The sequence below is a fragment of the Deinococcus piscis genome (assembly GCF_014653275.1).
GTDB lineage: Bacteria > Deinococcota > Deinococci > Deinococcales > Deinococcaceae > Deinococcus > Deinococcus piscis.
The window spans coordinates 1-189,686 of the sequence record NZ_BNAL01000001.1; the positions used below are offsets into that span (position 1 = coordinate 1).

The 189,686-nt window shown below is 65.4% G+C and carries 186 protein-coding genes, 1 tRNA gene, 1 pseudogene and 1 riboswitch; of the genes and pseudogenes, 86 read left to right on the forward strand and 102 right to left on the reverse strand.

The genetic code is table 11. The features are described 5' to 3' along the window. A partial coding sequence (locus IE158_RS00005) for an ArsR/SmtB family transcription factor (protein ID WP_229838789.1) occupies window positions 1–276 on the reverse strand: 276 nt, incomplete at its 3' end. A 226-nt stretch (window positions 277–502) separates the two neighbouring features. Between IE158_RS00005 and IE158_RS00010 the strand changes: the two genes are divergently transcribed. Beyond that, window positions 503–802 (forward strand): DNA-directed RNA polymerase subunit omega, encoded by a 300-nt coding sequence (locus tag IE158_RS00010; protein WP_189641616.1) that lies wholly within the window; start codon window positions 503–505, stop codon window positions 800–802. 108 nt (window positions 803–910) lie between these two features. Here the strand turns inward: IE158_RS00010 and IE158_RS00015 are convergent, their stop codons facing one another. From IE158_RS00015 to IE158_RS13475, 5 genes are all read right to left on the reverse strand, one after another. Further along, complete coding sequence (locus tag IE158_RS00015; RefSeq protein WP_189641617.1) at window positions 911–1,354, reverse strand: putative immunity protein; 444 nt, start codon at window positions 1,352–1,354, stop codon at window positions 911–913. Window positions 1,355–1,476: 122 nt separating this feature from the next. Beyond that, window positions 1,477–1,953 (reverse strand): tRNA (cytidine(34)-2'-O)-methyltransferase, encoded by a 477-nt coding sequence (locus IE158_RS00020; RefSeq protein ID WP_189641618.1) that lies wholly within the window; start codon window positions 1,951–1,953, stop codon window positions 1,477–1,479. Further along, on the reverse strand, window positions 1,946–2,431 hold the full coding sequence (gene ispF / locus IE158_RS00025) for a 2-C-methyl-D-erythritol 2,4-cyclodiphosphate synthase (protein ID WP_189641619.1): 486 nt from the start codon (window positions 2,429–2,431) through the stop codon (window positions 1,946–1,948). The genes IE158_RS00020 and ispF overlap by 8 nt, the downstream gene beginning before the upstream one ends. 112 nt (window positions 2,432–2,543) lie before the next feature. After that, entirely contained in the window at window positions 2,544–2,837 is a 294-nt protein-coding gene (locus tag IE158_RS13470; RefSeq protein ID WP_229838790.1) for a GNAT family N-acetyltransferase, read from the reverse strand. Between the two features lie 26 nt (window positions 2,838–2,863). Then, window positions 2,864–3,022 (reverse strand): GNAT family N-acetyltransferase, encoded by a 159-nt coding sequence (locus tag IE158_RS13475; protein ID WP_229838791.1) that lies wholly within the window; start codon window positions 3,020–3,022, stop codon window positions 2,864–2,866. 154 nt (window positions 3,023–3,176) lie between these two features. On the opposite strand from IE158_RS13475, the gene IE158_RS00035 reads away from it, so the two are divergent. Next, complete coding sequence (locus tag IE158_RS00035; RefSeq protein WP_189641620.1) at window positions 3,177–14,000, forward strand: translocation/assembly module TamB domain-containing protein; 10,824 nt, start codon at window positions 3,177–3,179, stop codon at window positions 13,998–14,000. Window positions 14,001–14,082: 82 nt separating this feature from the next. Here the strand turns inward: IE158_RS00035 and IE158_RS00040 are convergent, their stop codons facing one another. Beyond that, window positions 14,083–15,909, reverse strand: a complete 1,827-nt coding sequence (locus IE158_RS00040; protein WP_189641621.1) for an ABC transporter ATP-binding protein — start codon at window positions 15,907–15,909, stop codon at window positions 14,083–14,085. Window positions 15,910–16,013: 104 nt separating this feature from the next. Between IE158_RS00040 and IE158_RS00045 the strand changes: the two genes are divergently transcribed. Continuing rightward, window positions 16,014–16,574, forward strand: coding sequence for a hypothetical protein (locus IE158_RS00045; protein ID WP_189641622.1), 561 nt, complete (start codon window positions 16,014–16,016; stop codon window positions 16,572–16,574). Here IE158_RS00045 and IE158_RS00050 read toward each other — a convergent pair. The 4 genes from IE158_RS00050 to mutS all read right to left on the reverse strand — a co-directional run bounded on the left by IE158_RS00050 (window position 16,527) and on the right by mutS (window position 22,914). Beyond that, the gene (locus IE158_RS00050; protein WP_189641623.1) at window positions 16,527–17,201 is read right to left on the reverse strand and encodes a hypothetical protein; all 675 of its coding nucleotides are present in this window, start codon (window positions 17,199–17,201) and stop codon (window positions 16,527–16,529) included. The genes IE158_RS00045 and IE158_RS00050 overlap by 48 nt on opposite strands. A gap of 54 nt (window positions 17,202–17,255) precedes the next feature. Beyond that, window positions 17,256–18,923 carry a DNA mismatch repair endonuclease MutL gene (mutL, locus tag IE158_RS00055; RefSeq protein WP_189641624.1) on the reverse strand — a complete coding sequence of 556 codons (1,668 nt, stop codon included), beginning with the start codon at window positions 18,921–18,923 and terminating at the stop codon, window positions 17,256–17,258. Window positions 18,924–19,025: 102 nt separating this feature from the next. Further along, complete coding sequence (locus IE158_RS00060) at window positions 19,026–20,291, reverse strand: glycosyltransferase (RefSeq protein ID WP_189641625.1); 1,266 nt, start codon at window positions 20,289–20,291, stop codon at window positions 19,026–19,028. Window positions 20,292–20,307: 16 nt separating this feature from the next. Beyond that, a complete protein-coding gene (mutS, locus tag IE158_RS00065; RefSeq protein WP_229838792.1) occupies window positions 20,308–22,914 on the reverse strand; it encodes a DNA mismatch repair protein MutS in 2,607 nt (868 codons plus the stop codon). Between the two features lie 290 nt (window positions 22,915–23,204). Between mutS and rplM the strand changes: the two genes are divergently transcribed. Continuing rightward, window positions 23,205–23,639, forward strand: coding sequence for a 50S ribosomal protein L13 (gene rplM / locus IE158_RS00070; RefSeq protein WP_189641626.1), 435 nt, complete (start codon window positions 23,205–23,207; stop codon window positions 23,637–23,639). Beyond that, window positions 23,629–24,024: a 30S ribosomal protein S9 gene (rpsI, locus tag IE158_RS00075; RefSeq protein WP_189641627.1), complete on the forward strand. Its 396-nt coding sequence runs from the start codon at window positions 23,629–23,631 to the stop codon at window positions 24,022–24,024. Before rplM ends, rpsI begins: the two co-directional genes overlap by 11 nt. 113 nt (window positions 24,025–24,137) lie before the next feature. Here rpsI and IE158_RS00080 read toward each other — a convergent pair whose 3' ends face one another. From IE158_RS00080 to IE158_RS00100, 5 genes and pseudogenes are all read right to left on the reverse strand, one after another. Next, entirely contained in the window at window positions 24,138–24,923 is a 786-nt protein-coding gene (locus tag IE158_RS00080; protein ID WP_189641628.1) for an HAD-IIB family hydrolase, read from the reverse strand. Beyond that, entirely contained in the window at window positions 24,920–25,726 is an 807-nt protein-coding gene (locus IE158_RS00085) for an HAD hydrolase family protein (RefSeq protein WP_189641629.1), read from the reverse strand. Before IE158_RS00085 ends, IE158_RS00080 begins: the two co-directional genes overlap by 4 nt. A 35-nt stretch (window positions 25,727–25,761) precedes the next feature. Then, a complete protein-coding gene (locus IE158_RS00090) occupies window positions 25,762–26,223 on the reverse strand; it encodes a dCTP deaminase domain-containing protein (protein WP_189641630.1) in 462 nt (153 codons plus the stop codon). A 310-nt stretch (window positions 26,224–26,533) separates the two neighbouring features. After that, window positions 26,534–26,921 (reverse strand): annotated as a pseudogene (rplS, locus tag IE158_RS13480) (50S ribosomal protein L19); the annotation flags it as partial. A 201-nt stretch (window positions 26,922–27,122) separates the two neighbouring features. Further along, a complete protein-coding gene (locus IE158_RS00100; RefSeq protein ID WP_189641632.1) occupies window positions 27,123–27,812 on the reverse strand; it encodes an alpha/beta fold hydrolase in 690 nt (229 codons plus the stop codon). 143 nt (window positions 27,813–27,955) lie between these two features. On the opposite strand from IE158_RS00100, the gene lipB reads away from it, so the two are divergent. Next, window positions 27,956–28,774 (forward strand): lipoyl(octanoyl) transferase LipB, encoded by an 819-nt coding sequence (gene lipB, locus IE158_RS00105; RefSeq protein ID WP_229838793.1) that lies wholly within the window; start codon window positions 27,956–27,958, stop codon window positions 28,772–28,774. Beyond that, window positions 28,771–29,775 (forward strand): lipoyl synthase, encoded by a 1,005-nt coding sequence (gene lipA / locus IE158_RS00110; protein WP_189641633.1) that lies wholly within the window; start codon window positions 28,771–28,773, stop codon window positions 29,773–29,775. The genes lipB and lipA overlap by 4 nt, the downstream gene beginning before the upstream one ends. A gap of 235 nt (window positions 29,776–30,010) precedes the next feature. Here the strand turns inward: lipA and IE158_RS00115 are convergent, their stop codons facing one another. Next, window positions 30,011–31,057 carry a hypothetical protein gene (locus tag IE158_RS00115; protein WP_189641634.1) on the reverse strand — a complete coding sequence of 349 codons (1,047 nt, stop codon included), beginning with the start codon at window positions 31,055–31,057 and terminating at the stop codon, window positions 30,011–30,013. A gap of 63 nt (window positions 31,058–31,120) precedes the next feature. On the opposite strand from IE158_RS00115, the gene IE158_RS00120 reads away from it, so the two are divergent. The 4 genes from IE158_RS00120 (at window position 31,121) to IE158_RS00135 (ending at window position 34,201) form a co-directional block, all read left to right on the forward strand. Next, a complete protein-coding gene (locus IE158_RS00120) occupies window positions 31,121–31,996 on the forward strand; it encodes a DMT family transporter (protein WP_189641635.1) in 876 nt (291 codons plus the stop codon). A gap of 36 nt (window positions 31,997–32,032) precedes the next feature. After that, the gene (locus IE158_RS00125; protein WP_189641636.1) at window positions 32,033–32,542 is read left to right on the forward strand and encodes an ATP-dependent zinc protease family protein; all 510 of its coding nucleotides are present in this window, start codon (window positions 32,033–32,035) and stop codon (window positions 32,540–32,542) included. Further along, a complete protein-coding gene (gene rimK, locus IE158_RS00130) occupies window positions 32,539–33,465 on the forward strand; it encodes a 30S ribosomal protein S6--L-glutamate ligase (protein ID WP_189641637.1) in 927 nt (308 codons plus the stop codon). The genes IE158_RS00125 and rimK overlap by 4 nt, the downstream gene beginning before the upstream one ends. A gap of 193 nt (window positions 33,466–33,658) precedes the next feature. After that, window positions 33,659–34,201: a hypothetical protein gene (locus tag IE158_RS00135; RefSeq protein WP_189641638.1), complete on the forward strand. Its 543-nt coding sequence runs from the start codon at window positions 33,659–33,661 to the stop codon at window positions 34,199–34,201. Between the two features lie 131 nt (window positions 34,202–34,332). Here the strand turns inward: IE158_RS00135 and IE158_RS00140 are convergent, their stop codons facing one another. From IE158_RS00140 to IE158_RS00160, 5 genes are all read right to left on the reverse strand, one after another. Continuing rightward, on the reverse strand, window positions 34,333–35,523 hold the full coding sequence (locus IE158_RS00140; protein ID WP_189641639.1) for a bifunctional 3,4-dihydroxy-2-butanone-4-phosphate synthase/GTP cyclohydrolase II: 1,191 nt from the start codon (window positions 35,521–35,523) through the stop codon (window positions 34,333–34,335). Continuing rightward, a complete protein-coding gene (locus tag IE158_RS00145; RefSeq protein WP_189641640.1) occupies window positions 35,523–36,197 on the reverse strand; it encodes a riboflavin synthase in 675 nt (224 codons plus the stop codon). The genes IE158_RS00140 and IE158_RS00145 overlap by 1 nt, the downstream gene beginning before the upstream one ends. A 25-nt stretch (window positions 36,198–36,222) precedes the next feature. Next, a complete protein-coding gene (gene ribD, locus IE158_RS00150; RefSeq protein WP_189641780.1) occupies window positions 36,223–37,308 on the reverse strand; it encodes a bifunctional diaminohydroxyphosphoribosylaminopyrimidine deaminase/5-amino-6-(5-phosphoribosylamino)uracil reductase RibD in 1,086 nt (361 codons plus the stop codon). A gap of 134 nt (window positions 37,309–37,442) precedes the next feature. Continuing rightward, a riboswitch (FMN riboswitch) is annotated at window positions 37,443–37,693 on the reverse strand. 99 nt (window positions 37,694–37,792) lie between these two features. Next, a complete protein-coding gene (locus tag IE158_RS00155) occupies window positions 37,793–38,356 on the reverse strand; it encodes an RNA 2'-phosphotransferase (RefSeq protein ID WP_189641641.1) in 564 nt (187 codons plus the stop codon). Then, window positions 38,353–39,363: a DUF4357 domain-containing protein gene (locus IE158_RS00160; protein ID WP_189641642.1), complete on the reverse strand. Its 1,011-nt coding sequence runs from the start codon at window positions 39,361–39,363 to the stop codon at window positions 38,353–38,355. The genes IE158_RS00155 and IE158_RS00160 overlap by 4 nt, the downstream gene beginning before the upstream one ends. A 204-nt stretch (window positions 39,364–39,567) precedes the next feature. Here IE158_RS00160 and metK point away from each other — a divergent pair, with 204 nt between their 5' ends. From metK to IE158_RS00175, 3 genes are all read left to right on the forward strand, one after another. Further along, window positions 39,568–40,794, forward strand: a complete 1,227-nt coding sequence (gene metK / locus IE158_RS00165) for a methionine adenosyltransferase (RefSeq protein ID WP_189641643.1) — start codon at window positions 39,568–39,570, stop codon at window positions 40,792–40,794. Window positions 40,795–40,911: 117 nt separating this feature from the next. Continuing rightward, on the forward strand, window positions 40,912–41,451 hold the full coding sequence (locus IE158_RS00170) for a phosphoribosyltransferase family protein (protein WP_189641644.1): 540 nt from the start codon (window positions 40,912–40,914) through the stop codon (window positions 41,449–41,451). A gap of 56 nt (window positions 41,452–41,507) precedes the next feature. Continuing rightward, window positions 41,508–42,482, forward strand: coding sequence for a hypothetical protein (locus IE158_RS00175; RefSeq protein ID WP_189641645.1), 975 nt, complete (start codon window positions 41,508–41,510; stop codon window positions 42,480–42,482). On the opposite strand, the gene IE158_RS00180 is transcribed toward IE158_RS00175, so the two are convergent. The 5 genes from IE158_RS00180 to IE158_RS00200 all read right to left on the reverse strand — a co-directional run bounded on the left by IE158_RS00180 (window position 42,479) and on the right by IE158_RS00200 (window position 47,317). Next, window positions 42,479–43,069, reverse strand: a complete 591-nt coding sequence (locus IE158_RS00180) for a single-stranded DNA-binding protein (protein ID WP_189641646.1) — start codon at window positions 43,067–43,069, stop codon at window positions 42,479–42,481. The genes IE158_RS00175 and IE158_RS00180 overlap by 4 nt on opposite strands. 65 nt (window positions 43,070–43,134) lie before the next feature. Then, window positions 43,135–43,833: an SDR family oxidoreductase gene (locus tag IE158_RS00185; protein ID WP_189641647.1), complete on the reverse strand. Its 699-nt coding sequence runs from the start codon at window positions 43,831–43,833 to the stop codon at window positions 43,135–43,137. A gap of 10 nt (window positions 43,834–43,843) precedes the next feature. Continuing rightward, window positions 43,844–44,869 (reverse strand): asparaginase, encoded by a 1,026-nt coding sequence (locus IE158_RS00190; RefSeq protein WP_189641648.1) that lies wholly within the window; start codon window positions 44,867–44,869, stop codon window positions 43,844–43,846. 172 nt (window positions 44,870–45,041) lie between these two features. Continuing rightward, entirely contained in the window at window positions 45,042–45,506 is a 465-nt protein-coding gene (locus tag IE158_RS00195; protein ID WP_189641649.1) for a MaoC family dehydratase, read from the reverse strand. 98 nt (window positions 45,507–45,604) lie between these two features. Next, window positions 45,605–47,317 carry a M3 family oligoendopeptidase gene (locus tag IE158_RS00200; RefSeq protein ID WP_189641650.1) on the reverse strand — a complete coding sequence of 571 codons (1,713 nt, stop codon included), beginning with the start codon at window positions 47,315–47,317 and terminating at the stop codon, window positions 45,605–45,607. A gap of 51 nt (window positions 47,318–47,368) precedes the next feature. Here IE158_RS00200 and IE158_RS00205 point away from each other — a divergent pair, with 51 nt between their 5' ends. Both IE158_RS00205 and IE158_RS00210 read left to right on the forward strand, forming a co-directional pair. Further along, window positions 47,369–48,139 carry a metallophosphoesterase family protein gene (locus IE158_RS00205; protein ID WP_189641651.1) on the forward strand — a complete coding sequence of 257 codons (771 nt, stop codon included), beginning with the start codon at window positions 47,369–47,371 and terminating at the stop codon, window positions 48,137–48,139. A gap of 9 nt (window positions 48,140–48,148) precedes the next feature. Next, window positions 48,149–49,054, forward strand: coding sequence for a cation diffusion facilitator family transporter (locus IE158_RS00210; protein WP_189641652.1), 906 nt, complete (start codon window positions 48,149–48,151; stop codon window positions 49,052–49,054). Between the two features lie 3 nt (window positions 49,055–49,057). Here IE158_RS00210 and IE158_RS00215 read toward each other — a convergent pair whose 3' ends face one another. Both IE158_RS00215 and IE158_RS00220 read right to left on the reverse strand, forming a co-directional pair. After that, on the reverse strand, window positions 49,058–49,804 hold the full coding sequence (locus tag IE158_RS00215) for an SDR family NAD(P)-dependent oxidoreductase (protein ID WP_189641653.1): 747 nt from the start codon (window positions 49,802–49,804) through the stop codon (window positions 49,058–49,060). Further along, a complete protein-coding gene (locus IE158_RS00220; protein WP_189641654.1) occupies window positions 49,801–49,941 on the reverse strand; it encodes a hypothetical protein in 141 nt (46 codons plus the stop codon). Before IE158_RS00220 ends, IE158_RS00215 begins: the two co-directional genes overlap by 4 nt. 81 nt (window positions 49,942–50,022) lie before the next feature. Here IE158_RS00220 and IE158_RS00225 point away from each other — a divergent pair, with 81 nt between their 5' ends. The 7 genes from IE158_RS00225 (at window position 50,023) to IE158_RS00260 (ending at window position 55,630) form a co-directional block, all read left to right on the forward strand. After that, complete coding sequence (locus IE158_RS00225) at window positions 50,023–50,967, forward strand: DNA polymerase III delta subunit-related protein (protein WP_189641655.1); 945 nt, start codon at window positions 50,023–50,025, stop codon at window positions 50,965–50,967. 108 nt (window positions 50,968–51,075) lie between these two features. Next, window positions 51,076–51,996, forward strand: coding sequence for a DinB family protein (locus IE158_RS13485; RefSeq protein WP_229838794.1), 921 nt, complete (start codon window positions 51,076–51,078; stop codon window positions 51,994–51,996). Continuing rightward, a complete protein-coding gene (locus IE158_RS00240) occupies window positions 51,993–52,730 on the forward strand; it encodes an MBL fold metallo-hydrolase (RefSeq protein ID WP_308430663.1) in 738 nt (245 codons plus the stop codon). The genes IE158_RS13485 and IE158_RS00240 overlap by 4 nt, the downstream gene beginning before the upstream one ends. A gap of 60 nt (window positions 52,731–52,790) precedes the next feature. Next, on the forward strand, window positions 52,791–53,438 hold the full coding sequence (locus IE158_RS00245) for an MBL fold metallo-hydrolase (RefSeq protein WP_189641656.1): 648 nt from the start codon (window positions 52,791–52,793) through the stop codon (window positions 53,436–53,438). A gap of 46 nt (window positions 53,439–53,484) precedes the next feature. After that, window positions 53,485–54,138 carry a hypothetical protein gene (locus IE158_RS00250; RefSeq protein ID WP_189641657.1) on the forward strand — a complete coding sequence of 218 codons (654 nt, stop codon included), beginning with the start codon at window positions 53,485–53,487 and terminating at the stop codon, window positions 54,136–54,138. Between the two features lie 152 nt (window positions 54,139–54,290). Continuing rightward, on the forward strand, window positions 54,291–54,899 hold the full coding sequence (locus IE158_RS00255) for a hypothetical protein (protein ID WP_189641658.1): 609 nt from the start codon (window positions 54,291–54,293) through the stop codon (window positions 54,897–54,899). A gap of 77 nt (window positions 54,900–54,976) precedes the next feature. Next, window positions 54,977–55,630, forward strand: coding sequence for a DUF2270 domain-containing protein (locus IE158_RS00260; RefSeq protein ID WP_189641659.1), 654 nt, complete (start codon window positions 54,977–54,979; stop codon window positions 55,628–55,630). A gap of 6 nt (window positions 55,631–55,636) precedes the next feature. On the opposite strand, the gene IE158_RS00265 is transcribed toward IE158_RS00260, so the two are convergent. The 11 genes from IE158_RS00265 to IE158_RS00315 form a co-directional block, all read right to left on the reverse strand. Continuing rightward, window positions 55,637–56,221: a hypothetical protein gene (locus tag IE158_RS00265; protein ID WP_189641660.1), complete on the reverse strand. Its 585-nt coding sequence runs from the start codon at window positions 56,219–56,221 to the stop codon at window positions 55,637–55,639. Between the two features lie 22 nt (window positions 56,222–56,243). Continuing rightward, window positions 56,244–57,137: a 4-(cytidine 5'-diphospho)-2-C-methyl-D-erythritol kinase gene (locus IE158_RS00270; RefSeq protein WP_189641661.1), complete on the reverse strand. Its 894-nt coding sequence runs from the start codon at window positions 57,135–57,137 to the stop codon at window positions 56,244–56,246. Window positions 57,138–57,145: 8 nt separating this feature from the next. Then, on the reverse strand, window positions 57,146–57,868 hold the full coding sequence (gene ispD, locus IE158_RS00275) for a 2-C-methyl-D-erythritol 4-phosphate cytidylyltransferase (RefSeq protein ID WP_189641662.1): 723 nt from the start codon (window positions 57,866–57,868) through the stop codon (window positions 57,146–57,148). Window positions 57,869–57,938: 70 nt separating this feature from the next. After that, window positions 57,939–59,534 (reverse strand): ABC-F family ATP-binding cassette domain-containing protein, encoded by a 1,596-nt coding sequence (locus IE158_RS00280; RefSeq protein WP_229838795.1) that lies wholly within the window; start codon window positions 59,532–59,534, stop codon window positions 57,939–57,941. 200 nt (window positions 59,535–59,734) lie between these two features. Then, window positions 59,735–60,001, reverse strand: a complete 267-nt coding sequence (locus tag IE158_RS00285; RefSeq protein WP_229838796.1) for a hypothetical protein — start codon at window positions 59,999–60,001, stop codon at window positions 59,735–59,737. Between the two features lie 136 nt (window positions 60,002–60,137). Further along, window positions 60,138–60,701: a UbiX family flavin prenyltransferase gene (locus IE158_RS00290; RefSeq protein ID WP_189641664.1), complete on the reverse strand. Its 564-nt coding sequence runs from the start codon at window positions 60,699–60,701 to the stop codon at window positions 60,138–60,140. Continuing rightward, window positions 60,698–62,218 (reverse strand): carboxypeptidase M32, encoded by a 1,521-nt coding sequence (locus tag IE158_RS00295; RefSeq protein WP_189641665.1) that lies wholly within the window; start codon window positions 62,216–62,218, stop codon window positions 60,698–60,700. The genes IE158_RS00290 and IE158_RS00295 overlap by 4 nt, the downstream gene beginning before the upstream one ends. Before the next feature lie 81 nt (window positions 62,219–62,299). Further along, a complete protein-coding gene (locus IE158_RS00300; RefSeq protein ID WP_189641666.1) occupies window positions 62,300–63,256 on the reverse strand; it encodes a dioxygenase family protein in 957 nt (318 codons plus the stop codon). A 198-nt stretch (window positions 63,257–63,454) separates the two neighbouring features. Continuing rightward, a complete protein-coding gene (locus IE158_RS00305; protein ID WP_189641667.1) occupies window positions 63,455–64,435 on the reverse strand; it encodes an acetyl-CoA carboxylase carboxyltransferase subunit alpha in 981 nt (326 codons plus the stop codon). Next, window positions 64,432–65,298, reverse strand: a complete 867-nt coding sequence (gene accD / locus IE158_RS00310) for an acetyl-CoA carboxylase, carboxyltransferase subunit beta (protein ID WP_189641668.1) — start codon at window positions 65,296–65,298, stop codon at window positions 64,432–64,434. The genes IE158_RS00305 and accD overlap by 4 nt, the downstream gene beginning before the upstream one ends. Before the next feature lie 151 nt (window positions 65,299–65,449). After that, the gene (locus IE158_RS00315) at window positions 65,450–66,760 is read right to left on the reverse strand and encodes a thymidine phosphorylase (protein WP_189641669.1); all 1,311 of its coding nucleotides are present in this window, start codon (window positions 66,758–66,760) and stop codon (window positions 65,450–65,452) included. A 33-nt stretch (window positions 66,761–66,793) separates the two neighbouring features. Here IE158_RS00315 and IE158_RS00320 point away from each other — a divergent pair, with 33 nt between their 5' ends. After that, window positions 66,794–67,372: a GNAT family N-acetyltransferase gene (locus IE158_RS00320; protein ID WP_189641670.1), complete on the forward strand. Its 579-nt coding sequence runs from the start codon at window positions 66,794–66,796 to the stop codon at window positions 67,370–67,372. 123 nt (window positions 67,373–67,495) lie between these two features. Beyond that, window positions 67,496–67,894 carry an acyl-CoA thioesterase gene (locus IE158_RS00325; RefSeq protein ID WP_189641784.1) on the forward strand — a complete coding sequence of 133 codons (399 nt, stop codon included), beginning with the start codon at window positions 67,496–67,498 and terminating at the stop codon, window positions 67,892–67,894. A gap of 21 nt (window positions 67,895–67,915) precedes the next feature. Here IE158_RS00325 and IE158_RS00330 read toward each other — a convergent pair whose 3' ends face one another. Together IE158_RS00330 and IE158_RS00335 are read right to left on the reverse strand one after the other, a co-directional pair. Further along, a complete protein-coding gene (locus IE158_RS00330; RefSeq protein WP_189641671.1) occupies window positions 67,916–68,197 on the reverse strand; it encodes a DUF427 domain-containing protein in 282 nt (93 codons plus the stop codon). 118 nt (window positions 68,198–68,315) lie between these two features. Next, a complete protein-coding gene (locus IE158_RS00335) occupies window positions 68,316–69,704 on the reverse strand; it encodes a hypothetical protein (RefSeq protein ID WP_189641672.1) in 1,389 nt (462 codons plus the stop codon). A 342-nt stretch (window positions 69,705–70,046) separates the two neighbouring features. On the opposite strand from IE158_RS00335, the gene IE158_RS00340 reads away from it, so the two are divergent. Beyond that, on the forward strand, window positions 70,047–70,535 hold the full coding sequence (locus IE158_RS00340) for an acyl-CoA thioesterase (RefSeq protein WP_189641673.1): 489 nt from the start codon (window positions 70,047–70,049) through the stop codon (window positions 70,533–70,535). Further along, on the forward strand, window positions 70,532–70,807 hold the full coding sequence (locus IE158_RS00345) for a hypothetical protein (RefSeq protein ID WP_189641674.1): 276 nt from the start codon (window positions 70,532–70,534) through the stop codon (window positions 70,805–70,807). Before IE158_RS00340 ends, IE158_RS00345 begins: the two co-directional genes overlap by 4 nt. 77 nt (window positions 70,808–70,884) lie before the next feature. Here the strand turns inward: IE158_RS00345 and IE158_RS00350 are convergent, their stop codons facing one another. Together IE158_RS00350 and IE158_RS00355 are read right to left on the reverse strand one after the other, a co-directional pair. Continuing rightward, on the reverse strand, window positions 70,885–72,132 hold the full coding sequence (locus tag IE158_RS00350) for an aminopeptidase (RefSeq protein ID WP_189641675.1): 1,248 nt from the start codon (window positions 72,130–72,132) through the stop codon (window positions 70,885–70,887). 83 nt (window positions 72,133–72,215) lie between these two features. Then, the gene (locus IE158_RS00355) at window positions 72,216–72,677 is read right to left on the reverse strand and encodes a hypothetical protein (RefSeq protein WP_189641676.1); all 462 of its coding nucleotides are present in this window, start codon (window positions 72,675–72,677) and stop codon (window positions 72,216–72,218) included. A gap of 145 nt (window positions 72,678–72,822) precedes the next feature. Here IE158_RS00355 and IE158_RS00360 point away from each other — a divergent pair. Beyond that, a tRNA-Pro gene (locus tag IE158_RS00360) sits at window positions 72,823–72,899 on the forward strand. A 201-nt stretch (window positions 72,900–73,100) separates the two neighbouring features. Here IE158_RS00360 and IE158_RS00365 read toward each other — a convergent pair. From IE158_RS00365 to IE158_RS00375, 3 genes are all read right to left on the reverse strand, one after another. Then, complete coding sequence (locus tag IE158_RS00365; protein WP_189641677.1) at window positions 73,101–73,853, reverse strand: excalibur calcium-binding domain-containing protein; 753 nt, start codon at window positions 73,851–73,853, stop codon at window positions 73,101–73,103. A gap of 95 nt (window positions 73,854–73,948) precedes the next feature. Next, the gene (locus IE158_RS00370) at window positions 73,949–74,290 is read right to left on the reverse strand and encodes an RNHCP domain-containing protein (protein WP_189641678.1); all 342 of its coding nucleotides are present in this window, start codon (window positions 74,288–74,290) and stop codon (window positions 73,949–73,951) included. Then, window positions 74,287–74,745, reverse strand: a complete 459-nt coding sequence (locus IE158_RS00375; protein ID WP_229838797.1) for a hypothetical protein — start codon at window positions 74,743–74,745, stop codon at window positions 74,287–74,289. Before IE158_RS00375 ends, IE158_RS00370 begins: the two co-directional genes overlap by 4 nt. A 126-nt stretch (window positions 74,746–74,871) precedes the next feature. Between IE158_RS00375 and IE158_RS00380 the strand changes: the two genes are divergently transcribed. Together IE158_RS00380 and IE158_RS00385 are read left to right on the forward strand one after the other, a co-directional pair. Continuing rightward, window positions 74,872–75,561 (forward strand): MOSC domain-containing protein, encoded by a 690-nt coding sequence (locus IE158_RS00380; RefSeq protein ID WP_189641679.1) that lies wholly within the window; start codon window positions 74,872–74,874, stop codon window positions 75,559–75,561. A 14-nt stretch (window positions 75,562–75,575) separates the two neighbouring features. Next, window positions 75,576–76,085 carry a glycosyl-4,4'-diaponeurosporenoate acyltransferase CrtO family protein gene (locus IE158_RS00385; RefSeq protein WP_189641680.1) on the forward strand — a complete coding sequence of 170 codons (510 nt, stop codon included), beginning with the start codon at window positions 75,576–75,578 and terminating at the stop codon, window positions 76,083–76,085. Window positions 76,086–76,088: 3 nt separating this feature from the next. Here IE158_RS00385 and IE158_RS00390 read toward each other — a convergent pair whose 3' ends face one another. From IE158_RS00390 to IE158_RS00420, 7 genes are all read right to left on the reverse strand, one after another. Continuing rightward, window positions 76,089–77,660, reverse strand: a complete 1,572-nt coding sequence (locus IE158_RS00390) for an Rqc2 family fibronectin-binding protein (RefSeq protein ID WP_189641681.1) — start codon at window positions 77,658–77,660, stop codon at window positions 76,089–76,091. A gap of 204 nt (window positions 77,661–77,864) precedes the next feature. Beyond that, window positions 77,865–80,597: an outer membrane protein assembly factor BamA gene (gene bamA, locus IE158_RS00395; RefSeq protein WP_189641682.1), complete on the reverse strand. Its 2,733-nt coding sequence runs from the start codon at window positions 80,595–80,597 to the stop codon at window positions 77,865–77,867. A 90-nt stretch (window positions 80,598–80,687) separates the two neighbouring features. Beyond that, complete coding sequence (locus IE158_RS00400) at window positions 80,688–82,469, reverse strand: SLC13 family permease (protein WP_189641683.1); 1,782 nt, start codon at window positions 82,467–82,469, stop codon at window positions 80,688–80,690. 81 nt (window positions 82,470–82,550) lie between these two features. Continuing rightward, on the reverse strand, window positions 82,551–83,846 hold the full coding sequence (locus IE158_RS00405) for a hypothetical protein (RefSeq protein WP_189641684.1): 1,296 nt from the start codon (window positions 83,844–83,846) through the stop codon (window positions 82,551–82,553). 64 nt (window positions 83,847–83,910) lie between these two features. Next, entirely contained in the window at window positions 83,911–84,426 is a 516-nt protein-coding gene (locus IE158_RS00410) for a hypothetical protein (protein WP_189641685.1), read from the reverse strand. A 9-nt stretch (window positions 84,427–84,435) separates the two neighbouring features. Beyond that, the gene (locus tag IE158_RS00415) at window positions 84,436–85,929 is read right to left on the reverse strand and encodes a YifB family Mg chelatase-like AAA ATPase (RefSeq protein ID WP_189641686.1); all 1,494 of its coding nucleotides are present in this window, start codon (window positions 85,927–85,929) and stop codon (window positions 84,436–84,438) included. Window positions 85,930–86,007: 78 nt separating this feature from the next. After that, entirely contained in the window at window positions 86,008–86,457 is a 450-nt protein-coding gene (locus tag IE158_RS00420; protein WP_189641687.1) for a Sec-independent protein translocase subunit TatA/TatB, read from the reverse strand. A gap of 60 nt (window positions 86,458–86,517) precedes the next feature. Here IE158_RS00420 and IE158_RS00425 point away from each other — a divergent pair, with 60 nt between their 5' ends. Beyond that, window positions 86,518–87,948, forward strand: a complete 1,431-nt coding sequence (locus IE158_RS00425) for a phytoene desaturase family protein (protein WP_189641688.1) — start codon at window positions 86,518–86,520, stop codon at window positions 87,946–87,948. Window positions 87,949–88,031: 83 nt separating this feature from the next. Here the strand turns inward: IE158_RS00425 and IE158_RS00430 are convergent, their stop codons facing one another. Further along, the gene (locus IE158_RS00430; RefSeq protein ID WP_189641689.1) at window positions 88,032–88,316 is read right to left on the reverse strand and encodes an HU family DNA-binding protein; all 285 of its coding nucleotides are present in this window, start codon (window positions 88,314–88,316) and stop codon (window positions 88,032–88,034) included. 313 nt (window positions 88,317–88,629) lie between these two features. After that, window positions 88,630–89,379, reverse strand: a complete 750-nt coding sequence (locus tag IE158_RS00435; RefSeq protein ID WP_189641690.1) for a HesA/MoeB/ThiF family protein — start codon at window positions 89,377–89,379, stop codon at window positions 88,630–88,632. Between the two features lie 84 nt (window positions 89,380–89,463). Here IE158_RS00435 and IE158_RS00440 point away from each other — a divergent pair, with 84 nt between their 5' ends. The 3 genes from IE158_RS00440 (at window position 89,464) to IE158_RS00450 (ending at window position 94,470) form a co-directional block, all read left to right on the forward strand. Continuing rightward, a complete protein-coding gene (locus IE158_RS00440) occupies window positions 89,464–90,054 on the forward strand; it encodes a glycerol-3-phosphate acyltransferase (protein WP_189641691.1) in 591 nt (196 codons plus the stop codon). A gap of 89 nt (window positions 90,055–90,143) precedes the next feature. Further along, window positions 90,144–92,501, forward strand: a complete 2,358-nt coding sequence (locus IE158_RS00445; protein ID WP_189641692.1) for a hypothetical protein — start codon at window positions 90,144–90,146, stop codon at window positions 92,499–92,501. A gap of 82 nt (window positions 92,502–92,583) precedes the next feature. Beyond that, complete coding sequence (locus tag IE158_RS00450; protein ID WP_189641693.1) at window positions 92,584–94,470, forward strand: stalk domain-containing protein; 1,887 nt, start codon at window positions 92,584–92,586, stop codon at window positions 94,468–94,470. Window positions 94,471–94,676: 206 nt separating this feature from the next. Here IE158_RS00450 and IE158_RS00455 read toward each other — a convergent pair whose 3' ends face one another. After that, window positions 94,677–95,213, reverse strand: coding sequence for a metal-binding protein (locus tag IE158_RS00455; protein WP_229838798.1), 537 nt, complete (start codon window positions 95,211–95,213; stop codon window positions 94,677–94,679). A gap of 105 nt (window positions 95,214–95,318) precedes the next feature. Here IE158_RS00455 and IE158_RS00460 point away from each other — a divergent pair, with 105 nt between their 5' ends. Then, entirely contained in the window at window positions 95,319–95,993 is a 675-nt protein-coding gene (locus IE158_RS00460) for a uracil-DNA glycosylase (protein WP_189641694.1), read from the forward strand. 143 nt (window positions 95,994–96,136) lie between these two features. Here IE158_RS00460 and IE158_RS00465 read toward each other — a convergent pair whose 3' ends face one another. After that, window positions 96,137–96,748 carry a C40 family peptidase gene (locus tag IE158_RS00465; RefSeq protein WP_189641695.1) on the reverse strand — a complete coding sequence of 204 codons (612 nt, stop codon included), beginning with the start codon at window positions 96,746–96,748 and terminating at the stop codon, window positions 96,137–96,139. Window positions 96,749–97,112: 364 nt separating this feature from the next. On the opposite strand from IE158_RS00465, the gene IE158_RS00470 reads away from it, so the two are divergent. Further along, window positions 97,113–98,045 (forward strand): DMT family transporter, encoded by a 933-nt coding sequence (locus IE158_RS00470; RefSeq protein WP_189641696.1) that lies wholly within the window; start codon window positions 97,113–97,115, stop codon window positions 98,043–98,045. Between the two features lie 79 nt (window positions 98,046–98,124). On the opposite strand, the gene IE158_RS00475 is transcribed toward IE158_RS00470, so the two are convergent. Further along, window positions 98,125–98,847, reverse strand: coding sequence for a TetR/AcrR family transcriptional regulator (locus tag IE158_RS00475; RefSeq protein ID WP_189641697.1), 723 nt, complete (start codon window positions 98,845–98,847; stop codon window positions 98,125–98,127). Window positions 98,848–99,117: 270 nt separating this feature from the next. On the opposite strand from IE158_RS00475, the gene hpf reads away from it, so the two are divergent. After that, entirely contained in the window at window positions 99,118–99,678 is a 561-nt protein-coding gene (gene hpf, locus IE158_RS00480; RefSeq protein WP_189641698.1) for a ribosome hibernation-promoting factor, HPF/YfiA family, read from the forward strand. Window positions 99,679–99,772: 94 nt separating this feature from the next. Here the strand turns inward: hpf and IE158_RS00485 are convergent, their stop codons facing one another. From IE158_RS00485 to IE158_RS00500, 4 genes are all read right to left on the reverse strand, one after another. Then, window positions 99,773–101,602: an arginine--tRNA ligase gene (locus tag IE158_RS00485; protein ID WP_189641699.1), complete on the reverse strand. Its 1,830-nt coding sequence runs from the start codon at window positions 101,600–101,602 to the stop codon at window positions 99,773–99,775. Between the two features lie 39 nt (window positions 101,603–101,641). Beyond that, the gene (locus IE158_RS00490) at window positions 101,642–102,148 is read right to left on the reverse strand and encodes a hypothetical protein (RefSeq protein WP_189641700.1); all 507 of its coding nucleotides are present in this window, start codon (window positions 102,146–102,148) and stop codon (window positions 101,642–101,644) included. A 74-nt stretch (window positions 102,149–102,222) separates the two neighbouring features. Further along, window positions 102,223–102,720, reverse strand: coding sequence for a hypothetical protein (locus tag IE158_RS00495; protein WP_189641701.1), 498 nt, complete (start codon window positions 102,718–102,720; stop codon window positions 102,223–102,225). Window positions 102,721–102,815: 95 nt separating this feature from the next. Continuing rightward, entirely contained in the window at window positions 102,816–103,526 is a 711-nt protein-coding gene (locus tag IE158_RS00500; protein ID WP_189641787.1) for a metallophosphoesterase, read from the reverse strand. Window positions 103,527–103,622: 96 nt separating this feature from the next. Here IE158_RS00500 and IE158_RS00505 point away from each other — a divergent pair, with 96 nt between their 5' ends. Continuing rightward, window positions 103,623–103,826, forward strand: a complete 204-nt coding sequence (locus IE158_RS00505; RefSeq protein ID WP_189641702.1) for a hypothetical protein — start codon at window positions 103,623–103,625, stop codon at window positions 103,824–103,826. Between the two features lie 159 nt (window positions 103,827–103,985). Here the strand turns inward: IE158_RS00505 and IE158_RS00510 are convergent, their stop codons facing one another. From IE158_RS00510 to pstC, 5 genes are all read right to left on the reverse strand, one after another. After that, the gene (locus tag IE158_RS00510) at window positions 103,986–104,645 is read right to left on the reverse strand and encodes a phosphate signaling complex PhoU family protein (protein ID WP_189641703.1); all 660 of its coding nucleotides are present in this window, start codon (window positions 104,643–104,645) and stop codon (window positions 103,986–103,988) included. A gap of 217 nt (window positions 104,646–104,862) precedes the next feature. Next, the gene (locus tag IE158_RS00515) at window positions 104,863–106,401 is read right to left on the reverse strand and encodes a beta/alpha barrel domain-containing protein (protein ID WP_189641704.1); all 1,539 of its coding nucleotides are present in this window, start codon (window positions 106,399–106,401) and stop codon (window positions 104,863–104,865) included. A gap of 252 nt (window positions 106,402–106,653) precedes the next feature. Further along, complete coding sequence (pstB, locus tag IE158_RS00520) at window positions 106,654–107,412, reverse strand: phosphate ABC transporter ATP-binding protein PstB (protein ID WP_189641705.1); 759 nt, start codon at window positions 107,410–107,412, stop codon at window positions 106,654–106,656. Between the two features lie 75 nt (window positions 107,413–107,487). After that, on the reverse strand, window positions 107,488–108,375 hold the full coding sequence (gene pstA / locus IE158_RS00525) for a phosphate ABC transporter permease PstA (protein WP_189641706.1): 888 nt from the start codon (window positions 108,373–108,375) through the stop codon (window positions 107,488–107,490). Beyond that, the gene (pstC, locus tag IE158_RS00530) at window positions 108,372–109,373 is read right to left on the reverse strand and encodes a phosphate ABC transporter permease subunit PstC (protein WP_189641707.1); all 1,002 of its coding nucleotides are present in this window, start codon (window positions 109,371–109,373) and stop codon (window positions 108,372–108,374) included. The genes pstA and pstC overlap by 4 nt, the downstream gene beginning before the upstream one ends. Window positions 109,374–109,927: 554 nt before the next feature. Between pstC and IE158_RS00535 the strand changes: the two genes are divergently transcribed. After that, complete coding sequence (locus IE158_RS00535; protein ID WP_229838799.1) at window positions 109,928–111,343, forward strand: hypothetical protein; 1,416 nt, start codon at window positions 109,928–109,930, stop codon at window positions 111,341–111,343. Between the two features lie 85 nt (window positions 111,344–111,428). Then, the gene (locus IE158_RS00540) at window positions 111,429–112,925 is read left to right on the forward strand and encodes a hypothetical protein (protein WP_189641709.1); all 1,497 of its coding nucleotides are present in this window, start codon (window positions 111,429–111,431) and stop codon (window positions 112,923–112,925) included. Between the two features lie 154 nt (window positions 112,926–113,079). On the opposite strand, the gene pstS is transcribed toward IE158_RS00540, so the two are convergent. Further along, the gene (gene pstS / locus IE158_RS00545; protein ID WP_189641710.1) at window positions 113,080–114,108 is read right to left on the reverse strand and encodes a phosphate ABC transporter substrate-binding protein PstS; all 1,029 of its coding nucleotides are present in this window, start codon (window positions 114,106–114,108) and stop codon (window positions 113,080–113,082) included. A 136-nt stretch (window positions 114,109–114,244) separates the two neighbouring features. Here pstS and IE158_RS00550 point away from each other — a divergent pair, with 136 nt between their 5' ends. Continuing rightward, the gene (locus IE158_RS00550; protein WP_189641711.1) at window positions 114,245–115,048 is read left to right on the forward strand and encodes a Nif3-like dinuclear metal center hexameric protein; all 804 of its coding nucleotides are present in this window, start codon (window positions 114,245–114,247) and stop codon (window positions 115,046–115,048) included. 4 nt (window positions 115,049–115,052) lie between these two features. Further along, window positions 115,053–115,706, forward strand: a complete 654-nt coding sequence (tmk, locus tag IE158_RS00555; RefSeq protein ID WP_229838800.1) for a dTMP kinase — start codon at window positions 115,053–115,055, stop codon at window positions 115,704–115,706. Window positions 115,707–115,767: 61 nt separating this feature from the next. Here tmk and IE158_RS00560 read toward each other — a convergent pair whose 3' ends face one another. Beyond that, window positions 115,768–116,643 carry a glutaminyl-peptide cyclotransferase gene (locus IE158_RS00560; RefSeq protein WP_229838801.1) on the reverse strand — a complete coding sequence of 292 codons (876 nt, stop codon included), beginning with the start codon at window positions 116,641–116,643 and terminating at the stop codon, window positions 115,768–115,770. 65 nt (window positions 116,644–116,708) lie between these two features. Further along, window positions 116,709–117,824, reverse strand: coding sequence for a hypothetical protein (locus tag IE158_RS00565; protein WP_189641713.1), 1,116 nt, complete (start codon window positions 117,822–117,824; stop codon window positions 116,709–116,711). 122 nt (window positions 117,825–117,946) lie between these two features. Between IE158_RS00565 and IE158_RS00570 the strand changes: the two genes are divergently transcribed. Together IE158_RS00570 and IE158_RS00575 are read left to right on the forward strand one after the other, a co-directional pair. After that, window positions 117,947–118,933 carry an ABC transporter ATP-binding protein gene (locus IE158_RS00570; protein WP_189641714.1) on the forward strand — a complete coding sequence of 329 codons (987 nt, stop codon included), beginning with the start codon at window positions 117,947–117,949 and terminating at the stop codon, window positions 118,931–118,933. After that, on the forward strand, window positions 118,926–119,825 hold the full coding sequence (locus tag IE158_RS00575; protein ID WP_189641715.1) for an ABC transporter permease: 900 nt from the start codon (window positions 118,926–118,928) through the stop codon (window positions 119,823–119,825). Before IE158_RS00570 ends, IE158_RS00575 begins: the two co-directional genes overlap by 8 nt. Before the next feature lie 63 nt (window positions 119,826–119,888). Here the strand turns inward: IE158_RS00575 and IE158_RS00580 are convergent, their stop codons facing one another. Continuing rightward, complete coding sequence (locus tag IE158_RS00580; RefSeq protein WP_189641716.1) at window positions 119,889–120,812, reverse strand: hypothetical protein; 924 nt, start codon at window positions 120,810–120,812, stop codon at window positions 119,889–119,891. A 175-nt stretch (window positions 120,813–120,987) separates the two neighbouring features. Between IE158_RS00580 and IE158_RS00585 the strand changes: the two genes are divergently transcribed. The 4 genes from IE158_RS00585 to IE158_RS00600 all read left to right on the forward strand — a co-directional run bounded on the left by IE158_RS00585 (window position 120,988) and on the right by IE158_RS00600 (window position 123,918). Beyond that, window positions 120,988–121,950, forward strand: coding sequence for an alpha/beta fold hydrolase (locus tag IE158_RS00585; RefSeq protein ID WP_189641717.1), 963 nt, complete (start codon window positions 120,988–120,990; stop codon window positions 121,948–121,950). Beyond that, window positions 121,947–122,954 carry a 4Fe-4S binding protein gene (locus IE158_RS00590; protein ID WP_189641718.1) on the forward strand — a complete coding sequence of 336 codons (1,008 nt, stop codon included), beginning with the start codon at window positions 121,947–121,949 and terminating at the stop codon, window positions 122,952–122,954. The genes IE158_RS00585 and IE158_RS00590 overlap by 4 nt, the downstream gene beginning before the upstream one ends. 155 nt (window positions 122,955–123,109) lie before the next feature. Next, a complete protein-coding gene (locus tag IE158_RS00595) occupies window positions 123,110–123,403 on the forward strand; it encodes a hypothetical protein (protein ID WP_229838802.1) in 294 nt (97 codons plus the stop codon). Continuing rightward, window positions 123,403–123,918 carry a hypothetical protein gene (locus tag IE158_RS00600; RefSeq protein ID WP_189641719.1) on the forward strand — a complete coding sequence of 172 codons (516 nt, stop codon included), beginning with the start codon at window positions 123,403–123,405 and terminating at the stop codon, window positions 123,916–123,918. Before IE158_RS00595 ends, IE158_RS00600 begins: the two co-directional genes overlap by 1 nt. Before the next feature lie 39 nt (window positions 123,919–123,957). Here IE158_RS00600 and IE158_RS00605 read toward each other — a convergent pair whose 3' ends face one another. The 4 genes from IE158_RS00605 to IE158_RS00620 all read right to left on the reverse strand — a co-directional run bounded on the left by IE158_RS00605 (window position 123,958) and on the right by IE158_RS00620 (window position 127,893). Next, window positions 123,958–124,959, reverse strand: a complete 1,002-nt coding sequence (locus tag IE158_RS00605) for a serine/threonine-protein kinase (protein ID WP_229838803.1) — start codon at window positions 124,957–124,959, stop codon at window positions 123,958–123,960. A 113-nt stretch (window positions 124,960–125,072) separates the two neighbouring features. Next, a protein-coding gene (gene prfB, locus IE158_RS00610) for a peptide chain release factor 2 (RefSeq protein ID WP_189641720.1) occupies window positions 125,073–126,171 on the reverse strand; the annotation gives its coding sequence in 2 pieces (ribosomal slippage) (window positions 125,073–126,125 and window positions 126,127–126,171; 1,098 coding nt in all). 175 nt (window positions 126,172–126,346) lie between these two features. Continuing rightward, window positions 126,347–126,715 carry a YkgJ family cysteine cluster protein gene (locus IE158_RS00615; RefSeq protein WP_229838804.1) on the reverse strand — a complete coding sequence of 123 codons (369 nt, stop codon included), beginning with the start codon at window positions 126,713–126,715 and terminating at the stop codon, window positions 126,347–126,349. Window positions 126,716–126,804: 89 nt separating this feature from the next. After that, on the reverse strand, window positions 126,805–127,893 hold the full coding sequence (locus IE158_RS00620) for a pyridoxal phosphate-dependent aminotransferase (protein ID WP_189641721.1): 1,089 nt from the start codon (window positions 127,891–127,893) through the stop codon (window positions 126,805–126,807). 65 nt (window positions 127,894–127,958) lie between these two features. Here IE158_RS00620 and IE158_RS00625 point away from each other — a divergent pair, with 65 nt between their 5' ends. Then, complete coding sequence (locus IE158_RS00625; protein ID WP_189641722.1) at window positions 127,959–128,267, forward strand: hypothetical protein; 309 nt, start codon at window positions 127,959–127,961, stop codon at window positions 128,265–128,267. A 153-nt stretch (window positions 128,268–128,420) separates the two neighbouring features. Here IE158_RS00625 and IE158_RS00630 read toward each other — a convergent pair whose 3' ends face one another. Further along, window positions 128,421–129,104 (reverse strand): SRPBCC family protein, encoded by a 684-nt coding sequence (locus tag IE158_RS00630; protein WP_189641723.1) that lies wholly within the window; start codon window positions 129,102–129,104, stop codon window positions 128,421–128,423. A gap of 111 nt (window positions 129,105–129,215) precedes the next feature. Here IE158_RS00630 and IE158_RS00635 point away from each other — a divergent pair, with 111 nt between their 5' ends. Continuing rightward, the gene (locus IE158_RS00635) at window positions 129,216–130,145 is read left to right on the forward strand and encodes a DMT family transporter (RefSeq protein WP_189641724.1); all 930 of its coding nucleotides are present in this window, start codon (window positions 129,216–129,218) and stop codon (window positions 130,143–130,145) included. 1 nt (window position 130,146) lies between these two features. Here IE158_RS00635 and IE158_RS00640 read toward each other — a convergent pair whose 3' ends face one another. Beyond that, window positions 130,147–130,770, reverse strand: a complete 624-nt coding sequence (locus IE158_RS00640) for a hypothetical protein (protein ID WP_189641725.1) — start codon at window positions 130,768–130,770, stop codon at window positions 130,147–130,149. Continuing rightward, complete coding sequence (locus tag IE158_RS00645) at window positions 130,770–131,510, reverse strand: HepT-like ribonuclease domain-containing protein (protein WP_189641726.1); 741 nt, start codon at window positions 131,508–131,510, stop codon at window positions 130,770–130,772. Before IE158_RS00645 ends, IE158_RS00640 begins: the two co-directional genes overlap by 1 nt. A gap of 95 nt (window positions 131,511–131,605) precedes the next feature. On the opposite strand from IE158_RS00645, the gene IE158_RS00650 reads away from it, so the two are divergent. The 3 genes from IE158_RS00650 (at window position 131,606) to IE158_RS00660 (ending at window position 134,840) form a co-directional block, all read left to right on the forward strand. Further along, window positions 131,606–132,199 carry a hypothetical protein gene (locus IE158_RS00650; protein WP_189641727.1) on the forward strand — a complete coding sequence of 198 codons (594 nt, stop codon included), beginning with the start codon at window positions 131,606–131,608 and terminating at the stop codon, window positions 132,197–132,199. A 100-nt stretch (window positions 132,200–132,299) separates the two neighbouring features. Further along, window positions 132,300–133,076, forward strand: coding sequence for a roadblock/LC7 domain-containing protein (locus IE158_RS00655; protein WP_189641728.1), 777 nt, complete (start codon window positions 132,300–132,302; stop codon window positions 133,074–133,076). Further along, entirely contained in the window at window positions 133,077–134,840 is a 1,764-nt protein-coding gene (locus tag IE158_RS00660; RefSeq protein ID WP_189641729.1) for a hypothetical protein, read from the forward strand. It abuts the gene before it with no gap. Window positions 134,841–135,024: 184 nt separating this feature from the next. On the opposite strand, the gene groL is transcribed toward IE158_RS00660, so the two are convergent. Both groL and groES read right to left on the reverse strand, forming a co-directional pair. Beyond that, complete coding sequence (gene groL, locus IE158_RS00665) at window positions 135,025–136,665, reverse strand: chaperonin GroEL (protein ID WP_189641730.1); 1,641 nt, start codon at window positions 136,663–136,665, stop codon at window positions 135,025–135,027. A gap of 84 nt (window positions 136,666–136,749) precedes the next feature. Then, window positions 136,750–137,037 carry a co-chaperone GroES gene (gene groES / locus IE158_RS00670; protein WP_189641731.1) on the reverse strand — a complete coding sequence of 96 codons (288 nt, stop codon included), beginning with the start codon at window positions 137,035–137,037 and terminating at the stop codon, window positions 136,750–136,752. A 281-nt stretch (window positions 137,038–137,318) separates the two neighbouring features. Here groES and IE158_RS00675 point away from each other — a divergent pair, with 281 nt between their 5' ends. Continuing rightward, window positions 137,319–137,924, forward strand: a complete 606-nt coding sequence (locus IE158_RS00675) for a diguanylate cyclase domain-containing protein (RefSeq protein ID WP_189641732.1) — start codon at window positions 137,319–137,321, stop codon at window positions 137,922–137,924. 62 nt (window positions 137,925–137,986) lie between these two features. Here IE158_RS00675 and IE158_RS00680 read toward each other — a convergent pair whose 3' ends face one another. Further along, window positions 137,987–138,568: a GNAT family N-acetyltransferase gene (locus IE158_RS00680; RefSeq protein ID WP_189641733.1), complete on the reverse strand. Its 582-nt coding sequence runs from the start codon at window positions 138,566–138,568 to the stop codon at window positions 137,987–137,989. A 111-nt stretch (window positions 138,569–138,679) separates the two neighbouring features. Here IE158_RS00680 and IE158_RS00685 point away from each other — a divergent pair, with 111 nt between their 5' ends. The 4 genes from IE158_RS00685 to IE158_RS00700 all read left to right on the forward strand — a co-directional run bounded on the left by IE158_RS00685 (window position 138,680) and on the right by IE158_RS00700 (window position 141,806). After that, window positions 138,680–139,381, forward strand: coding sequence for a hypothetical protein (locus tag IE158_RS00685; protein ID WP_189641734.1), 702 nt, complete (start codon window positions 138,680–138,682; stop codon window positions 139,379–139,381). Window positions 139,382–139,485: 104 nt separating this feature from the next. Beyond that, entirely contained in the window at window positions 139,486–140,145 is a 660-nt protein-coding gene (def, locus tag IE158_RS00690; RefSeq protein WP_189641735.1) for a peptide deformylase, read from the forward strand. Further along, window positions 140,129–141,166: a methionyl-tRNA formyltransferase gene (gene fmt / locus IE158_RS00695; RefSeq protein ID WP_189641736.1), complete on the forward strand. Its 1,038-nt coding sequence runs from the start codon at window positions 140,129–140,131 to the stop codon at window positions 141,164–141,166. Before def ends, fmt begins: the two co-directional genes overlap by 17 nt. Window positions 141,167–141,182: 16 nt before the next feature. Beyond that, the gene (locus tag IE158_RS00700) at window positions 141,183–141,806 is read left to right on the forward strand and encodes an LURP-one-related/scramblase family protein (protein ID WP_189641737.1); all 624 of its coding nucleotides are present in this window, start codon (window positions 141,183–141,185) and stop codon (window positions 141,804–141,806) included. A gap of 218 nt (window positions 141,807–142,024) precedes the next feature. Here the strand turns inward: IE158_RS00700 and IE158_RS00705 are convergent, their stop codons facing one another. The 4 genes from IE158_RS00705 to ddrC form a co-directional block, all read right to left on the reverse strand. After that, window positions 142,025–142,381 carry a hypothetical protein gene (locus tag IE158_RS00705; RefSeq protein WP_189641738.1) on the reverse strand — a complete coding sequence of 119 codons (357 nt, stop codon included), beginning with the start codon at window positions 142,379–142,381 and terminating at the stop codon, window positions 142,025–142,027. 252 nt (window positions 142,382–142,633) lie between these two features. Continuing rightward, window positions 142,634–143,293 (reverse strand): monofunctional DNA glycosylase, encoded by a 660-nt coding sequence (locus IE158_RS00710; protein ID WP_373295813.1) that lies wholly within the window; start codon window positions 143,291–143,293, stop codon window positions 142,634–142,636. 92 nt (window positions 143,294–143,385) lie between these two features. Beyond that, window positions 143,386–143,556 carry a hypothetical protein gene (locus tag IE158_RS00715; protein WP_189641739.1) on the reverse strand — a complete coding sequence of 57 codons (171 nt, stop codon included), beginning with the start codon at window positions 143,554–143,556 and terminating at the stop codon, window positions 143,386–143,388. A gap of 92 nt (window positions 143,557–143,648) precedes the next feature. Continuing rightward, window positions 143,649–144,344 carry a DNA damage response protein DdrC gene (ddrC, locus tag IE158_RS00720; RefSeq protein WP_189641740.1) on the reverse strand — a complete coding sequence of 232 codons (696 nt, stop codon included), beginning with the start codon at window positions 144,342–144,344 and terminating at the stop codon, window positions 143,649–143,651. 160 nt (window positions 144,345–144,504) lie between these two features. On the opposite strand from ddrC, the gene IE158_RS00725 reads away from it, so the two are divergent. The 3 genes from IE158_RS00725 to IE158_RS00735 are packed head-to-tail and all read left to right on the forward strand — an operon-like array spanning window position 144,505 to window position 146,566. Further along, a complete protein-coding gene (locus IE158_RS00725; RefSeq protein WP_189641741.1) occupies window positions 144,505–145,065 on the forward strand; it encodes a TetR/AcrR family transcriptional regulator in 561 nt (186 codons plus the stop codon). Then, window positions 145,062–145,787: an ABC transporter ATP-binding protein gene (locus tag IE158_RS00730; RefSeq protein WP_189641742.1), complete on the forward strand. Its 726-nt coding sequence runs from the start codon at window positions 145,062–145,064 to the stop codon at window positions 145,785–145,787. Before IE158_RS00725 ends, IE158_RS00730 begins: the two co-directional genes overlap by 4 nt. Next, window positions 145,784–146,566 (forward strand): ABC transporter permease, encoded by a 783-nt coding sequence (locus IE158_RS00735; protein ID WP_189641743.1) that lies wholly within the window; start codon window positions 145,784–145,786, stop codon window positions 146,564–146,566. Before IE158_RS00730 ends, IE158_RS00735 begins: the two co-directional genes overlap by 4 nt. Window positions 146,567–146,636: 70 nt before the next feature. Here IE158_RS00735 and IE158_RS00740 read toward each other — a convergent pair whose 3' ends face one another. Next, complete coding sequence (locus IE158_RS00740; RefSeq protein WP_189641744.1) at window positions 146,637–147,698, reverse strand: pyridoxal phosphate-dependent aminotransferase; 1,062 nt, start codon at window positions 147,696–147,698, stop codon at window positions 146,637–146,639. A gap of 142 nt (window positions 147,699–147,840) precedes the next feature. Here IE158_RS00740 and IE158_RS00745 point away from each other — a divergent pair, with 142 nt between their 5' ends. Continuing rightward, window positions 147,841–148,377 carry a hypothetical protein gene (locus tag IE158_RS00745; protein WP_189641745.1) on the forward strand — a complete coding sequence of 179 codons (537 nt, stop codon included), beginning with the start codon at window positions 147,841–147,843 and terminating at the stop codon, window positions 148,375–148,377. Between the two features lie 101 nt (window positions 148,378–148,478). Here IE158_RS00745 and IE158_RS00750 read toward each other — a convergent pair whose 3' ends face one another. Next, window positions 148,479–149,186, reverse strand: a complete 708-nt coding sequence (locus IE158_RS00750) for a Crp/Fnr family transcriptional regulator (protein WP_229838806.1) — start codon at window positions 149,184–149,186, stop codon at window positions 148,479–148,481. A 477-nt stretch (window positions 149,187–149,663) separates the two neighbouring features. On the opposite strand from IE158_RS00750, the gene IE158_RS00755 reads away from it, so the two are divergent. After that, window positions 149,664–151,499, forward strand: coding sequence for an acyl-CoA dehydrogenase C-terminal domain-containing protein (locus IE158_RS00755; RefSeq protein ID WP_189641746.1), 1,836 nt, complete (start codon window positions 149,664–149,666; stop codon window positions 151,497–151,499). A gap of 429 nt (window positions 151,500–151,928) precedes the next feature. Beyond that, the gene (locus IE158_RS00760; protein ID WP_189641747.1) at window positions 151,929–152,864 is read left to right on the forward strand and encodes a magnesium transporter CorA family protein; all 936 of its coding nucleotides are present in this window, start codon (window positions 151,929–151,931) and stop codon (window positions 152,862–152,864) included. A 112-nt stretch (window positions 152,865–152,976) separates the two neighbouring features. On the opposite strand, the gene IE158_RS00765 is transcribed toward IE158_RS00760, so the two are convergent. From IE158_RS00765 to IE158_RS00775, 3 genes are all read right to left on the reverse strand, one after another. Next, complete coding sequence (locus tag IE158_RS00765; protein WP_229838807.1) at window positions 152,977–153,477, reverse strand: thioredoxin-like domain-containing protein; 501 nt, start codon at window positions 153,475–153,477, stop codon at window positions 152,977–152,979. 96 nt (window positions 153,478–153,573) lie between these two features. Further along, window positions 153,574–154,821 (reverse strand): VanW family protein, encoded by a 1,248-nt coding sequence (locus IE158_RS00770; protein ID WP_189641749.1) that lies wholly within the window; start codon window positions 154,819–154,821, stop codon window positions 153,574–153,576. Between the two features lie 78 nt (window positions 154,822–154,899). Continuing rightward, window positions 154,900–155,964, reverse strand: coding sequence for a YpdA family putative bacillithiol disulfide reductase (locus tag IE158_RS00775; protein WP_229838808.1), 1,065 nt, complete (start codon window positions 155,962–155,964; stop codon window positions 154,900–154,902). A gap of 89 nt (window positions 155,965–156,053) precedes the next feature. Between IE158_RS00775 and IE158_RS00780 the strand changes: the two genes are divergently transcribed. Genes IE158_RS00780 through IE158_RS00805 form a run of 6 tightly spaced genes read left to right on the forward strand, consistent with a single transcriptional unit; the run spans window position 156,054 to window position 162,758 of the window. Continuing rightward, window positions 156,054–157,604: a phytoene desaturase family protein gene (locus IE158_RS00780; protein WP_189641750.1), complete on the forward strand. Its 1,551-nt coding sequence runs from the start codon at window positions 156,054–156,056 to the stop codon at window positions 157,602–157,604. Between the two features lie 31 nt (window positions 157,605–157,635). Next, window positions 157,636–159,120, forward strand: coding sequence for a carotenoid biosynthesis protein (locus IE158_RS13715; protein WP_189641751.1), 1,485 nt, complete (start codon window positions 157,636–157,638; stop codon window positions 159,118–159,120). Further along, window positions 159,117–159,806, forward strand: coding sequence for a lysophospholipid acyltransferase family protein (locus tag IE158_RS00790; protein WP_229838809.1), 690 nt, complete (start codon window positions 159,117–159,119; stop codon window positions 159,804–159,806). The genes IE158_RS13715 and IE158_RS00790 overlap by 4 nt, the downstream gene beginning before the upstream one ends. After that, on the forward strand, window positions 159,803–160,906 hold the full coding sequence (locus IE158_RS00795) for a glycosyltransferase family 2 protein (protein WP_229838810.1): 1,104 nt from the start codon (window positions 159,803–159,805) through the stop codon (window positions 160,904–160,906). The genes IE158_RS00790 and IE158_RS00795 overlap by 4 nt, the downstream gene beginning before the upstream one ends. Then, window positions 160,903–162,342, forward strand: a complete 1,440-nt coding sequence (locus IE158_RS00800; RefSeq protein WP_189641752.1) for a phytoene desaturase family protein — start codon at window positions 160,903–160,905, stop codon at window positions 162,340–162,342. The genes IE158_RS00795 and IE158_RS00800 overlap by 4 nt, the downstream gene beginning before the upstream one ends. Beyond that, window positions 162,339–162,758, forward strand: coding sequence for a hypothetical protein (locus IE158_RS00805; protein ID WP_189641753.1), 420 nt, complete (start codon window positions 162,339–162,341; stop codon window positions 162,756–162,758). Before IE158_RS00800 ends, IE158_RS00805 begins: the two co-directional genes overlap by 4 nt. A 22-nt stretch (window positions 162,759–162,780) precedes the next feature. Here the strand turns inward: IE158_RS00805 and IE158_RS00810 are convergent, their stop codons facing one another. The 6 genes from IE158_RS00810 to IE158_RS00835 all read right to left on the reverse strand — a co-directional run bounded on the left by IE158_RS00810 (window position 162,781) and on the right by IE158_RS00835 (window position 170,398). Beyond that, complete coding sequence (locus IE158_RS00810; protein ID WP_189641754.1) at window positions 162,781–163,887, reverse strand: Gfo/Idh/MocA family protein; 1,107 nt, start codon at window positions 163,885–163,887, stop codon at window positions 162,781–162,783. 91 nt (window positions 163,888–163,978) lie between these two features. Next, the gene (locus IE158_RS00815) at window positions 163,979–164,716 is read right to left on the reverse strand and encodes an ABC transporter ATP-binding protein (RefSeq protein WP_229838811.1); all 738 of its coding nucleotides are present in this window, start codon (window positions 164,714–164,716) and stop codon (window positions 163,979–163,981) included. A 61-nt stretch (window positions 164,717–164,777) separates the two neighbouring features. Continuing rightward, window positions 164,778–165,842, reverse strand: a complete 1,065-nt coding sequence (locus tag IE158_RS00820; protein WP_189641755.1) for an ABC transporter permease — start codon at window positions 165,840–165,842, stop codon at window positions 164,778–164,780. Window positions 165,843–166,070: 228 nt separating this feature from the next. Further along, window positions 166,071–166,487, reverse strand: coding sequence for a hypothetical protein (locus tag IE158_RS00825; RefSeq protein ID WP_189641756.1), 417 nt, complete (start codon window positions 166,485–166,487; stop codon window positions 166,071–166,073). An 85-nt stretch (window positions 166,488–166,572) separates the two neighbouring features. After that, window positions 166,573–169,137 carry an ExeM/NucH family extracellular endonuclease gene (locus tag IE158_RS00830; protein ID WP_229838812.1) on the reverse strand — a complete coding sequence of 855 codons (2,565 nt, stop codon included), beginning with the start codon at window positions 169,135–169,137 and terminating at the stop codon, window positions 166,573–166,575. 82 nt (window positions 169,138–169,219) lie between these two features. Continuing rightward, the gene (locus IE158_RS00835; RefSeq protein ID WP_189641757.1) at window positions 169,220–170,398 is read right to left on the reverse strand and encodes an FAD-dependent monooxygenase; all 1,179 of its coding nucleotides are present in this window, start codon (window positions 170,396–170,398) and stop codon (window positions 169,220–169,222) included. A gap of 60 nt (window positions 170,399–170,458) precedes the next feature. On the opposite strand from IE158_RS00835, the gene IE158_RS00840 reads away from it, so the two are divergent. The 8 genes from IE158_RS00840 (at window position 170,459) to IE158_RS00875 (ending at window position 177,856) form a co-directional block, all read left to right on the forward strand. Next, a complete protein-coding gene (locus IE158_RS00840) occupies window positions 170,459–171,088 on the forward strand; it encodes a TetR/AcrR family transcriptional regulator (RefSeq protein ID WP_189641758.1) in 630 nt (209 codons plus the stop codon). Window positions 171,089–171,181: 93 nt separating this feature from the next. Continuing rightward, window positions 171,182–171,577 carry a hypothetical protein gene (locus IE158_RS00845; protein WP_189641759.1) on the forward strand — a complete coding sequence of 132 codons (396 nt, stop codon included), beginning with the start codon at window positions 171,182–171,184 and terminating at the stop codon, window positions 171,575–171,577. A gap of 180 nt (window positions 171,578–171,757) precedes the next feature. Then, window positions 171,758–173,152, forward strand: coding sequence for a class II fumarate hydratase (fumC, locus tag IE158_RS00850; protein WP_189641760.1), 1,395 nt, complete (start codon window positions 171,758–171,760; stop codon window positions 173,150–173,152). 441 nt (window positions 173,153–173,593) lie between these two features. Beyond that, window positions 173,594–174,109, forward strand: coding sequence for a DUF305 domain-containing protein (locus IE158_RS00855; RefSeq protein ID WP_373295814.1), 516 nt, complete (start codon window positions 173,594–173,596; stop codon window positions 174,107–174,109). Between the two features lie 51 nt (window positions 174,110–174,160). Further along, window positions 174,161–174,574 (forward strand): hypothetical protein, encoded by a 414-nt coding sequence (locus IE158_RS00860; RefSeq protein ID WP_189641762.1) that lies wholly within the window; start codon window positions 174,161–174,163, stop codon window positions 174,572–174,574. 96 nt (window positions 174,575–174,670) lie between these two features. Then, window positions 174,671–175,930 carry an alanine racemase gene (gene alr, locus IE158_RS00865; protein ID WP_189641763.1) on the forward strand — a complete coding sequence of 420 codons (1,260 nt, stop codon included), beginning with the start codon at window positions 174,671–174,673 and terminating at the stop codon, window positions 175,928–175,930. Between the two features lie 72 nt (window positions 175,931–176,002). Then, window positions 176,003–177,397: an RNB domain-containing ribonuclease gene (locus IE158_RS00870; protein WP_189641764.1), complete on the forward strand. Its 1,395-nt coding sequence runs from the start codon at window positions 176,003–176,005 to the stop codon at window positions 177,395–177,397. Window positions 177,398–177,559: 162 nt separating this feature from the next. Then, window positions 177,560–177,856 carry a hypothetical protein gene (locus tag IE158_RS00875; protein WP_189641765.1) on the forward strand — a complete coding sequence of 99 codons (297 nt, stop codon included), beginning with the start codon at window positions 177,560–177,562 and terminating at the stop codon, window positions 177,854–177,856. A gap of 42 nt (window positions 177,857–177,898) precedes the next feature. Here the strand turns inward: IE158_RS00875 and IE158_RS00880 are convergent, their stop codons facing one another. The 3 genes from IE158_RS00880 to IE158_RS00890 all read right to left on the reverse strand — a co-directional run bounded on the left by IE158_RS00880 (window position 177,899) and on the right by IE158_RS00890 (window position 182,708). Further along, window positions 177,899–178,399: a hypothetical protein gene (locus IE158_RS00880; RefSeq protein WP_189641766.1), complete on the reverse strand. Its 501-nt coding sequence runs from the start codon at window positions 178,397–178,399 to the stop codon at window positions 177,899–177,901. Window positions 178,400–178,508: 109 nt separating this feature from the next. Further along, window positions 178,509–179,747 (reverse strand): 2-oxoglutarate dehydrogenase complex dihydrolipoyllysine-residue succinyltransferase, encoded by a 1,239-nt coding sequence (gene odhB / locus IE158_RS00885; RefSeq protein ID WP_189641767.1) that lies wholly within the window; start codon window positions 179,745–179,747, stop codon window positions 178,509–178,511. 57 nt (window positions 179,748–179,804) lie between these two features. Then, on the reverse strand, window positions 179,805–182,708 hold the full coding sequence (locus tag IE158_RS00890; protein ID WP_189641768.1) for a 2-oxoglutarate dehydrogenase E1 component: 2,904 nt from the start codon (window positions 182,706–182,708) through the stop codon (window positions 179,805–179,807). A gap of 288 nt (window positions 182,709–182,996) precedes the next feature. On the opposite strand from IE158_RS00890, the gene IE158_RS00895 reads away from it, so the two are divergent. The 5 genes from IE158_RS00895 to IE158_RS00915 all read left to right on the forward strand — a co-directional run bounded on the left by IE158_RS00895 (window position 182,997) and on the right by IE158_RS00915 (window position 186,276). Beyond that, complete coding sequence (locus tag IE158_RS00895) at window positions 182,997–183,302, forward strand: hypothetical protein (RefSeq protein ID WP_189641769.1); 306 nt, start codon at window positions 182,997–182,999, stop codon at window positions 183,300–183,302. Continuing rightward, entirely contained in the window at window positions 183,299–184,186 is an 888-nt protein-coding gene (locus IE158_RS00900; RefSeq protein WP_189641770.1) for an SMP-30/gluconolactonase/LRE family protein, read from the forward strand. Before IE158_RS00895 ends, IE158_RS00900 begins: the two co-directional genes overlap by 4 nt. A gap of 289 nt (window positions 184,187–184,475) precedes the next feature. Then, complete coding sequence (locus IE158_RS00905; protein ID WP_189641771.1) at window positions 184,476–185,270, forward strand: thymidylate synthase; 795 nt, start codon at window positions 184,476–184,478, stop codon at window positions 185,268–185,270. Continuing rightward, window positions 185,267–185,695 carry a dCMP deaminase family protein gene (locus IE158_RS00910; RefSeq protein ID WP_189641772.1) on the forward strand — a complete coding sequence of 143 codons (429 nt, stop codon included), beginning with the start codon at window positions 185,267–185,269 and terminating at the stop codon, window positions 185,693–185,695. The genes IE158_RS00905 and IE158_RS00910 overlap by 4 nt, the downstream gene beginning before the upstream one ends. Window positions 185,696–185,760: 65 nt before the next feature. After that, complete coding sequence (locus IE158_RS00915) at window positions 185,761–186,276, forward strand: dihydrofolate reductase (protein ID WP_189641773.1); 516 nt, start codon at window positions 185,761–185,763, stop codon at window positions 186,274–186,276. Between the two features lie 10 nt (window positions 186,277–186,286). On the opposite strand, the gene IE158_RS00920 is transcribed toward IE158_RS00915, so the two are convergent. After that, window positions 186,287–186,799: a hypothetical protein gene (locus tag IE158_RS00920; protein WP_189641774.1), complete on the reverse strand. Its 513-nt coding sequence runs from the start codon at window positions 186,797–186,799 to the stop codon at window positions 186,287–186,289. Window positions 186,800–186,882: 83 nt separating this feature from the next. Continuing rightward, a complete protein-coding gene (locus tag IE158_RS00925) occupies window positions 186,883–187,626 on the reverse strand; it encodes a hypothetical protein (RefSeq protein ID WP_189641775.1) in 744 nt (247 codons plus the stop codon). A 173-nt stretch (window positions 187,627–187,799) separates the two neighbouring features. Here IE158_RS00925 and IE158_RS00930 point away from each other — a divergent pair, with 173 nt between their 5' ends. The 3 genes from IE158_RS00930 to IE158_RS00935 all read left to right on the forward strand — a co-directional run. Further along, window positions 187,800–189,221 carry an L-lactate MFS transporter gene (locus IE158_RS00930; RefSeq protein WP_189641776.1) on the forward strand — a complete coding sequence of 474 codons (1,422 nt, stop codon included), beginning with the start codon at window positions 187,800–187,802 and terminating at the stop codon, window positions 189,219–189,221. Beyond that, complete coding sequence (locus IE158_RS13680) at window positions 189,218–189,346, forward strand: MFS transporter small subunit (RefSeq protein WP_268248054.1); 129 nt, start codon at window positions 189,218–189,220, stop codon at window positions 189,344–189,346. Before IE158_RS00930 ends, IE158_RS13680 begins: the two co-directional genes overlap by 4 nt. A gap of 21 nt (window positions 189,347–189,367) precedes the next feature. Next, a partial coding sequence (locus IE158_RS00935) for a helix-turn-helix domain-containing protein (protein WP_189641777.1) occupies window positions 189,368–189,686 on the forward strand: 319 nt, incomplete at its 3' end.

Sequence of the window (189,686 nt, forward strand, 5' to 3'; positions counted from 1 at the left end):
TGGGTTAAACTGCTTGCAGCTACGGAATCTTCGAACGTAGCCTGAAGGATTTTCCGTACCACTACCCAGTGTGCCTTCTTTGCGGTAGGTCACAAAATGGTTGGTCCGCAGCACAGCAAGGTGCTGACTGATGCTGGCCTGCTCGCCGCCCGTCATTTCTTGCAGCTGGGTCACGGTCTTTTCGCCGTCACGCAGCACATCCAGAATCGCCAGGCGCAGCGGATGGCCCAGGGCTTTGAAGAATTTGGCCTTGTACTGATGAATGGGTTGGTTCATGCTTGCTCCCTTGGCGCGCTGCGGTGAGCCGCACAGAGTCACAGAAGTTCGGAAAAGCTCTGCCCAGAGTAGTGCAGTCTGCACGGAGCGGGCTGGAGGTCAGCCATCAGCAACGCAGCGCACTTCTGTTTGCGGGCAAGTATACTAGGATGTTTATCCTGGATATCTGCGGGAAGCAGGGCCAAGACGTGTGCCCACCCGTAGCCCCGATAAGAGGAGTAAGGAAATGGCAGAGAAAAATATTGACCGCATGCTGGGCATGACGGACAGCAAGTACCGCCTATCGGTCATCACCGCCAAACGCGCCCTCCAGCTGAGTGCCGGCGCTCCCAGTGTGCTGCCCACCGAGCAGAGGGCCAAGATTCACAATGTGGTGACGCTGTCGATGCGTGAACTCGCCACCGGCCAGCTGACCATCGGCACGGACCTGATTGACGAGCAGCGCTTCTTTCAGGACTACCAGCGCCAGCGCCAGATTGAACTGCAAAAGCAGCTGACCGCCGAGCGCGAGCGCGAACGCGACTGAGGCTCCGGTCCCAGCACATCCGTCCGCAGAACCCGTGCCTGTAGTTGGCCGGGTTCTCTCTTTTGCCGCCTCTGTGGTGTGTTGCCTCCGTGCGGCGCAGCAGCGCTGCTAGCCGGGACCGCGCCCATAGTCCAGCAAGCGCGGGACCAGGGGGCGCAGTTCAGGAGCCAGCCGAGCAATCAGACGTTGCTGCTCGGCCACAACCTGGTGGCCCTGAGCGCCCCAGGCTTTGAGGGCGTAGATGGCCGCGTGCTGGGCATGGGTGCCCACATGGGCTGTGGCCGCGGCATGACCAGCAGAGCGGGCGGCAAGCTGGGCGGCGCGGCTGCTGCACCCACGGGCCGCTGCGTGTGCGTCCAGTGCGCGCTGCCGGGCCTGCGCCATATCCAGGCTGTCCGATGCCCAGTCGCGCGCACCCTGCACAGCCTGGGCTGGCGCAGCCTCGCTGGGGCGGTCCTGCTCGAACAAGGGCAACACCTCCTCGGCACAGTCAGCGGCCCAGCGGGCCAGGGCCTGCTGCTGCGCAAGGGACATGGGAAGGGTCAGGGGCATGGGTCAGGAGTCCTTGTAGGGCGACTGGGGAGCGGCCAGGAGACAGCTCAGAGTGTAGAAACTCTGCCCAGCCTGACACCCTCAGTCCTACAGGGGCCTGACAGCTGTGGAGCGGCAGCGCCCTACCAACCTTCAATCTGCCGGGCCGCTTCGAAGGCCGCCACGCCCGCCGCCACGCTGAGGTTCAGGCTGCGCCCGCCGCCGGGCTGCGGCAGCTTGAGCGTGGGCAAAGGCTCCCGCAGCCAGGTGGGCAGGCCACGCGACTCTGGTCCCAGCAGCAGATAGTCACCCCGCTGAAAGCCAGCCTGCGTGTGGTACTGCTGCGCGTGGGTTGAAAACGCCCACACCCGCGCCGAATCCGGCAATGAAGCCTGAAACGCGGTCCAGCTGTCATGCTGATGCAGCTCTACTCCTTCCAGGTAATCCATTACCGCCCGGCGGAACTCGCGGTCACTCAGGTGAAAGCCGTAGGGCCGAATCAGGTGCAGCGCTGCGCCCAGCACTGCGCAGGTCCGGGCCACATTGCCCACATTGCCTGCCTTTTCCGGCTCAAACAGCACCACATGCAGCAGCGGTCCAGCAGGAACTGCCTCAGTCATTCGCACGCACCAGCAGCACGGTGGCCCGCGCCTGCACATGGTCCGGGGCCAGGCCCTCGGAGGTCTTGAAGCTGAGGCCCACCTCGGACGGGGCCAGGCCGCACAGCTGCGCCACATTCGCGGCAATCTCGGCCCGCAGCGGCCCCAGCTTGGGCCGGTCCAGCGTGACGACCAGCGCCAGGTTACCGGGCGTGTACCCGCGTTCCCGCACCACCTCCAGCGCCCGCTCCACAATCCGGGCCGAGTCCAGCCCCCGCCAGGCCGCGTCGGTGTCGGGGAAATACTGGCCGATGTCGCCTGCCGCCACGCCACTCAGCAGGGCGTCGGCCAGGGTGTGCAGAATCACGTCGCCGTCGCTGTGGGCTTCAGCGCCGCGCTCTGAGGGCACGGTCACACCACCCAGCACCAGGGGCCGCCCAGCACTCAGGCGGTGAGCATCTTCGCCGTAGCCGACGCGGAAAGGAAGTGAAGCAGTCATGCCGAGGATTCTAGACCGGGACGGAGAGTGGCCTGTCTGCCAGTCCAGCTCCAGCACCCAGGTCACTTCCTCAACTTTATACGGGCCCGCTTGCGCCGGGTGGTGCGGCTTTCTACTCCAGCTGCTGGTACATCAGATGCAGACCCACCCGGCCCAGCCGGGGATGCTCAAAGGCTTCCGGGACCGTACCAATCACCCTGAAGCCTACTTGCTGATACAGGTGCACAGCACTGTGATTGGTTTCGACCACTGCATTAAACTGCATGGCGGCGTAGCCCTGCGCCCTGGCCCAAGCCAAAGCGTCCAGTACCAGGGCGCGGCCTATTCCCTGTCCCTGAGCTTCAGGGGCCACCATGAAACTGGCCGTAGACACGTGCCCGCCAGGTCCAGGGCGGTTACGGTTCATGGTGGCTGTGCCCACCACCTGCCCATTCAAACAGGCCACCACGGTTCTGCCGCTTCCCAGACGGCCTGCGCTTCCTGCGAAGTCCACTCCGGGTCGTAGGGAAAAGTTTCCTGCGCCTGGACAATCTCCCGGAAAAAGGGCCAGATGGCGTCCCAGTCCTCTTTGCGGTAAGGGCGGAGTTCCATGCCGCGTACGGTAACACGGCAGGCCCCATACCTGCCGCCCCACTCCCTAAGCAGTCCGTCAGGCTGGGGCATACAAAGTCCAAAATCCGCACCAGCACGGCTGCGACAGGTACTGAGCTTCTCACTCCACCTTCCCTTAGAATGGCCTACAGATGTGGGCCGAGTTGCACCACAATTTGAAGGCGAACAGCAGGGAGGGGCGGAGGTGAACCGGGATACCGGGCACCCCGCGCCGCCTGTTCCTGTTGCCCGGTCACGCCCTTCGCGCCGTCAGGTGGCGAGTCTTTCGGTGGTGGCGCTGGCGCTGATTCTGTCGTTCCTGGCGGCCTACGCTCCAGCGCTGCTGGGCCGCTGGATTCTGCTGCGCGTGACCGAAGATGTGCAGGCCACGAGCATCGGGGGGCCAATGTGGCGACCTGTGCTGTACGGCACACAGGTCAAGCTGCCCGGCATCACCGCGCAGGCCGAGCAGCTGGGCTTGGGGCTGGCTGGCTTTGACCTGAGCAGGCGTGTGCTGTACGTGAATGTGGACCTGCGCGGGGCCGAAGTGGCACTGGAGCTGGCCGAGCTGTTCGGGCAGGGTGAGGACGCCATCACCACCGAAGAGGGCTGGAAAGTGCAGCTGCGGCGCGTGACCGTCACCGACACGGCCCTCACGGTAGATAGCGAAGGGGCCAGTGTCCCAGACGGCACTTTTCAGGTGACCCAGGCACGTGACGGCGGGTTGCTTGCTCAGGGCACGACCAAAGACGGAGGTATCAGCGCGCACTTGCGCTTCCGCCAGAGCGGGGGCGGCACCGAGTATCTGACCAACTTTCAGGCCGACGCCCGCGTGCTGCGTCACTACTGGCAGGGCATAGAAGACGGCACCATCACAGGCGAGTACCGCTTCGGGCAGGGGCCGGTGCAGGGCCGCATGCAGCTGACCGGCGGCCAGGTGCGGGTGCCGGAGGCCGACTGGGCCGAAGTGAGCAGCATCAGCGGAACGGCCACCCATACCGGCGACCTGATTCACGTACAGCTGAGCGGCGAGGGCTACGGCAAACCGGTCACAGCGGTGGCCGACGTGAACCTGGCCGCCCAGCAGTGGAAGGTGCAGCTCCAGGGCACCCCGCAGCTGCCCGCCCTGGCCGCAGCCCTGGGCACCAGCGGCGAAGGCGAAGCCCGCCTGACCGCTCAGGCCCACAACCTCGGCCCGGGCTGGCAGGGCGTAGAAGTGGTGGCGCAGGCCAACAGCCGCACAGGCACGCTGGCCGGTATTCCCTTCGAGCGACTGGCGAACGAGTACCGCTACCTGGACCGTGACGGCGACTCCGCGACCCGGCCCGAGATGAACCGCTGGCGTCTGGGTGCAGACACGGCGCTGCTGGGTGAGCAACGTCTCAGCGGGCTTTGGAACTTTGGAAGCAGCGGCAGGATCAACTGGCGCGGCACGCTGCTGGACGCGCCGCTGGACCTCAGCGCCGGGATTGCCCGCGAGACGCTCGAAGGCCGGCCCGCCGACTTTGCCACCCTCGCGGGCACGGCCCTGGGCGGACCAGCGCAGGGCCGCGTGGCGCTCTCGGGACGCGTGATTGAAGTGCGGCTGAACCCCGAACTGGACAGCCTCAGTGGCGCGCTGGCGCTGTCGGGCCGGGCCGGTGACCTGCGCCTGCGCGCCCAGGGCCTGAACGCCGCTGGCTTTGCGCTGGACGGCGAAGCCCGCTTCAGCGAGGACGGCACCGTGGCGCAGCTGCGCCAACCCGGTGGCGGCACCCTGAGCCTGAACCTGGACTCCGACTGGCGCGGCGAGTGGCAGGCCCAGGGCCTGAGTGGCAATGGCCTGACCCTGGCCGGGCGCGGCGGCCTGGACGTGAACCGTTCGCAGCTGAGCGGCCAGCTGAGCCTGGACAGCGGCCTGCTGGAACGCACCCTAAGCGGGCCGCTGAATCTGAACTGGGAGACGCAGCAGGCCCGCTGGGACGCAGGTGGCCAAAGCCTGCGCTGGAGCGGCGAGCGGCTGCTGGCCGACCTGAACGGACTACGCCTGGGCAGCGGTATTCGGCTGGACGGGTCGCTGAATGCCAGCCTGGGTCTGGACGACCTGCGGGGCACCCTGCGCGGTCAGGGCGAAGGCTTTAGCGTGACCGCCACAGGCGAGGGCAACCGTGCCCGCTGGCAAGGCACGCTGGGCGAGGGAACGCGCAGCGTGGGCGTGAGCGGCGTGACCCGGCTGGATGAGGGCTTTGCTACCAGCGCCAACTTCAGCGGGGCCGATATCAGCGCGGACGTGCGCATGCAAGGTGGCCTGCGCTTTGACTTTGACCTGCGCACCGCAGATGAGCGGGCCAGCGGCGTCATTGACGGTGAGAACTGGGACGCCCAGGGCCGCGTGAACCTGAGCGCCCTGCGCCCGGTGCTGAGCGGCGTGCTGGGGCCAGACTCGCCCCTGGCAGACCTGAGCGGCACGCTGGACCTGAATCTACGCGGGCGAGGCGGCGCGGCGCGGGTACAGGCACAGGCGGCGGGCGCAGCGCTCGCGGGGACACTCCAGCGGCAAGCTGGCGTGGTCACGGCCACGAATCTGCGGGCCAGTGGCGGCGCGGACGGCCCCCTGGCCGGGTTTGTCGCGGTGGCCAGCGGACAAGTTTATCCCCGGGTGAACCTGCGCGGCCCCGTCACGCTGGGCAACCTGGGCGGGGTGAGCGGGCTGAGCGGGCAAGTGCTGCAAGGCCAGGTGTACGGCGACTACAGCCGTCTGAACGCGGCGCTAAATGGCCGCACGGCCCCGCTGAGCCTCAGTGGCGTGCGCCTGCCGGCCCAGCAACTGAGCCTGGGCGGACGGCTCACCCCTACACCCGACCTGAGTGGCCGCTGGGGCGATCTAGACCTGCGCTACCGCGCTGCCGGGGACGGGCAGCTGAGCGTGAGCGGCACCCAGGCGCTGACGGTGCAGGGCCGGGCCGCAACCGTGCGGGGCCGGGCCAGCTGGGGCCAGGGCTGGCAGGGTCAGGCCGACCTGAGCGGGGTGACTGCCGACGGCTACGCCCTGGCCGTGCGTGGGCCGTGGAACGCTCTGCGCGTGACCGCCTCGCACCCGGACGGCCTGCGGGCCGCTGGCACGGTCAATGCGCCGCGCCAAAGCTACGACCTCGCCGTGTCGGGGCGTGCCCAGGGCTTCGGCGTGCAGGGCCGGGTGCGCGGGCAGGGCCTGAACCCCACAGGCGACCTCACCCTGACCGATAGCCAGGGGGGCCGCGCTTTTCTGACACTCAATGGCCTGGACAATCTGACTCTGCGGGCCGACGCACTGCGCCTGGGCGGACAGACCTTCAGTGGCAATCTGCGCAGCGTAGGCGGCTTGGCAGACGGCCAGCTGACCACCACAGTGAGCGGACAGACGCTGACCCTGCGGGCCACCCGTGGACGGGTCAATGTGAGCGGCGTGGTGCAGGACCACCGCGTGCAGGCCAGCGGTCTGCTGCGGCTGCCAGGAGCGGGCGGAGCGCTGCAGCTGAGCGGCCTACAACTGAATGTGAACGGCCCCTATCTGACAGCGCGGGCCACCGGGTCGCTGGAAAACCTGCGCGGGCAGGTCACGCTGAGAGCCCAGCAATTCGGCGGAGGCGACGCCGCCCTGATCGTGCCGCAGCAAACCCTGCCCCTGAGCGCCAGCCTCAGCCCGCTGCGGGCCACCGTGGGCGGCCTGACCTACAGCGGCGGACGCTGGAGCGGGAACGCGGCCCTCAGTTATCTGGTCCGCACGCGGGGCGCTCAGGCCCAGGCCATACGCGGCGGCCAGGTTCAGCTGAGCGGCACCGGCGCGGGCCTCAGCGCCCTGGCCAGCGGCGCGCTGGCGGGGCGCGTAGCGCTGCTGCCCGAAATCGGCGGCACCCTCAGCGCGGATACGGCCCTGCTGCGGCCCTTGCTGCCCGCCGAACTGCGGGACCTTCAGGGCGGACGGGTCCAGGCCACTTTTACCGCAGCTGGAGCCCGCATCACCACGCCGGGAATGCGCTATCAGGGGCAGCCTCTGGGCCTGAATGCCCGGGTGGACTGGCGGCGCGGCTTCTCGCTGGACACCCTTCAGGCCAGTGGCGTGCTGGCCAATGGTGGCCGCTCGCGCCTGCCCTTCGCGCTGAGTGGCGGCACCCTGACCCTGCAAGACGCCCTGCTGGACGTGCGCGACGTGCGCCCTTTTGCCCCAGAGCCGGGCAGGTTGCCCCAGACCGGCACTTTCCGGGGCAACCTGCGCGTCACCAACCTGGCGAACTTCAGCCTGGGCAGTGTGCAGGCTCAGGGCGTGCTGGCATCGGGCCGCTCGCGGGCACCGCTGTCGCTCTACCGGGGAGCGCTGCGGGTCACCGGCGGCCTGCTGGACGTGCGCGACCTGAAAACCCTGGTGGACGACCCCGCTTCGCTGCCCCAGAGCGGCACCTTCCAGGGTGACCTCTATGTACCGGACCTGAACAAGTTCGACCTGCAACACATCCGGGCAAACGGACTGCTGGCGTCAGGAGCTTCACGGGTGCCGCTGGACATCCGGAACGACACCCTGCGGGTCAGCGGCGGGGTGCTGAACGCGAATGACGTGCGCCGCTGGCTGGACATTGAGCTGCCACAGCGCGCCACGTTCCGGGGCGATGTGACGCTGCGCAACCTGGGCGACTTTGCCCCTGAGAATCTGCGGGCACGCGGCGTGCTGGAGGCGGGCAACTCCCGCCTGCCGCTCACCCTGGCCGGGCGTGCGCTGACCGTGACCGGGGGCCGCCTGGACCTGGCAGACGTGCAGCCGTACCTGGACCTGCCCGCACGCGGCGTGCTGCGCGGCGACCTGTTCTTGCCGGACATTCTGGCCCCGGACCTGGCCGGTGCGCGCGCCGACCTCGTCACAGACGGGCTGAGCGCGACCGAGCTGGACGGCACCTCGGCGCAGGGCCGCCTGCGCGTACGCGGCGGGCAGCTGTGGGCCGACCTGAGTGGGCAGGTGCAGGGCCAGCCGCTCACCCTGCGCGGCGACCTGTACCCACGCGCCAATGCCACGCTCCAGACCGGGGGCGTGACCGCCCGCCTGAGCGGCCGCGCCGAAGAGACGCTGAACTTCAGCGCAGCGGGCAGCTACCAGGGCCGCGCTGTGGATGTCCAGGGCACCCTGGACGGCCTGCTGGCAGAGGGCCGCGCTGCCCGCGCCGCGCTGTCGGGCACGGTGAGCGGCTCAGAGCTGGACCTGACCGTGCAGGAAGCTGGCCGCGAGTGGCAGGACTGGCGTGTGAGCGGGTCGCTGCTGGTGCCCGACGCCCGCACACTGGACCCTGAACTGCGCGGTAGCCTCAGCGGCAGTGTGGGTGGCACGTTGGGCCACGCGGACGTGCAGGTTCAGGGCACCGTGAACGACATTGCCCTCAATGTCCCCGCGACCTTCAGCGGCGGCGAGCTGCGGGTACATGAAGCCCAGGCCACCTCCGCCGAACTGGGCACGGCGACCCTAAGCGGCCTGGCCTTTCCGCGCCTGAACCTGAGCGGCGCGGCCCAGCTGAGCGGCGACCTGGCGGGCCACTACGACCTGAGCGTGAGCGGCGATTACAGCGCCCCCACTGCCCGCCTGAACGGCCAACTGGCAGGCGCACCCGGCAGCGTCCACCCCAGCGGCCTGAACATCGGCGGAACAGGCGTGCAGGCTACCTTGCAGGAGGGCCGCTGGCAGGCCCAGCTGAGCGGCCCGGCTGTGCGCGGCACGGTGAGCGGCATGCTGGGCGCACAGGTGGCCGGGCAGGACACCCCGCTGGGCCTAGAGCGAGCCGACCTGAACCTGAACGCCCGCTACCGCCAGGGTGAGGACGACTTCAGCCTGAGTGGTCCGCTGGCCTGGACAGGCAGTGCAGGCACAAATGGCGGCTGGCGCGGCAACTTGACCGTGCGCGGCACCCTGGGCGGCGAACAGCTGAGTGCTCAGGCCACTGGCGTAGGCCCGCTCAGCGTGACCGCCCGCCTGGGCGACGCCTCGCTGCGCGCCGAGCTGGGCAGGCTGGCCCCCGTGCGCCCGGAAGGCTGGGTGGCCCTGGACCGCTGGGACATAGGCGCCCTGTGGGGCCGCCCCGAACAGCTGCGCCTGACAGGCCGCGCCGACCTGGCCGGACCCAGTTGGCAAAGTGTGCAGGCCCGCTTGAATGGACAACTGGATGACGTGACTGGCGAACTGAGCGGCACCCTCAGCGGCCAGTGGAATCAGGCGCAGGGCGGCACTTTTGCCCTCAGTGGTCCCCGCGTGCAGGCGAGCGGCACCCTGCGAGATGGCATGTACGACGTGGACGCCCGCCTGGGCGACGGCCCCCAGGGCGCACAGGTGGGCCTGGCCCGGCTGCTGCCTGCGGGGTGGGGCGTCACCGCGCTGAAGGCGTCGGGCCACCTCAGCGTGCGGGGACGTACGTCCAGCGGTCTGGAGCGTCTGGACGCGGATGGCCTGGAAGTGAGCGGCGAACAGGTGGAGGCCGGGCCTTTTACCCTGTATGGCCGCGCCAGCTACCGCCCACAACAGGGCGGGCTGGACGCGGCACTGGCTGGGGGCTACGGCGGCGGCATCTTCCGCATCGGGGGCAGCTTGCCGCGTGGGCTGAATGTGCAGGTGGCGAATGTCTCGCTCGCGCAGTTCGCCTCTGAAGACCTGGACCTGGGCCGCCTGAATGGCGAGGCCACCTTGCAAGGACCGCTGGACCGCGCCGCCCTGAGCGGGGCGTTCTGGACAGCCGGGGGCAATGCAGACGCAGCCGTGAACCTGCTGGGCCGCCTGGACGATCCCCGCGTAGAGGCCCGCTTGAACCTGCGCGGCAACCCCAATCAGCGCAGCGGCGAGCTGACCCTCAGCGCCCGCGACTTTGACCTGACGCGCCGCACCTTCCTGGGTGAAGTGCGCGGGCAAGTGCGCCAGGGAGACACGGTAGCCGACCTCGACCTGCGCGGACCGTGGCCCAAACTGGGCGGCCAGGTGCGGGTACAGGCCCCCAGCCTGAAGCAGCCGGTCACGCTGCGCGGCCAGAATGGAGAATTCGTGCTGGACCCCGGCGTAGAGGGCGCGGGCAGCGGCACCGTGACTCTGTCCCCCGGCGCGGGCTGGCTGCCCAAGCTGAATGCCCAGGCCGACCTAAATCCGCTGGCGCTGCTGCCCGGCGCTTCCGGCGAGGCCCGGCTGCGGCTGAATGCAGGCGGCGAACTCAGCGCCCTGACGGTGCAGGGCACGCTGAACGCTCCAGAAGCGAGCGTGGCTGGCGTGACCGTGCGTGATGTGAGCGGCACCTTTGGCGGCACCTTGCAGGATGGGCTGCCGGGCCTGAGCGGCGAGCTGACCCAGCGTGGCCAGAAGGTCGGGCAGCTCGCGGGCAGCCGCCTGACCCTGAGCGGCCTGAGTGCCGAAACCGCTGGTTCTACCCTGGCCCTGAGCGGACCGATGGACCTGAGCAGCCTGAGTGCTGACCTCACCGCCGATGTCAGCGGGTCGCTGAGTGGGGGGCTGCGCCTGAACTACGCGGAGGGCCGCCTGGGCAGTACCGGCACGCTGCAAGGTCTGGGCTACCGCGCCGCGCTGGACATCGAAGGCTCGCAGGAAAGCGGCTGGAGCGGCACGGTCACGGCCCGCGACACCGAGGGAGCCCCCGAAGTGCTGACCACCCCGGCCAGCCTCAGCCTGAGTGGCCCCTGGGAGGCTCCCCGTCTCAGCGGCAGCCTGGGCCTGCTGGACACCGCAGCCACGCTGAATGCCAGCGCAGACGGAGCCGTCCTCACGCTGGCCGACGGCGTGACCGCCAAGGGCTCCGGCGAACTGCGGGTCGCCCCCGACCCGGCAGGCGTGTGGCGCTGGACCGGCGCGGCCAGCATTGACAGCCCCCGCATGCGCCTGAGCCTCACGCCACGCGGCGAGCTGGCAGACCCTGTCTTGGGGGTCGCCGCCGGGCGCGGCAGTTGGCAGGCCATCGGCTCGGTCAGCCGTGAGGCAGGCCACCTGAATGTCAGCGACGGCGAGCGCAGCGGCTCGCTGGACTGGCAAGGCGAGCGGCTCACCGCCGACCTGTCCGGCCTGGACCTGGCCGGACTGCGCTGGCGGGGACTGGCGGGCCACCTGAGTGCCCAGGGTACGGTGGACCTGGGGGCCACGGGCACAGCCAGCAGCGCTCTCCCCTTCCGCATAGATGGCCTGCGCTCGCCCTGGCGGGTGGACGCGCTGAACCTGCCACTGTCGGGTGATGTGAGCGGCACCTTGACCTTGCAGGAGGGTCGCCCTGCAGTGCAGGCGCAGGCCACCCTGGGCAGCGAGGGCACGGCGCAGGGCCAGGCCAGCCTCAGTGCCGAGCAGCAGCCGGGCGGCGAGTGGTTTGGCCGCGTGCAGGGGCGCTTGCAGCAAGAAGGCGGCACCCTGAGCGCCGACGTGCGCTCGGACGCTGCGGGGCTGAGCGGGCAGGTCCAGGCAAGCGGCTACCCGGTCAAGCTTCAGGATCAGACGCTGGCGCTCAGCGGCGCAGCGGTACTCGGCGGCCAGACCTTCACCACCGACCTTACGCTGGGCGGGGTGGCCGGCGAAGCCACCCTGAGCGGCGGCGGCAGCCTGGGCGCAGCGCTTCCCGCCCTGAGCGGCCTGACCGCCGTACAGGACACGGGCAGCGGCTACGACCTGAGCGGCACCCTCAACCGGGTAGACCTGGGCAGCCTGGAGCTGGTTCCCGACCTGAGCGGCGTGGTGAGCGGCGAGCTGGACATCACCGACGGCGCGGGGCAATTCGTGCTGCGCTCGGCGGACCTGAATCTGGCCGGCGAAGCGTTGCCCAGCCGCTTTGAGGGCGTGCTGGTGGGCCAGGACTGGCGTATTCGGGGTTACCTGGGCGACACCGACGTTTTTGCTGGGGTCAGCGGCGGCGTGCTGTCGGGCAATGCCGAACTGCAGGGCTTGCCGGTGGGTGCTGTCGCCAACGCTCTGGCGGGGCAGCGTCTCGCCGATGGCCGCGTGACCGGCGTGGCCCGCTTCGAAGCTCCGCTGGCCGACCCACTCTCAGGCCGCGCCACGGTGGTGGCCGAGCGTATTCGCCTGACCACCTTGCCGGGCGAAGAAGGCAGCGAAACCGCCCAGTCTGAAACCCTGACCGGTTCTGGTTCGCTGGACTTCGGGGACCGCGAGCTGCGCGGCATCAATGTGCAGCTGGGCGGAGCAGGAAGTTGGGACATTCGCGGGCAGTACACCCGTGAGCGCGTGGACGTGCGCGCCAACTTTACCGAAACCACCTTTACCCCGCTGTTGGCCCTGATTCCTTCGTTGGCCGAGCAAAACCCCAGGCTTCAGGGCAGCCTGAACGTGGCGGTGCTGGGCGACTATGGGCAGCCTGTCGGCACGCTGGAAGCCCGCAACCTGCGCGGCTCGCTGGCAGGCGTGTCGCTGTCGGTGCCCGCGCTGAGTGGCCGCCTGGATCAGAGCGGACGCTGGACGCTGGGCGGCGGCGTCCGGACCGGCGGGGCGCTCGACTCGGCAGGCACGGTGCAGGGCACGGGCCTGTGGAGAAACTGGCAACTGAGCGAATCGGCGCTGAACTATAGCGGGCAGCTGTCACCCGGCAAAGCCGTCGGCACCCTCTCGGGGGTGCAGGCCAGCCTCAGCCAGAGCCGCGCCGACCCGGAGCGCTGGGTGCTGGACGCCCGCTCGGTCAGCCGCAACGCCACCACCGGCCAGGGCACGCTGGAAGTGCGCGGACAGCTGATCCCGGCCTGGGACCTGAGCGTGCGGGCCAGCAACTACGACCTGGCACTGCCTGGAGTCTTCCTGCGCGAATCGGCGCTCAACGGAGCACTCACGCTGCGGCAAGACGCGGGCAGTGAAGACATCCGGGTCAGCGGCTCGGCGGACTTTGCCCGTGCCGTGCTGGGCCGCCCCGACACTGCCGATGACCTGGATGCCCTGGTGCCCGGACCGGAGCAGACCCCCGCAGGCAGCACGGCCCCGGACAACTTCGTCAGTCCGCTGCCGCAGCAGTACACCACCTTCCCAGAACCCGCCGCAGAAGCGGGCAGTGCCAGTGCCGAGCCTCCCCGCCCTGCCCTGCCGCTGCTGGAGCGGCTGATTCTGGAAGATATTCCGGTCCGCTTCTCGGGCGGCATTCAGCTGCAAGAAAGTCTGGCGCAGGCCGAGCTGGGAGGAGCGCTGCGGCTGAGCGGCACCGGTGACCGCCCGCAGATTGCCGGCAACCTCAGTGGTCAGCGCGGCACCCTGCTGCTGCGCGACACCGAATTCAACCTGCGTCAGCTGGACGTGAACTTCAGCGGCACCTCGCCCTACCCGGCCTTTACCTTGCTGGCCGAGGGCCGCGTCCGTCCGCTCACCGGCGGGGCGGCTGTCCCCATCACGCTGGACGTGCAGGGCAACTTCATAGAAGACGGTGCAGGGCAGGCCAGCCTGGACCTCAAAACGGCGCTGCGCTGCACCGACCAGACGGCGGCCTGTAGCGACCCCCGGACCGGGCAGCCCTACACCGAATCACAGCTCTACGCCCTGGTCCTGACCGGCGTGCCCAACGTGGAGAACCTGCCCGAGAATCTGGGCACCCTGGGAGCCAGCGCCCTGAATACGGCCCTGAACGTGTTCGTGCTGGGCGAGCTGAGCCGCAACCTGGCCGACGCCCTGGGCGTGGACGTGCTGCGCTTTACGCCGGTGCTGGTAGGCGAGGGCGGAGCGACCATCACCATCGGGTCACAGCTCACTGAGAACCTGTACCTGGAGTATCAGGTGGACCTGACCGGAGAAGGACTGATTGACGCCACCTACAACACCCCCGATGGCCGCTTCACCTTCAAGGTGACCACACCCTTTGACTTTGGCGAGTCGCGCGGGTTCCGCCCCAGCGTCAGCACGGCCTACAACATCAATGACCGCACCTCTTTCACCTTCAATATCGAAAATGGCACCGAGACCAACCGCTTCAGCGTCGGCGTGCTGTACCGCCTGCCGAGCAACTTCTGGCGGCGGTAAGGGCAGGCCTGTCGCTGGATGATGGGAAGATAGAAACAGTCTTCTGGAGCCAGCTTTTTCTATCTAGCCTCAGACCGAGCGTCTACGCCGCCCCGCCGCTGCCATACTGCGCCGCTTGCAAGGCCCACAGCTCGGCGTACTCGCCGCCCCGCGCCACCAGTTCTTCATGGGTGCCGTCTTCGGTCACGCGCCCGGCCCGCATCACCACGATGCGGTCTGCCATCCGCACGCTGCCCAGGCGGTGCGTGACCAGCAGGGCGGTGCGGCCACGCGCCAGCTCAGCAAAAGCGGCAAAGACTTCAGCCTCGCTGCGGGGGTCGAGGGCCGCTGTCGGTTCGTCCAGAATCAGCACGCGGGCGCGGCGGTACAGGGCGCGGGCCGTGACCAGCTTTTGCCACTGCCCACCCGACAGGTCCACCCCGCCGTAGGCCTGCCCAATGCGGGTATTCAGGCCATTTTCCAGCCGGGGCAGCATGGCGCTCAGGCCGCTGGCGTCCGCCGCGTAGCGCAGACGCTCCGGGTCCTCCGGCACGCCCAGCAGTACATTTTCGCGCACGGTCCACTCGAAGCGGGCGTAATCCTGAAACACCGCCGCCACCTGCGAGCGCCACTCGTCGGGGCTCAGGTCGCGCAGGTCGGTTTCCTCGCCCACGCCGCCCAGCAAGATGCGGCCCGCGCTGGGGTCATAAAAGCGCAGCAGCAGCTTGATCAGGGTGGACTTGCCCGCGCCGTTCTCGCCCACAATCGCCACCGTCTGGCCTTCGGGGATGCGCAGCGAAAGGTCCTCGATGACCGGCGCGTGCCCCTGATAGCCAAAAGTGACCTTGTCCAGCGTCAGGTCAAAGCGCTGCGGCAGCGGCTGGGGCTGGGCAGGAGCCGCCACCTGCGGCACGGCGTCCAGAAATTCGTAGTATTTGCCGAACCAGTGCAGGTGCTCGCTGCCCACACCCAGGCTGTCCGAGAGCGACCACAGGTCGCCGCGCACCTGCGCGAGTGCGCCGATGACCAGCACCACTGCCCCAGCCGTCAGCAGGCCCAACTGTGCTTGCCACACGGCGTACGCAAAGACACCAGCCGTCACCGCCAGGGCGAGCACCTGCGCGGGCAGCACGCCCAGAAGCTGCTTGTTGCGGACCCCGCGCATGGTCCGCTGATAGTCCAGCGTGCGCTCCGTGTACTCGCGGGTCAGGTACGGCATCAGGCCATACAGCCGGATTTCCTTGGCAAATTGCTGGTTGAGCGCCGCTTTTTGGAAGTAGTTCAGCTCGCGTGACGCCTGGGTGTTCTGAATGGTCATGCTCCAGCCGAGTTCGTACAGCCGCATCTGCGTGAGCGTCAGCGGAATCATGCCCGCAATCACCACCAGCGGCACCCACCACCCGATGGTGAGCAGCACGCCACCCACGCTCAGCAGGCTGACCAATGTGCCGAACACCCCGAAGATGGTCGAGGTCAGGTTCAGCGGCCTGCGCGGCGCGCCCATTTGCAGAATCTGGATGTCGTCGTGGAAGCGGGGGTCTTCCAGCACTTCCAGGCCGGTAAGGTCGTTCATCTTGTCCATCAGGCGGCGCGAGGTCTGCACGGTGAAGTTGTCGGCGGCGTAGCCTTGCAGCACAGCGCGGGCAATCCCGGCCAGTTGCCCCAGCAGCGCTGCGCCCGCCCAGGCCAGCGCCAGCAGGGCCAAGTTGGCCTGCCCGCCGCTGGCCACCTCGCCCACACCGTCCACCGCCCACTTGGAAATCAGCAGCGTAACCGCCGGAATCACGCCGCCCAGCAGCGCGGTCAGCCCCAGCAGCGACACCAGCAGCGGCGAAGACTGCCACAGCTCCGGCAGGCTGCGCCACAGGATGCGGAGCAGTTGCAGGCGGTCAGGTTTGTCTTGGTCGCGCAGGCGGGATGGGCGGGGCATAGGGGTCAGTGTAAATGGCGGATGGATGACGGTTGATGGTGAAGGGCAGCTTTCTGGCTCCGGGCATTCATACGCTGTTCAGCGCTGGGGCGTACCTTGCCTCCATGCACCTACTGCCTCCCGTGTTGGTCAGCCTCATGTTGCCCGGCCTTCTGCTGGCCTGCACACCTGCTCCAGGGCGCGGGGCGGCGGTCTCAGAAGCAGTTTGCCCACCTGCGCCGAACTTTGCCCTTACGAACGTGAGCGTGATTGGCTCGCTGGGCGAACTGGAACGGAGCGGAGCGGCGGCCCTGGTGCAGCCGCAAGACCTGCAGTGGGTCACTCCACCCGGAGCGGGCACCACTGGCTACTGGGCCGCCGAAGCGCAGGTGCTCAGCGTGGGAAGCGCTGGGAAAGACCTGACGCTCAGGGAAGGCCAGCGCGTGAAGTACATCACCCACGTCAGCGACGAAGAGATAGCGGGCGCAAAAGCATTTAATCCGGCGGCCCAAGCGTGGCGGCCCACCCTGATTTTCGTGAACCGGCCTGCCGCAGATAAGGCGGCCTTTGGAGATGCCCTGCTGCTGCACTACTGGCTGTGCCGCACGGGCAGCGGCGACCTGATTGAGAGCTGGCCCTCAGCGCCGGGAGTCAAGGAAGCGGCAGCCAGCCGGTACGGGCTGTGATGACCCGACTTTCCCCGCAGACAGGGGCCGAGGCTCACGGGCCAGCAGCCCCAGCAGCGGCGTGAGCGTCACCCCTATCAGCCCCAGCCACGCCGGGTTGAGGAGGCGCAGGCTCTCTCTACCCTGGCAGCCCGACCCCGCCACGATGTCGGCGCACTGGACCGCGCCCAAGTAGGGGCCAAACGCAGAGAGACTGCGCCCCGCTTCCGTGCCAGTTGCGAACAGCGCATTGATTTCGCTTGCCGCATAGGGCAGCCACAGCACCCCCGCCACAATCAAAAAGGTAGCGGTCAGACCGTACAGCGTGAACATGCCCCGCGCCGCCGCGAACTGCCGGCGCAGCGGCCACAGCAGCAGCGCATTGAGCCCCGCCCAGCCCCACAGCAGCAGGTAGGTGAAGGACGGCCCAGTGTGCAGGTCACCGCCCACAAAGGTGCGCCAGGGCCATACGCCCAGCTCTACCCGGTCTGCCATGCGGTACGGGTGGGTATCGGCGTCGCTCAGGCTCTGGCCCAGGCCCGGCAGCTCTATCCAGGCCAGCAGCCACAGCAGAGCGGCAGCGACCAGGCCCAAGGCGGCCCAGGCTTTCAGCCGGCGCGGTGAAGTCAGCGGGTACGCAGAGTGCATGCTGACATTGTTCGCCGGGCAACTGATAAGGGGCTGACAGCAGGTAAAGCGGGCTTAACCCGCTGCATCGCGTCCCCGCGCCACATCCCGCACCCCGCGCCGCCCGAAGGAGTGGGCGAGGTCGCGCTCACTGAGCCGCAGGGTGGTGGGCCGTCCGTGCGGGCACGCCCAGGGCTGGGCACACTGCGCGAGCAGCGCCAGCACCTCGGCCCCGTTTTGCTCGTCCAGGCGGCCCGCTTTCAGGGCAGGCAGACAGGCCAGGCGGGCCAGCAGTTCGCGCTGCGGGTCGTCCGTCTCACCGAGGGCAATATACACCACATGGGCATTCAGGTCGGCCACTGGCAGCGCCGCCAGGGACGCCGGCAAGGAGCGCAGCCGCGCCAGTCGTCCGCCCACTGGCCCCGCCCCAAACGGCTCAATCACCAGGCCCCAGGCCGCCAGGGCGGCGGCCCGGTCGTCCAGCCGCGCCGCCTGCTCAGGAGTCAGGTGCAGCAGCTCCGGCGCAGGCAACTCAAAGGGCGGCAACTCGGCTACGCCGCGCTGCAACCGCTCGTAGAGAGCACGCTCATGGGCGGCGTGACCGTCTATCACCCACAGGTCGCCTTCCGATTCGGCCAGCAGGTACAGCTCCTGGTACACGCCCAGCAGCCGCATGTGGGGAAAGGCTCCCTGGCGCGGCTGAACCGAGTCGGGCGCAGCGGTACTTTCGGCGGGCACCCGCAAGTCCGGCAGGGCGCGCACATGCGGCACCCCGGCCAGCGCCTGCGCCACTGCCGCCCGCACCCGCTCAGCCAGCGCGGGCAACTCGGCCAGCGCCACCAGCTGCTTGCTGGGGTGAATGTTGGGATTGTGCTCGGCGGGCGGCACGCTCAGGTTCAGTACGCAAAGCGGAGCTGTCCCAGGCGGCAGCAGTTCGCCGTAGCCCGCCAGCACCGCTTCTTCCAGCTCGGCAGGAGGCTGCACCGGGCGGCCATTGACCGCAAAGTGCAATCGGTCACGCCGGGCGCGGGTCAGCTCTGGGCGTGAAATCACTCCAGCCAGGCCCGCCGCTTCCAGCGGAAGCACCCGGTTGGCACTGACTGGGCCGTACACCGTCGCCACCCCACCCCGGAAATCGCCCGGCGCGTGACTCAGCCGCACCTCGCTGTCTACGGTCAGCCGCCAGGAGAGCTGTGGATGGTGCAGCACGTAGCGGCCCAGCAGCGTGACCATCTCGCGCACTTCTGCCGCTGCTGGGGCCTGGGCCCGCAGCCGGGCGGGCATGGCCGCAAACAGGTGCCCCACCGCCGCCGTGGTGCCTGCCGGGGCTGAGGCACGGGCCACCTCGACGGCGTCGCCGTGCGCCGTCAGCAGCGTGGCCCCCACCTGCGCCGCCGGGCGGGTCAGCAGGGTCAGGGTGCCCGCCTGCGCCGCCGCCCACAGCGCCTCCCCCCGGAAACCCAGGGTCAAGACTTGCTCCAGACCCGCGTCCAGCTTGGACGTGGCGTGGCGGAGGGGAGCCAAGCCCACCTCTTCGGCGGGAATCCCGCGCCCATTGTCGCGCACCGCCACCCGGCCCAGGCCGCCGCCTTCTACCTCAATGTCCAGCCGCGTGGCCCCAGCGTCCAGCGCATTTTCCAGCAGCTCGCGCAGCACGTCCAGCGGGCGCGAGACCACCTCGCCGGCCGCGATCTGGCGGGCGACTTCGGGCGGCAGCAAGCGGATGTGGGGCGCATCGGTCATTGGCCCTGACAGGCTAGCGCGGGGAGGCGAGCAGGAGTGTGGTGCAAGTATGTTATTTACATAACGACTTGCCCAGTGGAAGAAGAAGCTGCTTCCACTCATTTACCGGGAGAGGGCAAATTGGATACGGTCTGCCGCCACCTCTACACCACATTCCAGCTCCAGTAACGTGCCCAGGGTATGCGCCCGCTGCACGGTGGGCAGGGCCATCACGGCGCTCAGGGCCTGTGCCAGTGCTGCGGCGCTGAGCTGGCGGCGCGGCACACTCCGGCCCACATCCAGCCGTTCGAGTTGCCGTGCCCAGAACGGCTGGTCCATCCCATGCGGCACCGCGACACTGGGCAGTCCAGCGTGCACGGCGGCGGCCACCGTTCCCGCGCCGCCGTGATGGACCGACGCGCAGGCCCGCGCAAACAGCCGGCCATGTGGGGCCGCCGGAGCCGCAAAGACCTGCTCGGTGCTCAGGTGGCCGGGCACCCCCAGCACCACGCCCCGCCACTTGCGGCCAGCCTGGCCTACGCCCTCTTCCAATCGGCGCAGCACCGAATGCGCCAGCGAGACCAGGCCCTGCGGTGACTCACCCGGCCCCATGCTGCCGAATCCGAACACGACCGGCGCAGGTCCCGCCTCCAAGAACCGCTGCAACTCGGCGGACAGCTCAGGCTCGGCCGAGCCCGGCAACCGCCAGAAGCCTGTGACCGGGGCACCAGCTGACCAGTGCCAGTCACGCGGCACCGGCACCAGCTGGCGCGAATAGGCGTGCAGGATGGGCAGCAGACGCCCACCCGCGTATCTGGGGTCCAGGCGGTAGGTCCGGTCCGTCAGGCCCAGTTCCTGCCGCCACGCACCTACAACAGAGCGCAGTGGCCCCTCGGCCAAGCGGAGCGGCAGGTAAGTGAGAGGATTCAGTGGCCCAGCCTCCGCCACCGTCGCGGGCGCGGCAAACTCGCGGGTTGGCAGCAGCAAAGGCGCAGGCAGCATCAGCCAGGCGGGCACGCCCAGGGCTTCGGCCAGGTGGCGGCCCGCCAGCGCTTTGGGATGAAAGACCAGCGCCCGGCTCCCCTGCGCGGCTCTCTGTGCACTGTCCAGCAGCGCCCGCGTCTGCTCACGCACCTCGGCCAAGAGAGAAGCCACTTCTCGCCAGTGACCGGCAATCGCCGCCTGACCGCGTTCGGACTGGGCCAGATCGGTGTAGTGGGCTTCCAATGGGAAGAAGGGCACGCCCAGCTCCTCTACCAGTGGCCGCGCCTCCGCCGGAGCTGCCAGACGCACCCCGTACCCACGGCGCAGCAGCTCAAGGGCCAGCGCTACGAAGGGCTGCACATCGCCGCGACTGCCCACCGTCATCAGGGTGATGGGGCCTGTCATGCGGCGAGTATAGTCCTCAGCCAGCGCCCTCTCCCGCGCCACTTTTCCACCTGTGCAGCACGGCCAGCGCTTCCAGCGGCGTCAGGCGGCTGAGGTCCAGCGCCGCCAGCTCCTGCCGGATGGCGCGGTCATCGCCCTGCACGCTCAGGGCGGCCAGCAGCTCGGCGCTGCGGCCCGTGACCTGCGCGGGCAACCCGGCCAGACGGGCCACCTCCACGCCGTAGCTCTGACGGGCCGCGCCTGGAATCACCTGGTGGAAAAAGGTGAGGCTCCCCCCCGCTTCCTCGGCGGCCACATGCAGGTTGACCAGGCCCGGCAAGTCGGCCTCCAGGCGGGTCAGCTCGAAATAGTGCGTGGCAAACAGCGTGTGCGCCCCGCAGCGGTGCAGGTGCTCGAGCGCCGCCTGCGCGATGGCGAGGCCGTCCAGCGTGGAGGTGCCGCGCCCCACCTCGTCCAGAATCACCAGGCTCTGGGCGGTGGCCCCGTGCAAGATGGCCGCCAGCTCGGACATTTCCACCATAAAGGTGGAGCGCCCACCCGCCAGGTCGTCGCTGGCCCCGATGCGGGTGTGAATGGCGTCGTACACCGGTAGGGTGGCCGCTTCCGCTGGCACGAAGGCTCCAATCTGGTGCAGCAGCGCCGCAAGGGCCACCGTGCGCAGGTAAGTGCTTTTGCCCGCCATGTTTGGCCCGGTCAACAGCAGGGTGTGGCGGCCTTTGCCCAGAGCTGCGTCGTTGGGCACGAAGGCTCCAGCCTGGCCCGCCTGGCTCAGGGCGTATTCCACCACCGGATGCCGCGCCTGGGTCAGCTCCAGCGAGGCGTCCTCACTGGGCTGGGGCCGCACCCAACCGCGCCCGGCAGCCACTTCGGCCAGGGCAGCCAGCACATCCAGCTCGGCCAGCGCGCCCGCCGCTTCGGCCAGGGCGTCGGCGCTGTAGGCCAGAGTGGAACGCAGCTCGGTAAACACCTGCAACTCCAGCGCCGACGCTGCCGCGTCCAGCCGGGCAATTTCGCGCTCACGCTCACGCAGGTCGGGCCGGGTAAAGCGGGCGCGGTCCTTGAGGGTCGCCACCTGGTGATAATCGGGCGGCACCTTGTCCAGCTGGGCGCGGGACACTTCCAGGTAGTACCCGAACACGCCATTGAACCCCACCTTCAGACCAGAAATGCCGGTGCGCTCCCGCTCGGTGCCTTCCAGGTCAGCCAGGTAGGCGCGGTGGGCCAGCGCTTCGGCACGCAGGGCGTCCAGCTCGGCGCTGTAGCCTTCCCGAATCAGGCCACCCTCACCGGCACGGATGGGTGGCTCGTCCACCAGCGCTCCCCGGATGGCCTGCACCACGTCCGGCAGCGCTTCCAACCGGGCGCGAATGCCGCCCAGCAGTCCGTCAAAGGGGATCAGCAACTCCGCCGCTTCCGGAAGCAATTCCAGCGTGCGGGCCAGCGCCGCCACTTCGCGGGGCGTGGCCCGGCGGGTGGAGACGCGGGCGGCCAGCCGTTCCAGGTCGTGGGCACGGTACAGCAGAGCACGGACCCCGGCCCGCAGGTCGGCGCGGGCAAACAGGGTTTCGACCCCGTCTTGCCGGGCGGCAATGCTCAGCGCATCCAGCAGTGGTGCCCGCAGCCAGGCCCGCAAGCGGCGGCGGCCCCCGGCGGTGCGGGTTTCGCACAGCACGTCCATCAGGCTCAGGCCCTGCGGCGAGTGTGGGGTGAACACTTCCAGCGCCCGCAGCGTGCTGTCGGGCAGGGCCATGTGTGCGCCGGGTTGAAAACGGGTCAGTCGCCGCACCATCTCCAGGCGGCCTTGCTGGGTCAGCCGCGCGTAGCCCAGCACGGCCCCGCAGGCCCGCCGCAGCGCTGGCGAGTCTAGAGTGCCCGGCAACTCACCCAGCACAGCCCTCAGCTCGGCCTCGGCGGCCGCTTCCCCAAAGTTGGCGGGCGACAGCATCACCGCAAAGCGACTCTGAAAATCGGCCAGCAGCGCCCCATTCTCTGACAGCTCCGGGGCCAGCAGCACCTCGCGGGTGCGCCAGCGTGAGAGTTCGTCGTACAGCGCGGTGCGGGTATGAAAGGCGGCGCAGCGAAACTCGCCGGTAGACACGTCCAAGAGGGCCAGGGCGTAGCCTTCGCCGGTTGCTACCGCCGCCAGATAGTTCTCATCGGCGCTCAGCCAGCGCGAATCGGTCAGCGTGCCGGGGGTCAGCAACTGCGTGACTTCGCGGGCCACCAGGCCGGAGCCGGGTTCTTCCACCTGATCGGCCACCGCCACCCGTACGCCCTGGCTGAGCAGCTTCTCTATCTGGGCGTCCAGCGTGCGCAGCGGCACTCCGGCCATTGGCGTGCTGAAATCCTTGCTCGATTTGTGCGTCAGCGCCAACCCCAGCAGCCTTGCGGCCCGCTCGGCGTCTTCCCCGAACGTCTCGTAAAAGTCGCCCACCTGAAACAGCAGCAGCGCCCCTGGGAACTCTTCTTGCACCTCGTCGCGCATGGCGACGTACTGCTGAAGCATCGGCGGCAAAGTGCCGGAGCCGGTGCCCTTGAGTGTATGCGCCGGAACGCGCGCCGGGGTCAGGTTGGACGCTTTGGAGCTGCGGGAAGTGGGCATGTTGGGGCGGCCAGCAGGCATTGTCCGATGCTACCCGCTCAGGCCCCTGGGGATGGTCGGCAAGCTTGCCTTCCCAGCTGCCGCTGCCGGGGCTCCAGGCGGCCTTGTTCCCACTCCCCGAAATTTGCTACCCTTACGTTTAGTGTTTCGTGCTTGGTAGGGCACGGAGCGCCGGGCCGGCACCCGGAGGTTTCCCGCCAGCGCTTCTGCCCCGAAGCGCCGAGCGACCGCGCAAACCAACCGCCAACCTCATCTGCTGTTCGGCCCAGCGCTGGACTGTAGAAATCCCAACTTTCCCACTGGAGTACAAGGTGAAAACCTACATCCCCAAAAATGATGAGCAGAACTGGATCGTGGTGGACGCCGCCGGCGTTCCCCTGGGCCGTCTGGCGACGCTGGTCGCAAGCCGCATCCGTGGCAAGCACCGCCCCGACTTTACCCCCAACATGATTCAGGGCGATTTCGTGATCGTGCTGAACGCCGAGAAGGTTGTCCTGACTGGCAAAAAGCTGGACGACAAGGTGTACACCCGCTACACCGGCTACCAGGGCGGTCTGCGCACCGAAACTGCCCGCGAAGCCCTCGCCAAGCACCCTGAGCGCGTGATTGAGCGCGCCGTGTACGGCATGCTGCCCAAAGGCCGTCAGGGCCGCGCCATGCATAGCCGCCTGAAGGTCTATGCCGGTGACAAGCACCCCCACGCTCCCCAACAACCCCAAGTGATTGAGGTCCAACATGCCCGATAAAGAACAGTTCTACGGCACTGGCCGCCGTAAGTCCGCCGTGGCCCGCGTGTTCCTGCGCCCTGGCGAAGGCAAAATCACCGTGAACGGCAAGGACTTCCAGAGCTACTTCCAGGGCGTGCTGCGTGCGTTCCAGGCCCTGCAAGGCTTCAAGGAAACCGGCACCGCTGGTCGCTACGACACCGTGATCACCGTGCGCGGCGGCGGCCCCAGCGGCCAGATTGACGCCATCAAGCTGGGCATCGCCCGCGCCCTGGTGCAGAGCAACCCCGACTTCCGCGCCACGCTCAAGCCTCACGGCCTGCTGACCCGCGACGCCCGCGAGGTCGAGCGCAAGAAGTACGGTCTGAAAAAGGCCCGCCGCGCTCCTCAGTTCTCCAAGCGCTAAGGTTCGTTACTTACCGCTGCAAAGCAAATCCCGCCTTTTGGGCGGGGTTTTTTCGTTGGTCTAAGGGTCTAAGGCCGTAACAGTAACGCTTAGACCCTTAGACCTTTTGACCCTTAGACTTTCAGCGCCTCCAGCCACGCCGCCAGAGCCTCCGGTCCGCTGATGCTCTCGTCAGCGTGGGCATCCAGCAGTGGCAGGTCACCCGACTGCACCGCGTAGCCAGCCACCTCGAACATGGCGATGTCGTTGTCACTGTCGCCAAAGGCGATGGTGCGTGAAAGCGGCACGCCCAGTTCGCGGGCCAGCAGTTCTATGGCGGCTCCCTTGTGTGCGCCTGCCGGAGTCACGGTCATCATGTGGATGTAGGGCGGCTGCGTCCCAGTCACGGTAAACCCGGCCTGATGACTGCGCAGCTGAGCGGCATGTCCAGCCACACCCTCATGGAAAAAGTTCACCTTCTGTACTCGCCCGCGCGGAATCTCGGCGGTGGGACGGGGATTTCGCGCCAGCTGCTGGGTGGTGGGCACTTCGCCTTCCGGCAGGTCCACGTACATCTGCCCGCCGCTGAACATCATCAGGCGCACGCCCTCCAGCGAGTGGGCCAATACGGCTTCCAGTTCCTCATCCGTAAAGTACAGGGCCTGGCATACCTCGCCGCCCACCTCCACATGGCCGCCGTTCTGGGTAGCCATGCCGTCAAAGGGAATCTGGTCCTCGATGCCGGGGGGCAGCACGTCACGCCCGGTGATGGCGGCCAACTTGACGCCCTGCGCGCTCAAGCGGCGCAGCACGGGCGGCAGGTCGGCGGGCAATTCCGGGCGACCATCCGGGACCAGCGTGCCGTCAAAGTCGAAGGCCAGCAGCAACGGCAGCCCGTGCGGACGCTCGCGCCGGGTCATGCTCCCGCCTCCAGCGTGTCGGCCAGCTCTGAAAGCCACGCCCCCAGCGCCTGCGGGCCCGCAATGCTCTCATCGGCGTGCTCGGCCAGCAGCGGCAGGTCACCTGACTGCACCGCATACCCGGCCACCTCGAACATGGCAATGTCGTTGTCAGTATCGCCAAAGACGACGGTGCGGGCGAGCGGTACGCCCAGCGCCTCGGCCAGCAGGGCAAGGGCCGCGCCCTTGTGGGCACCCTGCGGCGTCACGGTCAGGTACTGGTCGTAAGGAGGCTGCGCACCAGTCAGCACCAATTGCGGCTGCGTCGCCCGCAGGCGCTCGGCATGGCCCGCCACGCCCGGATGAAAAAAGCCCACCTTCTCAATTGCGCGGCCCTGTGCCTCTGCCAGTGGCCGGTGGCCCCGCGTGACAATCCAGTCGGGCAGCCGCTCGCCTGGGGGCAAATCCAGATACAGCAAGCCCTCGGAGTACAGAATCAGGCGGGCACCTTCCAGCTCGTGGGCCAGAATCGCTTCCAGCTCAGTGTCGGTGAACTGTGCCGAAGTGTGCAGCTCGCCCCCTATCTCGACCCGGCCCCCGTTCTGGGAGGCCAGCGCACTGAACGGGACCGCCGCTGCAATGGCGGGCGGCACCAGGTCACGCCCGGTAATCACAGCCAGTTGCACGCCCAGCCCGTGCAGTCGCCGCAGCGCCCCGGCGGTGGGCGCTGGCACTTCGCCGCCCAGTTCCGGCACCAGCGTGCCGTCCAAGTCAAAGGCCAGCAACAGCGGCAAGCTGGCTGGCCGGATGCGTTCAGACTTCATGGGCCCAGTGTAGGACGGGAAAGCCAACGCCGGGGTCAGCGCCCGGTATGCCCATACCCCCCGGCCCGCTCGCCGCCCATGTTCAGGTCGTCACCGTCGGCCAGCAGGTAGGGCACGAACACCCCCTGCGCCACACGGTCTCCCGCCTGGGCAGTCAACGGCTCAGCCCCCAGGTTCCGCAGCGCCAGGATGATGTTGCCGTCGTTGTCCGGGTTGCTGTAATAGTCGGCGTCTACAATGCCGACGGTGTTCGCCAGCATTAGCCCGCGCAGGCCCACGCTGGAGCGCACGTACAGCTGCAGCACCTCACCGGGGCCCATGTACGCCTTGACATCGGTGGTCACCCGCACCATTTCGCCGGGCTGCACCGTGAACCCTGCTGGCGTCACGAAATCGTAGCCCGCCGAATGCCGGGTGCCGCGCCGGGGCAGCGAAATCTCGGTGTCTGGATGCTGGCGATGCTGGGGAGCCACAAGCTCAAAACCGCGCTGTTTCATTCGACCTCCGGGGGGCATGCATAGGCCCAAAAAAAGCCCCGCCCCAGACAGGGACAGGGCGGACTTCAGACTAAAGCTTAGGCCTTGTCGGCTTCGGCCTGGCCTTCTTCGCCTGCTTCGCCGGGAGCAGCTTCGGCTGCTTCGGCGTCGGTAGCGTTGGCCTGCTCAGCCTGGGCTGCTTCGGCTTCAGCTGCAGCTTTGGCGTCGGCTTCGGCCTGAGCCTGGGCTTCTGCTTCGGCCTGGGCCTTGGCTTCCAGGGCGCGGGCTTCGGCTTCGCGGGCGGCTTCAATGGCCTTCTCGCGTTCGACCTTGGCGACTTCGGCGTCCTTCATCACGCGGCTGCGGTCAGACTTGATGCGGGCGGCTTTACCGCGCAGTTCACGCAGGTAGTACAGCTTGGCGCGGCGCACTTTACCGCGCTCCAGCACCTGAATGGAGTCCAGGCGGGGGCTGGAAAAGGGGAACACGCGCTCCACACCTTCACCAAAGCTGATCTTGCGCACGGTAAAGCTCTTGCGGCTGCCCGAGCCGTTGATGGCAATCACAACGCCGTCAAAGGCCTGGTTACGGGTACGGTTGCCTTCCACCACTTTGGTGGTGACGCGCACGGTGTCGCCGGGCTGAAAATCAGGGAGGCCCTGGCGGATGTGGGGCTGCTCGACGGCGCGCAGGATGTCGCCACGGTTCACTTTGGTCATAAAAACTCCTCTTGGGGTCAGCGGACTGTCTCTGGTGTGGGATTTGGGGTGTACCTGCCGGGCAGCTGGGAAAGCGGGCGGCAGGCCGAGACATTCTTGACGGAACGCACCCGCGCTATGAACGCGGGGCAGACCTTCCTACTATACGCGGACTCAGGGAAGCGGAGCAAGGGGAAGTGGGGACAACCAGAACTGCCGTGCTCAGGGCTTTAGGGCCCAGGCAAGTGCCTCTTGTAGCTGCGGCCCGTGCGTCAGCCAGGCATAATGCCCCGCTCCGGGCAGTTCGGCAAAGCGACCCACCGGGAGCAGTTCAGCCAATTGCCGCACGAACCAGGGCGGACGGATATCGCGCTCCATATGCAGGAAGGTCACTGGCACCTCCAAACGGGCCAAGCGCGCCAGCAGAGTAGGTTGCTTGACATACTGCCGCCAATCCTTGAGAAGGACCTGCCCAACGGCTTCGCTCCATTCCACACGCAACTCAGCTTCCAAGTGTCTGCTGGCCTGATACGCTGCGCTCCAATCGCGGTCATTGTGCATGCCTGTCCCGGCAAAGCAGACCAGCCGCTGTACGCGCCCGGGATACTCAAGGGCATAGGCTAGCCCCAAGTCCGCGCCCCAGGAATGGCCAAGGACACTCCAGCTTCGTAGCCCCAGACTTTCGCGGAGACTTTCCAGGTCCGCCAATTCACCCATGACTCCCTGCGGCTCTCCACCGCTACCCCCTACACCGCGTGGGTCAGGCAAAATACAGTGCCATTCAGACAACAAATCTGCTACTGGGCGCAAATAATTCGCGCAGCCAGGGCCACCGGAAAGGAGCAGCAGCGTGGGGCCAGCGCCAAACCTTTGAATGTGTAAGGCCGTGCCATCAGGGGTGTGTAGGTGCATTGTCTCAGGTTAAGACTGGGCTGAAGGAAACACTTCGGCTCAATGGCTTACGCATCAGTCTGTACATATTCACCACCGCCATCTGTCAGCCAATCCGGACAGTGCCACCAACAGAGGCATGGCACGGCTCTACACTGCATGACGTGACCCTGACCTCTCCGATTTCTCCGCCCCAGACAGCAGGGCCGCCCGCATTTGATGTGCTGGACCTGGGCACCCTGCCCTACCGCGAAGCGTGGGAGGTGCAGCACGCCCATCACGCCCGCGTCGCTGAAGGCGGGCAACCCACCCTGCTGCTGGTTGAGCACCCGCCAGTGCTCACGCTGGGGCGGGCGGCGCGGGAGGGCACCAATATCGTGGTCACACGGGACTATTTGGCCGCGCAGGGCATCGAAGTGCTGGACGTGGAGCGCGGCGGCGACGTGACCTACCACGGCCCCGGACAGCTGGTGGCCTACGCCATCTTCCCGGTGGGGCGGCGGGTACGGGACTTCCTGCGGCTGCTGGAAGCGGCCACCGTGCAGGCCCTGGCCGAGCTGGGCCTGCCGGACGCCCGCCCCAATCCCGGCTACGCAGGCGTGTACGTGTCGCCGCGCGACGTGAATGGCCTGAGGCGCGACCAGAAAATCGCCTCTATCGGCGTGGCCGTGAAAAAGCATGTGGCGCTGCATGGTATCGGGCTCAACGTGAGCACACAGCTGCATCACTTTGACCTGATTGTGCCGTGCGGCCTACAAGACACGCAGATGACCAGCGTGCAGCGCGAGTACGACTTGCGTGGCTCGGGGCGCAGCGCCAACATAGATGAAGCCAAAGCTGCCCTGAGCCGCGCGTTTGGGGCGGCCTTCCGGGAGTACGATTTCAGCCTGCCCAGCCCCATCCTGCCCAGCCCCGCCCTGCCCACCGAAGCTTTCTATCCATCCTCTCCATCTTCCAAGTCTTCCAAGGAGTCAGCGTCATGACCCAATCCAACGATTCCAACCCGGCCACCCCAAAAGAACCCACCTTCATCAAAAACGGTATCTACCGCAAAGACAGCGTCAAGACCCGTGACAAGAAGCCCGAGTGGCTGAAAGTGCGCTTGCCTTCGGGCGGGGTGTACGGCGAAGTGCGCCAGATTGTCAAAGAACACGGGCTGCACACGGTATGCGAAGAAGCCATGTGCCCCAACATCGGGGAATGCTGGAGCCGGGGCACCGCGACCTTCATGCTGATGGGCCACATCTGCACCCGTGCCTGCCGGTTCTGCGCGGTGGACACCGGCAACCCACGCGGTCTGCTGGACCTGGAAGAACCGCAAAAGGTGGCCGAGAGCGTGAGGCTGATGGGCCTGAAATACGTGGTGCTGACCTCGGTGGACCGCGACGACCTGCCCGACGGCGGCGCGTATCACTTCGCCAAGACGGTCACGGCCATCAAGCGGGCGAACCCCGGCACCCGCGTAGAAAGCCTGACCCCTGATTTTGGTGGCAACAAGGCCTGCGTGGAGCTGGTGCTGGACAGCGGCGTAGACACCTACGCCCAGAACCTGGAAACGGTGGAGCGCCTGACCCACCCGGTGCGTGACCGCCGCGCGGGCTACTGGCAAACCATCGAGGTGCTGCGTCACGCCAAAGCTTACCGCCCAGACGTGGTGACCAAGACCTCTATCATGCTGGGCCTGGGCGAAACCCGTGAGGAAGTGACTCAGGCCATGAAAGACCTGCGCGCAGCGGGCGTGGACGTGGTGACCTGCGGGCAGTACCTGCGTCCCACCCAGCATCACCTGCCGGTGGAGCGCTACATCTCCCCCGCCGAGTTCAACGAAATCCGCGACGAGGGCATGAGCCTGGGCTTCCTGGAAGTGGTCGCCAGTCCGCTGAGCCGCTCCAGCTACAAGGCCGAGCAGGTGTTTCAAGACGCCGATGAGGGCCTGCCTGGGCACCTCAAGCACCTGGAAGGCAATGAGCTAAGCATGCTGTGACAGAGGTTCCGGCTATGGCCACCCTAGAGCCGGAATCCTGCGCCAGATATTCTGCCGTCTTGTCACTCGCTGCGCATGACTGGGAAGGGTGTGTTTAGAACGAACACTCTAGAGCATTTGACAAAAAGACGCTTTGTCTTTTTGGCGAACGAAGTGAGTGCAAAACAGTGAGCAGGACGAAGAATGGAGCTATGCGGAGTGGGGTTCTACGCATAGCGTAATTCGGAGAACTGCTCTAGTAGAACCAGCCGTGCCAGAGCGACTGCGCCCGCTTGAGCGGTGTCTTGCCGCCGGGCCCGACGACTTCAAAGAGGAAATCGGCAGGCCGCAAGTAGAGTGCTTCCATTTGCAGCACGTAGCGCCCCGGAGCCAGAGGCTGGCCATCATCTCCCCGCATGTCCCATAAGAGAGGCCCACTCTCTGGAAGCAGATATTCACCGGAAGGCGTGAGCGGGATAGAAAATTCAGAGCATCTGTAGGTTTCGATGACTGTTTCTGCGCGCAGGCGCACCACCTCTTCGGTATCCAGCCGTACCACCCGCCAGGGCGGCAACGGAGTCGGAAAACAGAAGGGCAAGGAGCGTTCAAACAGCAGCCTCAGGCGAATTGGCATCCGTTCGCCCTGCTCCACGAGGCGGGGCGCAATGATTTCGGCTTCCGCCATCGGGTGCAAATACTCCGGGGAAGAAAGCCCTTTTCCCTGGACAAATCCCACCATCTCATCCGGGACCCCGTAGCTCCGCATAAAGGCGCGGGCCTGTGGGATGCTGGCCGACTGTTTGAGCGGCACCTGTACTCCGCCGTATGATCCGGCCCCAGTTTCTGCCTCCTCCAGCCACCCTGGTATCTGGGTTGCCAGATAGCGCACCTGTAACCATTGCAGTGTGCTGTACTTCCTGACCTCGAAATGCGGACGCTCCAGGTTCATGCCCTGAGCTTGCCAGTCCTTGCCACGGAACCGCAGCGCTGCCCGGTAAGCGGCCTGTTGCTGCTGTGGGTCGTGGGTATTGGTATAGATGGTGAGCTGCCGTTCCTCATGTGAGTAGCTGGAGCCTGCAAACGCTGGAGCTTCTAAGCATTCGCGGCAATGCTCCCGCAGATACTCCGCAGGAAGCGGCAGATTTGGGAACTGGACCGGCTGTGGCGTGGGAGCCGCAAACGCTGTGCCGGCCTGCGCCCAGATGCGCTGCGTCCGCTCCACAGGCTCCGCTGACTGGGTCGCCAGGAAGGCAGCGCCCAGCAAGCAACCGAGCACCAAGGTGAGCAGCACCAGCCGGAACATAACTTCACTGTAGCGCGGTGTGTGACTGCCGACTTGCAGACAGAGCAGCGCATAATCCCTTCTGTGAACCGCGACCTGCTCCTGACAGCACTGGCACCGCTGATTTGGGGCACCACCTACCTGCTAACCACCACCTATGTCAGTGAGCTGCCTGCGCTGCTGCTGGGTACGCTGCGGATTTTGCCTGCGGGGCTGGTGCTGCTGGCCCTGTCACGGCGGCTGCCTCCGCGTGGCTGGTGGGGCCGCATTGCGGTGCTGGCCGTGCTGCGCCAGGCCCTATTTTTTGTGCTGCTGTATGGGGCAGCGCTGCACCTGCCCGGCGGAGTGGCGGCCACCGTGGGGGCCAGCAGCGCCATGCTGGTGGTGCTACTGGCCTGGCCGCTGCTGGGGCAGGTGCCCACCCGGCTGAACCTGTCACTGGCGGGCGCGGGGCTGGCCGGTGTAGCACTCATCAGCCTGAGCGGCGGCGAGAAGCTCAGTGCGCTGGGCCTGGCACTGGCCCTGGGCTTCGCGCTGGTCAATGCGCTGGGGACAGTCCTGTTCGGGCGCTGGGGGCCGCCTCCCGGTGCCCGCCCGCTGGACCAGGTGGCCTGGGAGCTGACCATCGGCGGGCTGCTGCTGGTGCCCTTGGCCCTGCCTGCGGCCCCTGCGCTGGCCGGGGTTAGCCTGGCGGGCTGGAGCGCCCTGACCTTCATGACACTGGTGGGCACTGCGCTGGCCGCGCTGCTGTGGCAACGTGGGCTCAACCGCTTGCCGGTGCAGCAGGTGGGCTTACTGGCTCCACTCAGCCCACTGACCGCGGTGCTGCTGGATGTGGTGTTTGTGCATACCTGGCTCACCCCGGCGCAGCTGGTCGGCGCAGCGCTGGTGCTGGCCAGTGTGCTGCTCAACGGCCTCGCTGGGCGCACCAGGGAAGCCACAGGCAAGTCAGCGGGCTGACCTCCTGTTCACCGGCTACGGCGTACAATGCTCCCCATGTCCATCTCGCCGCCCACGACCCACACGCTGCATGTTCTGGGCTGGAAAGAATGGGTGGCCCTGCCCGACCTGGGCGTGTCACGGGTCCGGGTCAAGGTGGACACCGGGGCCAAGACCTCGGCCCTGCACGCCGAAGACTTCGAGGAATTCACCCTTGGCGGCCAGCGCTGGGTGCGCTTCACGCTGCTGCTGCCCTGGCCGGGGCCGCTGACCCGGTACGCCGCTCCCCCGCCCCAGCAGGCGCAGGCTCCGCTGCTGGACTACCGCCGCGTGACCAGTTCCAACGGTGAAAGCGAGCGGCGGCCCGTCATCCACACTGACCTGGAGCTGTTCGGGCAGCGCTGGCCCATCGAGATCACGCTGACTGGACGCGCCAACATGCGCTTTCCCATGCTGCTGGGCCGCGAAGCCATCGCCGGACGGGCCGTGGTGGACGTGTCACGTACCGACCTGTCCCAGTCCGCTCTGCCCTCCCCATCTTCCCTGCCCCCCAAGGAACAAGCATGAATATCGGAATTCTGTCCCGTGGCCCCGAACTCTACTCCACCCGCCGCCTGGCGGAAGCCGCCCACACCCGGGGCCACGAAGTGCGCGTGGTGGATTATCTGCGCTGCTATATGAACATCACCTCGCGCCATCCCAAAGTGATTTATGCGGGCGAGGAGCTGAACTTTGACGCGGTGATTCCCAGAATCGGGGCCAGCTATACCTTTTACGGCGGGGCGGTGGTGCGGCAGTTCGAGACCATGCATACACTGACGCTCAACGGCTCGGTGAGCATCATCCGCTCACGCGACAAGCTGCGGAGCCTGCAACTGCTGGCCCGCGAGGGCATCGGCCTGCCGGTCACCAGCTTCGCGCACTCCACCAAGGACATTGACGGCCTGATTGACATCGTGGGCGGCGCGCCACTGGTGGTCAAGCTGATTGAGGGCACCCAGGGCAGCGGCGTGGTGCTGGCCGAAACCCGCAAAGCTGGCGAATCGGTCATCAGTGCCTTTCGGCAGCTGGACGCCAACATCCTGGTGCAGGAATTCGTGAAGGAGGCGGACGGCGAAGACATCCGCGCCCTGGTGGTGGGCGGCGAGGTGGTCGCCAGCATGATGCGCAAGGCTGCCGAGGGCGAGTTCCGCTCCAACCTGCACCGGGGCGGCACCGCACTGCCGGTCAACCTCAGCGACGAGGAATGCCACACCGCGATTCAGGCCGCCCGCGTGATGGGCCTGGACGTGGCCGGTGTGGACCTGCTCCGCAGCAAAAATGGCCCGGTGGTCATGGAAGTCAACTCCTCACCCGGCCTGGAAGGCATTGAAGGCAGCAGCGGCGTGGACGTGGCCGACGCCATCATCGCTTACCTGGAAAAGCGCCACGCTGAGCGCGAAGGCAAGCGCAGCGCCGGACAGTGGAGCGGGTCGGATACGGTGCTGTGAAGCGGTGAGTACACACATACAATGTCAGGCCAGCCGCGATTACCCTGATGCCACCTCCCGCTCTACAAATTCAAGCAGATTACATCATCCTGCTACACCTGATTTTCAGATAATTTCTAACAATTGATAGCTTGATACCAGACGGTAGACAACTTCTGTCGAAGGTACGCCATATTCATGGTGTTATAGGACCATGAACAAAAGTAGTGTCGCTGTTTACCTGCTGGTCCTGAGCTTAGTAGGTCAAGCTTATGCTCAGGCTCCGGTGATGGAGACTGGTGCGTCCTTCACAGAGACAGGTTTCTGCAAGCTCTACGGCTGCAAGTGGTTGTCCAGGGAAGAGCTGCTCAGTCGAGGGCAGCCAAGCGGCATTGTCGAATACAGTTACCAGTTAACGAAAATCCCTGACGCCCAGGTTCATATTTGGCGTACCAAAGCTGATAATGCAGTCGTTCACGCCATTCTGCTGTTCCGACCGGTAAAAGGTAGGGTGACTCCCGAGACCTCGCCCGTAAAGGTAGCCGCTCAATTTACCCGTGACCTGACAGGGTATTCCGATTGGAAGTCGGTGCCTACCAAGTTGCTAGCCTTTTGCGGTCCCAATATCAAACCCGAAAACAGGCAGGAACTCTTTGCCACTCCAGTAGCGACAGCCACCTGCAGCTGGAGCCCGCAAGCATATGATGAAGCAGGTAGAAATGTGGGCTCCCAATTGACTCTCATGTTCAGTAAGTAGGAGGAGCCCAAGCAGACGAATACAAAGGGGGCACAGCTAATGGAATCTTTTGTGGAAACCTCCCTCCATAGCTCCTCCACTCTACCGGCGGCATCACCACTAGCATATTTGAGCGTCAAATCACCTCGCCCTCAATCCAAATGCCCCATCTTCTCGCGCTTGGTCTGGCGGTAGCTGGCGTTCTCGGGAGCCTCGCCCACATGGAGCGGCACCCGCTCGGTGACTTCCAGCCCAAAGCCGCTCAGTGAGTGCAGTTTCATGGGGTTGTTGGTCATCACGCGCAGCTGCTGAGCGCCCAGCAGGTGCAGCATCTGCGCGCCAATGCCAAAGTCGCGGGCATCAGCGGGGAAGCCCAGTTTCAGGTTGGCCTCCACAGTATCGGCTCCCTGGTCCTGTAGCGCATAGGCGCGAATCTTGTTGAGCAGGCCGATGCCCCGGCCCTCTTGGCGCAGGTAAATGATGACGCCCCGGCCCTCGGCGGCAATGGCAGACATCGCCGCATTCAGCTGGGGGCCACAGTCGCAGCGCAGTGAGTGAAAGGCGTCGCCGGTCAGGCACTCGGAATGCACGCGCACCAGCAGCGGCTCGGGCGACATCTCCCCCATCACCAGCGCCACATGATCAGCGCCGCTGAGGCTGTCACGGAAGCCCACAATCCGGAACTCACCGTACTCGGTGGGCAGCCGCGCCTCGCCCTCAATCTGCATAAAAGGGTCGTGTTCCATGCGGTAGGCAATCAGCGCCTCAATGCTGCCTACTTTCAGCTCGTGACGCTCAGCAAAGGCCAGCAGGTCGGGCAAGCGCGACATTTCGCCGTCGTCGCCCATGATTTCGCAGATCACGCCCACCGGCGCAAATCCGGCCAGCCGGGCAAAGTCACAGGCGGCTTCGGTGTGCCCAGCGCGGCGCAGCACGCCGCCGGGGCGGGCCACCAGCGGAAAGATGTGCCCCGGACGGCGGAAGTCGGCAGCCTGCGAGTCCTCGGCCAGCAGCGCGCCGATGGTGGCCGAGCGGTCAAACGCACTGATGCCGGTGGAGTTGGTGCGGTGATCCACGCTGACGGTAAAAGCAGTGCCGTTGGGGTCAGTGCTGCTGTCCACCATCGGGTGCAGCCCCAGGCGCTCGGCGCGGTCGCCGGTCAGCGTCACGCAAATCAGGCCACGCCCTTCGCGGGCCATGAAGTTGACCCAGTGCGGCGTGGCCGTGGCTGCGGGCATCAGCAGGTCGCCCTCGTTTTCGCGGTTTTCGTCGTCTACCACCACAATGGGACGGCCAGCGCGCAGTTCTTCAAGCAATTCGGGAATAGAAGCGAGTGGGGTCATCAGAGGTTCTCCTGAAGGGTCGAGGGGGAAGGGGCCGGGGCGACGCTGCGGCGCTGTTCCCGGAACGCCAGCAGGCGGTCCAGATATTTCGCCATCTGGTCGGCTTCCAGGTTGACGGGTCGGCCCGGTGCCCAGGTGTGCAGGGTGGTCACTTCCAGCGTGTGCGGCACCAGCCACAGCGTGAATTCGTTCTCGGCCAGCTCAGGCAGGCTCCCAGCAGGGCCGCCGCTGTCCACGATGGTCAGGCTGACGCCGTCCACGGTGATGCTGCCTTTGGGCATCAAATAGGGTGCCAGGAACTCGGGGGCGCGGACCACCATCACGTAAGCACCGTCCTCCGGGCTCACCGACACGATTTCGCCCACGCCGTCCACATGCCCGCTCACCACATGCCCGCCGAAGCGGTCACTGGCACGCATGGCCCGCTCCAGGTTCAGCGGGTCGCCCGCGTTCCAGTGCGGCGCGGTCTTGGCAAGGGTTTCCTGGCTGAGGTCCACGCCAAAGGTGCGGTCGTCCCAGCCCGTCACGGTCAGGCAGGTGCCGTTGCAGGCGATGCTTTCGCCCAGCTCCAGGTCGGGCCACAGCTCGGCAGGCGCAATGCGGAGGCTGACCCCGCTGTTCTTCTGTTCGGAGTGAGCCACGCGGCCCACCTGGGTAATGATTCCGGTAAACATCTGTACCTCCAGTACGTCTGATGGACTAAGGGGCTAAGGGCAAAGCCTGCGGACTTCCAGGCCCTTCGGCCCTTAGCCCCTGAATCAGAAGGTCGCTTCCCACCTGCTCCACTCCCACCACTTCCAGCCCGCCAGCCTCGGCCATCAGCCGCTGAGGACTGGTCAGTGGCGAGAGTCCCGCGCCCAGCAGCTTGGGGGCGATGAAGGCGCGGACCTCATCTATCAGGCCCGCCGCCGCAAACATGCTGGCGAGCGTCGGCCCGCCTTCGAGTAGCAGGGTGGAAATGTCCAACTCGGCCAGGCCGCGCAGGGCTTCCGCCAGGTCTACGGCGGGCAGCAGCACGGCGCCCGCTTCGGCCAGAGCGGGTGCGCTGACGCCCGGTGCCGTCACGATGACGGTGCCAGGGCGCACGGCGCGGGCCGTAGGTGGCGTACGCCCCTGACGGTCAAAGATGACGGGCCGGGGGTCGCGGCCCCCCTCTACGCCCCGTGTGGTGAGCTGTGGGTCGTCGGTAAGAAGGGTGCCCACACCCACCGCGATGGCGTCGCATTCATCCCGCCACCGCATCACGCGGGCGCGGGCTTCCGGGCCGGTCACGGCTCCGTTGGCCTCGCTGGCCCCATCTCCTCTGAGCGCCGCCACTTTGCCGTCCAGCGTCATGGCGTACTTGTAGATCACAAAGGGCCGTCCCCGCAGGATGCGCGAGCGAAACCCGGCCTGTTGACGCACCGCCTGCGCTTCCAGCACGCCGGTCTGTACGGCGATACCAGCGGCGCGCAACTTCTCCAGCCCACGTCCGCCGACCAAGGGGTTGGGGTCGCCAGCGGCCACCACCACGCGGGCCACACCCGCCGCAATCAGGGCGTCGGCGCAGGGCGGCGTGCGGCCATGATGGCTGCACGGTTCCAGCGTCACGTAGGCTATGGCCCCGCGTGCCCGCTCGCCTGCGTCACGCAGTGCGAAGACCTCGGCGTGCGGCTCACCCGCTCTGGGATGAAACCCGCGCCCGACCACTTCGCCACTGCCCGCATCCACGATGACGCAGCCCACCGGCGGATTGGGGCTGGTGCGTCCCAGCCCCCGCGCCGCCTGGGCCAGGGCCTGGGCCATAAAGTGCTCGTCTCTAAACTGCTTGTCTGTGAGCTGCCCATCCGTGAGCTGTTCGTCCCCGTCTGGGGAATATTCCGTAAATTCTGTGTTCACACCTGGCAACGCCGCCCGCCGGGGTAGGGCGGACTGTGCGTTTCCCCTTTCTCCCATCCAGACTGCGGGCCGCACGCGGCCTTTCACTGTCGGCCCCAGAATCGCACTGGGTCGGGCCTGCCCGGTTATGGAAAGTCGGCAGGCTTCGCGGGCTGAGGCTGCCAAGTAGAGCGCACACCAGAACACGCGTAGGACGTGACTGTTATTCGCTCCGCTCAGGGCTGGCAGGACGGCCTGCCAGCCCGCAGCGAACACCGCCGGTGGGGAATCTCACCCCGCCCCGAAAGAGGGTTGCGCGTTCCTTCGCCCCTGTGCCGCCCCGGATGTCTCCCGGATGCGGCGGGCTTGAAACGTCCCCCGCATGTTACCCCCTGCCCAGCGGGATAGATGGTCAGCGCCGCTCACTTTGCCCCGGCGTGGGCAACTCGCTCAGGGACAACTCATTCAGGTACGCAGGCGGCACGCGGCCAACCAGCCAGACACCGTTCTCGGAGCGGTAAAAGGCAAAACCGTCCGCGTGCATCCGTGCTGCGTCCACTGCGAACAGCAGCGGCCAGCCCCGGCGCAGGCCCACCTTGAGGGCGGTGCCCGTATCGGCGCTGAGGTGGACATGGTGGCGGCTCATCGCTTTGAGGCCGTGCCGCTGGATGCCCGCCCGCGCCCCCTGATAGCTGCCGTGATACAGCGTGTCGGGCGGGATTTGCGGCGTCAGGCCCAGGTCCACCGGCACGCTGTGGCCCTGGTGGGCGCGGATTTTGTCGCCGCCTTCGCTGAGGCCAAAGCGGCCCTTGTCGTCGTCGCGCACCACCCGCTCCACCTGCTCACGGGTCACGCGCAGGTGCGCCAGCAGCGGCTCCAGCGGCACCCAGCCCCCGCGCTCCAGGGTCAGGCCCGCCTCATGAGGGGCGTGGCGCAGCAGGTAAGCGAGGCGCCCTGAGAGCTGACGGGGGTTCACTTGGGCCGGTAGTGCTGAGCGGGGCGGCCTTCGGCGTCTTTCCAGACGTCCCAGCCGTTTTTAGAACCGCCAGAGACAATACCTGCGGCACGACTTGGCGTTTTACATTCGTAATCGCGCTGAAAAACCAAGAACTTACCTTCTTGCGCCAAAATGCCGCTCTCCAAAAGTTGCTCACGCTCACGCCTGATGCCCTCGGCATAGTCCTTCACTTGCAGGACAGCTTGACTCCCGGCCAGGACAGTAAGGTGGCCTGAGCTTGGGTCAAACCGCGCTTCAGCCTTGCCACCATAAGCTGAGTAGTAGAGCTTGATGCTTAGGACGTTATGGATGGGGCTGGCTTGATGCGTCTTACCTAACAGCACATCCCGCTCGGCCTCGGTAATCCGGCCCATTTTTACAGCGGCTTCGGCGGCTTTCTCGAAGGTGCCTATTTCAAATTCAGCCTGGGTCTGCTCGACCACTGGGCGCTTTTCGCGGCGAATGCGGGCTTCGTCCCGGCGCTGCTGCTGACGCTGGCGCACGTTGTCCACAGCAGCAGCAAAAGCATCTTGCGCCCACACTTCAGCGTCCAGCAAACCAAAAAAATCGGTGGTGAAGCTGTCCCCCTGGCCCATCTCTATCTTCAGCGCCACCCGGTCTTCCCATTTGCCGGGCAAGTGTTCGTCAATCACCACCCACACCCGGCCATTGGTCACGATGGCCCAGCGGCTGCCCTCGTTGACGGCGTAGGTGGCGGCCTGCTGGTATTCCCTGGGGCCCACCGTGACACCCATCCCCTTGATTTCGAGCGCAAATTTGCCCTCGCCCCGGCGAATCAGGAAATCGGCGCGGTTGCCAGTAGCGTTGGTTTCTTCGGGCACCACCTCGGCGGGGTTCCAGATATCGAAGCCCGCCGCCTGAAGCAGCCGCAGCACCACACACTGGCGCACCACGGCCTCGCCAGGTGGGTCATCCAACCAGGTCTGAATGCTGCTCACAGCCTGCGCGACATCGGCAAGGGACATTGGGCCAAGTATAGGGGCGTTGCCGCGCCGACAAGCCGTAACTGAGCATTTCACCCGGCGAAAGCCACGGCATCTGAGCTAAGCTGCCTGACGTGTGCCGGAGCCCCAGGGCTGCGGCAAAGCGGCCAGGGCCCCTTCCGAGAGGCAGACCTCTGTGCAGGTCACGGCGCTGCGGAACGCCGCCCCGGCTGCCAAGGAGTCAAGATGCGCAAATTCTATACCTCTGAATCGGTGTCCGAGGGGCACCCGGACAAGCTGGCCGACTTTATTTCCGATTCCATCCTGGACGAGTTTCTGCGCCAGGAACCCACTTCCCGCGTGGCGGTCGAGACGCTGGTGACCACCGGCATGGCTGTGGTGGCGGGCGAAGTCCGGGCTGAAGAAGCCCACGTAGACATTCAGCGCACCGTGCGCGAAGCCGTGCAGCGCGTGGGCTACACCCGCGCCGTATACGGATTCGATGCCGAATACAGTGCCGTGCTGGTAGCGATCCATGAGCAGAGCCCCGAAATTGCGGGCGGCGTGGACCACTCCGAAGAGTGGCGCGAGATGTCCGAAGAGGAGCGTCAGAAGCCTGAGCACGCCGACTCGCAAATCGGCGCAGGCGACCAGGGCCTGATGTTCGGCTACGCCACCGACGAGACGCCCGAGCTGATGCCACTGCCCATCAGCCTGGCCCACGGCCTGACCCGCCGCATCTCGGAGTTGCGCAGGACCGGCGAGCTGCCCTACCTGCGCCCCGACGCCAAAGCGCAGGTGACGGTAGAACGCAATGGCGAGCCGCACGATGCCACCGAAACCTGGGTGGACACCGTGGTCATCAGCGCCCAGCACGACGAAGAAGTGACCAATGACCAACTGCGCGCCGACCTGGAGCGCCTGGTCATCCGCCACGTGATTCCGGCTGAATACCTGCGGGCAGAGACCAAGTTCTTCATCAACCCCAGCGGCAAATTTGTGATTGGCGGCCCACACGGCGACACCGGCCTGACCGGACGCAAGATCATCGTGGACACCTACGGCGGAGCGGTGCCACACGGCGGCGGAGCATTCAGCGGCAAAGACCCCACCAAGGTGGACCGCTCGGCAGCCTACTACGCCCGCTACATCGCCAAGAACATCGTGGCCGCTGGCCTGGCCCGCCGCGCCCTGGTCGAAATCGCCTACGCCATTGGCCGGGCGCACCCGGTCAGTCTGCGGATTGACACCTACGGCACCGGCGCCTTGCCCAACGACCAGCTGACCGAACTGGTCTGGCAGCAGTTTGACGCCCGCCCGCAGGCCATCATCCGCCAGCTGGATTTGCAGCGGCCCATTTACGCACAGACGGCAGCCTACGGTCACTTTGGCCGCGACGAGTTCCCCTGGGAGCAGCTGGACCGTGCCGGAGCCCTCCAGGAAGCGGCGCGTGCGCTGGGCGCAGAGCTCTAAGCGCCAGAGCAAGAATCTAGCGCAAGAATCTGGGGCGGGAAGGCAGAAAGCAGAAGGCTGAGTCCCCATAGCCTTCTGCTTTCTGCCTTCCCGCCCCTTCTGCCTTAGACTGCGGGCATGACTTCCATCACCGTAACTGTAGGGAACGTGACCCGTGAACTGCCCACCGTGCAGGTGGGAGCCGTCAAGCGCGTGCCGCTGGTGGAGTTTCTGGGCGACAGCGAATTTACCAAAGCTGCCGCCGAGGCCATGCTGCCACTGCTGGACCCACAGGCCGAAATCATGCTGACCGTGGTGACCAACGCCTTGCCGCTGGTGCATGAGCTGAGTGACCGCTCCGGGCTGCCCTACGTGGTGGTCCGCAAGAAGCGGCGCACCTACATGCAAGACCCCTTGATTCAGGACGTGCCCAGCATGAGCTTGGGCGTGAACGAGACGCTGTGGCTGGACGCCCGGCACGCTGACCGCCTCAAGGGCAAGAGGGTCTTGATTGTGCAGGATGTGGTGGCTTCTGGCGGCACCGGCACGGCGCTGGCCCGGCTGGCCGAGCGGGCCGGAGGGCAGGTCGTGGGCTACCTGGCCGCCTTCCACTACGAAGGCAAAGAGCGCAACTTTGAGCTGACCAGCTTGCAGGGCCTGAACGCCAATCAGGGCTAAGCCAGCTGCCCCGCACTGAACATTCCGCCGGAGCGCCCCTGCCTATAGTGCAGGCGATGCGCTCCTTGCTGTGTCTTCTGGCCCTCACGCTCAGCAGCTGCATGACGGTCAGCGTCCAGCCCGCCCGCACCGCCGCACTGAACTTTAGCGGCCCCGCGCCCGACGTGGTGATTCTGGGCATGTCAGGCCACTGTGCACCGCCCTGCGCTGCGCCCAGCGACAACTACGATCTCCTGGCTCATGCAGGCACACTGGACCGCCTGGCAGACGCGGTGGCCGCAGCTGGCCTGAGTGTGCAGGTGGCCGGTTACACTTCCAACGCTCAGGAAAGCTACAGCTCGGCCCGAATCAGCCCGCCGCAGCGTGGCTGGCCGGCCCTGCGGCGCGACTATGCCCGGCTGCGTGAAGAGTGGGAAGATAACCCGCCCCGCGTGGTGCTGGTGGGCCACTCGCACGGGGTGCCCTGGCTGCACCAGTTGGTGCGGCAGTTCCCGGAGCAACCTGTGGCGGCCCTGCTGGACATAGACGGGGTCTGCGAGCTGTGGAACCTGGACCACCGCGCCGCCCTGCTGGAACTGCCGCCGGACTTGCGGGGCCAACCGGATATTGCACTGGCCTGCCAGCCGCTCCCCGGAGCGCCCTGGGTGGGCAGCTCGCGGCTTGGCCCCAAAGACCTGGTGCCCTGGCACGTGGAGCGCGGACTGGAAGTCCACTCGGTCCAGGGCGGCTACGTGCCCGACCCGGCGGGCAACTATCCCATCAACGTGTTCTGGGACCGCACGCCCAATGTCCGCCCGGACGGCTCACGTCAGGGCCTGACGGTGGGCCACTCGGTGCTTGAAGGCCACTCGCGCCTGGCCGACAGCCAGAGCAGGGGCGTCCGCTGGCTGGCGCAGGAGCTGGGCCGACTGGCACATGAGTGGAAGGCGCAGGAAGAGAAGCGCCGCTGGCAGCTGAAAAAAGGCCGACGGCAAACTTCTGCCATCAGCCCTGAGCTGAGCCTGATTCATAAAAGGCAGCCAGGTGCCTAGAAAGGCGTGTCGTCCTCAGCGGGAGCGGGAGCAGCGGCGCGGGGGGCGGGGCGCTGACTGGGCTGGGTGGGAGCGGGCCGGTTCGGCTGGTTGGCCTGATTCTGGGTGGCCTGGGCCGGGCGGGCTTCACGTGGGCCGCCACCTGTGGCCTGGCCCTGCGGCGCAGCAAAGCGGTCCTGACGCTTGCCCCCCCGGAAAATAGCGAGGGTCACGTACTCAATTTCGCCGTCGGCTTTTTCGCGCAGGTGTTCGGGGTCGGTAGGCTTGGCCCCCCGGCTGTACTTGACCGCTTTGGGCAGCTTCAGCTTGCGGCTGTCCACCGCTTCCAGCTCGCGGCGGCGGTAAGCGTGACCCCGGTGCAGAATCATGACCTCGCCTTCCGGGTTGGTCCAGGCGCGGGCCCCAATCAGCGACCAATCAAAGTCAGGTTCGTTGTCCAGCGGAAAGACAAAGCCTCCAGCCGGCACCTCGCCGCTGGTCCAGCCAAGCCGGCCATAGTGGCGCTGAACATCCAGCACCTGCTCAGGACGCTCCACGTCCACCGTGACTTTGGCTCCCAAATCCGTGATGAATTCAATGTGCAGCATGCTGCCTCCTTATGTAAATAACATAACACAGTCTCGACTCTTTGTGTATCACAGACTCTTTCCCCTTAGAACGCGATGGGCTGCCAAGTCGGGTGCAGCAGGATTTCGTCTATGCGCACATGTCCCGGCGCACTCAGGGCGTACAGCACGGCCTGGGCGATGTCGTCCGGCCTCAGCCACTCTTCCTTCTCGGGGATGCCCTGCTGGGTGTCGCCAAAGTAGGTGTCCACGTTGCCCGAGCGAATCTCGCTCACGCGCAGGCCGTACTCGTGGCCCTCGTAGGCCAGGGCCTGAGTGATGGCGCGGGCGGCGTATTTGCTGGCGGTGTACAGCCCGCCGCGTGCAAAGGTGCGGGCGCTCACGTCACTGGTCACGTTGACGATGGTGCTCCTGCCCAGCGTGCGGAAGTGCGGGACAAACGCGCCGCTGGTCAGGATGACGCCCAGCACGTTGGTGTCCATGATGCGGCGGTATTCCTCTGGGGTGATGTCCTCCACCGGCATGAAGCTGCCCACACCGGCATTGTTGACCAGGGCGTCGGCCCCGGCAGCGATGGCCGTGTCAGCAAAGGCACGGACACTACTCTGATCGGTCACATCCAGCGTCATGAACTGGACCCCGGCAATATCGGGCACGCCGCTCAGGTCCCGCGCTCCGGCCACCACCTGCGCGCCCTCGGCAGCCAGCACTTCGGCCACGCGCAGGCCAATGCCCCGGCTGGCTCCGGTGACGGCGATGGTTCGTCCTTGCAGTGTTGTCGTCATGGGGGACAGTCTAGGCCCCAGCCTGCGCCGTCCAGTGCAGCGGCAGCTTTACCACCACCTCACCCACTGCACGGCCCGCCCAGTTGCGCTGCTGCTGCGGGGCCAGGGCCAGCAGCTCAGGCGTCAGTGGCATGCCCAGGGCTTCTAGCGCGGCCAGCGCTGCGTAGGGCCGTGCCCGCTCGCCGCCGTCCAGCACCTTGAAGGCGATGCCCAGCGGACCATGCGCCGAGTGGCGTAGGCCCATGCCGTAAAAAGCCTCGGCTCCCATTTTGGTGAGCAGGCCAGGCACCAGCGGCATCAGGTCAGTGTCCAGGCGGCCCGGTCCGGCAACCAGGTCAGGGTGCGCGGTCATGGCCCCAAAGACGCGGCTCAGGGCGGCGTCCAACCCATCACCCTGCGGCTCAGCGGCGGCCAGCCGGGCAAATATCCGGGCGGCTCCATACAGCGGCAGGGCCAGCGCGGGCACACTGCACCCATCGGTGCCGATGTGAACGGCCCCTAGCGGCACGCCCGCCAGCTCCGCATGCAGCTCGCGGATACGCCGCTGCAAGGGGTGCTGCGGCTCGGTGTAGCCAGTGCGCGGCCAGCCGTGCCGCTCGCAGGCCAGCAGCATCCCCGCGTGCTTGCCGGAGCAGTTGTGGTGCAGCGGTGTGGGCGCTTCGCCGCGCCGAATCAGGTCAGCGGCGGCCTGCGGGTCGAACGGTGGGTGTGCCCCGCAGTGCAGGTCCGCCACGGCGCTGCCACTGCGGGCCAGCAGACTCTCCACGGCGGCCAGATGCGCGGGGGTGCCGGCGTGACTGGCGCAGGCGATGGCCAGTTCATCCAGTGGCAACTCGGGCGCGGCCAGGGCCAGCGGCAGCGCCTGCACCGGCTTGCTGGCACTGCGCGGAAAGGCAACAAGCGCGGGGTCGCCGCAGGCCGCCAGCACCCGCCCCACCGGGTCCACCACAGCCAGATGCACCTCATGCCGACTTTCGGGCAGGCCGCCGCGCTGGAAGATGACTTCAGCTGGAGCGTACTGGGTTGTAGGGGTCATGGGACAGTATAGAAGCGCGGCGGCCCCCTTTTTCGCGCCTCAATGGGCAGCTGCTGGGCTGAGCAGCTCTGATGGTAAGGGGGGTAGAGGCATAAGGGTTTGTCCTCAGCAGCCAGGCTCCCCAGACCCCTTAAAGGTCAATCCGGCTTCAGGGGCCGAGTCAAAGTCTCCCCTATATTCCCGCAGTATCTGGCTGCAAGCGTGGCTGAGTGGGAAACCCGCTGAAGCGGGCGCGGATCACCAGCTCGCCGGCCTGATTGGTCAGCCTGGCCTCGCAGCGCAGGCGGCGGGCCTCGGCGTCCTTCTCTGTCACCTGTACCGTGCAGGTCACGGTGTCACCGACATACACCGGCCTCAGAAACTCAAAGTGCATCTCGGCAGCCAGAAAGCCCAGCATCCCGCCAATGTGCGTGACCATGCTGGCCGGCAGCAGCCCTGGCAGCACGCGGCGGCCAAACAGCGCGCCCTGCGCGAAGATTTCATCCAGATGAAACGGATTGAAATCCCCGGTGAGCCCGCAAAAGGCGCTCAGGTCGCCGTCCGTAAAAGTGCGGCGGTAGGTATAGGTCTGTCCGGCCTGCGCCGCCGCAAAGGCGGCCTGGGCTTGCTGCTTGAACTCGGCGGAAGGTAGGGACATGGGCCATTGTCGGCCCGGCTGAACCGGAAAGGCAACCCACCAAGGCCGCCCCGTCTTTAGTAGCCCCTGCCCACCCCTGGAGCGCGTGCCCGGCGGCTTTACCCGTCCCGCAGCTGCCCGCGCAGAAACTCCATCAGCCCGCCGATGTACTCCGCATCAAAGCGGAATTCGGCTCCGGCGGCGGCGTACAGCTCCGGCACCGGGCGGGTGCTGCCCAGGCGCAGGGCAGATTTGTAGCGCTCCAGCGCGGCGGCAGGGTCAGTCTGCGCCCCGCGCCAGATGCTGACGGCGGCCAGATAGCACATGGCGTATTCAATGTAATAAAACGGTGCCTGGAAGATGTGGTAATAGTGCCAGCCCTGCGCCCGCGCCGTGTCGTCCAGGCCGTCCCAGTTCACGAACGGGTGGTACAGGCGGTCCAGCTCCAGCCATTTGGCGTTCAGGTCAGCCACTGTCACGTCCTGCGGAGCGTCCACGTACAGCCAGTGCTGGAAGGCGTCCATCTGCGCGGCCCAGGGCAGGAACGCGACCACACCCAGCAGCAGCTGGCGGCGGTAGCGGGTCAGGTCTTCGGCGCTCAGGGCGTGGGACAGGTGGTCCAGCGTGAGGAATTCCATCGCCATGCTGGGAATCTCCACGAACTCAATCGGGCTCCAACGGTTCCAGGTGAGCGGCTGACTCTCACCGGAATAAAAGCCGTGAAAGGCGTGGCCCATCTCGTGAAACAGCACCCGCACATCCTCGGCGCTGCCCACCACATTCATCAGCACAAAGGGCTGGTTGGTAACGGGGAAATAGTTACAGTAGGCGTGCGGCATCTTGCCGGGGCGCGATTCCAGGTCCAGCAACCCCTCTTGGCGCATCTGCCCGAAGCGTTCGCTCAGGCCGCTGTCCAGCCCAGCAAAGGCCCGCTGCGCCAGCGTTTCCAGCTCGGCCCCGCCGGAAAAAGGCTGCATAGGCGGACGGGCCTGCGGGTCCAGCAGGCCCGCCCGGTTGTAGTCCCAGGGCCGCACTGAATCCAGGCCCAGCTCGTCAGCGATGACCTGGATGTTCTCGGCGGCAAAGGGCACCACCTGCTCGGCCACCGCCCGGTGAAAGTCCAGGCACTGCTCGGGCGTGTAGTCCACCCGGTCCAGCTCGCGCCAGCGGTAGGTGCGGAAATCGGGCAAATCAGCGTTGGCAGCCAGCTGGCGGCGGGTGCCCAGTAGATCCAGCATCAGCGGGTTCAGCTGCCCCGCCACCGCCTCATTGCTGTGGGCCAGCGCCCGCCAGGCGGCTTCGCGTTCGCTGCGCTCCGGGCTGTCCAAGCGGGCCTTGACCTGCGGCACGGTCAGTTCCTCGCCGCCCAGAGTTACTTTCTGGTTGCCGGTCAGCTGGGCATGGCGGGTGGTTTGCTCCGAGTGGACCACGCCCAGCTCCACATTCGCCTCGCGGTAGAGGTCGGCGGCGTCGCGCACGCGGCGGTACAGCAGCTCGGTGTCGGGCGTAGGGCGGTAGCCGGGCACGGCCAGCCACTTTTCCTTGAGGACCTGGTCCGCTCGCTGGGCCGGCGGGACCACCTCGGCCATGAAGCGCTGGTAGCGCTCCTGCACGGCGGTGTCATCCGTGTGCAGGTCCGCGCTGATGCTCAGACGGTTGCTGGTGCCTTCCAGTTCAGCGGCCAGGTCCGACCACTCGCGCAGCCAGGCCGGGACACCTTCAGCGCTCAGCTCCCAGTCCTGCAACGCCTGATACCGGGGCGCGAAGTGCGCCCACTCACTTGCCTCGGCAGACACCTGTAGGGTCTGCTCCACTCGGTTAGGTTGGGTCATGGCCTACAGTGTAGGCCCCGGCGCAGCGTCAGGGTTGCTACGCTGTAGGGCGTGCGCGCCCTGCTGCTCTCCGACATTCACTCCAACAAACCTGCGCTAGACGCTGTGGTGGAACATGCACACCGGGACGGAGCACGCTACGGCGCGACCTATTTCCTGGGCGACGCGCTGGGCTACGGCCCGCACCCCCGCGAAGTGCTCGAAACCCTGCAAGGCCTGCGGGCGCAGTGCATTTTGGGCAACCATGACCTGGGATTGCTGCAACTAGCGGACGGCCTCAAAACTGCCGCCGTTGGGACAGGAACGCAGGTGCTGGTGTGGCAGATTAGCCGCTTGAGCGAGCGCGACCTGCGGTACGTGCGGGGCTGGAAGGACGTGATTGAAGAAGCCACACTGGGAGCCCGCCTACGCCACGGTTCGCCGCTGTCCCTGAATGAATACACCAACATGGACGCGGCCCGGCGCAGCTTCCGCAACTGGGACGGCGGGCTAGCCTTTGTGGGGCACACGCATGTCCCCGCTGCCTACGCGACGCTCAGTGGTATGACAGGCGAGTGGATGCGCCACCAGCCGATCATCACGCTGCCAGGCCAGTCGTCCACCGGCTACTCGGTGCCGCCCAAAGCCCGCGTGATTCTCAATCCTGGCAGTGTGGGCCAGCCCCGCGACGGCGACCCCAGGGCGGCTTACGGCATCTACGACAGCAAAAAGCGGACGCTGGAAGTGTTCCGGGTGCCCTACGACATCGCGCAAACCCAGTACGACCTGCGTGCCGCTGGCCTGCCCGAATCGCTGGCCGAACGCCTGAGCACCGGGCGCTAACTTAAGAACATGACCAGCCACGACCACCATCATGGGCACGGCCACGGGGCAGACGCCAGTACCCGGCAGCTGGGGCTGGCGCTGGCCCTGACCGGCACGTTCTTGGTGGTGGAAGTGGCTTACGCGTTCATCTCGGGGAGCCTGGCGCTGCTTTCGGACGCGGGGCACATGCTGACCGACGCCGCTGCGCTGGCCCTGTCGCTGCTGGCGGTAAAGGCCGGGCAGCGGCCCGCCGACCGGCGGCGCACCTTCGGCTACCGCCGCACCGAGATTCTGGCCGCCGCTGTCAATGCCGCCGCGCTGCTGGCGGTAGGGGCCTACATCCTGTACGAAGCGGCGCAGCGCCTGCGCGAGCCAGTAGAAGTGCAGACCACGCCCATGTTGGTGGTGGCGGTGCTGGGATTGATGGTCAATCTGCTGAGCGCCCGCATCCTGGCCGGGGGACAGGAGGGCAGCCTGAACGTGCGCTCGGCCTACCTGGAAGTGCTGAGCGATCTGCTGGGCTCGGCGGCGGTGATTGTGGGAGCCGTGCTGATCATGTTTACCGGCTGGACCTGGGTAGACCCGCTGCTGGGCGCAGGTATCGGCCTGTGGGTGATTCCGCGCACCTGGCGCTTGCTGAGTGAGAGTGTGAATGTGTTGCTTGAAGGCACCCCGGCTGGCCTGGACCTGGACGCCCTGCGGGCTGACCTGCGCGCCCTGCCGGGCGTAAGCGAGGTTCACGACCTGCACGTGTGGAGCATCACCAGCGGCGAACACAGCCTGACCGCGCATCTGGTGGCTGAAGAGGCAACCAGTGCCGCCCTTCTGAGCGCCGCGCAGGAGGTGGCTGGCCGCTACGGCATCGAGCATGTCACCGTGCAGATAGAGCCGCCGGGCCACCACGGCGAGCACGCCCACAGGCTGCACGCCTAGAAGCTATCGGCGCCGCCGGGCACTGTAGGCCCGCGCAATCAGCGGGTCACTCAGGGCCGGGAGCGCTTCGGCCAGCGCGGCCAACCGGTACAGGCGCGGCACCGTCACCTCACGGCGGGGGCGCTCCAGCACGTCGGCAATGGCGCGGGCCACCACTTCTGGACCCGGCATCCTCAGTCGGCTGCGGGCGGTCATCTCGGTCCGCACAAAACCGGGCGACACAGCACTTACCTCTACCCCGCTGCCCCACAGCTCCCGCCGCAACGCAAAGCTGAACCCCCGCACCCCGAACTTGCTGGCGCTGTATACCCCCTCCGTCGCCACCTGTCCCGCCACCGAGGCGACATTGACGATGTGCCCACGCCGGCGCTCCAGCATGGGTGGCAAGACCAGTGCCGTCAGCGCCATCACCGCTTCGAGGTTCACACGCAGCACGCGGGCCCAGTCGGGGTCCTGCCACCACACGCCGCCGCCCAGGCCCACGCCAGCATTGTTTACCAGCACATCTATCCGCCCAAAGTGGTCCAGCGCGGCAGCCACCAGCGCCTCACGGGCGGCGGGGTCGGCCACGTCGCACGGCACGGCGATGATCCGCGACCCGCTGGGGTCCAGCTCGCGGGCCAGTCGGTGCAGCCGCTCCTCACGCCGCGCCGCCAGCACCAGCGCGTAGCCCCGCGCACTTAGCTCGTAGGCCGCCGCTTCGCCAATCCCGCTGGACGCGCCGGTCAGCAAGGCAACGGGGCGGCTCACTCGTCCGCTGCCTGCCCGCTCATTTGGCTGCCGGTTTCACTTGGCAGTTCTTCGGTGTCGTCGGTAGCCAGCATCTCAGCTGTAGCGGCACCCAGCAGCGTGCATGCAAAAGTCAAGGTCGGGGCAAGGCGGTGCATGGCACCGATTCTAGAGAGGCGGAAACTCCCTTTGCCAGTCACTCCCTCTACCAGTCGCCGGGCCGCTCTAGACTGTGTGCCATGCTGCCCACGCTCCCCCACGCCCACCTGCCGCTGCTGGAACAGGCTGCTGCGTCACGCGGCAACGCCCTGCTGCTGACCGGAGCCGAGTACGGCGGCGGGGCGGCGCTGGCGCGGGCAACCTTCGCGGCGCTCAACTGTTCGGGGCAACGCGGCATGGCTGGAGAAGCCTGCGGCGTGTGCCCCAGTTGCCGGGCACTGGCGGCGGGAGCACACCCTGATCTGCTGGAACTCGCCCCCCGCGAAACCACCAGCACGGGCCGGGCGGCGCGGCGCAAGATCATTCCCGTAGGGGCCATCCTGGAAAAGCGGGATGACAAAAGGGAGTTCGACACGCATGTGTTCGAGTTTCTGGAAGTGCGCCCCACCTACCGCCGCCGGGCCGTGCTGATTCACGGGGCCGAATACCTGGGGGCCGAGGCCGCCAACGCCCTGCTCAAGCTGATGGAAGAGCCGCCCCACAGCGCCTTTTTTCTGCTGCTGGCCGGTGACGTGCGGGCGGTGATGCCCACCCTGGTCAGCCGCAGCACCCGCCTGAATGTGACTCCACTGGACGACCACGCACTGGGAGCCGAGTTGGACCGGCAGGGAGACCGCCGCCCAGACCTAAACGCGCAGGAGCTGGTGGCCTTTGCCGCCGGACGCCCTGAAGTGCTGACCCACGCGGACGAGGTGGCGGCGGCGCTAAGCGCGGCGACCAGCCTACACGCGGCGCTGCGCGAAGGGCTGTTGCCCACCCTGGAAGCCGCCGCCGACCTGGAAAAAGCCTGGACCCCCTGGCACGCCGAGGCGCTGCGCTTCGTGTGGCGGGAAGAAACCCCGTCTGACCGCGCCCGGCTAGATACAGCACTGGACACGCTGGAGCGGGCGCTGGAAGCGTACGCGAATCCGGGCCTGAGCTTCATGGTGTTCGGGCTGGGGGCGCGGGCGGCACTGGGCGAGTAGGCGTCACACTCCCGACGCTTCATTGTACGTCCCAGTCATTGTTTTTCATTTGTTCCTCTTGACGGCGAGGCATCAGGTCTTCCCGTCAAATGCTCTAGACTGTGGGCCATGTCACCCCACCCCGCCGACGCCCTGGCGACCCTGCTGGCCGCGCACCTCCCAGCCCTGGAGCGGCTGAGCGAGGCCCAGACCTCCTGGCGGCCCGCGCCGGACATCTGGAGTGCCAAGGAGATTCTGGGACACCTGATTGATTCGGCGGCCAACAACCATGCCCGCTTCGTGGGGGGGGCACTGGCAGCGGGCGGCAACTACGCCGGCTACTCACAGGAGGGCTGGGTCATGGTGGGCGGCTACCAGCACCGGCCCTGGCGCGAGCTGGTCGAGCTGTGGGCCACCTATCAGCGGCAGTTGATTCACCTGCTGCGCGGCGTGCCGGACCCAGCGTGGGCACACGCCCTCACCGTGCGCGGCGAACTTCTGACCCTGGAAGAACTGGCCCTGGGCTACGTGGACCATACCGGGCGGCACCTGCACCAGCTCCTGCGCCGCTGCGCCGAGGCCCCCGCAGCAGAGCCTGAACTGTCTGCAGCGGACACCCACTGGAATCCGCTGGTGCCCGAACTCACGGTGCAGGACTTCGGGCGCAGTCTGGACTTTTACACGCGGCTGCTGGGCTTCGGTGTGCGCTACCGGCGCACTCAGCCCGACTTTGCTTACCTTGACCTGCACGGCGCTCAGGTGATGCTGGAAGCCTGGCACCCAGATGGTTGGAATGTCGGCGGCTGGAACAGAGACGAAGGGCAGCCCCCACTGGGCCGGGGCATCAATTTGCAGATTGAGGTGCAGGCACTGGACGAGGTGCGGGAACGACTGTGGGCGGCAGGCGTGCCACTTTTCCGTGACGTTCAGGAGCAGTGGTACAGCGTGGCGGACGGGGGGCAAGAAGGAGCCCGCGAACTGCTGGTGCAGGACCCGGACGGCTATCTGCTGCGCCTGAGTGAGCCGCTGGGCAGTCGGCCCAGCCCGTGACTCCCCTGCCCCCGGCTCACCTGCATCCCCTGGCCCCGCCCCCCTACGACCAGCTGGACCCTGTGCAGCACGGCGCAGCTTGGGTACGCTGCCTGTCCACCGGCACGCTGAACGAGAATTGTTTGCTGGTCACCGATGCCCCTGAGTTTGGCACAGGCCTGCTGATAGACCCCGGCAGTGACGCAAGCCAGATTCTGCGGATGGTGGAAGCGAGCGGAGCCGAGGTGCAGGCCACCTTGCTCACCCACGGCCACTACGACCACATTGGCGCGGTGCAGGCGGTGCGGGAAGCGCTGGAGGTGCCGGTCTGGCTGCATCCGGGCGAGCTGGACGTGTACGCCGGAGCCGGAGCGCTGGCACAGCAGTTTGGGGAGGATGACTTCGAGCCGCCCGCCCCACCCGACGCCCTGCTGCGGCAAGGACAGACCTTTACGGCAGGCGGCGTGACGCTGACCGCCCGTGAGCTGCCAGGGCACTCGCCAGGACACACCGTGTTCGTGGGAGACGGCTTTGTCCTGGCAGGCGATACGCTCTTTCGCGGGGCCATCGCTCCCACTGACCTGCCCGGCGCAGACCGCAGCCAACTGCTGGGGGGCATCGTGCACGAACTGCTCTCGCTGCCGCCTCACACGGTGATTTATCCCGGTCATGGTGCGCCCACCACGGTCAGCGCCGAGCGGGACCGCCCCCTTTTTCGCCGCTGGCTGGCCGGAGCGGGGAAGCAAGAGGGCTAAGAGAAGATATGGGCACAGTCACTGCCTATCCCCCGCCCATCTAACCTCTACACTTTTGCCATGACCCTTCCTGCTCCCTTCCAGCACGGTGAAACCCGCCTGTGGCTGCTGCCCACCGGCCCTTTGCAGGAGAACTGCTACCTGGTGACCGGCCCAGAGCAGCAGGGCTTCTTGATTGACCCCGGCGACGACGCAGAACGCATTCTGGCGCTGGTGCAGGCCAGCGGCGTGCAGGTCCAGGCGGTCCTGCTGACCCACGGCCACTTTGACCACATCGGCGCGGTGCAGGCGGTGCGGGAAGCGCTGGGGGTGCCGGTCTATCTGCACCCAGGTGCCACTGCCGACTACGCCTCAGGCCAGGAGCGGGCGGCCCTGTTCGGCCTGCCACTGACCCAGCCCGCCCCCGCCGACCAGCGCATCGCCCAGGGTCAGGAGTTCAGCGCGGGCAGTCTGCACCTGACCGCCCGCGACCTGCCCGGCCACGCGCAGGGCCATGTGGTGTTCGTGGGTGACGGCTTCGTACTGGCAGGCGACACCCTTTTTGCGGGCAGCATCGGGCGCACCGACCTGCCCGGCGGCAACCATCCGCAGCTGATTGCCGGGATTCAGGCCGAACTGCTCACGCTGGATGGAGACACGGCGGTCTATCCCGGTCACGGCCCCGCCACCACGGTGGCGCGCGAGCAGCAGACCAATCCTTTTTTGTAAGGCCAATCTGGCCGGGGACGGCTCAGGGTTGCCATATGCTGCATCCATGAAAGCAAAAGTCCTGCTGATGTCTGCCCTGCTGGGCCTGACCGCTCCCGCCCTGGCCCAGACCGGAAGTGCGCAGCCCAGCCGGGTTCCGGCAAGTTCCGCCCCCGTCCAGAGTGGCCGAGCAGCACCCACAGCCACAGCCCCACGGGCCGCTACAGCACAGGCGGCCATGCAGCAATTCTGCCAGGACTTGAGCACCAAAGGTTGGCAGCAGGCGATGGGCAACATGGCGGGTGTCTCTGAGCGCGAAGTGACGCAGGCCTTTCACCTTATGGGAGGCGACGATGCCACGCTGAAGATCGCAGAGCACGTATTCAAGCAGAGCCGCTGCGAGGTGCTGAGCGCGCAAGGAGCGCGGGTGCGGGTTAAGGCCAGTGGAGCGGATATCATGACCGTCCTGGAACGGGTCATGAATGATCCGGCGGTGCAGCGTTACCTGGGACAGCGCCAGACCGCTAAGGCGGACGCCGATTTGGAGCGGACCGTACTTCAGAGCATGCAGCGCCAGTACCAGAGCGGACGGCTGCCACTGTACACCCAGACCCTGAATGTGGACCTGGAACGCCTGGATGGTCACTGGACGCTGACCGAGGACAGCCTGGAAGCACTGGTGGATGTTCTGGGCGGAGGCCCCAGCCGCCTGGAGGAGTAAGCGCAGGCCAGCTCCTGCATTCGGCCTGCCCTGCCCCTGCGCTCTGCTTCTGCATGCAGGGGTAGGGCGTTTTGCTGGGCAGGCCAGGAGGACTCCTTCAGGCAGCCCCTCTGTACGCAGCTTGTAGGAGCTGCCTGCCTAAGCTACGCCCCATGAATAAAGTGCTTTGCTGGCTGGCCTGCTCGGCCTTCCTCGCTCCCGCAGCTTCAGCTCAACTGCTGACGAATCCTTTGCAAGAGAAGGCCGCACCTCACACCGAGGTCAAAACTCCGCAGGGAGTCATGCAGGCCTTTTGTGACCGCCTGGGGAGCGACGGCGCCTACGCTTTCGAAGAATTGGGTTTCTCGACCAGTTCCATAGACGAGTTGCTGCAAAAGCCCAACGGACAGGCCACCGACCTGACAATGCGGGCCAGCCAGTGCGAAGTGGTGCGTGTGCTGGGCAAATTGGTCACACTGCACTTCAGAAGTCCCGACCACGGGTGGGTCCAAACCCAGATGAGCCGCGAACTTGGTGCCCGCCTGAAAGCCCTGGTGGACTCAGGCCAGCTGACCACCAGCTCCACTGATGAAGACCTAAAGACCCTGCTGGACAAATTCCTGCTGGACGTTATCCGCAGAGGCGACGTCCCTTTTAACGAAATGACCGTGCGGGTCCGCATGGAAGCCAATGGCGACACCTGGTGGCCCAGCGACGACACCATGCATATCCTCCAAAACGGTCTGGGGCTGCGCGATGCCCGCACAGTGCCCCGGGACTGAGCAGCGGCCCCTCAAGCCGAGCACCCTCTCTCTGGCAGCATCAGCACCCGCGCAAAGTGCTCTAGGCTAAGGCCAAGATGACCGACCCCCGCCCCGGCACCCTCACGGCGACCAGCTACAGCGGCAACGCCGCCAACGCACTGATTCACCTGTACCGGGGCGAATCGTACAAGATGGTCAGCTACCGCCAGCGCCTGGACAACACCACCAACTGGGCGGTGGTCACCACGGCGGGCCTGGCTTCGTTTGCCCTGGGCGACTCTTCTCATAGCCACGCCACGTTCCTATTCGCCATGTTCCTGAACTTCTATTTTTTGCGGCTGGAAGCCCGGCGCTTTCGCTCCTACGAGATCGCCCACCACCGCGTACGGGTCATGGAACGCTTCTTTTATCCGGCGATGTTGGGCGAACATGTGGACGCCGGGTGGCACCAGTTCCTGCTGGCCGAACTCGCCAAACCACGCAGCCCCATCAGTATCAACGAGGCGCTGGGGTGGCGGCTCAAGCGCAACTACCTGTGGATTTATGCCGCCGTGCTGATGGCCTGGATGGCCAAGCTGGCTGAGGACTACCCGGCGGGCGCGCCTATCAGCATAGAAACTTTTGTGCAAATGGCGCGGGTCGGCACCCTGGCGGGCTGGGCCATCCTGCTGGGCGTGGCAGCCTTTTATGCCTATTTGATTTCGCTGGCAGTCAGCGCCTCGCGGGAGTATCCACTCGAAGACGACTAACCGCTCCTACTCGCCCCCGCCCCCGCCCCCGCCGCCATCTCCGCCACCATCCCCGTCGCCCCAGCCTCCATCTCCTCCGCTGTCACCGCTGGAACTGTCACTGCCGGAATTCTGCCCGTTCTCGTACAAGCACGCATAGGCGCAGGCTGCGGCCACCGCCGCCACCGTCAGGGGAGCGTTGCCGCGCAGATTCAGCCCTATAGAGCGGCCCTCCGGCGACACCAGCTGCCCCTGGAACCGGCCCTCCCGCTCAATAAGGAAGAGGGCATGCTCGGTGCTCCCATTTCCCAAGTGCCCTTCCAGCAGGCCCCGGCGCACGTTGGCCTGCAGCGGCTCGCCCAGCAAGCAGCCGGACAACCGCAGGTCCAGCCCAGTGTGGTTCAGCTGGCCCGCCATCTGCAAGCGGACCCGGCCCCCCTGTAGGAAATGCGCTTTGACTTCACCCGCTGCGCCCCGGTATCCGGTGGAGAGCCGCAGCGTGTCACCCACCAGGGGCAATCCCAGTGTGCCCCTGAACACATGGCCATCCCCTTTCAGGGACAGCGTCATACCTGACCGGAGCGTGCCTACGCGGCCTTTCAGAGTCTGCATGGCTTAGGGTAGCGGGCACCTGTCAACTTGCTGTAGGCCCGCCCAGTACCTGCGCCGCCGTGACCCACCACCCCGGGTGAGCTGCCCCAAGCTTGGCGGCCACGGCCTCAGCGTGAGCCCCATCCCGCGCCACACCAAAGCAGGTGGCCCCAGAGCCGCTCATCAGCACCGAGTGCAGCCCAGCGTCCGCTAGCGCCTGCAAGGTCGCCTCAATGTCCGAGTGGCGGCGCAGTACGCCCGGTTGCAGCGAGTTGAAATAAGGCAGTTCGCGCCCGTCCCGCAGTGCCGTGATGATGCCCGGCAGATTCAGCGTGGGACCAAATTCGCCCGTTTCGTCCAGCCAGCGGTAAGCGTCGCCCGCGCTCACCTCACGGCCCGGATTCGCCAGTACCAGCCAGGCCGGGGGCACATCTACCGGGCGCAGACGTTCGCCCACCCCTTCAGCCAGCGCTGCGCCCCCCAGCAGGAAAAACGGCACATCGGCTCCCAGACCCAGGGCCAGTTCAGGCAACTCCACCTGCGAGGGAAAAAGGTCGGCCAGCGCCCGCAGCGTGGTTGCCGCGTCACTGCTGCCCCCGCCGAGGCCCGACGCCAGCGGCAGATGTTTGGCCAGGTGAATGTGAACACCCTCCGACACGCCCGCCGCGTCCAGGTAGGCCCGCGCCGCCCGGTACACCAGGTTGCGCCCGTCGGTGGGCAGCCCCGCGCCGTATGGCCCGCCTACACTCAGCGTCAGCGCAGGCGCGGGCGTAAAAGTCAGTTCGTCGCCCACGCTGAGCGGCACCATCAGGCTGGACAGGTCGTGGTAGCCGTCAGGCCGCACGCCGAGAATGCTGAGGCCGAGGTTGGTTTTGGCCGGGGCGAAGTGCTGACGCTGGCTGGTGGGCGGATAGTGGAGGGTGGAGGGTAGGGTCACAGTCAGGGTCAGTTTAGTTGGATTTTGCCTGGGTCATCCCACACGGGCGCCAGTGCTTCAGCCAGCGCCAAATCTCCCGCCCGCGTCACCTTAAAGAGCCTCGCGTCACCCTCCACCAGCTCCACCGCATGCCCCAGCCGCGCCACCAGCCCGGCGTCGTCGGTGGCGGCAAAGCCTTCGGCGGCGGCGTAGGTGTGGGCATAGTGCAGCAGCTCGCGCCGGAAGCCCTGCGGCGTCTGGATGGCCCAGAGGTTCTCGCGGGGGACACCCTCCACCCAGAAAGCACGCGCTTTCTCGGTGTTCATATCCCCCAGCACCAGTGAATCTGCCACGGGCAGCGCCACCGTCGCCGCTTCACTCCGCAGCACCGCCGCCTGCACCGCCTGCACGACTTCGGCGCTCAGGAAGGGCCGCGCCGCATCATGAATCAGCACGTGTTCGGCGCTCGTGGCTTCCAGCAGTCGCCGCACGCTGTCCTGGCGGGTCGCGCCGCCCGTGATTGTCCGCACGCCTGCGGGGACATCGGGGGGGAGGCTCAGACCTTCGGGGAGCGCCACCACCACTTCGGCCACATGCGGGGCCAGCGCCTGAGCCGCCCACGCCAGCAGCGAGCGCCCGCCCACGGTGACAGCAGCTTTGGGGCCACGGCCCAGGCGGGTGCCCGAGCCAGCGGCGGGAATCAGCGCGGCGAAGGTGGATGGAAGATGGGAGACGAGGGATGGTTGAGACACAGCTGGGAATAGTTTAGTCGTTGGTCCGCAGCGCCTCAAAGCGCTCACCGCTCATCTGTGCAGTCATTATCTATGTGGTCAGATGACCCACCTCCACCACGCGCCCTGCCACCCGCTCAATCAGCCGCCTGTCGTGGGTTGCCAGCAGGACCGTGCCTGCGTAGTCGCGCAGCACATCCTCCAGCACGTCCACCATCTGTGGGTCTAGGTGGTTGGTGGGCTCATCCAGCAGCAGGACCTGAGCCCGCGTCACGCTCAGGCGGGCCAGGCTCAGGCGGGTGCGTTGGCCGCCCGACAGGTGCGCAATGGGCGTGTGCGGCGGCGGCAAAAAGAGTTGCGCCGTGATTTCGTACAGCTGGTGCGGGGTGAGGGTGTCGTTGGCGTCCAGCAGGGCATCAGCCAAAGTCTCAAAACCCGCCAGTTCCTCGCCATTTTGCCCCGCCGCATAAAGGCTCAGGCCCGCTCCCCAGACCACGCGGCCTCTATGCGGCAGCTCGCCCAAGATGGCCCGCAGCAGGGTGCTTTTGCCCGCGCCGTTTTCCCCCACCAGCGCCACCTTCTCACCGCGCCGCAGGTGGAGATTCAGGCCGTCCAGTACCGTCTTTTCGCCTCGTTGTACGGTCAGCCCCTCCACCCGCAGTACGTCCAGCGGGCCAGGGGCAATCGGCGGCAAGTCCAGCGTCAGGCGGCGGTGGTCGGTGTAGGGTTTGGCGGCGGCTACGGTGTCCAGGCGTTCTATTCGGCGCTCCAAAGCTCTGGCCTGCCTCGCCAGCGTCTGACTTGCCGCCTGCGCCCTATTTTTGGCAGGCAACATGGGCACATTTCCTGCGCGCTTATGGTTGAATTGTCCCGCGCTCCGCGCCACCGAATGCACGCGGCTCTTTGCATCTTCTAGCGCCGCCCGCTTGCGCCGGTACGCCTCAAAATCCCGCTCCTGCGCGGCCCGCTGCACCGCCCGCAATTCCATCGCCTCCGTGTAGGGCGCGGGGTAAACGGTCAGCCGCCCGCGTTCCAGCTCGGCGGTGTGCGTGCTAACGGCATCCAAAAAGGCGCGGTCATGGCTGGCAAAGACAAAGGCGGCGGGAGAGGCCTGAATCCAACCTTCTAGCCATGCCAGCCCCGCCGCGTCCAGGTGGTTGGTCGGTTCGTCCAGCAGGTACGTCTCGGCGGGCGAGAGCAAGAGCGCTGCAAGCAAGAGCCGCCGCGTCTGCCCGCCCGACAGCGCCCCCGCCTGTGCCCCCGCGTCCAGCCCCAGCGCCGCGAGCACACTTTCCGCCTGCACCTCAAAGTCGTAGCCTCCGCTCAGGCGGTAGCTTTCCTCGGCCTCGGTAAACTCGCTCAGCGCTGCGGGCGTGCCGCTTTCCAGTGCTGCGGTGGCCTGCGCGTACCGCTGCGCCGCCGCCCTCAATGGGGCGGGCTTGACCGCTTCTATCACGGTTCCGGCCAGTTCGCCCGCCTGCTGGGTGAGGTACGCCACGCGGCCTGTACGCTGCACTTCGCCCGTTGTGGGGGCCACCTCGCCCGCCAGCACGCGCAGCAGCGAGGTCTTGCCGCTGCCGTTCTCGCCAATCAGCCCCACACGCTCGCCCGCGTTCAGCGTCAAAGAAATGTCATCAAAAAGAAGTTGGTCGCCGTACGACAGGGCGACAGAAGATGCCTGTAACAACAGAGTTCCTCCACAGGTTTACAAGGCCCTGGCTCAAAGCCCAGGCAGCGTAAAAGGTCAGCGGGAGAACGTCAGTTGCGCAAGGCTGAAAAGTCCTTTGAATGGAGGAAGGCCGAACCGCCCAGAGAGGTTTAAGCAAGGGCTTAAAGCGTGGGCGCGTTGGGGAAAGTGTAGCGGGCAGTAGAGGTAATCAGCAAGGTTCAGGAATTGAAATTGTATAAGTCCATGTCCACCGTTGCTTCCAAGGACAGCAGCCACATCAGATGGTTAGGCCGCATCACCAGCGCGGGAGTCGTTTCGCCAAATTCGGCCACCACGCGCAGGAAAACGTTCAGATTGCGACTTTTAGCCCATGCGCCAGCTTCGGCCCAGGTGGAAGAAGTGCCACGCAGTTCGTCCAGCAGTTTCTCCAATTCGTAGGTTCGGCGCTTAGCGGTTTTTACTTCCAGAACGTCAAATTGGGCCATTTTAGGCACGTACCACAAGGCTTCGCCCACACGCCGCGTCTCACATATGGCCCCTTGAGGTGACAGCAAACGCAGTAATTCTCGCGGGTCAAAAAGGCCGTAAAAGCCAACGTAGACGTACATCTCACAAGTTATCTCAGCCACCCTCCCCCCAGCGCCTAAATCCGCCCGCCTCCAGTCCGAACTGGTCCAGCACCCGCACCGTCACGAAATGCAGCAACTCATCCACGCTGCGGGGCGCGTGGTAAAAGCCCGGGCTGGCGCTCATCACGGTGGCCCCCGCATCATGGGCGGCCAGCATGTTCACCAGCATCGGCCTCGGCACCGGGTCTTCGCGCAGCACGAGGACCAGCCGCCGCCGCTCCTTGAGGGTCACGTGGGCGGCGCGGCTGACCAGGTTGTCGGCCATGCCGTGCGCCACCTTTGCCAGGGTGCCCGCGCTGCACGGCACAATCAGCATGCCGTCCGTGCGAAATGACCCAGAGGCGATGCTCGCGCCAAGGTCGCGGTCCTCGTGAATGACGGAGGCGAGCGTCGTCAGCTCGTCCAGCCGCACCCCGCCTTCTGCCGTCATCACCCGCTTGGCTCCGCTGGTCACGACAAGGTGGGTTTCCACGTCCAGCCCATGCAGAGAACGCAGAATATCCAGCGCGTAGGGAATGCCGCTGCCCCCACTGACGCCGATGACCAGACGTTTCACAGGTTCAGGCCGTACAGTTCGCCGTACTTGCTGCGCAGATAAGCCAGATAATCGTCAGCGGCCAGGGGCGCCCCAGTGGCTCGCTCTATCAAGGCCTCGGGGGTATAGAGGCGACCATGCTGGTAGATGTGCTCGCGCAGCCAGGTGTGCAGCGGGCCGAACTCACGGCGGGCAATCTGGGCATCCAGCTCCGGTAGAGCACGGCGGGCCGCCGCATAAATCTGCCCGCTCATGATGTTGCCCAGCGTGTAGCCCTGAAAGGCTCCGGCCACCGGCCCAAAGAACCAGTGAACGTCTTGCAAGACGCCGTCTTGGTGGCCCGGGGCTTCCAGGCCCAGATTATCCCGGTAGGCGGCCTGCCAGGCGTCGGCCAGGTCGCGCACGGCCAGCCGTCCGGCCAGCAGCTCACGCTCCAGATTGAACCGCAAAATGACATGCAGGTTGTAGGTCAGCTCATCGGCATCGGTGCGAATGAGGCTGCGGCGCACCACGTTGCTGGCGCGGTACAGTTCGTCGTCACTCACGCCGGCAAGCTGCCCCGGAAAGGTGGCCCGGAATTCGGCCCCGTACGCGGCCCAGAACTCGCGGCTGCGGCCCACCAGGTTTTCCCACAGGCGCGACTGGCTCTCGTGGACGCCGCTGCTCACGCCACCGCCCAGCGGTGTGCCCAGATACTCGGCGGCAATGCCCTGCTCGTACATGGCGTGGCCGGACTCGTGCAGAGTGGAATACAGCGCGTCGGTAGGGTCGTCCAGACGCACCCGCGTGGTGATGCGAATGTCCTGGTCGCCCAGGCGGGTCATGAAAGGGTGGTGGGTCAGGTCCTGGCGGCCCGCCGTGAAGTCGTAGCCGTAGTCACGGATGACCCGCTCCCCGAACGCCAGTTGCTCGGCCTGACCGTAGCGATTCGCTCCACCGATAAAGTCAGTCCGCGGCTCCGACGCCTCAGTCACAGCCTGCACCAGCGGCACCAGCTCGCGTTGCAGGTCCGCGAACACGCCTGCGATCACCTCGGCGCTCATCCCCTCGTCCGATTGGCCGATGTAGTAGTCGTGCGGGTCAGCGTACTGCGGAAAATGACTGGCCGCCTGGAGGGTCAGGTCCAGCGACTTTTCCAGCAGCGGCACCATGCCGTCCCAGTCGCCCCCAGGGCGGGCAGCAGCCCAGGCGGTGTAGGTGCGGCCCCAATGTTCGGACATCTCCCCCACCAGCGCAGCGGGCAAGCGGGTGTTCTCCTCAAAGTCCTTGCGGGCCAGCTCCAGCATCCGGGCCTGGGCCGGGTCCAGGTCGGTGCGGCCCTGCAGCGCGTCCAGGGTGCGGCCATAGTCCGCGTCGGTGGCGTGGGCGTGGGTCAGCCGGGCCAGCAGGGCCATCTGACGGCTGCGGCCCTCAGCGGCTGCGGGCGGCTGATAGGTGCTCTGGTCCCAGCCCAGCAGCGAGTCAATGCCCCGCAGGTCGCTCAGCTCGCGGTAGTGGCGCAGGAACTCCTGCCAGCTCTGTTCGGTTGTCAGGGTCATGGGGCCAATATACGCGGCAGTGATACGGCGCTGTATTCAGGACACAGCGCCATTTAGGACAGGGTGCCGCCAAGAACGGCGCTAGTTCTTCAGTCCTACCATCAGGCTGGCCTGGTAGCCGCCCTGTACGCTGCCCACCATGACCGGAGTCTGGGCTTTGACCCCATCTCTGAACACCATGTCGCTGCTCAGGCTCAGGCTATTCAGGTTGCGAACACTGCCGCTGTAGCGGCTATCCGCGTATACGGCGCGGCACTCGGCTTCGGGCAAGGCAAGTTGCGACACCAGAAGCACATTCTGATCCACATTGCCCTTCACGGCGGCGGCCAGATTCGCGTAAACCTCAAAGTGGATATGCGGCCAGCGGCCAGCGTAACAGCCGGGGAAAATGGTCTGGAAGGTCACTTCGCCGTTGGCGTCCGTAACCTGGGCACCACGCAGATAATCTTCCTGCACAATGTTCTGGCTGTAGAGCGAATATTCACCGCCCGGCGTACAGGCCCAGATGTACACCACATATCCAGCCAGTGGGGTGCAGTTCGTGTCCACATCCACCAAGCGCATGGTCAGAGTCAGGGGCACGCCAGAGACACGGTTGCCCGTACCCAAGCTGCGGGTCAGGTCACGCCGCACAATCCCAGAATCGTCCAGGATGTTGAGGGTCTGCCCCGACGCGCCCGACCCATCGGCAGGGTATGGGCCCTGGGTTTCGGTAGGCAAGGTGGAACACTCACCGTTCGCGCTCTGCACAGTGGCGGCGTCTCCCTGACCGCCAGGACCACCGCCGGGACCACCCGGGGGCATGCCGCCAGGAGGCAGAGGTGGGCGGCCACCGCCCGCAAGGGCAGGTCCACCCAGCAGCGCACCGCCAGTCAGCGCGGCCACGCCCAGCGCCCCCAGCCCCAGCAAGCGGCGGCGGTCCATCACAGTGCGGGTCATCATGCCTGCGTCAGCGTTCATGCCCAGATGGGTAAAGTCATCGGGCGCATGGCTGTGGTCATCGTGTTCGGCGGGAAAAGGGTTCAGGGGCTCAGTCATAGGGTCTTCCTCCTCATAGGCCACCGTAGCGGCAAAGTATTTAGAAGCTGTTTAGGGCCTTTGCCGAGGCGGCATCGGCTTGCCTGTGAAGCAGGACAAGTGTGGAGCGGCCCGGACTTGCAAAGCCGCAACGCAAAAGAAGCAGACTGCCCGCAGGCAGCCTGTCCCCTTCAGAAATGGTGGCGCAGACACGCCGAATCAGCGTTCCTCGAACACACCCATCGCCCGGAAGCGTTCGGCGCGGCCTGCCAGCAGCTCCTCGGCGCGCAGGCTGCTCAGCTCACGCAGATGGCGGCTGACCGCCTCGCCCAGCGCCTGCGCAGCTGCGTCTTTGTCCAGGTGTGCGCCGCCTGCGGGCTCAGGAATCACCTCTTCTACGATGCCCAGCTCCAGCAGGTCGGGGGCCGTGAGCTTGAGGGCTTCGGCGGCGGCGGGGGCCTGAGCGGCATCTTTCCAGATGATGCTGGCGCAGGCTTCAGGCGAAATCACCGAATACCAGGCATTTTCCATGATCAGCACGCGGTTGCCCACGCCAATCGCCAGCGCACCCCCGCTGCCGCCCTCACTCAGCACGGCGCACACCGCTGGCACCTTCAGGCGGCTCATGCGCTGGATACTTTCGGCAATCGCCCAGCCCTGCCCGCGCTCCTCGGCTTCGATGCCAGGGTACGCGCCGGGCGTGTCAATCAGCGCCACCACCGGCAGCCCGAACTTGTCGGCCAGGTCCATCAGGCGCATCGCCTTGCGGTAGCCTTCGGGGTTGCTCATCCCAAAGCGGCGCTTGATTTTGGTCTTGGTGTCGCGGCCCTTTTGCTGGAGCAGCAGCATCACCGGGATGCCCTGCCACACAGCGGGCCCACCCAGCAGCGCGGGGTCGTCGCCATACAGCCGGTCCCCGTGCAGCTGCGTAAAGTCCTCGGTCAACCGCTCCACGTAGTCCAGTGCCGTCGGGCGTTCAGGGTGGCGGGCCAATCCCACCCGCTCCCAGCGCTCACCGCCAGCCTTCTCTGGGGCCTGGCGGCCAGTTTGCCTGTCATCTTCGGCGCGGCGCAACTTGGCGACTTCCTCACGCAGCGGGGCCAGGGCCGTTTCCAAGTTCTGCCCAGTCTTGCGGGCGGTCTGTTCCAGGTCGCGGACCTTGTGTTCCAGGTCACGCAGCAGGTCACTCATACCGCTCATTGCTCGCCTCCCTGCTGCCGGGCAGACGGTTTCAGCAGCCGCAGCAACCGCGCCAGGTACGCCCGCTGCTCACGGCGGTCCACCACATCGTCCAGCATGCCGTGTTCCAGCAGGAATTCAGAGCGCTGGAACCCTTCGGGCAGGCTCTGGCGAATGGTCTGCTGAATTACGCGCGGCCCCGCAAACCCAATCAGGGCCCCCGGCTCGGCAATGATGACATCGGCAATGGTGGCGAAGCTGGCGGTCACGCCGCCGGTGGTGGGGTCGCTCAGCACGCTGATATAGGGCAGTCCCTTGGCATGCAACCCCTCAAGCGCCACGGTGGTTTTGGCCATCTGCATCAGTGAGAGCGCACTTTCCTGCATCCGTGCCCCCCCACTGGCCGCCACCAGCACCAGCGGCAGGTCAGCGGCAGCCGCAGCTTCGGCGGCGCGGGCAATTTCCTCGCCCACCACGCTGCCCATGCTGCCCCCACTGAACGCAAAATCCATCGCGGCCACCATCACTGGCACGCCTTCAATCTGGCCGCGTCCGGTCAGGATGGCTTCGGGGCGGCCCGTCTTGGCCTGGGCACGCTCCAGCCGCTCCGGGTAAGTTTCGGTATCTACAAAATCCAGCGGGTCACTGGGAAAGACCCGGCCCGACAGCTGCTCGAAGCTGCCGGGGTCCAGCAGCACGTCCATGCGCTGCTGGGCGTCCAGCCGCAGGTGATGCCCGCACTTGGGGCAGACCCAGCTGTTCGCGTCCAGGTCTTTGTTGTAGATGGTTTCCTTGCAGGCCGGACACTTGGTCCAGAGGTCGGGCAGGTCATTGCCGGCCTGCTGCTTGGGCCGACTCCTGCGGAAAAAATGCTCAAGCGCCATGGATGTTCGCTCCTCCTCGGGGATGATTGGGGGCCATTTTACGCGCTGGCACGGCAGTTGGGTTGAACTGGGTTCAGAGATTGCAGGGGGACAGGCCGCAAGTGGCGGGCAAGGCTTTGCTCAGTGTGCCCGCCTACGCAGGGCCAGAGCCCTACTGCACCCGGTCCAGAATCAGCGGCTTCACATCGGGCGGTGTGTTGCTCAGCTCAATGCCCCCTTGCAGCAGCTCCTGCGCCCGCTCCAGGCCCCGGCCATCCCGGTGGTACAGACGGTAAATCACGTCGCCCTCCACCACCCGTTCACCGGGCTTGCGGACCGTTTCCACACCCACGCCCACATCCACCGGGTCACCTTTGCGCTCGCGGCCACCGCCCAGGGCCAGCACGGCGCGGCCCACGCTCAGGGCGTCCAGGCCGGCAATGTAGCCGCCCGCAGAGGCCGTGATTTCGGCACGGCCAGGAGCCACGTCCAGGCCCGCAGGATGGCGGACCAGGCTACCGTCGCCGCCCTGCGCCGTCACGAAGGCTTCCAGCTTGGCCAGGGCGCTGCCGTCGTGCAGCGTGGCTTCGGCCCGCTCACGCGCGCGCGCCGGGTCGGTTTCCTGACCGGCGGCCAGCAACACCTCAGCGGCCAGGGTCACGCACAGCTCCTGCAGGTCGGCGGGGCCAGTGCCGTTCAGGGTGGCAATCGCCTCCTGCACTTCCAGGCTGTTGCCCGCCATATGGCCCAGCGGCGTGTCCATGTCGGTCAGCACGGCGCGTACATTGCGGCCCGCACGGTTGCCGATGTCCACCATCGCTCGGGCCAGGTTGCGGGAGTCGTCCAGGGTTTTCATAAAGGCCCCGGCTCCCGATTTCACGTCCAGCACGATGGTCTGGGCACCCGAAGCGAGTTTTTTGGACATGATGGACGAAGCGATGAGGGGCAGCGACTCTACGGTGGCTGTCACATCACGTAGGGCATAGAGCATGCCGTCGGCGGGGGCCAGGTCTTTGCTCTGCCCCACCAGGCTCAGGCCAATCTCGCGGGCCTGGGCAATAAATCGGTCCTCGGGCAGTTCGGGATTCCAGCCAGGAAAGCTCTCCAGCTTGTCAATGGTGCCGCCGGTGTGCGCCAGGCCACGCCCACTCATCTTGGCCACCGTTAGCCCCAGCGCCGCCAGCATTGGCGTCAGGATCAGGCTGGTCTTGTCACCTACGCCGCCAGTGGAGTGCTTGTCCACAGTGTTGTGCAGGCTGCTCAGGTCCAACTGCTCGCCGCTTTCGGCCATCACCAGGGTCAGGTCAGCCGTTTCCTGAGGGGCCATGCCATTCAGAAACACCGCCATCAGCCAGGCACTCACCTGATAGTCGGGCACTTCGCCGCGGGTGTAACCGCCGATCAGCTGCTCCAGCTCGGCGCGGGTATGCTCACCGCCAGCGCGTTTCTTGGCGATCAGATCAGGAATGCTCTGGTTGGTCATGACCCCAGTGTACGGCGGGCTTATGCTGGACACATGCCTCTGACGTTTCGTCCCGCTGCCCCCGAGGACGCGGCTTTTGCCGGGCCACTGATTCAGGAAGCCATCGGCGACATCGGCTGGGAGCTGACCGGCACCGACAATGACGCGGCAGCCGCGCAGGCCATTACGGAGCTGTTTGCCCAGCCGGGTCACCGGATGTCCTATGACGTGTGCCTGCTGGCCGCAGATCAGGCGAGCGGTCAGCCGCTGGGACTGGCGCTTAGCTACCCCGGCGAGCAGTCGCAGGCGCTCGATGAACCGCTGCGCCGCCGGCTGCGTGAGGGCGGGCACCCGGCAGACTTTCCCAGCGAGGGTAGCCCCGGCGAGCTGTATCTGGACACCCTGGCTGTTGCTGGTGCGGCGCGGGGCCGGGGCGTAGGTGGGGGGCTGCTGGCTGCACTGACAGACCGCGCGCATGCCCTGGGCCTGACCCAGATCGGGCTGCTGGTCGCAGAAGACAACCCCGCCGCCCGGCTCTATGCCCGCAGCGGCTACCGACCTGTGGGCGAGCGCACCCTGGCGGGCCACCGCTACTTCCACCTCCAGCGGCAAGTGTCAGCAGCGCCGGAGTAGTCCGCACGTTATGCTGCCCACAGCATGAGCCAACACGCCGACCCTGCCCCCAGCAACGCCCACGAGAACACAGACCCCCAGGCCGTCCCCACCAAAGCCCCAGCTCCACGCAGCCGCGCGCGAATGCTGGAGCTGGTCTTTCCCAAGGACACGAACTATCACGGCACGGCTTTTGGCGGCTTTCTGCTCTCGCTGATGGACAAAGCGGCCTCGGTGGCCGCAGTGCGGCATGCAGGCGGCGCAGTGGTCACCGCCCGCATGGACGGGGTGGATTTCCGCATGCCCCTGCGGGTGGGCGACGCCGTGGCGCTGGACGCCCGCGTGGTCAAGGTTGGCCGCACGTCCATGACCATTCAGGTGGATGTGTACCGCGAACACATGGCGAGCGGCGAGCAGGAGCTGGCCACCACCGGCACTTTTGTCTTTGTGGCGGTCTACGAAAATGGCAAGCCCCGCCCGGTTCCTGCCCTACCCGACATCGGCAACGACGAAGCCTGGGGCAGCGCGGCTGGTCGTCCCTGACCCCCCAGTGACCACCATCTCCTACTCGGTGACCTGCACACCCTTCCAGAATGCCACCCGCCCGCGAATCTGGGCCGCCGCTTCTTTGGGCTCGGGATAGAACCAAGCCGCGTCACGGTTTTCTTGGTCGCCCACCCGGACGGTGTAGTAGCTCGCCTCCCCTTTCCAGGGGCAGGTGCTGCGCGTCTGTGAGGGGACAAAGTATTCGCGCCGCAGACTCGCCGCCGGAAAGTAATGGTTGCCTTCAACCACCACCGTGTCGGACGATTCTGCCAGGACCGCACCTTGCCAGAGGGCTTTCATACCCCAGACTAGCGCGCCTGTGCTGGTCAGAGCCACCCAGGGCCATCTGCAACAGCCGTTCCACAGCACAGCCCCACCGGCATACAGCATCCGGTGGGGCCGTCCAAGTATGTGAGACTTAGCGCTCGTTCAGCTGATAGTCCAGCGGCAGCAAGAAAGCGCCCGCAGGGCCAGTTTCGGCGTCACCAGCAGCGCGGGGAGGCTGAGCAGGCTTGCCCAGGCCGGTCTTGGTGGTGCCTACGGCGTACAGATAGTCACCGCCAAAAGCCACCGGGCCCGTGATGGTGCCCCGGTCCACAGCGGGGCTGGGCTGCGCATCCAGCAGGTAGATGCTGGTCAGCGCCTCGGCGAAGGTGCCCGACAGGACAGCGTTCCCGTTGTTGACGACGATGCGGCCCGTGTTATCGGTGGTGACATAGCGCAGGTTGGGCAGCTGCTGATAGCGCTCGTTCGGGGTGCCCTTGGCCCAGTCGCGGCGCCAGCCTTCCAGCGGCACACGGTAGTGCTCCAACATGGTGCCGTCATTCTGCACGCGGGTCAGCTGGGAGGAAGCCGCCAGGCTGTCCGGCTGGCTGCCACCAGCGGACAGCAGCAGGACCACGTCGGTGGTGTTGGCGCTGATGTCTTCCAAGCGCACTGGCTGGTAGGTGTCCCACACGCGGCTCCACGTCACCTGACCGCCTTTGATCTGCTGCACGTTGATGCGGGAATAGCAGCCCTCAGAGACACAGCCATTGCTGGGAAAAGCCATCGCCACGTACTGGGTGCCGTCGGAAGCGGCGGAGAATTCCTTATGCACACGCGAGGCGTCAAAGCCCTTCAGATCGGTAGGGAAAGGCACGGCCACGGTGGTGGTGGTCAGTTCGCCGCCCTGATGGTTCAGGGTCACAACATCGGCGCGGCCTGCCGAGTTCGGGGTGGCCGCCAGCAGCGCCACGCCCTGGCCTGAGCGCTCCAGCTGATAGAAGCCGTCACGGTTCACCGCAGAGCCATTGGGCAGGGTCACGCTGCTGGCGCTCACCTCGTTCATTTCCGAACCAAAGACACTCACTTCCACAGTGCCGCTGCCCTGCTGGACGTGCCAGACCTGCTTGCTGGCGTCCTCCACCACGGCCAGGCCGGTGGCAGCTCCACTGCCACTGCCCTGGGCCACCGGCAGCGCGGTGCCGTCCGCTTTGAATCCACGTACCGAGGTGGTTACGGCGCTGCCCTGGGCCGCTCCCGTACTGACAAAAGCTTGCCCCGCGCTGCTCACACCCAGTTGGGCCACACCCTCCGCTTCAGCGGCACCGCCAAAGACCCGTGGGCCAGTCCAGCCCGGCACCGTGGCAGCGGCCTTCAGTCCAGCAGGACGGGGGGCCGCAATCGCCAGCTCCTTCTCAGCGGGCAACGTCACAGTGACATCTGGCACACGCTTCTCGGCTCCAGCCGTAGGAACAGCCGTCTGCGGCGCACCGCAACCAAACAGCAACAACGACAACCCGAGTAAGGAAATGGAACGTTTCATCATCAACCTCCAAGAAAGAAACTTCAGCGCAGTGCTGTAGACAACGTCATCGGAGGATGACCCCTCTTCGTGTGTATTGGCCCATCCCCCTAACTCTTACAGTAGTCCAACAATTAAGGATGGTCTTTCATGGAAGCCTCACGGTCTCCTGGCCTGCGGCTGACACGGGCCTGGGCCGCTTCATTCCATAGCGTCTTTGACACCAAGGTGCTGCCCTTGGTGTCAAGCGAAGCGGCCAGAGTACGTAGAGCAGGGCGGAGAATGACGTGACGTAGGTGGCTTTTTCCCACGTTGAGCGGACTGGCGCGGCTGCGCAGCACAGCACTGCTTTAGACTGACATCATGTCAGCCCCCACCAAACCGGCCCGCCAACACTCCCTTGCCACCCTGGACTGGAGCCACGCCCACCGCGCCGAAATCCAGATGCGTTACGGCGATACCGACGCGATGGGTCACCTCAACAACGCCACCTATGTCAGCTACCTGGAAACTTCGCGGGTGCAGATGCTGGCCGAAATGGGAATTCCGCTGGCAGACCTGCTGACTGTGGTGGCCCGCGTTGAGGTGGACTATGTGGCCGAAATCAAGCTGGGTCAGCAGGTCATGGTCGAGACTCTGGTCGAGAGCGTGGGCCGCTCCTCATATACCTTTGTCGTGCGGATACTGGCCGACGGCATTCCAAGTGCCTATGCCCGCACTGTGCAGGTCAATATCGGCCCTGACAAGCGCCCCACCCCTCTTCCGGCTGACCGCCGCGCCTGGATGCAGCGGTTTGCCCTAGTACCCAGCGACGTAGTACCCAGCGACCTAGTGTCCGGCGACACCGCATGACTGCCGCGCCATACGGCGACGTGGTTGAGCGCCTGGGCCACCGCTGGCGGCGCGTGGACACCCTGCCCCGGCTGCTGGCTGAAGGCTGGCGGCGTGACCTTGCAGATGGCGGCGTGATCAGCGCCCTGCTGACTCCGGCGGGGTGGTCGGTGGCGGCCCCGGTGTACGAGATCATCGCAGGCACGTATCTGGGCGATGTGGGCCTGTATGTGCCCGAAGTGCAGTACGCCGAGGCGCTGGCGGTGCTGGGCATCGAAGACGACTTGAGCTGAAGAGAACTGAGAAGAAGAGAACTGAGAAAAAGGGGCCGCAGAACACCCACCTCTGCGGCCCCTTACCTTTTGAGCGGTCAGATCACGAATTCACCGGCCCGCATCACCGGCTCGCGCTGTCCGTCGGCGGTAATACCGTCCACATCCATCGTCGCGCTTCCGATCATCCAGTCCACATGCACGATGGAATCGTTGCCCCCGTGCGCGGCGAACTCCTCATCGCTCATGGTGCCGCCGCCCTCCACATTGAAACGGTACGCTGCCCCCAGCGCGATATGCGAGGCCGCATTCTCGTCATACAGGGTGTGAAAGAAGAACAGGCCCGACTGACTGATGGGGCTGGAATGCGGGACCAGGGCCACTTCGCCCAGGCGAGCTGCGCCTTCGTCAGTGGCAATCAGCTCTTTGAGGGTTTCCCCGCCCTGCTGCGCCGTCATCTCTACAACCTGGCCGCCCTCGAAGCGCATGCGAATGCCGTCAATCAGCACGCCGCTGTAGCTGAGTGGCTTGGTGCTCACCACCACGCCGTCCACCTTGTCGCGGTGCGGCGCGGTCCACACTTCTTCGGTCGGAATGTTGGGCACAAAGCGTCCGCCTTCCGGCGCGGCACTGGTACTGGCCCCACCGCCCCAGACATGGTCATCGGCCAGACCCACGGTCAGGTCGGTGCCGCCCTCGCTGTCTTTGAAGTGCAGCGCAGCGTAGCCCTTGGCGGTGAGGTAATCACGGCGGGTCTTGAGGGCAGCGAGGTGGTCTTCCCAAGCCTGGATGGGGTCGGGCTGGTCCGCACGGGTGGCCGCAAAGATAGCGTCCCAGTGGCGGTCCACTGCTTCTTCGGCTGTCGCCTCCGGGAAAATCAGTGCGGACCAGGCAGGCAGCGGCGCGGTAATCAGGTTCCAGTTCACGGCGTTGGTCATCACCTTGCGGCTATAGGCCTTGCGGTAAGTGCCGTAGGCCCGCGCCTGCTGCGACACCCGGCCCGCATCCACCCCGCTCAGCAGGCCAGGGTCAGCCGAGCGAATCGCCAGCACGGCGCCGCCTTCTTCCACCGTTTCCAGCTCGGCATCTACCCGCCAGCGACTGATCTGATCAAAAGAACCGTCCGGAGCCTGCTCGTAACGCAGCAGATTGATAGCGTCATCGTCCCAGCGCACATCCACGAAGCTGGCGCCCGCTTCGTAGGCGGCTTCGGCGAGGGCGCGGGCCAGCGGCGCTGTCTCGATGGGCGACTCAATCAGCAGGCGCTGGCCGGGGCGCAGTCCTACGCCGGTCTGCACGGCCAGCTGGGCGTACTTCTTCAGTTTCTCGTCAAAATGTTGAACCATAGGTCTACGATACTGCTCCGCTCCCCATCCCAGGCGCGGGTTTGGTCAAGGCAGCTCAGTGCACGCTGCTCAGCAAATGCAGCTCAGTGAACCACGTTGATTTTTTCAAACAGCTTCTTGGTGCTGCCGTTGCTGAAGGTAAACGTCCCAATCACATTGATGGCGGTGTATTGCCGGTCAGCGCGGGCGCGCACGTTGAGCGGGAGGCCGATGAAATAGTGATACGTCCCCACCTCGACGTAAGCGTCGCTGCGGCCATGCGGGGTCCAGACATCTTTGCCCGGCAGCGTGAGCTTCTGCGGGCGGCCACCCTGGGTCCATTCCAGCTCATAGGAAAACACCGCTTTGACCGGGAGCGCGCCGTTGGGGGTCACATTGACCTTGATGATGCATATCTGCTGATAGCCCGCGACCACATAGTTGTTCCCGGCGTCCTGCACGCCGCAGCCTTCCAGATACCATTGGTTAAACTTGGGCGCAGTTTGGGCCTGAGCGCAGGGCAGACAAGCGGCCAGCGCCGCAACCAGCAAAGCAGATTTGTTCATAGGTCTTCTCCTTGGGGCCCAGAGTGCCAAAGTGGGCCACCCCATGTTAGAACCGGGGCGCACGCCCAAGCCGCTCATTTGCCGCCCACAGCTGGCCTGCTTGACCCCCTCTGCTGGGACGTGTATATTTCTCGGTGCTGAACGTCGAGGCGTAGCGCAGCCTGGTAGCGCACTACCTTGGGGTGGTAGGGGTCGTGAGTTCAAATCTCGCCGCCTCGACCAGCATAGAACTCCCTTCCGGAAACGGCGGGGAGTTTTCTTTTGGCTGGACTCTGCCCCCAGCCTGGGACGGCCCGGCAGGTCAGGCGCATCAGCAACAAGCCCCGCCAATAGAAGCGGGGCTGTGCTGAGGGGCGCTGGAGATCAAGGGGGATTCAGAAGGTAGCAGCTGAGACACTCGCTCAGATGGTCTACCGCAACCCTTTAGTCGCAGGCCACACCGTCACCATTGTCATCGAGTTCAGAGCGGTAAGCTGGGCTGCTGCTCGGAATATTGCTGTAGCCTCCGGCTGCCGCCGCCTGGCAATTGGGAAAATAAATTTCCTCAATCACCGTGGGCGCAGGTGAAGTGCCCGACTGGGCATTTTCCTCGTAGTACTCGGTGGGGTCAGCAATCACCTCGCCTGAAGGTGCGGGAGTAGCCGGGCTGGGGGCAGGTTCAGCCGCAGTCGCTGGCGCGGCTGGCTTGGGCTGTGCCGACTGGGCCTGTGCTGGCTGGGTCTGTGCTGGCTGGGTCTGCGCTGGCGTGGATTGTGCTGGCTTGGGCGGCGCTGGGCTGGCCGGAGCCGGGGTCGCTGGGGTAGTCGCCGGTTCCGCTGGGGCCAGCTCAGCCGCAGCAGGTTGCGTCTGAGCTGGGGCAGGTTCGGCAGCGCTGGCACTCGGCGTAGACGGTTCTGCTGTGCTGGCCGCAGGAGTGGCCGAAGCGGCACTGGTCTCACTGCTGGCCGGAGCAGCGGGCTCTGACGGGGCAGGCGCACCACTGGGTGCAGAAGTCGTCGCCGGCTCAGAAGTGGCGCTGGACGAAGCTGTTTCGGTGGTCACTGTCTGCTGGGTGACGGTGCGGGTGGTGCTTTTCTCCTCGGTGTCGGTGCAGCCGACCAAAGCAGCCGCCAGCAGCAATGAGGCCAGCAGCGGGCGCGGGGAGTAGGCAGTGCGGGGCAGAAATCTCTCAGTCATGGCTCACCTCAGCTGAGGGCGCACTCAGGGCGTCCCTACATTATTCCTTTGTTTAACTTTTCCTACAGTGAGAAGCGTGCAGCTTTGCCGGAGCGCTACAGCCGGGGCCACTGGCTGAGGTCCACGATGAGGTCCCAGTTGTCGGGCTGCTCCGGGTCGTCCAGAGCGGCGCGGTTGCGGCCCACGTACCGACATTTCTGGCAGCGGTGGACAATCATCCAGCCCTTTTTGCCACTGTTTTCGACGGCCACCGGCTCCATCACCCCCCGGCACTCGCAGGCGCGGTCACCGGGAAAGATGTCTACATGCAGCGAGTGCAGGCAGTGCGGACAGTGGTTGCGGACCGAGCCATTTTGCAGCGGCAAGATGGCCGCGCCGCAGTGGGCGCAGTCAAACGCATTGTTGGTGCCCTGTACGGTAAAGCGGCGGCCTGTCATCGGCGGCCCCCGCGCAGGGCGGCGGTGCGGGCGGCCCAGCGCGTTTCCAGAAAGGAGCGCACTGGACCCGCCGCCACCAGCAGCAGCCCAATCGCCAAGAAACCCAGTCCACCCAGGCTGACCAACAGCCCCTGCACCAGCGTGCGGCCTGCAAACAGACCTGCCATGAACACCAGCATCCCCGTGAGCATCGCCAGTGCCACAGTAATGCGCCAAGACCATACACTGCCGCGCCAGACATTCCACATCAGAATGCCTGTGGCGACGAGATACAGGAGTTGCTGCACGGCTCCTTCGGTGTGTCCCTGTAGGAGAGCGGCCACCGTCGGCACCGCGACCAGCGCAGGCAAGGCCCACAACAAGGCCAGCAGCCAGACCCGGCCCTGTGCCAGCTCGGCTGAGTCCTTAGCTGGGTCCATATCCGCCAGGTTGGGTGGAGAAGGAAGGTCAGTCACGCTCTGTATTTCAGCACAGCGGCAGCGGGACAACAGGGACCCAGGGCATGACGGCGCCCGGCAAGCCGCAGCATCTGAGCCGTGACCGGTTGAATGACCGGCAACCTACCCTGCTAGCCTGACAGCATGAGCGCACCTCTCCCCTTCGCTGTGCTGGCCCTCTACGCGGGCGAACCTGGTCAGATTCTGGTCGGACAAAAACTGACCCGCAGCGGAATCGCCAAGCAGCCGAAAGAGTCGCTGACCATCAGTGCTGCCGGGGCCGAGGGCGACCACGTCGCCAACAAGAAATACCACGGTGGCCCCGACCAGGCGCTGTACCTGTACACCCAGGCCGACGCCGAAGCCTGGGCCGCGCTGGGCCTGCAAGCCGGGCTGGAGCGTGCTTACTTCGGGGAAAATGTGCGCCTGAGTGGTCCCAGCAGCGCCGATGTGCGGCCCGGTGACCGCTTCCAGCTGGGCGAGGTGCTGCTGGAAGCCACCGCCCCCCGCCTGCCCTGTGCGCTGGCGGCGGCGTATCTGGCGGGCGATTATCCCGGCTCTTTTGTTAAGGACATGTACGCTCTGGGCCTGCCGGGGATCTATGCCCGTGTCATTCAGGGCGGCACCCTGCGGCCCGGCGACGTGGGCGAGTGGCAGCCCACGGCCCAGACCGGAACACCAACCCTGAGCGAACTGATGAAGTTGCACAAATCCCGCAAGCCAGACCCCGCGGTGATCAGGCGGGCGCTGGCAGCACCTGTATCGGTCCGGCTACGAGAGGAGTTGGACGAGAAACTGTCCAAGGCCCTGCGCCATGCGCCCCCGTCACCCTGATGAAAAGTTTGGCCTTGAGCGTCGCTGCGGTGGCCCTGGCCGCCCTGGGCAGCCAGCTTCTGCCCCCAGGACCGGCGCCCGCCGCTGCCTTTGCATGGCTTGTCCACTGGTCCCTGATGGCAGCAGCAGAGTTCGCGCTGCCTGGGCGTCTGCCTGACGCTGCCGGGCCACTCAGGTTTACGGTTTCGGGTCATCACGGCGCACTGTACCGACGGCTGGGAGTTGGGCATTTTGGCCGCTTGTTGGAACGAACCGGCTGGAACACCCTGGTCCGCAGTGCCAGGGGCTACGGCGGCGGGCGTGGAGGGCTGCCACAGCTGGCCGAGCAGACCTGGCGCTCTGAGCTGGGACATGTCTGGGCCCTGCTCACTGCACTGGCCCTCAGCGCGGTTCTTCTGTGCCTGCACATGCCTGAAACTGCCCTCTGGCTGGTGGCCTTGGCCGCGCCGCTCCACCTTTACCCAGCCCTCTTGCAGCGCCATATCCGTGCCCGCATTCAGCGGCTCAATGTCCAGCGTGCCTAGCCTTCAGTTTTCCGGCAGGTCGCCGTCCACAAAGACGGTCTTCTGGCCGGTGTAGTTTACCTTGCCCGCCGCCGCGCCCTTGGGCCGCCAGACGTGCTTTATGCGGGTGTAGTCCACCGGCACATTAGAACTGCCCCGCGCTTTGGAATGGGCTGCCGCCAGCTGCGCGGCATAGAGGATATCGGGCGGCGACAGCTCGCGGCCTGCGCTCCCGGTGCGGACCAGCACATGGCTGCCCGCGTAGCCCTGCGCGTGAAACCAGTAGTCCATGCTCCGTCCGATGCGGTGGGTCAAGGTGGCATTCTCCTTGTTGTTGCGGCCTACGAGCGCGGTCAGGCCGCTGGGCAGGGTAAAGCGCAGGCCATAAGGTACTTTTTCGGGCTTCTCGCTGACCAACTGCGCGGCCAGGGCTTCCAGCTCACTGAGACTGGCTGTTTCCAGGGCCTGCACACGGGCGTGGGCCTCAGCGTACTCGGCACGGAGGCGCGGCTCCCGCTCGGCCAACCGCTCATACACGTCCTCACGGCGGCGGGCGCGGGCGTAGCGCTTCTCGGCGTTCTGGACAGCGCTGAGCAGCGGGTCAAGCGCGATGGTCACTTCGCCCTCACCAGTCAGGTCCGGTAGGGACACCTCGGCGCTGCCGTCCGGCACCTGATGACTGTAGGCCATCAGAATGTCAGCCTCGGTGCGCTCCTGGGCGGCCAGCTCAATGCCTTCCTCAGCGCGGGTCACATCGCTCAGCTGATTGGTCAGCAGGGACAGGCGCTTGTCAAGCGGCCCCACCAGCTCTTTGCGGAGCTGCGCCGCCTTTTCGGTGCGGGCAGCTTCACGGGCCCCGTCGGTCATTACCCCTTCAGACACGCTGGGGTCGTCCACCAGCGACGCCAGGGCCGACAGCGCCTGCGGCAACCTCTCTGGCCCTGGGGCTTCTGTAAACCCGGCGCGGCGGCCCAGCTCAGCGCTCAGCAGCGGCCCCAGACCGTCCACCTGCTCACGCCAGCGGGCGAGTGGCAGCGCCGCCAAGCCCTGCACCTGTGCCTCTTCAGCGCTCAGGCTGCGTGGGTCCAGCTTCTCGTACGGGGGCGGCGGCGTGTACTGTCCGCCAGAGCGCGTGGTGCGGAAGCGGTTGCGCGAGGGGGTAATTTCACGGGCAGCATGCAGAATGCGCCCCCCAAAGCCTTCTCCCTGCTCCAGAATCAGCAGGTTGGCGTTGCGGCCAGTCACCTCGAACAGCAGCCGGGCGGGCGGCACGCTGACAAAGCCTTCCTCGCCGCCAAAGTGCAGCTGAAACACGCGGTCCAGCTTCAGCTGCTCGGCGCGGAGCAGGTCGCCCCGAACCTTGTGGGCCATCATCTGCTGAAAGGGATTGTTCGGCTCGCCGCGCAGCCGCTCACGCGAAAAGTACACCACCGGCTGCGGCGGGCGGTAGCTGAGTACCAGGTTGCCGGTGCCAGCTGGCATGCCTTCCAGCAATAGGGCGGCTGTGGTTTCGTCAGGGAACACCCAGCCCAGCGCCCGCGCCGGCAGGCCCCCAGCCAGGTCGCGCAGCACGCGGGAGAGCATCAAACCTTCCATAAGGGCACATTGTAGGGCAGGGAAACGGCAACAGGCTGGAGAAAGCAACTCCAAAAGAACATGACCCAGGTCGCCCCGGGTCACTACTCGCGTTGCTCATCACTCGCCTGACGGCCCCCGCCTGATTACCAGAAGCCTACAGGCAGGGCGGGCATGGCTCAGGGACGGCCCCTCGCCGTTACTCGCTCTGCTCGGTAGAGACGGTTACCAGAAGTTCCCCAAGCGGAAGTAGAACTGGCCGTTGCTGGTCTGGGGGTTGTAACCGTAGTCAAAACGCAGGGGAGGCAGTTGGAAGCCGCCCAGGCCCAGATCAAGCTGGACGCCTGCACCCACGCCGTAGTTCAGGCTGAAGGGGTCATTGTCGTCCCAGGTGTCGCCAGCGTCTGCAAACAGCACACCGTACACGCCACGGGCCGGGCCGAGGTTGATATTCAGATCGCGGCGGTACTCAGCGGACGTGGTGAAGTAGTTGGCCCCGAACAGCGAACCGTTTTCGACGCCGCGCAGCTGGCGCGAGAAGGCCGTGCTGCCGCCTCCACCCACGCGGAAGCCTGTGCCCTGCGGGGTGTTGCCGATGGTGGTCCCGGCGTTGGCACGCACGGCCAGCACCTGCTGGGCAGTTTCCTCACCGGTGGTCTTGAGAATGGTGTCGCCGAAGCTGAAGTACGTGCGGGCCCCCGACTCCACCTCGAACCAGTTCACGCGGTCCTCGCCCACAGTGCCGAAGTTGTAGGCCCCGTTCAGGTCAGCGCGCCAGCCTTCACTGGGGAAGGCGAACGAGTTGGCACTGTCATAGTTCACGCGGCCCGTCAGGCTGGTGGTCAGGCTCTTTTGGGGCAGCAAGGCGGCAGACTGAGCATCGGTCAGGGCGCAGGGGCGGCGCAGTTGCTCAATCAGAGCCGTATTGCCCGTCTTGGCCTCCACCGGACTGTTGTTGCAGTCAATCCAGTACTGGGTATCGCCCTGCACGCGGTAAGGGACACGCACGTCGCTGTCACGGATCTTGCCTTCCAGGAAGTAGGTCTTCTGGGTCACACCTACTCCCACACCCGCCGACAGCTGATCGGTCAGGCGGCGGCTGAGGTCCACGCCAAAGGAGTTGTTGCGGACAGTAAAGTCGCGGCCAGTGTCCTGCTCAATCTCGCCACTGCCGTTGGGATCGTCACGCGTTTGGAAGATGGCCTGGTTGGCCCCCACATTGCTGCCAATAGAGGCACTCAAGCTGGTGCGGTTCTCACGGAAGTCCAGGAAATCCAGGTCCAACCAGGGAATGGTGTAGCTGGCCGAGCCAAACCAGTTCTGGCCAGCGTCGTTCTGCTGGGCACCCAGGCTGACCGCTCCGTTGTGGCCCAGACCGAACACGTTGGGGTTGCTGTAGCCCACTTCGCCGTTCCAGCCGCCTTGCAGACTGTCATAGCCCAGCGACAGTTGCAGCGGAATGCCAGTGTCGGCTTCGGCCACGGTGAGCACGTAGGTAATGGCTTCGGGGTTCTGGGGGTCCACCCGCGTTTCCTGACTGACCAGCTGCACGTAGCCCAGGCGGCTGATGTTCGCGAGGCTTTCGCGCAACTTCTGGGCGTTGAACAGGCCACCGGGCTTGGGCAGTTCGCGCAGAATCACGCGGTCCTCGGTGCGGTGCTCGCCTTGCCAGTTCAGCTCGTAGCCTGCCACCGTCACCTCGCGGATGTTCAGGGCCAGCACACCGTTCTCGAACTGCACGGCGTCACGGGTGCTGATTTCGTATCCCTGGGCGCGGTACAGGTCACGCAGGCGCACGAAGTTCTCCTGGGCCAGTTGAGGGCTGAACACGTCGCCTTCTTTGATGGTCAGAGCGGCGCGCAGCTGGGCTTCAGGAATCAGGGTGTTGCCGCGAATCTCGATGCGCTGAATGGGCGCAGTCACCACGTTGGCGCTGCCGAAGTACACCGCCACCTGGTTCAGATTCTGGGGGTTGGCCTGGAGCGCAAAGCCCACTGGCTTGCCGGTCCGGTTAGACAGGGTACGCACGTCAGCCTGGAGGTCCTCAGCGCGGACCGGCTGGCCGGTGCGGGTACGCAGCGACTGCAGCACCGCCGGGTCTACCGTGCCCAGGTTGGTGGTGTCCAGCGCAGCCACGCGGCCTTCGACCACCTGAATGGTCAGCAGGCCACTGTCCAGGGTGGTCTTGGCAACTTCTACGCCAGCGTGCAGGTAGCCCGCTTCTTCGTAGAGGGCCTGCACCTGCGACACGGCGCGGTAGTAGACCTCAGGGGTGAACTTGCCCGCCTGCTGCAAGGGGCGGAAGATGTTCTCCACGCGGCTGCGCTCCAGCAGCGACACGCCCTGAATCCGCACAGCGCGGACTGGGGCCGTCTCGTCCACCAAGAAGCGAACGGTGACGGTGCCGTCATTGGCAGGCGTGGTCTGCACGTTCACGGTGGGCACAAAGGGATAGCCCTCCGAGCGGTAGTTGTCCAGCAAGGCATTCTTGGCCTGCTCCAAGCGGGCCGTGTTCAGCGCAGCGCCAGGAGCGATATTCAGCAGGTCAGCGATGCTCTTCTTGAAAGCGTCCGCCGACAGAAAGGTCAGTCCCGTAGCTTCCACAGTGCCGATGGTGGCATTGGGCACCACGTCGATAACCAGCACGCTGCGGCCCGAGCGCTGCTCAATGCGGGGCGTGGCCGCCGAGAAGTAGCCGGAGTTCAGCACGCTCTGGCGCACCTGGTCCAGATTCACGCTGGCCACTGGCGCGCCAGGCTGTACGTTCAGCGTGGCCCGCACGAAGTTGGCGAGCAGCTCGGTGGTGCCGTTGACCACCACTTCCGAGACGGTGCCAGCGGGTTGCGCGGCGCTGGGCTGAGCAGCGGGAGCAGGAGCACGCACGGGCGCAGCCGTCTGGGCCAGGGCCGGAGCGGCAGCGCTCAGGGCCAGGGTCAACATCAGCGTTTGGGTTTGCATATGTCGAACAGTCTGCCACACCCCATCAAGAAAAGATGAACTCAGCGGTGAAGCGACCATGAAAAACGTGATGCCGTCATCAGTCTGTGATCAGTTTGTGCCCGTCAGCGGCCAGACGAGAGGCACGATCAGGAGTGTCAGGGCAAAGGTCAACACCGAGAGCCCCCCACCCACACGCAGGAAATCAGCAAAGCGGTAGTGGCCTGGGCCGTACACCAACATGCAGCTGGGCTCCAGCGGAGTGAGATAGGAGTTGCTTGCGGCCAGCGCAACAGTCACCGCAAATGGCCGGGGGTCGTAGCCCAGCGCACTGGACACGCCCACCGCCAGCGGCAGCATGACCAGCGCCGCCGCTTGGTTGCTCATGGGCTGGGTGAGCAGCAGGGTAAAGATGTAGACGCCCGCCAGTGCTCCCAGCCCGCCCAGAGGCTCCAGCACCCCGGCCAGCCAGCCAGCAATCAGTTCGGCGGCACCGCTCGACTGAAAAGCCCCGCCAAAAGCCAGCATGGCGGCCACCAGCACCAGTACCGGCCACTCAATGGCGCGGTAGGCCTCGTCTGGGCTGAGCAGCCGCAGCGCCAGCGCGAGGGCCACTGCCGCAATCAGCGCCGTAACCAGCGGCACCACACCCAGGCCCGACAAGACCAGTGCGCCCACAAATAACCCTGCCGCCAGGGGAGCTTTGGAGCCGTCACGCTGCTGCTCGGTCAGGTCGGCCAGTACGGCGAAGGTATCGCCCAGGCTACGCAGGCGGGTTTCGGTGCCCTGAATCAGCAGCACGTCGCCCCCACGGACCCGCAGGCTACCCAGGCGCTCCAAGGTCTTCTCGCGGCGGTGCAGGGCCAGCACGCTCAGGCCGTAGCGCTCACGAAAGCGCGACTCGCGCAGGGTGCGGCCAATCAGCTCATTGCCAGGCATCACCACCGCTTCCACCAGCCGCACTTCGGACTCCAGGCCACTCAGCGATAGCTTTTCTTTGGAGCGGCTGACCAGGCCTAGAGCGTCTTTGGCAGCCAGCAACCCTTCGGAATCGCTTTCTACGGCCAGGGTATCGCCCAGTTCCAGGCCAAAGGCCGCGTCCGGAGCGTAGACCGTGCGTCCATCACGCCGCACCGCCACCACCGTCAGGCCGTGATCGCGGCCCAGCGCCGCGCCCGCGAGGGTCTGTCCAATCAGGGGGCTGCCTTCAGCAATGGTGAGGTCGGAGATGTACGCCCGCACCTCCTGTTCCATTTCTGAGTCGCGCTCAGGCAGCAGGCGCGGAGCCACATAAAAGAGGTACAGCAGCCCTGCAATGGCCGCTGGCACCCCCACCCAGGCCAGCTCGAAAAAGCCCAGGGGCTTGAGGCCCACCTCGGGCAAGAATCCCGAAACCACCAAGTTGGTGCTCGTCCCCACCAAAGTGATTGAGCCGCCCAGAATAGAAGCGAAGGCCAGCGGCATCATCACCCGGCTGGCAGGGACACCCGTACGCCGCGCCAGGGCATGCATCACCGGCAGAAAGACGGCTGTGGTGGCGGTATTGCTGGTCACGGTGCTGACCGCCGTGACCCCGCCCAGCAAGCGGCGAATCAGGCCCGCCCCGGACACAGGCGGCTCCGCTCCCCGGCGGCCAGCAGAGCCCGTCAGCAGCTGCACGATCCAATTGATGACGCCCGTCCGCAGCAGCATCTGCGCCAGCACGAACAGCGCCGCCAGGGTGAGCACGGTGCGGTCCCCGAATCCTGCCAGGGCTTCGTCGGGGTCCAGCAGGCCAGTCAGCATCAGGGCCGCAATCAGCAGCAGCGCGGTTACGTCCACCGGAAGCCATTCGGTTGCAAACAAGACCAGCACCAGGGCCAACAGAATCAGGATGATGCTGACAGGTTCCATGTCCGGTCAGTTTAGAGCATTTGGCGGCTTGTCCAGATGCCCTGTACCGGGCCTAAATCCGTGTCTGCCAGGGCAAAAGCTCTAGGGCTTGCCTTCCTCACTGTCCGCTGGGGCCAGAGCTCCTGACGCCGCTGTCTCAGGCAACCGGGTGGCCAGCACCTGCACAGCGTCGGCTGCGGCCAGCAGAAAGACGGCACCCGCCACACCGACCACCAGCAGCCATAGACCGGCAGCCACAGAACCATTGAGCAGGTAATAAAGCGTCAGGGCCACCGCTGTGAGCAGCAACAGACCTGCCACCAGCCGCAGCCGGGGCGGCCAGACCCGCAGGTCCGGTGTGCCCGCAGGGTTCAGCCAGGCCAGCGGCCCACCCGGCGCCTTGCGGCCACCACGCACTGCCGGAGCAGCGCTATGGGCCTCCCCTTCTGGCATAGCGGGAGTCATTTCAGTCACGCTGGAAGCGGCTGGCTCGGCTGCCGCAGGGCGCAGCACCGTGGTCTGGGTCTCAGAGGACCGCAGGGCTTCTTCCATGCTGACACTGGCAGGACGCTGAACCTGCGCCGGAGCGGTTGAGACGGGAGCGGACTGGACGCGGCGGCTGACGCTGGACGCTGGACTGGGCTGGGATGTTGGCCTGGGCATGTCTTCCTGGCCCAGCTGGTCTTGAGAGGGCTGGTCTTGAGTGGGCTGGTCTCGAACCGCCTGGACGCTGCTGCCCACTCCAGCTTCCAGGCCACCTGGCTCAGCCACGGCCTGGGCGGTCTGAGCCTGTTCAGGAGCCTCGGATTCAGGAGACTCTGATTTGGGGGTGTCTAAGTCAGGGGTTTCTGGGCGGCGCTTAATGACCCGCACCACCGAGCCCAGCCGGTCAGCAAACGTACGGGGGCGCTCATAGGGGGCGTAGGGCTCGAATTCCTCGGTTGGGGCGTCAGCAGGGGCCGCTGAAGTCACGGGAGCCGGCATAGAGGGTGCTGCCCTGGGCGGGGTCGGGGCAACTGCAGGCTGCGCCCGGGGCACACGCGCAAAAGGAGAGGGCGGGGCCTCGCCACTCTCGCGCTCCTGCGCCCGCTTGGCCTGGGCCTTGGCGTAGGCGGTAGCGTCACGCACCCGCAGAAAAAAGGGCTGCACCTCATCCGGCTCAAAGCCCAGCAGGCTGGCGCTAAGTGCGGTGCCCGCTGGAGTTTCAACCCGCAGGGTACCGCTGTCGTCGCTGTGAATGCGGGTCAGGTCACGCAGGCTGACCCGGCGCAGAATCCGGGCGTCACGGTAGAGCAGCAGATCATCTACCAGCACAAAGAAGGCGTCCTCACGGCTGAGGGTGGCTTCGGGCTTGCTCGTGATGCCCAGTTCTTCCAAGGTCGGCCCTATGCGAGTCATCGTTGCCGCTCAGCTTAGCAAGCTCTGACGCGGACTTTTGCACGCTACGTTTCTGCACCCCAACTTAGGAAAGGTCTCTGGCTCCCGTGCGGCGCTCCTGCCAGGCGGCGTAAGCCAGCAGTGCCAAGGGCGGCAGCACGCCTTTGGCCGCATCGGTCAGAAAGGCGGTCTGTGCGCCCATTCTCCCCAGCTGATCTTGACCAGCGCAGAGAGGGTGAGAAGAGGTCAGAGGGTCGAAAATATAAACTCCTGCCAGCAGAAGCATCAGCCCCAGCAGCACATACAGCAAGCGCGCCTCGCGCTGACCTCCAGCCTGAGCAACCATGCGGGCCGCTAGTCCTGCAAATAGCGCTAAGGCCAGCCATGGGAGCGTCCGCCAGGCGACGCCTACACAGGGCACAGACATCACAACACTCAGGAACAGCAGGGAAAGTGGCACCGTCAGACAGGCAAACGACAGCGCGTAGGCGGCAGGTCGGCTCAGGCGGACTGGCGCGGCGGGAATACGAAACCCTACCACCAGCCAGAGCGGCAACGCCGCCAACAGCGCGGCGTAAAAGAGTACATCAGGGAGCGTCATCCCCGGCCTCTAGGCCAGCTCACGCGAGCGGAAGGTCAGCGCTTCGGCAATGTGCGCTTCGGCAATACGCTCCGACCCGGCAAGGTCGGCCACCGTCCGGGCCACCCGCAGCACCCGGTCATAGCCGCGTCCAGTGAGGCTCAGCTGCCGCGCCGCTGCCCGCATAAAGTTCTCGGGGCCGGCGTCCAGGGCCGCGGCCTGCTGCAAGCCCTGTCCCACCAAATCGGCGTTGCGCGCGCCCTGGCGGTGCTGCATCCGCTCACGCGCTGCCAGCACCCGCGTGCGGACCTGCGCGGTGCTTTCCCCCTGGGGCGCGCGGGTCAGCTCATCTACCGTCAGGCGCGGCACCTGCACGGTCAGGTCAATCCGGTCCAGCAACGGGCCACTCAGCCGGGCCTGATAGCGGGTGCGCTGCGCGGACGTGCAGGTACAGGGCCGTTCCGGGTCGCCGAGGTGGCCGCAGGGGCAAGGATTCATAGCGGCAATCAGCTGAAAACGGGCCGGATACTCCACACTGGCGCGGGCCCGCGAGATGGTCACCCGGCCATCTTCTAGCGGCTGACGCAGGGTTTCCAGAGCGCGGCGGGAGAACTCCGGGAACTCATCCAAGAACAGCAGTCCCCGGTGCGCCAAGCTCACTTCGCCGGGCTTGGGGATACTGCCCCCGCCAATCAGGCCAGCGTCGGACACGGTGTGGTGCGGGTGGCGGTAAGGCGCTGCGCCCAGCAGGCCGCCCCGTGTCAGCAGACCTGCCGCCGAGTGAATGCGCGTGACTTCCAGCGCCTCGGCGCGGGTGAGCGGGGGGAGCAGCCCAGCGGCGCGGCGGGCCAGCATGGTCTTGCCGCTGCCCGGACTGCCCACCATCAGGAGGTTGTGACCACCTGCCGCGGCAATTTCCAGGGCCCGCTTGGCGGCGCTCTGGCCCTTCACGTCGGCCAGGTCGGGAGCATTCGGCAGGTCGTCTCCCGGCTGGGGCGGCTCGGTCAGAGGGAGTGCAGCCTGACCGCTCAGATGCCGCACCGCGTCCAGCAGCGTCCCGGCACCGTAGACCGGCACCTCAATCAGGGCGGCTTCCTCTGCACTGCCTGCGGGCACCAGCGCGGGCAAGCCCAGCTCAGCGGCCAACAGGGCCAGGTTCACGGCTCCAGCTACGGGGCGCAGCGACCCGTCCAGCGCCAGCTCGCCCGCACAAATCACTCCGCGCAGAGCCTCCAGCGGCAGTTGCTCCTGTGCGGCCAGCACGCCCAGCGCGATGGGCAGATCGTACAGCGGACCTTCTTTGCGCAGGTCGGCGGGGGCCAGGTTCACCGTAATCCGCGCCGCTGGGAATGGCAGTCCAGAGTTGCGGATGGCGGCCCGGACCCGCTCACGCGCCTCACTCACCGCCTGGTCCGGCAAACCCACCACCATAAAAGACGGCAGGCCCGGCGAAACATCTACTTCAACCTCAACTGGTACGGCATCTACCCCGACCAGGGCCGCGCTGCGGACGCGGGCTAGCAAGAGCGTCCTCTGGACTGAGCAGGAATCATGCCCGCAGGGTAGAGCATTTCCCTGGGCCGCTCTCAGAACCCTGAGCGCTCAGGCGCGGTGCGAAGAAGGCGCAGCAGGCGGCTGTGGGGCAGGGTCTGCCGGAGTTTCGACCACCGGAGCTACCGCCAGGTCAGAGGCCCGCAGCGGCTGGGCAGGCTGAACAGATGGAGCCTGAGCCGGGTCAGCAGCCACCTCTCCCGGCACAGCGGAATAGACCACCTGTTCAGCTGGGGCCGGATTGGGTGCGGGCTGAGCCGGGGCGGCGGCGGGCATGGGTGCGGCCTGAGTGGGCGGGGTGTGCTGGGGCTGCCCAGCCTGACTCTGCGCCGGAGCGTCTTTCATGCTCAGCTCCAGCTCGTCCTTGAGGCCCTGAGTGCCGCGCCTGAACTCGCGGATGCCTTTGCCCAGGCTCTTGCCCAGCTCGGGCAGGCGGGTGGGGCCAAACAACACCAGCGCCACCACCAGGATAAACAGGATTTCCATCGGACCGAGGTTCATATCTCGGAGTGTAGAGCCTGAATGTTCAGACATTGTAAACGCAGCCGCTACACTCCAGAGATGAGCCTGAAGCCCGCTGGACTGGACGCCGTGGTGGTCGGTGCTGGGCCCAACGGCCTGAGCGCAGCGATTACCCTGGCCCGCGCCGGGCTGAAGGTGCGGGTCATAGAAGCGCACCACCAGCCCGGCGGTGGCCTGAGCAGCCGCCAGTGGGAAGGCTTTACCTTCGATACCGGCAGCGCCATTCATCCGCTGGGCTACGCTTCGCCCGTCTGGCAGCAGTGGCCGCTGCACGCCTTTGGGCTGGACTGGGTGCGCTCACCCGCGCCCTACGCCCACCTGTGGTGGGATGGCCGGGCGCTGCCGCTGCCGCAAGATCTGGACGCCGCTGCCGCTGTCCTGGGACCGGACGGTGCGCGCTGGCGGGCGCTGTTCGGGCCGCTGGTGGCGCAGCAAGGCAACCTGCTGGAAGACACGCTGCGCCCACTGCTGCGCCTGCCCCGGCACCCGCTCACCCTGGCCCGTTTTGGGGTGCCCGCCTTGCTCCCCGCTCCACTGACCGCCAGCCTGCTGTTTCAGACTGCCGAGGCGCGGGCACTGTGGGCGGGACTGGCCGCTCACGTCAATCTGCCGATGATGACGCCGGGGGTGGGCGCGGCGACCCTGATGCTGGGCACGGCGGCACACGCCGGAGGCTGGCCTTTTCCGCGTGGTGGCGCGCAGGCCCTGGCCGACGCCCTGGCCGAGTACTTCCGCTGGCTGGGTGGAGAGATTCAGCTGGACACCCGCGTGCAGTCACGGGCGGACTTGCCGCAGGCGCGGGCCGTGCTGGTGGATTCCAGTCCGGCGGTGGCCCGGCAGCTGCTGAGCCGCTCCACGCCTGGCTATGACGCCTGGCTGTCCCGCTTTCGCTACGGCCTGGGCGCGGTCAAAGTGGACTATGCCCTGAGCGGGCCGGTGCCCTGGTTGGACCCCGCAGCGGCGCAGGCCGCCACGCTGCACATCGGCGGCAGCCTGCAACAAATTGAGCAGGCCGAGCGGGGCGCGGCGCAGGGACAGCTGTCTCAGCAGCCCTACTTGCTGGCGGCGCAGCACACCCTCTTTGACCTCAGCCGCGCTCCGCAGGGCGGGCACACCTTCTGGGTGTACGCGCACGCTCCAGCAGACACCGGAGCCGACTACGCCGACACCATCGAAGCCGCGCTGGAGCGTCTGGCTCCCGGATTCCGCGCCCGGATTCTGCACCGCCACGTGACCACGCCCCGCCAGCTCGAAACCTTTAGTCCAGTGTTCGGTGGCGGCGACGTCAACGGGGGCCGCTTCGACCTCACGGGCCTGCTGGCCCGCCCGGTGCCCACGCCTACGCCCTACCGCACACCTGACCCGCAGGTCTACCTGTGCAGCTCGGCCACGCCACCGGGCGGTGGAGTGCATGGCATGTGCGGGTATCACGCGGCGCAGGCCGTGCTGAGTGACTTCTCCAGTCAGTAGCCTCTCCGGTCAAATGCAGGCGCGGCCCCACCCCGGACAGACCGGCAGGTGAAGCCGCAGGCAGCGCCCTGAAGCTGCTTTCTCTAGAGCCGTTCTTTGAGGCCGGTGGAAATCTTGAAGCGCACCTTTTTGCCCGCAGGAATGGTGATGCGCTCGGTGGTGCCGGGGCGCACCCCCTGGCGCTGGGCCGTGTGGGAGATGCTGAAGGTGCCCAGCCCAGGCAGGCCCACGGTGCGCCCCTGCTTGAGCGCGTCCACCATCAGCGACACGGCCACGCTGACCACGTCGCCAGCCTGCTTGCGCGAAAGGTCCGTCTGCTCACTGATATGGGCGGCCAACTCTGCTTTTGCAACTTTTTCCTTATTCATAGCTTCCTCCAGCGAAAGCCGCTAGCCCAGAACTCTGAGCCAGGGGGGCAGCTTCCGCGCCAAACCCGCTTTGGGTCGGCCTTACATGTGGATATATGGACTTGGTCGAACCTTAGCATAAATGAGGAGAAAGTCACACTCTACCCCTATTTGGAGGGGGCGCTGCTGAGGAAGCACGGCGGAGGGCATGGCGTCAGCAACCGGGCCAATAAGACGTAGGACCCGTCAGCAGCGACAAGAAGCCGAGTGCCGCCCCTGAACCGCCAGTTGGGTCGTCCAGTGGGCTGTCTGGCTCTGGTAGCTGCGCCCTGGTTTACTCGGCAGGGACGTCGGCCCGTTCCGGCAGGGCAATCAGGCGCACACGTCCGCTCAGGCCATCAAAGGTCCACAGCCGCCCCACCAGCGGCTGACCCACGCCGCCCAGCAGCTTGAGGGCTTCCAGCGCCATCATCTGCCCCACCAGCGCGGGCACTGGCCCCAGCACCCCAGCTTCGTCGCAGCTGTCAGCCTGGGCACTCTGCGGTGGGAACAGGTCATGCAGCCGCCGCGCACCCGCAAACACTGTGACCATGCCCGAAGTGCCACTCGCCGCGCCCCAAACGCAGGGCACTCCGGCAGCGTGCGCCGCTTCGGCCAGAGCGTAGCGGGTTGCGAGGTTGTCGGTGGCGTCTACCACCAGGCTGACACCGTCCAGCAGCTGCGCGGCATTGTCGGCGCTCAGGGCAGGCACCACTTGTGGCCTGACAAAAGGATTGATGGCCTGCACCTGCGCTGCCGCCACCTCCGCCTTATGGCGGCCCACGTCAGGCGAGCGGAAGAGCAGTTGCCGGTGCAGGTTGCTGACATCCACCGTGTCATGGTCGGAAATCCGCAGCTCTCCTACGCCTGCCCCCGCCAGCGCTGCCGCCACCGCGCAGCCCAGCCCACCAGCCCCCACCAGCAGCACCCGCGCGGCTGTTATCCGCTCCTGCGCCCCGGCGGCCTGCCACTCAGGCACCAGCAGCGGACGGCTGTAGCGGCGCAGTTCGGGACGGGAGAGCGGGCGGCCAGGCTTAGAAGACATGCCCCCAGTCTAGGCACTGGCCCTCCGCACAGCTTTTTGCCAGCACCGTGCTTTCTGCGCAGGCGCAGCGTTACACTGACCCCCATGTGGCTGCTCGTTTCCCTGCTGTCGTTCCTGCTGGGTTCACTGGTGGCCGGCATTCTGTACTCGCGCTGGCGCGGCAAGGATATTCGGGGCGCTGATCTCCCGGGTGGCAGCGGCTCGTGGCGGCAATACGGCCCAGCCGTGGGCATTGGCGTGGCCCTGTTCGACGGCCTCAAGGGCGCACTGGCTGTCGCGCTGGCGGGGTGGCTGATGCCGCAGGACCCAGCCCTGGGCGCGGCGCTGGCTACCTTTTTTGTGGTGCTGGGCCACTGCTACCCGCCGCTGTTCGGCTGGCGGGGCGGTGGCGGCATCGCCACGCTAATCGGGGCGCTGGCCCTGGCCGCTCCCCAGGCACTGGTCGGAACCCTGGCCGCAGCCGCCGTGTTTATGCCGCTGTACAAGCTCTTGCTCCAGCGCTCCGTCCAGCTGAATGTGGTGCCGGTTACAGCGGGAGTGGTGGTGCCAGTGCTGCTGTGGCTGGCCTGGCAGCGGGGCGGCTTCTGGGCAGCGCTGCTGGGCTCACTGGTGATGGGGGTGCGGGCCGCCCACATGCTGCAGGCCCGCCCACGCCCGCAGGACGGGAGCCAGTGACACGCACGCCACGCCGCCGAACCTCAAGCAGCCACGCACCACTCAGGCGCACACCGTCCAGCCGCCAGAAAGGGCGAACCGCACTGTGGATGACCGGCCTGTGGCTGGCCGCAACACTGGCCGGTTCCGTTCAGGCGCAGGGGACGCTGGGCCAGGGGGATGTGGGGGTGGGACAAGCCGACCAGCTGGCCCCCGCCCCGGCTGCGGCGCGCCTTACCAGCTCCAATGCTTCGGCACGTATCCGCCCTTCCGAGCGCACGGGGCTCGCCACCGAGGTCACGCTAGAGGGCCGCAGTCTCACCGGCTGGCGGCGCGGCGAACCCGTGTGGTCGCAGACTTTCGCGCCTGAGCTGGGCCAACTGCGTGGACCACTGCGCCAGGGTGGCATGACCTACCTGGGCGCTGGGCCAGCTGTCCTCGCCTACGACGAAGCAGGGCGCGTGCTGGCCCGCTACGACCTGTCTGCTCCGGTCCTGACGCTGGACGGCAGCGGTGGGCTGGTCCGCGCCACAGTCACGGGCGGCGAGTACCGCGAGACCTTGACCCTGATTCCACCCGAAGACGGAGGCGGCACCCAGGAACGCTTGGTGTTCGCCCCGGACCCTGCCGTGACCCTGTGGGCCATGCAGGCCGCCGACGCCGTGCCAGACCTAGACGTGTCCCGGCGCTGGGCCAGCGATCCCGTCAACCCTTTTTTGGGGCTTCGGGCGGTGCAACAGGCCAGCGCCGCCGGTCAACCGCAGCAGGCCGCCGCCCACCTCAAGGAACTGATGGCCGCCCCGCAGCCCTTCCCAGTCTGGGTCAAGCTGGCCGCGCGGCTCGATACCGCCGGATACCCTGAGCAGGCTGACCAGGCGCTGGAACTTGCCCGAATGGACGCGGCGCAGCGGGGCTACGACCCGGCCATTCGCGTGAGCCGTGAGGCCATGCTCGCGTACGGAAATCCAGCAGGCTACACGGAAACTTTGCTGAGCCAGGGCCGCCTGAACCGCGCCGAAGTCTGGATGCGGCATCTGCGCGCCCTACACCCACGCGCCCACGGCAGTGAAGCCCTGTACCAGCGCTACGCCGAACTGCTGGAAAGCCAGGAGCGGGCCGGGGAGGCCAGCGAATGGCGGGGGTTTGCCAGTTCACTGCGCGCCGAGACCCTCTACCGCCGGGGACCAGCGGGCCTGATCCAGCTGCGTGACGCCAGCGGCCTGCTGGCTTTGGCGCTGGCGCTTGGTGTGCTGCTGGCCACGCTGTCCATCTTGCGGCGGGGACACGCGGTGCAGCGGGCCGAACTCTCGCCCTATGGTGGGCGCTGGCGGGCTTGGCACAGGCATCCGTTGGCGCGGGCCAGCCGCACTTCGCTGCACTACGCCAGCACCGGCGAGCGGCTGGTGCTGCTGGGGCTGAGTGCCGCACTCACCGTCAGCCTCAGCGGGGGACTGTGGGCCAGCCGCACCGCCGAGCTCCTGGCCACTCCGGCGCTGAACACCGGCACCTACGGCGGGGCCTGGGCGGAAACTGGCCTGGCCCGCTTGCCCCTGGGCAGCAGTCCCGAAGCGGCGCTGCTGCGGGGCCTCAGCAGCCAGCTTTCGGGCGACCTTTCAGCGGCGCGGGTGCGCTATCAGGCGGCTCAGAGCCTGCCGTGCGCCCGCAACAATCTGGGGGTCATCGCGGCCCTGCGTGGGGACCGCCCCAGCGCCGACTCGCTGTTCCGGACCGCCCTGGCCGCGCAGCCTGGCCTGGGGGCCGCCGCCTACAACCTGGGCTTTCCGGTCCTGACCCTGGGCAGCGGGTTTCAGGAACGCTACCGCCCCGGCCAACCCCGGCTGTGCTATCCCGATGACCGCAGCCTGATTCGGGCGCTGAGCGGCGATGTCTCGGGCATCTGGCGGGCGCAGCTGCGCGACCCGCTGGGGCAACTGCGCCTGATTGCGGCCCAGGCGCAGCGGGGCCACCTGCACCCCTGGGCCCTGCTATGGCTGGCCGAAGCGCTAACCCTGGGAGCGCTGTTGCTTGCCCTGCTGCCACCCCGCCGCGCCGCTGACCTGGGACAAAGCCGGGAGCACTTGGCAGGCGCTCAGGAGGCAGCCCCCACTCCAGCTTCGGAGTCTTCTCGCCCTACAGCTGCGCCGCTCCCTGCGTATCAACCGGAGCGTGACCCCGTGGCCTGGCTGCTGCCGGGCAGTGGCCTGCTTGAGTGGGTCTGGGGCGGGCCGCTGCTGCTGGCGTTCGTGACAGCGGCTTTGGCCTGGAGTGCTGGCTACGCCCTGACGCTGCTGCAAGCCGGTGCTCCGCTGCCCTGGCCGCTTACGCTGTGGCCTGCTGCTGGCTGGCCGGACTCGCTGCCGGGGCTGGCCGGTCCCTGGCCGCTGAGGGTGCTGGCCCTCACCTGGCTGATCAATGTCGGCTGCCTGTGGGCCTTAGGAAGGTCTCGCCGCACCCATCCCCAGCGGTAAGCGAAGGGAGAGCCACCTTTGCGTCTGAAGGTTCGCGTCAGCTTGGGCAGGCATACTGGGGCTTATGTGTTTTCGCTCGCAAATGACTGCTGACCGCCGCCTGAGCCGCGCCGCCGCATGGCTGCGGCCCAGGGTGCTCAAGCCCGGCCTCCTGAGCCTGGGCCTGGGGCTGTGGGGGGTCGCCGCCGCGCAACTTCAGCTGAGTTTCACCACTGGCGAATCCAGCGTGCAGATCAATGGCCGCAGTGCCAACATCGCTGCGCCGCAGGTGGTGGATGGCCGCACCATGCTGCCGCTCAATGACACTGTGTTGCTGCTGGGCTACCACCTGACCCGCAGCGGCAATACCGTGAATGTGGTGGGCGGAAACCTCTCCGTGGACCTGGACAGTGGGTACGCTACCGTCGGTGGGCAGCGCCAGGAAGCGGGCAGCGTGGCCGTTCTGGAAGGCAAGCTGTATGTCTCGGCGCGGGTCATTGCCGCCGGGCTGGGGGGGCAACTGAACACCGGGGATGGTGGCTCGCTGGTGCTGACCGCCCAGCCCAAAGGGTCGTTTGTGCCGCCTTCACGCCCCACTGCCCTGCCCGGCGCGACTCCTGGCACAGTGGCTCCAGCCCCCCCAGCCCCGGCCCGGCCTGCCACACCCACTCCCCCCACAGCACCCACACCCGCAGCAGCGGTGCCCACGCCTTCCGCAGCCGCCCAGCCCACGGTGCCCCAGGCCCGCTTCTCGACGGACAAAGCGGTCTATGCGCCGGGTGAGCGAATCGTGTTTACCGAGTATTCGTTCGACCCCGAAGGCGGCGGCATCGCGTCGCGCAACTGGACGGGGCGGCAGGACGTGTACTGGGCTCCCGGCACCTACACGGTCAGCCTGCAAGTGACCAATGGGCGCGGACAGACCTCATCCACCTACACCCGCACGGTCCGGGTCGAAGGCCAAGCCTCCGAAACGCCGGTCACCTACGCACTGCGCTACGGCCAGATTGGGGACCGCTTCGCCGATGGGCGGGTGCTGAATTACCCCGCACTCACCATGAGCCAGGGCACGCCCAGAGCGTTGCCGCTGCTGTTCAGCGACAGTCCCGAAAAACCGCGCCAAAGCGGTGTGCTGTATCAGGACAAGGTCAGCGGTGAGGCCCGGCTGCTGGGCTACCACGTCAACGATCTGGGCCGCCCAGCGCGGATGTACATCGTGGCCCGCAACCTCGAAAACCGCCCGGTCACGGTGCAGGTGGCCCGCCAGGGCGAAACCGCCCCCAGCCGCATTGAGGGCATTCTGGGACAGGTGACCCTGATGGACTACTTTTCCAGCCCGTCACGCGGTCCCGTGAATCTGCCGCCCGGTGGCCTGAGTGCGCTGTATGTCAGTCCCACGCTCAGCCAGGGCCACGGGGTCAGCATCCTTCAGGACATCGTGAGCAGTGGACAGGTGGCCGTGAGCTTCGTGATGCTGGAAGATGGCCTGACCCTCAGCGACCCGGTGCTGCGCTCACTGCCCTACCTGCCGCTGGATGGTCGGCACCAGCGCGGCACCTTTGCAGGTGCGGACCGCCCCATGAGCGCCTCGCTGAACCAGCTGCCCGCCCGCGTGGTGATTGGCGACGGCCAGCACGACCCGGTCCTGACGGGCCGCGACACGGTAACGGGCAGCAATCAGCGCCTGGCGGGCAACTATGGCGTGCTCTACGACATGGAATTCACTGGCGCGGCCAATACGGCCATTGCCCTGAGTCCACGCGGTGGCCTGTACCGGGGAGCCATGCGCATCATAGACGGCGACCTGACCCAGGTCATCAAACTGCCCCGCGAGGGCAACGCCCTGACCCCCAACGAGCCGCAGCTGCTGTGGCGCGCCAAGTCGGACCGGGTCCGCATTCAGTTCATGCCGTCCAACGGCAGCGCTCTGCCGGTCAATTTGGTGTTCTACCGCTTGCCCCAAAACACCTACAAGTGGTATCAGCCTTAGAGCACACTGCGTGATGAGCAGAGAGCTGGGCAGGTGATGGACCGCCCGGCTACTTTTGCCGACAAACTGGTTTTTGCGGGTAGCCTGCGCTGACGCGGCCCCAGAGTTAGCCGCAAAATAAAATAGGACGAACCGAGTGGTGTCCGTGTCTCCTCGGTCTGCCCGGAACATCGGAGAGATATGTCCGTCTCCATTCCAGATAGCCTCTAGCGTCGCCGCCGGGAGCGGCGCAGGCCGTGGTCAGGGCGAATGCCATCGGCGATCAGGTGCAGCCACTGGCTCAGGAAATATCCAGCTGTGACCGGCAGCAGCACTTTCCACTCAATCGGGTCAGGCAGGGCAGGCAGCTGGAGGCCCGGCCAGAAGGTCCGCAGCACGCCCACCACCACAAACGCCAAAATGGCCAGGTAGGCCAGCCGGGTCAGCGGTCCCACAATCCAGGTGTGCGACAGCCCCCGGTGACTGAACACCATGCCGTAAGGCACCCACAGCGGACCCAAAAAGCCCCAGTTGCGCTTGGAGTTGACCCCCTGCTCCGAGAGGTCCAGGTCCGGCGAAAGCAAAAAGGTCCCGGCCAGAAAGCCCAGCGAGAAGTGCAGGGTCTGCGCCTGGGTCAGCGTGACCAGCCCCTCGCGGGAAGCCCAGACTGCACCGGCTCCCAGCACGGCATACGCGGCCATGTTGATGTAATTGTGAACGCGTCCGCTCGGCACCGGCCCTACTATGCCGCGCAGAAGGGTCACAATGCGAGTCACAGTGTGGACACTGACGGACTCTGGCCCAGGGTGGGGGCGCACTGTGTCAGCTACGCCAGGCTGTACCGGCTGGGTTGGGCTAGGCTGGGGCGCATGACGACCCCCGAACGCGCTGACCTGTGGGCACCGGACCTGCGCGCCCTGGACGAGCTGGAACGTGAAAACAAGGGCTGCCACGCCTGTCCACTGCGGGCTGGCTGCTTGCAGGTGGTGGTGTCTGACGGCAACCCGGCTGCCGACCTGCTGATTATCGGAGAAGGCCCCGGCGGCGATGAGGACCGCACCGGACGACCCTTCGTGGGCCGGGCAGGCCAACTGCTAGACCGCATCCTGGCAGGCGTCGGCCTGGAGCGCCACGACACCTACATCACCAACATCGTCAAGTGTCGGCCCCCAGCCAACCGCGCCCCTACCCCGCCCGAAATCCAGACCTGCACCGAGCTGTGGCTGGACCGCCAGCTGGCGCTGCTGCGGCCCAAAGTCATCGTGACGATGGGCAACACCCCCACCCGGCACCTGCTGGGCACAGCGCAGGGCATCACGCGCCTGCGGGGACAGTGGCACCCCTACCGGCTCCCCAGCGGCGCTATGGCCGCCCTGATGCCGATGTTCCACCCGGCGTACCTGCTGCGCAACGATACCCGCGTCAAGGGTGGTCCCAAGAGCCTGACCTGGGCCGATATTCAGGAAGTGGCGGGCGTGCTGCGTGGTGAGCGGCCTTTCCCCGTTCCGGCCACCCCACCTGAGGGACAGTCTCCTCTGTTCTGAACTTCCCTCTGGCCTGCGCTGCAAGCCTGCGGCGACGTTCACAGCACAGCCGCCCAGCGGGCCACAAAGGCCAGCGCACATATCAACAAAAAGCTGCTGCTTCCCGCACCCAGGAAGCAGCAGCTGAGATGGTGATGCGAATGTTACAGAACGCGGCGAGCGCCCATGTAGCGGTTGGCCCAGTAGCTGTTGCCAAACATACGCTCCACCATCGAGCGGCCATAGTAGGAATTGGCGTTGGCCATCTGGTCATTGCCCAGATAGATGCCTACGTGGCTGACACCCCGGCCCGTGGTGTTGAAGAACACTAGGTCGCCAGCGCGCAGGTTGCGGCTGTTCACCGCGTAGCCGGTCCTCCACTGGCTGGCGGTGGTGCGGGGAATGTTGACGCCCATGTTACGCAGAACCAGCTGGGTATAGGCCGAGCAGTCAATGCTGCCGCTCCCGTTTCCACCCAGGCGGTAGGGAATGCCCAGGAAGCGGCTGGCAGCCGTACGGACAGTGGCGCTACCAGTGCTGGCAGCGTTCACGGCAGGACCAACACTGCGGGCTTCACCAGTGACCTGGAGGCTCTGTCCGATCTCAATGGTGGTGGAGTTCAGGCCATTGGCCTGCATCAGCTGCTGGGTGCCCATGCCGTGCGCCTGAGCGATCTTGTACAGGGTGTCGCCCGCCTTGACGGTGTAAGTACCAGCAGAAGCAGTGGTAGCGAGGACAGCGGCAGTCGAGAGCAGCAGGGTGCGTAGTGCTTTCATCAAGTAACGAGTGTACGTGCCTTTCTTTTACCCGTCCTTAATAGTTTGGGGAATTGCCCATTTCTATGCACCTATACGGTGCCTATACGTTTTAGGCTAGGCTAATCTTTCGCCTCAGATTCAAATCTCATCAGGATTCTCATGGAGTGGCTCATTTCTTGCAAAACTCTGCTCTGGCGTGGGACACGCATATTCGCTGGATGCCTCCATCGGTCCATTCATTGGGGGTTCAGACTTCAAGGTGCCGTTTAGAAATCAAGGCTCCGTGCCGCCTCCACAAGCGATGGAGGCGGCCTGCACACATTGGAACTTTAACGGCCCAAATTGGCCTTCACAAATGTGGTTGCGTTTCACATACTTATGCATGACGTTGCCCACCGTACCGCGCTCCTCGCTGGCCCACTTCGCGCTGCCCGCCACCGTATGTGTCGTGCTGGCCGCCTGCCTGTGGGGCCTGCTGGGTATTTTTGGCAAGTATGCGCAGGGGGCAGGTATTTCGCCGCTAGAAGTGGCCTTTTGGCGGGCCGTGCTGGGCGGCGTTCTGTTTGGGCTGCACGCCGGGGTCACGCGGCAAACTGTTCCACGGGGACGTGACCTGCTCTGGACCGGACTATTTGGCATCGTGGGGGTCAGCCTTTTTTATGCGGCCTATCAGCTGGCTGTGCAGGCGGCTGGGGCCAGCCTGGCCAGCGTACTGCTGTATACCGCCCCAGCCTTTGTGGCGCTGTGGGGCTGGTTGCTGCTGCGCGAACCCACCGGCCTGCGCGAGCTGGGCGCAGTCGCACTGACACTGGGCGGCATTGCCCTGATTTCGCTGGGCGGAGGCGAAAATATTCAGGTCACGCCCGCTGCGCTCACCTGGGGGCTGCTCAGCGGCTTCAGCTACAGCCTGAGCTACTTATACGGCAAGCTGTTTTTTGGGCGGTACTCGTCGGCAGCGCTGTATGCTGTCGCCCTGCCCATCGGTGCTCTGGGGCTGCTGCCCCTGACCGATTTTTCGCCCAAATCCCTGGTCGCCTGGGCGGCCCTGGGGGGGATTGCGCTCCTGTCCACTTACCTGGCCTACTTGCTCTACAGCATGGGCCTGGCGCGGCTAAGCGCCACCCAGACCAGCGTCATCGCCAGTTTGGAGCCGGTCATTGCCAGCCTACTGGCGCTGGCCCTATTTGGAGAAAAGCCGGGGCTGCTGGCGCTGCTGGGTGCAGGACTGGTGCTGGGAGCCACCCTGCTTCTGTCGGCCCCCAAAGGACCGCGTGAACTTCCGCAGACCTCCAGCCAAATGCCAGGAAAGAAGTAACGACGGGCTGCCCTCAGCGGGTGACTGCCCTGGTCCTACATCACGTTAGGTGTGTGGTGCTGCGCAGCGGAGCACTGCTCTAGTCTTCAGCTCCCTGGCCTTCTTCTGCCCGCCGCGCTGGCAGTTCCCACACCAGCTGCTGCCCTTCACGCAGGGCACCGTGCAGCAGCAGCTCTAGCCGGTCTTGCCAGTCACGCTGCACTTCCTCGGGGGTCAGGTGCTGGCCTTGCAGCAAGGCGAGCAGACACGAATCCACCAGGAGATCGCTGAGGACCCGCAGGTCCATGCCTTCACGCAGTTCGCCGCGCTGCTGCATGGACAGCAGCACCGGCATCACCAGCTCACTGAGGCTGGTATGCGGAGAGACGAAGGCCGCCACGTCCGCAGCGCGGCTGGACAGGGCGGCACTGGCGTTCTGCCCGGCGGCTGCCTCTGCACTCTGGCGGCCCGCTCCCCCCAGCGCCGCTGAGGCGACTGCGCCCACCAGATGGTGGTAGCGCACGCCCAGGTCGGCCATACGGGCGGTCATCCCCTGCCAGATGGCCTGGGGCGACTTGCCCTCGGCCAACCGGCGCAGCGCCGCTTGCCGGGTCTCCTCTACCGTTTCCTCGAAGTGGGCCAGCAGCATATGCAGCTTGCTGGGATAGTAGCGGTACAGATTGGTGCGGCTGACATAAGCAGCCTGCGCGATATCAGCCGCGCTGATGGCATCCAGCCCCGAGCGGGCAAACAGCTCAAAGGCAGCGCGCGCGATGCGGCGGCGGCGCTGCGTCTCCTGTTCCTGGCGGTCCACTTTGGTCATGGCAAAAAAAGTCCTGTCAGGCAGTGATTCTCTGTGGCCTGTAGAGCAGCAAGAGACAGCATAGCTCAAGTCTTTGGGCCCTACGGTAAGCTCCACGGCTGACGGTCCGCTGACACTTGGCTAGAGTAGGGGTACAGAGACAATTCTTCCCTGCATAGGCACGCTCCGGCGGGCCCCGCAGCAGAATCTATTCAGCCACCATGCAGCTGTCTTCTGTGTCTCATACCACTGTGCCCACATGGGCGGGTGGCTGATGAAAAGAGGTATCTAGTGAATATTGCTCAGCTGTCTGGCCGTGGTGTGGAGATCACTGATCCCCTGCGCGAGTACGTGGATGAGAAGCTTTCCCGTTTGGAGCGCTTCAACAGCGACATCACCAGTGCGCGGGTGACCCTGACGGTGCGCGACGTCAAAAATGCGGCGCGGCGCAACCGGGTTGAGGTGCAGATCAATGTTCCACACGGGATTATCCGCGCCGAGGAGACACACGCGGACATGTACGCGGCCATAGACAAAGCCAGCGATGTGCTGGAGCGGCAGCTGCGCAAGTTCAAAACTCGCATCCTCAAACAGCGCCAAGAAGGAGCTCCGCAACCTGAGCCTGGCCCTGCCGAGCGGGCGGTAGAGAGTGGCGACGACGAAGCCGACTTCCAGCCCGAAATCGTGCGGCAAAAGCGTTTCGAGATGCGCCCGATGACCCCACAGGACGCTGTTTTCCAGATGGAAGCGCTGGGGCACGACTTTTACGTGTTCAAGAATATGGACACGGGCGGCTGCGGTGTGGTGTACCGCCGCAAAGACGGGCATTACGGGCTGATTGAGCCGAAATAGGTCTAAAAAAATAGGTCTAAGAGTCGAAAGGTCTAAGGTTTCAGATTCCCTAGATCCTTAGGCTCTTAGACCTTCAGACGCGGCATCAGCCGCATCACATTGCCGCCGGAACCTCAATTCCAACCAGGTCCAGCGTTTCTTCAAAGGCGCGGCGCACGCGCCCGACCAGGGCCAGGCGAGCTTCACGCAGGCCCTCAGGCGACTGAAGCACGTTGGTGGCAGGCTTGCCAGCCTTGTCCTTGGCGTTGTACCAGGCGTTGAACGAGGTTGCCAGGTCCAGGGCGTACTGCGCCACCACATGCGGCGAGTGAATGCGGGTGGCCTGTTCCACCACTTCGGGCAAGCGCGCCACCATCTTGGCCAGGGTGAGATCCATGTCGGGCAGGGCAGCCCAGTCGGCCCCGGTGCCGTCTACTGCGTAGCCTTCAGCCTCAGCTTTGCGCAGAATATTGCCAGCCCGCACCGCCGCATACTGCACATACGGCGCAGTGTCGCCGGTCAGTGCCAGCGCCGAGTCCCAGCGGAAGTCAATCTGACGGGTCGGCTCGGCCTTGAGCATGGCGAAGCGGATGGCTCCGATTCCGATGCGGCGGGCGATTTCGGCGGCGTCCTCACGGGCGGCCAATTCGGGGTTGATGTCTTGCAGCAGCGTGAGCGAGCGCTGCACCGCTTCGTCCATCGCCTCGTCGGCGGCCACCGCGATGCCCTTGCGTCCGCTGATGGTCTGACCTTCCAGTGTCACGAAGGCGTAAGACAGGTGGATAGAGCGCTCCTTTTTCTCGTCCTCGCCTGCCACGCCCAGCGCCGAGCGCACCACCGTCTGCGGGTGGTTCTGGCGCGAATCAATCACGTTGATGACTTCGGCGGCGTGACCGAAGCGCCGCTCGGTGTCGGGTTCACCGTCAGGGGCGCTGGTCCAGACCACGTTGCCTTCGGGATCGGTGGCAAAGGGCTTGAATTTCATCCCCTCGAACAGCCCGAACTTCCAGAACTGATAACCGATGTCCTTGGCCGCGTACATGGCCGTGCCGTCGGAGCGGACCAGCACCACGTTGGGTTCTTCCAGACCCGGCATGAACTCGGACACGTCCATCACGAACGCACCAGCGTATTTGCCCTCGGTAGGACGCGAAGTGTAGCGGCTCTCTTCCAGAATGTTCATGGCCTTGGACAAAAAACCGCTGCCGACCACGTCGGATTCCCAGTTCAGCAGGTCGTAGCGGGCTCCCAGCCGGAAGCAGGTGTCCAGGTGAGCCTGCACGATCTTTTCAATCTCGGCGCGCAGCTCGCCCGCTTCCAGGCGGTGCATCACGGCGCGGATGCCATCTTCTTGCTCAGGCTTGGCGGGGTCGGCATTCAGGCGCACGTAGCCTTTGCCCATCCAGTGGTCGTACTTCTCCTGCCCATCCCACTTCAGGCCATAAAAGTCGCGTGCAAACAGTGACTCGGCAGCTTGGCGGCCCGTGTCGTCAATGTAGTTCTGGACTTCTACGGTGTGTCCCGCCGCCCGCATGATGCGCGCCAGCGAGTCGCCCAGCACCACGTTGCGCAGGTGCCCCACATGCAGCTCCTTGTTGGGATTGACCGAGGTGTGCTCGATGACCACCTTGCCTTCTTGCTGCGGCATGGCGGTAGGGTTGTCCACCACGCCGCGCACGAAGTCGGCCACATCCACAAAGAAGTTCAGGAAAGGCCCGGCGGCTTCTACACGGGCGATTCCGGCGGGCAGTTCAATGCTGCGGGCCAGCTCCTGCGCCACCTCGGCGGGGTTGCGGCCCAGCAGCTTGGCGATCTGAAAAGCAGCGGGCGTGCCGTAGTCGCCCTTTTTGCCAGCGGGCGTGTCCTGAATGGCCGGGTCCAGTTCCGCGCCCATGCCCTGTGCGGCTTGCTGAACGGCTTGCTTGAGCTGCGCCTTGAGTTCCATAACTCAGAATAGTAGCGCGGGGACCGGGGCAGCAGCCTGCTAGAGCGCAATGCTGACTGTGACGGTCTGCCGGCCGCCGCTCACCTCACAGGTCACCAGCGGGTCGTTAAAACCACGCTGAGAGATGACGTGGGGCGAGCCGGCGGAGGTGACGCCCGCATTCCAGCAGCCCCGCACCTGCGCCGCCGTGACCGTCCGGCCAGCGCCCCCCGAGGCCAGCTTGGCCGCGTTCACTGCACCGTAGGCCGAGGTGCCCCGGTCATAGAGCAGCCGCACAGTCTGGCCGTGACCGGGCTTGCCAGGGAGGTGCAGGCGTACCTCTTCCAGCCGCTGGCCCTGCGGCAGAACGTAGGTGGACACGTTCGTCGGGTTGCTGGGGCCGCTGCGGTCTATCCGGTTGCCCAGCAGGCGGCAGCCCAATTCGCGGCACACGGGCGCCGTGGCAACGGAGACGGTGGCGCCCACCACGGCGGGGGCAGCCTGGGCAGAAGCGCAGGCTGCACTACTCAGCGCGGCCAACAACGTCAGAAAAGACACTTTGTCCATGTCACGCAGAGTAAACTGCCGGGCTGATGCCGGGCTTAGGGCACCTTATAGATGGGCGGCACCCTGAGCCCGCTTTACCAGACGGTCACACGCACCGGCTCAGCGGGCAGTTTGACCTTGCCGTCCGCCGCGTTGCCGCTGAACCAGCTTTCGATCATGTAGTCACCGGCGGGCAGGTCCAAGGTGCGTTCCAGACGTACCGAGCCACCTGCGGCCACTGTCTTCACAAACAGGTCCTGGGCGCACAGCATGGCGTTGCCATTGCCCGCAGGCGGGTAAACCACATTTCGGCTACCGGCTTCCAGTACACGGACCATCGGGCCAGCAGCGCAGTCCTGGCGGTTGTCACGGGAGGCACTGAGCTCCTGCTCACGTTCCGTCTGGTTCGAGACGGTGAGGGTCAGCTTGACCGGGCTGCTGGTATAGCGGGCCACCGAGGCGCGGGCCGTCAGACCGGCGGGCGTCTGTGCAGGCACAGTCGCGTCAGCAGGGCTAGAGCCACCAGCGGACATTTGGGCAAAAGCAGCGCCGCTCAGGGCGGCCAGCAGGGTCACAGAAAGCAGTTTGTTCATGCCGCTCAGAGTAGTGCGCCAAGTTGACGCGAGGCTGAAGCATTCTGAACCGGCGTTTACCCTTGGGGGGCACCGGGGGGGGCAAGCGGGCAGCCCTACAGCTCCAGCAACAGCCGGGGCCAGAAGCTCAGCGCGTCCGCCGCCACCAAGCAGGCCGGGATACCGCCGACTTGGCCTACAGTGCGCTCCTGCGGGATGCCGTGCAGATGACCAAACACGATCTGATCCGCGCCGGATTCGGCCAGCAGCGGAGTAAGCACATTCGGCTGAAAAGGCGGGCTGGCGGGTGGATAGTGCAGCATCACGATTAAGTGGTCGCCGGGCTGCCGCAGCCGCTGGGCTGCCCCCAGGCTCAGGCGCAGGCGCTCGGCCTCACGGCTGAGAATCTTCTCGTCCTGGGGGTCAAGCGGGTTGTGTCCGGGTGTGTCCCAGCCCCGCGTGCCGCACACCACCACCCCAGCCCCCGGCGGCCCAAAGCGTAAGGCGTCATTCTGAACGGCGTGCATCCGCTCTGGCAGCCGTGCGCGCAGCTTGGACACGCTGGACCACCAGTAATCATGGTTACCGCGCAAAATCACCTTTTCCCCTGGCAGCTCGGCCACTTGCCGCAGGTCCACCAGGGCGTCATCCAGCGTCATGGCCCAGGACAGGTCGCCGGGCAGCAGGACCAGGTCCTCTTCGGTCACCACCTGCGGCCACTGCGTGAAAATAGCCTGCGGATGCTCCGCCCAGCCAGGGCCGAAAATTGTCATCGGCTTGGGGGAGACCGCAGACAGGTGAAGGTCGGCCAGGGCAAACACGCGCACGGCCACCAGCATATAGGGTCACCGCCCGACTGAAGCTTCAGGCCACTTTAGCCGCAGCGCATCTGCCCCCCGCCGCTCCTGTCCTAAGCTGGGCCTATGACCGGACATACCAGTGATGAAGTGATTCGCCCGAACGACGTAGAGCCCCGTGACCCCGAAGGCAGCCAGGTCGGCTACCCGCAGCGGGACAGCGGCGTGGTCCAGGACAGCCCCGGCACTCCAGACCGGGGGGTAGATAGCACCGGCATGATGGACGAGAACGGCGACCTCAAAGAGCGCGTCGAGTCCATGATTGACTGACAGACACGCTCGGTGACCGACAAGCGAGAGGCAGGCCTGCCAGTCAAACTGGGCCTGCCTCCGCTTGTTGGTGTGGGCTGCCGCGCAGTACGTCTGTTCGGCCACTTCTGCTGGCCGGAGTTCACCCCTCAGAGTGGAGTGAGTCAGCCGCAAGTGGTATCAGTTGGCTTGCCGCAGCGGCCGCCCTTCTTCAGACCGCAAGTAGCGCTCCAGGCGGGCGGCCACATGACCCACATGGTCTCCCAGCCGCTCCAGGTTGCGGGCCATGCGGCCAGCCGCCAGCGCAATCTCATGGTCTTCGGGACGCTCACGCAGGCGGGTCAAGCTGGCGCGCAGCATCTGCTCATAAAGGGCGTCCACATCCTCGAAATCCATGCGCTGCACCCGCCGGGCAGCGGCGATATCGCGCTCGGTGATCGCGTAGGCGAGCAGCTCCAACATCTCGGTCAGGTGCGTGGTGATGGGCAGCACATCCTGCAACGTGGCGCTGCGGGTGCGCGGAGCCAGGCGTTCCAGCTCGGACGCCACGCCGAACGCGTAGTCGCCCACCCGCTCCAGATGGGTGAGGCTGCGGAAGACCATTAGGTAGAACTCGGGCGTGCCGCCGCTCTGATGTCCAGCGAACGCCTGCAAGCACTGCTCTTCCATATCGCGTTCCAGGCGGTCAGTTTCGGCTTCCAGACGGTTGGCCGTGGCCGCAAGTCCAGCGAACTCGGCCCGCTCGGAAGCCGTGCGGACAGCCTGCAACTGCTCAAGCGCAATAGAAATCATGCGGAGCAGACCGGCAGTCAGCAGCGTTGTACGGGCGGCGGGCAACATTTGACCAGAATATGCTCACTGGCCGTCAAGCAAGGGTCAGCCCTCCTGCAAAAGAGGGAAAGCTTAACGAAAGATTTATTTGCCAGCACAGAAGATGAAGCCGCAGCACTCTCCGGCCAGCACAGCAAGAAATGGCCTACGGCATGTCGCCGCACACGGGCAATTTATACATGCAGTAAGCCGCTGGTGAGTATGGAGCCGGGGCCAGCGCTGGAAGCTAGAGATGCCCCGCCATGCTGGGAACCTGGGGCAGCGCGTCACCGCTTTGGGCTGCGGTAGCGGTCTCCTCCCCAACAGGACGCCACTGCCCCAGCAGATAGCCAATCACGTCCGCCGCCGTGAAGCGGTCTTGCCAGTGGGCCAGCTTGATCACGTCGTCTCCGCTGGTCAGCAGAGGTTTTTCCAGCTCGCCGCCCTTTTGCAGCTGTGGGAAACCCGCGTCGGCCATCAGGCCGTTGCACAGGCACTTGCGGCCCACGGTGGCTTCCAGGCTGCCGCCCTTGCGTACGTAGGTCTCAATCGGCTCGGAAGCGCAGCGCAGGCCCACCTTACCCTGACCGTCTTTGCCTGCGCCCTCTTCCCAGTACGCTTCGCGCAGGTAGCCAATGTCGCAGATGCGGGTGCGCTCGGCGTACAACTGCGGATTCGCCAGGGTGTGGCTCAGCTGCACCACCTTAAAGGGAAAGCCGGTGGGCGAGGCCAGGGGGTCGGTCCGCAGGCCCGCGCCGTCCTTGATCTGTCTCAGGGCTTCGCGGCGCAGGCCGTCGTCCATGCCCGAATCGGTGCAGTAGGCAAACAGGGTGCCCACCTGAATGCCAGCGGCTCCCTCGCTCAGCGCCTGCTGAAACCCTTCAGGGCTCCCGCTGCCGCCCGCCAGCCAGAACGGCAGGCCCAGGTCACGCATCTGCTGCAAGTCGGCCAGGTCACGCTCGCCATAAATAGGCTGTCCCAGTTCGTCCAGCTGCATCTTGCCGCGTGGGGGGGCATTGTGGCCGCCCGCAGTCGGAGCCTCAATCACGAAGCCTTCAACGCTGCCGCTCGCTTTGCGGGCCAGCGTCTGCGCCAGCACATGCGACGTGATGATGGGCAAAAAGTTGGGTCGCTTGAGCTCGCTCAGGCCCAGGCTGCCCAGGTCCAGGCCATAGTCAGCGGGGTTCAGCGTGAGGCGGGTGGCCTGGTCAGTGGGTTCTCCCTTGACATCCAGGCGGATGCTGCCCGGCTGACCCTGCGCGAAATTGTCCAGTACGGCGGGAATATCGCGGGGGATGCCGGCCCCCATAATCACGAAATCCACCCCGGCGAGCATCGCGCCCAGCAGCGGCGGAATGGTATGCATCTGGAGTTTGGTCAGCAGGTTCATGCCCACCTGCCCAGCGTGGCCTTCCTTGGCCAGCCAGGTCTCCACGAAGCCGCCCACAATCGCCAGCTCCCAGGCAGGATTCAAACGGCCCACGCTGGGCAGCGGCACGCGCTTGTACGGCTGACCTTCGGCGCGGCCACCTTCCAGGAAATAGGTGTCCAGCGCCCGCTGGGCCAGTTCAGGATTGGGGAACTGCGCCAGGGCGCGGCGGGTGCTGCCGTCCGGGTCGCCGTCTTGCAGGCGGCGGGTCAGCAGGCTGTCAATGCCGGTGCCCGACACAATACCGAGCTGTCCAGCGGTAGCAACGGCGCGGGCCAGTCGCCAGTCGGAAATGGCAACGCCCATGCCGCCCTGAATGATCTGGGGCAATGGCTGAGGCAATACGGGGTTGGACATAGGGACTCCTTAGGACAAATCGTGCCTGAAAAGGCCAGCGAAGGCGGAAAGCAGTCGAATTGGCAGCTGCAGCAGAAGCTGTTCAGCAAAAGTCGCTCGGAAAGTAGGTAGAAACAGAGTGAGCTTAAGGTGCAGTCTAGGGGGAAAACATCAAAAAAGACCCCGTCTGGGAACGGGGTCAAGAAAAGCAATAGATGGCTAGGACAGGAGACGGCCTGGGGCTGAGAGCGGTCTGCCCCCTCCAGCTCAGGCTTAGCCGAAGCGGCCCGACACGTAGTCTTCGGTGCGCTTGTCCTGCGGGTGCTGAAAAATCTGCTCGGTGGGACCGTGCTCGATCATGTCGCCGTTCAGGAAGACCGAGCAGGTGTCGCTGATACGGGCCGCTTGCTGCATGTTGTGGGTCACGATCAGGATGGTGGTGACCTTTTTCAGTTCGCTCATCAGCTCCTCGATCTTGGCAGTGCTGGCCGGGTCAAGGGCCGAGGTCGGCTCATCCATCAGCAGCACGTCGGGTTCCACAGCCAGGGCACGGGCAATACACAGGCGCTGCTGCTGACCGCCCGACAGGCCCATGCCGGGCATGTGCAGCCGGTCCTTGACTTCGTCCCACAGCGCCGCGCCGCGCAGGGAGCGCTCGGCCACGGCCATCAGCTGGTTCTTGTCGCGCACGCCGGCCAGCTTCAGGCCTGCCACGGTGTTGTCGAGCACGCTCATGGTCGGGAACGGGTTGGGCTTTTGGAACACCATGCCGATACGACGCCGCATGGCCACCGGGTCTACGCCAGGTCCGTAGATGTCCTGACCGTCTACCTGAATGGTGCCCTCGACCCGCGCTCCGGGGGTCAGGTCATGCATGCGGTTCAGCGAGCGCAGGAAGGTAGTCTTGCCGCAGCCCGAAGGGCCAATCAGGGCATTCACCGTGCCAATTTCGGCATTCAGGCTGACTTTTTTGATGGCGTGAAAATCACCGTAAAAAATATCTACGTCTTTGGCTACCAGGATGGGGGTCATGGGCAAGGCTCCTTGAGGGGGATGAGGGCGCGGGCTTCTTGGCCTGAAGTTAAGTGGGCTGACTTTGATGCAGAATTACTTGGCGCGGTACTTGCGGGGGCTGCTGAAGTAGCGGGCCAGCAGGCTGGTGATCAGGATCAGCAGAATCAGCACCAGCGAAGCGGCCTGAGCCAGCTGGCGGTCCGTTTCATAGGCACTGGTCGCCAGCTTGAAGATTTCAACCGGCAGCGCACTCATCGGCTCGGTCAGGTTGGTGGTCACAGTATTGTTGCCAAACGCGGTGAACAGCAGTGGAGCCGCTTCTCCGGCCACACGGGCCAGCGCCAGCATGATGCCGGTCACGATGCCACCCGCCGCCGCAGGCAGCACGATTTGCAAGATCACTTTCCAGCGCGGCAGGCCGAGTGCGAGGCCCGCTTCACGGGTGGCGCGGGGCACCAGCTTGAGGGTTTCCTCGGTGGTGCGGACCACGATAGGAATCATCAGGAAGCCCAGCGCGATGGCCCCAGCCATGCCCGAAAAGCCAAAGCGCAGGACCAGCAGGCCGTACACCACCAGGCCCATGACGATGGCGGGAATTCCGGCCAGTACGTCGCTGAGCATACGGATGGTAGGCATCAGCGGGTGCTTGGGGTATTCGGAGAGGAAAATGCCGCCGGCCACACCGACCAGAATGCCGATCACCGACGCCATGCTCAGCATGGTGATGCTGCCGATGATGGCGTTTTTCAGGCCGCCGCCAGTTTCGCCCAGAGGGGCAGGCGTTTGGGTGAAGAACTCGGGGCTCAGCGCCTGAAGCCCAGTGGTCAGCAGATAGTAGAAAATCAGGATCAGCGGCGCGACCACCAGCAGGGTGCCCAGCGAGATCAGGCCACCCATCAGGGCGTTGGTCAGGCGGCGTGCGGGGCTGATGGCAGGGGCACTGCGCCGCAAGGCCACCACGTCTTGACGAACAGCGCTCATTTGATTCCCTCCGGAGTCAGCCGCTTGATGACAATACGGGCCAGTACGTTTACGATCACCGACATGAAGAACAGGGTCAGGCCCAGGGCCAGCACGCTGGAGCGGTGCAGTTCCTGCTGGGCGTCCCCGAACTGGTTGGCGATTACCGATGCCATGGTGGAGAAGTTCTGCCACAGACTGGTCAGCGGGGCCTGACTGTCACCGATCACCATGGCCACGGCCAGCGTTTCGCCCAGGGCGCGGCCCAGGGCCAGCAGCACTCCGCCCATGATGCCAGCGCGGGCGTAGGGCAGCACTGCTTTGGAAATCACTTCCCATTTGGTCGCGCCCAGGGCGTACATCGCTTCGCGCTGGTCACGCGGCACCAGGTTGATCACGTCGCGGGCCACTGAAGCGGTGTAGGGGAGAATCATCACGGTCAGGATCAGGGTGGCGAGGGCCAACCCGCGTCCATCTGCCGCCGAGGGCACGAAAAAGCACTGAAAGCTGGATGTGCCCTGAAGCCACAGCTCCTGGCAGGCCGAGTAGGTTTCCAGCTTGGCTGGGTCGGTGAAATAGGTCAGCTGCCACTCGGCCAGCTTGGGGGCGATCACCACCAACGCCCACAGGCCGTACACCACGCTGGGCACGGCGGCGAGCAGTTCAATCAGGTAGCCCACCGGACCCGCCAGCCACTTGGGCGAATACTCCGCGATAAATAGCGCACTGGCGATCGCCAGCGGCACACTGATCGCCAGCGCGATGAGGCTGGTCACCAGCGTGCCGATGATCATGGAGAATGCGCCGTACACATCATTGACCGGGTCCCAGGTGCGGCCGGTGTAAAAGTCCAGCCCGAAGGTGCTCAGTGTCGGCCAGGAGACGGTCGCCAGCTGGTAGATGCTGAGAATGAAAATCAGGGCGATAACCAGCGACAGCCCGATGATGACCGTGCGGAACACATCATCACTGCGGCTGCTCAGGCCACGCCCAGGGGGGCGTTTGGTGGCTTGGCTCATGGCTCACTTCCTTGGGGGGTGGAGAAAAAGGCGTGACGGGGGGCAGACTGCTGCATCCATCTCAGTTGAATGGCGTTTTGTCAGCTGAAAGTCAGCTCAGCAGCAGATATGGGTGCGCCGTAGATGGGTGCGCCGTAGGGCTGTACTGGAGAGTCAGTCGCCACTCTCCCCTGCCAACACGCCTGCCTCAGTCGTGGCCTCCTAGGGATCAGTTCAGTAGGAGACGGCAGCCGATAACGCCGGACATGACCCCGCAAAAATTAAGAACTCATGCAACCGTGAACTCCACTTGGCCACCAGCAACCCGTCATGATGTGGGCACGAGGGTGTGCTGCACGGAATCTCACTCCTTCACTCTGAAAACTTTAATATTCTTGTAAGTTTTCATTTTCCGTTTAAGATGAGATTGTGAGGTTGCCCGCCCGTCCTGCTCGCCGTGAGTAGCACCCCCCCACTGCCGCCTTTGGCGCAGTCCTTAATTTCTCTGTGGAGGAGATATGTCAAGAGCCCTGTCCCTGGTTTCCCTTACCCTGCTGATGGTTGGATGCGGCAACATGCCCACCCCCCCCAAAGCTGAGGCCGCGCCTGCTGCAGAGGTGGTGACGGTTCTGGGTCAAAGTTCAGTCTCCCAGCGTATTGCGCTGCCTGGAGCCAAGCCTCTGGCCGCGTCACCCACCGCCCTGAATCCGGCTGGGCTAAAGGCCAGCTCGGTAGGGCACTGGATGGGGCCTATTCCTATGCAGCACAGCATGTACCGGACTGAGCGAGCTGCGGTCGGACCGCAGGGCGAGCTGACCGTGTCCGCAGCCGACGATAAGGGCGGGAGCTTCCAGCTTCACCGCTACGCGGCAAATGGTCAGGCCCTGGCTCATCACCAGTACACAGTCAGCCCCAACGGTGCGCCTGCGGGCACGGGCCCCTACGCGCAGACCTGGGTCACCAGCACCGAGGACGCCCCCGACCAAGAACTGTATGTGATGAATGTCTACGGCAACGCCCGGAGTCTGTACCCGGACCCTGCACGCGGCCCAGTTCAGGCCGAATTTCGCCTGATGAACTCGGCCCTGCAGCCCCGCACGACCAATGTGGACGGTCCTTATCACCTGCCGTTGCTGGTTTCTTCTAGTACCGAAGTGCGCGCAGGACAGCAGGGCATTGTGGTCGCTACGCCCCGTCCCTGGAATCCCTCTGCCCCCCAGAAAGCGCCTCAGGGCACCCGTATCTACGAGCTGTCGCACCACGCCTGGGACAACGTAGAGCTGAACGAAATGAACGTGCTTCTGCCGCCAGCGCAGTACGCGAACAACTACACCAGCAGCCAGATGGACACGGCCCCGGACGGCAGTATCTACGTGGCCACCTTCACTTCCACTAAGCAGCAGTGTGCGCGGACTTGCCCCTCGGTGGCCGGAGTGACCAAGCTGCGCGGCGGACAAGTAGAGTGGCAGGTGTTCTGGGATTCGGCGGAGCCTGTCGCAGTTGAAGACGTCTCTGCCCACGAGAACGGCGTTGGCCTGCTGATTACCTCCGCCCGCTCCGGTGCGGGTTCCAGTGCGGACGAGGTGCACGCCGAGAGCAGTGTGCTGCTGACCTTCAGCGCTGATGGCAAGCCCCTTCAGCAGTTGACTCTTCCCGAGAGCAGCGACAGCGCAGGCTTCCCCGTGGCCTACCGCCAGCTCCAACTCAAGGCCGATGGCCGCTTTGTGGTGGGAGCCGCGCAGACCTTGACTGCTGGTCATGTGACCCAGGGCATCCGCCGCACGCAGATGCTGGCTGACGCCTTTTCTGGCTTGGAAGTGCAACACCTGCTGAGCCGGGGCGAGTACTTGTATGTTCAGGGCGCAGCCGATCTGGGCGACCTGGCCAAAGAGCAGCCCTCTGTGCCGCTGCCCACCCTGCCTGAGCCCGCTGGCTATGAGTCCGAACGGTTCGTTCTGCCCTACGACTTTGACCTGAACCCGCGCTGGTAAGCCTGTGCCGGTGTCATCCATCGGCCCGGCCTCCCCATACCCCGGCGCGCTGAAGCCCGCTTGGGAGAATCAGGAGAACAATCAGATGCCCAGAATCCCGTTTGCGGTACTCTCGCTGTCCCTGCTGGCCGTCAGCTGCGGCCAGACACCACCCACTCCCAATCCTCCCCCAGCGTCCAGAGCGCCACAGGAACAGATGATGGTCCTGGGTGAAGGTCCAGCTGCCCGGCGTATCCATTTGCCCGCCGCAAAGATCTTGTCCCTGGCTCCACAAGCCCTGACACCACTCCAGCAGGGCCAGGCCACCCTGCCCCGCTGGAATGGCCCGGTCCCCGCCCACCAGTCGTATGACATGGGTGGACGGGTCGCCGTGGGACCGCAGGGCGAAGTTACCATGCCCAACATTGCCGCCAGTCGCTACGGTCAGTCTTCTGACTTTGTGCTCAGGAAGCACGCTGCCACGGGAGAGTTGCTTGCCCAGCGGCATTACACCGTCCCCAAGCCCGAGATTGACCTCCAACCCGGGGAGGAAGTGTACGGGGGAACCTGGGCTGTAGCCACGGAAGATGCGCCGGATCAAGACCTCTATGTGATGAATGCTTACGGTGACAGCTCGTCCATGCTGAATCCTATGGCCCCCATGAACACCGAGGTCCGGCTGATGAATGCAGCGCTGGAACCCCGCACGACCAATGTGGACGGACCGTACCATCCGGCGCTGTTTCTGACTCCTGCCACGGAGATGCGGGCCGGTCAGCAAGGAACTGTGGTGTCGACGCCTCACAAGTGGAATTTCTACGGTTCCTTTACGGCCCCGATTGGCACGCGAGTCTATGAGCTTTCGCACCACGCCTGGGACAATGTAGAAGTCGACCATACCACCACGCTGCTCCCGCCCAGGCAGTACGCCGACAACTACACCGGCAGCGAAATGGATACCGCGCCCGACGGCAGTATCTATGTGGCCACCTTTACCTCCTACGAACAGGACTGCGTGGAAGTCTGCCCCTCGGTGGCTGGCGTGACCAAGTTGCGCGGCGGACAGGTGGAGTGGCAGGTGTTCTGGGATACGGATCAGGCGGTGGGCCTGCGTGACCTTGCTGCTCACGAGAATGGGGTCGGCCTGCTGGTCACTTCCAAGCGCGTGACCCACAGCGCCGAGGGCACGCCGACTGAGCCGGAGAAGTCCTTCTTGCTGACCTTTGGCGCGGACGGCACTCCACTTCAGAATGCCGAGCTGCCCCTCGCCGAACTGCGCAGCGAAAATCCTGACCTGCTCCCCTTCGAGCATCTCCAGCTCAGGAGCGATGGCCGCTTTGTGGCGAGCACCGGAAATATGGTGGCTGCAGGCCATCTGTCGTCGGGGGTCACCCGAACACAGCGCCTGAGCCAGTCGCTCCATGAAGTGTGGGTGGACGGGTTGGTCAGCCGAGGCGAATACCTGTACGTGCAGGGAGGTTCTGTCCCGGGCGGTCTGGAACAGGTCAAGCCTACAGTGACGCTCCCAGCCCTCGGCAATGACCGTCATACCTACATCCAGTTTGCTCTGCCCTACGATTTCGGTCTGAATCCTCGCTGGTAAGCCTTCTGATTCAACACTGAGCGGCCCCCCTCACCCAGACACACTGGGAAAGGGGGCCGCTTTCCTATGCAGATGTTCAGATGCAGTCAAAGGCCCAGCTCCACCGAGGGAACTGGGCCAGCACGCATGAGGACTTGAGCAGGCTAGCAGGGGATCAGAGGGCTTTGCCGCCGTAGGTCATGCTCTTGATGACTTTTTCCACTTTGGGCATCATGCCGGCGGGCAGCTTGGCGTAGTCCAGGCCCTCATTGAACTTCTGGCCATCGTGGGTCATCCACCACAGCAGGTTCTTGAGGTTCTTGCCCTGGGCTTCGGTGCGGCTGCCGTACTTCTGCTCTTTGTAGAAGATGACATAGGTAAAGCTGGCGATGGGCCAAGCCTGCGCGTTGCCCGAGTTCACAATGCTGACACGGGTGTCGCTGGGAATCACCACGCCAGCAGCGGCAGCCGAAGCGGGGCCGTTGTCGGCGGTGATCCAGTTGCCGGCCTTGTTCTTCAGCTGGGCAAAGGGCAGCTTGTTCTGCTTGGCGTAGGCCAGCTCCACGTAACCGATGGCACCGGGGGTGTTCTTGACGGCACCGGCCACCCCGTCATTGCCTTTGGCGGCGCTGCCCACAGGCCACTTCACCGAGTTGCCACGTCCCACTTTGCTCTTGAAGGTGGGGTTCACGGCGCTCAGGTAGTCGGTGAACACATAGGTGGTGCCCGAGGAGTCAGAGCGGCGCACGGGGGTGATGGGCAGGCCGGGCAGCTTGGCACCGGGGTTCAGAGCAGCAATCTTGGGGTCGTTCCACTTTTTGATGCTGCCCAGGTAGATGCCCGCCAGGGTTTCGCCGGTCAGCTTCATGCTGCTCACGCCGGGCACGTTGAATGCGGGCACCACAGCGCCGATAGCGGTGGGCACGTGCAGCAGCGCTGCAGGAGCGGGCTTCATCATGTCGTTGGTCATGGGGTTGTCACTTGCCCCAAAGTCCACGGTGCGGTTGATGATCTGCTTTTGGCCTGCGCCGGAGCCCACCGACTGATAGTTCACGGTCACGCCGGTCTGCTTTTTGTACTCAGCGAACATCTTGGAGTACAGGGGGTTTGGGAACGAAGCGCCCGCGCCGGTGATGGTCTGAGCGGAAGCGGAAGCACCCGCAGCAGCAAGGAGGGTCAGGCCAAGAGTCAACATCTTTTTCATAGGTCAAGCCTGAGCCTCACCCGTCAGCCTCATGTCAAGCTCATGTCAGCCTCATGTCAGCAGCAGGAAGTGAGCTGCCCGAAGAGCGTGAGCGCCGCCGCCCCGCCTGTCAGGGCGACCTACTACACTGAGACCCATGACTGCTTCCAACCCCAACACTGCTGCTCCTGCACGCGCCGAGGTCGGCGTCCCCCGCGACGAACTGGTGCGCTGGCTGAACGAGTACCTGGACACCGACGCCTTTAGCGACGTCAGCCTCAACGGCCTGCAAATTGAGGGCAAAGACCGCGTGACCCGTATTGCCGCCAGCGTGGACAGCAGCCTGCGCTCTATTCAGGCCGCCGCCGATGCAGGCGCAGACCTGCTGCTGGTGCATCACGGCCTGTTCTGGGGCAAGCCACTGGCCGTGACGGGGCCACATGGCCGCCGGGTCAAAGCAGCGCTGGACGCCGGACTGAGCCTCTACGCTTCGCACCTGCCGCTCGACTACCACCGCGAAGTGGGCAACAACGCGATGATCGCCCGCGCCCTGGGCCTGGAAGACCTGGAGGACTTTGGCGAATACGGCGGACGCCGATACGGCCTGGCCGGGACTCTGCCCCGCGAGCTGGACTTGCAGGACTTCGCGGACCGCATTCAGAAGCTGACCGGCGAAATCTGCCTGGTTCACTCGGGCAGCCACCCGTTTGTACACCGCATCGGCATCAATTCGGGCGAGGGTGCGGGCCTGATTCCCGAAGCCGCCCGCATGGGCCTGGATACCTTGCTGACCGGCGAGCCGGAGCACAAATACTTCCACGACGCCTTTGAATACGGTCTGAATGCCGTATTTGCCGGTCACTACGAAACCGAAGTCTTCGGCGTGCGTGCCCTGGCCGCCAAAATCGAAGAAGAATTCGGGCTGCCCTGGCAGTTCATTCACCAGCCCACAGGACTGTAAACCAGTGACAGAAAACAAAAAGGCGAAGGCACTCAGTGGTCTGTTCATCAGCTTCGAGGGGCCGGAAGGCGCGGGCAAAAGCACCCAGCTGGAGAGGCTCCGGGCGAGGCTGGAAGGGGCAGGCCATCAGGTCCTGGCGACCAAAGAGCCAGGCGGGACTCCGGCGGGTGAACAGGTGCGGGCGACCCTGCTGGACCCGGCCCTCAACATGGAGCCCCTGGCCGAGTTTCTGCTGTATTCGGCCAGCCGGGCCCAACTGGTACGCGAACGCCTGCGCCCGGCGCTGGAGCGCGGCGACGTGGTGCTGTGCGACCGCTACGCCGACTCCACACTGGCCTATCAGGGCTACGGACGCAGGCTGGACATGGACTTTCTGCGCCGCGTGACGGCTGAGGCCACCGGCGGCCTGACCCCAGCGCTGACCGTGCTGCTGGACCTGGACCCTGCGGCGGGCCTGGCGCGGGTCGCGGCGCGTGGACAGCCCGACCGCCTGGAAAATGCGCCGCTGGACTTTCACCGGCGTTTGCGCGCAGGCTTTCTGGACCTGGCCGCTGCCGAGCCGGAGCGCTGGCTGGTATTGGACGCCACACGCTCCGCAGATGAACTGGACGCGGCGATTTGGGCGCGGGTGCAGCGGGCACTGGGTGCTCTGAGCTGAAGGCCAATGCCCGGCTGCCCAGCCCCCCGTCTGGGAGCTGAAAGGGGACCGCCGCTGAACCCTACTCGCCGCCGCTGACCTGCACTTCAAACAGCACCGGCCAGCGCTTGCCAGTCAGGAAAAAGGTGCCGGTATCGGCGTTGTAGGCAATACCGTTCAGCACATCGTCGCGGGTCAGGGGGCGGCCCTGCTCAGAGGCCGTACGCGCCGCCTCGTCGGCCAGCGCGGAGGCGTCCAGCCAGCCGGTGACGTTGCCCGTCTGGGGATCAATGCGGGCAATCCGGTCCTGCATCCAGACATTAGCCCAGATGGCGCCGTCTGCCCATTCCAACTCGTTGAGCTGCGGGACTGGCTGGCCTCCGTCGGTCACGGTGATCTGGTGGGTCACCTTGAAGGTGTGTGGGTCACGGAAAAAGAGCGCAGCGCTCCCGTCGCTCATGATCAGTTCCTGGCCGTTGTGGGTCAGGCCCCAGCCTTCGCCCTGGTAGGCGTAGGTCTCCTGAAGTTGCAGCGCCTGGTCAAAGCGGTAGGCCTCGCCGGTCTGCCAGGTGATGTGGTACACCTGTCCATTAAGGAATGTGGCTCCCTCACCGAACGCCTGTGGACTGGGGGTGGGGGCCTGCGCCTCTATCTGCCCGGTGCTGGGGTCTACCCAACGCACGCCAGACTCGCCCACCTGGCCGGTGCTTTCCAGCAGGCGGCCCTCTACCCATTGCAGCCCCTGGGTAAAAGCGGCTGGGTCATGGGGAAATCGCTTCAGCACTTCGGGCCTCAGCGTGGGCACCAGCGCGGGCATATCTGGTGCAGTGGCTGGCGCAGCCGGGGCGGAGCTCGTCTGTGGCTGAGCCTCAGCAGCACGGGCCGAAGTGGTAGAAGTGGTCGGCGCAGGCTGACAAGCACACAGCAGCGAGACCAGCAAAAAGGAGAGGGAACGCATCTTCAGAGCAGTCTACCGGGGAGCAGCACACACAGGGTTGGTCCAGTCCGCTTAGTCCAGCCTGCTTATTCCAGCTCGATAGCCACCGGCAAACTGCGCGGCACCGTCACGCTGATGGTCTGCGGGGCGTAGCCGTCAGCCGACACACGGATGCGGTACTCGCCAGGACCGGGCAGCTGCATGGTGCCGGGAGCGGTGCCCTCGGCCTGCTGGGGGTCTACGGTTAGCTGCGGCGGGGCGTCCAACACGCGCAGCTGAACCGGCACCTCACTGCCGCGCACGGTATAGCGCACCTCGCAGCAAGCCGGAGGTTCAAGCGGCGCACCAGGCACTTTCAGGTTCTGATACGCCCAGAAACTGCCAGCCAGCACCCCCGCCAGCGCCAGCGAAGTGAGCAGCCACGGCCAGGGCGACACCCCCCGCCGCACCCCACCAGACGCAGTGACCGGCGCAGCCGAGGACAGCGGGGTCGCAGGTGGCGGCGTTGCAGGTCGTGGCGGTGTCGGGACCAGCGGTCTTGTGGCAGTCAGCTTCTGGGGGGGATTAGGCTGGGCAGCCAGCTCCGGCCTGGGTTCCTCCTGCCAGCGGGCCAGCAGGTCCTGCGCCGCCTGCGGGGCCGTGGCTTCACGCAGCGCAGGCAGCCAGCCAGCGGGCAAATCCGCTTCCTCCCGCACGTCAGCAAGCGCTCCGCCCAGCCGCCGCACATCCTGGGCAAAATCGGGAACGGCCAAAGGGTTCGGCTCCCGCTCCCGTTGCCAGGGCACGCCCGCTCCAGCCAGATAAACCTGGTTCCCGCGCCGCCACAGCAGTTCTGGGCGCACGCCCCCGTGGGCTGCACCTGCGCGGTGCAGGGTTGCCAGTGCTCCCAGCAAGTCCAGGAGTGCAGCGCGGTCCAGTGAGCGCAGCGGCTCGGCCCCGGGTGGCAGGGCACTGCCCAGGTAGGCAGCGCGGCCTCCCGGTTGCCCGTTTTCGCCGGGCACCTCGGCTACACCGGAGTGGGCCAGAGGGAGCAGGGCGGGGTGCCGAGTGGCAAGGTCAGGCCGGGCAGACAGCAAGTAAGCGGCGGGCAGCACAAAGATCAGCGCAGGACTTTCGCTGGCGCTCTCCAGTCCCTGCCAGACCTGCGCAGCGTCTGTCCCCCCCAAGTTCCGCTGCAATTCGTAGCCGCCCAGCCGTCTCATAGGGCTCATTATAGGGAGCGGCCCTGTAGGCCCGGTCAGGTGCAGGCACATCCCCGCCCAGCCTCTGGCTGAGTGTCCCCATCCGACAATTGCCCCCGGGCGCGGCGACTATGTTGAGAAGCATGACCGTTCCTCTTGCCAGCACGCCCGTCATCGTGACCCACGACCTGCGCAAGAGCTACGGCCCCAAAGAGGTCGTGCGCGGCCTGAACCTCCGGGTCGGGCGCGGCGAAGTCTTCGGGTTCCTGGGTCCCAATGGCGCAGGCAAAAGCACCACGGTCAAAATGCTGCTGGGCCTGGTGCGGCCCACCTCAGGGCAACTGCAAGTGCTGGGCGGCTCGCCGGACAACCCGGCGGTGCGGGCGCGGCTGGGCTTTTTGCCCGAGCAGTTTCGCTTCCAGACCTGGATGACTGGGGATGAATTCCTGACCTTTCACGGACAGCTGGCCGGGCTGCGCAGCGCCGAGATTCGCGCCCGTGTGCCGCAGGTGCTGGAGCGGGTGGGGCTGGCCGGGCGCGGGGGCGAGCGGCTGGAAGGCTATTCCAAAGGCATGCTTCAGCGGGCCGGGTTGGCCTCGGCGCTGCTGGCGCGGCCCGAATTGGTCTTTTTGGACGAACCGACCAGCGCCCTGGACCCCATCGGGCGTATAGAAGTGCGCCGCATCATTGAAGACCTGCGCGGCGAAGGTGTCAGTGTCTTTCTGAATTCGCACCTGCTGGCAGAGGTGGAACAGGTGTGTGACCATGTGGCGTTCGTGCGCCAGGGTCAGGTGCTGCGCCAGGGCCGCCTCAGCGAAGTGATGGGCGGCGACCTGCGCGTGCGTGTAGAGCTGGACACCGCCCCCCCGGCCACGCTCAACATACTCCGCAGTTTCGGGCCGATTCTGTCGCAGCAAGCCCAGCCAGCTGGCACAGTCACGCTGGAAGTGGGCCTGAACAGCGAAAGCCAGGTGCCCGAGCTGGCCCGCCGCTTGCTGGACAGTGGAGCGCAGCTGTACGCGCTGACCCCGCTGCGCCCCGAACTGGAAGACATTTTCCTGGAACTGGTCGGCCAAAGCGGTGAAGCGGCCCCGGCCCCCACCAACGCACCGGAGGCAGCCCATGCTTAAGTTCAGCGACTTTAACCTCAATCCCCGCCGCGTGGGCCTGATGGCCTCGCTGTCCTTACGCGAATCGCTGCGCAAGCGTCTGGTCGCAGTCCTGCTGATTCTGACAGCGCTGTTCGTAGGGTTCTATCTGTATGGGATTTACCGCATGTACCTGGATTTCCTGGACCGGCCCGGTGGCCTGGACCCAGTGACCGGCGAGCTGGGCAGCGCCCTGATTCCGGTGAATTTTGCGGCCATGTTCGGCATGTATCTCGTCACCTTTTTGGGATCACTCATGGCAGTGCTGTCCACCGTGGGTTCAGTCAGTGCCGACGTAGAAAGCGGCGTGGTGCAGAGTGTTATTTCGCGCCCAGTCAGCCGCGCCGAGCTGGTCGCCGGACGCTGGCTGGGCTTCAGCATCGTGAATGCGGCCTATGTCCTGTTGGTCAGCGCTGTGATGCTGGGCGGCGTGTACCTCATTACTGGCTTTATGCCGCCCAATCCACTGGCCGCCATAGCCCTCATCGTCCTGAGCATCCTGCTGACTACGGCCCTGACCGTGCTGGGCAGCACCCTCTTTACCACGCTCGCCAACGGTATCGGGGTCTTTGTGCTGTACGGCGTGGGCATGGCCGGAGGCTTCCTGAATGCCATCGGCACGCTGGTGAATAGCCCAGTCATGCAGACCCTCAGCCGCGCCGCCAACACCCTGATGCCCACCAACGAGCTGTGGCTGGGGGCCAGCTACCACTTGCAACACCCCGAAGTCAATGCGGGCCTCAAGCTGTCTCCGGTGCCCAATCCGCTCTTTGGCAGCGACCCGGTGAGCCCGGCCATGCTCCTGTGGTCCATCTGTCTGACGGTGTTGGCAGTCCTGGCGGCGATGTGGCACTTCAGCCGGCGCGACCTGTAGCCGCGTCAAAGAGCAGGCCCGGCCCCTTCAGCAGAAGGCCGGACCTGCTCGCCAAGTTGCCGCTCAGCGGTTGTCAGCTTTTTCCAGATCCCCCAGCGACACCACCGAATCTTCGGGTTCGATTTGGGTGTCAAAAGCAGCGTTGCCACCTGCCACCGTGGCCTGCTGGTCCACACCGCCCTTATCGAGCCCAAAGAAAGTGTCCCGCTTTTCGGTCTCCAGGTGGTGCTGAATCTGGGGCGGACGCTCCTCAACCCCAAATGCACCGGAGACGCTGGGCACCGTCGGTTCGGGCAGATGCACCGCTGGACGCTCACGTTCAGCACGGGCGCGCTGCACGTTCAACTCGCGGCTGACGTCCCGGCTCTCCATCTGGCGTTCACGCAGGGCGATGTCACGCTCAACCTGGGCAATCTCCTGCTCAATCAGGTCCAGAATCTCGGGGGCGGCGCGGTGGTGGTAGGCGCGGCCCAACCGGGCATACAGGCTTTCGAGGTCGCGGCTGTAGCCCATCACTTCCACCTTGAGTCGGGCCGTATTCGCCAGTTGTTCGCCGCGCTGACGCAGGCCCTCTGTGCGGCTCAGCAGGGTGTCTTTGAGGCTGCCCAGCACGCCGCCGTCGTCCCTGGCGTGCTCCGTACTCGGTGCGGGGCGGTGCTCCTCCACCACCTGTACGCCGCCTGTCTCGGCGGAGTAGGTAACGGTACGCACTTTGCCGAGACGGCTGCCCGGTTCATTGTCGGCCTGTGCAGTGTCAGCCTGTGCAGGTTGAGAAAGCGTGCGGGGCGGCACAGCGGCTGGCCCGTCCCCACCAACCCCGGCAGTCTGGCGCAGGTCCTGCTCGGCGTATAGCGGCTTGCCCGCCGCGTCACTGGGGGCGGTACGGTCAGTGGTGTTCACAGCGTCAGCCGCGTCGGCAGGCACCGCCCGTTCGTCACGCTGGTCTTCGGGCCGAGTCTGCTGGAAATCGCGCTCAGGAGTGGTCATGGTTGCATTGTGCGGGCAGACTCAGCGCAGCCGGGTGAAAAGGCGTTAAGCCTCCCTGGGGCATTGCCACTGCCAACTGCCCCATAGGCCCATCCCCCATAGGCTTGAGCAAGCGGCTGCAATCGCAGCCTGAGCAGCCATTCTCTGACCGGGACCGGGCTATGCTGGGTCCGCTGTGCCGCTGCCTTTTCCCTCCCGACGATCCTTGCTGTCTGCGGCAGCCCTGCTGGCAGCCGGTGCCCTGAGCGTCTCCGGTTGGCAAAGCCGCACCGAGCGGCGCTATCCCCCGCTGGGGCGGACGCTGCGCCTCCCTTCTGGGCCGGTGCATGTGGTGGAAGGCGGCACCCCGTCCGGGCCCGCGCTGGTCCTGATTCACGGCAGCGACGGAGTGGCCCACGACTGGCCCAGCTCACCGTTGTGGCCGCTGCTGGCACCCCATTACCGCCTGATCGCGCCTGACCGACTGGGGCACGGCTATACTCCGGCCAGCGGCGAAATCACCGTGTCGGCGGGAGCCCAGCAACTGGCCGAATTGCTTGACGCCCTGGGCGTAACGCAGGCCACACTATTGGGCCATTCCTACGGTGCGCCGGTGGCGCTGGCCCTGACCGCGCGGCGACCAGACCGGGTCAGTGGGTTGGTGCTGGTGTCCCCCCTGGCTTTTCCGGCACCGGGGCTGACCAGGCCGCTGGCCCGCTTGCTGGCGTGGCCGCCAGCAAAGTGGTTGGTCACGCGCATTTTGCTGATTCCGCTGGGCCTCGCCGTGGTCGAGCTCGAAGGCGGGCGCGCCTTTGCGCCGGCCCCCATGCCCCAGCCCTGGCGGCGCATGATGCGCGCTTTCTCGCTGCGGCGCTCACAGCTGCTGGCCCTGGCGGAGGAGAACCGCACCATTGCCCGCGAACTGAGGGGGCTGATGCCAGGCTACGCTGAGCTGCACCTGCCGGTGGCCCTGCTGGCTGGCAATCAGGACGCCCTTTCGCCTGCGCAGGACCACGCCATACCGCTGGCGGCGCAGCTCCCCCGAGCACAGCTGCGGCTGCTGAGCGGCGGCCACCAGCTGCACTGGACGCACCCGCAGGAGGTGGCCGCTGCCGTGCGGCAGATAACAGGCCTGACCACACTTAGGGAGACCTCATGAACCGCTGGCTGGACCGCCTGAGCGAACTGGGCACCCTGGAACCGCGCTACACCGCCCAACGCTGCCTCCGCGAGCGTCAGACGGTAGATGGCTGTGACCTGTGCGCCCAGGCTTGCCCGCACGAAGCGGTCATCCTCGGCCCTCTGGGCAACTCGGTGCAGATTGACCCAGACCGCTGCACCGGCTGCGGCCTGTGCGTGCAGGCTTGCCCCAGCGGCGCACTGGAATACGACCTGACTGGTCCGCTGACCTCGGTTCAGGGCCAGCGGGGAGGGCCTGGGCAGCCGGAGACCGAAGCCAGCCTCACCTGTTCGCAAAGCGGAGCGGGTGGCCCCAGCCTCACCTGCCTGGGGCGCGTGACGCCCGCGCTCCTGTCGGCAGCTGGCGCGTGGGACGTGCCACTGACGCTGATTCACGGCGACTGCGCCGCGTGCCCCGTAGGTGCCCCCGACGTGCCGCAGCGCCTACACCGCGTATTGAGTGACGCTGAGCGGCTGCGTGAAGCCACTGGCCGTCCGGCGCAGGTGGAGGTGAGGGCCGCTCGGCCAGAGGACCAGGCCCGCGCTCAGCGATTCTCACGGCGCGGCGCACTGGGTCAGCTGGTCAGCAGTGGCCGCCGCGAGCTGGTGGGCCTGATCCCCGAATCTCCGCTGCCGTTTGTGGACTGGTCCGAACCCGCCGAACGCACGCCCCAGGAATGGCGCTGGCGCAAGGCCAGCCTGAGTCCATCCCCCGCACCCATCGCCCCGGTGTACTGGCCTGCACCTCTGGTTGACGAAAAGTGCATGGACTGCCCAGTCTGCTCCAATGTCTGCCCCACCGAGGCCATCACCCGCACACATGACGCTGCCGGAACCCTGCACCTGACCCTGGACCTGAGCGCCTGTACCGGCTGCATGGCCTGCGTGGACAGCTGCCCGCCACAGGCCATGCACCGCCAGGACATCTGGCGAGCTGCCGCGCTGGACGCTCCTCTATTGCTGTTCGAGAAAGTCCGGCCCTGAGTCCAGGCTGGAAAAATGGAACAGCAAAGCTTCAGGAGCTCACGCACAAGGATGAAGAAGACCATCAGCACCGTTCAGGACGCGCTGTAAGCATGTTGTGGGGCACTGCCGGATAGCGTAACCATAAAGTCAGTAACACATACAGGGAAAATGACATGAATATAACTATTCTTCTTCTGGTCGCTGGTCTGGCGATTATGGTTTACAACCTCTTCAGCGGCTCTCAGCTGCGGCGCGAGATTCAGGGCGGCGTCATTGGGCTTCGCCTGAGCCAACTGCTGGCCATGATTCTGATGTTCGCGCTGGGCTACCTGGCTGCCACCGTGCTGGCCCTGGGACAACCTGAAAACAGCTCACTCCTGGTCCTGGCCGTCATCCTGCTGCTGGGGGCGGCTTTTGTCACCCTGGTCCTGCGGCTTATCCGTGATGTGATCGCCGCACTGGGCTAATGGGAGATTCCCCAATCAGCACTGGCGCATTTCGCCGCCTGCCCCGTCAGGCCACGCAGCCCCTTTCACGGGAGGAGCTGCGGGTGTACATGTCCTGCTTGGGACAGCGGACTGCTGCCGAACTGTGTGAAGCGGCGCGATTGTCCCAAGCCGCAACAGAGCAGGCAATTGCCGGACTCTTGCGGCTTGGGCTATTGCAGCCGGTGCAGACCTCCGCTGACGTCTCAGGTCTGCTGAGCGACCTGCCCACAGGCCACCAACACCAGCCACCTTCAGACTTAGGGCAGCAGTCACCTGCGGATTTCGATGTTCAGCGGGCCATGGACGCCGTCGCGCCCGTTCTCCAGGCCAATTTGGGGGCACGCAGCGAGGAGATTCTCCAGCGACTGGCCAACTCGGCAGACCCAGCGGCGTTCGGGGCCGAGGTTCAGCGCACGGCCAGCCGTCTGCGCCTGGTCGTCAGTGTGCAGGCAGCGGAGCAGTTGGAGCAGGCCTGGCAGGACGCTCAGCCCTGACCCAAGTTCAGCTTGGCCAGATTCCAGCCTAACCACAATTCAGGAAGGGCCGCCCTTTTTGCGGAAAGGATTCCAGCGTGAGAACAGGCCGCTGGCTGGCTCGTCCGCTGCCCTGCACTCAGGGGCGGGAGCTGCCGCATGTCGGCCCAGCCGAACGCCACTCTCAGTCACGCCCTTTTCGGTCGCAGTTCCGGCGGGAGCGGGTGACTGGTTTCCAGCGGCCTCCGCCAGTGCTTCCAGCAGTTCGTCCAACCCAGGGCGGTCTGCCGGCGCTTTGGCAAGGGCCCGCTGAAGCAGCCGCGCCAGCGAACGGGGCACCTGCGGAGCGATGTGCGACAGGGCCGGGGCCGCAGTCAGCAGGTGCTCACCCATCAGGTCCTCGTAGCTCTCGGCGCGGAAGGGGCGCTGACCAGCCAGCACCTCGTATCCCAGCACCCCCAGGGAATACACATCGCTGGCCGCCGTGCCGCCTTCTCCCCGGTAGATTTCAGGAGCCATATAAAAAGGGCTGCCGCCTGCCCGCCCGCCCTGGGCAATCATGTAGGACGCTCCAAAATCAGCCAGCACCGCACGGTTGCCGTCCAGATAGACATTCTGCGTCTTGACATCCTGGTGGACCGCGCCCTGACCGTGCATGTAGTGCAGCCCCGCCGCCACGCCATGCAGAATGCCTGCTCCCCGCTCCAGCGGCAGCGGCGCTCCCGCCGTCAGCTGGCCGTCCAGGGAACCTTCGGGGAAATACTCCAGCGTCAGGTAAGCGCCCTCGCCGTACGCCTGCCCGCTGTATCCCCGGACCAGATGGGTGTGACGCAGTTGCAGCGTCATGCGGACTTCGTTGGCAAACATCTCGGCTGCGCCAGGATTGTCCTGCCGCGCCGCAGCCGGAAGCAGGACTTTGAGGGCCACCTGACGGCCCCCTTGGTCATAGGCCAGGTAGACATGCGCCGTGCTGCCGCTCCCCAGCAAACGGACCGGCTGAACACCAGCCGCGGCCGCAGCCGGAATCTCAGGCATGGAATGGGAAGGTGGCAAAGAAGTCATTGTGGTGCCTGCCAGTCTAGTGGACCGCCGCGCACACGGTTGGCACAGAATCGCCGGGGCGGGGAAATCAGGGGCACGTCCGGCCTCTTTTTCCCGCCCCGGCGCAGACCTGCTTAGTCGTCGTCGCCGGATTCCTCCGCCACGCGCTTGCCGGCCTTCCACTCCAGGCCCGCCCACATCAGGTCGTCGAGGTCACCGTCCAGCACATCATCGGGGTTGTGCTGCATCAGGCCCGAGCGGTGGTCTTTGATGTACTGCTTGTCCAGCACATAGGAGCGCATCTGGCTGCCCCACTCTACACTCGACTGCTGCCCACGCGCGGCCAGCGCTTCTTCTTCACGCTTACGCATTTCGATGTCGTACAGCCGCTGCTTGAGGATTTGCAGGGCCAGCTCATGGTTCTTGATCTGGCTGCGGGTGATCTGACAGGCCACGGCGATGCCGGTGGGCAAGTGGGTCAGGCGCACGGCGGAGTCGGTGGTGTTCACACCCTGCCCGCCCGAGCCCTGTGAGCGGAACACGTCACGGCGCAGGTCGGAGTCGGGAATATGAATATCAATCTCTTCTTCGGGCACTTCCGGCACCACATCCACACTGGCAAAGCTGGTCTGGCGGCGGTTGTTGGAGTCAAAGGGCGACACCCGCACCAGGCGGTGAACCCCGTGCTCAGCACTCATCATGCCGTAAGCTTTTTCGCCCCGGATGATGAATTCAATGCTTTGGTAGCCCGCCTGGTCACCCGGCTGCTCGTCGAGAATGTCTACCTTGTAGCCCCGGCGCTCGGCCCAGCGCATGTACATGCGGGCCAGCATTCCGGCCCAATCCTGAGCTTCGGTGCCGCCTGCGCCGCCCTTGACGCGGATGATGGCCGAGGTATCGGCGTGCTTCATGGTGAAAAGAGTCTCGCGGTACAGCTCATCTACCCGCTGCTCAATCCCGGCCTGTTCTTCCAGCAGCATTTCGCGCTCTTCGTCGCCTTCAGCCAGTTCTAGCATCTCGGCCAGGCCGTCCAGATCGGATTTCAGCCCACGGTACTTTTCGACTACACCGCGTACACCAGTGGCTTCCTGGGTGACGCTACGGGCACGGCTCTGGTCATTCCACAGGTCCGGATCGGCCAGAAAGTGGTCAAGTTCGTTTAGGCGGCGTTCCTTGCCGGGAATGTCAAAGATACTCCCGGAGGGACGCCAATTTTTCTTGCAGTTCTTGCATGGCGTTCACTCCTTGTCTGGGCTGAGCCGTCCCACTGGGGGCTCAGCAGTGCCGCAGTTCGGCAGGCAAAGTTCAGTATACGGCGCGGGGAGAGAGCGATTGGCAGACTAAACATCCTGCTGCATTCGGCCCTGTCTCCCCCGCTTGGCTCGCAGCAACGGCGGATACCTTTCGGTCAACTGCTCTTTGGTCCGGCACTCTCGCCAGCCGCTTCCTCCAGCAGACCGTAAATCTCCAAGAAGCGCCGCGTGCGTGCCTCCAGCGTCGGCAGCGGAGCCACTTCACCGCACACCCAGTCCGGTTGGTAGGACCGGCAGATGGCCGGGCGCTGAGCATACACCGCACACAGGCAGCCTGCGCCTTCCTGTTCCCGTCCCAGATGGAGGCAGGGCACGCCCAAAGGCTTGTGGAGCGCAGCAATATCCGGCGCAGAGCAGCAAGCGCCGCAGGCCGTACACACCCGCCCTGCACGCGGCCAGGGCGAACGGGGCGGGTAGCCTGGCGGCACCGCTTCGCCAGGAGTGCTTGGGGGCGACTCAGTCACTGGGCCACTGTAGCTGCTCTCTGAACCAGGCTGAGCCGTGGCCTCAGACGCACAGCCACCATCTGCGCCGCCCCTCTCCCCTTTTCGGCTCAGCGGGCCGCTTCAGCAGCCTGCAAAAAAGCGTCGTTGTCTTCGGGCTTGCCTACGCTCACGCGCAAGCAGTCGCCCAGCACCGGCAGACCTTTTTGGCCGCGCACCACCACGTCATGCTGTTCCAGCAGGCGCACCGCCGCTGCATCGTCAGGCGTCTGAATCAGGAAAAAATTGGTGCTGCTGGGCCAGGCTTTCCAGTGGGGATGGCCTTCCAGGGCGGCCAGCATCCGCTCACGCTCGCGGTTATTTTCCTCAACCCGCTCACGCACGTACTCAGGGTGCTCCATCGCCACTTCCAGCGCGCACTGGGTCAGCACATTGATTGAGAAGGCTGGCACCAGCTTGCTCAGCTGCGCGGCCAGCTCGGGGTGGGCCAGCGCATAACCCAGCCGCAGCCCGGCCAGCCCCCAGGCTTTGGAAAAGGTCCGCAGGCTCAGCACGCTGGGATGCTCGCGCACCAGAGCACGGTAATCGGTGCCGCTGAACTGGTAGTAGGCTTCGTCAATCACGGTCAGCCAGCCATGGGCAGCAGCCGTCTCGACCAGGCCGCGCACCACCTCGGGCCGGTCAGCGTGGCCGGTGGGGGCCTGAGGCTGAATCAGCACAAACAGGCCAGGGCCACGGCTCTCCAGCTCTTTTTTCAGGGCCTCTGCGGGCAGCGACAGGTCAGGCTGCACCGGCACCTTGACCAGCTCTGCGCCCAGCATTCCAGCTTCTAGTGGATACACCGCAAAGGTGGGGTCAGTGGTCAGCACCGTCTGCCCGATACCGGCCAGCTCGGTGAGCACCTTGATCATGACGTTGCTGCCCGAACTTACCACCACGCCCGCCGCGTCCCAGTCCTCCAGCCGGGCGATGGCCTGCCGCAGCTCGGTGGTGTTCAGGTCGGTGTAGCGCTGCCAGGGGCGCTCCAGCATTCGCTGCGCTGCCAATGCCTTGAGCTCAGCCGGAAAGTCGTAGGCGCTCTCATTCTGGTCCAGCTTGATACGGGCCTTGCTGGGCACGTAGGGGTAAGCCGGAATGTCCTGCACCTGACGGCGCACGCTACTCAGCGGGGAACCAGCGAGCGGAGATTGGGTGGTCATGCTCTGTTTTACCATTCTGCGTAGCGTCCCAGGTCTGTGGCGGGCCGCGTGCTAGCCTGCCGCATATGGCTCACGAAACCGTCACCGTCAGCGTCCGCACCGCTCTGGTGGACGGCCAGGCCCGCGCCGCCCGCACCGGACGCACCCAGCAAATCGAGCTGGGCGAGGACCTGTTTATCCGCATCGCGCCGGGCGGACGCAAGTTCTTGCTGTTTTGTCTGGGCGACGAAAACGAACCTGACAAGGCCACCGCACAGACCATCGCTCAGACCTTGGGCCTGGATGACCCGCAGTACGGCTGGCACCAGGGCAAGTCCCTGCGCTCTTTGACGGTGATGGAAGCGGGCGAAGAGCAGTCCAACGCCGACTCCTAAAAAGCTGTGCTGCTGTAGCAAGAGTGGCGTTTGAGTAGTGTGAGCAGTCAGAAACAATGCGGGTATGGCCGCCGCTTCCATTCGCCCGAGAAAAGCAAGAAAAAAAGCGCCCTCCTGAGGGGCGCTTTCTGACAATCGTTTGAGTGTTGAGCCTCAGTTCTTGGGCACGGTTCCGCCTTCAAAGGCGGCCTTGAATTTCTGGAGGTCTTCGGCAATCTGCTGGCTGGGTTCTTCACCAAACAGCTTGGCGACAGCGGCACCCAGGGCGCCGGCCGGCGGACGGTAGCTCAGGGCCACATGCACGCGGGTCTTGTCGCCGGCCAGGCTCTCGAACTGCACGCTGCCGGCGTTGTCCACCGTGGCACCGGGCAGCGAGTGCCAACCGATACGCTCGCCGGGCTTGTCGTTCACGATTTCGGCTTCCCACTCCACATTGGTGCCCAGCGGAGCCTTGGCCACCCAGCGGCTGCGGCGGCTGTCCAGCTCAGTCACGCTTTCCAGGTGGCTCATGATTTGGGGCAGGTTTTCCAGCTTGCGCCAGTAGCCGTACACATCCTGGGCGGGGCGGTCAATCACGACCGAATGCTCCACGAAAATGGGCTTGGCAGAGGCGCTGGCGCTGCCCAGACCGGCCGCTTCCATCACAGGGTCCGAGCCGGTCGCGGCGCGGTAGGCGAGGTAGCCGCCCACAGCCGCCATCCCCAGGCCCAGCACGCCACGGCGGCCCAGGCCCAGCATCAGCAGGGCACCACCAGCCGCGCCGCTCAGCAGGCGGCTTTGGTCAATCTCACCGAGGGCGCTGGCGTCACTTCCATTTTTATTCGTCTGTTTGGTCATTTGAATCTCCTCCGTTGGGTTCACTGTAGTGTATGTGGCTCACCTTCCGGGCAGGGTGAAGTTTGCCCCAACATCAGCTTAACAGCGCTGGAACGCGGCTTATAGTGGACTATGTCCCGCCAATACTTCCTGGCCCGCACCGCTCCGCAGCCCACGCTGGGCCAGTGGGATTCATGGTCGCTGGCTGCCGCAGCGATCACCATTTTGTTCTGGGCCTCTGCTTTTGCGGGAGTGCGGTCCGGGTTGCAGGAATTCGGCCCCGGCCCCCTGGCGCTGTACCGCTTTGCGGTGGCCAGTCTGGCGCTGGGCGGTTACGCGCTGGTGGCCCGGATTCCGCCGCCGCCAGCGCGGCTGCTGCTGCCCGTGGTGCTGGTGAGCCTGGTTGGAATCACGGCCTACCATCTGCTGCTCAACTACGGCCAGGTCACCGTCCCGGCAGGGACCGCCAGCATCATCATCGCGGTGGTGCCGGTCATGACCGCCCTGCTCTCGCTCGCGCTGGGGCAGGAGCGGCTCAGTCCTCTCGGCTGGCTGGGCAGCCTGATCAGCCTGGGCGGGGTGCTGCTGATCGTGCTGGGACGCGGACAGAGCATGGACTTTACCGCCGGGGCGCTGCTGGTGCTGGGGTCTGCGCTCGCCAGTGCGCTGTATTTCGTGCTGCAAAAACCGCTGCTCGCCCAAGTACGGCCTATCCAGTTCACCATCTGGAGCATCATCACAGGGACTCTTCCTATGCTGGTCTTTTTGCCAGAGCTGCTTCAGGGGTGGGCGCAGGCCCCACTCAGCGCGCACCTTACGGTGGCCTATATCGCGCTGTTTCCAGCGGCACTGGCATACCTCACCTGGAGCTACGCGATTTCACGGGTGGGCGCAGCGGCCTGCACCAACCTGATGTATGTCACGCCAGTGCTCGCCACCCTGATTGCCTACCTGTGGCTGGGTGAGCGGCCCACCGAGATGACCCTGCTCGGCGGCGCTATTGCCCTGGGCGGGGTGCTGCTGGTCAATACGCTGGGACGGCGGCCAGCGCGGGTGGATTAGTTCAGCTGCGCAGGCGGTGCAGCCAGTCCTCCAACTCGGACACGGACGCCTGCTCCTGCCGCTCCCTCTGCCACGCCTTCAGCGGCGCATAGACAGCTTCTGCCTCGGCCAATGTCAGCGGGGGCTGGGCCGTCCAGAGCAGCCGGTCTCCGCTGATATGCCAGGCCCGGCGGCGGCGGACGCGGCGGCCCGGCAGGTGAGCAGCCAGCAGAAGGTCCACCTCGGCGGCCAGCGGTTCGGAGTCGGTGTACAGCTCCAGCAGCGTGGTCGGCAAGTCGCGCCTGGGATGCAGCGTCGCTGCGCGGTCACGGGCCTGGAGCACAAAGCGCCGTAACTGGCGCAGGTCGCGGGTGCGCCACTCGCGCAGGGTCACGCGCCCGCCACACAGCCGCAGGATGAACTGGCCGTCCGGGAAGTGCCCGTCAGCCAGGCCGGAGGCGTCATACCAGCCCAGGTCCAGGCAAAAGTCAGCGTCGCAGTAAAAGACCTCGGCGAGGTTTCGGTCCAACAGCTCACCCAGCCGGGCCGCTTCGGCTTCCAGGTCCGCTTCAAAATCCAGGTCGATCAGGAAAAGAACCGAACCGCCATCAAAGTGAACTGCGCTCAACCGGCACGGCGCGGGCATTATCTTCCCCCGCCACCTTCGTCTTCGGCTCCTCCTTCTCCCTCTTCAGCCAGCTCCTGAAGCAGTGGGCGCAGCTGCGGTAGCTCATGCCGGACGGTCTGCCACACCAGGTCCAGGTCTATGCCGAAGTAGTCGTGCGCCACCAGATTGCGGATATCGCGCAGCAGGGCCCAGGGAACCTGGGGGTGACGGTCTTGCTGGCTCTGGGGGATGAACTTGGTGGTTTCGCCCAGACGCGCCAGATTCCGCAGGACGGCGTCTACGGCCTGCTCATCTTGTCGGAAGGACTGCCGGTCATGCGGCGCAGTGTAGTCTGCTGTGCGGTCCAGAGCGTCCAGCAGGTCATACACACGCCAGCGCCAGCGTTTGCGGCGGTGGGTACGGTGAGGCCGGTCCGGCACAGCCATGATGTCCACTGCGTCCGTCAGGATGCCCCGGCGCAGGGCCGGTTTGATGGCCCCTTCGGTCAGGGCGTCTATGCGGGTGCCCAGCACCCCTTCAAACAGGTCCTTGGCGGCCATCAGGCTCAGCAGGCCAGCGCCTTCGCGCAGGTCCAGCAGCAGGTCCACATCACTCAGATCGGTGGCCTCCCCACGCGCCACCGAGCCAAAAATCCGCACCCTGGTCACGCCCAGGCGTCGCCAGTCTGCCTCGATGCGGCGCAGACGTGCAGCCACCGCTGGCAGGCTGGAGTCGGCAGTAGGTGGCCTGTCCTTTTGGGAAGATTCTGCAGGCGTCATGACCCTCAGCATAGAGGCTGCGGCGCGGGCGTGCGGCCTCCGGGTCCGCTCCGCCTGGTGGCCCCCGGCCTGCCCTGGCACCTACAATGCAGAAGATGGACGTCTCTTCGCCGCCTCCCCTCCCACCTGAGCCAGCCGCTGAGCGCCAGCGTTCCGCACTGCCCAGTGGCTGGTGGCTGGGCTTGGTTGGCGTACTGGTCGGGCTGCTGGGACTGGGCACCGCTTTTTGGGCGCTGCGTGACCGCCCGGAGATGGACGCGCCCGTGCCTGTCATCCAGGACAAAGGACCAATCCCCTCTTCAGGCGATACGGCTTCAGCCTCTGCGACTGCCGCACCAGGGGCCGCTGGCGGCCACTCAAAGCTGCTGGAGCTGGATATTCCTACCGGCTTCCCGCCACCGCAGCTCCAGAGCCTGAGCTTTGCCGACGCTTTTGCGCAGGCCGCCGCTTACCGGGGTTGGCAGTGCCAGCAGCCCGAGGTGATCCTGTTTTCTGACGCCCGCCAGACCCTGCCAGCAGTGCAGGAGCGGCTGCTGGAGCTGGGCTATCAGGTCAAGGACACCGAGACGGCCCTGGGCGAAGACCGCAGCTGGCTGGCACAGCACGGGGAGCGGCCCGACCTCTTCGTCAGCTTCTCATCCGGCGAACAGGGCCGGGGAAATGTCAGCCTGTGCGCTCTGCCCAGATAAGCGCCCACCTGTACGGGCTGTACGGCAGACCCTTTTGCCTGCCTAAACCCAGAAAACAGTTCTGTGACAAGGGTGACTCTAGGGTGAAGTGAGGAACGTCATGTCAGACACAGAACTGCTTACCCCCTACCAACTCGCCTCCTCCGCACTGGAGAGCACCGCTCAGGAGCGGGGCATTTCGGTGGTGGCCTTGCAGCAGGTGCTGGACCGTACCTTGCAGGAACAGGGCCTGGACGCCGCCGAGCTGAGCGCTGAGCAGTTGCAGGGCCTGCTCTTTCCTGCCCTGGACCGGGCCTATACCGACCTGCTGGACGAGGACGAGCGCCGCCGGATGCTGCGCGCACTGTCGGAACAGTTGGCTGCGCAGGAATTGGGGGCGGTGTTCACACCCACGGCGGCCACCACTGACACCCTGACGCAACTGGGGGAGCAGAGCAGCTTGGCAGCCGAGAGCGAAGACACGGACAGTGAAGACTGGGATTTCGGCGAAGACGACTTCGAGCTTGAAGACCCTGAGTACCTGGCAGCCCCAGTCGCGCGGGCCTATGACCTGAGCCAGGGGGCCGATCAGACTCGTCTGATTGCCGAGCTGGGCCGAATCAGCGGCGTGCAGAGCGTGATGGTGTGCCGCGAAAACGGCGAGGTGGTGCAGGTGCGTTCGCTCAAGGATTTGTCGGCCCTGGGCAGCGTGGTGGCAGCCACGGTGTTGCTGCTGCGCGGACGCTCTTTGCGGCTGATGTCGGCGCAGGTAGGCGGCACGGTGGTCTGTGTACGCCCCCTCGGCAGCTATGCCGTAGCCGTCCTGGCCGGACCTGAAGTGAACGTGGGCCGTCTGCTGGGAGAACTGGGGCAAGTCCAAACCGAGAATGCCGCTTGAATGAAGCGAGTAGGAGCCTTCTTACAGATTGCCCCAGCGCTGCAACCTGCGCTGCTGAGCGCGGTGCTGGTCTCCTTGCCTGCGGCGCAGGCGCAGGACCTCGGCGCCTACCGTGAGCTTGGCCACGCGCTAAGCCGTGCCCAGAGCGTGCGGCCCACCGATGTCGGGGCGGCACTGATTGAGCTGGACCGCGCCGAAGGGGTCTTTGCTGTGCTGCGCCCCAGCCTGCGCACCCCACCCCTGAGCAGCAGTATTCAGGGGGCGCTGGACCAAGCGCGCGCTGCCCTGGCCCGTACCCCAACTGACTTGGAGGCGCAGACCCTCTACGCCCAGGCCTTGCTGCGGCACGCCCTCTATACCCAGACGCTACAGGACCTGTTGCAGGCCGATGTAGATACTGGGCCCAGGCTCAACCAGTTGGCACAGGACTTCGGCCTGAATGCCGCTGACACGGCAGCCCTGCGCCGCGCCGGACAGTTCGGCCAGCCCGAAATTGCGGCCGCCCTGTTGCAGCAAGCCGCCGCCCGCCAGACTGTAGCTGTGCTGGCTCCTTGGCAAAGTGGCGCAGCTGCCCTCAGCCGGGATGAGGCCTACTTGCGGCTTACCCAAGCCAGTGGCTGGTACTTGCACCTTGCAGAGCTGACGGGCGCTCCAGACGCAGCCACTTACAGTGCCTCCTTAAATCAGGTGGCGCAGGGCAACCTGGCAGGCAGCGCACAGTCAGTGCGGCAGCTGCACAGCACTGCGCTTCAGCTGCAGCAGTCCCTGCGTGACCAGCTGGCAGCAGCGCAGTCCTCAGCAGAAAAGCCAGCAGTCCCGCAGAGGGAAACCCCCGGTGCGCCTGGTGGGCAGGCACAGGCCACAGCGGCGCAGGCCACCAGCAGTGTGATCGTCGTCCCGGCCATTCCAGAGCATCCGTCGGCGACAGCGCCCACAGTCGGCTCACCTGCCAGGACCCCTGGCGGCAGCGCCCCAAATATCACGGCGATTTACGCCACCCTGGCCCGCGCTCTGGCAGCAGCAGGCAGTCAGGATCAGGCCGCCGCCCAGAGCGCTCTGTCACAGGCCGCTCAAGCGGTAGATACTTTGCCCACGGGTCTGCAGGGTCAAGCTACCACTGAGCTGGCGGCTCACCTGCACAGCCTGTCCAAACGCTCCTGGATAGAGCCCAGCGACATCGCCGCCGAAATCATGCAGCTGCGGGAGTTGGAGAAGCAAGCCCAGAGCGCTCCCCGGGCAGGCACAGCGGCACCGCAGGTCCACGCTCTCACCACTCGTCTGTGGAGTGGGCAGATTCAGGCGCTGGCCTTTTTGCTGCTGACTGCGCTGCTTCCGCTGCCCTTTTATTTCAAGTTCCAGGCACTGGGCCACCAAAAAGGTGAGTGGGCCCTCATCGTGACTGGCATAGGGATGCTGGTGATTCCTGCTTTTACCGAAGGCCTAACCATTCTGTTCAGCTGGCTCGGCAATGCGCTGGGCATTCCCTTGCTGGAACATGCAGCGCTGCTCAGCATGCGCCACAGTCCCCTGGGGCATCTCTTGTGGTGGCTGTTCACCCTGATCGGCATCCTGCTCATGACCGCTGGCTTTTATCAGCTCTCGTGCAGACGCAAGCAGGTGGCTTTGGCCAAGGCCCGCTGGACCAGTGCCCGGAGTCAAGTCACCACCGAAGAAGCTGCTCCTCCCGAACCCCAGTCTGACAAGCTGACCCGCTGGACCCAACCCGTCCGGTGGCCCGGCACCAAGCCTACAGACGACACCTGATACGGAGCATAAGAGAAAAGCTGGAATCTGCACTCAGACATTCGGTGGGGGCGCTTCTCCAGAGGCCAAGGCAGCAGGCCTGAGGAACTCGGTATTGCCTGCCTTGGCCTCTCTGTAAATCCTGCTGAGAAGCCAAGCAAAAAGCCGAGGCATTCGCCCCGGCTCTTTGCTTGGCACTTCAGGTTTAGAAGTCCATACCGCCCATGCCGCCCATGTCGGGAGCACCAGCAGGAGACTTTTCAGGCTCGGGCTTGTCGGCCACGATGGCCTCAGTGGTCAGGATCAGCGCGCCGATGCTGGCGGCGTTTTGCAGCGCGGTGCGGGTCACCTTGGCAGGGTCCACGATACCGGCAGCAACCATGTCTTCAACGTACTCGCCGGTGGCGGCGTTGAAGCCGTAGCGGGCCTTGTCGGAGTTGATGACGGCGTTCACGATGACGCTGCCTTCTTCACCGGCGTTGGCGGCGATCTGGCGGGCGGGTTCTTCCAGGGCACGGATCAGAATGCGTGCACCGGTGGCTTCGTCGCCTTCCAGACCTTCAGCGGCCCGGCGCACAGCGGGAATCACGCGCAGCAGGGTGGTGCCGCCGCCGGCCACGATGCCTTCTTCTACAGCCGAGCGGGCGGTGGACAGGGCGTCTTCGTAGCGGTGCTTCTTCTCTTTCAGCTCGGTTTCGGTAGCCGCGCCCACGCGAATCACGGCCACACCGCCGGCCAGTTTGGCGAGGCGTTCCTGCAGCTTCTCGCGGGCGTAGTCGGAGTCGGTGCTATCCAGCTCGGCCTTGATGGCATTCACGCGGCTGTCAATCTGAGCCTGCTCACCCTTGCCGTCCACGATGGTGGTTTCGTCTTTGGTGATACGCACCGTGGCAGCGCTGCCCAGCATTTCCATGCCGACATTTTCCAGCTTGTGGCCCAGGTCTTCGCTGACCACTTCGCCGCCGGTCACGGCAGCGATGTCGCGCAGCATTTCCTTGCGGCGGTCACCGAAACCGGGAGCCTTCACCGCAGCGATGTTCAGCGTGCCGCGCAGCTTGTTGACCACCAGGGTTGCCAGCGCTTCGCCGTCCACGTCTTCCGCGATGATCAGCAGCGGGCGGCCCGTCTGCGCCACTTTTTCCAGCACAGGCAGCAGGTCCTTCAGGGCGCTGATCTTCTTCTCGTTGATCAGGATGAAGGGGTTTTCCAGCACGGCTTCCATGCTCTCGGTGTTGGTGATGAAGTAGGGGCTAATGTAGCCCTTGTCGAACTGCATGCCTTCCACCACGTCCACTTCGGTGTCAAAGCCCTTGCTCTCTTCGATGGTGATGACGCCTTCTTTGCCCACCTTGTCCATCGCGGAAGCGATTTCTTCGCCCACCTGGGGGTCGTTGGCGGAGATACCGGCGACCTTCTTGATGGCGTCGCTGTCTTCCACCGGCACGGCCAGCTTCTGAATTTCTTCGATGGCAGCGGCCACGGCTTTCTCAATGCCGCGCTTCAGAGCCAGCGGGTTGGCGCCGGCGGCCACGTTGCGCAGGCCCTCTTTGACCACGGCCTGACCCAGCACGGTGGCGGTGGTGGTGCCGTCACCCGTGATGTCGTTGGTCTTGCTCGCGACTTCCTTCAGCAGCTGAGCGCCGATGTTCTCCAGCTTGTCTTCGAGCTCCACTTCCTTGGCGACGGTCACGCCGTCCTTAGTGATGGTGGGGCTACCGAACTTCTTCTCAATGACCACGTTGCGGCCACGCGGGCCAAGGGTCACTTTGACTGCGTTGGCGACAGCGTTCACGCCACGCTCCATACTGCGGCGGGCCGATTCGTCAAATACCAGTTGTTTGGGCATATTTCTTACTCCTTTGAAGGGGAAGGGCGTTAAGGACCAAAGGGCCAAGAGCTACACACCAGGCGGTCCGTAGCTCACAGCCTCTTACTCAACGATGGCGAGGATGTCGCGCTCGGACAGCAGGGAGTAGTCCTTGCCGTCTACGCTGACTTCAGTGCCGCCGTACTTGGCGAAGTAAACGGTGTCGCCCACATTCACTTCCAGGGCCACACGCTGGCCGCTCTCCAGCATTTTGCCGGTGCCAACAGCCACAACTTTGCCGCGCTGGCTCTTTTCCTTGGCGGTGTCAGGCACGTACAGGCCACCAGCGGTCTTCTGCTCTGCTTCTTCGATGATTTCGACCAGTACACGGTCTCCGAGGGGTTTCAACATGTGGGGACCTCCTTGAAATGAGTTGAGAGATGGAAAAAGGTTTCCGGCAGCAAGGCCAGCACCAAAAACGGTGTCCAGGACAAGCCTACGGGCTTTCTCCTTAGGGTCAAGCTAAAGCCGAAACCGCAAAAATGTCAAGTGGACCCCCCAATAAATCTGAGTCATTCAGACTCAACTTGCGTATGGAACGGGGTTTTGCAGGAAGGCACCAACGAAACGGATATAAAATGTATATATGTCATTTATATATATCCTACTGGTGTCCTCGCGAGAGTGTGCCGATGCCTGCTAGACCAGTCATTCTGCGCCCTGACGGGTGGCAGGCAGCTCTAGCACAGCTGGGACAGGCACCGCTGAGCGTAGCGAGGCTGGATGTGGACCACTTTGCGCAGTTAGGCGAAAGCCTGGGCCGCACTGAGGCCGAGGGGCTGCTGCGCAGCCTGGAACGGCTGCTGAGTGCCGAACTGCCTTCAGGTGCCGTAGTGGGCCAAATCAGTGAGGACGAGTACGCCGTGCTGCTGCCCGAAACCTCGCCTGAAACGGCCCTGCGCCTGATGGACATGGTGGTGCGGCAGTTCGCCCGTCACCGCGATCCCCGCTGGCCGCGCAGCGTGGGCCTCAGCGCTGGGGTCGCCGCGCAGCCTGCGCACGCCCGCACCCCTGCGGAACTGCTGCTGGCCGCCGATGAAGCCCTACACCGCGCCAAACGCGAGGGCCGGGGCCGCGCCTGCCTGTACACCCCAGCCAAAATGGTCCTGAAAAGTAACTACTACCCGCGCAGCCAACTGGACCGCCTGAAAAAGCGTGCCAAAGCCGAGGGCCGCAGCGAAGCGGACGTGCTGCGGGCCGCCCTGGAAGCGTATCTGGCACAGGAAGCACAGGGATAAGGGCAAGGAGGCAGAAGGCGGAAAATGGCTCCAGCTCAAGCTTTCATCCTTCTGCGGTCACCTCAATCCAGCTGCCGCACCAGCGCCCGCATGCGTGAGGTATCTACGCGGTCCGCTGTGATTTCCATCATGACGCTGTCAAAGCGCTCCTGCCCCAGCCGCACAGCACCGGTACGCCGCCCGATTTCGCGGAAACCGACCTTTTCGTAGGCGCGAATGCCCCGGACGTTGTAGGCAAAGACGTTGAGGGTGATGTTGTACAGCCCCAGGAAGTACATGCCATATTCCACCATCAGGCTGACCGCCTCCGTGCCGTAGCCGCCGCCCCAGTGGTCTGGGCTATGCACGCTGATGCCCAGCTCGGCGGTGCCGTGCCGGTGGTTGATGCCGCGCAGGTCCAGGCCGCCAATGAACTGCTCGGTTTCCCGTGCATAGATACCAAACGTGACCTGCTCCGGGCTGCTTTTGCTCACGCTGTCAAAGTAAGCTTGTTCATCCTCCAAGCTAAATGCGCCGCCAAAGGCCCCAAGATAGGTGGTTAGCTCCAGATTGGCGAAATAGCGTGCCATGTCAGGCACGTCTTCACGGCGCAATCTGGCCAGCACGACTTTTTGACCGGTAAGGACAGGAAACAGTTCGCTCATGGCCCAGGCTAACGCAGCTCCGGCGGCGGGCCATAAGCCAGATGGCGGATTGCACCTTTTGAATGATGCCGCCAAGCGCCGCAGTGCGTAGCCTGCGCACTGGGAGGCTCCATGAACAATCAACGCTATCTGACTCTGTATTCCGCAGCCGTAACCGCCCTGCTGGGCGTCATGCTCTTTACCAGTGGCGGTGCCGCCGGGCCGCGCCAGCAACAGCTGGAGGTGCTGGACGTACAGCGCATCAATATCCGTGAACCGGACGGCACTCTGCGGGCGGTGCTGTCGGGCAGGGCCACACTGCCCGGAGCTATCATCCGGGGCAAGGAATACCCGCATCCCAGGGAACAGGCCGGGATGCTCTTCTACAACGACGAAGGCACCGAGAGTGGCGGCCTGGTCTTTGATGGAGCAAAAGGAAACAGTGCGGGCAGCCTGACCTTCGATGCCTATGAGCAAGACCAGATTCTTCAGCTGGTCGGGATGACCCAGGGCAGCCGCTCCGCTGCCGGGCTGATGGTCAATGACCGCCCGCAGCGTTCTATTGTGCAGGACCTGGAGGAACAGGCCCAGCTCAAAGCTCTGCCAGAACCTGAGCGGACCCGGCTGCTCAGCGAGCGCGCCAGCAGCGGCTACTACGGACAGCAGCGGATGTTCATCGGCAAGACCAACGACAAGGCCACCATTGTGCTGGCCGACAAATCCGGGACGCCCCGGCTGCAACTGGCGGTTTCTGCGGCAGGGCAGGCCAGCATTGACTTTTTGGATGAGCAGGGAGCAGTCGTCAAATCGCTGACGGCAGACCACCTGAACTGAGCAACTGGTCTGTTTATGCCCTGGTCTGTTTATGCACTGGCCTGTGCAGGCCATTTGGCGGGGCCTGCCTTCCAGGCCGGGCATTTGCGCTAAAAAAGGAAGTTATGAGCACGCCTGCTTCCATCTACCCGATTCGCCTGTACGGCGACCCCGTGCTGCGCCGCAAAGCCCGCCCCCTGGGGCACACCGATACCCTAACCGTGCCCGGATTCGCGCCCCAGAGCCTGCGCGAAGTGGCGGATACCATGCTGGAAACGATGTTTGCCGCCCGTGGTGTGGGCCTGGCCGCGCCGCAGGTGGGCCTGGGCGTGCGGATGTTTGTGGCAGTGGAATACGACGACAACGAAGAAGAGAATGAGGGCAAGGAGACGCCGCTCAAATCCCGCGTGCTGCGCGAGTACGTGATGCTGAATCCCCGGCTGACCGTGATCAACAAGAAAAAGGACCGCTCCGAAACCGAGGGCTGCCTGAGCATTCCCGACATCTATGAAGAGGGCGTGCCGCGCGCCCGCGCCGTGCGGGTGGAGTACACCGATCTGGACGGAGAGGCGCAGGTCGTAGAGGCCGAGGACTATCTGGCCCGCGTGTTCCAACACGAAAATGACCACCTGGACGGCAAGCTGTTTCTGGACCATCTGCCGCAGGACGTGGTCAACGACCACCGCGCCGCCCTGCTTGCCATGCAGCGCCAGGCCCGGCTGAACCTGGACCGCTTGGCGCAGCAGGCCCGGTACGGCGAGGAGCACCGTGACGAGCGGCTCTGAAACGGGAAGCTCCGCCATCCGCCGGGTGGCTTTTTTTGGGTCGCCCGCTTTTGCGCTGCCGGTGCTTGAAGCGCTGCACGGGGCCTTCGAGGTGGTGCTGGTGGTCAGTCAACCGGACAAGCCGGTGGGACGCGGCCTGAAGCTGACGCCGCCCCCGGTGGCCGCCCGCGCCGCCGAGTTGGGACTGAAGCTGGCACAACCCAGGAAGCTGCGCGGCAACGCCGAGTTCGAGGCGGAATTGCGGGCGTCGGGGGCCGAAGTCGCTGTGACCTGTGCTTATGGCAAGCTGCTGCCTCAAAGTCTGCTGGACGCGCTGCCCTACGGCTTTTTGAATACCCACACCAGCCTGCTGCCCAAATGGCGGGGAGCCGCCCCGATTCAGTGGGCCCTGATTGAGGGTGAAAGCGTCACCGGGACCACCATCATGCAGACCGACGCCGGCATGGACACCGGCCCGGTACTGCGGCAAGAGGAACTGACTGTAGCGCCCGAGTGGACAGCGCTGGAGCTGAGTGCCGCGCTGTCGCAGCAAGCGGCCCGCTTGGCGGTACAGACCGTTCGGGAGCGGCCTGGGCTGACGCCGCAGCCGCAGGACCATGGCCAGGCCACCCACGCACCTCTGCTGACCAAAGAAGACGGTTTCGTGCGGTGGCAGGAACCGGCCCAGGCCATCGTGAACCGCTACCGGGGCGTGGCTGCCTGGCCGCAGACGACGGCCTTTTTGGGCGGCACCCGCCTGAAGCTGGATGGGCTCAGCGCAGTGCCAGCAGGCAGCGGGCAGCCCGGCACAGGACAGCCCGGCACCGTGCTGGGCACCGACGGCGACGCCCTGCTGGTGGCCGCTGCCGAAGGGGCTGTGCGTATCCAGACCGTGCAGCCCGCCAGCAAGAAGCCGCAGCCAGCTGCACGCTGGGCAGCGTCTCAGGGCCTGGGAGCCGGAAGCCAGTTTGACCTCTGGGCGCCCACCTCCCAGAAAATGGCACCCCAGAAATCAGCCCCGCAGGAACTGGCGGGCCCCTAAGCGCGTAACGACCAGCATGACCCTGCAATACGTCACTTTCCCTGTCCAAATGGAATTCCGCCTCAGCGTCCGCACCGAGATTCGGGTAACAGACGCTGAAGGGCGGCTGCTGGCGGTGGTCAAAGAAAAGCTGTTCAGCGTGCGCGACGAAGTCCGCATCTACGCCGACGAAGCCAAGCGTCAGCAGATTTATTCCATCCGGGCCAAGGGCTTGTTGGCAGGCGCTATGGACTGGAAAGCGCAGCGTCTGATTGTGGCCGGGGATGGCCGCCCCGTTGGTGCGCTGGGGTCACAGGGCGTACGGACCCTCTGGGGAGCAGCCTACGACCTGCTGGACGCCCAGGGCCAGCCGCGCTACACCATCCGCGACGACAAGCCCTGGATGAGCTTTGTAGAAGGCGCGGTAGACGCCATTCCCTTTGTGGGCAACTTCCTGGCCCTGGGCTTTGACTACCTTGTGAACCCCACCTATACCGTGCGTGACGCTCAGGGGGCAGAAGTGGCCCGGATCAGCAAGAACCGCTCGCTGCTGTCACGGCGCTTCACCGTGCAGGAGTTGCAGCCCATCGCTGGCCCAGACGCCGAGTTGCTGCTCACGGGCCTGATTCAGCTGGTCCTGCGCGAGCGTGACCGGGGCTAAAGCCATTGCCCTGAAGATGGCGTGCTCCTCCCAGCGAAGGCGCTAAGCGACAGTTGAAGGACACTCGCCCAAAAAAAGCTTTCTTTCTGAACGGACTGGAATAGCTTCACCAGAAAGCAAGTGCGGAATACTGGTAGGGACGCGAAATGGAGTGATCCGCAAAAAGGTACGCGGATCACTCCATTTGGACTTACGAAGCTGCGAAGCAGACCCCTGGTCTAGGAATCAGCGCTATCTCCAGGTTCGCAGTTCTGCAGGTCGGAGCCCACCCGGTCACGCGGGCCCCGGCCCTGCCCAGTCTGATGCTCGTGCCGGAGGTGGGCTTCTGCGGCGTTCTGCGAAACATTCACCACCACATACCCGTTGTTCCGCACAGCACTGGTGGCGTGGCAGATCGACACCTTGTGCTCCTGCTGCCGCTCAGAGTTGGGGTGGCCGCGTCCTGCTCCTGGCAAGTCATCTTTCACAACTACACCCGTCACCTGAGAGTCCTGCTGTCCTTGTCCCCGGCCCTGGCCAGGCGTTGCCGCCGCGCTGCCCAAGAGCAGCAATCCGATAAAAGCAATGTTTTTCATGGTGTTCCTCCTGCGCGCCATTGTGCCAGTTGCCCCAGAAGTCGGCCTTTGTCAAGAGCAGACACAGCGGGGGAAATGCACAGCCCAGCCGACTGGAATCAATTGGAAAGTGGCCCCCTTCAGGAGGCCCGGCGACTCGCAGGACGGCAGAAACTCCAGCAAAACCGCCAAGCTGCAGTTCTGACAGCTTTCTGCGGGAATGGACCTGCTGGGCGGTCAGAAACCCCTTAGGTTCGGCTCATTCTGCCCGGCTCACTTCTTGAAGCTGGGCACCGCATCACCGTAGACCGCGTAGGCGTCGCAGCGCTCACGCAGCACGCAGCGGCTGCACTTGGGGCTATTCCAGGTACACACCTGCTGGCCGTGCTTCAGCAGGTTGATGTGCAGGTCGTACAGCAGCGGCGGGTCTGGTGGCAGCAGCGCCAGCAGGGCGCGGTGCGCCGCTTGCTCTCCCATTTTGGGAATGGTCCCTACTCGCGTGTTGATGCGGTGGACATGGGTATCCACCGGAAACACGGGCCGGGCGTAGTTGAACAGCAGCACCAGAGACGCTGTCTTGACACCGACACCGGGCAGGTCAGTCAGCCACCTCAGGCCCTCCGCCACCGGCAACTCAGCCAGAAAATCCAGATCGTAGCCGCCGCGCTTCTCGCAGATGGCCTTCAGGGTGGCCTGAATCCGGGGGGCTTTTTGCTCCGGGTAGTTGGAGCGGCGAATAGCATGGGCCACCTGCTCGACCGGAGCAGCCGCAATCGCGTCCCAGTCGCCCAACTCGCGCAGCTCGGCGTAGGCGGCGTCCTCGTCGCGCCAGTTGGTGCGCTGCGAGAGAATGGTGCTGATCAGCTCGTGCATCGGCTCGCGGCGGGGCACCAGCGGCTTTTCGCCGTATGCGGTGAGCAGGCGCTCACGCATCCACAGCAGCAGAGCCACCCGCTCCTCAGCCGGTTGCTCGGCATTCAGGGAGGGGGCGGCCTGCAGGAAAAGGGACGGTTCAGCCACAGCGCTCAATCACGCTGGGGAGCGGCGCTGTCTTCTGCGCTACTGCGGCTGCCCTCGGCGGGGTCCTGGCTGCTCACCTGAGGCGCGTCCGGCTGCTGGCGGTCTTCCTCGCGCTCACCTTCGGCGGCGTCTTGGCTGGAGGCGTTCTGGTATTTCAGATCATCGCTATTGGTCATGCCCAAGGGTGGCACGCCCCCGCCGCCCCAAAAGCTGGAAACAGTTCAAGGAGCGTTTAGGGACGCGCCGCGCCCAGCCCTCCCGTCCCGGCTTAGCCGCTTCGGGGCAGTGCCCCAGCCTCCCACAGCCGCTGCTCGCGGGCCAGCGTTTCACTGTGCACGGCCAGGATGTCGGCGTTGCCCTGCACGCCCCGCTCTTCCAGGGCGCGGGCAGTGGCCGTGTCCAGGTAGGCCATTCGCAGCAGCTCAGCGCTACTCAGGCCGTCGCGGGTGTTCCTGACGCCACGCTCGCGGCGCAGGGCCGTGCTGTTCATGCCCAGCACCGAGCGGTTGCTCAGGCTTCCCAGCTGCCGGTACACCGGGCCGTGCCCGCCCCGGCGGGCCACCGTGCTCAGCAGTTCGCGGCGGGCTTCGGTGCTTTCCAGCCGGGCGGCCAGCCAGCGCCGCTCGGCAGGGTCAGGGTTGCGCTCGGCAATCTGCGCTGCCAGCTTCACGTCACCCTGCATGGCTGCGCCCAGCAGCTCCTGCGCCCGCTTGCGCCAGCGCCGCGCCGCCGGGGTATCCAGCCGGAAAGCCAGCGCCGTGAACTCGGCCACGCTCAGCGTAGGCTCAGGGCCTTCCCCAAAATCGCGCTTGGGACTGCGCAGGCCATGCTTATCGCTGAACCAGTCCCAGTCCACCCGGCCAGCGTCAAGTTGCTCCAGTGCATGCCCAGCCCGCAGCAACCCGTCAGGGCTGACCGGCAGGCGCACACTGCCAAATTCCAAAATGAGCGGAGCGTTTTTCATACAGATATTCTAATACAAATTATGTAAATGACATAACAGAGAATGCCTGCCTGGTGTGATCTGTCCAGCACTGCTCAACCTGCACTGCTCTGACCCCTGCGCCCATTGGACTCACCAGAGGAGCCTTGATGGCGTGAATGTTATCGACTAACATTACGGCATGACTGACCGAACCCAGCGCACCAGAGAACACATCAGGAAGGTGGCCCTTGAGCTGTTCACTGCACGTGGGTTCGGTGGCGTAACCGTGAACGAACTTGCTGAAGCGGCGGGGGTATCGCATATGACGGTCTTCCGGCACTTCGCTACCAAGGAAGCGTTGGTGATCGGCGACCCCTTCGATCCACTGATTGCCGCTGGCGTAGCAGCCCAGCCTGTGACCTTGCCGCCCTTCGAGCGGGCACGGCGCGGGCTACGGCAAAGTTGGGCAGAGATGACCGAACTGCCGCCCCTGGAAAGAGAGCAACTTGGCCTGACCCTCCAACTTATCCGGAGCCACGCGGGACTCAGGACGCAAATGTGGGAGAGCAACCACGCCACCACGCAGGCCATCGCCGCAGCGCTGCAGGAGGGCGGAGCTTCTCCGCTGGAAGCACAGGCGGCAGCAGGCGCGTGCATCGGAGCGCTGACTGCCGCGCTGCTCACGTGGGATGCGGACTCAGGAGCGGCACTCAACGATGTCATTCTTCAGGCGCTGGACACCTTACAAGGTTCAGCATGACAGCCCTGGCCGTGCAGAACATCTCCAAAACACTTGGAGATCACCTGGCGCTGCAACAGGTCACCCTGAAGGTAGAACCTGGGTCTATTCACGCGCTGGTGGGCCTGAACGGCGCAGGCAAAACCACGCTGATGCGCGTCATGCTGGGCATGCTCCGCCCAGATGGGGGCCGCGTGACACTGCTCGGCCACGACCTGGCGCACGCTCCCAGCAGTCTGTGGCGGCAAGTGGGCCACCAGATCGAAGTGCCGCCCTGTTACCCGGAACTGACGGCCCGCCAGAATCTGTGGGTCGCGGCTCAGCTGCGCGGGGTGCCGGAACAGGACATCTCTTCACGCATCACGCAGGTGGCGGAAGCGCTGAACATGAGTGCCTGGATTGACCGCCGCGCCCGCACACTTTCCCTGGGCACCCGGCAGAAAATCGGGCTGGGTGCAGCCCTGCTGCATGACCCTTGCGTACTGGTGCTGGACGAGCCAGGAAACGCCCTTGACCCGCTGGCGCTGGTCCGCCTACGCGGCCTCCTGCGTAGGGCTGCGGTGCGCGGCGCGGCGGTGCTGGTCTCCAGTCACCACCTGGACGAACTGGCGCGCATGGCAGATCACATCAGTGTCATGCACAGAGGCCAGATCATTGGCACGCTTGACCCACAGGCCCCTGACCTGGAAAGGGCTTTTTTTAGCAAGGTGCTGGCGCAGGAAGAAGCCGGAGCAGCGGTATGAATGGCCTCCTGACAGCCCTGCGCGTAGAACTGCTGAAGTTCCGCCTGGCCCCCTTGGTCTGGCTCACTACACTTTCTCTGGTGCTGCTGGTGCCGCTGATTTCGGTGGGCGGATATGTGCTGGCCTCCACGGCACCCGGCACACCCACTGCCCTGAAAGCGCAGGCCCTGATGCATGGTGCGGGCTGGGAAGCGCTGTACAGTCTCGCAGCGCAGGTGGTCGCCCCAGCGCTGGGCCTGGGCGTGGGCACCGTTGCCAGTTGGTGCGCCGGAAGGGAATTTACTGAGCAGACCGTGGTGGGATTGTTTGCTCAACCGGTGCCCCGCGCCCATATCGCCCTGGCAAAAGCCCTCATTACGCTGGGTTGGGCGGCGGTGCTCAGTCTCCTGGCTGTTGGTCTGGTGCTGCTGGGCGGTGTGCTCAGCGGTCTGACGCTGCACGGCAGCCTGCCGGGTGCCTGGAAACTGCTGGTGATGGCCGTCCTCGTGGCAGTCAGCATGTTGCCTGCTGCGTACGTTGCCAGCGCGGCACGCGGGTACCTGCCCGGCATCGGCGCTGTGCTGGGAATCACCGTCGTCAGTCAGTTCGCCACAGCGCTGGGCGGCGGCGCATGGGTGCCGTGGGCAGCCCCAGCCTTGTGGGCGGGCATCGCTGGCCCGGTGATCGCGGCCCAGGTGAGCCCGCTCCAGCTTTTGCTCCCTGCCCTGGTGGGTACACTCAGCATCGGCGCACTGCTGCACTGGTGGCAGTACGCCGAGCTGGGCAATACACGGGATTAGGACAAGGGATTGAAGCAAAGCCTGCCGCACCGCCTCCGCGAGTCAGGCTCCTCGCCTTTACTCCACCTGTTTACTCCACCTGCCCCAGCACCTCCATCATCTGGGCCGTCATGTGGCGCATTTCGTCGGGCGTGCCCAGCGAAAGACGGTTCCAGCCTTCATAGGCGGGGAAATCACGCCCTACCACGATATGCAGCTCGCTCATCCGGTGACGGTAGCTGCGGTTGCCTCCCACCGACGCGGGCAGCTCATGAAACACGAAATTGCCGTTTGGACCCACGTAGCGCAGGCCCAGGCGGTCCAAGGTCTGCACCACGATGTCACGGGCTTGCAGGGTTTGCTCCAGGCTGCGGCGCTGAAACTCGGTATCGGCCAGCGAGGCGCGGGCCGCCAGCAGGCCCGGCAGGTTCACCGGCATTTCCGGCACAAAACCGGCAAATAGCCCGGCGTCTTCAGCGGTGGACAGGCTATAGCCCACCCGCAGACCCGCCAGCCCGTGCAGCTTGGAAAAGGTGCGGACCACGCAGACATTGGGCAGCCCTTCACGCACCCAGGCGTCCGCCTCCTCGAAGCGCGTGTCGGTAACAAACTCCACATACGCTTCGTCAATCAGAAAAAAGGTCTGCGGGGCGCTCTGCACCCAGGCCTTAAGCTCGGCGCTGGACACCACAGTGCCGGTGGGGTTGTTGGGATTGCACAGATACACGATGCTCTGCCCCGCGAAGTCCTCGCAGGCGGCCCGGAGACCCTTCAGGTCGGCTTCCAGGTTGTCCAGCAGCGGAATCCCACGGACCGGCAAGCGCCGCGCCGCTGACGCTGTCAGGCCAGCATCGAAGGTCGGCAGCGGCATCACCACCTGCGTAGGCTGCCCGGCGTCCTGCGCCCGGCGCGATACCGCTTCAATAATGACGTGAATGCTCTGTGACGACCCCGCGCCGAGCACCACTTGTGCGGCACTGACCCCGTGATGCTCGGCCAGGGCCGCGACCAGTTCGGCGTGGGGGGCATCGGGGTAACGGTTCACCTGGGTCAGGCAGCCTTCCAGCGCCTCGCGGGCCAGCGGCGAGATGCCGAGATTGTTCTCGTTGAAGTTGAGATGCAGGCGCTGACCGGCGCTGGGAGGAGTAAACATGCGCCCAGTGTAGTGACTCTGATGGCCAAAGACCATTCCGCTGCTGGTCGGGCTGAGTGTGAAATCAGGTACTGCACCTCCCCACCGTCCAGTGCCCCCTCACGTTCACCACAGGGCTGGGCCTGTCGCCTACCCTAAAGACATGAATAGACCCCTGCTGGCCGCTGGCCTGACCCTCCCCCTGCTGCTGGCAGGCTGTCAGACCGCTCCCAAACCCCCCAAAGCTCCAGCAGACCACGATGTCAGCGGAGTGATTGCCGGCGAGTGGCGTGAGGGAGCCCGCTTGCGCGTGGGCGTGATGGGCGTCAGCTTTCCCGAAGGCCCCATCAGCCGCTCCACCCTGCCCCAGAATGTGGTCCTTCAGCCGGATGGCCGCTGGAGTTATGGGCTGGACCTTCCCACCACCGTCTCGGTGGCCGGGGCGTATCAGGTGATTGTCTTTGACGACGCCAACAACGACGCCACCTACAACCTGGGCGAGCAGTTTGCCCGTAACAGCAAATACCTGATCTACAGCCTTCAGGCGGCCACCTTCCCAGGACTCACGGAACCCGTACGGCTCCCAGAGATGAAGGTGCAGCGGGGCTGGAACCTGTATGACAGCCGCGCTGGAGTTGGTCCAGAGAACCCCAGCCCCGTGACCAAGGTGACAGGCTACGACCTGGAACGCACTCCCTGAGCCAGCTTCCAACTGAAAGCAACCGCTGTGCTGTGACAACCCAGCGGTTGCTCCCCTGTCGCCCTTTTTATGGTGCGTGCTGCGCCGTGCGCCGCAAGATTTCAGCGGTCCGCAGCGTTGATATAGGCTTCCAGCGCTTCCACATTCAGGACAAAAGGACTGCGCTGACGCATAACGGCTCCCTGACAGCGCAGCTTGTGCAGCGATTGGCTGACAGTTTCGCGGGTGGCCCCAATCATGCGGGCCAGGTCTTCTTGATTGAGCTTGACCCTCAGTTCGGTGCCCTGGGGATGCGGCACGCCGAACTCGCGGCCCAAGCGGGCCAGCAGGCTGGCGACCCGCTCACTGGCCGAGTACGCACTGACGACAGCGCACCACTGCTGGGCCTCAAAGAGCCGGACGGTCAGCATTCCGATCAGCCTGAGGGCCAGCTCAGGCTGCAGCTCAATCAGGCGCTGCAACTCGGTCTGCGGCAGAGCAAGCAGCTGGGTGGGCTCCAGCGCTTCGGCCTGACTGGGGCGGCGCTCGCCGGGGCACAGCTGCAACTCGCCAAAACTGCCCTGAGCACCGACCACGCCCAGAATTGCCTCCTTGCCATTGGGAAACAGCCGCGAGACTTTGACCATGCCGCTGCATACCAGATAGAGGGCGTCGGCTGGGTCGTCCATGCGGTAGATCGCCTCGCCAGCCTGATAGGTGCGGGGCAGCGTGACCGCAGCCAGCCTCTCCAGCTCGTCCAGCGCCAGGTCGGCAAACAGGTCCATCTTTTTCAGCTGCCAGATCAGACTGGAATGTTCGGAAGTCGTCACAGTAATTTCAGTACTCCTGGGCAGAAATTTGAAAAAGGGGCCTTTCCAACCAGGGAAACCAGGAAAAAGAGGCCCGAAGAGACGGTGGTGGGAGTAGCGTGCCCACCTGGCACCCTGCTGCCGTCCTACATTCAGCAGAGGCAGGTGAGACCAAGCACATTCGGTGCAAAGATATTTCAATCTGCCGTCCAACACAGAGAGAAATAACACGGTTGCGTAGTGCAATAGTCCAGGGCATTTGACAAACAGATGTGCATCTTCTTGGCGAGCGGATTGACCCAGCCTCCCGGAAAATATTAGACTTGGTTCAAGTTTTTGAAACTTCAGTTTTGTGGGTACGGGTTTGGCACTTGTTTGGGGCGCTGATGTCGGGCAACACAGGTACTGCACTCCCCGCTCCCTTTCCCTGCTCCACTGTCCGCCGCCCTGCCCCTGCTTCCGCCACACCCGTTCGGCTCAGTCCCAAGGAGAATCTCTATGCCTCAGTACAAAGCTCCACTACGTGATTTCCGCTTCATCATCAACGAACTGCTGGACGCCCCGGCCCAGCTGGCCCAGATGCCCTTTTATCAGGAGAACGAAACCGCCGACGCCGACCTGATGAATCAGGTGATTGAAGAAGCGGCCCGTTTTGTGGAGGGTGAGCTGCTGCCGCTGAACCAGGTGGGTGACCAGCAGGGGTGCCATCGCAGCGAAAATGGCGACGTCAAGACCCCGGACGGCTTCAAGGCCGCCTACCAGAAGTATGTGCAGGCCGGTTGGCCCGCGCTGGACGCCGATCCCAAGTGGGGCGGCCAGGGCATGCCACACACCGTCGCCAACGCCATGCTGGAAATGATGAACAGCGCCAACGTGGCCTGGGCCATGTACCCTGGCCTGACCCACGGCGCAGTTTCAGCCCTGAGCGAAGTAGGCAGCCCTGAGTTGCAGGCGCTGTACCTGCCCAAGCTCATCAGCGGTGAGTGGACCGGCACCATGTGCCTGACCGAGCCGCACGCCGGGACCGACCTGGGCATTATCCGCACCAAGGCGGCGGACAACGGCGACGGCACCTACGCCATCACCGGCACCAAGATTTTCATCAGCGCGGGCGAGCACGACTTGACCGACAACATCATTCACCTGGTGCTGGCCCGCCTGGAAGGCAGCCCCGAAGGCACCAAAGGCATCTCGCTGTTCCTGGTGCCCAAGTTCATCCCCGGTGCGGACGGCACGCCCGGCGAGCGCAACGGCGTGGTGTGCGGCAGCCTGGAGCACAAGATGGGCATTCACGGCAACGCTACCGCTGTGCTGAACTTTGACGGTGCCAAAGGCTGGCTGGTCGGTGAGATCAACCGTGGTATGAACCACATGTTCATCATGATGAATGCGGCCCGGCTGGGCACTGGCATGCAGGGCCTGGGTATCGGTGAAATCGCCTACCAGAACGCTGTGGCCTACGCCAAAGACCGGATTCAGATGCGGGCCGAGCCCCGCGTGACCCCGGACCAGCCCGCCGACCCCATCATCGTGCACCCCGATGTGCGCCGCATGCTGATGACGGGCCGCGCCTACAACGAAGCGGGGCGTGCCCTGGCGCTGTGGCTAGCACTGGCGCTGGATACCGAAGCGCACCACCCCATTGAGGCCAAGCAAAAAGAAGCCGCCGACACCGTGGCGCTGCTGACCCCCATCGCCAAAGCCTTTATGACCGACAACGGCTTTAACGTGGCGGTGCAGAGCCAGCAGGTCTTCGGCGGTCACGGCTACATTGCCGAGTGGGGCATGGAGCAGTACGTGCGCGACGCCCGCATCGGCCAGATTTACGAAGGCACCAACGGCATTCAGAGCCTGGACCTGCTGGGCCGCAAAGTGCTGATGGATGGCGGCAAGAAGTTGCAGGCCCTGGCCGGCACCCTGCAAGCCTTTGCCGAAGAGAATGAAGACGACGAGGCAGTAGGCGAGTACATCACCCAGCTGGGCAAGGCGGCCAACCAACTCGCCACCCTGACCATGCTGGTCGGCCAAAAAGCCATGGACAGTGGCGACAAAGGCCAGGATGAGGTCAACGCCGTGGCGGTGGATTACCTGCGCTACTTCGGGCACGTGGTGTACGGCTACCTGTGGGCACGCATGGCGAAAATCGCCGCCGAGAAAGTGGCTGCCGGTCAGGATTTAGACGGCTTCTATCAGGCCAAGCTGGACACCGCAAAGTTTTACTTTGACCGCCTGTTCCCCGAAACCAAGAGCCTGTCGCAGACCATCAAGGCTGGTGGCGAGAGCCTGGACTTTGACCTCAGAGGCATGTTCGGCTTTGAGCCTGAGCACGCCTGAGCTGTAGCTCCCGAGCGCAGCATTTCTCAGCGTAATGCGGTGCCCCGTTCTCTGCGGCGTGGGCACCGCTTCGTTTGGCCGACATCCTGCCTGGGGCTGGTCGTCCCTGCCTGCGGGCGTGCTTCCCAGCAGGCCAAGCGCTTACAATAGATAAGCCCAAAATTGCGGGCCGCATGCTGACCACCGTTTGTCTCTGCGGCCCCTTCTTGCTGAACCTGCCCACGCGGCCACAAGGAGGTGACTGAATGAATCCTATGCAAGCTGACCCCGAACCCCCCAGTTCCAGCCCTGCGACCTGTCATTCTTCGCCTCTGCTCCTGCCCTTCTGGGAGGTTCACCCATGCACGACTTCACTGCATCTCCATTCACTGCGTCCCTACTCTCTGCGCCCCTAGGTTCCACTGCACGCCTGATCTCTGAGGGCCGCCCATGCTGACCTATTACCGCTCGGTGGGCGGCAAACTGACCACCATCGATAGCTACACCGACGGCTGCTGGATCAACGCCACTGACCCCACCATCGAGGAGCTGGCCCGCATCAGCCGCGAAACGGGGCTGGACATCGATGTGCTGAGCTATCCGCTTGACCCGGACGAACGCTCCCGCTTTGAGCGCGAAGACGGCGAGCTGCTGATCATCATGCAGACCAGCTACCGCCTGCCCGAAGACAGCGATATTCCCTACGACACCGTGCCGCTGGGCATCCTGCATACCGATCACTGCCTGGTCACCATTTGCGCGATAGACAATCCGCTGATCCGCGACGTGGTGAGCGGCTTCGTGCGGCGCATCAGCACATCCAAGAAAAACCGGCTGACGCTGCAGCTGTTTCTGCGCAACGCCCAGCGCTTCTTGATTGATATCCGCCAGATCAACCGCGATGTGGAGCGCATCGAGGACCGCCTCGAAAACAGCACCCGCAACGAAGAATTGCTGGACCTGCTGAACTTCGAAAAAAGCATGGTGTACTTCATCACCGGCCTCAAGGCCAACGAGGCGATGATGGAGCGGGCCAAGCGCGACCGGATTTTTCAGACCTATGAGGACGACGCCGACCTGCTAGACGACGTATTGATTGAGAATCTTCAGGCGATTGAGATGGCGACCATCACCTCCAACATTCTGGGCAGCATGATGGGCGCCTTCGGCAGCGTCATCAGCAACAACGTCAACCAGGTGATGAAGACCCTGACGGTGGTGTCGGCCATTTTCCTGCCGCTGACCTTTATGGCCGGAATCTGGGGCATGAACTTTGAGTACATGCCCGAGCTGAACAAGCCCTGGGGTTACGGCGCAGCGCTGAGCAGCATGCTGGCGGTGGCGCTGGGCATGTTCTGGCTGTTCCGGCGTCAGGGTTGGTGGTAAGTCACTTCTGGGTGTAGAAGTGGCTCTCCACTTCGGAACAGAGGACAGCAGGAGTCAGAACAAAGTCGCTCCACTTCCGCAGACTGCCAACTTGGCGGGGGCCGGGAGGAGACTACTCCCGCACCGCCGTATGCCCCTTGTCGCAACTGCGGCCCGCTTCGGGGGCAGTGGCTGCGTCCACGAACTCGGTGACAAACTGGCCCAGGCGGGAATCATCAGCGCGCTCAGCGGTCAGCTGGGCATTCCAGGCGGTTGCCATCACTGCCGACTCCTGCCCCGGCTCCGGGCTGAGCAGCACCTTTTTGCCGCTGGCGAGGGCTGCCAGTGCCGCCGGGTCGGGCACCTGGTCCGGACGGTAAGTCAGCCACACCGCCCCATGCGCGAGGCTGTGTAGCGCGTATTCGGCATAGATGGGCGCTGGATATACGCCGCAGCTTTGCCACAGGGCATTGTGGTCGCCGTAAGGCGGCGGAGTCAGGTCATAGGTCAGCGAGCCGGAGCGGTGCTGGCCGGCTGGGGCTTCGTAGCGCAGCACACCTGCCAGGTGGCGCTCGGGGGCGGGGCCGCAGGAGAACAGCGGCAGAAGAAAGAGGGCGAGGCAGAAGCGGCGCACGCCTCCCATACTAGAAGACGGCCCAACAAAAAGCAGAGGGCCGACCTGTTTGGCCCTCCACTCTGCGCGTTACGCTGATTCTACTTGCCCGGCGGCTTACTTGCCCACCAGGAAAATGTTGGGCCAGGGGCGGTAGTTGCTCTTGAGCGTTTCCTTCTTGAACACCTGTCCACTGCGGACAAACAGGCGGTCTACTTCCAGGGTCCCACCAGGCATGGCCCAGTCCACCTGCTGGCGCTGACCGGCGGCCAGCTTGGAGCTGACGATGGTGCGGTCGGCGGGCGCGGGAATGGTCTTGATGACGCGCGGCTCGCTCAGGCGCACCTCGAAGTCGCGGGGCTTGCCAAAAGCGTACACGTTGAATTCGCCGGTGGCGTCGTTCCAGTCGGTCTGGAACCAGATGGCCCCGCCAGTATCGTTCTTGAACTTCAGGTCCAGGCTGGGCTGGTAGATGGCGGCGTCCAGGCCCTGCGGCTTGTAGTAACCCACCTGGTAGGAGTGCGGCGAGCGCTCCACCACCGGCAGCCCAGCGCGGTATAGGCTGCGGAACACCGTGGTGCTGACCTGGCAGATACCGCCTCCCAGCCCTTCCTCGGTACGGTCACCAGCAATCACCAGACCGTCCACATAGCCCGCAGCCCGGTTGATCGGTCCCAGGAACTGATTGAAGGAAAAGGTGCCGCCCTCAAACAGCCGGTCCTTGAAGCGGCCAGCGCCCACGTGAATGTTGGTCATGCGGGCCTTGGAGCTGCCCTTGTAGTTGGTGTTGCCGGTGCCCAGGTGCCCCGTGATGCCCCGGCTGATAAAGAAGTTCAGGTCGCGCTCAGGCGCGGTCTGGGACTGCACCTTGACCTGAACAGGCTTCATGGCCGGGTCCTTGATGGCAGCCAGCAGCGCAGTGCGGGTGGCTTCGGGGTCCAGCTTGAAGAGGTCATACTGCACCAGCACCCACCCGCCCTGCTGCTGCTCAAAGCGGGCACCGCCGCCGCTGCCCAGTTCCTTCACCCACTTGTCCAGGTCTTCGCCCAGGCTCTGCGTGATGATGCCGCGCTGACGAATGATGGCCGCACGCTCAGCGGGAATCCGCAGTTCGCGGGTCAGCGGAACAGAGGTCTTCTGACCATTTTTGTAAGCAGGCACCTGCGCTTTGAAGCTCAGGACCAGTGGCGCAGCCACCGACTGCGGGGCGGCCTGCGCCGGAGCGGGGGCCGCCTGAACCGCTGAAGTCTGAAAAGTCGGTGTCTGGGTGGGTGCCTGAGGAGTAGGCACCTGCGCAGTGAAAACCTGAGCAGAAGCAGCGCCTAGCAGCAGCGCCGTGGGCAGCAAAAGAGAAATGACCTTCATCCCAGCAGTATTTCAAGTCCTGCCCCGGCAATGGCAAGTTGTCTTACCGGGGCCTTTACCCTCAGCCGGGGCCACACGCTAGAGGGCCGCGCCCCCCCGCGCCCCAGCGGACGCCAGCTGCCGGGCAATTTCGGACACCGCATGCTCAGCATGAATCCGGCCATTTTCGATAAAGACCTGATTGGTGCGCCCCGCATAGCCCGCGCTGCCCGCCACGAACAGGCCCGGCACGGTACTCTCGTGATGCTCACTCAGCACCAGGCACCCATCGGCCTGCTCCGCCACATTCAGCCCTTCCAAAAAGTCCAGGTCCGGCAGGTAGCCGGTCATGGCAAAGGTAAAGTGCGTGGGCAGCAAGAACGTGGTGCCGTCCTCACGCTGCACCCGCACCGCGTCCGGGAGGATTTCCACGACCTGCGAGCGGAAATGCGCGGCAATCCGGCCTTCCTTGATTCGGTTTTCGAGGTTGGGCTTGACCCAGTATTTGACCGTATTGCGGATGCCTTCGCCGCGCACCACCATCGTCACATTGGCTCCGGCGTTCATCAGGTCCAGCGCCGCGTCCGCCGCCGAGTTGCCCGCGCCAATGATGGTCACATTCAGCCCGAAAAAGGGGTGCGCCTCGGTGTAGTAGTGGCTGACATTTTCGCTGTCCTCACCGGGAATCCCCATCTGCACGGGGCTGTCGTAGTAGCCGGTGGCCACAATCATGCGCCGGGCTTCGACCACGTCCTGGCGGCCGTCCTGCGCTTCGACTTGCAGCGTGAAGCCAGCGGGCGCGGCGTGGACCTTTTCCACGCGGGTGTACTGGCGCACGTTCAGCCCCTCGGCCTGCGTCACCTTGCGGTAATACTGCAAGGCATCTACGCGCTTGGGCTTGTCGAAAGGACTTACGAACGGGTGCCCGCCGATTTCCAGCTCCGGCGCAGTGGTAAAGAATGTCATGTCGGTGGGGTAGTCAAAAATGGCGTTGACCACGCAGCCCTTTTCCAGAACCACGTAGCTTAGGCCGTGACGCTTGCAGGCGATGGCCGCCGCCAGCCCCACCGGACCGCCGCCCACGATAGCAACGTCGTACAGGCCGCCCTGCGGCTCCGGGTTGGGGAGGTCGGGATTCGGTTCGGTTGCAGAAAAAGTCGTCATGTATTCAGTATTCCACCCGCCCGCACGGGGCACCGTGAACCGGGGAGCGGCACGTTTGCCCCTCCCCTCCCCTGCCATAGTGGAAGGCAATGCCGGACTATGACCTGATTGTGATGGGCGCGGGCCACAACGCCCTGATCACCGCCGCTTATGCCGCCCGCGCTGGCCTCAAGGTGGGCGTGTTCGAGAAGCGCCACATGGTCGGGGGAGCGGTCAGCACCGAGGAGCTGGTCCCCGGCTACCGCTTTGACTACGGCGGCAGCGCCCACATTCTGATTCGGCTGACTCCAGTGGTCCGCGAACTAGAACTGAGCCGCTTCGGGCTGCATTACCTGGAGCTGGACCCGTTGTTTCACTGCTACGACGGCGACGAATTCGGGGCGGGGCCGTGGTACGTGTACCGTGACGCCGAGCGCACGGCTGCCGAGCTGGACGGCCTGTTTCCCGGTCAGGGCGAGGCGTACCGCCGCTTTCTGCACGACTGGACCCCGATGGCCGAAGCCGTCGCGGAGCTGTTCATGTCGGCTCCCGGCCCGCTGGAACTGGGCAAAATGGCAATGAAGTCCACCGGTAAGGGCGGCGACGCGGCCCACAACCTGGCGCGGATTCTGCGGCCCTACGGCGAGGTGGCCCGCGAATACTTCAGCGAGGAGCGGGTGAGCAGTCCGCTCAGCTGGATGGCGGCCCAGAGTGGCCCCCCACCATCCGACCCCCTGAGTGCGCCCTTTTTGCTGTGGCACCCGCTGTACCACAAAGGCGGCGTGGCGCGGCCCAAAGGGGGCAGCGGCGGCCTGACCAGAGCGCTGGCACGGGCGATAGAAGCCTACGGCGGCGAGATTCACCTGAACGCAGCCGTGCAGGACATCCTGATAGAAGGAGGCCAGGCCGCTGGCGTCCGGCTGGCTGGAGGCGACACCTACACCGCCCGCGCCGTGGTGGCCGGGTCACACGTGCTGGCGGCGGCAGACGCCCTGCCAGACGAATACGTGCCGCAGGCCGCCCGCGACGTGCGGGTGGGCAACGGCTTTGGGCTGGTGCTGCGGCTGGCGCTGGACGGCCAGGTGGAGTACCGCCACGGGCAGAATGAAGTGGGGCGCACCGGCCTGGGCCTGCTGGTCCGTGACGAGCGCCAGATTCTGCGCGGCTACGGCGAGTACCTGGCGGGGCAGCCCACCACCGACCCGCCTATTGTCGCCATGAGCTTTAGCGCAGTGGACGATTCACTGGCCCCGCCAGGGTCCGACGTGCTGTGGCTGTGGGCGCAATACTACCCCTTCGAGCTGGCGCAGGGCAGCTGGGCCACGCGCACCGCCGAGGCCCGCGACTACGTGCTGAACGCCTTTGAGCGCTACGCTCCCGGCACCCGTGACAAGATTGTGGGCGAACTGGTCCAGACGCCACAGTGGCTGAATGACCACCTGCACCTGCCACGCGGCAACGTGATGCACCTGGAAATGACAATGGACCAGATGTTCTCGCTGCGGCCCTGGCTGGGCGCGGGCATGTACCGCTGGCCGGGGCTCAAGGGCCTGTACCTGACCGGAGCCAGTACCCATCCCGGCGGCGGCATCATGGGGGCGTCGGGGCGCAATGCGGCGCGGGTCATCGTGGGTGACCTGACCCGGCGGGGGTGGCAGTGAGCGTCCCTAGACCTATGCGGAGCAGTTGCCCATGACCTACCTGCAATTCCACCTCGTCTTTATCGTGCCGCCGCTCTTGCTGCTGCTGTGGCTGACCGCCCGGCGCAGTGGCCCGCTGGCCGGCGACTACTGCCGCGATGAACGCTGGACCCGGCTGTGGCTGGGGGTGCTGCTGGCGGTGGCCTTTGTCTACACCACACCCTGGGACAACTACCTGGTGTATGTGGGCGGCTGGGAGTACCCGCCGGACCGGGTGCTGGGCACCGTGGGCTACGTGCCCTACGAGGAATACGCCTTTTTTCTGCTGCAAACTCTGCTCAGCAGCCTCTTCTTGCTGTGGCTGATGCGGCGCTCCGGCAAGCCCGCGCAGGTGTCGCCCCGGCCAGGGCTGACCCGCTGGGGCATGGCTGCGCTGTGGCTGGGCGGGGCCATGCTGGGCGCGGCGGCGCTGGTCAGTGGCTACGCGCCCGCCACCTATTTCGGGCTGATTACCGCCTGGGCGCTGCCGGTGCTGGCCGGGCAATGGGCTTTTGGCGGTGACCTGATTCTGGGCCGCGCGAGGCTGTTCTGGACCGCCGTGACCCTGCCTACGCTGTACCTGTGGGCCGCCGATGCGTTTGCGCTACACAACGGCATCTGGAGCGTGTCGGAAAGCTTGACGCTGGGACCCAAAATCGGTCCGCTGCCGCTGGAAGAAATGCTCTTTTTTCTGGTGACTAACCTGCTGGTGGTCACGGGGCTGATGCTGTTCCTGCACCCGCAGGCCCTGCCACGCCTGCAAGGGGCCACACCTTACCTGAAGCCCTGGCTGGGGCTGCTGGCTGGGTATCTGCTGCTAAAAATCCCGGTGCCGCTGTGGCCCGCCGGGTTCCCGTTGCTGGCGACCCTCAGCACCGGGGCCTTGTTCAGCGCGGCGCTGCTGTACGCCGCTGGGCGGGTGGGCTGGGGCCGGGCAGCAGCGCTCGCGGCGCTGTGTTTCGGGGCGGGCTGGGCGGTGGAGTATCTGGGCAGTACCACCGGCTTTCCGTTCGGCATATACAGCTACGCGGGCGCACCGGGCCTCACCCTGCTGGGCGTGCCGCTGCTGGTGCCGCTGGGCTGGTTCGCGCTCACGCTGGCCGCCACGGTCCTCAGCCGGGGCCGTCCCTGGCTGGCGGGGCTGCTGCTGGCCGCCTGGGACGTGGGGCTAGAGCCGCTGATGACCTCGCAGGGATTCTGGACCTGGAGCGACCCCGCGCCGCTGTGGGCCGGCGCACCGCTGCAAAACTTCGTGGGCTGGTGGGCGGTGGGCAGCCTGCTCAGCCTGGCCGTGACCCGCATTGCCCCGGAACTCAGGCGGCCCGCCGGAAGCGGCCCCGACCTCTCGCTGGCCTACCTGACCGAGCTGTTTTTCCTGCCGGGGGGGTTGCTGCTGCTGGGGCAACCACTGGCCGCCGCCGTCACTCTGGCCGTGATGCTGGCGGCACTGGGCCTGGCCCGCTGGCAGGCTCCACGCACGCCACTGGAGAACACATGACCAGGCCGCCTGGAGACTTTCCCTGGGTGGCCCCAATGCTGCGGGCCACCATCCGGCGCGACCTGCGCCGCAGCCTCAGCGGGTTCTGGGTGCGCGGCACGCTGCCGCCGGGCGGCGCGGTACTGGCCGCCAACCACGGCAGCTGGTGGGACGGCTACTTGCTGCTGCACCTCGGCTGGGAGTTCGGACACCCCGCCCGCATCATGATGAATGCACCGGAGCTGGGCCGCTTTCCTTTTTTGCAGCGCATCGGCTGCACGCCGCCTGAGCGGAAGCGGGAATTGGTCCGCGCCGCGCAGACAAGCGAGTGGGTGATGATCTTTCCCGAAGGTGGCCTGCAAGCGCCTGGCAGCCCGCTGGCCGCGCTGCATCCCGGCGCGGCTTGGCTGGCCCGCAGCGCCCACACGCCAGAAAAGCCGGTCCCGCTGATTCCTGTCGCCCTGCGGGTGGTCCTGCGGGCTGAGCGTACCCCGGCGGCCTTTGCCCGCTTCGGTGTGCCCTGCGCCCCGGACAACCTGAGCCGCGCGCTGGGCCATGAACTGGCGCAGTTGGATGCCGACCTACGGGCCGCCGACCTCTACCGGCCACCCGAAGGGTATCTGGCGCTGTGGCGCGGGCAGGGGGCACAGCAGCAGCAAACGCCAGCCTCGCGCCTGCTGACCCGCCTGACCGGAGACCGGCTGTGAGGGGCAGGAGCTGCTGGACACGCGCCGCGCAGTTGGTGGCAGGCGGCTTTCTGGCCGTCAAACTGGGCACGCTGCTGGTCAATGCGCTGACTTTCCCGCGCCTGAGGGGCCAGAGCGCACCCGCGGACCTGAGCGACGTCTCGCTGCTGATTCCCGCCCGCAACGAAGCCCGCAACCTGCCACACACCCTGCCGGGGTTCCTGGCACAGGGAGCCGGCGAGGTGCTGGTGCTAGACGACCACAGCGACGATGAGACAGCAGCTCTGGCGCGGGGGGCGGGCGCGGCGGTCCTTAGCGGACAGCCCCTGCCACCCGGCTGGCACGGCAAACCCTGGGCCTGTCAGCAGCTGGGCGCAGCGGCACAGGGCGACGTGCTCGTCTTTACTGACGCCGACGTGACCTGGGAGCCCGGCGCACTGGCGGAAGCGGCAGCCTACTTCCGGACCTCAGGGGCTCACCTGATGACGGTATGGCCGCAGCAGGACAACCGCGCCCCCGGCGAGCGCATCCTCACGCCAATGGTGGACGATGTGCTGCTGAGCCTGCTGCCCTGGCCGCTGCTGGCCGTGCCCACCCCCGAGGCCAGCGCCGCCAACGGTCAGGTCATGATGTTCCGCCGCAAATGCTACGAACGGCTGGGCGGGCACGCCGCTGTCCGCGCCGAACTGCTGGAAGATGTGATGTTTGCCCGCGCCGTCAAGGGGGCTGGGGGCCGACTTACCCTGATTCTGGGCGGCCCGCAGGTGCGCGTGCGAATGTACCGCTCCTATGCCGAGTCGGTGACCGGTTTCAGCAAGGGCCTGCTCAGCTTCCATGCGGGGCAACGGGCACTGCTGCCGCCCAGTCTGGCGCTGCATCTGCTGACCTATACCTGGCCCTGGCTGAGCGGCCAGCGCCTCCTGATGGCGGCTGGACTGCTGGAGGGCCTGGCCGTCCGCATCCTCACGCGCCGCACCCGCCCCGCCGACCTGGCCGAAGTGCTGCTGACCCCGCTGCTGCCGCTGCTGGCGCTGCCGGTCTACGCCCAGGCGGCCCGGCGCGAGGTGGTCTGGAAAGGCCGGGTCTACTCTCAGGGCAGCGCAGCGCAGGAGGCCGAATGAAGCGCCTTCCCTCCTCGGTCACCGTGATTGGCGCGGGGTTCGCGGGGCTGGCGGCGGCGCTGCGGCTGCGGCAGGCCGGGGCCAACGTGACCGTGCTGGAGGCACTGGACACCCCCGGCGGCAAGGCCGCGTTGGGCTACCGCGACTTTTCCAGTGGGCCGACTGTGGTCACCATGCCGCAGGTGCTCCGGGCGCTGCATGCACGGCTGGACTGGGCCGCGCCGCAGCTGACGCCCGCCGTGCCCACCACCCGCTATCAGGCGCTGGATGGGCGCACCTTTGCGCCCCAGGCCCTCAGCGTGGCGGGCAGTTTGGACCCCACCCTGGCGCAGCTGAGCCGGGCTGAAGGCCAGCGCTACGCCGAGCTGCTGCGGCTGTCGCGCCAGCTGTACCGGGACGCCGCTGACACATTTCTGTTCGGCCCACCACCCACACTGCCTGCCCTGGCCCGCTACGGCCTGAGCCGGGGCTGGCGGGCCCAGCCGGGCCGCTCGCTGGCGTCGCTGGTACAGAGCGGGTCCTTTCTGACACCGTTCTGGCTGCGTTTCGCGACCTATCTGGGGGCCGACCCGTACCGCGCTCCCGCCGTGCTGCACAACGTGGCCTGGGTAGAACTGGGCGGCGGCGTATGGCACCTGAGTCCAGAAGGCAGCGGGGCCTCCGGGTTACTGGGTCTGGCCGCAAGAATGGCCGCCGAAGCCGAGCGGCTGGGCGTGCACTTCGAGTACGGCACGCGGGTTCGCCGCCTGCACACCGGGGGCCAGCGAGTCGTCGCCGCCCACACGGACCGGGGCGACCTGCCAGCGGACGCCTTCGTCAGTGCCGCCGACATTTCCCTGACCCGGCAGTGGCTCGGCCAGCCGGCCCCAGACCGCCCGCAGGGGGTGAGCGGCTTTGCTGTGCAGCTGCGGCTCGCGGATGACGTGGGACAGGCGCACCACATCTTCTGGCCGCTGGACTACCGGGGCGAGTGGCAGGACATCCGCGCCGGGCGGCTGCCGCTGGACCCCACGCTGTACCTGCACCTGGACGGGCGGCAGGGCTTTTTGCTGGTCAATGCCCCGGCCACACCACGCCGCGCCGCAGACCGCGCGGAATACGCAGGCTACTTGCTGCGGCACTTGCAGACGCGCTTCCCGCTGCCGGTCAAGGAAGCGCTGGCCCTCTCCCCCGCCGACTACGCCCGGACCGCCGCCACCGGAGCGCTGTACGGCAACGCCCCGCACGGCCTGAGCGGGAGCCTGCGCCCCGGCTGGCGCTTACGCGGCCCATCTGGCCGACTGGAAAACTTGCGGCAAGTGGGCGGCACCGTGCATCCCGGCGGCGGCGTACCGCTGAGCCTGCTGAGCGGCTGGAACGGCGCGGGGGAATTGCTGGGCTTGCCTTACGACCCACTGGGCGGGCCAGAATTCGTGACCGAAGCAGAACCGATATGACTGAACCTGTACAGCCGGGCAAAACCTGCGAGTCTTTCCCGCGCTTTTCCTGGTGGCGGGTGCTGGTCGGTGCGGCCCTCCCCCTGATGCTGATAGCGGCTTACCTCCAGCTCATCAGGCTGGTAATGCACCCCGAACTGCCGTTCAGCCTGGAGGGATTCTTCCTTTACGCGCAGCTGCTCCCACTGCTGCTGGGCCTGCCGATGCTGCTGCTGGGCATCCTGGCCGAGAGTATCCAGCCGGGCCTGAGTGACCGGGCTTTTTTGCTGACTGGGGCGTACGCCGGAGCCGCCGCTGGCTTCACTCTGTCCCAAATGGCCGCCTTGCCAGCTGCCGCTCATCTGGCCCCCGGCGCGGCCATCGGCCTGCTTACTGCCCTGGCCATGCGGGCCATGTGGCGGCGCACTTTGGCTTGACCTGCGGGCTAAGCTGTGCCGGTTAGCGCTGCGGCAAGTCCGGCTGGCGCTCGCCCCGGAAGGGGTCCTGGCCCGCTGGGAGCTTCAGCGTCACGCGCTGGCCGGTGCGGGCGCTCTCGTAGATGGCGTCCATCACGATGTGGTCGGCCACGCCTTCTTCGCCCGGAGTCCAGGGGGTCTTGCCCTCGCGGATGCACTGCGCGAAATGGTCCACCTCGTTGCCGAACTGGTCGTAGGAGGCAAAGCGTGGCCGGTGCGCGGCTTCCTTGTCGGTCAGCGTGAAGTCCAAGCAGGTGTAGTTGAAGGCCGGGTCCATCTCCACCTTGCCCGCTTCGCCCACCACGCGCAGGGCCGAGGTATCACGGGATGCGTAGCTGGTCAGGCAGTTGGCGACGATGCCACCCTCAAAGCCCATCATCCAGGCCACACGCTCCTCAATTTCGGCAAAGCGGGGGTCGCCCTGCGGCTGGTTCAGGTCGGCAAAGACCCACAGTGGTTCCTTGCCCAGCACAAACCGGATGATGTTCAGCGAGTAGATGCCCACGTCCACCAGCGGGCCGCCGCCCGCGTACTCCCGGCGCATCCGCCAGGCCTGCGCATCCTCTTCGGTGTGCGAATGAATGGAATCGATGGTGCGGATGGTGCCCAGCCGCCCACTTTGCACGGCGTCACGCACGGCCCAGTGCTCGGGGGTGTACTGGCAGCGGTAGGCGGTCATCAGCAGGACGCCAGCGGCGCGGCAAGCGTCCACCATCGCCTGTGCGTCGGCCACGTTGGTGCTCAGCGGCTTTTCACACAGTACGTGCTTGCCCATGCGTGCGGCCCGCTCCACGAACTCCCGGTGCATGGAGTTGGGCAGGACGATAAAGACTGCATCGACATCATCCCGCTCGGCAAGCCGCTCGAAGTCGTCATAGGCGTATACGTCGTCATCAGTCAGGCCGCTGGCGTGGGCCAGGGCCAGGCCCTTGTCTTTTTCGCTGGTGACCAGCGCGGCCAAGCGGGCATGCTGACTGGTGCGAATGGCTGGGATCAGTTCCTCGGCAGTCAGCTTGCCCAGGCCGACCACCGCGTAACCGACCCGCTGGCGTTCAGGCTCTGGCGTGGAAATTTCAGGCTTGAGTGGCATGCCGTCACCATAGCGCGGGACTGGTGCCTGTCCGCAGGACTCGCGCTCCTGTCGCTGTTTTCCAGGCCGCCTCTCAGCCTGCGGTCAGCTCTTACGCGGTGCCCTGGGCGGTCACGCGGCCATCTTCCAGTCGCACCACACGGGTACACAGGTCCAGCACGCGCTCGTCGTGGGTCACCATCACGGCAGCCTTGCCGCGCTCCGCCACCTCACGGGCCAGCATGCTCACCACTTCGCGCCCACGCTCACCGTCCAGGCTGGCCGTCGGCTCATCGGCCAGAATAAGCTGGGGGTCATTCATCAGCGCCCGCGCAATCGCCACACGCTGCTTTTGACCGCCCGACAGCTCGCCTGGGTAGTGGCCTGTCCGCTCTGCCAGGCCCAGGCTGCGCAAGAGTTCATCGGCCAACGCGCCCGCCTGAGCGCCGCCCCGGCCCGCCAGCTGCGGCACCAGCGTCAGCTGCTCGCGCACATTCAAGTAGGGAATCAGGTTGCTGGCCTGGAGCACAAACCCGATGTGATGGAGCCGGAAATCGGCCAGCTGGCGTGCATTCAGGCGGCTCAGCTCCTGCCCGGCAATGGTCACGCTGCCTTCGGTCGGGGTTTGCAGGGCACCGGCCAGGGTGAGGAACGTACTTTTGCCGCTGCCGCTGGGGCCAATCACGGCCACCAGTTCGCCGGGGCGCACCTCAAAGTCGGTGGGGTGCAGCGCCGTGACCTGGGCGTCACCGTCGCCAAACACCTTGCTGACACCGCGCATGGTGAGGGTGGACTGGGCAGCTTGGACAACTTGGGCAGGGCTGGGGGCGGGTTGGATAAAAGTGGTCATGGCAACTCCTCTTTGAAAGTAGGAACAGAACGCGGGGTAGCTGAGGGGCGTGCAGCTCAGGTCAGCCGTTCTGACCCAGCGCTTGTAGGGGGTCCGCCTGGGCGATGGTCCGCAGCGAGAGCAAGCTGCCCAGCAGCGACACCAGCAGCAACAAAGCACTGGCCTGGGCCACAGCGGACCAGGAGAGCGCGAACGGCAGACCGGCGGGCAGCACCTGGGTGGTGCCGTACATCGCGGCGGCAGCGACGGCCAGGGCCGCCACGGTCAGCAGCACCACCTGCGCCACCAGGCTGCCTGCCAGGGTGCGCATGCCTGCGCCAATCGCCTTGAGCAGACCGAACTGCGCGGTTTTCTGGAGCGTCATCACGTAGAAGAACACCGCCATCACCAGCGCCGACACGGCCACCAAAAAGACCTGAATCATCAGTAGGCTGCCCTGCTCTTCCTTGTAGCCTTGCAGCGACTGCAAAGCTTCGGCGCGGGTCTGGGCGGCCAGACCTTCAGGCAAACTGCTCACTGTTTCAGCTTCCAGCGCAACGCCGCTCACGGTGCCGCCAGCGCGGGGGTTCAGGCTCTGCCACTCGTCCAGCGTCACGAACATCACAGGCTGGTGGTTCAGGCGCGCCCCTTCGGTAAAGCCGACCACTTTCAGCTCCTCGCCGCTGGGCCTCAGGATAATGGTGTCGCCCAGCTTCACGCCGTCTTCTTTGAGGGTGGCGTCTACCACTGCGCCGTCGCCCTGCATGGGCTGGCCTTCAGTGATCTTGGGGGCCAGGAAAGAATCCCTCTCCAAGCCCATCATCACGGCACCCAGCTGGGTGCTGTCTGCGGCATTCACCCCAAAGCTGGCAAAGCTCTGGGCAAACGGCGCGGCGTCTGGGTTGGCTCTACGCAGCGCTGCCACGTCGTCCTTGCCGATAAAGGAGCGGGTGAAGTTGCCATCGGCGTCGGTGGTGGTCACGAAGGTGGCGGCGGGGCTATGCAGCATCCAAGCGGCGCTGTCTTCGCTCAGGCCCCGGGTCAGGCCCAGCAGCATAAACACCATGAAGGCCAGCAGCGCGGCAATGCCGCCCAGCAGCGCAGAACGCAGCCAGTTGAATTTCAGTTCACGGAGGGCAAGAAACATAGACAAACTCCTTGAGTGGGAGAGGGAAAAGGCATGACTGACCGTTCGGTCATCTCTTATTACTTACCGTACGGTAAGTAGAGGGCAAAAGTCAAGTGGCAGCCCACATAGATACGGGCTGGCTTAAGGCAGGGACGAGCAAGAGTTGCGGCAGCGTTGGTCAGTCAGGCGGCGCGACCAGCGGAAGTTGTGAAGCTGCGCGGCAGAGCATCAAAAATACGGAGTGCGCTACCTCACCTGCCCGCGCACCAACTGCACCGAAAGTGCGTAGCTCTCGCCACCTTCCTCATCCTGCTCAAACTCGGCCAGCAGGGCCCACAGTCGGCGCTTGAATTCCAGCGCCCGTGCCTGGCTCAGCTGCGCCGTGCCGATGGCGCTGAGAAACGGTTGGTCGGCCAGCACTTGCCGCAGCGGCGGCCCTTCCTGACTGCCCAGATGCAGCGTGCCGGACCGCAGCCAGTAGCCCCAGCGGGGATGCTCGGCCAGCAGTGCAGCGGCCTGTAAGCGCATCATTTGTTCGTTGCGCGGCAAAAACTGCGAACTGATAAAGCCTTCAAGCGTCTCGGCCTGCGTCACCTCGAAGGGAATGAACCAGGGCTCCGGCATGGCGTAGCGGCGAATGGGCCGGCCTGCCCGCTGCTGCACGCCTACCTGCCAGCTTAGCCCTGCGGCAGAACGTCGCCGCGCCCAGCACTTCTGACCAGGCGCGGCGCAGCTTTATTCAGAGGCTCTAGGGACAAACATTCAGCGGGGAAGCCGTGTTGCGCGGCTCGACACTGCCCCGCGTGAAGTCGTCGGCACTGCCCGTATCCACGCAGCCCCTGCCCAGGCGACTGGCGCTGCTGGTGCTGCTCAGGCCGCTAAAGGGAACATAATCCACCACGCTGGCCTCGGTGGGGGCGGTGATTTTGGCCGTGCCCTGCACCAGCGCGACCTGCCCGGCGCTGCCGCTCATGGCGAGGGTGCCGCTGGCGTCAGGCGTGGGCAGCGGCTGGGTGCCGCCTGCGCCTTTGGCCTGCTGCACCAGGTAGTACTGGCCGGGTGCCAGGTCAAAGCTGTTCAGTGGGGTTACCGCCCAGCTGGTGCCCGACGCGCTGGCGTACTGCACCGAGTAGTCGCCCAGGTTCACGCTGGCGCGGCCCGCATTGAAAATCTCAATAAAGTCGTGGGTGTACGTGGCCCCGGAGTTGCCGCCCCCGCCATACACCTGGCTGATGACCAGTCCCGCGCTGCCCGGCTGAGGCGCAGGCTCGGTCACGTCTGGAGCCGTCACCGTCACGGTCAGGCGGGCGGTCTGGGTCTGGCCGTCCACGCTGATGGCGGTCACGGTCACCGGGGAGCTGCCTGCCGCCGCAAAGGTATGCTCCGCGCTGGTGGCCGCCGGGTCAAGCGTATCTACCCTATCGCCCCAGTCCACTGTCAGGCGGCTGAGCGGCCCACTCGCGGCGATGTTCAGGCGGTAAGGCTGGCCCACCACTGCCGCCGATTCGCCGGTCACGTTCAGCGTGAAGCGGGCTTCGTCACGGGTCAGGTTCAGGCCCACCAGCACCGGATCGTGGTCAGAAGCGCGGAAAGGGCTGTCTTGCCACAGGTCGGGGCTGGTGCAGACGTTGGTGCGGCACTCAGGGTTGGCCTTGTATTCCACGTTGTAGTCGGCCAGGGTCGGCTCATCAGCATTGATGTGCCACTCGGTCACGCCACTCACCTGCGCGTCCAGGCTGGTGCTGGCCAGCGCGTGGTCAAGGTAGCCGAACTGCCCGCCGAACTGGTACGAATAGCGCTCCCCCGCAGGAATGCGCTTGTTTTCGCTCACAAAACCGCCCGCTTCAATGGTCTGGATAGGCTTCTCCGCACCGTAGGCGTTGAAGTCGCCCATCAGCAGCACGTCGCTGTCGCCACTCTGCGCCTTCAAGCGGTCCACAAAGCCCAGCAGAGCGCGGGCCTGCTCGGTGCGCAGCTCATTCCAGCAGCCTTCGCCGGTGTCTATGTCGCCGCTGCTGGGGCAGCTGCCTTTGCTCTTGAAGTGGTTGGCGACCACCGTGAACACGCCGCCGCCCGCATTGTCGCTGAAGGTCTGGGCCAGCGGTGGGCGGCTATGCACCGCGTCCGTGTCCAGCTGGTAAGCCCCTACCGGCGTCACGCGGGCAGGCTTGTAGATGACGGCGACCTTGATGGCGTCGGTGCCGATGGTGCCCGTCTGCACGGCGCGGTAGGTCTCAGTCCCATAAGCGGCGTTCAGGCTGGTCACCAGGTCGTTCAGGGCCGTGTCGCCGTTGTTCTGCACTTCCATCAGCGTGACCACGTCGGCGTCCAGCCCCCTCAGCGCGGACACCACTTTGGCCTTCTGGCGTCCGAACTCATAGGCACTGTTAGCTCCCCGGTCATTTGGCCCAAAGGTGGTGAAGTAGTTCAGCACGTTGGCTCCAGCCACCTTCAGCGTGCCGCCCACATCCTGCGGCGCGGCGGGGCGCGGGTTGGTGTCTGTGAACTGGGGGGCAGCCGTCGGCTCTACTTTGAAAACATTGTTGGCGTAGTGCAGCACGCCGGTCAGTCCCTGAACGGTGTCGCCGGTGCGGCGGGTGCCCTGGGCGCTCAGGTAGGGCAGCTCGGCAGGGTTCTGCGCGGAATTGCCGTCGTCCAGGGTGATGGTCCGCGCCGCATTTTGCTCCGGTGTGGTGGCCTCGTTGCCGTTGGTGGGGTTGAACAGCCGTCCGCCTGCCGACAGACCCAGCTCGCCGTAGCGGCCATAGCCGTAGTTGTTGGTCACGGTCAGGGTTTCGGGGAAGGTCACGCGCATGCCTTCGTACTTCTCCAGGCCAGTGAAGGGAGCCTTGACCTCAACCGGCTTGACCGCCTGGGTGCCGGTGCAGCCAGCAAATGCGGTGAGGGTGTCAATCTGGGTGGAGCCGTAGAACTCTTTGACGGTGCCGGTCAGTTGCACGAGCTGACCGACCTGCACCTTCTGGGGCACCGTCCCGGTGTACACGAACACGCCGTCGCTGGTCGCGGGGTTGCCGTCGCCCTGGGCATCCTGAATAAAAAACCCACGCAGGCCGCTCTGGAAGTCCGCCGTCACCACGCCGCGCACCGTCACGGTCTGGTTCAGCAAGGGGCTGGCGTCGCCGCTGCCCTGCACCGCAGGAATGGCGGTCAGCGGGCCGGTAGAGGCCGGGCAACTGCTGGCCGCTGGCGGGGTGGGAGCAGGCTCAGTGGGCTTGGGGGCAGGGAGAGTGGGCTGGGTGCAGCTGGCAAGCAGCAGGACACCGGACAGGGCCAGAGCGGGTTTCATGTTCATGGGGACTCCATCTGCAAAAGAGCGGGGCTTCAGGACATAGATGATGTGCGGAAAGCAGCCCTGGCAGCATACCGGGCCAGCGTCATCCTTCGGTGATGGCCGCGTCCCCCAGAGGAGCCGTCCGGGGCACCCCCGCTCCCAGCAGTTGCTCACGCATCTGCGCTGCCAGCGCCCTCTGCGGCGTGGCGACCAGGGCGGCATTTCTCAGGGTGACCAGCAGAGGGTGCTCCCACTGCCCTACCCGCCCCAGGTGCCGCGAGGTGCGCGCCAGAGCGGCGGCCCGGTTCCGGCGCAGCTGGGCGTATACCCCAAAAGCCTGCGCGCCTACGCCATAGCGCTGCACGGCACGCGCCAGCACCACCGCGTCTTCTATGCCCAGGGCGGCCCCCTGACCCAGATTGGGGGGCATGGCATGGGCTGCGTCACCGATGAGGGCCACCGGCCCGCTGACCCAGTGATGACGGGGGAGTTCGTACAGGTCATGGTGAATCAGCTCGGCGTCCGACTCAGGAAGTGCCAGAGGCAGCGCAAAATCGGCAAAGAGCCGCCGCAGCAGCGCCGCACTGCCCGCCGCATGTCGGTGCTGTCCCGCAGGCGCATTCAGGGTGGCGTAGCCATACAGCCGGTTTTGCCCCGTCGCCACCAGACCTATGCGGCGTCCTGCGCCCCACCATTCCGTAGGGGCCAGCGCCAGCGGCGACTCTGCCACGAAACGCCAGCAGGTATAGCCGGTGTAGACCGGCCCATCCGCATCAAAGACCTGCTCCCGCACACGCGAATGCAGCCCATCGGCCCCGATGACCGCCGCGTAGACACGCTCTTCTCCACTGCTTAGCCTGACCCGCACGCTGCCCGGCTCCACTTGTACAGTCTGCAAGCCGACGCCCCACTGCACCGGCAGCCCCTCCGCCAGCACGTGGTGCAGCTCAGGCCGGAACAGGCCCAGCCCATAAGCCTCTGAGTGCACTTCAGGCAGCGAAACCGTCTGGAGCGTCCTCCCCAGCGGATCTAGGATACGGACCTGCTCAAACCGCTGCCCCAGCTCCAGCAGGGGCCGCTCCAGTCCCAAGGTCGCCAGCAGCTGCACGGCATTCCAGCCCAGCATGATGCCTGCGCCCCCGGCAGGCTCAGGCACACGCTCAATCAGGTCAAAGGGCACACCCGCTTGCTGAAAGGCGCAGCCCAGCGTCAGCCCCGCAATCCCGCCACCTACAATCAGGAGACGTTTTTGCCCACTTCGCCCATCACTGGTTACAGACATGACTCAGGATAGTCGATTTTTGAACATGTTCATTTTTGAACCTATTCCACGAGAGAGACGATGACCGAATCACGGCGTGAACGTGCAAAACAGGACAAGCAGGAGCGGATTTATGCTGCGGCCTGGCAGCTGTTCCGTACCCAGGGCTACGAAGTCACCACCATTCGACAGATTGCCGCCGCCGCTGGGGTCAGCGTGGGCACGGTGATGGGCTACGGCGGCCATACCGGCGACAAGGGAGGGCTGCTCCGGTCCCTGTTCCGCCACGCGCTGGCGCAGAACATGGCCGCACCCCAGCCCCAGCCACCCGCGCCGGGCGAGAGCCTCAGCACGTATCTGGACGGGATTTTTGCGCCGTTCTGGGAGTTTTACCGCGAGCAGCCGCAGCTGGCCCGTGTGTTCGTACAGCAGGTGCTCTATGAACAGTCCGCCGAGGAGCGCCGCGCCGACGCCGAGCAGGTCGCGGCCCTGACTGGGCACCTCGCCGCGCAGCTGGCCGCCCAGCAGCAGGCGGGCCGCATCCGCGCCGATGCCGACGCGGCTTTGCTAGCACAGACCTTCTTCGCGCTGTACCAGGCGGCGCTGCAAGGCTGGCTGTCGGGGCTGCTGAGCTACGAAGAGGCGCGCTCAGCGCTGCGGCGCATTCTGGAGTTGCAAGCGGCGCTGCTTGAGCTGGCCCCCGCTGATTGATCATGCGGAGAGTCAGTGACGAGGCAGGAAGCTGGTTTGTAGCCCTCTGCTTCTTCCATATACCCGTTAGCGTGACTAACGTTGCATGCCGCCTTGGCCCTTGTCACGCTGTCTCTGAGTGGCTGTAGCCTTCTGGAGCCGGCCAAGCCTATCGCTTACCGTGCCAGCCCCGATCAGATGATGAACGCCATTGCCCGTCTGGCTCCAACGCTCCCCGTCAAACCTCTGAATGAGCCTTTCCGGGTGACGCGCCGCACCGCTGATCAGCTGGTGGTGGCAACCCCACTCAAACCGGTGGGCATGGCGGTGGGTCTGTTTGTGGGCGCTGGCATCGGCAACGCACCGGCCAGCATCACCTATAACTTCAAGCGACAGGGCGATCTCACCCTGGTGACCAGCCAGGTGTCCTCCGGCAGCGACCTGTCCTCGCAGCACATCGCGGTATACAACATGCTCGACAAGACATTTACGCGTGTGACGTTGCCTTGAGTCCGCCTGGCCTGATGGCGCGTGCCAGCAGGTCTAGACGGCCTTTGCAGCAGGGGGTCTAGCCGCTGGTCGACCATCAAGCGGAGCGGGCGGGCCTGCTGCTGAAGCGGCCCAAAAATGCTGGACACTGCACCTTGTGACCCCTGCCCGGTGACACCTGAGCGCCCTACAATAGAAAGCATGACCAAAACCCGCGTAGAGACCGACACCATGGGCCAGATGGAAGTGGACGCTTCCAAATACTGGGGCGCACAGACCGAGCGTAGCATTCACAACTTCCCGATTGGGCACGACACCTTCGTGTGGGGCCGCCCCGTCATCCGGGCGCTGGGCATCCTGAAAAAGGGCGCGGCGCAGGCCAATGCCGAGCTGGGCGAACTGCCGCAGGACATCGCTGACCTGATCGTGCAGGCCGCCGACGAAGTGATCAGCGGCAAGCTGGACGAGCATTTCCCACTGGTGGTGTTCCAAACGGGCAGCGGCACCCAGAGCAACATGAACTCCAACGAGGTCATCTCCAACCGCGCCATTGAGCTGGCGGGCGGCGAGATGGGCAGCAAGTCGCCCGTCCACCCCAACGACCACGTGAACCGGGGCCAGAGCTCCAACGACACCTTCCCCACCGCCATGCACATTGCTGTGGTGCTGGAACTGAACGAGCGCCTGTACGGCAGCGTGGGCAAGCTGCGCGACACACTGGATGCCAAGGCGAAGCAGTATGAAGGCCTGGTCAAGGTAGGCCGCACCCACCTGCAAGACGCCACGCCCATCACGCTGGGGCAGGAAATCGGCGGCTGGGTGGCGCAACTGGACTACGCGCTGGAGCAGGTCAAGCACGCCGAGCAGGGCCTGTACGAGCTGGCGATTGGCGGCACGGCGGTGGGCACTGGCCTGAACGCCCACCCCAAATTTGGCGACCTAGCCGCGCAGAAATACGAAGCCGAAACCGGCTTCCCCTTCCGCTCCGCCGAGAACAAATTCGCCGCGCTGAGCGCCCACGACGCCCTGGTGCAGACCTCCGCCGCGCTCCGTACCCTGGCGGGCGCACTGATGAAGATGGCAAACGACGTGCGCTGGCTGGCAAGCGGCCCCCGCAATGGCATCGGCGAAATTGATATTCCCGAAAACGAACCCGGCTCCTCCATCATGCCCGGCAAGGTGAACCCCACCCAGTCGGAAGCCATGACAATGGTCGCCACCCGCGTCTTCGGCAACGACGCCACCGTGGCCTTCGCGGGCAGCCAGGGCAACTTTCAGCTCAATGTGTTCAAGCCCGTCATGGTTCACGCCGTGCTGGAAAGCATTCGCCTGATCAGTGATGCCTGCTTGGCCTTCAACGACAACTGCGCGGTGGGCATCGAGCCCAACGAAGCCAAGATCAAGCACAACCTCGACATCAACCTGATGCAGGTCACGGCGCTGAACCGTCACATCGGCTATGACAACGCCGCTGCGATTGCCAAGAACGCCCACAAGAAGGGCATCTCGCTCAAGGAATCCGCGCTGGAGCTGGGCCACGTCACCGAAGAAGAATTTGCCCAGTGGGTCGTGCCGCTGGACATGACGCACAGCTAAAACCGCATAGCCAAAAAACAGCGGAGAAGCTGCCAGCGAATGGCAAGGGGAGGACCTTTCCCGGAGGCATGGGGGAAGGTCCCCTTGCCGTTCGCTGAGCAGACCTTCAGCCCTTCAGCTGGGCCACACGACACCCAGGCAGGGCCGGGATGCCCGGCAAACTCGGTGCCGCCTTGCACCTTGCACAGAGCCGCGCATTGGCCGCAGAAAAGCTAAAGCCTCTCTGGTCAGCACGCGCTGCACTGCACCGATACTAAGCCCATGTGGAAGAGCAAATTTTTGCTGTGTCTGAGCCTATGCGCTCTGTCATGCGCCGAGACACCATCTGAACGGACCGTGACTGTGTCAGCGGCAAGCACGTCGCCAGTTGACGCTACGCCGCAGACCACCAGCTCAGCACCAAGCACCTCGGCCCCTGCGGCAGCGTCCCCGGCACTGGATATGACGGCATCGGGCATGGCGGCATCAGGTATGACTGGCACCGGACATGACCACAGCGCAGCCAGTGCTGACCTTGCCAGCTTGCAGGGCGCAGCGTTCGACCGTGCGTTCCTCTCCATGATGGTGGCCCATCACCAGGGGGCCGTAGAGATGAGTCAACCGGCCCTGGCGAGTCCCGACCCACAGGTGCGCGGCTGGGCTGAAGCCATCGTGATGGCCCAGGAACGCGAAATTGACCAGATGTCAGCCCTGCTTGAGCCGCTGGGCGGGCTGGACGAAGCCGCTGCTGCACCCATGCGCACCGAGATGGCACAGATGACGGCCCACACCGGCCACGCGAGTGATCCTGACCGGGCCTTTGTGGAAGCCATGCTGCCCCATCACCAGTCAGCGGTGGAGATGGCCCAGCTCGCCGAGGGACGCTCGCAGAATGCCGATGTGCTGGCACTGGCGGACGATATCGTGGCAACCCAGCAGCGCGAAATGGCCGAGTTCAAAGCGTATCTGGCACAGTAACCTGCGCGAGTAGGGGTCCGGCGCGGTCTGCTCTCCCCTATGCTGGACCCCATGAACTCCAGAACCTGCCTGGCTGCACTGGCCCTGTGCGCTGCCTCAGCTTCGGCCCGGGCGTCACTGCCCGCCGGCGTAACCGTGACGCCGCAGTGGGAGCGCGACATCAGCGCCGCTGCTCTGGCCTTTACCAGCCAGCCCTGCGTAGGCGAGTACACCGTAGACCGCGCGGCTGGCCGCTTCAGCGCGGCGCAGTTTGCCCAGGCCGCTGCCAGCGCGAAAGCTTTTACCCAAGACTTCCAAGCCTTTTTGCCAGGTGCCGAGGTCCGCTTCCACACGGACAATGACCGCCTGACCCGCTTTGCGCTGCTAAAGACTGCCCTGCCGCTGTTCAGCCAGCAGGAGCGCCGCGCCGATGGCGTGTATACCCTGGGCTGCTCGCTGGCCTTCCCTGGGCAGAGCGCCCCCTAAGCTGACAGACAAAGCACCTATATTGCCCCCGCCCGTAAAGATCAAACCCAATTCTTCTGCCTAACCGTAACCAAAGGAGAATGATATGTTCCCTCTATGACAAAGGCTTCTTGCGGGACAACTGTGCGCTGGTTTCTGCTCTCCCTGACGCTGGCCCTGCCGGTGGCGGGCGCTGCGCCGTTGCTGGCCGGTAGCGCACCCGCACCAGCCAGCCAACTGCTCCAGAACACCAATGCCTGGATAGAAGTGGATGACCAGGCGTTTGCCGACAACATCCAGACCCTTCAGCGCGAACTGGGCGGCACCTCGCAGTTGTGCGCGGTCATGAAAGCCGACGCTTACGGCAACGGCATTGACCTGCTGATGCCCACCGTGGTGCGCCTGGGCGTGCCATGCGTCGCCATCGGCAGCAACGAGGAAGCCCGCGTGGCCCGTGCCCACGGCTTTAGCGGACGGCTGATGCGGGTCCGTACGGCCACCGACCAGGAAATCCTGGGTGCCCTGGCCTACGATGTAGAAGAGCTGCTGGGCAACGCCGAGCAGGCCCGCCGCCTGAGCGCCGCCATGACCGAGCAGGGCAAGACCCTACGGTTTCACCTCGGGCTGAACTCAGCGGGCATGAACCGCAACGGCCTGGACATGGCCACAGCGCGGGGCCGCCTGGACGCCCTGAACATGGTGCGCCTGCCGGGGCTGAAGGTGGCCGGCATCATGACGCACTTCCCCGTGGAAGAGGAAGCGGATGTCCGCCGGGGCCTACAGGTGTTTCAGGATGAGAGTGCCTGGCTGATTCGCGCGGGCGGACTGGACCGCCGCCAACTGCTGCTGCACGCGGCCAACTCCTTCGCCACGCTCAGCGTGCCCGAAGCGCGGCTGGATATGGTCCGTCCCGGCGGCCTGCTATACGGCGACACCATCGCCTCGGCAACCCAGTACCGGCCCACCCTGAGCTTCAAAACCACGGTGGCAACCGTGAACCGCTACCGCGCTGGCACCACAGTGGGCTATGACCGCACCTTTACCCTGGGGCGCGACTCCCGCCTCGCCAACTTGCCGATGGGCTACTCGGACGGTTACCGCCGCGTCTTTACCAACGCCGGTCATGTGCTGATTCGCGGCCACCGCGTACCGGTGGTGGGCAAAGTCTCGATGAACACCACCATGATTGACGTGACCGACTTCCCGGATATTCAGCCCGGCGACGAGGTGGTGCTCTACGGCGCTCAGGGCCAGGAGCGCATCTCCCGCGACGAAGTCGAGGAGATCAATGGCGCACTGCTGGCTGACCTGTACACCGTCTGGGGCAACTCCAACCCCCGCGTGCTGAAGTCCAGCCTGACAGCGCCCACCCCCTAACGCCGCTGGCCGGGGCCGCACTCACCGCAGGGCACGCGGTGTCGCTGCGGCCCTTTTTGATACCTTGCCAGGATGACGCAAGCCCTCCAACCGAGCGACCTGAACGCCGCGCAGTGGACCGATGTGGAACTGACCGCGCGTGGCAAGCAGGAAAAATCACGCACCCTGCGCGAGCTGGGCCGACCCGAAACGCCTGAGAGCGCCCACGCCCTGCTGCTGGAAGCAGGCCGCTGGACCGAAGCGCAGACCCCCTACGCCGAGCGGCTGGGCACCGCCCTGGACGCCGTGCAGCTACCGGTCCCCGCGTGGCCGGACGAGGAGCGGCTGGACCTGACCCACCTGCCCGCGTTCGCCATTGACGACGAAGGCAATCAGGACCCCGACGACGCCCTCAGCGTGGAGGAGCTGGAAGGTGGCCTGACCCGGCTGTGGATCCACGTGGCTGACGTGGCCGCGCTGGTCACGCCCGGCAGCCCACTGGACGTGGAAGCCCGCGCGCGCGGAGCCACCCTGTATCTGCCTGACCGCACCATCCACATGCTGCCCGAAGCGCTGGTGCAGCAGGCTGGCCTGGGCCTGAGCGACACCAGCCCGGCGCTGTCTATTGCACTGGACCTGGACAGTGAGGGCAACGCCGAAGCGGTCGAGGTTCACCTGACCCGCGTGCGGGTGCAGCGCCTGAGCTATGACCAGGCCCAGGCCATGTTCGAGGCCGGGCATCCCGAGTTCACCCGCTTGGCAGGACTGGCCCGCGTGAGCCGTGACATCCGCTTCGAGGAAGGCGCAGTCAGCATTGATCTGCCAGAAGTGCGCGTCAAGGCAGATGAGACGGGCGCGCAGGTGCTGCCCCTCCCCCGCCCGGAGATGCGGGCTGTGGTGCAGGAGTGCATGACCCTGGCTGGCTGGGGAGCCGCTATTTACGCCGATGACTTTGAACTGCCGATTCCTTTTGCCACCCAGGACCCCCCACACCGCGACGTGACCGGCGAGAGCATGACCGCCCACTGGGCGCGGCGCAAATCGCTGGGGCGCACCCGCTTTCAGTCGGCTCCGGGGGCGCACGCTGGCATGGGCCTGGACCTGTACACCCAGGCCACCAGCCCCATGCGGCGCTACCTGGACCTGGTCGTACATCAGCAGCTGCGCGCGCACCTCAGCGGGGCAGCACCTCTGTCCGGGCGAGAGGTGGCGGCCCACATTGCGGAAGCAGGCATCGGCTCGGCGGGCACCCGCACCGCTGAGCGCCTCAGCCGCCGGCACCACACGCTGCGCCATATTGCCGCGCAGCCCGAACGGGTCTGGGACGCCGTGGTGGTGGACAAGCGCGGCCCCCAGGCCACGCTGCTGATTCCCGACCTGGCGCTCGACCTGCCCATGACCACGCCCGCAACGCCAGGAACGGCGCTTCAGGTCCGCCTGACCGTGACCAGTTATCCCGAGTTGAAAGTGCGGGCCAGCGAAAGCTGAGGCCCCGCCTTGGGGCAGCGCCTCCCGAACTGCCCCACAACATAAACGGGCTGACACATTTCACATATAACTGAAATAAGACCGTGTACAGCACTGTTTTGTGCCAGGCAACTCTGACTCATCTTGCATTGTTGCCCAGGAGGGTGCGGGTAAAGTGACCCTATGTGCTTACAGGTCAAGGACATCGTCTCCATCCGGCTCAGTCATTGCCGGGCTGAGCGGGCTGCTTCCGAGGGCCAGTATCACTTGGCGGCGCTGCATTACCGCAGTTGCCTGGAGGCAGCCGAGCGGCGAGAAGACCCGCAGGCCGTACGGTTTTTTGCCCTACGCCTGGCCGACTGCTACGTACAGATGGGCCTGAGCGCCAAAGCCCAGGCGTTTACCGAGCTGGCCGGGTACGCTCCTATGCGTGCCATACGCCGCGACGGCGACGCTTCAGCAGATACAGCGCTGCCCTGAGCTGCTTTCGGCAACCTGAAGTGGCAGCGTGCCCTGCCCGGTTTAACGCTGCGCCCCCACCGCTATGGCCTGAGCTTCTTGGCGCATCCGAAAAGCACACAGGGCCATGAGTGCCCCCAGCGGAAACGGCACCGCGCCCAGGTCCAGGCGCACATCAAAGCCGTCCGTGACGCCACCGATACGGCCCCGCACTTCGCCGCTATAGACCCGCAGGCTGATGTCGTGACCGTCCGTAACACCACCGATGCGGCCATTCGCTCCCTCTGGGCTAAAGTCCAGCACGAAGCTCACGCCTTCCAGATAGCTGCCGAGCCGCCCTTCCATCCGGGTGCCCGCCACTTTGGCCTCCACGTCAAAGCCGTAGCTGACACCGCCGACCCGGCCCGCCAGTCCGGTGGGCGCGGCCCCAATCTGGACGTCCATGCCGCTGAGATAACTCCCTATTCGGCCCACGAAAGCCTGGCCGGTCCACTGGGCCTGAAGGTCGTAGCCGTCGTCTAGAGAACCAAATCGCCCCTTCAGGTCGCTGCTTGCTGCTGTCATGCCCTCATGCTAGTCAGGCCGCGCCCACAAAAGCCCTACACGCCGCGCAGGCCAGGACCATGAAAAAACCAGCCCCGCAGGGCTGGCGTCAGGCTGTAGGCGCAGGGCCTTAGAGGTCCAGCAGCAGCCGGGCCGGGTCTTCCAGCAGGTTCTTGATGGTGACCAGGAACTGCACCGAGTCGCGGCCATCAATGATGCGGTGGTCGTAGCTCAGGGCCACGTACATCATCGGGCGAATCACGATTTCACCGTTCACCACAACAGGGCGCTCCACGATGTTGTGCATGCCCAGGATGGCGCTCTGGGGCGCATTGATGATTGGGGTGCTCATCATCGAGCCGAAGGTGCCGCCGTTGGTGATGGTAAAGGTACCGCCGCTCATGTCTTCCATGCTCAGCTTGTTGGCGCGGGCCTTCTTGGCGAACTCGCCGATGCCCTTTTCGATGTCGGCCAGGCCCAGCTGGTCGGTGTCACGCAGAATAGGCACCACCAGGCCACGGTCCGTAGACACTGCAATACCGATGTCGTAAAAGCCGTGGTAGATGATGTCCTTGCCGTCCACGCTGGCGTTCACGACTGGGAACTGCTTGAGCGCTTCGGTAGCGGCCCGCACAAAGAAGCTCATGAAGCCCAGCTTGATGTCATGCTTGGCAACAAACTGGTCTTGGTACTTCCTCCGCAGGTCCATGATCGGCTTCATGTCCACCTCGTTGAAGGTGGTCAGCATGGCGGTGGTGTCCTGCACTTCCTTGAGGCGCTCGGCGATCTTCTGGCGAATGCGGGTCATCGGCACGCGCTCTTCGGGACGCGCTCCGGCAGGCAACTGTACAGCGGCCTGAGCCTGAGCAGCGGGGCGCTGTCCGGGCTGTGCGCCCAGTGCATCCGCCTTGGTGATGTTGCCACGGGGACCAGTGGCGGGCACGTCAGCGGCTTCCAGGCCCTTCTCGGCCATGATTTTGCGCACGGCAGGCGACAGGTCGTCGCGGCGCTCACCCTGAGCGGCGGGTGCGGGCACAGCCTGCTCGGTGCGGGCCTGGCTTTCGCCGCCCGCGCTCTGCGAGGGATCAGCACTGGTCACAGGAGCGTCCGCCGTAGGAGCAGCAGCCCCAGCTTCACCAGCGCCCAGCTCGCCCAGCACTTCTTCGCTCAGTACGGTGTCGCCTTCATTTTTGGTCACGCTCTTGAGCACGCCGTCTTCTTGGGCGATCACTTCTAGCACAACCTTGTCGGTTTCGATTTCGGCCAGCACGTCGCCGCGCTTGACGGCCTGACCAGGCTGCACATTCCAGCCCAGCAGGGTGCCTTCGGAAACGGATTCGCTAAATACGGGAACTTTGATCTGGGACATCGGAGTTAACCTCTTGGGGAAAAAGTGGGAGGGCGGAGAAGAGCGGCGGAGCGGCAATTAGCCCTGAACGCCGGCTTCCTTGGTCAATTCTACCTGGGCTTCGTAGTCTTCACGCGAGACTTTCTCGCCCAGAGCGTCGGCGATCACCTTGGCCTGCTCCTTGGCGTGCACATGCGAGTAGCCCGTCGCCGTGCTGGCGGCGCGCTTGCGGCTGACATGGGTCAGGGTATGGCCCAGGTTCAGCTCGGCCAGGGTGCGCTCCAGGTCCTCACGGATCAGCAGCCAAGCGCCCTGGTTCTCGGGTTCTTCCTGCGCCCAGACGACCTGAGCGTTCGGGTGACGGCGCAGTTCTTCAGCCAGTTCTTCCTGCGGGAAGGGGTACAGCTGCTCCAGGCGCACCAGCGCGGTGCCGTGGTAGCCCTCGCGGTCTTCCTCGCGGGCGTCGAACATTTCCCAGTGCAGCTTGCCGGAGCTGATGACCACGCGGCGGGCCTGCTGCACGTCCGCGTCACCAATCACATTAAAGAAGCGTCCGTTCGTCAGTTCGCTCAGCGGCGACATGGCGCGCTTGTTGCGCAGCAGGCTCTTGGGCGTCATCACGATCAGGGGCTTGCGGTAGCCGCGCAGCATCTGGCGGCGCAGCAGGTGGAAAATCTGCGAGGCACTGCTGGGCACGGCAACTTGCATGTTGTTTTGAGCGCACAGCTGCAAGTAGCGCTCCAGGCGGGCGCTGGAGTGCTCGGGGCCCGCCCCTTCGTAGCCGTGGGGCAGCAGCAGGGTCAGGCCGCTGAGGCCCAGCCACTTGGTTTCGCCCGCCGCAATGAACTGGTCAATCACGGCCTGAGCCCCGTTGGCAAAGTCACCGAACTGAGCTTCCCACAACACCAGCGTGTTGGGTGCGGAGCCGGAGTAGCCGTATTCAAAGGCCATCACACCTTCTTCGGACAGGGTGGAGTCGATCACTTCGGCGCGGCCCTGTCCGGGGCGCAGGAATTCCAGGCTGAGGTAGTCACCCTTCATGGGGTCCAGACCGCGCTGGTCATGCACCACAGCGTGGCGGTGTACAAAGGTACCGCGTCCGGAATCCTCACCGCTCAGGCGCACGTTGTAGCCCTCGTCCAGCAAGGTGGCGTAGGCCAGCATTTCGCCCATGCCCCAGTCCAGCGGCTGCTCGCCACGGCTCATGGCGCGGCGGGCTTCCATCACGCGCTTGACACCACGGTGCAGCTCGAAGCCGTCGGGGAAGGTGGTCATCTTGTCGGCCAGCTCGGCCAGCTTCTCGGCGGGCACGGCTGTTTCGGCCACCGACTGCCAGTTGGAGTCCTTGGCGGCCTGCTTGTATTCGGCCCAGCGCTTGCCCAGGTCGCTCACCGTGTCCTCGGTCAGCTCGTCCACCACGCTCTCGCCCCGGTCCAGGCGGTCACGGTAGCTGTCGGCCAGGGCACGCACGCCCGCTTCATCAATCGCGCCTTCGCTCATCAGCTTCTGGGCGTACACGGCCAGCGTGCCAGGGTGGGCCTTGACCTTCTGATACATGATCGGCTGGGTCATGGTGGGGTCGTCGGCCTCGTTGTGGCCGTGGCGGCGGAACGACACCAGATCGATAAACACGTCTTTGCCGAACTTCTGTCGGTAGGCCACAGCCAGGTCGGCAGCAAACGCCACCGCTTCGAGGTCGTCGCCGTTCACGTGCATCACAGGAGCGTTGGCAATCTTGGCAACATCGGTGCAGTAGCGGCTGGAGCGGCTATCGCGGGGATCCGAGATGGTAAAGCCCACCTGGTTGTTGATGACGATACGGATGGCCCCGCCCGTGGTGAAGCCACGCAGGCGTGACATGTTCAGGGTCTCCATCACGACACCCTGACCAATCACCGCCGCGTCGCCGTGAACCGTGATTGCCAGGACGTTGTCGCGGCGCACTTCGCGCATCAGGTGCGGGGTTTCGTCGCGGCGGTCCTGGCGGGCGCGGGTCGAGCCATGCACCACCGGAGCCACCAGTTCCAGGTGACTGGGGTTAAAGGCCAGCGCCAGGTGCAGCGGGCCATGCTCGGTCTTCACGTCGCTGGAAAAGCCCAGGTGGTACTTCACGTCGCCCGAAATGTCGGGGTTTTCGCTCAGCACCTTTTTGCCCTCGAACTCATCGAAGAGGTCTTTGGGGCGCTTGCCGAAGATGTTGACCAGGGTGTTCAGGCGGCCACGGTGGGCCATGCCCAGCACGACTTCCTTGACTTGGCCCGTCTTGCCGGCCTGCGAGATGATGCGGTCCACCAGTGGAATAAAGCTCTCGCTGCCTTCGAGCGAAAACCGCTTTTGGCCCACGTATTTGATATGCAGGTACTTTTCCAGGCCCTCGGCGGCGTTCAGGCGGTCCAGCAGGCGCAGCTTGTCTTCTTTGGTGAGGCCATCACGGCGGCCACCGCGCTCAATCTGGTCTTGGAACCACTCGCGCTCCTCGCTGGGCAGGTAGTTGTACTCATAGCCAATCGGGCCGCAGTAGATGCCGCGCAGCTGCTCCAGCACCTGACTGACCGTGCCAGAAAAGTGGCCGTCCTGCACCTGCTCATTCATCTGCGCGGCGCTCAGGCCGTAGTACTCGGGGTTCAGTTCCGGGGCTGGGGTCTTGTCATGCAGGCCCAGTGGGTCGAATTCGGCCTGGAGGTGGCCATAGACCCGGTGCGCGGTGATCAGGGCACTGATGGCCTGCCCAGCGGCGCTGGCTTCGCCGCCTGCCGTGCCGCCCACAGCGGCCAGCACGGGGCGGCCCCGGCTCTGGCGGCCCAGCTCATAGAAAGCTTGCTGCACCGCCGAGTGCCGGGCTTCATGGGCCCCGCCGCGCTCCGCATCAAAAAAGGCGCGCCACTCGGGATCAACGCTCTGAGGGTCTGCCAGATAGTCCTCATACAGCCCGTCCAAAAAGGCCGCGTTGCCACCTGACATGATGGTTTCTGGTCGAGTCATAACACGTCCAGCATACCGCCCTTTGCGCTCAGAAAGGACCAGCCCCACTTGGGAGTGGCGTCTGTCAGGCGAGTGAATCCTGTTCCTGCGTGAGTCACAGATTTTTCTACCTGCCGCTGTGTGGGAGAGCTCACTGGGGCGAGCAGTTATCCATCGTGCAGGAGACCGTGGCAGTTGGTCCTGCTCCCCACGGCCACGGATTGCCCCAGCTAAAGCGTCTGCAGGCACAGCAATCTGCCTTTAGTCCGGTCCCATCCAGGCGGCGCAGCGGTTTGTCATCATGGTGTCATGAACGAAGATTTCAAGGCATCCACCTCGCAGGACATGGAAACGCAGAGCATGGAAACCAGCCAGCACGACACCGGCAACGGCATGAGCAGCCAAAGCCACTGGACCGGCGACGAAACGGTCAGCCAGGGGGTCAGCCCTGCCGGCCAGCCCGCCACCGATGCAGGCACGGCACTGGGCGGCGACCCCACCCGCAACGAGGACCAGGCGGACCAGGGCGTGCCCGAAAGTGTCATTGAGGGCGATGGCCGCAATGAGACGGGCACCACCTTCAGCGCCGACCCCGCTGGAGACAAGCGGCTGTGACCCAGGTGCTTCAGGCGGCCCGCAGCGAGTTTCTGGACCTGTTTCCGCCGGGGGCCGAGCTGACCCGTCTGGCCGGTAACTTTACCTGGACCGAGGGGCCAGTCTGGATTCCGGCGCGGGGCTGCGTGGTCTTTAGCGATGTGCGCCAAAACCGCACCTGGCGCTGGACCCCAGGCCGGGGCCTGGAAGAAGAAATGAACCCCAGCCACCACCAGAACGGACACTGTCTGGACGCACAGGGCCGGCTGGTGGCCTGCTCGCACGGTGAGCGGGCCGTGCTGCGCCAGGAAGAAGACGGCCACTGGACCACGCTGGCGAGCGAGTGGCGAGGCCAGCACCTGAACAGCCCCAACGACGTCGCCCTGCATCCGGACGGCAGCCTGTGGTTCACGGACCCCACCTACGGCATAGACAAGCCCGAAGAAGGCTACGGCGGCGAGATGGAGCAGCCGGGCCGCTATGTCTACCGCATTGCGCCAGACGGCACGCTGAGCTGCCCCATTGTGGACCGCCACAAGCCCAACGGCCTGGCTTTTGCCTCGGCCACCGAGCTGCTGCTGGCCGATACCGGCGATGACGCGGCCACCCACCTTTACCGCATAGATGGGGACCGCGCAGCGTACATGCGTCAGGCCTTCCGCGTGGACCAGGGCAAGACCGACGGCCTGCGGGTAGACGCCGCAGGCCGCATCTGGAGCAGTGCGGGTGACGGCGTACATGTCCTGACCGCAGATGGTGAGGAGTTGGGCCGCATTCTGGTGCCGGAAACCGTCGCCAACCTCTGCTTTGGCGGCAAGGACGGCACGGAGCTGTTCATAACCGCCACCACTGGGCTCTATCACTTTCCCACCCGCGTGCAGGGGCAAAGCTGGTCATTCAGCTAAGCGGGGCGATTCCTCAACCTCTACTGGGGGCCAACCATCTTCTCTGCTACCAGTCTGCGCTTAAAGGAGGAGGTTGGCAGGCTGGGCATGGCGCACCATAAATTCAGATGCTCGTCAAACGGAGCTGTTGCGGAGAAGGGACACAGTCCGCTGCCAGTAAAATATTGCGCCACATTGACTCTCCCCAGCCTTCAGCGGCATCTTTAATGACTGAATTCGCTGTCCCAGACGAACTTAAGCAGCGGATCGGCATTTTACCTCTCACTCCTGCCCTCTACACTAAGGGCATATGCGCCAGTACCTTGATTACCTCTCGCACATCATGGAATGCGGCACGGACCGCATGGACCGCACCGGCACCGGCACCCGCTCGGTGTTCGGGTATCAGATGCGGTTTGACTTGCAGCAGGGCTTTCCGCTGGTCACCACCAAGCGGGTCCACCTCAAGTCGGTGATCTACGAGCTGCTGTGGTTCCTGCGCGGCGAAAGCAATGCCCAGTGGTTGCAGGAGCGCGGCGTGACCATCTGGGACGAGTGGGCGCGGGAGGGCGGCGAGCTGGGGCCGGTGTACGGTCAGCAGTGGCGCAGCTGGCCCGGCTACGGTGGCGGGCAGATTGACCAGATTTCGCAGGTGGTGGAGCAGATTCGCCGCAATCCGGAGTCACGCCGCCTGATCGTTTCGGCTTGGAATGTGGCGCAGATTGATGACATGGCCCTGCCGCCCTGTCACCTGCTGTTTCAGTTTTACGTGGCCGACGGGCGGCTCAGCTGCCAGCTGTACCAGCGCAGCGCCGACAGCTTCCTCGGCGTGCCGTTCAACATCGCCAGCTACGCCCTGCTGACCATGATGGTGGCGCAGGTGTGCGACCTGGAACCCGGCGAATTCGTCTGGACAGGCGGCGACTGCCACATCTACCACAACCACTTTGAGCAGGTCGGGCGGCAGCTGGCGCGTGAGCCACGGCCACTGCCGAGAATGCGGCTGAACCCCGAAGTCAAAGACCTATTTGCTTTCCAGTACGAGGACTTCACTCTCGAAGGCTACGAGCCGCATAAGGGCATCAAGGCCGAGGTGGCGGTGTGAGTCGGCCCAGCTTCGACCAGTTGGGGATGGAGACAGCGCGGCTGTGGGCAAGCCGCTCCGCCGACCCCAAAGTGCAGGTGGGCGCGTGCATTCTGGACCGGCACAACCGCGTGGTGGGCGTGGGTTACAACGGACGGGCCGCCGGTGAGCCGAACGAGCGCGAAAGCTTGGCGCAGGGAGCGTCGGGCTTTATTCACGCTGAGGTGAATGCGCTGCTGGCCGCCAACTGGAACGGCGAAGGCCACACGCTCTACGTGACTCACGAGCCCTGTGCCACGTGTGCGCGGCTGATTGTCAATTCGCGGCGTATTGGCCGGGTGCTGTTTGCGCAGAACTACACCGAGGAAGTGCGGGTGGGCGCAGGCCTGCCGAGTGGAGCCGGGATACTGGAGGCCGCTGGAATTGAGGTCCAGCAGGTGGGCTGACACGCAGCCCTTGCGTAGCGTGAGGAGTTGCGCAGCGCCGGTCAAAGGCGGCATGGTGAGGCATCATGTCCAGCCAAGCTCCCGAACTGGTCGCCATCGTCGCCATGACCGAGAACCGCGTCATCGGCAAGGACGGTGGGATGCCCTGGCACCTGCCCGCCGACTTCGCGCACTTTAAGCGCCTGAGCGTGGGCCGCCCCAACGTGATGGGCCGCCGGGTGTGGGACTCGCTGGGCGGACAGGCACTCCCAGGACGCACCAACATCGTCCTGACCCGCCAGGCAGCATTCAGGGCACCGGGAGCGCTGGTGGCCTACACCCCAGCAGACGCGCTGGCGCTGGCCCACGCGCATCTGGGCCCAGAGAACGAAATCGCCATTATCGGCGGCGAGGAAATTTACCGGCTGTATCTGGACCAGCTCACCCGCGTTGAGCTGACCCTGATTCATACAGAGTTGGAAGGCGACACTTTTTTTCCTAAATTGCCTGGCGAGTGGGACACCGCCGCCGAGCGCGAGCGGCCCGCTGACGAGCGCAACCGCTACGACCTCACCTTCCGGACGCTGGTGCGGCGCGGCTAAGGAGAAAGGCTCAGGGCACCGGCATGACGGGCGCAGGTTGCACAGGCTCTACATTCAGCGGCGGGCCATCCAGCGGCACCTGCTGGACGGGAGCAGGCTGGACACGCACAGGACGCACGCGCACTTGCACCACACGCAGCAGCCCTCTGCCCTGCCCATCGGACACGCGCACGTAGAGCGGCTGCGAGGAAGCCGGAGCCGTGCGGGACACCGAGACGCGCAGCACAGCGCGGCTGTCACCGCGCAGCCACAGCCCGGAGGGGCTGACCTGCACGCCCTGCCACCCCCCCGACACGCTCAGGTCATAGCCCGCAGCGGAAGGTGGCGCACCGCGCAGCTCCACTGCCAGCCGCGCGGATTCACCGGGCCGCAGCGTCAGCTCCTGGGGAGACACGCGCAATGTGGCCCCCGGAATGGGCGGAGTGGGGTCGGTCAGGGTACAGGCTGTCGTGGTCAGCAGCAGTGCCGCCGCAGCCAGCGAACGGACCAGGGCATGAGACAGAACACGGGTAGGCAGGGTCATGGCAAAAACCTCCTGAACAGGTGGCTAGGCGAAAAAGTGCTGGACAGTCTCAAGATACTGCCAGGCCAGCGCCCCGTCCCGCCCTACTCGTGGTTCGGCGGCGTGCCAGCTTCGGGCAGCGCAGGCAAAGTGAGGTCGCCGTAGTTCAGCGCCGCGCCACCCTGCCCTGTCAGCAGCACCAGCTCCTCGGCCCTGGCTCCCGCAGGCACCGGCAAGGGCTGGGCGGTGGGATAGATGGCCGTCGTTACCGCCACTTCACCGCTGCTGCCACCCAGCAGCGTGCTGTGAATCACGTTCCACTCGTTCAGCCGCAGCGGCTCCTGGCGGAAGCTTTTGTTGACAGCGCCTCCTTCCAAGCCGGAACAGGGCTCAGGGTCCGGCAGCAGGCCCAGGGCGCCGGTCCACTCCTGGCCCTCACGCGGAGGCAGTTCGCCCGCCAGCGCCAGCACACGTAGTTGCGGCGGCTCGCACTGGGTGTTGGTCACCGTGCCCACCAGCCAGCGTTCCTGGTAGATGTGCCCGTCCGGCATCCCTTCCGGGAAGCGGGGCTGCAACTCAGCGCTCAGGCTCTTGAGGGTCACTTCGGCGGTGGGGCGGTCACTGCGCAGCGTCACGTACGCCACGGTCTGGGTCTGGGCTGGGAAGTCCAGGGTGGCGGCCACAATATCCGGCACGTCCCGTACAGGGTCGGTGCCCGCCGCGTCCTTCCAGGCCCGCTGCTCGGCGGCGCTGGCCTGACTCCATTCGGGGCCAGCAGGGGCTGGGGCACAGGCTCCCAGCAGGGCACCACCCCACAAGGCAGCCAGCAGCGGCAAAACTCTGTTCATCTGCCCAATTCTAGGCTTGCTGGGCCTGGATTGCCTGATGGGCACCTGTCTGACCAGCAACTCACAGTCCCGGCAGCGTTTATAGTGAGCCATCCAAAACGCAGCAGGGACATTTATCCAACCGGGAAGATCAGGCCGCTGGGATTGCTTCACCTGCGGAAAAGAGGAAAGCGATGGGTTTTCTAGACCGTGAACATTCTGTAGCGCCTACCGGTTGGAACCGCTGGCTGGTCCCGCCAGCTGCATTGGCCGTTCACCTGAGCATTGGGCAAATTTATGGCTACTCGGTGTTCAACAAGCCGCTGGCCCGCCAGATCAGCGGTGATTTAAGTGCAGTGCAGGGAGCGGCTGGCGACTGGTCGCTGTTTCAAGTGGGCCTAATTTTCAGTGTGGCGCTATTTTTCCTGGGCGCTTCCTCGGCCCTGTTCGGCAAGTGGGTCGAGCGCGAAGGACCGCGCAAAACCATGTTCGCCTCGGCGCTGCTGTTCTGTAGCGGCTTTGTGGTGGCGGCCATCGGCGTGCGGATGCACAGCTTGCCGCTTATCATCCTGGGCAACGGGGTGCTGGGCGGCATCGGGCTGGGGCTGGGGTACATCAGCCCGGTCAGTACGCTGATGAAGTGGTTCCCGGACCGCCCCGGCCTCGCCACAGGCATGGCGATTATGGGCTTTGGCGGCGGCGCCCTGCTGGGCAGTCCCCTGGGCACGGCGCTGATGAACCGCTTCGCAAATGATGGCACCCTGGGCGTCAGCAGCGCGTTTCTGTGGATGGCAGGCATTTACTTCCTGATGATGATGTTTGGCGCCTTCTTGGTGCGGGTGCCACGTGAAGGCTGGAAGCCTGAGGGCTGGTCTCCTGCACAGCAGCAGTCCAGCGCCATGATTTCGCAGCACCACGTGCTGGTAGACCAGGCCATGAAAACGCCGCAGTTTTGGCTGCTGTTTGCCGTACTGTTCCTGAACGTGACCGCCGGCATCGGCGTGCTGGGGCAAGCCAGCGTCATGATTCAGGAAATGTTCTCAGACCGTGTGCTGGGCGCAGGCAATGGTGTGACCGCTGCCGCCGCCGCTGGCTTCGTGGGCCTGCTGAGCATCTTCAATATGGCCGGGCGCTTCATCTGGTCTTCGACCTCGGACCGCATCGGACGCAAGCCGACCTACATGATTTTCTTTGCGCTGGGCACGCTGCTGTACCTGCTGGTCCCCACGCTCGGCAGCATGGGCAGCCTGGCGCTCTTTATCTTGGCCACCTGCGTCATCATGAGCATGTACGGCGGCGGGTTCGCCACCATTCCGGCGTATCTGCGCGACCTGTTCGGCACGCGCAACGTGGGCGCGATTCACGGACGGCTGCTGCTGGCATGGAGCGCGGCAGCCATCGTGGGTCCCACCCTGCTCAACGGCTTCCGTGACCGCCAGATTGCGGCGGGTGTGCCCGCGGCCCAGGCCTACAGCACCGTGATGTATGTCATGGCTGGCCTGCTGGTGCTGGGCTTTATCGCCAACCTGCTGGTCAAGCCCGTGGCCGAGAAATACTGGGCCCCCGCCGAAGAACCGGCTGCGCCCCCCGCCCCCGCACAAGGAGCTACCCAATGACCCGACCATCCGAACCGACTGCGAACGTCTCTCCCCTCCTGATTGGCCTGGCCTGGCTGGTGGTCCTGATTCCGCTGGGCTGGGGCGTGTGGGAAACCCTGGTCAAAGTGGGGCAGCTGTTCTAGAGCATTTGACATAATAAGAGAATGAAACGTGTTGGGGCGGCTGGGTATGGGAATGACTTGCGGGAACGAATCGTTGCTGCTGTACAGCGAGGGGACACCATCACCGCGGTGGCTCGCCAGTATGAGGTCACTCATCGCACGGTGGTGACGTACCTCAAGAAAGTGGAAGAGGGAACCTTAGAACAGCGACTGACTCCTTCTGGTCGACCTCGTACAGTTCAGGCAAAGCACGAGCAGCAACTTCTGAAGCAGTTGGAGACCCATCCAGACGCGACACTGGCAGAGCATGCGAGCATGCTCGAGGCAGCGACGGGTTTGAAGATCTCCTACCGAACCGTTG

Coding starts and splice junctions, on each gene's coding strand:
- IE158_RS00010 (WP_189641616.1), top strand. CDS start 503: ATGGCAGAGAAAAATATTGACCGCATGCTGGGCATGACGGACAGCAAG.
- IE158_RS00015 (WP_189641617.1), bottom strand. CDS start 1,354: ATGCCCCTGACCCTTCCCATGTCCCTTGCGCAGCAGCAGGCCCTGGCC.
- IE158_RS00020 (WP_189641618.1), bottom strand. CDS start 1,953: ATGACTGAGGCAGTTCCTGCTGGACCGCTGCTGCATGTGGTGCTGTTT.
- ispF (WP_189641619.1), bottom strand. CDS start 2,431: ATGACTGCTTCACTTCCTTTCCGCGTCGGCTACGGCGAAGATGCTCAC.
- IE158_RS13470 (WP_229838790.1), bottom strand. CDS start 2,837: ATGAACCGTAACCGCCCTGGACCTGGCGGGCACGTGTCTACGGCCAGT.
- IE158_RS13475 (WP_229838791.1), bottom strand. CDS start 3,022: ATGGAACTCCGCCCTTACCGCAAAGAGGACTGGGACGCCATCTGGCCC.
- IE158_RS00040 (WP_189641621.1), bottom strand. CDS start 15,909: ATGCCCCGCCCATCCCGCCTGCGCGACCAAGACAAACCTGACCGCCTG.
- IE158_RS00045 (WP_189641622.1), top strand. CDS start 16,014: ATGCACCTACTGCCTCCCGTGTTGGTCAGCCTCATGTTGCCCGGCCTT.
- IE158_RS00050 (WP_189641623.1), bottom strand. CDS start 17,201: ATGCACTCTGCGTACCCGCTGACTTCACCGCGCCGGCTGAAAGCCTGG.
- mutL (WP_189641624.1), bottom strand. CDS start 18,923: ATGACCGATGCGCCCCACATCCGCTTGCTGCCGCCCGAAGTCGCCCGC.
- IE158_RS00060 (WP_189641625.1), bottom strand. CDS start 20,291: ATGACAGGCCCCATCACCCTGATGACGGTGGGCAGTCGCGGCGATGTG.
- mutS (WP_229838792.1), bottom strand. CDS start 22,914: ATGCCTGCTGGCCGCCCCAACATGCCCACTTCCCGCAGCTCCAAAGCG.
- rpsI (WP_189641627.1), top strand. CDS start 23,629: ATGCCCGATAAAGAACAGTTCTACGGCACTGGCCGCCGTAAGTCCGCC.
- IE158_RS00080 (WP_189641628.1), bottom strand. CDS start 24,923: ATGACCCGGCGCGAGCGTCCGCACGGGCTGCCGTTGCTGCTGGCCTTC.
- IE158_RS00085 (WP_189641629.1), bottom strand. CDS start 25,726: ATGAAGTCTGAACGCATCCGGCCAGCCAGCTTGCCGCTGTTGCTGGCC.
- IE158_RS00090 (WP_189641630.1), bottom strand. CDS start 26,223: ATGAAACAGCGCGGTTTTGAGCTTGTGGCTCCCCAGCATCGCCAGCAT.
- IE158_RS00100 (WP_189641632.1), bottom strand. CDS start 27,812: ATGCACCTACACACCCCTGATGGCACGGCCTTACACATTCAAAGGTTT.
- lipA (WP_189641633.1), top strand. CDS start 28,771: ATGACCCAATCCAACGATTCCAACCCGGCCACCCCAAAAGAACCCACC.
- IE158_RS00115 (WP_189641634.1), bottom strand. CDS start 31,057: ATGTTCCGGCTGGTGCTGCTCACCTTGGTGCTCGGTTGCTTGCTGGGC.
- IE158_RS00125 (WP_189641636.1), top strand. CDS start 32,033: ATGTCCATCTCGCCGCCCACGACCCACACGCTGCATGTTCTGGGCTGG.
- rimK (WP_189641637.1), top strand. CDS start 32,539: ATGAATATCGGAATTCTGTCCCGTGGCCCCGAACTCTACTCCACCCGC.
- IE158_RS00135 (WP_189641638.1), top strand. CDS start 33,659: ATGAACAAAAGTAGTGTCGCTGTTTACCTGCTGGTCCTGAGCTTAGTA.
- IE158_RS00140 (WP_189641639.1), bottom strand. CDS start 35,523: ATGACCCCACTCGCTTCTATTCCCGAATTGCTTGAAGAACTGCGCGCT.
- IE158_RS00145 (WP_189641640.1), bottom strand. CDS start 36,197: ATGTTTACCGGAATCATTACCCAGGTGGGCCGCGTGGCTCACTCCGAA.
- ribD (WP_189641780.1), bottom strand. CDS start 37,308: ATGGCCCAGGCCCTGGCCCAGGCGGCGCGGGGGCTGGGACGCACCAGC.
- IE158_RS00160 (WP_189641642.1), bottom strand. CDS start 39,363: ATGTCCCTTGCCGATGTCGCGCAGGCTGTGAGCAGCATTCAGACCTGG.
- metK (WP_189641643.1), top strand. CDS start 39,568: ATGCGCAAATTCTATACCTCTGAATCGGTGTCCGAGGGGCACCCGGAC.
- IE158_RS00170 (WP_189641644.1), top strand. CDS start 40,912: ATGACTTCCATCACCGTAACTGTAGGGAACGTGACCCGTGAACTGCCC.
- IE158_RS00175 (WP_189641645.1), top strand. CDS start 41,508: ATGCGCTCCTTGCTGTGTCTTCTGGCCCTCACGCTCAGCAGCTGCATG.
- IE158_RS00180 (WP_189641646.1), bottom strand. CDS start 43,069: ATGCTGCACATTGAATTCATCACGGATTTGGGAGCCAAAGTCACGGTG.
- IE158_RS00185 (WP_189641647.1), bottom strand. CDS start 43,833: ATGACGACAACACTGCAAGGACGAACCATCGCCGTCACCGGAGCCAGC.
- IE158_RS00190 (WP_189641648.1), bottom strand. CDS start 44,869: ATGACCCCTACAACCCAGTACGCTCCAGCTGAAGTCATCTTCCAGCGC.
- IE158_RS00195 (WP_189641649.1), bottom strand. CDS start 45,506: ATGTCCCTACCTTCCGCCGAGTTCAAGCAGCAAGCCCAGGCCGCCTTT.
- IE158_RS00200 (WP_189641650.1), bottom strand. CDS start 47,317: ATGACCCAACCTAACCGAGTGGAGCAGACCCTACAGGTGTCTGCCGAG.
- IE158_RS00210 (WP_189641652.1), top strand. CDS start 48,149: ATGACCAGCCACGACCACCATCATGGGCACGGCCACGGGGCAGACGCC.
- IE158_RS00220 (WP_189641654.1), bottom strand. CDS start 49,941: ATGCACCGCCTTGCCCCGACCTTGACTTTTGCATGCACGCTGCTGGGT.
- IE158_RS00225 (WP_189641655.1), top strand. CDS start 50,023: ATGCTGCCCACGCTCCCCCACGCCCACCTGCCGCTGCTGGAACAGGCT.
- IE158_RS13485 (WP_229838794.1), top strand. CDS start 51,076: ATGTCACCCCACCCCGCCGACGCCCTGGCGACCCTGCTGGCCGCGCAC.
- IE158_RS00245 (WP_189641656.1), top strand. CDS start 52,791: ATGACCCTTCCTGCTCCCTTCCAGCACGGTGAAACCCGCCTGTGGCTG.
- IE158_RS00250 (WP_189641657.1), top strand. CDS start 53,485: ATGAAAGCAAAAGTCCTGCTGATGTCTGCCCTGCTGGGCCTGACCGCT.
- IE158_RS00255 (WP_189641658.1), top strand. CDS start 54,291: ATGAATAAAGTGCTTTGCTGGCTGGCCTGCTCGGCCTTCCTCGCTCCC.
- IE158_RS00260 (WP_189641659.1), top strand. CDS start 54,977: ATGACCGACCCCCGCCCCGGCACCCTCACGGCGACCAGCTACAGCGGC.
- IE158_RS00265 (WP_189641660.1), bottom strand. CDS start 56,221: ATGCAGACTCTGAAAGGCCGCGTAGGCACGCTCCGGTCAGGTATGACG.
- IE158_RS00285 (WP_229838796.1), bottom strand. CDS start 60,001: ATGGCCCAATTTGACGTTCTGGAAGTAAAAACCGCTAAGCGCCGAACC.
- IE158_RS00295 (WP_189641665.1), bottom strand. CDS start 62,218: ATGACCCTGACAACCGAACAGAGCTGGCAGGAGTTCCTGCGCCACTAC.
- IE158_RS00300 (WP_189641666.1), bottom strand. CDS start 63,256: ATGACTGAGCCCCTGAACCCTTTTCCCGCCGAACACGATGACCACAGC.
- IE158_RS00305 (WP_189641667.1), bottom strand. CDS start 64,435: ATGAGCGGTATGAGTGACCTGCTGCGTGACCTGGAACACAAGGTCCGC.
- accD (WP_189641668.1), bottom strand. CDS start 65,298: ATGGCGCTTGAGCATTTTTTCCGCAGGAGTCGGCCCAAGCAGCAGGCC.
- IE158_RS00315 (WP_189641669.1), bottom strand. CDS start 66,760: ATGACCAACCAGAGCATTCCTGATCTGATCGCCAAGAAACGCGCTGGC.
- IE158_RS00320 (WP_189641670.1), top strand. CDS start 66,794: ATGCCTCTGACGTTTCGTCCCGCTGCCCCCGAGGACGCGGCTTTTGCC.
- IE158_RS00325 (WP_189641784.1), top strand. CDS start 67,496: ATGCTGGAGCTGGTCTTTCCCAAGGACACGAACTATCACGGCACGGCT.
- IE158_RS00330 (WP_189641671.1), bottom strand. CDS start 68,197: ATGAAAGCCCTCTGGCAAGGTGCGGTCCTGGCAGAATCGTCCGACACG.
- IE158_RS00335 (WP_189641672.1), bottom strand. CDS start 69,704: ATGAAACGTTCCATTTCCTTACTCGGGTTGTCGTTGTTGCTGTTTGGT.
- IE158_RS00340 (WP_189641673.1), top strand. CDS start 70,047: ATGTCAGCCCCCACCAAACCGGCCCGCCAACACTCCCTTGCCACCCTG.
- IE158_RS00345 (WP_189641674.1), top strand. CDS start 70,532: ATGACTGCCGCGCCATACGGCGACGTGGTTGAGCGCCTGGGCCACCGC.
- IE158_RS00350 (WP_189641675.1), bottom strand. CDS start 72,132: ATGGTTCAACATTTTGACGAGAAACTGAAGAAGTACGCCCAGCTGGCC.
- IE158_RS00355 (WP_189641676.1), bottom strand. CDS start 72,677: ATGAACAAATCTGCTTTGCTGGTTGCGGCGCTGGCCGCTTGTCTGCCC.
- IE158_RS00365 (WP_189641677.1), bottom strand. CDS start 73,853: ATGACTGAGAGATTTCTGCCCCGCACTGCCTACTCCCCGCGCCCGCTG.
- IE158_RS00370 (WP_189641678.1), bottom strand. CDS start 74,290: ATGACAGGCCGCCGCTTTACCGTACAGGGCACCAACAATGCGTTTGAC.
- IE158_RS00380 (WP_189641679.1), top strand. CDS start 74,872: ATGAGCGCACCTCTCCCCTTCGCTGTGCTGGCCCTCTACGCGGGCGAA.
- IE158_RS00390 (WP_189641681.1), bottom strand. CDS start 77,660: ATGGAAGGTTTGATGCTCTCCCGCGTGCTGCGCGACCTGGCTGGGGGC.
- bamA (WP_189641682.1), bottom strand. CDS start 80,597: ATGCAAACCCAAACGCTGATGTTGACCCTGGCCCTGAGCGCTGCCGCT.
- IE158_RS00400 (WP_189641683.1), bottom strand. CDS start 82,469: ATGGAACCTGTCAGCATCATCCTGATTCTGTTGGCCCTGGTGCTGGTC.
- IE158_RS00405 (WP_189641684.1), bottom strand. CDS start 83,846: ATGACTCGCATAGGGCCGACCTTGGAAGAACTGGGCATCACGAGCAAG.
- IE158_RS00410 (WP_189641685.1), bottom strand. CDS start 84,426: ATGACGCTCCCTGATGTACTCTTTTACGCCGCGCTGTTGGCGGCGTTG.
- IE158_RS00420 (WP_189641687.1), bottom strand. CDS start 86,457: ATGAACCTCGGTCCGATGGAAATCCTGTTTATCCTGGTGGTGGCGCTG.
- IE158_RS00425 (WP_189641688.1), top strand. CDS start 86,518: ATGAGCCTGAAGCCCGCTGGACTGGACGCCGTGGTGGTCGGTGCTGGG.
- IE158_RS00430 (WP_189641689.1), bottom strand. CDS start 88,316: ATGAATAAGGAAAAAGTTGCAAAAGCAGAGTTGGCCGCCCATATCAGT.
- IE158_RS00435 (WP_189641690.1), bottom strand. CDS start 89,379: ATGTCTTCTAAGCCTGGCCGCCCGCTCTCCCGTCCCGAACTGCGCCGC.
- IE158_RS00440 (WP_189641691.1), top strand. CDS start 89,464: ATGTGGCTGCTCGTTTCCCTGCTGTCGTTCCTGCTGGGTTCACTGGTG.
- IE158_RS00445 (WP_189641692.1), top strand. CDS start 90,144: ATGACCGGCCTGTGGCTGGCCGCAACACTGGCCGGTTCCGTTCAGGCG.
- IE158_RS00450 (WP_189641693.1), top strand. CDS start 92,584: ATGACTGCTGACCGCCGCCTGAGCCGCGCCGCCGCATGGCTGCGGCCC.
- IE158_RS00460 (WP_189641694.1), top strand. CDS start 95,319: ATGACGACCCCCGAACGCGCTGACCTGTGGGCACCGGACCTGCGCGCC.
- IE158_RS00465 (WP_189641695.1), bottom strand. CDS start 96,748: ATGAAAGCACTACGCACCCTGCTGCTCTCGACTGCCGCTGTCCTCGCT.
- IE158_RS00470 (WP_189641696.1), top strand. CDS start 97,113: ATGACGTTGCCCACCGTACCGCGCTCCTCGCTGGCCCACTTCGCGCTG.
- IE158_RS00475 (WP_189641697.1), bottom strand. CDS start 98,847: ATGACCAAAGTGGACCGCCAGGAACAGGAGACGCAGCGCCGCCGCCGC.
- IE158_RS00485 (WP_189641699.1), bottom strand. CDS start 101,602: ATGGAACTCAAGGCGCAGCTCAAGCAAGCCGTTCAGCAAGCCGCACAG.
- IE158_RS00490 (WP_189641700.1), bottom strand. CDS start 102,148: ATGGACAAAGTGTCTTTTCTGACGTTGTTGGCCGCGCTGAGTAGTGCA.
- IE158_RS00495 (WP_189641701.1), bottom strand. CDS start 102,720: ATGAACAAACTGCTTTCTGTGACCCTGCTGGCCGCCCTGAGCGGCGCT.
- IE158_RS00505 (WP_189641702.1), top strand. CDS start 103,623: ATGACCGGACATACCAGTGATGAAGTGATTCGCCCGAACGACGTAGAG.
- IE158_RS00510 (WP_189641703.1), bottom strand. CDS start 104,645: ATGTTGCCCGCCGCCCGTACAACGCTGCTGACTGCCGGTCTGCTCCGC.
- IE158_RS00515 (WP_189641704.1), bottom strand. CDS start 106,401: ATGTCCAACCCCGTATTGCCTCAGCCATTGCCCCAGATCATTCAGGGC.
- pstB (WP_189641705.1), bottom strand. CDS start 107,412: ATGACCCCCATCCTGGTAGCCAAAGACGTAGATATTTTTTACGGTGAT.
- pstA (WP_189641706.1), bottom strand. CDS start 108,375: ATGAGCGCTGTTCGTCAAGACGTGGTGGCCTTGCGGCGCAGTGCCCCT.
- pstC (WP_189641707.1), bottom strand. CDS start 109,373: ATGAGCCAAGCCACCAAACGCCCCCCTGGGCGTGGCCTGAGCAGCCGC.
- IE158_RS00535 (WP_229838799.1), top strand. CDS start 109,928: ATGCCCACCCCCCCCAAAGCTGAGGCCGCGCCTGCTGCAGAGGTGGTG.
- IE158_RS00540 (WP_189641709.1), top strand. CDS start 111,429: ATGCCCAGAATCCCGTTTGCGGTACTCTCGCTGTCCCTGCTGGCCGTC.
- pstS (WP_189641710.1), bottom strand. CDS start 114,108: ATGAAAAAGATGTTGACTCTTGGCCTGACCCTCCTTGCTGCTGCGGGT.
- IE158_RS00550 (WP_189641711.1), top strand. CDS start 114,245: ATGACTGCTTCCAACCCCAACACTGCTGCTCCTGCACGCGCCGAGGTC.
- IE158_RS00560 (WP_229838801.1), bottom strand. CDS start 116,643: ATGCGTTCCCTCTCCTTTTTGCTGGTCTCGCTGCTGTGTGCTTGTCAG.
- IE158_RS00565 (WP_189641713.1), bottom strand. CDS start 117,824: ATGAGACGGCTGGGCGGCTACGAATTGCAGCGGAACTTGGGGGGGACA.
- IE158_RS00570 (WP_189641714.1), top strand. CDS start 117,947: ATGACCGTTCCTCTTGCCAGCACGCCCGTCATCGTGACCCACGACCTG.
- IE158_RS00575 (WP_189641715.1), top strand. CDS start 118,926: ATGCTTAAGTTCAGCGACTTTAACCTCAATCCCCGCCGCGTGGGCCTG.
- IE158_RS00580 (WP_189641716.1), bottom strand. CDS start 120,812: ATGACCACTCCTGAGCGCGATTTCCAGCAGACTCGGCCCGAAGACCAG.
- IE158_RS00590 (WP_189641718.1), top strand. CDS start 121,947: ATGAACCGCTGGCTGGACCGCCTGAGCGAACTGGGCACCCTGGAACCG.
- IE158_RS00595 (WP_229838802.1), top strand. CDS start 123,110: ATGAATATAACTATTCTTCTTCTGGTCGCTGGTCTGGCGATTATGGTT.
- IE158_RS00600 (WP_189641719.1), top strand. CDS start 123,403: ATGGGAGATTCCCCAATCAGCACTGGCGCATTTCGCCGCCTGCCCCGT.
- IE158_RS00605 (WP_229838803.1), bottom strand. CDS start 124,959: ATGACTTCTTTGCCACCTTCCCATTCCATGCCTGAGATTCCGGCTGCG.
- IE158_RS00620 (WP_189641721.1), bottom strand. CDS start 127,893: ATGACCACCCAATCTCCGCTCGCTGGTTCCCCGCTGAGTAGCGTGCGC.
- IE158_RS00625 (WP_189641722.1), top strand. CDS start 127,959: ATGGCTCACGAAACCGTCACCGTCAGCGTCCGCACCGCTCTGGTGGAC.
- IE158_RS00630 (WP_189641723.1), bottom strand. CDS start 129,104: ATGACCAAACAGACGAATAAAAATGGAAGTGACGCCAGCGCCCTCGGT.
- IE158_RS00635 (WP_189641724.1), top strand. CDS start 129,216: ATGTCCCGCCAATACTTCCTGGCCCGCACCGCTCCGCAGCCCACGCTG.
- IE158_RS00640 (WP_189641725.1), bottom strand. CDS start 130,770: ATGCCCGCGCCGTGCCGGTTGAGCGCAGTTCACTTTGATGGCGGTTCG.
- IE158_RS00645 (WP_189641726.1), bottom strand. CDS start 131,510: ATGACGCCTGCAGAATCTTCCCAAAAGGACAGGCCACCTACTGCCGAC.
- IE158_RS00650 (WP_189641727.1), top strand. CDS start 131,606: ATGGACGTCTCTTCGCCGCCTCCCCTCCCACCTGAGCCAGCCGCTGAG.
- IE158_RS00655 (WP_189641728.1), top strand. CDS start 132,300: ATGTCAGACACAGAACTGCTTACCCCCTACCAACTCGCCTCCTCCGCA.
- IE158_RS00660 (WP_189641729.1), top strand. CDS start 133,077: ATGAAGCGAGTAGGAGCCTTCTTACAGATTGCCCCAGCGCTGCAACCT.
- groL (WP_189641730.1), bottom strand. CDS start 136,665: ATGCCCAAACAACTGGTATTTGACGAATCGGCCCGCCGCAGTATGGAG.
- groES (WP_189641731.1), bottom strand. CDS start 137,037: ATGTTGAAACCCCTCGGAGACCGTGTACTGGTCGAAATCATCGAAGAA.
- IE158_RS00675 (WP_189641732.1), top strand. CDS start 137,319: ATGCCTGCTAGACCAGTCATTCTGCGCCCTGACGGGTGGCAGGCAGCT.
- IE158_RS00680 (WP_189641733.1), bottom strand. CDS start 138,568: ATGAGCGAACTGTTTCCTGTCCTTACCGGTCAAAAAGTCGTGCTGGCC.
- IE158_RS00685 (WP_189641734.1), top strand. CDS start 138,680: ATGAACAATCAACGCTATCTGACTCTGTATTCCGCAGCCGTAACCGCC.
- def (WP_189641735.1), top strand. CDS start 139,486: ATGAGCACGCCTGCTTCCATCTACCCGATTCGCCTGTACGGCGACCCC.
- IE158_RS00700 (WP_189641737.1), top strand. CDS start 141,183: ATGACCCTGCAATACGTCACTTTCCCTGTCCAAATGGAATTCCGCCTC.
- IE158_RS00705 (WP_189641738.1), bottom strand. CDS start 142,381: ATGAAAAACATTGCTTTTATCGGATTGCTGCTCTTGGGCAGCGCGGCG.
- IE158_RS00710 (WP_373295813.1), bottom strand. CDS start 143,293: ATGCGTGAGCGCCTGCTCACCGCATACGGCGAAAAGCCGCTGGTGCCC.
- IE158_RS00715 (WP_189641739.1), bottom strand. CDS start 143,556: ATGACCAATAGCGATGATCTGAAATACCAGAACGCCTCCAGCCAAGAC.
- ddrC (WP_189641740.1), bottom strand. CDS start 144,344: ATGAAAAACGCTCCGCTCATTTTGGAATTTGGCAGTGTGCGCCTGCCG.
- IE158_RS00725 (WP_189641741.1), top strand. CDS start 144,505: ATGACTGACCGAACCCAGCGCACCAGAGAACACATCAGGAAGGTGGCC.
- IE158_RS00730 (WP_189641742.1), top strand. CDS start 145,062: ATGACAGCCCTGGCCGTGCAGAACATCTCCAAAACACTTGGAGATCAC.
- IE158_RS00735 (WP_189641743.1), top strand. CDS start 145,784: ATGAATGGCCTCCTGACAGCCCTGCGCGTAGAACTGCTGAAGTTCCGC.
- IE158_RS00740 (WP_189641744.1), bottom strand. CDS start 147,698: ATGTTTACTCCTCCCAGCGCCGGTCAGCGCCTGCATCTCAACTTCAAC.
- IE158_RS00745 (WP_189641745.1), top strand. CDS start 147,841: ATGAATAGACCCCTGCTGGCCGCTGGCCTGACCCTCCCCCTGCTGCTG.
- IE158_RS00755 (WP_189641746.1), top strand. CDS start 149,664: ATGCCTCAGTACAAAGCTCCACTACGTGATTTCCGCTTCATCATCAAC.
- IE158_RS00760 (WP_189641747.1), top strand. CDS start 151,929: ATGCTGACCTATTACCGCTCGGTGGGCGGCAAACTGACCACCATCGAT.
- IE158_RS00770 (WP_189641749.1), bottom strand. CDS start 154,821: ATGAAGGTCATTTCTCTTTTGCTGCCCACGGCGCTGCTGCTAGGCGCT.
- IE158_RS00775 (WP_229838808.1), bottom strand. CDS start 155,964: ATGACGACTTTTTCTGCAACCGAACCGAATCCCGACCTCCCCAACCCG.
- IE158_RS00780 (WP_189641750.1), top strand. CDS start 156,054: ATGCCGGACTATGACCTGATTGTGATGGGCGCGGGCCACAACGCCCTG.
- IE158_RS13715 (WP_189641751.1), top strand. CDS start 157,636: ATGACCTACCTGCAATTCCACCTCGTCTTTATCGTGCCGCCGCTCTTG.
- IE158_RS00790 (WP_229838809.1), top strand. CDS start 159,117: ATGACCAGGCCGCCTGGAGACTTTCCCTGGGTGGCCCCAATGCTGCGG.
- IE158_RS00800 (WP_189641752.1), top strand. CDS start 160,903: ATGAAGCGCCTTCCCTCCTCGGTCACCGTGATTGGCGCGGGGTTCGCG.
- IE158_RS00805 (WP_189641753.1), top strand. CDS start 162,339: ATGACTGAACCTGTACAGCCGGGCAAAACCTGCGAGTCTTTCCCGCGC.
- IE158_RS00810 (WP_189641754.1), bottom strand. CDS start 163,887: ATGCCACTCAAGCCTGAAATTTCCACGCCAGAGCCTGAACGCCAGCGG.
- IE158_RS00815 (WP_229838811.1), bottom strand. CDS start 164,716: ATGACCACTTTTATCCAACCCGCCCCCAGCCCTGCCCAAGTTGTCCAA.
- IE158_RS00820 (WP_189641755.1), bottom strand. CDS start 165,842: ATGTTTCTTGCCCTCCGTGAACTGAAATTCAACTGGCTGCGTTCTGCG.
- IE158_RS00830 (WP_229838812.1), bottom strand. CDS start 169,137: ATGAACATGAAACCCGCTCTGGCCCTGTCCGGTGTCCTGCTGCTTGCC.
- IE158_RS00835 (WP_189641757.1), bottom strand. CDS start 170,398: ATGTCTGTAACCAGTGATGGGCGAAGTGGGCAAAAACGTCTCCTGATT.
- IE158_RS00840 (WP_189641758.1), top strand. CDS start 170,459: ATGACCGAATCACGGCGTGAACGTGCAAAACAGGACAAGCAGGAGCGG.
- fumC (WP_189641760.1), top strand. CDS start 171,758: ATGACCAAAACCCGCGTAGAGACCGACACCATGGGCCAGATGGAAGTG.
- IE158_RS00855 (WP_373295814.1), top strand. CDS start 173,594: ATGACGGCATCGGGCATGGCGGCATCAGGTATGACTGGCACCGGACAT.
- IE158_RS00860 (WP_189641762.1), top strand. CDS start 174,161: ATGAACTCCAGAACCTGCCTGGCTGCACTGGCCCTGTGCGCTGCCTCA.
- alr (WP_189641763.1), top strand. CDS start 174,671: ATGACAAAGGCTTCTTGCGGGACAACTGTGCGCTGGTTTCTGCTCTCC.
- IE158_RS00870 (WP_189641764.1), top strand. CDS start 176,003: ATGACGCAAGCCCTCCAACCGAGCGACCTGAACGCCGCGCAGTGGACC.
- IE158_RS00875 (WP_189641765.1), top strand. CDS start 177,560: ATGTGCTTACAGGTCAAGGACATCGTCTCCATCCGGCTCAGTCATTGC.
- IE158_RS00880 (WP_189641766.1), bottom strand. CDS start 178,399: ATGACAGCAGCAAGCAGCGACCTGAAGGGGCGATTTGGTTCTCTAGAC.
- odhB (WP_189641767.1), bottom strand. CDS start 179,747: ATGTCCCAGATCAAAGTTCCCGTATTTAGCGAATCCGTTTCCGAAGGC.
- IE158_RS00890 (WP_189641768.1), bottom strand. CDS start 182,708: ATGACTCGACCAGAAACCATCATGTCAGGTGGCAACGCGGCCTTTTTG.
- IE158_RS00895 (WP_189641769.1), top strand. CDS start 182,997: ATGAACGAAGATTTCAAGGCATCCACCTCGCAGGACATGGAAACGCAG.
- IE158_RS00905 (WP_189641771.1), top strand. CDS start 184,476: ATGCGCCAGTACCTTGATTACCTCTCGCACATCATGGAATGCGGCACG.
- IE158_RS00915 (WP_189641773.1), top strand. CDS start 185,761: ATGTCCAGCCAAGCTCCCGAACTGGTCGCCATCGTCGCCATGACCGAG.
- IE158_RS00920 (WP_189641774.1), bottom strand. CDS start 186,799: ATGACCCTGCCTACCCGTGTTCTGTCTCATGCCCTGGTCCGTTCGCTG.
- IE158_RS00925 (WP_189641775.1), bottom strand. CDS start 187,626: ATGAACAGAGTTTTGCCGCTGCTGGCTGCCTTGTGGGGTGGTGCCCTG.
- IE158_RS00930 (WP_189641776.1), top strand. CDS start 187,800: ATGGGTTTTCTAGACCGTGAACATTCTGTAGCGCCTACCGGTTGGAAC.
- IE158_RS13680 (WP_268248054.1), top strand. CDS start 189,218: ATGACCCGACCATCCGAACCGACTGCGAACGTCTCTCCCCTCCTGATT.